203 protein-coding genes, 3 tRNA genes and 1 riboswitch (1 of these 207 running past the window's edge) are annotated in these 230,686 nt (G+C 54.8%); of the genes, 104 read left to right on the top strand and 102 right to left on the bottom strand.

What is annotated here, in order from left to right; genetic code table 11:
• The 4 genes in view from OLTU_RS25735 to OLTU_RS25720 are tightly spaced (at most 24 nt apart) and all read right to left on the bottom strand, a layout consistent with a single transcriptional unit that may run on beyond the window.
• On the bottom strand, positions 1-198 hold the 5' end (the start) of the coding sequence (locus OLTU_RS25735; protein WP_141735599.1) for a hypothetical protein. 423 nt of this gene lie to the left of the window's left edge; only the first 198 of its 621 coding nucleotides appear in the window; it begins with the start codon at positions 196-198; its stop codon lies off the left edge, out of view.
• On the bottom strand, positions 195-1,367 hold the full coding sequence (locus tag OLTU_RS25730; protein ID WP_141735598.1) for a BamA/TamA family outer membrane protein: 1,173 nt from the start codon (positions 1,365-1,367) through the stop codon (positions 195-197). The genes OLTU_RS25735 and OLTU_RS25730 overlap by 4 nt, the downstream gene beginning before the upstream one ends.
• A gap of 10 nt (positions 1,368-1,377) precedes the next feature.
• The gene (locus tag OLTU_RS25725; RefSeq protein ID WP_141735597.1) at positions 1,378-2,106 is read right to left on the bottom strand and encodes a YebC/PmpR family DNA-binding transcriptional regulator; all 729 of its coding nucleotides are present in this window, start codon (positions 2,104-2,106) and stop codon (positions 1,378-1,380) included.
• 24 nt (positions 2,107-2,130) lie between these two features.
• Entirely contained in the window at positions 2,131-2,910 is a 780-nt protein-coding gene (locus OLTU_RS25720) for an AMP nucleosidase (protein WP_141735596.1), read from the bottom strand.
• A 174-nt stretch (positions 2,911-3,084) separates the two neighbouring features.
• Here OLTU_RS25720 and OLTU_RS25715 point away from each other — a divergent pair, with 174 nt between their 5' ends.
• On the top strand, positions 3,085-4,536 hold the full coding sequence (locus tag OLTU_RS25715; RefSeq protein WP_141735595.1) for an ABC1 kinase family protein: 1,452 nt from the start codon (positions 3,085-3,087) through the stop codon (positions 4,534-4,536).
• Between the two features lie 19 nt (positions 4,537-4,555).
• A complete protein-coding gene (locus OLTU_RS25710) occupies positions 4,556-5,488 on the top strand; it encodes a DUF3187 family protein (RefSeq protein ID WP_176736965.1) in 933 nt (310 codons plus the stop codon).
• An 8-nt stretch (positions 5,489-5,496) separates the two neighbouring features.
• Here the strand turns inward: OLTU_RS25710 and OLTU_RS25705 are convergent, their stop codons facing one another.
• Entirely contained in the window at positions 5,497-6,324 is an 828-nt protein-coding gene (locus OLTU_RS25705) for a hypothetical protein (protein ID WP_141735593.1), read from the bottom strand.
• Between the two features lie 243 nt (positions 6,325-6,567).
• On the opposite strand from OLTU_RS25705, the gene OLTU_RS25700 reads away from it, so the two are divergent.
• Positions 6,568-7,068, top strand: a complete 501-nt coding sequence (locus OLTU_RS25700; RefSeq protein ID WP_141735592.1) for a hypothetical protein — start codon at positions 6,568-6,570, stop codon at positions 7,066-7,068.
• Between the two features lie 176 nt (positions 7,069-7,244).
• Positions 7,245-8,978, top strand: coding sequence for an outer membrane protein assembly factor BamB family protein (locus OLTU_RS25695; protein ID WP_141735591.1), 1,734 nt, complete (start codon positions 7,245-7,247; stop codon positions 8,976-8,978).
• 12 nt (positions 8,979-8,990) lie between these two features.
• Here the strand turns inward: OLTU_RS25695 and OLTU_RS25690 are convergent, their stop codons facing one another.
• From OLTU_RS25690 to OLTU_RS25680, 3 genes are all read right to left on the bottom strand, one after another.
• Positions 8,991-9,725 (bottom strand): SIMPL domain-containing protein, encoded by a 735-nt coding sequence (locus OLTU_RS25690; protein ID WP_141735590.1) that lies wholly within the window; start codon positions 9,723-9,725, stop codon positions 8,991-8,993.
• 96 nt (positions 9,726-9,821) lie between these two features.
• Positions 9,822-10,091, bottom strand: a complete 270-nt coding sequence (locus tag OLTU_RS25685; RefSeq protein ID WP_141735589.1) for a hypothetical protein — start codon at positions 10,089-10,091, stop codon at positions 9,822-9,824.
• A 130-nt stretch (positions 10,092-10,221) separates the two neighbouring features.
• The gene (locus tag OLTU_RS25680) at positions 10,222-10,911 is read right to left on the bottom strand and encodes a lysophospholipid acyltransferase family protein (RefSeq protein WP_141735588.1); all 690 of its coding nucleotides are present in this window, start codon (positions 10,909-10,911) and stop codon (positions 10,222-10,224) included.
• 184 nt (positions 10,912-11,095) lie between these two features.
• Between OLTU_RS25680 and OLTU_RS25675 the strand changes: the two genes are divergently transcribed.
• Together OLTU_RS25675 and OLTU_RS25670 are read left to right on the top strand one after the other, a co-directional pair.
• A complete protein-coding gene (locus OLTU_RS25675; RefSeq protein ID WP_141735587.1) occupies positions 11,096-11,587 on the top strand; it encodes a hypothetical protein in 492 nt (163 codons plus the stop codon).
• A gap of 102 nt (positions 11,588-11,689) precedes the next feature.
• Positions 11,690-13,060 (top strand): OmpA family protein, encoded by a 1,371-nt coding sequence (locus OLTU_RS25670; protein WP_141735586.1) that lies wholly within the window; start codon positions 11,690-11,692, stop codon positions 13,058-13,060.
• 45 nt (positions 13,061-13,105) lie between these two features.
• On the opposite strand, the gene OLTU_RS25665 is transcribed toward OLTU_RS25670, so the two are convergent.
• A complete protein-coding gene (locus OLTU_RS25665) occupies positions 13,106-13,825 on the bottom strand; it encodes an OmpA family protein (protein WP_176736964.1) in 720 nt (239 codons plus the stop codon).
• Positions 13,826-14,141: 316 nt separating this feature from the next.
• Here OLTU_RS25665 and OLTU_RS32980 point away from each other — a divergent pair, with 316 nt between their 5' ends.
• Positions 14,142-15,359, top strand: a complete 1,218-nt coding sequence (locus OLTU_RS32980; RefSeq protein WP_141735584.1) for a PA14 domain-containing protein — start codon at positions 14,142-14,144, stop codon at positions 15,357-15,359.
• Positions 15,360-15,420: 61 nt separating this feature from the next.
• Here the strand turns inward: OLTU_RS32980 and OLTU_RS25655 are convergent, their stop codons facing one another.
• The gene (locus OLTU_RS25655) at positions 15,421-16,236 is read right to left on the bottom strand and encodes a crotonase/enoyl-CoA hydratase family protein (protein WP_141735583.1); all 816 of its coding nucleotides are present in this window, start codon (positions 16,234-16,236) and stop codon (positions 15,421-15,423) included.
• 65 nt (positions 16,237-16,301) lie between these two features.
• On the opposite strand from OLTU_RS25655, the gene OLTU_RS25650 reads away from it, so the two are divergent.
• Positions 16,302-16,490 carry a hypothetical protein gene (locus OLTU_RS25650; protein ID WP_141735582.1) on the top strand — a complete coding sequence of 63 codons (189 nt, stop codon included), beginning with the start codon at positions 16,302-16,304 and terminating at the stop codon, positions 16,488-16,490.
• On the opposite strand, the gene trhA is transcribed toward OLTU_RS25650, so the two are convergent.
• Positions 16,487-17,131 carry a PAQR family membrane homeostasis protein TrhA gene (gene trhA, locus OLTU_RS25645; protein ID WP_141735581.1) on the bottom strand — a complete coding sequence of 215 codons (645 nt, stop codon included), beginning with the start codon at positions 17,129-17,131 and terminating at the stop codon, positions 16,487-16,489. The genes OLTU_RS25650 and trhA overlap by 4 nt on opposite strands.
• Before the next feature lie 249 nt (positions 17,132-17,380).
• On the opposite strand from trhA, the gene OLTU_RS25640 reads away from it, so the two are divergent.
• From OLTU_RS25640 to OLTU_RS25620, 5 genes are all read left to right on the top strand, one after another.
• Complete coding sequence (locus OLTU_RS25640; protein ID WP_141735580.1) at positions 17,381-18,118, top strand: hypothetical protein; 738 nt, start codon at positions 17,381-17,383, stop codon at positions 18,116-18,118.
• Between the two features lie 195 nt (positions 18,119-18,313).
• Entirely contained in the window at positions 18,314-19,777 is a 1,464-nt protein-coding gene (locus tag OLTU_RS25635) for a sigma-54-dependent transcriptional regulator (protein ID WP_141735579.1), read from the top strand.
• Between the two features lie 229 nt (positions 19,778-20,006).
• Complete coding sequence (locus tag OLTU_RS25630; protein WP_141735578.1) at positions 20,007-20,366, top strand: hypothetical protein; 360 nt, start codon at positions 20,007-20,009, stop codon at positions 20,364-20,366.
• Positions 20,367-20,951: 585 nt separating this feature from the next.
• The gene (locus tag OLTU_RS25625) at positions 20,952-21,947 is read left to right on the top strand and encodes a hypothetical protein (RefSeq protein ID WP_141735577.1); all 996 of its coding nucleotides are present in this window, start codon (positions 20,952-20,954) and stop codon (positions 21,945-21,947) included.
• Between the two features lie 11 nt (positions 21,948-21,958).
• Entirely contained in the window at positions 21,959-23,110 is a 1,152-nt protein-coding gene (locus tag OLTU_RS25620) for a C1 family peptidase (RefSeq protein ID WP_141735576.1), read from the top strand.
• 12 nt (positions 23,111-23,122) lie between these two features.
• Here OLTU_RS25620 and OLTU_RS25615 read toward each other — a convergent pair whose 3' ends face one another.
• Positions 23,123-23,773: a hypothetical protein gene (locus OLTU_RS25615; protein ID WP_141735575.1), complete on the bottom strand. Its 651-nt coding sequence runs from the start codon at positions 23,771-23,773 to the stop codon at positions 23,123-23,125.
• 164 nt (positions 23,774-23,937) lie between these two features.
• On the opposite strand from OLTU_RS25615, the gene OLTU_RS25610 reads away from it, so the two are divergent.
• Together OLTU_RS25610 and OLTU_RS25605 are read left to right on the top strand one after the other, a co-directional pair.
• Positions 23,938-25,218 (top strand): family 1 glycosylhydrolase, encoded by a 1,281-nt coding sequence (locus tag OLTU_RS25610; protein WP_141736867.1) that lies wholly within the window; start codon positions 23,938-23,940, stop codon positions 25,216-25,218.
• A 96-nt stretch (positions 25,219-25,314) separates the two neighbouring features.
• Entirely contained in the window at positions 25,315-25,518 is a 204-nt protein-coding gene (locus tag OLTU_RS25605; RefSeq protein ID WP_141735574.1) for a hypothetical protein, read from the top strand.
• An 11-nt stretch (positions 25,519-25,529) separates the two neighbouring features.
• Here the strand turns inward: OLTU_RS25605 and OLTU_RS25600 are convergent, their stop codons facing one another.
• Positions 25,530-26,405 carry a M28 family peptidase gene (locus OLTU_RS25600; protein ID WP_141735573.1) on the bottom strand — a complete coding sequence of 292 codons (876 nt, stop codon included), beginning with the start codon at positions 26,403-26,405 and terminating at the stop codon, positions 25,530-25,532.
• Between the two features lie 178 nt (positions 26,406-26,583).
• Between OLTU_RS25600 and OLTU_RS25595 the strand changes: the two genes are divergently transcribed.
• Positions 26,584-27,474 (top strand): YihY/virulence factor BrkB family protein, encoded by an 891-nt coding sequence (locus OLTU_RS25595; RefSeq protein ID WP_176736963.1) that lies wholly within the window; start codon positions 26,584-26,586, stop codon positions 27,472-27,474.
• 90 nt (positions 27,475-27,564) lie between these two features.
• Here OLTU_RS25595 and OLTU_RS25590 read toward each other — a convergent pair whose 3' ends face one another.
• From OLTU_RS25590 to OLTU_RS25580, 3 genes are all read right to left on the bottom strand, one after another.
• Positions 27,565-29,187: a flavin monoamine oxidase family protein gene (locus tag OLTU_RS25590; RefSeq protein ID WP_141735571.1), complete on the bottom strand. Its 1,623-nt coding sequence runs from the start codon at positions 29,185-29,187 to the stop codon at positions 27,565-27,567.
• Between the two features lie 170 nt (positions 29,188-29,357).
• Positions 29,358-29,789: a CBS domain-containing protein gene (locus OLTU_RS25585; RefSeq protein WP_141735570.1), complete on the bottom strand. Its 432-nt coding sequence runs from the start codon at positions 29,787-29,789 to the stop codon at positions 29,358-29,360.
• A 131-nt stretch (positions 29,790-29,920) separates the two neighbouring features.
• Positions 29,921-30,805 (bottom strand): EcsC family protein, encoded by an 885-nt coding sequence (locus OLTU_RS25580; RefSeq protein ID WP_176736962.1) that lies wholly within the window; start codon positions 30,803-30,805, stop codon positions 29,921-29,923.
• A 222-nt stretch (positions 30,806-31,027) separates the two neighbouring features.
• Here OLTU_RS25580 and OLTU_RS25575 point away from each other — a divergent pair, with 222 nt between their 5' ends.
• The 5 genes from OLTU_RS25575 (at position 31,028) to OLTU_RS25555 (ending at position 35,130) form a co-directional block, all read left to right on the top strand.
• A complete protein-coding gene (locus OLTU_RS25575) occupies positions 31,028-31,753 on the top strand; it encodes a hypothetical protein (RefSeq protein WP_141735568.1) in 726 nt (241 codons plus the stop codon).
• A 9-nt stretch (positions 31,754-31,762) separates the two neighbouring features.
• Complete coding sequence (locus OLTU_RS25570; protein ID WP_141735567.1) at positions 31,763-32,473, top strand: hypothetical protein; 711 nt, start codon at positions 31,763-31,765, stop codon at positions 32,471-32,473.
• Entirely contained in the window at positions 32,464-33,159 is a 696-nt protein-coding gene (locus OLTU_RS25565) for a type II secretion system protein (protein ID WP_141735566.1), read from the top strand. Before OLTU_RS25570 ends, OLTU_RS25565 begins: the two co-directional genes overlap by 10 nt.
• A gap of 114 nt (positions 33,160-33,273) precedes the next feature.
• Positions 33,274-34,431, top strand: a complete 1,158-nt coding sequence (locus tag OLTU_RS25560) for a phytase (RefSeq protein ID WP_176736961.1) — start codon at positions 33,274-33,276, stop codon at positions 34,429-34,431.
• 105 nt (positions 34,432-34,536) lie between these two features.
• Positions 34,537-35,130 (top strand): phytanoyl-CoA dioxygenase family protein, encoded by a 594-nt coding sequence (locus tag OLTU_RS25555; RefSeq protein WP_218110262.1) that lies wholly within the window; start codon positions 34,537-34,539, stop codon positions 35,128-35,130.
• A 26-nt stretch (positions 35,131-35,156) separates the two neighbouring features.
• Here OLTU_RS25555 and OLTU_RS25550 read toward each other — a convergent pair whose 3' ends face one another.
• The 4 genes from OLTU_RS25550 to OLTU_RS25535 form a co-directional block, all read right to left on the bottom strand.
• Positions 35,157-36,359 (bottom strand): alkaline phosphatase PhoX, encoded by a 1,203-nt coding sequence (locus OLTU_RS25550; protein ID WP_141735563.1) that lies wholly within the window; start codon positions 36,357-36,359, stop codon positions 35,157-35,159.
• A 148-nt stretch (positions 36,360-36,507) separates the two neighbouring features.
• Positions 36,508-37,035 (bottom strand): hypothetical protein, encoded by a 528-nt coding sequence (locus tag OLTU_RS25545; RefSeq protein WP_141735562.1) that lies wholly within the window; start codon positions 37,033-37,035, stop codon positions 36,508-36,510.
• Between the two features lie 14 nt (positions 37,036-37,049).
• On the bottom strand, positions 37,050-37,808 hold the full coding sequence (locus OLTU_RS25540; protein WP_176736959.1) for a TIGR02147 family protein: 759 nt from the start codon (positions 37,806-37,808) through the stop codon (positions 37,050-37,052).
• Between the two features lie 199 nt (positions 37,809-38,007).
• Positions 38,008-38,583, bottom strand: coding sequence for a hypothetical protein (locus OLTU_RS25535; RefSeq protein WP_141735560.1), 576 nt, complete (start codon positions 38,581-38,583; stop codon positions 38,008-38,010).
• A gap of 179 nt (positions 38,584-38,762) precedes the next feature.
• Here OLTU_RS25535 and OLTU_RS25530 point away from each other — a divergent pair, with 179 nt between their 5' ends.
• From OLTU_RS25530 to OLTU_RS25515, 4 genes are all read left to right on the top strand, one after another.
• Positions 38,763-39,479, top strand: coding sequence for a CPBP family intramembrane glutamic endopeptidase (locus OLTU_RS25530; RefSeq protein ID WP_141735559.1), 717 nt, complete (start codon positions 38,763-38,765; stop codon positions 39,477-39,479).
• A 97-nt stretch (positions 39,480-39,576) separates the two neighbouring features.
• On the top strand, positions 39,577-40,578 hold the full coding sequence (locus OLTU_RS25525) for a glycosyltransferase family 9 protein (RefSeq protein ID WP_141735558.1): 1,002 nt from the start codon (positions 39,577-39,579) through the stop codon (positions 40,576-40,578).
• Positions 40,579-40,655: 77 nt separating this feature from the next.
• Positions 40,656-41,552 carry an aldose epimerase family protein gene (locus OLTU_RS25520; protein ID WP_218110261.1) on the top strand — a complete coding sequence of 299 codons (897 nt, stop codon included), beginning with the start codon at positions 40,656-40,658 and terminating at the stop codon, positions 41,550-41,552.
• Positions 41,552-42,550, top strand: a complete 999-nt coding sequence (locus OLTU_RS25515; RefSeq protein WP_141735556.1) for a radical SAM protein — start codon at positions 41,552-41,554, stop codon at positions 42,548-42,550. Before OLTU_RS25520 ends, OLTU_RS25515 begins: the two co-directional genes overlap by 1 nt.
• A 9-nt stretch (positions 42,551-42,559) precedes the next feature.
• Here the strand turns inward: OLTU_RS25515 and OLTU_RS25510 are convergent, their stop codons facing one another.
• A complete protein-coding gene (locus OLTU_RS25510) occupies positions 42,560-46,318 on the bottom strand; it encodes an ATP-binding cassette domain-containing protein (protein WP_141735555.1) in 3,759 nt (1,252 codons plus the stop codon).
• A gap of 312 nt (positions 46,319-46,630) precedes the next feature.
• Here OLTU_RS25510 and OLTU_RS25505 point away from each other — a divergent pair, with 312 nt between their 5' ends.
• From OLTU_RS25505 to OLTU_RS25475, 7 genes are read left to right on the top strand one after another with little or no spacing between them, the layout of a single operon-like run.
• Positions 46,631-47,641 (top strand): glycosyltransferase, encoded by a 1,011-nt coding sequence (locus OLTU_RS25505; protein ID WP_141735554.1) that lies wholly within the window; start codon positions 46,631-46,633, stop codon positions 47,639-47,641.
• Positions 47,626-48,918 (top strand): glycosyltransferase family 4 protein, encoded by a 1,293-nt coding sequence (locus OLTU_RS25500; protein ID WP_141735553.1) that lies wholly within the window; start codon positions 47,626-47,628, stop codon positions 48,916-48,918. Before OLTU_RS25505 ends, OLTU_RS25500 begins: the two co-directional genes overlap by 16 nt.
• A gap of 11 nt (positions 48,919-48,929) precedes the next feature.
• Positions 48,930-49,652 carry an SDR family oxidoreductase gene (locus OLTU_RS25495; RefSeq protein WP_141735552.1) on the top strand — a complete coding sequence of 241 codons (723 nt, stop codon included), beginning with the start codon at positions 48,930-48,932 and terminating at the stop codon, positions 49,650-49,652.
• Positions 49,653-49,666: 14 nt separating this feature from the next.
• The gene (locus OLTU_RS25490; RefSeq protein ID WP_141735551.1) at positions 49,667-50,251 is read left to right on the top strand and encodes a D-glycero-alpha-D-manno-heptose-1,7-bisphosphate 7-phosphatase; all 585 of its coding nucleotides are present in this window, start codon (positions 49,667-49,669) and stop codon (positions 50,249-50,251) included.
• A 13-nt stretch (positions 50,252-50,264) separates the two neighbouring features.
• A complete protein-coding gene (gene waaF / locus OLTU_RS25485) occupies positions 50,265-51,368 on the top strand; it encodes a lipopolysaccharide heptosyltransferase II (protein ID WP_141736866.1) in 1,104 nt (367 codons plus the stop codon).
• Positions 51,334-53,088: a carbamoyltransferase family protein gene (locus tag OLTU_RS25480; RefSeq protein WP_141735550.1), complete on the top strand. Its 1,755-nt coding sequence runs from the start codon at positions 51,334-51,336 to the stop codon at positions 53,086-53,088. Before waaF ends, OLTU_RS25480 begins: the two co-directional genes overlap by 35 nt.
• Entirely contained in the window at positions 53,081-54,076 is a 996-nt protein-coding gene (locus OLTU_RS25475) for a glycosyltransferase family 2 protein (protein WP_218110260.1), read from the top strand. The genes OLTU_RS25480 and OLTU_RS25475 overlap by 8 nt, the downstream gene beginning before the upstream one ends.
• A 70-nt stretch (positions 54,077-54,146) precedes the next feature.
• Here OLTU_RS25475 and OLTU_RS25470 read toward each other — a convergent pair whose 3' ends face one another.
• The gene (locus OLTU_RS25470; RefSeq protein WP_141735548.1) at positions 54,147-54,479 is read right to left on the bottom strand and encodes a BON domain-containing protein; all 333 of its coding nucleotides are present in this window, start codon (positions 54,477-54,479) and stop codon (positions 54,147-54,149) included.
• Positions 54,480-54,681: 202 nt separating this feature from the next.
• Here OLTU_RS25470 and OLTU_RS25465 point away from each other — a divergent pair, with 202 nt between their 5' ends.
• The 3 genes from OLTU_RS25465 to OLTU_RS25455 all read left to right on the top strand — a co-directional run bounded on the left by OLTU_RS25465 (position 54,682) and on the right by OLTU_RS25455 (position 59,150).
• Positions 54,682-54,963: a DUF2795 domain-containing protein gene (locus OLTU_RS25465; RefSeq protein ID WP_141735547.1), complete on the top strand. Its 282-nt coding sequence runs from the start codon at positions 54,682-54,684 to the stop codon at positions 54,961-54,963.
• 22 nt (positions 54,964-54,985) lie between these two features.
• Positions 54,986-55,843 carry a glycosyltransferase family 2 protein gene (locus OLTU_RS25460; RefSeq protein WP_176736958.1) on the top strand — a complete coding sequence of 286 codons (858 nt, stop codon included), beginning with the start codon at positions 54,986-54,988 and terminating at the stop codon, positions 55,841-55,843.
• Positions 55,844-55,961: 118 nt separating this feature from the next.
• On the top strand, positions 55,962-59,150 hold the full coding sequence (locus OLTU_RS25455; RefSeq protein ID WP_176736957.1) for a DUF2341 domain-containing protein: 3,189 nt from the start codon (positions 55,962-55,964) through the stop codon (positions 59,148-59,150).
• A gap of 11 nt (positions 59,151-59,161) precedes the next feature.
• Here the strand turns inward: OLTU_RS25455 and OLTU_RS25450 are convergent, their stop codons facing one another.
• Positions 59,162-59,980, bottom strand: coding sequence for a helix-turn-helix domain-containing protein (locus OLTU_RS25450; protein ID WP_141735545.1), 819 nt, complete (start codon positions 59,978-59,980; stop codon positions 59,162-59,164).
• Positions 59,981-60,119: 139 nt separating this feature from the next.
• Here OLTU_RS25450 and OLTU_RS25445 point away from each other — a divergent pair, with 139 nt between their 5' ends.
• The 3 genes from OLTU_RS25445 (at position 60,120) to OLTU_RS25435 (ending at position 62,546) form a co-directional block, all read left to right on the top strand.
• A complete protein-coding gene (locus tag OLTU_RS25445; protein ID WP_141735544.1) occupies positions 60,120-61,298 on the top strand; it encodes a matrixin family metalloprotease in 1,179 nt (392 codons plus the stop codon).
• A gap of 49 nt (positions 61,299-61,347) precedes the next feature.
• Complete coding sequence (locus OLTU_RS25440) at positions 61,348-62,034, top strand: hypothetical protein (protein ID WP_141735543.1); 687 nt, start codon at positions 61,348-61,350, stop codon at positions 62,032-62,034.
• A 95-nt stretch (positions 62,035-62,129) separates the two neighbouring features.
• The gene (locus tag OLTU_RS25435) at positions 62,130-62,546 is read left to right on the top strand and encodes a response regulator (RefSeq protein WP_141735542.1); all 417 of its coding nucleotides are present in this window, start codon (positions 62,130-62,132) and stop codon (positions 62,544-62,546) included.
• A gap of 8 nt (positions 62,547-62,554) precedes the next feature.
• On the opposite strand, the gene OLTU_RS25430 is transcribed toward OLTU_RS25435, so the two are convergent.
• Entirely contained in the window at positions 62,555-64,675 is a 2,121-nt protein-coding gene (locus tag OLTU_RS25430) for an ATP-binding protein (protein ID WP_176736955.1), read from the bottom strand.
• Positions 64,676-64,832: 157 nt separating this feature from the next.
• Between OLTU_RS25430 and OLTU_RS25425 the strand changes: the two genes are divergently transcribed.
• Entirely contained in the window at positions 64,833-65,051 is a 219-nt protein-coding gene (locus tag OLTU_RS25425; protein WP_141735540.1) for a hypothetical protein, read from the top strand.
• 195 nt (positions 65,052-65,246) lie between these two features.
• On the opposite strand, the gene OLTU_RS25420 is transcribed toward OLTU_RS25425, so the two are convergent.
• Entirely contained in the window at positions 65,247-66,434 is a 1,188-nt protein-coding gene (locus tag OLTU_RS25420; protein ID WP_141735539.1) for an SRPBCC family protein, read from the bottom strand.
• Between the two features lie 60 nt (positions 66,435-66,494).
• Complete coding sequence (locus OLTU_RS25415) at positions 66,495-67,277, bottom strand: metallophosphoesterase family protein (protein WP_141735538.1); 783 nt, start codon at positions 67,275-67,277, stop codon at positions 66,495-66,497.
• A 122-nt stretch (positions 67,278-67,399) separates the two neighbouring features.
• Here OLTU_RS25415 and OLTU_RS25410 point away from each other — a divergent pair, with 122 nt between their 5' ends.
• The 4 genes from OLTU_RS25410 (at position 67,400) to OLTU_RS25395 (ending at position 69,314) form a co-directional block, all read left to right on the top strand.
• Positions 67,400-68,218 (top strand): nucleotidyltransferase family protein, encoded by an 819-nt coding sequence (locus OLTU_RS25410; RefSeq protein WP_141735537.1) that lies wholly within the window; start codon positions 67,400-67,402, stop codon positions 68,216-68,218.
• 175 nt (positions 68,219-68,393) lie between these two features.
• Positions 68,394-68,792, top strand: coding sequence for a helix-turn-helix domain-containing protein (locus OLTU_RS25405; RefSeq protein ID WP_141735536.1), 399 nt, complete (start codon positions 68,394-68,396; stop codon positions 68,790-68,792).
• Positions 68,785-69,048 carry a DUF5985 family protein gene (locus tag OLTU_RS25400; protein WP_141735535.1) on the top strand — a complete coding sequence of 88 codons (264 nt, stop codon included), beginning with the start codon at positions 68,785-68,787 and terminating at the stop codon, positions 69,046-69,048. The genes OLTU_RS25405 and OLTU_RS25400 overlap by 8 nt, the downstream gene beginning before the upstream one ends.
• The gene (locus tag OLTU_RS25395) at positions 69,045-69,314 is read left to right on the top strand and encodes a DUF5985 family protein (protein ID WP_141735534.1); all 270 of its coding nucleotides are present in this window, start codon (positions 69,045-69,047) and stop codon (positions 69,312-69,314) included. Before OLTU_RS25400 ends, OLTU_RS25395 begins: the two co-directional genes overlap by 4 nt.
• 113 nt (positions 69,315-69,427) lie before the next feature.
• Here the strand turns inward: OLTU_RS25395 and OLTU_RS25390 are convergent, their stop codons facing one another.
• Entirely contained in the window at positions 69,428-70,969 is a 1,542-nt protein-coding gene (locus tag OLTU_RS25390; RefSeq protein WP_141735533.1) for a bifunctional GNAT family N-acetyltransferase/carbon-nitrogen hydrolase family protein, read from the bottom strand.
• Between the two features lie 178 nt (positions 70,970-71,147).
• Between OLTU_RS25390 and OLTU_RS25385 the strand changes: the two genes are divergently transcribed.
• The 3 genes from OLTU_RS25385 to OLTU_RS25375 all read left to right on the top strand — a co-directional run bounded on the left by OLTU_RS25385 (position 71,148) and on the right by OLTU_RS25375 (position 73,401).
• Complete coding sequence (locus OLTU_RS25385; RefSeq protein WP_141735532.1) at positions 71,148-72,233, top strand: hypothetical protein; 1,086 nt, start codon at positions 71,148-71,150, stop codon at positions 72,231-72,233.
• Positions 72,217-72,927, top strand: a complete 711-nt coding sequence (locus OLTU_RS25380; RefSeq protein WP_176736954.1) for an ABC transporter ATP-binding protein — start codon at positions 72,217-72,219, stop codon at positions 72,925-72,927. Before OLTU_RS25385 ends, OLTU_RS25380 begins: the two co-directional genes overlap by 17 nt.
• 93 nt (positions 72,928-73,020) lie before the next feature.
• The gene (locus tag OLTU_RS25375; RefSeq protein WP_218110259.1) at positions 73,021-73,401 is read left to right on the top strand and encodes a DUF2784 domain-containing protein; all 381 of its coding nucleotides are present in this window, start codon (positions 73,021-73,023) and stop codon (positions 73,399-73,401) included.
• Here the strand turns inward: OLTU_RS25375 and OLTU_RS25370 are convergent.
• The gene (locus tag OLTU_RS25370; RefSeq protein ID WP_141735529.1) at positions 73,398-74,615 is read right to left on the bottom strand and encodes a cytochrome P450; all 1,218 of its coding nucleotides are present in this window, start codon (positions 74,613-74,615) and stop codon (positions 73,398-73,400) included. The two genes, OLTU_RS25375 and OLTU_RS25370, sit on opposite strands and share 4 nt — an antisense overlap.
• Positions 74,616-74,756: 141 nt before the next feature.
• On the opposite strand from OLTU_RS25370, the gene msrA reads away from it, so the two are divergent.
• Positions 74,757-75,380, top strand: coding sequence for a peptide-methionine (S)-S-oxide reductase MsrA (gene msrA, locus OLTU_RS25365; protein ID WP_141735528.1), 624 nt, complete (start codon positions 74,757-74,759; stop codon positions 75,378-75,380).
• Between the two features lie 226 nt (positions 75,381-75,606).
• A complete protein-coding gene (locus OLTU_RS25360) occupies positions 75,607-76,281 on the top strand; it encodes a hypothetical protein (RefSeq protein WP_141735527.1) in 675 nt (224 codons plus the stop codon).
• A 38-nt stretch (positions 76,282-76,319) separates the two neighbouring features.
• On the opposite strand, the gene OLTU_RS25355 is transcribed toward OLTU_RS25360, so the two are convergent.
• From OLTU_RS25355 to OLTU_RS25310, 10 genes are all read right to left on the bottom strand, one after another.
• Positions 76,320-77,162 carry a hypothetical protein gene (locus OLTU_RS25355; RefSeq protein ID WP_141735526.1) on the bottom strand — a complete coding sequence of 281 codons (843 nt, stop codon included), beginning with the start codon at positions 77,160-77,162 and terminating at the stop codon, positions 76,320-76,322.
• A gap of 161 nt (positions 77,163-77,323) precedes the next feature.
• Positions 77,324-79,558, bottom strand: coding sequence for a monovalent cation:proton antiporter family protein (locus tag OLTU_RS25350; protein WP_141735525.1), 2,235 nt, complete (start codon positions 79,556-79,558; stop codon positions 77,324-77,326).
• 91 nt (positions 79,559-79,649) lie between these two features.
• On the bottom strand, positions 79,650-80,162 hold the full coding sequence (locus tag OLTU_RS25345) for a flagellar basal body-associated FliL family protein (protein ID WP_176736952.1): 513 nt from the start codon (positions 80,160-80,162) through the stop codon (positions 79,650-79,652).
• A 174-nt stretch (positions 80,163-80,336) separates the two neighbouring features.
• Positions 80,337-82,793: a response regulator gene (locus OLTU_RS25340; RefSeq protein WP_218110258.1), complete on the bottom strand. Its 2,457-nt coding sequence runs from the start codon at positions 82,791-82,793 to the stop codon at positions 80,337-80,339.
• A 31-nt stretch (positions 82,794-82,824) separates the two neighbouring features.
• Positions 82,825-83,274, bottom strand: coding sequence for a response regulator (locus OLTU_RS25335; RefSeq protein WP_141735522.1), 450 nt, complete (start codon positions 83,272-83,274; stop codon positions 82,825-82,827).
• Positions 83,271-87,305 carry a PAS domain S-box protein gene (locus tag OLTU_RS25330; protein ID WP_176736950.1) on the bottom strand — a complete coding sequence of 1,345 codons (4,035 nt, stop codon included), beginning with the start codon at positions 87,303-87,305 and terminating at the stop codon, positions 83,271-83,273. The genes OLTU_RS25335 and OLTU_RS25330 overlap by 4 nt, the downstream gene beginning before the upstream one ends.
• A 281-nt stretch (positions 87,306-87,586) precedes the next feature.
• Positions 87,587-88,762 (bottom strand): tetratricopeptide repeat protein, encoded by a 1,176-nt coding sequence (locus tag OLTU_RS25325; protein ID WP_141735520.1) that lies wholly within the window; start codon positions 88,760-88,762, stop codon positions 87,587-87,589.
• A 106-nt stretch (positions 88,763-88,868) separates the two neighbouring features.
• Complete coding sequence (locus tag OLTU_RS25320) at positions 88,869-91,691, bottom strand: 7TM diverse intracellular signaling domain-containing protein (RefSeq protein ID WP_176736949.1); 2,823 nt, start codon at positions 91,689-91,691, stop codon at positions 88,869-88,871.
• Positions 91,692-91,806: 115 nt separating this feature from the next.
• On the bottom strand, positions 91,807-93,243 hold the full coding sequence (locus tag OLTU_RS25315) for a sensor histidine kinase (RefSeq protein ID WP_141735518.1): 1,437 nt from the start codon (positions 93,241-93,243) through the stop codon (positions 91,807-91,809).
• A 124-nt stretch (positions 93,244-93,367) separates the two neighbouring features.
• Positions 93,368-94,336, bottom strand: a complete 969-nt coding sequence (locus OLTU_RS25310; RefSeq protein ID WP_176736948.1) for a DNA-3-methyladenine glycosylase family protein — start codon at positions 94,334-94,336, stop codon at positions 93,368-93,370.
• A 351-nt stretch (positions 94,337-94,687) separates the two neighbouring features.
• On the opposite strand from OLTU_RS25310, the gene rpiB reads away from it, so the two are divergent.
• Entirely contained in the window at positions 94,688-95,155 is a 468-nt protein-coding gene (gene rpiB / locus OLTU_RS33295; RefSeq protein WP_141735516.1) for a ribose 5-phosphate isomerase B, read from the top strand.
• A 19-nt stretch (positions 95,156-95,174) separates the two neighbouring features.
• Positions 95,175-95,960, top strand: coding sequence for a 6-phosphogluconolactonase (gene pgl / locus OLTU_RS25300; RefSeq protein ID WP_218110256.1), 786 nt, complete (start codon positions 95,175-95,177; stop codon positions 95,958-95,960).
• Here pgl and zwf read toward each other — a convergent pair.
• The 8 genes from zwf to trxC form a co-directional block, all read right to left on the bottom strand.
• Positions 95,953-97,353 (bottom strand): glucose-6-phosphate dehydrogenase, encoded by a 1,401-nt coding sequence (zwf, locus tag OLTU_RS25295; RefSeq protein WP_141735515.1) that lies wholly within the window; start codon positions 97,351-97,353, stop codon positions 95,953-95,955. The two genes, pgl and zwf, sit on opposite strands and share 8 nt — an antisense overlap.
• Positions 97,350-98,384, bottom strand: a complete 1,035-nt coding sequence (gnd, locus tag OLTU_RS25290; protein ID WP_141735514.1) for a phosphogluconate dehydrogenase (NAD(+)-dependent, decarboxylating) — start codon at positions 98,382-98,384, stop codon at positions 97,350-97,352. Before gnd ends, zwf begins: the two co-directional genes overlap by 4 nt.
• Before the next feature lie 33 nt (positions 98,385-98,417).
• Positions 98,418-100,250, bottom strand: a complete 1,833-nt coding sequence (locus OLTU_RS25285) for a transketolase (protein ID WP_141735513.1) — start codon at positions 100,248-100,250, stop codon at positions 98,418-98,420.
• Positions 100,251-101,369: 1,119 nt separating this feature from the next.
• Entirely contained in the window at positions 101,370-102,392 is a 1,023-nt protein-coding gene (locus tag OLTU_RS25280; protein WP_141735512.1) for a hypothetical protein, read from the bottom strand.
• 780 nt (positions 102,393-103,172) lie between these two features.
• The gene (locus tag OLTU_RS25275) at positions 103,173-104,009 is read right to left on the bottom strand and encodes a nucleotidyl transferase AbiEii/AbiGii toxin family protein (RefSeq protein ID WP_141735511.1); all 837 of its coding nucleotides are present in this window, start codon (positions 104,007-104,009) and stop codon (positions 103,173-103,175) included.
• The gene (locus OLTU_RS25270; protein ID WP_141735510.1) at positions 104,006-104,608 is read right to left on the bottom strand and encodes a type IV toxin-antitoxin system AbiEi family antitoxin domain-containing protein; all 603 of its coding nucleotides are present in this window, start codon (positions 104,606-104,608) and stop codon (positions 104,006-104,008) included. The genes OLTU_RS25275 and OLTU_RS25270 overlap by 4 nt, the downstream gene beginning before the upstream one ends.
• Positions 104,609-104,761: 153 nt before the next feature.
• Positions 104,762-104,844: transfer RNA gene (locus tag OLTU_RS25265), tRNA-Leu, on the bottom strand.
• A 132-nt stretch (positions 104,845-104,976) separates the two neighbouring features.
• Positions 104,977-105,414, bottom strand: coding sequence for a thioredoxin TrxC (trxC, locus tag OLTU_RS25260; protein WP_141735509.1), 438 nt, complete (start codon positions 105,412-105,414; stop codon positions 104,977-104,979).
• A gap of 237 nt (positions 105,415-105,651) precedes the next feature.
• Between trxC and OLTU_RS25255 the strand changes: the two genes are divergently transcribed.
• Positions 105,652-105,978 (top strand): PilZ domain-containing protein, encoded by a 327-nt coding sequence (locus OLTU_RS25255; RefSeq protein ID WP_218110254.1) that lies wholly within the window; start codon positions 105,652-105,654, stop codon positions 105,976-105,978.
• 45 nt (positions 105,979-106,023) lie between these two features.
• On the opposite strand, the gene OLTU_RS25250 is transcribed toward OLTU_RS25255, so the two are convergent.
• Positions 106,024-106,350 (bottom strand): hypothetical protein, encoded by a 327-nt coding sequence (locus OLTU_RS25250; RefSeq protein ID WP_141735507.1) that lies wholly within the window; start codon positions 106,348-106,350, stop codon positions 106,024-106,026.
• 278 nt (positions 106,351-106,628) lie between these two features.
• Here OLTU_RS25250 and metH point away from each other — a divergent pair, with 278 nt between their 5' ends.
• Complete coding sequence (gene metH, locus OLTU_RS25245) at positions 106,629-110,348, top strand: methionine synthase (protein ID WP_141735506.1); 3,720 nt, start codon at positions 106,629-106,631, stop codon at positions 110,346-110,348.
• On the opposite strand, the gene OLTU_RS25240 is transcribed toward metH, so the two are convergent.
• Positions 110,349-111,431, bottom strand: coding sequence for a sensor histidine kinase (locus OLTU_RS25240; RefSeq protein ID WP_176736947.1), 1,083 nt, complete (start codon positions 111,429-111,431; stop codon positions 110,349-110,351).
• Positions 111,432-111,534: 103 nt separating this feature from the next.
• Between OLTU_RS25240 and OLTU_RS25235 the strand changes: the two genes are divergently transcribed.
• From OLTU_RS25235 to OLTU_RS25225, 3 genes are all read left to right on the top strand, one after another.
• Positions 111,535-112,005 carry an STAS domain-containing protein gene (locus tag OLTU_RS25235; RefSeq protein WP_141735504.1) on the top strand — a complete coding sequence of 157 codons (471 nt, stop codon included), beginning with the start codon at positions 111,535-111,537 and terminating at the stop codon, positions 112,003-112,005.
• A gap of 97 nt (positions 112,006-112,102) precedes the next feature.
• The gene (locus OLTU_RS25230; protein ID WP_141735503.1) at positions 112,103-112,594 is read left to right on the top strand and encodes an STAS domain-containing protein; all 492 of its coding nucleotides are present in this window, start codon (positions 112,103-112,105) and stop codon (positions 112,592-112,594) included.
• Between the two features lie 311 nt (positions 112,595-112,905).
• Entirely contained in the window at positions 112,906-113,559 is a 654-nt protein-coding gene (locus OLTU_RS25225; protein ID WP_141735502.1) for a DUF4360 domain-containing protein, read from the top strand.
• Positions 113,560-113,663: 104 nt separating this feature from the next.
• Here the strand turns inward: OLTU_RS25225 and OLTU_RS25220 are convergent, their stop codons facing one another.
• Entirely contained in the window at positions 113,664-113,975 is a 312-nt protein-coding gene (locus OLTU_RS25220; RefSeq protein WP_141735501.1) for a DUF4389 domain-containing protein, read from the bottom strand.
• Positions 113,972-114,958, bottom strand: coding sequence for an AgmX/PglI C-terminal domain-containing protein (locus OLTU_RS25215; protein ID WP_141735500.1), 987 nt, complete (start codon positions 114,956-114,958; stop codon positions 113,972-113,974). The genes OLTU_RS25220 and OLTU_RS25215 overlap by 4 nt, the downstream gene beginning before the upstream one ends.
• 184 nt (positions 114,959-115,142) lie before the next feature.
• On the opposite strand from OLTU_RS25215, the gene OLTU_RS25210 reads away from it, so the two are divergent.
• On the top strand, positions 115,143-115,958 hold the full coding sequence (locus tag OLTU_RS25210) for an MOSC domain-containing protein (RefSeq protein ID WP_176736946.1): 816 nt from the start codon (positions 115,143-115,145) through the stop codon (positions 115,956-115,958).
• Between the two features lie 57 nt (positions 115,959-116,015).
• Here OLTU_RS25210 and OLTU_RS25205 read toward each other — a convergent pair whose 3' ends face one another.
• The 11 genes from OLTU_RS25205 to OLTU_RS25155 all read right to left on the bottom strand — a co-directional run bounded on the left by OLTU_RS25205 (position 116,016) and on the right by OLTU_RS25155 (position 132,745).
• Complete coding sequence (locus OLTU_RS25205; protein WP_141735498.1) at positions 116,016-116,306, bottom strand: hypothetical protein; 291 nt, start codon at positions 116,304-116,306, stop codon at positions 116,016-116,018.
• 13 nt (positions 116,307-116,319) lie between these two features.
• Entirely contained in the window at positions 116,320-117,045 is a 726-nt protein-coding gene (locus OLTU_RS25200) for a hypothetical protein (protein ID WP_141735497.1), read from the bottom strand.
• A 174-nt stretch (positions 117,046-117,219) separates the two neighbouring features.
• On the bottom strand, positions 117,220-118,890 hold the full coding sequence (locus OLTU_RS25195; protein WP_176736945.1) for a tetratricopeptide repeat protein: 1,671 nt from the start codon (positions 118,888-118,890) through the stop codon (positions 117,220-117,222).
• A gap of 84 nt (positions 118,891-118,974) precedes the next feature.
• Entirely contained in the window at positions 118,975-121,644 is a 2,670-nt protein-coding gene (locus OLTU_RS25190) for an ATP-binding protein (protein ID WP_141735496.1), read from the bottom strand.
• A gap of 86 nt (positions 121,645-121,730) precedes the next feature.
• Positions 121,731-124,238 (bottom strand): ABC1 kinase family protein, encoded by a 2,508-nt coding sequence (locus OLTU_RS25185; protein ID WP_141735495.1) that lies wholly within the window; start codon positions 124,236-124,238, stop codon positions 121,731-121,733.
• Positions 124,239-124,717: 479 nt separating this feature from the next.
• The gene (locus tag OLTU_RS25180; protein ID WP_176736944.1) at positions 124,718-127,288 is read right to left on the bottom strand and encodes a U32 family peptidase; all 2,571 of its coding nucleotides are present in this window, start codon (positions 127,286-127,288) and stop codon (positions 124,718-124,720) included.
• 265 nt (positions 127,289-127,553) lie between these two features.
• Positions 127,554-128,174, bottom strand: coding sequence for a DUF4360 domain-containing protein (locus OLTU_RS25175; protein WP_141735493.1), 621 nt, complete (start codon positions 128,172-128,174; stop codon positions 127,554-127,556).
• Between the two features lie 115 nt (positions 128,175-128,289).
• A complete protein-coding gene (gene ggt / locus OLTU_RS25170; protein WP_141735492.1) occupies positions 128,290-130,032 on the bottom strand; it encodes a gamma-glutamyltransferase in 1,743 nt (580 codons plus the stop codon).
• A 240-nt stretch (positions 130,033-130,272) separates the two neighbouring features.
• A complete protein-coding gene (gene tatB / locus OLTU_RS25165; RefSeq protein ID WP_141735491.1) occupies positions 130,273-130,920 on the bottom strand; it encodes a Sec-independent protein translocase protein TatB in 648 nt (215 codons plus the stop codon).
• A 78-nt stretch (positions 130,921-130,998) separates the two neighbouring features.
• A complete protein-coding gene (locus tag OLTU_RS25160; protein WP_141735490.1) occupies positions 130,999-131,658 on the bottom strand; it encodes an O-methyltransferase in 660 nt (219 codons plus the stop codon).
• 55 nt (positions 131,659-131,713) lie between these two features.
• The gene (locus OLTU_RS25155; protein WP_141735489.1) at positions 131,714-132,745 is read right to left on the bottom strand and encodes a transaldolase family protein; all 1,032 of its coding nucleotides are present in this window, start codon (positions 132,743-132,745) and stop codon (positions 131,714-131,716) included.
• Between the two features lie 240 nt (positions 132,746-132,985).
• Between OLTU_RS25155 and OLTU_RS25150 the strand changes: the two genes are divergently transcribed.
• Both OLTU_RS25150 and OLTU_RS25145 read left to right on the top strand, forming a co-directional pair.
• On the top strand, positions 132,986-133,666 hold the full coding sequence (locus tag OLTU_RS25150) for an START domain-containing protein (protein ID WP_176736943.1): 681 nt from the start codon (positions 132,986-132,988) through the stop codon (positions 133,664-133,666).
• An 89-nt stretch (positions 133,667-133,755) separates the two neighbouring features.
• Positions 133,756-134,715 (top strand): hypothetical protein, encoded by a 960-nt coding sequence (locus tag OLTU_RS25145; protein WP_141735487.1) that lies wholly within the window; start codon positions 133,756-133,758, stop codon positions 134,713-134,715.
• A gap of 35 nt (positions 134,716-134,750) precedes the next feature.
• Here OLTU_RS25145 and murJ read toward each other — a convergent pair whose 3' ends face one another.
• The 6 genes from murJ to thiC are packed head-to-tail and all read right to left on the bottom strand — an operon-like array spanning position 134,751 to position 141,601.
• Positions 134,751-136,325 carry a murein biosynthesis integral membrane protein MurJ gene (gene murJ / locus OLTU_RS25140; RefSeq protein ID WP_141735486.1) on the bottom strand — a complete coding sequence of 525 codons (1,575 nt, stop codon included), beginning with the start codon at positions 136,323-136,325 and terminating at the stop codon, positions 134,751-134,753.
• Complete coding sequence (thiE, locus tag OLTU_RS25135) at positions 136,322-137,782, bottom strand: thiamine phosphate synthase (protein ID WP_141735485.1); 1,461 nt, start codon at positions 137,780-137,782, stop codon at positions 136,322-136,324. Before thiE ends, murJ begins: the two co-directional genes overlap by 4 nt.
• 1 nt (position 137,783) lies before the next feature.
• Positions 137,784-138,572, bottom strand: a complete 789-nt coding sequence (locus tag OLTU_RS25130) for a thiazole synthase (RefSeq protein WP_141735484.1) — start codon at positions 138,570-138,572, stop codon at positions 137,784-137,786.
• A 5-nt stretch (positions 138,573-138,577) separates the two neighbouring features.
• Positions 138,578-138,778, bottom strand: coding sequence for a sulfur carrier protein ThiS (thiS, locus tag OLTU_RS32095; RefSeq protein ID WP_176736942.1), 201 nt, complete (start codon positions 138,776-138,778; stop codon positions 138,578-138,580).
• Between the two features lie 10 nt (positions 138,779-138,788).
• Positions 138,789-139,847 (bottom strand): FAD-dependent oxidoreductase, encoded by a 1,059-nt coding sequence (locus tag OLTU_RS25120; RefSeq protein WP_141735482.1) that lies wholly within the window; start codon positions 139,845-139,847, stop codon positions 138,789-138,791.
• Positions 139,844-141,601 carry a phosphomethylpyrimidine synthase ThiC gene (gene thiC, locus OLTU_RS25115; RefSeq protein WP_141735481.1) on the bottom strand — a complete coding sequence of 586 codons (1,758 nt, stop codon included), beginning with the start codon at positions 141,599-141,601 and terminating at the stop codon, positions 139,844-139,846. Before thiC ends, OLTU_RS25120 begins: the two co-directional genes overlap by 4 nt.
• 69 nt (positions 141,602-141,670) lie before the next feature.
• A riboswitch (TPP riboswitch) is annotated at positions 141,671-141,778 on the bottom strand.
• Between the two features lie 122 nt (positions 141,779-141,900).
• On the opposite strand from thiC, the gene OLTU_RS25110 reads away from it, so the two are divergent.
• Complete coding sequence (locus OLTU_RS25110; protein WP_176736941.1) at positions 141,901-143,073, top strand: DUF2252 domain-containing protein; 1,173 nt, start codon at positions 141,901-141,903, stop codon at positions 143,071-143,073.
• Between the two features lie 18 nt (positions 143,074-143,091).
• Here OLTU_RS25110 and OLTU_RS25105 read toward each other — a convergent pair whose 3' ends face one another.
• The 5 genes from OLTU_RS25105 to acs form a co-directional block, all read right to left on the bottom strand.
• The gene (locus OLTU_RS25105; RefSeq protein ID WP_218110253.1) at positions 143,092-143,295 is read right to left on the bottom strand and encodes a hypothetical protein; all 204 of its coding nucleotides are present in this window, start codon (positions 143,293-143,295) and stop codon (positions 143,092-143,094) included.
• 15 nt (positions 143,296-143,310) lie between these two features.
• Positions 143,311-144,477, bottom strand: a complete 1,167-nt coding sequence (locus tag OLTU_RS25100) for a type IV pilus twitching motility protein PilT (RefSeq protein ID WP_176736940.1) — start codon at positions 144,475-144,477, stop codon at positions 143,311-143,313.
• Positions 144,478-144,548: 71 nt separating this feature from the next.
• Positions 144,549-148,358, bottom strand: a complete 3,810-nt coding sequence (locus OLTU_RS25095) for an Ig-like domain-containing domain (RefSeq protein ID WP_218110252.1) — start codon at positions 148,356-148,358, stop codon at positions 144,549-144,551.
• A 26-nt stretch (positions 148,359-148,384) separates the two neighbouring features.
• Positions 148,385-152,761 carry a hypothetical protein gene (locus OLTU_RS25090; protein WP_141735477.1) on the bottom strand — a complete coding sequence of 1,459 codons (4,377 nt, stop codon included), beginning with the start codon at positions 152,759-152,761 and terminating at the stop codon, positions 148,385-148,387.
• Positions 152,762-153,011: 250 nt separating this feature from the next.
• Positions 153,012-154,991, bottom strand: coding sequence for an acetate--CoA ligase (gene acs, locus OLTU_RS25085; protein WP_141735476.1), 1,980 nt, complete (start codon positions 154,989-154,991; stop codon positions 153,012-153,014).
• 157 nt (positions 154,992-155,148) lie between these two features.
• Between acs and OLTU_RS25080 the strand changes: the two genes are divergently transcribed.
• Positions 155,149-156,672 carry a S1 family peptidase gene (locus OLTU_RS25080; protein WP_141735475.1) on the top strand — a complete coding sequence of 508 codons (1,524 nt, stop codon included), beginning with the start codon at positions 155,149-155,151 and terminating at the stop codon, positions 156,670-156,672.
• On the opposite strand, the gene OLTU_RS25075 is transcribed toward OLTU_RS25080, so the two are convergent.
• Positions 156,592-156,921 carry an Mpo1-like protein gene (locus OLTU_RS25075; protein WP_141735474.1) on the bottom strand — a complete coding sequence of 110 codons (330 nt, stop codon included), beginning with the start codon at positions 156,919-156,921 and terminating at the stop codon, positions 156,592-156,594. The genes OLTU_RS25080 and OLTU_RS25075 overlap by 81 nt on opposite strands.
• A 55-nt stretch (positions 156,922-156,976) precedes the next feature.
• Between OLTU_RS25075 and OLTU_RS25070 the strand changes: the two genes are divergently transcribed.
• Positions 156,977-157,864 (top strand): S1 family peptidase, encoded by an 888-nt coding sequence (locus tag OLTU_RS25070; protein WP_176736939.1) that lies wholly within the window; start codon positions 156,977-156,979, stop codon positions 157,862-157,864.
• On the opposite strand, the gene OLTU_RS25065 is transcribed toward OLTU_RS25070, so the two are convergent.
• From OLTU_RS25065 to htpX, 6 genes are all read right to left on the bottom strand, one after another.
• Entirely contained in the window at positions 157,851-158,474 is a 624-nt protein-coding gene (locus OLTU_RS25065) for a Pr6Pr family membrane protein (RefSeq protein WP_245676881.1), read from the bottom strand. The two genes, OLTU_RS25070 and OLTU_RS25065, sit on opposite strands and share 14 nt — an antisense overlap.
• Before the next feature lie 2 nt (positions 158,475-158,476).
• Entirely contained in the window at positions 158,477-159,532 is a 1,056-nt protein-coding gene (locus OLTU_RS25060) for a sterol desaturase family protein (RefSeq protein WP_141735471.1), read from the bottom strand.
• 142 nt (positions 159,533-159,674) lie between these two features.
• Positions 159,675-160,043 (bottom strand): phage holin family protein, encoded by a 369-nt coding sequence (locus OLTU_RS25055; RefSeq protein ID WP_218110251.1) that lies wholly within the window; start codon positions 160,041-160,043, stop codon positions 159,675-159,677.
• Between the two features lie 99 nt (positions 160,044-160,142).
• Positions 160,143-160,739 (bottom strand): hypothetical protein, encoded by a 597-nt coding sequence (locus OLTU_RS25050; RefSeq protein WP_141735470.1) that lies wholly within the window; start codon positions 160,737-160,739, stop codon positions 160,143-160,145.
• Positions 160,740-160,989: 250 nt separating this feature from the next.
• A complete protein-coding gene (locus tag OLTU_RS25045) occupies positions 160,990-162,018 on the bottom strand; it encodes a TerC family protein (protein ID WP_141735469.1) in 1,029 nt (342 codons plus the stop codon).
• A 20-nt stretch (positions 162,019-162,038) separates the two neighbouring features.
• Positions 162,039-162,953 carry a protease HtpX gene (gene htpX / locus OLTU_RS25040; RefSeq protein WP_141735468.1) on the bottom strand — a complete coding sequence of 305 codons (915 nt, stop codon included), beginning with the start codon at positions 162,951-162,953 and terminating at the stop codon, positions 162,039-162,041.
• Positions 162,954-163,198: 245 nt separating this feature from the next.
• Here htpX and OLTU_RS25035 point away from each other — a divergent pair, with 245 nt between their 5' ends.
• From OLTU_RS25035 to OLTU_RS25025, 3 genes are read left to right on the top strand one after another with little or no spacing between them, the layout of a single operon-like run.
• Complete coding sequence (locus OLTU_RS25035; protein ID WP_141735467.1) at positions 163,199-163,819, top strand: exopolysaccharide biosynthesis protein; 621 nt, start codon at positions 163,199-163,201, stop codon at positions 163,817-163,819.
• A 56-nt stretch (positions 163,820-163,875) separates the two neighbouring features.
• Positions 163,876-164,358, top strand: a complete 483-nt coding sequence (locus OLTU_RS25030; RefSeq protein ID WP_141735466.1) for a DUF3015 family protein — start codon at positions 163,876-163,878, stop codon at positions 164,356-164,358.
• Position 164,359: 1 nt separating this feature from the next.
• Positions 164,360-166,150 (top strand): Lnb N-terminal periplasmic domain-containing protein, encoded by a 1,791-nt coding sequence (locus OLTU_RS25025; RefSeq protein WP_141735465.1) that lies wholly within the window; start codon positions 164,360-164,362, stop codon positions 166,148-166,150.
• Positions 166,151-166,181: 31 nt separating this feature from the next.
• On the opposite strand, the gene OLTU_RS25020 is transcribed toward OLTU_RS25025, so the two are convergent.
• The 6 genes from OLTU_RS25020 to OLTU_RS24995 all read right to left on the bottom strand — a co-directional run bounded on the left by OLTU_RS25020 (position 166,182) and on the right by OLTU_RS24995 (position 175,321).
• Positions 166,182-169,265, bottom strand: a complete 3,084-nt coding sequence (locus tag OLTU_RS25020) for an FG-GAP-like repeat-containing protein (protein ID WP_141735464.1) — start codon at positions 169,263-169,265, stop codon at positions 166,182-166,184.
• Positions 169,266-169,374: 109 nt separating this feature from the next.
• Positions 169,375-170,079 carry a hypothetical protein gene (locus tag OLTU_RS25015; protein ID WP_141735463.1) on the bottom strand — a complete coding sequence of 235 codons (705 nt, stop codon included), beginning with the start codon at positions 170,077-170,079 and terminating at the stop codon, positions 169,375-169,377.
• A gap of 156 nt (positions 170,080-170,235) precedes the next feature.
• On the bottom strand, positions 170,236-173,664 hold the full coding sequence (locus OLTU_RS25010) for an ATP-binding protein (RefSeq protein WP_141735462.1): 3,429 nt from the start codon (positions 173,662-173,664) through the stop codon (positions 170,236-170,238).
• A 117-nt stretch (positions 173,665-173,781) separates the two neighbouring features.
• Positions 173,782-174,099, bottom strand: a complete 318-nt coding sequence (locus OLTU_RS25005; protein ID WP_141735461.1) for an SUI1 family translation initiation factor — start codon at positions 174,097-174,099, stop codon at positions 173,782-173,784.
• Positions 174,100-174,109: 10 nt separating this feature from the next.
• Positions 174,110-174,406: a ribosome assembly RNA-binding protein YhbY gene (yhbY, locus tag OLTU_RS25000; RefSeq protein WP_141735460.1), complete on the bottom strand. Its 297-nt coding sequence runs from the start codon at positions 174,404-174,406 to the stop codon at positions 174,110-174,112.
• A gap of 57 nt (positions 174,407-174,463) precedes the next feature.
• Positions 174,464-175,321: a hypothetical protein gene (locus OLTU_RS24995; protein ID WP_218110250.1), complete on the bottom strand. Its 858-nt coding sequence runs from the start codon at positions 175,319-175,321 to the stop codon at positions 174,464-174,466.
• A 158-nt stretch (positions 175,322-175,479) separates the two neighbouring features.
• Here OLTU_RS24995 and hisS point away from each other — a divergent pair, with 158 nt between their 5' ends.
• Together hisS and lspA are read left to right on the top strand one after the other, a co-directional pair.
• Entirely contained in the window at positions 175,480-176,817 is a 1,338-nt protein-coding gene (gene hisS / locus OLTU_RS24990; RefSeq protein ID WP_176736937.1) for a histidine--tRNA ligase, read from the top strand.
• A 68-nt stretch (positions 176,818-176,885) separates the two neighbouring features.
• Positions 176,886-177,536, top strand: a complete 651-nt coding sequence (gene lspA, locus OLTU_RS24985) for a signal peptidase II (RefSeq protein WP_176736936.1) — start codon at positions 176,886-176,888, stop codon at positions 177,534-177,536.
• On the opposite strand, the gene OLTU_RS24980 is transcribed toward lspA, so the two are convergent.
• Entirely contained in the window at positions 177,533-178,723 is a 1,191-nt protein-coding gene (locus OLTU_RS24980) for an aminotransferase class I/II-fold pyridoxal phosphate-dependent enzyme (protein ID WP_141735456.1), read from the bottom strand. The two genes, lspA and OLTU_RS24980, sit on opposite strands and share 4 nt — an antisense overlap.
• A gap of 84 nt (positions 178,724-178,807) precedes the next feature.
• Positions 178,808-179,269 (bottom strand): hypothetical protein, encoded by a 462-nt coding sequence (locus tag OLTU_RS24975; protein WP_141735455.1) that lies wholly within the window; start codon positions 179,267-179,269, stop codon positions 178,808-178,810.
• Between the two features lie 183 nt (positions 179,270-179,452).
• Between OLTU_RS24975 and OLTU_RS24970 the strand changes: the two genes are divergently transcribed.
• Together OLTU_RS24970 and OLTU_RS24965 are read left to right on the top strand one after the other, a co-directional pair.
• Positions 179,453-180,139: a DedA family protein gene (locus OLTU_RS24970; RefSeq protein ID WP_218110249.1), complete on the top strand. Its 687-nt coding sequence runs from the start codon at positions 179,453-179,455 to the stop codon at positions 180,137-180,139.
• A 231-nt stretch (positions 180,140-180,370) separates the two neighbouring features.
• Complete coding sequence (locus tag OLTU_RS24965; protein ID WP_141735454.1) at positions 180,371-181,762, top strand: ammonium transporter; 1,392 nt, start codon at positions 180,371-180,373, stop codon at positions 181,760-181,762.
• 41 nt (positions 181,763-181,803) lie between these two features.
• Here the strand turns inward: OLTU_RS24965 and OLTU_RS24960 are convergent, their stop codons facing one another.
• Together OLTU_RS24960 and azu are read right to left on the bottom strand one after the other, a co-directional pair.
• On the bottom strand, positions 181,804-182,346 hold the full coding sequence (locus OLTU_RS24960) for a DJ-1 family glyoxalase III (protein ID WP_141735453.1): 543 nt from the start codon (positions 182,344-182,346) through the stop codon (positions 181,804-181,806).
• Positions 182,347-182,369: 23 nt separating this feature from the next.
• Positions 182,370-182,897: an azurin gene (gene azu / locus OLTU_RS24955; protein WP_141735452.1), complete on the bottom strand. Its 528-nt coding sequence runs from the start codon at positions 182,895-182,897 to the stop codon at positions 182,370-182,372.
• A 590-nt stretch (positions 182,898-183,487) separates the two neighbouring features.
• On the opposite strand from azu, the gene OLTU_RS24950 reads away from it, so the two are divergent.
• Positions 183,488-185,203 carry a hypothetical protein gene (locus tag OLTU_RS24950; RefSeq protein WP_141735451.1) on the top strand — a complete coding sequence of 572 codons (1,716 nt, stop codon included), beginning with the start codon at positions 183,488-183,490 and terminating at the stop codon, positions 185,201-185,203.
• A gap of 52 nt (positions 185,204-185,255) precedes the next feature.
• On the opposite strand, the gene OLTU_RS24945 is transcribed toward OLTU_RS24950, so the two are convergent.
• Together OLTU_RS24945 and OLTU_RS24940 are read right to left on the bottom strand one after the other, a co-directional pair.
• Positions 185,256-187,097, bottom strand: a complete 1,842-nt coding sequence (locus tag OLTU_RS24945; protein WP_141735450.1) for an RCC1 domain-containing protein — start codon at positions 187,095-187,097, stop codon at positions 185,256-185,258.
• Entirely contained in the window at positions 187,094-189,214 is a 2,121-nt protein-coding gene (locus OLTU_RS24940; protein ID WP_141735449.1) for an RCC1 domain-containing protein, read from the bottom strand. Before OLTU_RS24940 ends, OLTU_RS24945 begins: the two co-directional genes overlap by 4 nt.
• Positions 189,215-189,327: 113 nt before the next feature.
• On the opposite strand from OLTU_RS24940, the gene OLTU_RS24935 reads away from it, so the two are divergent.
• Positions 189,328-189,747 (top strand): acyl-CoA thioesterase, encoded by a 420-nt coding sequence (locus OLTU_RS24935; RefSeq protein ID WP_141735448.1) that lies wholly within the window; start codon positions 189,328-189,330, stop codon positions 189,745-189,747.
• Between the two features lie 36 nt (positions 189,748-189,783).
• Here the strand turns inward: OLTU_RS24935 and OLTU_RS32090 are convergent, their stop codons facing one another.
• Complete coding sequence (locus tag OLTU_RS32090; RefSeq protein ID WP_176736934.1) at positions 189,784-190,326, bottom strand: hypothetical protein; 543 nt, start codon at positions 190,324-190,326, stop codon at positions 189,784-189,786.
• A 328-nt stretch (positions 190,327-190,654) separates the two neighbouring features.
• On the opposite strand from OLTU_RS32090, the gene OLTU_RS24925 reads away from it, so the two are divergent.
• The 5 genes from OLTU_RS24925 to OLTU_RS24905 all read left to right on the top strand — a co-directional run bounded on the left by OLTU_RS24925 (position 190,655) and on the right by OLTU_RS24905 (position 193,966).
• Positions 190,655-191,143 carry a hypothetical protein gene (locus OLTU_RS24925; protein ID WP_141735447.1) on the top strand — a complete coding sequence of 163 codons (489 nt, stop codon included), beginning with the start codon at positions 190,655-190,657 and terminating at the stop codon, positions 191,141-191,143.
• Between the two features lie 23 nt (positions 191,144-191,166).
• On the top strand, positions 191,167-191,877 hold the full coding sequence (locus OLTU_RS24920; protein ID WP_141735446.1) for a leucine-rich repeat domain-containing protein: 711 nt from the start codon (positions 191,167-191,169) through the stop codon (positions 191,875-191,877).
• On the top strand, positions 191,874-192,650 hold the full coding sequence (locus OLTU_RS24915) for a hypothetical protein (RefSeq protein ID WP_141735445.1): 777 nt from the start codon (positions 191,874-191,876) through the stop codon (positions 192,648-192,650). The genes OLTU_RS24920 and OLTU_RS24915 overlap by 4 nt, the downstream gene beginning before the upstream one ends.
• Positions 192,651-192,727: 77 nt before the next feature.
• A complete protein-coding gene (locus tag OLTU_RS24910) occupies positions 192,728-193,177 on the top strand; it encodes a hypothetical protein (RefSeq protein ID WP_141735444.1) in 450 nt (149 codons plus the stop codon).
• Positions 193,178-193,243: 66 nt separating this feature from the next.
• Positions 193,244-193,966: a leucine-rich repeat domain-containing protein gene (locus OLTU_RS24905; protein WP_141735443.1), complete on the top strand. Its 723-nt coding sequence runs from the start codon at positions 193,244-193,246 to the stop codon at positions 193,964-193,966.
• A 52-nt stretch (positions 193,967-194,018) separates the two neighbouring features.
• Here OLTU_RS24905 and OLTU_RS24900 read toward each other — a convergent pair whose 3' ends face one another.
• Positions 194,019-194,654: a TetR/AcrR family transcriptional regulator gene (locus tag OLTU_RS24900; protein ID WP_176736933.1), complete on the bottom strand. Its 636-nt coding sequence runs from the start codon at positions 194,652-194,654 to the stop codon at positions 194,019-194,021.
• 187 nt (positions 194,655-194,841) lie between these two features.
• On the opposite strand from OLTU_RS24900, the gene OLTU_RS24895 reads away from it, so the two are divergent.
• The 3 genes from OLTU_RS24895 to OLTU_RS24885 are packed head-to-tail and all read left to right on the top strand — an operon-like array spanning position 194,842 to position 198,361.
• Positions 194,842-196,194 carry a TolC family protein gene (locus tag OLTU_RS24895; protein ID WP_176736932.1) on the top strand — a complete coding sequence of 451 codons (1,353 nt, stop codon included), beginning with the start codon at positions 194,842-194,844 and terminating at the stop codon, positions 196,192-196,194.
• Between the two features lie 8 nt (positions 196,195-196,202).
• Positions 196,203-197,165: an HlyD family secretion protein gene (locus tag OLTU_RS24890; protein ID WP_141735440.1), complete on the top strand. Its 963-nt coding sequence runs from the start codon at positions 196,203-196,205 to the stop codon at positions 197,163-197,165.
• Positions 197,162-198,361: an ABC transporter permease gene (locus OLTU_RS24885; RefSeq protein ID WP_141735439.1), complete on the top strand. Its 1,200-nt coding sequence runs from the start codon at positions 197,162-197,164 to the stop codon at positions 198,359-198,361. The genes OLTU_RS24890 and OLTU_RS24885 overlap by 4 nt, the downstream gene beginning before the upstream one ends.
• Here the strand turns inward: OLTU_RS24885 and OLTU_RS24880 are convergent.
• The 3 genes from OLTU_RS24880 to OLTU_RS24870 form a co-directional block, all read right to left on the bottom strand.
• Positions 198,328-199,020 (bottom strand): patatin-like phospholipase family protein, encoded by a 693-nt coding sequence (locus tag OLTU_RS24880; RefSeq protein WP_141735438.1) that lies wholly within the window; start codon positions 199,018-199,020, stop codon positions 198,328-198,330. The genes OLTU_RS24885 and OLTU_RS24880 overlap by 34 nt on opposite strands.
• Before the next feature lie 92 nt (positions 199,021-199,112).
• Positions 199,113-199,625, bottom strand: a complete 513-nt coding sequence (locus OLTU_RS24875) for an adenine phosphoribosyltransferase (RefSeq protein WP_141735437.1) — start codon at positions 199,623-199,625, stop codon at positions 199,113-199,115.
• A 23-nt stretch (positions 199,626-199,648) separates the two neighbouring features.
• On the bottom strand, positions 199,649-201,193 hold the full coding sequence (locus tag OLTU_RS24870) for a S1 RNA-binding domain-containing protein (RefSeq protein WP_141735436.1): 1,545 nt from the start codon (positions 201,191-201,193) through the stop codon (positions 199,649-199,651).
• 188 nt (positions 201,194-201,381) lie between these two features.
• On the opposite strand from OLTU_RS24870, the gene OLTU_RS24865 reads away from it, so the two are divergent.
• The gene (locus OLTU_RS24865) at positions 201,382-202,287 is read left to right on the top strand and encodes an alpha/beta fold hydrolase (RefSeq protein ID WP_141735435.1); all 906 of its coding nucleotides are present in this window, start codon (positions 201,382-201,384) and stop codon (positions 202,285-202,287) included.
• Here the strand turns inward: OLTU_RS24865 and OLTU_RS24860 are convergent, their stop codons facing one another.
• Complete coding sequence (locus OLTU_RS24860; RefSeq protein ID WP_141735434.1) at positions 202,288-202,941, bottom strand: sel1 repeat family protein; 654 nt, start codon at positions 202,939-202,941, stop codon at positions 202,288-202,290.
• 156 nt (positions 202,942-203,097) lie between these two features.
• Here OLTU_RS24860 and hmgA point away from each other — a divergent pair, with 156 nt between their 5' ends.
• From hmgA to OLTU_RS24805, 11 genes are all read left to right on the top strand, one after another.
• Positions 203,098-204,405, top strand: a complete 1,308-nt coding sequence (gene hmgA / locus OLTU_RS24855; protein WP_141735433.1) for a homogentisate 1,2-dioxygenase — start codon at positions 203,098-203,100, stop codon at positions 204,403-204,405.
• A 56-nt stretch (positions 204,406-204,461) separates the two neighbouring features.
• Positions 204,462-204,839, top strand: a complete 378-nt coding sequence (locus tag OLTU_RS24850) for a hypothetical protein (protein WP_141735432.1) — start codon at positions 204,462-204,464, stop codon at positions 204,837-204,839.
• A gap of 60 nt (positions 204,840-204,899) precedes the next feature.
• On the top strand, positions 204,900-206,420 hold the full coding sequence (locus OLTU_RS24845) for a UDP-N-acetylmuramoyl-L-alanyl-D-glutamate--2,6-diaminopimelate ligase (protein ID WP_176736931.1): 1,521 nt from the start codon (positions 204,900-204,902) through the stop codon (positions 206,418-206,420).
• A 91-nt stretch (positions 206,421-206,511) separates the two neighbouring features.
• Positions 206,512-206,931, top strand: a complete 420-nt coding sequence (locus OLTU_RS24840) for a deoxycytidylate deaminase (protein ID WP_218110248.1) — start codon at positions 206,512-206,514, stop codon at positions 206,929-206,931.
• Positions 206,932-207,306: 375 nt separating this feature from the next.
• Positions 207,307-209,070: a S8 family peptidase gene (locus tag OLTU_RS32975; protein WP_141735429.1), complete on the top strand. Its 1,764-nt coding sequence runs from the start codon at positions 207,307-207,309 to the stop codon at positions 209,068-209,070.
• Positions 209,071-209,105: 35 nt separating this feature from the next.
• Entirely contained in the window at positions 209,106-210,089 is a 984-nt protein-coding gene (locus OLTU_RS24830) for an AAA family ATPase (RefSeq protein ID WP_141735428.1), read from the top strand.
• A gap of 9 nt (positions 210,090-210,098) precedes the next feature.
• Positions 210,099-210,638, top strand: coding sequence for a hypothetical protein (locus OLTU_RS24825; protein WP_141735427.1), 540 nt, complete (start codon positions 210,099-210,101; stop codon positions 210,636-210,638).
• The gene (locus OLTU_RS24820; protein ID WP_176736930.1) at positions 210,635-211,588 is read left to right on the top strand and encodes a tetratricopeptide repeat protein; all 954 of its coding nucleotides are present in this window, start codon (positions 210,635-210,637) and stop codon (positions 211,586-211,588) included. The genes OLTU_RS24825 and OLTU_RS24820 overlap by 4 nt, the downstream gene beginning before the upstream one ends.
• The gene (locus OLTU_RS24815; RefSeq protein WP_176736929.1) at positions 211,572-213,374 is read left to right on the top strand and encodes a BatD family protein; all 1,803 of its coding nucleotides are present in this window, start codon (positions 211,572-211,574) and stop codon (positions 213,372-213,374) included. Before OLTU_RS24820 ends, OLTU_RS24815 begins: the two co-directional genes overlap by 17 nt.
• On the top strand, positions 213,362-214,165 hold the full coding sequence (locus OLTU_RS24810; protein WP_141735424.1) for a tetratricopeptide repeat protein: 804 nt from the start codon (positions 213,362-213,364) through the stop codon (positions 214,163-214,165). Before OLTU_RS24815 ends, OLTU_RS24810 begins: the two co-directional genes overlap by 13 nt.
• 102 nt (positions 214,166-214,267) lie before the next feature.
• Entirely contained in the window at positions 214,268-216,637 is a 2,370-nt protein-coding gene (locus OLTU_RS24805) for a lytic transglycosylase domain-containing protein (protein WP_176736928.1), read from the top strand.
• Positions 216,638-216,703: 66 nt separating this feature from the next.
• On the opposite strand, the gene maiA is transcribed toward OLTU_RS24805, so the two are convergent.
• From maiA to OLTU_RS24790, 3 genes are read right to left on the bottom strand one after another with little or no spacing between them, the layout of a single operon-like run.
• Positions 216,704-217,339 carry a maleylacetoacetate isomerase gene (gene maiA / locus OLTU_RS24800; protein ID WP_218110247.1) on the bottom strand — a complete coding sequence of 212 codons (636 nt, stop codon included), beginning with the start codon at positions 217,337-217,339 and terminating at the stop codon, positions 216,704-216,706.
• Positions 217,340-217,355: 16 nt separating this feature from the next.
• Positions 217,356-218,912, bottom strand: a complete 1,557-nt coding sequence (locus OLTU_RS24795; protein ID WP_141735422.1) for a patatin-like phospholipase family protein — start codon at positions 218,910-218,912, stop codon at positions 217,356-217,358.
• A 2-nt stretch (positions 218,913-218,914) separates the two neighbouring features.
• A complete protein-coding gene (locus tag OLTU_RS24790; RefSeq protein ID WP_176736927.1) occupies positions 218,915-220,714 on the bottom strand; it encodes a protein-disulfide reductase DsbD family protein in 1,800 nt (599 codons plus the stop codon).
• A 235-nt stretch (positions 220,715-220,949) separates the two neighbouring features.
• Between OLTU_RS24790 and rplX the strand changes: the two genes are divergently transcribed.
• The 14 genes from rplX to OLTU_RS24725 all read left to right on the top strand — a co-directional run bounded on the left by rplX (position 220,950) and on the right by OLTU_RS24725 (position 229,844).
• Positions 220,950-221,294: a 50S ribosomal protein L24 gene (rplX, locus tag OLTU_RS24785; protein ID WP_141735420.1), complete on the top strand. Its 345-nt coding sequence runs from the start codon at positions 220,950-220,952 to the stop codon at positions 221,292-221,294.
• 298 nt (positions 221,295-221,592) lie between these two features.
• Entirely contained in the window at positions 221,593-222,249 is a 657-nt protein-coding gene (locus tag OLTU_RS24780) for a c-type cytochrome (RefSeq protein ID WP_141735419.1), read from the top strand.
• A gap of 142 nt (positions 222,250-222,391) precedes the next feature.
• Positions 222,392-223,081 (top strand): cytochrome c oxidase subunit II, encoded by a 690-nt coding sequence (locus tag OLTU_RS24775; protein ID WP_218110246.1) that lies wholly within the window; start codon positions 222,392-222,394, stop codon positions 223,079-223,081.
• 31 nt (positions 223,082-223,112) lie between these two features.
• Entirely contained in the window at positions 223,113-224,804 is a 1,692-nt protein-coding gene (locus OLTU_RS24770) for a cytochrome c oxidase subunit I (protein WP_141735418.1), read from the top strand.
• Positions 224,805-224,828: 24 nt separating this feature from the next.
• Positions 224,829-225,401 carry a cytochrome c oxidase subunit 3 gene (locus tag OLTU_RS24765; protein ID WP_218110245.1) on the top strand — a complete coding sequence of 191 codons (573 nt, stop codon included), beginning with the start codon at positions 224,829-224,831 and terminating at the stop codon, positions 225,399-225,401.
• Positions 225,402-225,418: 17 nt separating this feature from the next.
• Positions 225,419-225,790 (top strand): cytochrome C oxidase subunit IV family protein, encoded by a 372-nt coding sequence (locus OLTU_RS24760; protein WP_141735416.1) that lies wholly within the window; start codon positions 225,419-225,421, stop codon positions 225,788-225,790.
• Positions 225,791-225,853: 63 nt separating this feature from the next.
• Positions 225,854-226,432: a cytochrome c oxidase subunit 3 gene (locus OLTU_RS24755; RefSeq protein ID WP_141735415.1), complete on the top strand. Its 579-nt coding sequence runs from the start codon at positions 225,854-225,856 to the stop codon at positions 226,430-226,432.
• Positions 226,413-226,637 (top strand): hypothetical protein, encoded by a 225-nt coding sequence (locus OLTU_RS32485; protein WP_218110244.1) that lies wholly within the window; start codon positions 226,413-226,415, stop codon positions 226,635-226,637. The genes OLTU_RS24755 and OLTU_RS32485 overlap by 20 nt, the downstream gene beginning before the upstream one ends.
• Positions 226,615-227,229, top strand: a complete 615-nt coding sequence (locus OLTU_RS24750; protein ID WP_141735414.1) for a TlpA family protein disulfide reductase — start codon at positions 226,615-226,617, stop codon at positions 227,227-227,229. Before OLTU_RS32485 ends, OLTU_RS24750 begins: the two co-directional genes overlap by 23 nt.
• A gap of 12 nt (positions 227,230-227,241) precedes the next feature.
• A complete protein-coding gene (locus OLTU_RS24745) occupies positions 227,242-228,129 on the top strand; it encodes a M48 family metalloprotease (RefSeq protein ID WP_141735413.1) in 888 nt (295 codons plus the stop codon).
• A gap of 12 nt (positions 228,130-228,141) precedes the next feature.
• Positions 228,142-228,795, top strand: a complete 654-nt coding sequence (locus OLTU_RS24740) for a hypothetical protein (protein ID WP_141735412.1) — start codon at positions 228,142-228,144, stop codon at positions 228,793-228,795.
• Between the two features lie 65 nt (positions 228,796-228,860).
• Positions 228,861-228,937 (top strand) — tRNA-Asp (locus OLTU_RS24735).
• 165 nt (positions 228,938-229,102) lie between these two features.
• Positions 229,103-229,179 (top strand) — tRNA-Asp (locus OLTU_RS24730).
• Positions 229,180-229,340: 161 nt separating this feature from the next.
• Positions 229,341-229,844, top strand: a complete 504-nt coding sequence (locus OLTU_RS24725) for a DUF2721 domain-containing protein (RefSeq protein ID WP_141735410.1) — start codon at positions 229,341-229,343, stop codon at positions 229,842-229,844.
• Here the strand turns inward: OLTU_RS24725 and OLTU_RS24720 are convergent, their stop codons facing one another.
• Both OLTU_RS24720 and OLTU_RS24715 read right to left on the bottom strand, forming a co-directional pair.
• On the bottom strand, positions 229,845-230,270 hold the full coding sequence (locus OLTU_RS24720) for a DUF8685 domain-containing protein (RefSeq protein ID WP_141735409.1): 426 nt from the start codon (positions 230,268-230,270) through the stop codon (positions 229,845-229,847).
• A gap of 43 nt (positions 230,271-230,313) precedes the next feature.
• Positions 230,314-230,686 (bottom strand): ATP-binding protein (locus tag OLTU_RS24715; RefSeq protein ID WP_245676838.1); only part of this gene is annotated, 373 nt, incomplete at its 5' end.

Here is a 230,686-nt window from a genome sequence, read left to right as displayed (position 1 = left end):
ATTATTCAGCCAGCGAACTTCCAGATGACTGAAGGTGGAAAAGCCCGAGTAAAGCAGCTTCTTCTGCTGATTGGTCAGCGAGCCGGCAAGATTGATGCGCAGGCTCGGACGATCCTTGCTTTGATCCCATTGGGCTTTGATCTCCGCCCAGCCTGTGGCTGAACAGAAGAGGAGGCCAAGAACCAGATGTCGCATCATGGTTCCCACTCCTGTTCCAGCACATCCTTCATACTTTCCGGAAGCGTTCGAAAGGCGACGGCAATATCGGCGATCAGGCCCGCACTATGAAAGCGGAGACCAAGACGAGCCTCGCGACCTTCATAGCGAAACTCCTTGTAATGATCCGCACCGTACATGAATTGCAAATAAATGCCGGGATCCGATGCGGCTTCGAGTATGGGCAGCGGCTGTTCCCAGCGCACCGAGCTGCGATAGCTGAGGCTTTCAAAACCGACGCTCAACCCCTGAACCTGAGCCGTGATGTGCGAGTCATCCCAAAGGTTTTTCGTCACCGCTCCTTCCAGCTCATAGCCCATTTTTTTGAGGCCCTGGCTATTCAGAATTACCGAGGCTCCGTAGGCATAACCTTCGCTGGGGCGGAAACTCAGCAGCCGATTTTCCTGATAAAGTCCCAGCTTCGGACCGATCAAAGTGCGCGGAAAACCGGGCAGGGAAAAACGCTGGCCGCGATTGTTCATGTAGATCGCCAGACCGTACTGAACGCTCGTGCCCTGATCCTGATCAAAGGTCCAATAAGCCTGCCCACGACTGCCAAAGCCGAGGATATCGAGATAACGAGCCTGCGCATCGGCCGCTTCCATGCGCGCATCGAACTGCACACTTTCCTTGGAAAAACGGGGAAAGCCATAGGCCACATGAAAGCCGCGCATGATCCCCTGGCTGTCGTAATCGACCGCGCCTGAAGCCCGATGCAGGGAATTGAAAAGATTGCGACTGATAAGCTGCGCCCGGGCACTCAAGGGATTGAGCTCACCGCCCAGACTTTCCGAGGCGCTTTGATCCTGGGTCAAGCCCAGGGATCCGCCCCAGGCCCAGGTTCCAAACACGCCGGGATCATCGACGAGTTCAATCCTGAGGCGCGCGTGGCCTGGTGTTTCACCTTTGGAGAGGAAGAATTGAACCGATTGAAAGAGGCCGGTGCCCAGCAGCCGATTGCGATCGGCGGTCAGTTCGTCTTCGGTCACTTCCACGCCGGGCGTCAAATGAAGTTCACGTTCGAGAAAAGCCGAAGGAAGTCTCTGGCTGCCTGTGACATCCACTTTTTCGAGTAATAGACGGCGTTCCGCCGCCTGGCCGGATCCAGCCAGAAGTCCTGGCAGGATCAGGATGCACAAGGCTTTGAACATGGAGGCTACCTTATTCGGGCATCTCGGCGTTGTGATAGACGTTCTGCACGTCGTCGTTATCTTCGAGCCAGTCGATGAGTTTTTGCATGGACGCGGCCTTGTCACTGTCGATCGCGGAATAGTTTTCCGGCACCCGCATGATTTCCGCCACATCCGCTTCGAGACCCATCCGATCGAGGGTCTCTTTCAATTCGTTGAAGGCATCCGGCGCACAGATGATTTCCACCACATCATCTTCGTCTTTCACATCATCAGCACCGGCTTCCAACGCAGCTTCGAAGACCTTGTCGAAATCCTGGATCTTGCTCCTCTGATAAACGATCGTGCCTTTTTTGTGGAACATATAACCGACGGAACCCTCGGTCCCGAGGTTGCCGCCGAATTTTGTAAAAGCGTGACGCACGTCAGCGACAGTGCGGTTGATGTTATCGGTCAGACATTCGACCATCACGGCTACGCCACCTGGACCGTATCCCTCGTAAACCTTTTCCACATACTGTTCAGCTTCGAGTTCACCGGTCCCTTTTTTAATGGCGCGCTCGATATTATCACGGGGCATGCTGTTGGCGCGAGCCTTGAGGACGGCCGTCCGCAGACGGGCGTTGCTTTCCAGGTCTCCACCGCCCAGGCGAGCGGCCACCGTAATTTCCTTGGCCAGTTTGGTGAAGATTTTTCCGCGTTTGGCGTCCTGAGCCCCCTTGCGGTGCTGGATGTTTTTCCATTTACTGTGGCCTGCCATCTTTGTCTCGTCCTCCTGCCAAACTCAGTAGCGGAAGTGTTTGATCTTCTCGCCCTTTCCTTCAATATCGGTCATTGCTTTTATGCCAATCTCAATATGAAGGTCAACAAATTGTCCACTGACCTTCCTGTCACTTTCCTCGGTCTTGATCCCTTCCGGTGTCATCGGTACATCGGACACCAAAAGCAGGGCGCCCCGCGAGATTTCATTGGCAATGCCGCAGGCAAAGACGGTGGCTGTTTCCATATCGATGGCGATGGCGCGAAGATCACGCAAACGCTGTTTGAAGTCGTCATCGTGTTCCCAAACGCGACGGTTGGTCGTGTAGACCACGCCCGTACGATAATCCATACCCGCTTCCACAATTTTTTCCGAAACAAACTTGTGCAGTTTGAAGGATGGCATGGCCGGAACTTCCTCGGGCAGATAGTCGTCCGATGTGCCCTCACCACGGATGGCGGCAATGGGCAGAATGAAGTGGCCGATCTCCGTGGTATCCTTCAATCCTCCGCATTTGCCGAGGAAGAGCACACCTTTCGGTTTGATCGCGCTCAGAAGATCCATGACCGTGGCAGCGTTGGCTGAGCCGATGCCGAAATTAATCATGGTCAGGTTTTTTCCATCAGAACAGGTCTGCATCGGACGATCAAGCCCGCGGATGGGCTGATTGAACCTGGCGGAAAATCTCCGAAGATAATCCGAAAAATTCGTGAGCAGGATATACTTGCCAAATTCATTCAAGGCCGTTCCCGTGTAACGGGGAAGCCAATTGTCGACGATGTCCTGTTTGGTATGAAGAGCCATCAGGTGGATTCCCTTTCCTGGTTGGGTGAGACGTCTGGGAAATTTTGATCCCATGACGTGAGCCGGGGCATATGTGCTATTATATTCTTGAAATCGATGCTGAGAAAACAGCAACTTTGCGAGCCAGATTGAGTCTGGTCTGCGCTGTGTGCCGACTCGATATGAGGTGTCTTTGTGAAAGCAAATACTGCCAAGACTTCCAAGGGTTCGCGATCTTTTCTCGGCGGAGCCGCCGCTCAACACCTGGCCCTGGCTCGCGAAATCACATGTATTTACAAGCAGTTGCTTTTCTCAGGCGGGATCGCCTTGCCTCTCAGGGTGTCGCGGGCTTTCCTGATGGAACCCGGCATCGACCCCTTTTGGTCGGAGAAGCGAATCCTCGAACTCGTCGGCGATGTGGCGCTCGCCTGCTTCAATTCCCTCGGTCCCGTTTATGGCAAACTCGGCCAGATTGCCTTGAGTCGCCTCGATGACGAAGGTCAGCAGCTGGCGCAAAAGATGCAGTTGACGCGCCTTTATGGTGCATGGCCGGCCATCCCTTTTGAGGAAATTGAAGCCATTCTGGATGAAGAGATTCCCGATTGGCAGCAGGAATTTGTGGTCGAACCGCATCCTCTGGGTGTGGCGTCGATGGCTCAGGTGCATGCCGCAGTGGATGAAGAAGGCCGTGAATGGGTAATTAAAGTCATCAAGCCTGAATCGTGCCGCCGACTGGAAGAGACCTTGCGAGCCTTGGAGCAAATCGTCACGCTCACCTCGCCTTTGAAGCTGACCTCCGTCGGTTCCAAAACCATACGCGAACTTCAGGATTTGATTCGCAGTCTCAGGCGTGAGGTGCAGCTCGATCTTGAAAAGAAAAATCTCGATCGAATGCAGGAGCGTCTCGATTCGAAAAAACAACAGGTTTTGCGTTTGCCGAAAACCTTTGATCGTTTCTGCACACCCAACGTTCTCGTGATGGAGCGTTTTCGCGGCGCCTCGCTGGTGGATGTGGTGGAAGGTCGCATGACGTTGAATGCCGAGCAAAGGAAAAAACTCGCCCGGCGCATTTTACAGGAACTTCTGGTGCAGGTTTTTGAAATCGGACTGTTTCACGCCGATCCCCATGCGGGCAACCTGATGCTGCTCGAGGACGGCTGCGTCGGACTCTTCGATTGGGGATTGACCGGCGAGCTGCGTGAAGTGGATCGCCGGCATATTTCGGGCATCCTGAAAGCTCTGCTGATGGCTGATATGCAAAGACTGATCGATGTGCTCGTGAACATCGGTGAGGAGCATGATGTTCACTGCGAGCGTGCGGATGTCGAAGCGGAGCTGCGTAAAGTCTCCAGTCTGATTCAGGAGCACAGGGAAGCCGGCACGCAGGCCTCGATGGAAGAACTTCTGGAAGCCGCCTTGCGCGGTTCGGAAAATCTCGGCATTCCCGTTCCGGATGGCCTTCTCATGATGGCCAAGAGTTTGCTCACCATTGAAGGTCTGGCCCGCGGTATTGATCCGGAAGTATCCTTTGCGCGCGCGGCAGGTCCTGTCCTTTTAAAAGCGGCGCGACCCAATCTCAAGGAAGTCATCGGCATGGGACGGCGTTTGCCCCATCTGGTGAAAAAAATGTTCGACAATGCATCGTGAAATTTATGCAGCACTGATCATGGCGTTTCTCCTCCCGGGCCTCACCCAGGCCGGCGAGGGGCCGCTGCTCACCCGCTCCGAAGCTGTCGGTCAACTCTTTCGTCTGAATCCTCCCCTGCAAAATCCAAGCGTTCTGGAACGCGGCCGTCTGCGCTTTGCCCTATCACGCACCTATGCCAACCTTTGGGCACGCGACAAGCGTTATGTTGTGGATGGGGAAATCGTCGACGACCAGGCGCACATGGCGGCCGGGCTCGGAGCTGGATTTCAGATAGGGCTCGGCTTTTCCAGCCGCCGCTTTGTGCAGGCGGATACGGATCAGACCGCCATCAGCTTTCATGACCTCTTTCGCATGGGCCAGGACGGGCGTTTGCAAACGGGCAAGCATCACACGCGCTTTGTGATTCCGGACTACAATCTGCAGTATAATCGCGACAACCTCGATCGCACCTTCAGCGAGCAGGCGACCGTGGACCTCAGCTATGCGATCCTTTCACGAGAGCGGCACGGCTGGGATCTGACCGCCACGCTACTGGCCGCCTATGAAATGGCCAGCTTTTCGCCCTATGCCTCGGGATCCGTCGATCGCGGTCTTATCCTCGGAGCCTTATACCAGGGGTCGATGCTCACGTATTTTGCCAATATCCGGCAGCTCTTCTTTGATCAAAGTCAGGAAGTGCGGGTGGGAACACGGGCGGAGAATCGTGGTTTTGCCGTCGGTGCGAATTATCCCTTGCCGGATGATCAGCAATTGATTTTTCAATTTATGAATAATCAGCCGGTCTTTCGCGATCTGGGTCAGCTGAGTCGCAACTCGTATGAGTGGCAGCTTGGCTATCGCTATCACTGGGAAGCGGTGACGCTGGAATTGGCGGTGATTGAAAATATCTTCTGGCTCTACAACAGCCCGGACTGGGGTTTCAGTCTCGGGCTGCATGCTCCTGTCAACTGACCCGCGGCTCAGGGTTTGACCCAGAGTATTCCACCGGAAAGTTTACCCAGGTTATTATTCCATTCATAAGCATCCATGATGGCGAGATAGAGACGGGTCGTTCCAACTGGCACGGTAAAACCTTGCAGTTTGCCCGTGGCATCCTTGCCATCACCGATGAAAAAGATCTGACCGATCTCGGGCGCCAGTGTTTTGAAATCGCGCTGATTGCCGGTGTTGAAATCAAGTGTGGCGGGCGGCTCTGGCCGTTCCTCGGGGGTCCGGTCATCCAGGAAAATTCCAATGAGACTATTGATGGGTGCTTTAACATTGGAAATCTTATGTACGCTTTCGAGCGTGTGGGTCGCTGGTGCGGTGGGCAGACCATCAGCGTCCGACTTCTGATCATCCATGTTTCCGTGAGCGATCATGCCTTCCACCCGGAAGTAGAGATAGCGGCCTGCTTCAAAGCACTGCCGATCCGTTGGTGTCACGAGCACAGGTGAATTCAAAGGCGCGCGATCCACGGACGCCGGGTAGACGATTTCCGTGCCTTCAGGCATCCCGGCGAGGAAGGGGTTGGCTGTGCCTGGTATGTTATAGAGCGTACTGCAAGCCACGGGTTCAGGATCCTTGACCACCGGCAAAGCAGGTGAAGGCACTGTGCTGACGGTTCCGGTTTCATCCGTTACAGGCGATCCCGTATCGATCACCGCATCCTCACCCTCGGGCTGGGCGATCGGTGCGGTTTCCACCGGTACGTTGGGTTCCTTGAATTTATGGCCGGAGCCGCATCCCAGGCTCATGGTGAAGGACAAAGCGGAAAACAATGTGAATAGACCTTGTGTTGATTGCATAAGCTCCCCTCTTCTCTTTTTCTCGAACAAGCTGTGTCATGGGTCGTTACTTTCCCGTTCGGCAGGATTTGCCGGCAATTAAGAACGCTGATCTGGGTGAAACTGATGAGAAAGGCTTTTTTCGCGTCCTTTTACAAAATGTAAAAGAACTTTGGCTCTTAACTGGGCGGCCAGGCCTTGGGGTGGATGATGATTCTGCGCTATAACCAGCGCAATTAACAAGGGACTCACTGGAGATTATCCATGCATGCAATAAAAATGACTCTCATCATGACCCTCAGCCTCCTGACCACCCAGGCCGTCGCAACCATTGTTCCGATTACGGATGAAGTGCTGGAAGCCACGTTTCGAAGCGAAGGCGGCTCGCGCTATACGGAGGGTTATGTGAAGCTGAATCGAACGGCGGGGAATATTGCCCTCCTCCTGCAACCTGCAACGCCCCCCTGCCCTGTGGATCAACTCTGCACGGAAGTGCAGCCGGCCCCCTTTGAGTATTTCCTGGAAGAGGTCAAGTCCACAGTCGATGTATGTGAGTCCGTCATTTACCAGGCTGAACAGCATCAGGATCACGCGATCAAGGTGACCCTGATCGACAATACCCACTATAATTATGAAATTTGTCCGACCTTCCTGCCGGTTCCGCTAACCGTGGTGCAGGTCGAACAAACGTTCCACGGCCCCGCAAGTACCGAGCATATCGCTTCGGATTTTGCGGGTGAAGCCCTCTCCCACATTCGTTATTAAAACAAAGGGGCTTTTGCCCCTTTGCACTTTTTTCTGAGCCTTTTGCGCCTTACCTTTTTCCTTCCTTATGCCCCGATGAATTTTCCTTGATTGCGACAGTTAACAAAGGCGATAAACGCACTGGTCCGCACGATAGCTTAAGACAGCATCGTGTGGTATGAACCAGGAGGATCGTCATGCGAACACAATCAAAATTCATGTGGTGGTTGAGCAGTCTGTTTTTTAGCCTGGCGCCGATCCTGGCGCAATCCGCCGAGCCTGTGGCGCGTATCGGGGAAGGCACCCATCTCTATTTGCGCTGTAACACCACGAGCTGGGATGTGAGCGAAGTCAATCGTCTAAAAACCGGGGCGCAGAATTTTCTGCGGGAACTCACGTTCGAGGTCAAGGAAACGTGGATGACCCAGGGCGGTGATGACTGCGTGCTCACGGAAACGCCGGAGCGCAATGCCTGGGGCGCCTGGCAGAATTACTATGGAGCGCATCTTCCCACTCTGCGCGTGCCCGACAGCGCCTGGCTGCGCGTTCAAGCCGACTCCGCCGAGAACATGGTTTTCCGCGTCCGCTTTCCCGCGCTGGGGCGTTATCGTTTTGTGCTGAATACCCGGGATGGATATTTCTCCTTTCACAGGACGACCCCTCCCAAGGCTGGGGAGGTGACCTGGACCTTGCCTGGCAACCTCATGAGCGATGCCCAGGGCCAGCTCTTCCTCAGCAGTCCATATCCTCAAAATTCCCTGTCGCTGGTGGATGGCAACAGCGGACTTCTGCTTTGGACGTATCAGGCGGCAACAGCCTTTTCTGTTCATGGCAACTGCTCCACACAGAATACGGCGTTCATCACACAGCAGGGTCGGGTCGTTGCTGTTTCGAAACAGACAGGACGGGAAATCTGGAGCACGGATTTAAATGGAGACCTTCAGGGCGAACACGGTTATCTCACCTGCTATCCGAGCCAGGGACAGATGTATCTCAGCTACGGGGCTGAGCGTACAACGATAGTCAGTCTCGCGCCGACGACGGGCAAGGTTCTTTGGGCCTGGGTGGCACCCGCTTCTGCTGGCGTCCTGGGTATCGATGGTCGGCAGGTTTTTATCAGCGGCCAGCAGGATGCCAAGGCGATGTTTGTGGTCCTGAGTCTGGTCGAGGGCCGCGAACTTTGGAAGGCAAATCCGGGGACGGGTTACTTTAGTCTGGCACCTGATGGTTCCCTCTTTTTAGTCGATGGCGCATGGCTGACCGCGATGGAACCAGCCACCGGCCGCGCGCTCTGGACTTACGCAGCGCAGCAGAATGAACCGATCTCGCTGTCGTTTGAACAGAACGGACTCTATGTGCATGAGCGAACCCGGATCAGTTCGATCGACAAAAGAAATGGCCGCATCGTCTGGGCCCATGACTACCAGGCATTGGCCGCGCAGAATCCCCATGCGCAGATCCTGAAAACGGGTGTGGTTCTGGTGCAGGCCCTGGATCATGCGGCCAGGGTCAGCCGACAGATCGCCCTCAATTGCTGGACGGGACATGTCCTGTGGGAGCGTGAAGAGACCGGCACAGGCAGTTTTGTGAGCGAAGTGAACCAACAGGAGACCTGGCTGATCAACGGAAAAACCATTCAGGCCATCGCCCCCTGGACAGGTGTCGTTCGCTGGCGTTTCGTGTTGAATTCCGCAGCGCCTTCGGAAGGCATCATGAATGTGCTGGAGCAGGATAAAAACACGGTGTATGTGGCCTATGGCCTCGCCGGCAGCCAATATCCCCCCATGGGTGTGCTGGCGCTCGATAGGAAGACGGGGGCCTTGAATTGGCAAAGCTGGTTGGACGCGAGCCTCTCGCGGGTGGCAGGGGATGCCCACACTCTGATTTTGAATGCGGGCCATCATGGTTCCACCAAGGCTCTGAAGAAATAAGCGTGCGGCTCTTTATTCGGCGTCGAAGAGCACCGTCACCTGCTGCTTGACGCGCACTTCTCCAGGAGCCAGTGTCGGCTCACTGGAGGCCGCGCGGGCGAATCCTTCCATCATCATCGTCTTGCCCATGATGGGTCCCGGTCCGGGACCATGAATACCTTCTGCGATATTGCGTGGTCGACCGAGTTTAAGGCCCATCTGCTGGGCCATGGACTCGGCCTTGGCCTTGGCATCCTTCAAGGCTGCGTTTCGCGCTTCATTTTCGAGTCGGGTCTGGGCGGAACTTTTGAATTGAAGACTATGGAGATTGTTGGCGCCGCTATTGAACATCGCGGTCATCAGGCCTTCATATTTCTTGATATCGCGGAGGAGGATGCGCACGTCGCGGCGGGCGTTGTAAGTCGTGACCGGACGCGTTGGCTTGCCGTCAGGATGGAAGGGGGCTTCCTGGATGGGCTGCACCCGCAGATAATCCGACTGCACATCCTTGGGATCAATCTTGAACTCTTTGGTGATCGCCAGAATGCGGCGCATCGCCTCATCGCTCTTGGACTTTGTGACTTCAACCTTGGCGTCCGTCACATCGATGCCGACGATGAATTCCACCTGATCGGGCGCTGCCGCCGCTTCGCCTTCCCCGGTGACGAGGATCGAGCGCCCGTCGTCATCGGCATGCAACGAAAAGGGCGAAGCGAGGCCAATCACGAGAGCGGTGCAGCGGGCAAATCCAGGAAATGAAAACGACATGAGAAACTCCTGCGTAGGATGATTCGCAGCTTATCCTGCAGCCTCCCGCCCGTTCCGTCAAGACCTGGGTTATTCTGTGCTTCCCGAGCCTGATCCTCAGGGTTTCGGTTTGATGTGCGCCGTAGCGATGGGAATCGGCAGGTCAGCCTCGTGGCGCTGGCGGAAATGGTTTTCAAGTTTAATGAGAGCGGCCTTGCGGTCCGTGGTGTTGGCAAATTTTTTCACTTCATCCAGCGCGCAGGCGATGGCGTCGTCCGGAATCCGCATGCTCGTCGTATTAAAGCCAAAGGATTCGAGCTGCTCTTCGACAAGGCGAGCCAGTCGATAGTGTTCCTTGTCGCGGAAGTCGATGTGAATGACGCTCATGCAGTTTCGTCCGTTTCGTCAAAAAAAAGTCCACACGCCATGAAGCTCGATAGGTCATCGGCTTCTTCTACACAAAGTAAAATGTTCGGGATTGAAGGAATCCCAAATGCCAGAGGCTTGGGTCGGGAAATTAGGCTTCTGCACGCGCCGCCTGGGTGCGGCCAGGGACCAGAAGGGTATCGAGCTGATGCTCAAGGTCCATCAGGACATCCGCCAGCTTTTGCTGATATTCGTGCACTTCCTCATCGGTGAGGCGATGCGGGATCTGCATCGGCTGGCCGTATAGAACGAGGATTTCCGTAAAAGGTTTAGGAACCCGGAACTGATCCCAACTCTTGACCAGAGTCCAGGTGCGACGACCGCGCGTGGCCGTGGGCACGATGGGAACGCCCGTGCGTGACGCCAGAGCAATGACGCCGCCTTTGACTTCGTGCCGGGGGCCGCGGGGACCATCGACGGTGATGCCAACTTCATAGCCTTCCTTGGTCAGCTTAATGAGCTGACGCAGAGCTTCGAGTCCACCACGCGACGAGGAGCCACGGGCGGAATGAACGCCGAATTTTTTTGCCACGAAGGCGATCACTTCACCATCAAAGGAGCGGCTCACCAGGACCGCGAGCCGGCGCCAGGTATGAGCCATAACCGTGGAGAGCGCATTCTGATGCCAGCAGGCGTAGGCCACCACCCGTTTCTCATGGAGCAGGCCGGCCTGGTCCCGCACGTCAGGGTTCAGGCGTCGATAGCGGTAGCTGAGCTGGAAGAGCCCGACCAGGGCATAGGCCAGCCAGCAGATAAATTTCTGTTTGCGAGTGAAAGCCATTGAGGCATCCCCCAGAGAGTCAAAGCGGGCAAAACCCCATTTCTACCCTGCTCCGGCCCGCGGAGCAAGCAAGGTTTTGCCAATTCCAACCTTTTGAAATTATTGACCGATGAAAATTATCTTAAGATCTTATCCCAAACTGCCGATCTAGGAAACCAAGGTTGTTCCTTTTTAGAGGTTGAACATGCTTCGGATCTCTCAAGTCATGATTTGTGTCGGTCTGGTTTTTGGTTTTGTCGGCTGCCGGGCGTCCTTCCAGGACATCCAAAAGCAAGGGTTCCTGTCGAGCGGTGATGATCTTGGTGCGAAAGGAGATGATGGAACGAAGGCTGATAATGGCAAGAAGGGTGATCCCGATTACCCCACACTTGAAAACATCAAAGAGTTGCCGCCCGAGGACAGCGCGTCCTATGGCTGCGATGGCATTGTGGTGATTACAGAGTCAGGCAAGGATAAAAACCTTGATGGCGTCTTGCAACCCACGGAAGTCACAGATATTAAGACGGAATGCAAACCCAAAACACCGGATGATGGTGGCAAGGATCCTGATGATCCGAAGGATCCACCCGAGTGTCCCAACCAAAACGGTGGCAAGGATGACAAGGGCAAGTGCCCTGACCAGCCGGGACAAAACGATCCGGGACAGAACGATCCTGGCCAGTCCGGAAAAAAGTAAGCGATTTCGCGCAAATCTAAAAGATTCTGTATAATCAGAGGTGGTCCATGACCACCTCTGTTTTATTTTCAGAGTGAAGCCTCAGTCACAAGGAGGTGAGAGGTGAAGGCTTTCCGCCTTATTTTAGGTTTTTCCCTGAGCGCGTCGGCGTCCGTGGGTTTAGCCAACATTACCGGCAGCGATCTGCAGAACTTCAATGCCACCACCAATGGCCTTGATTTCGTGACTGTGCAGTCTTCGGAAACCCTGGGCAAGGGCATCTTCAATCTTGGGCTCTTCTCCAATTATGCGGTGAATACCCTGCCCCGTTACGAGGATGCCAGCGGTCGTGATGCCAACGTCAACGATTCCATCGTTGCGGCGGATATCAACTTCGGGATGGGCCTCACCAGCTTCTGGGACATTGGGATCAGTATTCCCTCGGTCATCTACCAGGATGTGAACTTCGATGGGGATCGTGGGCAGTTTGATAAAAACGGGGTGACCGAAATCCGGGCCAACAGCAAGTGGCGTCTCTATGGAGATCGGGATGGGGGTATTGCCTTTATTTTGGGCACCAATGTCAACGTCACCGAAAACAATCCCTATACCGGATCCGGTAGCGGACCCACATTCAACTTCGAATTTGCCTTTGATACCACCTTCAATAAGATCGCCCTGGGCGCCAACATCGGCTACCGCAAACGCTCACCGGGTGAGCGCGTGGCCGGTTTTCCGATCCAGCCCTTGGAAGATCAGTATATCGCCTCACTCGCCGCAAGTTATCTCTTCACCTCCATCGATACCAAACTGATTTTCGAATACTATGCCGGCATGCCGACGAAAAGTACCGAGACGGTCAAATCCCGTTCCGCGTCCGCAGCGGAGATGCTGCTCGGTATGAAGCATGACCTGACCGATGCCCTGGCCTTTCATGCCGGTGCCGGAACCGAAGCGGGCAATGGCACCGCATCCGCCGACTGGCGGGTTTATACGGGTATCAACTATGTGTTCGGGGGTGAGGGCGAGAAGAAAGCGCCGCAAATGGTGGCGCCGCAGAAGCCGAAGGCATCCGCGCCGATGATTCCCAAGTTTGTGCAAACACCGGAGCCAGGACCGGCCGAACCAGCCGGAGAGGGCGACGAGGTCTTCGTTCTGCGTGGGATCAACTTCGTCTTCGATTCCGCCAGCCGCGTGCTGCCAGGAACCCGGGAGATTCTCACCAATCTGGGTCAGCATTTGAAGAAGAATGCGATCGAGAAGGTGATCATTGAAGGTCACACCGATTCGGTGGGTCAGGAGAAGTACAACTACGATCTCGGTCTGCAGAGGGCCCGGGTGATTCGTGAGTACCTGGTCCGTTCCGAGAAACTGGATCCGAATACGATCGAAGCGCGGTCGTATGGGGAAGCCAGACCGGTGGCGGATAACGGCAACTTCCAGGGCCGTCAGCTGAACCGCCGGGTGGTCTTCCGGATCATCTACAAGAAGTGAAAATAAAAAAAGCCTGCCGTATCCCGGCAGGCTTTTTTTTTCTCGTTATGGAAACTCAATTTCCACACGACGATTCTGAGCATGTTCCTCTTCCGTTTCACCCGTCTGAGCCAGCTGCGGGGCACCAAGGCTCAGCTGCCCGCGTTTCACACCCATTTTCATCAGAGCGGAACGGACGGCCTTGGCGCGTTTGATTGCGAGACGGCGGTTATAGGCCGTGCTGCCACGATTATCGCAATGACCGGTGAGGGTCACTTTCAAGGAGCGGTCGGCTTTCAATTTGGCCGCGATGTCCTTCAGCTGCGCGCGATCGTCCCGGCTGATCCGGGAGCTGGCTTTGGCAAAGTATACGGAAGCGTTGGACGCTGTATCCAGACCGGCATCCAGACCCATGTCGGCCATGGGAGCTTCCGGTGCCAGGGGGGCATCGCTCATCGCGGGAGTTTCAGGTGCCTCGGTATTGTCTACAGGATCGACAAGTGTCGACGTGCTTGCGTCACCATTCAATTGCACCTGGCTCGGATCGGTAAAGTCGGAACCACTGGCTTCGGCCAGGGCTTTTTCCTGTTCCAGGTCAGCTTCCGACTTTTCGGTGCTGGCCTCGGCCTCGGTTTTTTCCGCATCCGTAGGAGCTTCAGCCGGGAATTCCTCACCAGCGGGTTGAATGCTTTCCTCGGTTGTTTCTTCCTGAGAGGAACAGGCGACTTGCCAAGAGAAAAGAGCGGTTAGAACCAGAGCGGCGAGCGGTCGGGTACGCATGAGCATGGATGTTCTCCTGTTTCGGATCAATTGCCGTATTGTGCAGTTCAACGGGATCATCAGCGCAAGGACGTGCTTTATTGGCACGGCCGTAAGGTTTGCAAAACCTAGTCCAAATCGGCGTTGATGTCAATATGGCATTTTTCGAAAATTGGCAGGTTTCCGTTTCTTGAGGATCCAGGGATTGAGGCATGAATATCGCGGCTTTAAAGGAAAATATTCAAGTCCTTTGGAAAAGTCTTAGGATTCCAAATTGCGGCAGCCGAAAAGAGGGGAAAGATACTTCAACCTTATTTGGTCCTTTTACTCGGGAGTCCGCTCGATGAGAAAGCCTTTGATATCTCTGAGCCTTTTAATCATGGCGCTTCAGGCCTGCTCCGGCAAGCCTGCAGGATTTCAAGGTGATTCAGCAACCATGTCCAGCACCGAGGTTGCCGGCGACGCGACGGGCCGTAGCTTCGGAAACCGGGACGGTGAAGGCGATGCCACCGCCGCCCTGCCTGCTCAGGCCGATGCTGAGACTTCCATAGAGACTGACAGCATCGAAATGAATGAATCCATTGTCTATGAAGGCGTGGATGCGACAATCGAGGTTCCGGCGGAAACGGACGATACAGGCGCTGCGCCCGCGGACAATGCACCGGCAGCTCCCGCGGACAATGCTCCGACAGCTCCCGAGGACAATGCTCCAGCCGCTCCCGAGGATACCAGCCCTCCACCAACAAGCAATCCCGTAACACCACCTGAAACGCCCGCACCACCTGCGGCTCCCGAACCTTTGACTTTGATCGTCACGGTGCCTTCCACGTCTCTGCGTGCCGGCAGCGCTCCCATGCAGGCCACAGCCAAAATCTCGGGAGAAACCACGGCCGCCAACGTCAGCTGGACGGTGAAAGCCAGTGATGGCATGTATCCAGGTACCATTGATGAAACCGGTCTCTATACTGCGCCCACCACAGGCGGCGGCTTTGATATCACCATCACAGCGGCCTTGATCGACGATCCGTCTGTCACAGCCAGCGTCACGGTGAAAATCGTGGCTGCCGAGCAGATTTTTGTCGGCTGTCAGCAGGGTTCGGAGTTCTTCCCGATCACAGCGGATGTTTATCAGCTGCCGGTGAATACCAGCAAACTGCCTGATTTCAGCCAAATTGGAGCCAAGCTCACCACGGTTTGCATGGATCAGTACAACGTCGCTCCACGTGATTGGTCAGCCGGCTTTCCAGGCGTCACAGGCTTGAATGAATGGTTTGCTCTGCACACCACCACACGTTTGATCGTTCCCAGTGATGGTACCTATACGTTCAAATTGAATTCCGATGACGGCGCGAAAATTTATTTGGATGGCACCCTGCTGATCGACAACGACGGGCAGCATGCTCCGACCGCCAAGGAAGCGACCGTTGCCCTGGCTGCCGGTGAACATGCCCTGACGATCGATTACTTCCAGGGACCGCGTTACCAGATTGCTCTTGAGCTGTACTGGAAGACGCCCGGAGCGTCCACTTATGTTTATGTACCCAAGGCCTCGTTTAAATAGCTTGCGTGTGTATGGGAATAACCCTTTCGGGCCGACGACAAGATCCGTCGGCCCTTTCTCATTAATCCGGAAACTCCGCCTGTCGGCGCTGCATCGCGGCTTCGATCGCCAGTTTCAAATCGAGCGACATCAGCATGCCAGCATTCCAAACGGCAACATAATCCAGTCCTTCGGCCACCGTATGATCACGACTGTAATTCAAAATCTGTTTGGTGCCACGCACCGCCAGCGGGGATTTTTCCGCAAGGCGCGCGGCCTGCTCGCGGGCCAGTTCCAAAAGGCTTTGGGCATCGGGTGTCACCGTATTGATGAGCCCCGCCCGCTCCGCTTCCGTCGCGTTGAAAACCTTGCCGGTCAGCGCCCATTCGCGCGCCCGTCCTTCACCGACAAGTTTGGGCAGCCGCTGCAGGGTGCCAACATCCGCCACGATTCCAAGGTCCACTTCCTTCACCGAAAAGGTGGCATCGGCTGCGGCATGGCGGATATCACAGGCGCTGATCAGGTCGATGCCCCCGCCGTAGCACACACCCTGAACCGCTGCAATCACAGGCTTGCGGCAGGTTTCGATGCGCGTAAAGCTGTTTTGCAGAGAACGAATGATCGCCAAAAGCTGTTCCTGCCGCCGGCCATCCGGAGTTTTTTCGATCCGGCGGGCGATGCTGAGGACAAATTCAAAGTCGATGCCGCTGCAGAAGCGGCTGCCTTCGCTGCGCAGGACCACCGCGCGAACATCCGGCGTTTCATCCGCCCAACGAAAGGCCGCGTCCACTTCGAACCACATTTTTTCATGGAGAGCATTGGCCTTGTCAGGCCGATTCAGACTGATTTCGGCGACCTTGTGGGCCTGGGTGACCTTCAGAAATTCAAAATCAGGCATGGAAAAACCTCGCGACTCGTGGTGATATGCCAGGGGAGCCCCCAATTTTTGGATCAGGAGATCTTATGTGCATTATTTGTCTGGAATTCAACAGAAAGAAGGATCTCGAGGATGCCCGCATCATGGTTGAGGCGGCACGCCGCGAGGTCAGTAATATTCCGGAGGAACACTTGAAAAAAGTGGAAGAGGAGCTGAAAAAGCGCCAGCCCGGTGATTCCAAGCCCCTGGACGTCAAGGATGGCAAAGCGGTCTAGATTGCCAAATACAAGAGGACACCCAGATAGTGGCACACGGAGCCGCCCAGCACAAACAGGTGCCAGATCGCATGACTGAACGGGAGGCTGCGCCACAGATAAAAAATGGTGCCGACGCTATAACTCACGCCACCTGCCACCAGCCAGGTCAGTTCCCCCTCGGGCAGCGTTTTTAGAAAATCAATATAGAAGATCACCACCCAGCCCATAAAAAGATACATCAGTGTGGAGACAAAGCGAAAGCGCCCCACCAGGAAAAATTTAGCGACGATCCCTGTCACAGCCATGATCCATACGGTCAGGGCCAGCCATTGGCCCTGTCCATCACGCCCGATTAAACAAAAGGGTGTATAGGTCCCGGCTATCAGAAGAAAGATTGCCGCATGATCGCAGTACTTCAGCCAGCGTTTGCGCTCAGGCTGCTTCGCTGCGTGATACAAGGTGGAAGCCAGGTAAAGCGCGATGAGTGAAAGACCAAAGACGCCCAGGATGAATCCCTTGTCCCAGGTGATCGGTTGCGGATGCCAGGTAAAGAGCAGAATGAAGCCGAAGATGCTGAACACAAGGCCGAACCCATGGCTGATTGTATTCCAGTATTCTTCCGTGGGCGTGAGCTCATGAGTCGATTTAAGAAATGACATGTTGCAAACTCCTCATTGGGTTGAATTTGCGGGTCATGCCGCAGTCCAAACCATTGTAGCCGTTCCCCGGCCGGGCTGCTGTCATATTTTGGTCAACAGGTGGCGCAAAGTCTGCGTCATATGCATCAGGATGGGATGCGACAGGTCCCTCTTCCGCGACTGGAGAATGTTTCGGGAATTCGGTACGTTCCTTGCTCAGGAGAAAGCAGGTGCAGCTGATTCACACGTTCAAACACATCGGAGAGGATTATGAAACACTTCATTCTTGGACTCGGCCTGGCTTTGAGTGCCAGCGCCGTTGCCTTTGCTCAGGACAAGGACCCCGTTGAAGTTCCCGCTGAGATCGAGAAAATCTTCATCCCCTATGGGTTCGATGACAACGACAATGTCGAAGTTGTCCTGCATGGGAATTTTCCGAATACCTGCTATCAGATCGGAAGGGCTGAAGCCAAGGTCGATGTTCAGGCCCGCACGGTTACGGTGTCCGCCACCAGCTATCAGTATCCTGGGACCTTCTGCATTCAAAGTATCACGCCCTTTATCCAGACCGTGAAACTCGGTGTGGTGCCTGAGGGCAACTACCAGGTGATCTATGCGAAGAACGAGCAGGTTCGGGCCAGCCTGGATGTCACCCGCCGCAAGACGGAATCGGCGGATGATTTTCTTTATGCGACCGTGGAAAACGCCGCTATTGATGTGAATCCTGCAAGCGGCAAACAGGCGCTCAAATTGCAAGGGCATTTCCCCTACTTCTTCATCGGCTGTATGGTGCTGAAGGAGGTGCGCATCGTAAAAAACCCGACCGATGTGCTGGTCGTGCAGCCCGTTGCCGAAATCGTTACGGATGAAGCTGTCTGTGCCACCCAGCCCGATGACCGCGCCTTTGAATATACCAGTGGTCTGCCGGAGCCTTTCCAGGGTGAAGGTCTGCTCCATGTCCGGACGCTGCACGGGAATTCGCTCAATCGCTATATCAATATTCAGTAAGGATCGTCTGGACCTTCGGGGAGGATCGGACGTTCCTCCCCTTTCCGTGTGATATCCCGCCGCCTTGAGTTCCATTTCCCACAGCTCAACCGGGTCTTCTGAATAAGAGTTCAATATCCTTGAACAAATGACCATGGGTATTGGCTGGTATGTTTCTTGTTAAGGGTAACTTCGTGAAAAGGAGCACACAGCACAATGTCCACCAAAGCCAAGCTACCACGCAATGCCCTGAACGGTACCCGGGTCCTGATCATCGACGACGAAGAGATGCTCGCCTGGAGCATCGAAACTGAATTGAAAGCCAATGGTGCGGAAGTCCTATCCTGTAATTCCCTGCGGACGGCCCTGGAGAATTTTCAAGGTTTCAGCCCGGATCTTGCCATCTGTGATCTGCGTCTGCCGGATGGCAGTGGCATGGAACTCCTCAAGAAGTGGCGTGTTGAAAAACCCGATATGCCGATTATTTTGATCACGGCTCACGGAGCGGTGGAATCGGCGGTCGATGCGCTGCGCTTCGGTGCCTTTGATTATCTGCAAAAACCTTTCGATATGAAGGCGCTGGTTGCCGCCGCCAACCGTGGCGCTGAACTTTCCTCGTTGCGACAGAAAGTCAGTCAGCTCACGGGACATGAGGTGACGGCTGAACCGGTGCGGATGATCGGTGAATCCGCGGCCATGAAGCGCATTCGTCAACAGCTCGAGCGGGTCGCCAAATCCCGTTCCAGCACGGTTTTGATCCTGGGTGAAAGCGGGACAGGCAAGGAACTGGCAGCCCGGGCCATTCACGATTGGTCCGAGCGCGCCCACCAGCCTTTCGTGGAAATCAACTGTGCGAGCATTCCGGAAACTCTGCTCGAAAGTGAACTCTTCGGTTATGAAAAAGGCGCGTTTACCGACGCCCGGGATCGTAAACTCGGGCTGTTTGAACTGGCTCAAAACGGAACGATCTTCCTCGATGAAATCGGGGAAATGCCCATGAAGCTGCAAACCAAACTGCTGCGGGCTTTGGAATATCGTCGTTTCAAACGGCTGGGTGGCACCAAGGACATCAGCTTTTCGGCCCGCATCGTGGCCGCCACCAATCGGAATCTTTTGGAGGAGATTCAAAGTAAAAATTTCCGCAGTGACCTTTATTACCGCCTCTCGGCGCTGCCAGTTTACCTGCCGCCTCTGCGTGAACGCATGGAGGACCTGGATGCTCTCACCGATTTTTTTGTCAGTCGGGTGGCGACTGAACTCGGATGTGAAACACCAAAAGTGACGCTGGCTGCCCGTGAAAAATTGCGCTCACATGTCTGGCCTGGGAACATGCGCGAGCTGAAGAATGTCCTGGAACGCGCCATCGTTTTTCATGGAACCCCGGAACTCGAATCGTCTCAGGTGGACCTGGATCCTTACATTGCACCCGCCTTCACTCCCGCTGCGATCAGCCAGACACCTGTGGTTATCAACGGCGCGCAGAGTCGTCAGGCCGCATCTTCGCAGCATCCCATGATCCTGCCGGAAAAAGGAATCAACCTGGAGGATTTGGAGCGTGACCTGCTCCTGCAGGCGATGGAACAAACCCATAACAACCAAACGAAGGCTGCGGATCTTTTGGGAATATCCCGTCACACATTCCGTTATCGCTTGGAAAAACACGGTATCATTAAGCCCTGAAAGACTGGCTCACGGCTCTGGCTCGGGGCTGGCTTGTGATCCAGTGGCAAGACTCGGACAGGCTCTGGCTCATGACTCCAGCTCTGGACTGGCCCGTGATCCAGTCGTGAAACGCAATGCGGTCTTCCGCTCCGCCCTATCGTTGCCTCCTGGCGACTAGTTGCTTTCTCCTATTGTCGGAATCCCAGGGGGCTGCTAGTTAAGTTGGGTGCAACCTGGGAGATGGCGTATGCGATTTGTTGGAAAGATTTTCGGTCTTGCATTTGCGGTGGCAACCATTTTTCTGGCCTTGCATTATATCAACTGGCGCCGCTCTGTTCAGAGTGAAAGGGCCCTGGGCCAGGAACTGAATGCGAAGGTCTGTGAAAGCGAACTCCAGACCTATGCTGACCGCATCGAAAAAGACTATAAGGTTCATGGCCTGGATCGGGCCATCTTCCTGAACAAGGAATTTTCACGCGATTGCGTCGATAACCCCGTTCATATTGAATTCAACGGCGAAAATTTTGCGGTGACCAGTGCCGGTTTCGACCGGATCGAAGGCACCAGCGACGATTTCAGCGCCAGCCCCACCCCAGCCAGGAAATGAAATCCTGCAACGCCTTCTCCTACAGCCTCCATGACCGGAGACTCTGCCGCAGGCTTTCGTCCTGAAACCCCAAACCCATAACGGCGCTCAGGAAAAATTTGCAGGCGCCGCCGCTAAGCAAAACAAATAAGGTTAAATTGCTGCGGTCCATGGACGACACGACCCTGAGTTCATGATCCTTGGAAAGACAAGGAGCGCAATTCGAACAGGAGCTGCTGTTTCCTCCCAGGTTTTTTTCTGGAAAAACTTTTTGGAAACGTCAAACGCAGGCTTTCCATGATTGTGGATTGAAAGGTCCAAAGGATGAGGACAGCTGTTCCGCTGCGTGAGCTGTTATTTATGCTGTTTACGCCTGAGCTCGATCGCCAGCAGCAAACAGGCCAACGATCAAAATTTTTTTGCGAAATTCCGTAAAAAATGTTCGGAAGGAATCCATTCCTGCTGGTGTGTGACTACACCCTTGTATCGTCTTTGATGCTTCGTGATTCGACGTTTTATGGAATTTTAAGACAAATCCCCAAAGGCAATGATCTTGCATGAGGTATCGCGTGGCGATGTCCCAACAAACTTTTGGGGAGGATTGATATGCGGCAGCTGCTGATCGTTCCGATATTCAGTTGGGCTCTATTCTCTCTCGCATGCCAGAAAAAAGAGAGCGATTCCTCCACGGAGCCGGAGGTGGCATCCAACACTGTCAACGTCAGCGTACAGGACCCGGCGCCAGTGTCCGGACAAAATTCGGAACCCGTGCCCTTGCCTTCCTCTCCGGAACAGCCTGGAACACCGTCCCTGCCGCCTGGTGACCCGGAAAGGCCATCCCAAGCCCAGCCTGCCCCAACCGAAGGAGTCAGCAGTTTAAAAATTATCAGTGAAGGCGCTTTCATCGTCGGTCATAAAAAGCTCCTCAAGGCCATGGCCCGCTATACGACGGGAACGCAAAGGGAGGTTCCCGCGCAATGGGACCTTGTCAGCAACGAGGCCGACGCCAGCCTCGAAGCCGACGGCAGTATCAAAGCCAGCAAAACAGGCAAGGTTGTGGTCCGCGCCCAGTTCAGCGACAAGGCGGCTGAGGCGACCTTTATCTTTCAGGAGCCCATGCTGCGCCATCGGGAGAATCAATTCTGGGTTTATCGCCTGAACAGGGAATTTCTGTCCTTCAACAGTCCCTGGGACAAGGAGGCGGGCCACGGCATCACGCGCCTGCCAAACAATGTCCCCGATTATGGTCGCAGTTGTCTGGAGGAAGCCCGGCAGAGATTCTCCGAGGTACAGGAGCAGGAAGAGGTGAAGGGGCGTATCGGCGAATTGATTGCCAACGGGGCCACCGCGCAGCTGATCTTCCTGGTGAATGTGGTGCCGGTGGATGGACGCCGCAACGATTTGCGCCGTCTGGATCGCGATGCCTACTTTTGGCATTGGAACCGCGAATCCGAGCGACCTTCGCTGGCCATGAGCCGTTTCAAGGAAGGCTCCTGGGTCTGGGAGGTGATCGCCAGCCCGGGCGAGTGTCTGCAACCTGATGAGACGGAAATCCAGCGTTATCTCAATTATGTCGCCGCACGGCTGGCTTTGGTGCAATAAGGAGTGCGCTTATGAATTCCCTGTTGAAACTTTCCATCCTGTTCGCGGCCCTGCTGGCTGCGGCCTGTCGGCCTGATGAAGATTCCGATCTCAAGGTCACATCCGTCACCCACACGCCGGTGAAGCGTCAGGCCATCGGCAATTGCTGGCTGTATGCCCATGCCACCTGGCTCGAATCGCTTTTGAAACACACCACCGGTCAGGATATCAATGTTTCCGAAACGTACTGGACCTACTGGGATTTCTACGAAAAGCTGCTGGCCGGTGAGCCCATTCCGGAAAAGGAACTGAATGCCGGTGGCAGCTGGCTTCGTTCGAAGTCCATTATTCAGAAGTACGGCTGGGTTGAGGAAGGTCAGTTCATTGCAGCCGAAAGCAATCTGGTCATGTCGCAGGCGCAGGACTGTGCGGAAGCCTATCTCCTGCAGCAGGGGAAACCCGGTGGAACCCTGCATAACGTGAGCGGTCGCACGCCGGAGCTGGTGCGTTCCGAGTTGAACAAGGCCTTCAGCTGCTATGGACTCTTCCAATTCAATGTGGACGAAGCCTTTGCCAACCGCCACCGGGCCGAGGACACCATCCTCCGTGATGTGAAAACGGGTGCGCAGGCCACGCTCGCGTATTGGCTGAATCGCTGGCAGGAGATCAGCAGCCCGTCGTACACCGTGTGGGGACCTTATGAAGGGAAAAAGCTGGGCACGGCGGCGGAATTTGCTTCTTTTAAACTCATTGAACAAAAGATCAAACGCGCTTTGAATGATCATCAACCGGTGGTGATTTCCTTCTTTGTCAGCTTCAATGCACCGAATCCGGATGGTTATTTCAACCTGAATACCCTGGCCAAAGCTGGAACTTTGGGTGATAACGGCGGACACATGCTCGTGCTGCATGACTATACCGTCAAGGATATTCCTGAGGAGGAAGGTTTTACGTCACTTGGTGAAGGTGATATGGCCCCGGAGGTGAAGGCGGTGGCCATGAAGGGCAATCTCGATTACCTCGTGGGCAAAAATTCCTGGGGCTATGATCGTACGGATCGGCCCTGGTTGAAGAATGGCTACAGCCGCATAACCTGGGATTATCTGCGCAGCCGTTACTATGATGAGGAAGCCGGCCGTTTCCAACCCTTTCTCAGGAGTGTGGTGCTGCCGCCGGGCTATTGATCGGGTCGCGACTTAGAACATGTAACCGAAGCGCAAAGTCAAAAGAGTTCCCATTGTACTGCGGCTGATTTTATCGGCCATGTGCTTATAATCGGAATTATTTTCCTCGGAGTAGTAGGAAAGGGACTGGGACCGCAGGATATTGCTTTCGGTGGCACCGAGTTTGGATTGCGTGACGCTCATGGGAAACCCGAAGCCAATCCAGTCAACGCCCAGGTAAAGACCATTGGAGAATTTCCAGAGGTTGCCGATCAGAGCTTTGGTTTGCAGGGCCTGGCCGTTGTAGGAACCTTCCACTCGGGTGCCGTCGCTGGCATCGAATCCCCCGAGGTCCAGCACCATCCGGCGATAGCCAAAGCCTCCGCCGACATAGAAGGTACGGCCGATAAACCAGCGCAGTGTCACGGACGTTTCGGCGAGGGTAAAGTCAGCCTTGTAAATGAAATCCGCGTTGCTCAATTCGATATCATCCGTAAGGCTGGTCTGACCCTGGACATAGGCATAGCTCATCTCCACGCTTTCGCTGAGGGGCATGACCAGCTCCGCACCGGTGACCCCCGTTCCACCATGAACACCCAGCTGGGTGCCAAGACCAAAGCGCTGCTCGCGGGCGAACCCGGTTGCGGATAAAAACATCATAAGAGCAAGAGAAGCACGAAGCATGGGAATTTCCTTTATGAAAATGGTCAGGCTTTCCCATGACTCGGTGGCCATTGTTTTATTGCAGTTGGGAAGGGTGCAATGTCAGTTCACGCGAGGGGCAGGGCTCGGTCTTTGCAACATAAATCCCAATCAGGAGGTTTAACGTGGGCCGTTTCCATTCCTTCATGTTTGCGACAGGTATTGAAAATAGCTATCCGACGATAGGTAACCAGCGGGTTCGAATCGATCAGATGGACAAGTGTGGTCATTACAAACATTGGCGCCTCGACTTTGATCTGGTCGAGGAGATCGGCGTCTCGTGCCTCCGCTATGGCCCCCCCATTCACCGGGCCTGGCTTGGTGAAGGTCACTATGACTGGGATTTTGCCGATCTCACCTTTGCGGACCTCAAACGCCGCAATATTATCGTCATTGCGGATCTTTGCCATTTTGGAGTTCCGGACTGGATCGGTGACTTTCAAAACCCGGAATTTCCTGCGCTCTTCGCCCGCTACGCGAAGGACTTTGCCAGCCGCTTTCCCTGGGTGCAGCTTTATACCCCCATCAATGAAATGTATATTTGCGCGACCTTTTCGGCGTCGTATGGCTGGTGGAACGAACGGGGCACGACCGATCGCACCTTTGTCACCGCTTTAAAACATATCGTGAAGGCCAATGTTCTGGCCATGCATGCGATCCTGGACGTGAGACCGGATGCGATCTTCATCCAGAGCGAATCCACCGAGTACTACCATGCGGATAGCCCGGCGGCGATGAACCATGCGGAGTGCATGAATGCCAAACGCTTTCTGAGCCTCGATCTGAATTACGGCCGGCGCGTGGATTCCGAGATGTACGAGTACCTGCTGGATAACGGTATGACCTATGAGGAATACCATTTCTTTCTGGAACATCATCTGAAGCAACACTGCATCATGGGCAACGATTACTATCTCACCAATGAGCATCGGGTCAGTGCCGATGGCCTCAGCCGTCATGCCGGTGAAGTGTTTGGCTATGATGAGATCACCGAACAATACTACGAACGCTTTCTTCTGCCCGTCATGCACACCGAGACGAACCTTGCTGAAGGGCCAGATGGCAACGAAGCGGTGGACTGGCTTTGGAAACAGTGGGCCAACGTCCTGCAAATTCGCAACAAGGGGACACCGATCGTGGGCTTTACCTGGTACTCGCTCACCGATCAGATGGATTGGGATAGCTCCCTGCGCGAGGAAAACGGCCACGTGAATCCCTTGGGTCTTTATGATCTGGAGCGTCGCGTCCGTCCGGTGGGCAGGGCCTACAAAAAGCTCATCGAGGACTGGCGCAAGGTTCTGCCGACACAAAGCGTCTGTCTCACGGTTCCCGTGATTCCGCCGCAGTTCTATAACGGCTCATGCATCGGGCAGGATCGGCGGCATCAGACTCAAATTCCTGATAGCCCGGCGAATACCAATTTTTAAGGGCCTGTTTAACTGCAGTCAAAATGACTATTGGCACGTTTATTGTAATACTGGCTTCCGAAGTGCTCCGTCACTCTTTGAAGACAGGACAAAAACATGAACAAGCCAAACAAGATCGTTAAAAAAATATCGCCTCCCCTCTTTATCGCCCCGCTTTTCGATAGTCGTATGCTGAGTGAATTTGAGCGCAATCATCGTTCGTATGAAGAGGAAACCCGGGCGTTGGACAAAGTCATTACCAAGTATCTGGCCAGCCGCGTGGTTGACTTTCAGCGTAATGATGAAGCGATAACGGTTTGATCCGCTCGGGCTCAGGGCTCGAAAGCCAGTCGCTCGATGGCTTTGAACAGAGCCCTGGTCACCTGGCCCAGGCGTGGATAGTCAACCTTCTCGGGGGTATCCTCCTGAGTATGATAATAAGGATAACGGAAGGGCGCCGTATCCGTGATCATAAGAGCAGGATATCCTGCCTGCCAGAACGCCCAATGATCGGACCAGCCCACACCGGGCAACGACTCCATAAAAGCCCCTTTTTCAAATGGTATCGTCCGGGCCTCCTCAAAAGCCTTGGCCACCTGATTCAGAAGCTTGGACGATGAGCGGTTGGCGACGAGGCCAATAAAATTTCCCTTGTCCGGATAAACGAGATTCAAGGGGAAAGGATATTTCTGACTATCCTTTCGGTCCGAAAAATAGCCCATGGTTTCCAGGCTGAGCATGGCTTCAATTCGTTCGCCCTGTGCTTTGGCGCGCCTTGCATAGACGAGGCTGCCCATGGCCTCGCCTTGGAAGTAGGGCGGTTCTTCATTGACAAAGGCGACAAGCCGCAGCGTCTTGCGCGGTGTCCGGGTGGCAAAAGCCTCGGCCGCAGCCAGCAGAGCGGCAACGCCTGAACCGTTATCGTTGGCGCCGGGACAACCACGCACGCTATCGTAATGGGCTCCAATCACGATAATGGCATCCGGCTCCGTCTGACCTTTCCATTCCACTTCAAGGTTGGCGACTTCCTTGCCGTTGACCAAAAGAACCTGGCGCGCGACGCGTTGCCCGGCCGCCTCAAAACGCTGCACGATATAATTTTCGGCGGCTTTCAGGGCTTCATAACGATCCAGATTGCGCTCGCCGATCGTACCTGCGATGTGCGTTATGTCGTGGCGCAGACTGTTTTCCAAAGCCAACGGTGTCATGATTTTGCTCCTTCCTGTGAAGCTTCGAAACTACGCAGCCTCCCAATCCTTCAATGTGCCGCAAGCCAGGCATCCACCCAAGTCGTGGAATCATGCAGCTCCGATCGGCCGGTCTGACCTTGGCTGGTTTGCTTTTTGCAACCGGCAGGGCGTTGCGAAGAACATAAAGGAAGTTGAGATGAAAGATTGGAAAGCCTTCCTGAAGCGAATCAAGGATGAGGTTGATAATGATCGTATTGGATTGATCGCAGCCGCTGTTGCCTATTATGCTCTCTTTTCCATATTTCCCCTGCTGATCGCCACGGTTTCGATCTATGGTGTGTTTGCGGATCCGGTGGATGTTGCGCGTCAAATGGCGACGCTGGAGCAGTTCATGCCGCGCGATGCGTTGGGAGTCATCAATAATGAATTGAACGGCATCGTCCAGAATTCCTCGGGCTCGTTGGGTTTTGGTGCCGCCCTGAGTATTCTGATCACGCTGTGGACCGCTTCGAAAGGAACCAAGGTTCTCATGGAGGCGATGAACATCGCCTATAATGAAAAGGAAAAGCGCGGTTTCTTTCGTTTCAACTCGACGGCGGTGGGCTTGACCCTGGGGGCTGTGATCACCGTGGTGGTGGCTGTGGCTTCGATTGCGGTGCTGCCGCCGATTATGGATCTGGTGGGCCTCGGTGGATTGGCCAATACCTTGATTCGGGTTCTGCGCTGGCCGGTGCTGCTGCTTTTGTTTCTGACCGGGCTGTCCATTCTTTATCGTTTTGGTCCATCGCGTGACCACGTGAAATGGCGTTGGGTGTCAGCCGGCGGTCTCTTCACGACGCTGCTTATTCTCCTGGCGTCGGTCGGCTTTGCCTTTTATGTGGAACAGTTCGGGTCCTACAATAAAACCTACGGTAGCCTGGCTGGTGTCGTGGTGCTCCTCCTCTGGTTTTACATCGTATCCTATGCCGTGCTGCTGGGTGTGGAACTGAATGCTGAACTGGAAAAATCCAGCGACCGCGGCCGGCCGAATGCGCCGCCGTCCCGGAAACCAGGGCTTGTGGTCAAGACGGATCATGTCCCCGGTTGAGCTGAAAGAGAGACATTGCATGCAGTGTTTCCACGCCTCCCGGGTTATCCGGGAGGCCTCTGCCAAACAGACTAAATGCGGATGACGGTTTTAACCTTCGGCAGCCGTCCGACCCAAAAGAAGATCGGCGGCCTGCTTCCCACTCTGAACCGCTCCATTCATATAGCCTGACCAGTCGCTGCTGCAGTGCTCGCCGGCAAAGACGAGGCGTCGGTTCAATTCCGCTTCGCCGAAGGCTCCATATATCGTCGTATATTGCCCGGGTTTGCTGCAGGTGTAGGAGCCTTGTGTCAGCTTCTGGCTGGGCCAATGCATCAGCATGCGCTTGCCATCGAAGGCAGCCTTGGTGCCCGGAAAGATGCGATCGAGAAAATCGAGTGCCTGGACCTGCTGCGTCGGAGCAATCACCCGGCCGGATTCACCGCCCAGAAAACAGGTGACGATGCCGCGCGTTCCTTTCTGCCCGATGCTCGTGTCCCAGTACTCCTGTGCGGTCTGATCAGGAAGAAGGGAGAAGCCGCGGTGGACATTCGGATTTTTTTCCCAGGGCCGCTTTTGAAAGCCAAGCATCAGTTTGCTGTTGGTTCCAAAACCCCATTCGGCGATGGCCTGGCGTTTGACAGGACTGAGATCCACACCTTTCAGATCGATTTCCTTGAGGAGAGGGGCTGGCACAGCCAGAACCAGTCGCTTGCCTGTGACATCCACGGTTTTTCCGGAATGATCAAACGTCAGGGTGAAGTGCGTGCCCTGATCGCGCACGGCCATCAGCTTATGTTCGAAGGTAATCGGCACAGCCTCCGACACGGTTTTCGCCAGAGCTTTGGGCAGCGTCTCACTGCCCCCTTGAATACGTTTGGCCTCATCACTTTCACCGAAAATTTTGAAGCCGTCCGCAGTCCCGGGTTCGATCAGTACGATCATGTTTAATGCGGACTGCTGCGCCGCGTCCAGTCCATATTCACCGACATAGGCATTGCTGATCAGATCGGCCAGCCAGGCTTCGATACGGGAGGCTTTGATATATTCGGCGAGGTTCATGCGATCCAGCTCCTTGACACGAGCCGATTTCGCGAGTTCAGAATTGTAGGTTGGAACGGTCAATTCACCGTCCACCTGGAGGGCTTTGGCGTCTTCAATCAGGCGGGCCGCCAAAGGTTTGAAAGCGGCGATCACTTCCTTTTCCGAGCGCACTCTGTTCCGGCTGAAATACACTTCCTGCACCGGGAATTTTTCATCGACCGTGAGGTTTTCCACCCCAACGCCCAGGTCCGCACAAAGCTTGATCAGATCCTCATGCCCTGTGTCGACGAACTCACCACCGAGTTCACAGAACATGCCCTCGTCGTTGAATTTCTGCTCGGTAAACATCCGGCCGCCGACGCGCGCGGAACCTTCATAGATCGCGCTGCCGATGCCTGCCTTCGCCAGATAATAGGCCGCGGTCAGTCCCGCTGTTCCCGCACCGACGATGATCACATCACGGGTCGGTGCCCTCGCCTGAAGCTGCGAGCCCGGGGTCTGGCAGGCGGCAAGGGCCGGAATCCCGATACCGGCAAGACCCGCCTGGGTGAGGAAGCGCCGTCGTGTGATGGGATCGCGACTCCAATCCAGGATTTCATGAACCTGATGATCCTTGAGCTGATGTCTTTCCTGAAAAATGGCAACGTTCAGCATACGCGACAAACGCTTCAAGAGTCGGGTGCGCGGCATATTCTATCCTCATCCCGGGTTGATGAATTGTGGGCGACGACTCGCCCTTAACGAATTTTTTTCATCATAACATGCTTGATAGGATGGCGTAGAGCAAAAGCGGGCTGGGAAAAATAAGCAGGTTCCGCCCCGGCAGGAGAGGCGGAACGTTGGGCAGAAGTCGTTTCCGGTTAAAGAACGACGCGCGAGCCAGGTTCAGAAACCTGCTCCAGTACGTGACCGGCGATTTTGTGATCGGTATACTGGGAAAGGTCACCCAGCGAAACAATGCCAACCAGTTCCTTGTCGCGGTTGAGAACGAGAAGACGCCGAATCTGACGATCCTCCATAAGGCGAGCCGCCTCGGATACATCCTGATCTTCAAACAGATAGACGACCTCCTCGGTCATCACATCGCTGACCATGGTTTGATCGGGATGAAGACCTTTGGCGACAGCCCGAATCACGATGTCACGATCGGTCAGCATGCCTAAAACCTTTTTTCCATCACAGATGGGCAGCGAGCCGGTATCGAACACCCGCATTTTATCTGCAGCCTCCTGCAGGGGCGTATAAGGGGAAATCACTTCGACATTGGCAGTCATGATGTCTCTGAGAAGCATGGGTAACTCCTATAATGTCTTAAATACCCGGTTCCCCGGTTGTTGCAAACATGCGGATCTGTATCCACGACCCGTGGAGGCGTGCAAGTCCCATACCGATGTTGCAGGGATAGGGTGAGGCGGGGGCAGGCTCAGGAAATCAGACGAACATCTGGCCAGGTAATCTCTACGCGGCAGGCTGCCGCATAATGCTCGTGGACCACCTCGGAGCCGTAGAGTGCTTCGAGATGCATCAGCCCAAAATGATAGCGCGCGGCGCGGGTGAAATACTGACAAAAACCGGCATTCAACGCCGCCGAGCCTACGGCGCTCAAAATGGGAATTGATTTGGACAGAGCGCCGCGGAGCAGCGTGCGTTCCAGTGCGGGAACGAAAAGACCGACGAACTTCACCAGGGCTGGCAGAGTGCCGAGTTCCAAGGCCAGGAAAAGGTCCTTCAAGGAATGAGTGCTGATAAAAGCAGCCAGCTCGCGAATCAATCCGTGCCACGCGATACGCGCACTGAGATAGGCTGTGTCCATCGCATCATCGTTGCGGTTATGCGGGGATCCGAGAGTGAAAACATAGAGGCACTGCATTTGAATTTCAGATTGCCGCAAATCATGACCCCATTGCTGAGCCATGGACGAAATGCTGCGCAGAATCAGGCTGGTCGTCAGCGGCAGTTCCACCATGAGAGCCGCTGTACCGAGGGCCCCACCGATGGCTCCGGTTGTGGTCACCGCCGCGGTGTGTTTCCAGGCGAGACGCTGGGTCGCTTCAAGAATTCCCGGCCAGGATTGCGGTTTAATGTTTTGGTTCGGCAGAGTTTTGATGGCGGCCTGAAGCGCGGATCTTAAGGCCTGTTGAACAGCCTGCTTGACCAGCTGCTGAACCGGCTCGGGGAGATAACTTTGCAATTTGTCGAGCGGCCGACCGAGCCGATCGGTGGTCTGAATCAGGGCGGAAGGCTTTTCGAGAAATACCGCGGCTTCCTCGATAAAACGCTGGTGCTGTGGATTCAAGGTAGTATGCATGAGTCTCTCCCTTCCTCCCATCATACTCGGAGCAGGAGGCTTTTGCCAAGCGTGCGTACAAAGGGGGCAAATGCGGTGAAGAGCAGGGATATTTCAGGTCAATTGGGGTTTTTCACAAAGTCTTCACAGAAAATTGATCCAGACTCCGCATCTTAAGCTCCCCTTCTTTCGCGCCGAAAAGAAATATCAGTATCCCACGTATCATGTATTGAAGGATGAGTCATGGCATCAGCAGGGCTGGATGTGAGAAGGAGCCAATCCGGATTTTCGGGTTTGCTGCTGGTCTTTGCCATTCTGGGGGCCTGCCTTCTTGGTTTGAAATATGTGGGCCATCGTGCCGAGCAGGAAATGCGCGCCGAAGCCCATCGCGAATGGACCGTCGATAAGCTGAAAATCAAGGCAGCCCTGAAGGGGCAGAGCGACTGCAAGGCCATCAACTTCGAGACTCCCTGCACCGTGGGGACCAATATTCCTCTGCAAAAAAAATCAGGTGGTGTTCTGGTGGCGGCGGATGGCAGTACAAAAATAGGCCGCTGGAATGTGCAAATCGAGTGTGCCGCGAAAAGCCCGGCGGCTTATTGGGTCATGGTCGCAGTTCGTGACGGCGCCAATGCCTTTCACAAGGATCCTCTCACCCGAAAACCTTTGGGCTGGAGCGAGCTGGTGAGTTTGAAGGATGTTTGCGGGACCGGTTCGGCGGATATTGTGCTGCAGAAAAGCCAGCCCTGTTATGGGGGCATCCAGGGGACAGCGCCCCTGCCGCCGGAAATCGTCTCCCTCTCCGGCTGCAGCGATGCGAGTTGCAAGTATCACAATCTCTATTGTGGGGATAACCAGCGGGTGTTTCCCGACTGCCCCGTGGATTATCAAAGCACCTTTCGTTATGTGGATCGTTATGGTTGGGGCGGCATTGACTTCACCAAATATACGATATGCACCAAACTTTAGGATGACGTTGTGAAACTCAATCAACCGCCCTTCAAGGATAAGCACGAATCCGGCGCCGGCCTGGTGGAAGCCCTGCTGGCCTTGGGCCTGCTGGCGGCTGGGTCGGTGATACTGCTGAATATGATGAACAACGTTTCCAAAACCAGGCGCGCGGTGGAGCTGAAGGCTGATGCTACACTCCTGAAGAAAAACCTCCTCAGCGCCACCAACTGCAAGGTGATTCCCGGCTGTCAGGGTGATGAGCTGCGAGCCTTGACTGATTATGATGGTCAAGTCCTCGTGGCCGCCAACGGCACGACACAAGTCGGAGCCTGGACGGTTCAGGCGCGCTGCCAGCCGGATAAGAGCCTGGAGGTGCGCGTGGCTCTTCTGGATGCCAAAGGTCAGCCGATCAAGGACCCTCTGCGTGGCAAACTTATGGATTGGAACGCACCGGAAGGGGTTTTGATTGAAGCGGGCATTCTGTGTGGAATCGTGAGCCACGATGCGAATCCGGCCTTTACTGTCCAGCTTGGCCCGCTCTGCGAAAACTCGCAAGGCACCTGTCCCCCGCCACCGGAAAGTGCGCCCGATCCCAATGCTCCGGCCCGGATGTGTTGTGATGATGGGCGGGATGCTGCGAAACCGGTTTGTCCCTCTCCTGCGCAGGAACTGGCTTCCTACTGGGATCGTCAGGATGATTGGGGTTCCGGCGGCCAGTGGGTGGTCTTATGCCAATAAAAAAAATCGATCGCGCCAGTGGTATGAGTTTGCTTGAAGTCATGATCGGTCTCGGTGTGCTGGGAATTTTACTGCCCCTGGCCTATAAGCTGCTGATGAATTCCGGGCAGGTCGGTGCTCTTTCCGAGGACCGCTTGAATCTTCGCAGCGTGGCACGGACCGTTGAAAGTTTCGTGGACTGCCCCAATGTTCCGCCGACCTGTGTGCCGCAGCAGCTCATGGATCTTCCCAAGAGGAACGGAGGGATTCTGATCGCTGCCAGTGGACAAACCATGATGGGCGACTGGCGCGTGCGGGCTCTCTGTACGGGCGATAACCAATTTATCGTTCAAGTGGCCAAGGAAAATCCCAAGGGAACCTTTGCCAAGGATCCCGTCACAAAACAGGTTTTGGATTGGGATCATCCCAAAAGCACGCTCTTTGCAGAAAAAACGCTGTGTCCGAGTCAGCCGTCAGCACCTGCGGCTCCAGGGCTGGACCTGATTGAGGTCAAAGCCGGGACGAGCTGTCTTGTGACGAACAAAAGTCTGCTGCCCTGCAATCCCCCCACGCCACCCCTCTGCGATCCAGGTTATGAGTCTCTCGGCATGTCGATCGACACGTTCGGGGGTGATGATGACCCTGTCGAACTTGATGTTCTGGGGCAGCGCTGGATGCGTTACTGCGGAAAGATAAGCTCGCCTTAATATGTGAAGAACATAACAAATTTCCATGAAGGCCTGGCTTTCACACTGGATCTTTCAGGTCGCTTTTGATTTGATGCCTCCTCACTTCAATGTTCCTGAATGAGGAGGATTTTCATGCGCACCTTGTTCTGTATGTCCTGTTTGCTTTCCATGCCTTTGATGGGTCAGGTTCCCCTGATCGAGGCCCAGGTGGAGACCGATCCGATTCCAGCGGGTTTTTCGGATAGTGATGATGCTGCGATCTGGCGACAGCCCAGGAACCCTGAGAAAAGTTTGATACTTGGCACCAGCAAATATGAGGAGGACGGCCTGGGTGGTCTGGGTGTTTATGATTTGGAAGGTCGGCAGCTGCAGTTTTTTGCGGGCAGCAAATTGAATAGCGTCGATATCATCGGGAATCTGGCGGTAGCGACCAATCGCAGTGATATGGCTTTGGATATCTATCGTATCAGTCGCGGCAAGGTTCGATTTGCCGGGCGTGCGCCTCTTGTGGATGAGAAGGGGGACGCTTTTGAGCCTTATGGATTATGCCTGGCGGAGGGATCGGATGATGCTGAGGTGACTGTTTATTTGCCGACCAAATCGGGGATACTCTATCAATATACCCTGGATGAAAAGAATAAGGTGCGGTTGGAATCCACTCGGGACCTTGCGGCTTTGATCAAGCCGGAGCAGGATGAATTGATCAAAAGCATCGTGACCAAGGAAACGATCGCGGAAGGTGAGGAGGAGGAGCTGGAGGAAAATTTGGGCGAGCGTTTCATCCTGGAAGGCTGTGTCTTTGATTCGGAGACGGAGAAGCTTTATGTGGGGATGGAAAACTTTGGGATTTGGGAGATCGATACCGAGGAATCCGAGGCCAGGCCGGAGCTGATCATTCAGGTGCAGGGTTCATGGACGGATATCAAGGACTGGGAGAGTGCGGACAAGCCGCGGGTGACGGATGATATTGAAGGACTTGATATACTGCATGCGGATGGACGTTCCTATCTGCTGTTTTCCAGTCAGGGTATTTCGGAGTTTACGCTCTATGCCCTGGATGACGTCAAGTGGCTGGGCAATTTTAGAATAGCTTTCGGTTCGGATGCCATTACGCTGACGGATGGTCTGACCGTGAAGAGTGGGGATTTTGGTTCGGCTTATCCGGAAGGACTTCTGGTGGTGCATGATGATGAGAATACCGCCGCGGACGGATCGGTGGTTCATGGCAACTACAAGGTTGTCTCGTTGGCTGATATGTGGGATATTTTTGAGATTGATACTGATGAATAGATGAGTGAAGCCAACCGGTGTGGGCCGGTTGGCCTTTTGGAGAGTCAAGGCGTGACGTTCGATGAAACCCAAAAAGCTCTGTTCCATGAGACAGGAATTCTCTGCTTGAGAGGTCTCATTCCCAGGAACAGGACCCTCCCGGTCAAGGAACGCATTCTTGAGGAGCTTACGCGATTACGCTTGCGCGAAAACGGCAAATGGCAGACGAAAAAGCTCGAAAGCGTGTCTCTTTTTCAGGTCGCGACAAAGATCGGCCAGTTGCTTCGTCATCATCCCGCATTCGATGAGGTCATTCCCGGCGATCTGATCCGCGCCTTGAACGTTCTGGGAGGCTGCGAACTGTCTGCAGGCCAGGCCCACCCCCAAATCCTTGTCACGCCGCCGCAGAAAGCCGCGTGGTCGATTCCGGAAGTGGGCTGGCATGTGGATGTCGCGACCCGGGATGTGATCCCGGGCATTCAAGTCTTCGTGCTTTTGGACGATGTCGCGCCGCATGGCGGGGGCACGGTGGCGATCCAAGGCTCGCATCGCGCGCGTGATCTGGCACCGACGGCCGAGCGGGTCCTGGAGATGAGTGGCAAGGCTGGGGATGTCTATCTTATGGATATGCGTGTTGTGCATGCACCGTCCATCAATGCCACGAAAAATGCGAGGATGATGCTCACCGCGCGCTACCTCAATGGGAAGGCCCGGTCGTAAAGCTCGGAAGACGCAGAGTCTGGCGTTCAATGGAACAGCCCAAGCACCTCATAGGTCAGACCCTTGCCCATGGACCCGCCCCTTTGCGAGCTGAAGTACAGCCGATCGCCACTTGGACTAATGGCCGGGCCAGTGATTTCCGAGTCATCCTGATTCACGATTTGCAGGAGAGGAAAGACATCACCCGCGGGCCCGATCACACAGATCTGCATGTCGCCGCCATCCTCTGCCACCAGCACATGACCATCGCCCGTGATGGTAACATTATCAACGCCGCTGAGTATGGGGTTCTTCGCTGTCCGACGATCATAGATGACTGTGATCTGCTGCGTTTCAATCTCATACTGCCACACGCGATTGTCACCCTTGGTGGTGAACGTCACCCGTCCCTCGTGATACCAGATGCCTTCTCCCCCATCAAAAGCCGTGGCGTCGCGCACCTGGTAGCGCGTCGCCGTCTGACTCGATGAAGGGTTGGGCTGACTCACCCGCTGCCAGGATACAGTGCCCCCGTCCACGATAGCCACTTCAAGCCGCCCACGATCGAGGTCCATGCGACCCTGATTCACGGATTGCGGTGTATAACGATAGAAGCAGCCATCCCCGGTATCCTCCGTGAGATAAGCCTGCATGCGAATGGGATCGATCGCGACCGCTTCATGTTCAAAGAAACCCAGACCCTGTCGCAGCTCGGCACCGTTACCATAAATATCACATTCAAAAACGCGACCCCTTTCCACCTCCTCACAGGACAGCCAGGTTCCCCAGGGCGTGGCCCCTCCCGCACAGTTGTTATCGGTCCCACTGAGAATGGGATAGGCATCCACAAGCCGACCCACTCGATCAAACCGCAGAGCCCCCGCGCCACCCTTCCCATGATCGACTTCGGAGTTGGAAACATAAATCCAACCCCCATCCTCTGTCGGATAACAGGCCCCACCATCCGGAGCCTCATGCCAGAGGTGGCTGCTCAGGCGACCCTCCGCAAGACGGACCGCGCTGCCCGAGCTTGCAAGGGGGCGTGAGGAAAAGCCTCTGGGCAGCCTCAGGCCATGGATATCCGGCGCCTGAAGAGGCCCGATATGGCGAAGGCTCCGATAATCCAGCAGGGGACTTGCGGTGACAAGCGAACTGAGGCCGCCGCCGCCTATTCCGAGAAGACCGAGGCCGCTGATGGAATGACCCAGCCATTGACGTCGATTCACCCTAAGGTTTTTGAGTTCACGCATTGCACTCTCCGCGGTTCGTTTGAAGTCGGCCTATCGTAGAGCGCATTCTTGAATGGAAGAACAAGGCGGGAAAAAGAATCGAGGAAACTTCGGTTAAGATTGCGGGAAATTCACGCGCCACCCTGCATCCATAGGGCGGCGCACCGGATCAGTGGCCCGCGACAGGCAAGGATGGATCGAAGTGATGCAACAGATGCCCATCAACCTTCACCGGCAACTTGGAAGGCAGGTTGTCGAGTGTCAGGCTACGGTCGGGACGAACCTTAAGATTGCCCACACCGATGGCAGGATTCGCACAAACTTCACCGCCACACCAGGGAATCTTGACTTCAAAAAGGCCATCATAAGGCTGAATCGCGGTACGATCACCACAGATATAGCCTGGTTTCAACGTATAATGACCAGGTTCCGTGCCGATGGCCGGATCAATGACCGCTGCATAGGCACAGATCAGAGGATGGATTTCACTCTTCACCACAGCAAACGCAGCATAGTACTCGGCCCCATGGGTCAGGATCACAGCCTCGTCTGCATGCAGTGTGACTTCAAATTCCGGATGCTTAGCGAGTCGCTCAAAGATCCATTTTTCCCAATCCGGTGCTTTGCTGGCAGCCAGGGATTTTGCCGATACGATCAGGGACAGGGCAAGCCAAAGGATACGAGGCCATGCATTCATTGCAGACTCCTTCTTCATATGGGATAAAGTTGGACATTGAAACGAACAAGAGTATCCGGGTGCTGATGGTCCAGCTCCGCATGATAGGTCCGGAAATCCTGTTTAATTTTCTTGATGAATTCCCGATATTCACTGCGCTTCACCGTCAGGACCGAGCTATGGAAGATAACATCATCCCGCTGCTGCTGCAGAAGCGGCAGGCGGTCAATCCCTTCAGCAAAACTCTTCTTCAGATAAGCGATCTCCTGGGACGCGCTGTACTGTGCACTGAGAAAGGAAAAATCCTTGTCCGGGTTCACCATGAGGCGGTGGTCGGATTCAATAATCAGGCCTTTTTGCAAGAGAAACATGATGGAACGTTCCATCGTCGCGGCCGGCAGGATCGCGAGAATTTTCAGGAGATCACGCTGACTGGCTTTCTTATCGGGAAACAGGAAGAGACTCAGATAAACCAGGGACAGCGCATAGACATCGAAGTGATCCTCGACCGTCAGCGTCATGGAGCGGAAATTCCTCTCGAGAATATGGAGTTCTGCCAGAAGGTCCTCGCGCGTCTCCTGTGACTTCGCGTATTCCGTTTCCAGCAGAAGTTTTTTCTCAAGATAGCTTGCTTCAAAAGGTTCCAGATCCAGCGTCGCCACCAGAGGTTTGACAAAGCGCGCGCTGAGCTTTTTACGGCCTTTGAAAACATCAGTCAGATATCCGCGTGAGCTGAGTCCCACGCGGCGGGTCACGTAGTTTTTGGTGAAGGTGCTATTCTCCATTTTTTTCATAACGATCAATCTTTCCAAAGCTGGAACGCCAGGATGAGAAAGAAGTATGGACTGAACGATGGATGGCATAGGCACCGAAAGGGAAGGGGACCAGTTAAAGATTCCGCCCCTTTACTAGGCCAAGATCCGGCTTAAGTCAATGCCATGCTACACCAATGGATCAGCCTGAAGAGTAGGCCTGCCAACTGCGTCTGGGTAATTACCGCAGGATGACGAACTTCCTGGCAAGATAAGCCCTTAAAGTCTGGGTGCGACCGGTGGCTGGGTCAAACAGCGGAGTGCCGCCGGCATAAACGGTTCCCAGGGCATCGCAATAAATATTGAAGTTGCGCGCGGCCAGGTATTCCTCTTTGGTCACCCGACGGCCGGTGGTCTCGTCAAAGAGCGGTGTGCCGCCGATGTAAACTGTTCCCAGGGGATCGCAATATTGGTTGACGCCGCGGGCCCAGCGTTTGTTGGCCAGGTAGTCCTCGAGGCTGATGGATTCCCCTGTGGCTTCATTAAACAGCGGACTGCCGCCGGCATACATGGTGTCGATCGGCTCGCAGAACGTATTCAGCTGTTTTTGAGCCAGATAGTCTTCACGGCTGGTGAATTCCCCGGTGGCTTCATTGAACAGAGGGCTGCCGCCGGCATAGGCTGTGTCGATCGGATCGCAGTAAATGTTGAGGCCGACGCCCGTGGTGCCGGGACGGTGGCTTTGAGCGGACGCAACCGTTGCAAAGAGAGCCTGGGCAGCCAGGGCAAGACCGAAGGTAACGCGAGACATTTTCATAGGATTCCCTTTCCTTCATGGGAGTTCATCATGTGACGCCTTCTTCTCGCATAAACGCTCGACAGGTGACAGAACAGGTCCAGGCCGACCTTGAGTTTCTGTACACAAGAGGGGTACAGAAAATGTCATAATGGTCTTCATGACGCGGATGGGAAGGCTTGAAAAATGCAGAGGCTGCAATGTCAAAAAGGTTAAGGTATGGGCTTGCGCTCGCTCGTGTGGTGGCCTGGGGGCTGGCCCTCCCGGCCCTGCAGTATGGTTTGTTTCGGCTCTTTCTGGAGTTCAGGGGGGTTAGGATTCCGGCCGATCGTGTCGGCTATGCATCCCTGGGGCTCCTCGTGGCTCCCCTGCTGCTGGGGCTTTTTTTGGTGGGCCCCAGGTTACGCGGCGTCATGCAGTATCAGAACTTGACGCGGATCTGGGTATGGATTGCGGTTGGTGCAGGATGTTTGTCGGGAATACTTCTCGGCAATCTTTGCTCCCGGATCGTGAATTCCCTCTTCCTCAATGATTCTTCTTTGCAGGTCCTCGGGGAAACACGACTGCACCCCATGGAGTTCAGTTTCCCATCCATGAGCGACAGCCTCTTTCCCTGGTTTGTCATTGTCTTCGTTCCCATTCTGGAAGAAATCTGGTATCGGGAGTTGACCCTGACCCGGGCCTTAAAGGTTCTGAGTCCCTTCTCTGCCGTTACTCTCACGGCTCTCCTCTTCGCCATGGCTCACATGTTTTCCTCGCCCGATGTCCACCATTATCTTGCCCTGGCTTCCGGCATTTTTCCCACGGGGCTGGTGCTTGGACTTCTTCGCGCCCGCTATGGTCTGGCTGCGGCCATGCTGGGGCATAGTCTGCAGAACGCGCTGGGTCTTTATGTGGGGACGTTTCCGTTTCCTTGAAGAGGCCCTGGGTATTTAACCCAGCCCAAGGCGACGATCTAGTCGTTCTCTCCGCTTTCAGGCTAAGCATGAAGGCAGGCTCACGAGCGAGGGATGCATGAAGATCGTTATCCTCCGAGCGCTTTACCTTGGCGACATGCTCTGTTCCATCCCGGCCATGCGCGCGTTGCGCGAGGGCTATCCTCACGCATCGATCACTCTGATCGGCCTGCCGTGGGCCAGGGAATGGATTCGGCGCTATCCCAGGTATTTCGATGAATTCGTGGAATTCCCAGGCTATCCGGGTTTGCCGGAACGGCCTTTCGATGCCAGCGGATTTTTGTCGTTCCTCCATCAGGTTCAGGAGATGAAGGCTGACCTTGCCCTGCAGATGCATGGGACAGGATTGATCACCAACCCTCTTATTGGTCTGCTCGGTGCAAAAGAGGTCGCCGGCATGGTCAAGCCCGGACACTATCAGCCGCATCCCGAAACTTTTGTTCCCGTCGAGGACGATGAACACGAAATCCTGCGCCTTCTGCGGGTCGTGAAAAATCTCGGGATCGCAAACGTCAGCCCCGAACTGGAATTTCCTCTCTTTGAAATTGACAGAAAAGGTTTCCAGCAAAGAAGCTGGTTCCCTCAAATTCAAACAAACCCATACGTATGCATCCATCCGGGCGCCAGGTCCCGACACAAATGCTGGCCCCCGAAACAGTTTGCTGCCGTGGCGGATGCCCTGGCCGCCGAAGGTTTTCGCATCGTGCTGACCGGTGCCAGGGATGAGCGCGATATTATTCAAGCCGTGCAAGCGTCCATGTCGCACGAGGCCCTCGATACCGCCTCGGATCATATCCCGCTCGGTGAGCTGGCTCTTCTTCTGCAGCACAGCCGTCTGCTCATTTGCAATGATACCGGCGTCTCGCATCTCGCGGCCGCGCTGCGGGTGCCCAGTGTTGTCCTCTTTTCTGCAACGAGCCCTCAACGCTGGGCCCCCCTTGATTCCAAACGCCACGTGGCGGTGGACCGAACTGAGGACATGTCACCGGCCCGAATCACGACACAGGCCTTGGGACTTCTCGATGGGTGCGGTCATCTCCCTAATCTCACGGATTGGTAAAAGAGCGAGCCTGAGTGATATAAGGAACTTTTCTGTTACGAGGGGGAAGCCTGATGATTGGCAAGGATTACTTATTGATGAACGAAGGGCTCAGCATAAAAGTTCGACCCGATCTGGGAGGGCGTATCGACTCCTTTGTCGACAGAAAAACGGGAAAGGAATGGGTCTGGCATCCGCCTGGTTATGATGCCACAAAGGGCCGCACGTTACCGCGCGGCGCATCATTTGATGAAAACTGGACGGGCGGCTGGGATGAGGTCTTCCCGAGTGATGCGGCCGATCCTTTTCGTGGCCGCACGATGTACGATCACGGCGAATTATGGAGCCAGCCCTGGGAAGTTCAGGAATCCTCGCCCCTCGGGATTTCCATGTCCATGGAATGCGAAAGCATGCCCCTGACGGTGGAGAAAACCATAGTCCTGGAGCCCCAGGGAACGGAAGTCCTTATCAGGCATGCCCTGCGCAATCGAAGTGCCGAGCCGCAGGCCTACCTCTTCAAGCAGCATCCGGCCCTTGCCATCGAAGAGGGGGATGAGCTGCTCATGCCCGACTGCGAGCTTGAGCCCGTGGCGCTTGGATTCAGCATGATCGCGGGTTCGCCTGAACGCACGGCCTTCCCCTTTGTGAAGGATGCCGAAGGACGACCCGTGCGCATGGATAAAATGCGAGCCAAAGCCTCCTACAGTCGCGAATTCCTTTATGCCAGATACCTGAAGGACGGCTGGTGTGGAGTCCGCAATCCAGCCAGCCGCACGGAACTGATGTTTTCGTTCGCGACTCAGGACTTTCCCTATGTGTGGATTTTTTCCAGCTTCTCGGGCTTTCGGGATCACTATGTTTTGATCCTTGAACCCTGCACCAACATTCCCTTTGATCTTGAAACGGCTTTTCAGCAGGGAACCTCCGGCATTCTGCAGCCGCATGAAACCCGTGCGTTCGAAATGAAAGCTCGAGTCCAGACCTGGGAGTTGTGATGGAACTTCCGCGATTCGTCCAGATGGAACCTGTCGGGCAATGCAATCTACGCTGCCAGATGTGTCCCATTCAGTTTCGGCAGGACGGTCCACCCCATGGCCCGCCGGCGTTCATGGAGTATGCGCTCTTCACCCATCTCATGGAACAATTTCCCAGCATGGAGGAACTCCATCTGCAGGGTCTCGGTGAACCTCTGATGCATCCACGGTTCTTTGATATGGTGCGTTTCGCAGCCGGAAGGAACGTCAAGGTCTCGGTGAACACCAACCTCACGTTGTTCAACAGCTCCCGGGCCGAGGCCTGTATGACGAGCGGCCTCAGCCTCATGCATGTCTCGCTGGACGGTTCGACGGCCGCCACCTATGAACGCATCCGGGTGCGTTCCCGCTGGTCCACGGTTCTGAAGAATCTGGAACTCTTCACCAGCACCCAGGAGCGGTTTCAGGGGCAAGGTCCCGACCTGCATATTGTGATGGTGCTGATGAGGCAGAACCTTCACGAGCTTCCGGACCTGGTGCGTCTCTGCCAGCGGTGGCCTGTGAAACAGCTTTGGGTGCAGCACCTCTGCCATGATTATGGGGAAGGCTCCCTGCCCGCGCATTATCACAGCATGCGTGACTATGTGAACGAACAGACTCTGGAACGTGTGGAACCTGCTGTCATCGAGGAGGTCTTTGGCCGGGCGCGCGAGCGGGCGACCGAGGCGGGCATGTCCTTGCGCCTCCCGCGGATACAAAAGGAACGATACGCGGATGATGTCCCGGGAGACAAGCGTTGCGATTGGCCCTGGAAACGGGCCTATTTCAGCTATCGCGGTGACGCAATGCCCTGCTGCATGATCGCCACCCCGGATCGTTTTAACTTTGGACGCATTCGATCCGAACCTTTCGCCGCTCTCTGGCAGGGGAAGGCGTATGAAGCCTTCCGTCAACAGCTGGCCTCGCCTCAGCCTCCTGATATTTGCCGGTCCTGCGCTTCCTATACGGGAACGTTTTGAAACCTTCCATCAGGAAGCATGGACGCCCGTGTCCAATGCCGCAGCAGCCTCGAAGCGGTCGTCTGCATGAATTCGGGCTTTGCCATCCACCATTTCAATAATGGTGTCACAGAGCTCCAGCGTCTCCAGTCGATGGGCAATCATCAGAACCGTCCGGTCCTGACATTCCTCTTCAATGGTCTGCTGAATCAGGCTGTCCGTCAGCACATCCACACTCGCGGTCGCTTCATCCATCACAATGATGCGCGTATCAAGCAGGAGAGCCCGGGCCAGACAGAGCAGCTGGCGCTGCCCCAGGCTAAGGTTGCCTCCATTTTCCCTGATCTCCTCGTAGAGTCCTGAAGGCAGACGCTGCGCCCATTCCAAAAGATGAGCCCGCCTCAGAGCAGCCCAGATGTCCTGATCCGAAAAGCGTTCAAAGCGATCCAGGTTGCTGCGCAGCGTGCCCTGAAAGAGCAGGGGATCCTGCGGAATGATCGCAATGGAACGGCGCAGGCGATGCAGGGGAATCGTGGCCGTATCCACGCCATCGATCAGCACGCGCCCACTGCAGGGATTGATGAAGCGGAAGAGAGCCTGGAGCAGCGTGCTTTTACCCGCCCCGGTCCGGCCGATAATTCCAACCTTTTGTCCCGGCTGGATTTGGAAATTGCAGTTCTTCAGAATCAGTGGCTGATTCGCCGCGTAGCGAACGCTTACATTCTCAAATTCCACAGCACCCTTTTGAGGCCACTGTGCATCCCCTGTGACGGGAGAATCCACGGCGGGACTATCCTGTTCGGCTTCCAGCGACTGAAAATGCTGAAGGCGCTCCACGCTTATCATATTGGATTCGACTGTGGTGAAACTGCGAATCGCACTATTCAGATGATCCCAGAGCCTTGTGCCATAGACCAGAACGAGACCGGCAATACCGGGGGCCAGGCGTCCCGCCGAAGCCAGGAGCAGTATCGTTGAGACAAGGCCAAAGGACAGAAGCCCGCCCAGCAGGGGGACGCGAACGGAGAACCAGCGATTCAGCAGGACGGTGCCGTAAAACCCTTCCTGAAACTGTCTGAAGAGCGTTTGATAACGAGCTGTGAACGTGGGCGCCTGATCATGGGCACGAATGATCGCGGTGCATTGCAGCGTTTCCTTGAAAAAAGCCAGACGGGGCGAGCGGGCCATCGAAAAAATACGCTGGGCGTCGCGGCTGGCTTTCCGGTAATCCCTTTGAAAGCGATGGTAAATGAAGAGGGCCGGGGCGATCACCAGGGCCAGAATTGGCAGGTTGATCAGAAGAAGCAGAAGAGCGGCACAGGCATGAAACACTGGGACCAGCGTTCGCTCCAGATTCCAAGCCACCTCGCGCTCCACCGCATCCACGTCACGCGAAAAGCGGTTCAGAATGCGTCCACCGGGAGTGCTATCAAAAAACGCCAGAGGCGCCCGCAGAACCGCCGAGTACGCCGCATCATGCAGGCGAATGCCGGCAATCAGGGATCGTCTCAGCCAAAGCATTTGCTGACCCACGGCGGCGATAATCGTCAGAAGGCCCAGGGCCCCCCAGGCGAGCAGAGCGCCGGGCGTTTGCTGAATGAACGACGGCAGAAGTGACCATAAATCATGCGGCACAGGTCGCGTCGCGTGATAGTGATCCGACCAGAACGCCAGCCAGGTGTTTTGCAGCAGAGGCAGACCAATGCTCAGGAGACTGACCATCAGCATCAGACAGGCCATCCCCACGAAATGTCCCCGGCGGGATTGCAGCAGGGCCTTGAAATAACTTTTATAGACCGTTCCTTGAACGGCACCAAAAGCCCGATCTTCATCCTGCGTGATGCGCGTCTCCGTGGAATCGGCAGAGGGGGCCGCTGCGTCCCGGGTTGCTGCAGGCTCCTCGGTATCCTCATCGCTGGTGTGGCCCTGCTGCGCGTCGTTATAAAAGTCGCGAAAGGCCTGGTTATGGATGAGCAGTTCCGCGACCGGTCCATTGCCGATGATTCGTCCATCCATGATAAAGAGAACGCGATCAAAACGGGCGAGGTGCCGCAGACGATGGGTGACGACCAGGCGCGTTTTCTTCTGCCAGAGGCCAAAGATGAGCCGACGCATCAGCTGGTCTTCCGTGGCAAAGTCGACAGCAGAAATGGCGTCATCGAGCAAAACCACCTGGGGATCCAGCAGGGCCGCACGGGCCAGGTTCACACGCTGCTTTTGTCCTCCGGAGAGATTCAAACCCTGTTCGCCTATTTCAGCCTGCAGGCCACCGCGCAGGCGTTTGATGTCCGGTCCCAGACAGGCGGCGTGGATGGCCTTATCCAAGGCATGGGTATCGACCAGTTTATGTCCAAGGCAGAGATTATCCTGCAGCGTGGCATTCAAAAGGCAGGGCGTTTGCGGTACATAAGCGACATGAGGCTTGTGACCGGCAGGCAGGCCATCCCAGTTCATCTGACCTTCAACAAGGGCAATCTCCTTCAAAGCTCCGAGCAGGAGACTCGACTTTCCACTGCCGACCGGTCCGATGATGGCGACCGCTTCGCCGGGTTGAATGCCCAGGTTGATATCCGTGAGAACGGGCTGATCAGCGTCCCGGTATTGCCAGGAGGCCTTGCGAAAGGTCAGGCCCAGGGGACCTTTGTAGCGTTGGCCCTGCGGAGCCGTTTCCGCAGCCCTGCCATCACTCAGGAATCGGGAAATGCGCCCGGCACTGACCCGTGCGGCGCTTAAAATGGAAACCGAGTCGGTAAGGTTGCCAACCAGTCCATCAAGCATTCCAAACAGGGCAAGGCTCGAGAAAATGACGGCCGCATCCAAAGCGCGACCCGATTGCCAGGCGGCTCCAAAGGACACGAGACCGACCAGAAGACTGCTGCTCATGCAGATAAAGAGCGCGAGGCTATTGCTGCGAAAAAGGCGCCAGCGGGCGTCGGTCTCTTTTTTGCGAATGGCCTGCGTCTCGGCCAATATCCGGGGTTCCCAGGCAAAGTATTTGACGATCCGGATACCGGAAAGAACCTGGGACACCAGGGAAACGCGTCGATCCCGATTTCCCATGATTTGTCCATCAAGGCGAATGAAGTTCCGAATCAGAAAGCGCGACAGGGGAGCTGTGATGCCCAGAACAGACAGACCGAGAACCGCAGCCCATCCCAGAAGATCGATCAGCATCCATGAGGTCGCCAAAACCATGAAGGCCTTGAGCGAGACTTCCACCAAATCAATGAAACCGCGGCCCAGGGTTTCGGCATCCATATTCATGAGATTGACCAGGTCCCCGGTCGTCTGCTTGTGCTGGTTGCAGCGCGTCAGCGTCAGGCCATGCTGGTAAATTCTGAGATTCAGGCCACTCATGATGTGCATTAAAAACTTCTGGCAGGCATGCAGATAGTACTGCTGCAGAAGGCCTGTCAGCGCTGAGACCAGGCAAAGGAAAAAGCCGGCCGCCAGTCCCAGGGAGAGTTGAAGATCGCCCCGCGCCGCCTGGTTGACGAAATCAACCAGACGGAAGATGAGCAGCGGGATGGACAGACTACAGAGGGCCGAAAACAGCCCCAAAAGAGCGGCCGTGCCGATGTCTTTTTTCATGATGTCAAGGATATGAAGAATAAGCTGCGAGCCGCTGCCAGCCTTCACATCGGAAAAGGCCTGGGGGAAACGATCGCTCTTTGCGGGCAGTTCAGGCAAATCGGACGGATCGAGTGGCGTCTGGCGTGCTTTTTTGATGAGGTCTTCAGCTTGAGTAAAAAACAAAGAACCGAACAGCGAATAAACGCGTTGAAGCATGGCTTTCCTTGCAGGAACGGTGGACACAGGAAGAATAAAGAACGTGGAAATGAGGAGGAGAAGACCGAACAACAGAAGTTGCCCAGCAGGAGCCAAATTCAGCAGGTCCGGCTTGCTGTTTAAAAATTAAGCAAGGTCCTCATTGCCGTTGCGTTGCGAGTGTAAATCCAATAGTGCACAAAAACTATCAGAATCTTTTTCGAGCCACCTCATTTTTTCCAACGGCATATTTCGCTGCGATATCTTGAGGATTCATTTTCTGCAGACAATCAACGTAAAGTGCCTACTGAAGCAATTCAGCGAGAGGTCTATGTGCGGTCACTCAAGATTTTCACCTGGCATGTTCATGGCAGTTACCTCTACTACCTCGCGCACATCCCTCATGAAATTTTCATTCCGGTGAACAGGGATCGATCCGGCTTCTGTATCGGCCGAACACCAAGCTATCCATGGCCTGACAACCTGAAAGAGGTGCCTCTCGAAAGCGTGAGGGATCTCGACATCGATTGCATCCTTTACCAGCAGGCTGGAAATTTTCGTGACGAGGGACCGCGTATTTTCTCCGATCGGCAATTGCGCCTGCCTCAAATATTTTTGGAGCATGATCCACCCCGGGAACATCCGACGGATACCAAACATCCGGTGGATGACCCGGAAATCCTGATCGTTCATGTCACGCCCTTCAATCGTCTGATGTGGGACTGCGGGCGTTCGCCGACCCGGGTGATTGAACATGGAGTGAAAGCCCCGCCTGATATTTCCTATCGTGGCAATCTCGAACGCGGGATTGTGGTCGTCAATAACATGCAAAAGCGGGGACGACGTCTTGGACTCGATATTTTTCAGCACGCGAAAAGCAGGGTGGACCTCGACCTCGTGGGGATGGGGTGGAAGGAAGCGGGAGGCATCGGTGAGATCAGGCATGCCGATCTTTTTGCCTATCAATCCCACTATCGCTTTTTCTTCAACCCGATTCGCTACACAAGCCTGGGTCTGGCTGTTTGCGAAGCGATGATGATCGGCATGCCCATCGTCGGTCTCGCCACCACGGAAATGGTCACGGTGGTTGAGAATGGGCGGTCCGGATACATCGACACCGACGTGGATCGGCTCGTTGATGCCATGAGACATCTGATTCAAACCCCAAAAGAAGCCGAACGAATGAGCAGGGAAGCCCGGCAGGTGGCTTTGGAGCGTTTTGCCCTGGGACGCTTCATTCGCGATTGGTGTGAAACGCTGGCTGACGTAACCGGTCACAGCTGGGCCCGGCAGCCGACAGGTCAAGCTCTTTACGAGGAGAAGTTGGAGTGGCAAGGCGCATAGCTATCATCAGTGAGCACGCATCACCGGAAGGAATCCTGGGAGGAGTGGATCAGGGAGGGCAGAACCTTTACGTGGCTCAGGTCGCCCGCCATCTGCGGGCTCTCGGTCATCATGTGGATATCTTCACCCGGCGCGACGACGAGCGCAAATTGGAAGTGGAAGTCCTCGACCGCGGGATTGGGCTCATCAATGTTCCGGCAGGCCCGGCCCGCTGGATTCCCAAAGAGGACCTCTACCAGTACATGCCTCAGTTCACCCTCTATATGCTGAAGTTCTGCAAGGCTCAACGCAAGCGCTATGATTTGATCCACGCCAATTTCTGGATGTCAGGTCTCGTCGCGGCGGATCTGAAACAAATCCTCAATATACCCTTTGTGATCACATTTCATGCCCTGGGTCGCGTCCGACGCCTTTACCAGGGTGATCAGGATCTTTTCCCGGATGTTCGCTTCGAGGTCGAGGATCGCATCGTGGCCGAAGCGAATCAAATCGTCGCAGAGTGCCCACAGGATCGTTCCGATCTGATCAGTTTCTATGAGGCGGATTCCCATCGCATCACCATGGTTCCGTGTGGGTTCGATCCCGAGGAATTTCAGGTTCAGGATCGGGAGATCGCCCGGCAGGTGATTGGAGTTAAACCTGACATCCCCACGGTCCTGCAGCTGGGCCGTCTGGTCCCGCGAAAAGGAGTCGATCAGGCCATCCGTGGCTTTGCGCATTTCGTCCGGCGCTGGAAAAAGGATGCGCAGATGCTGATCGTGGGCGGTGAATCCGAGGCACCTGATCCGGTACTGACGCCCGAAATCGGCCGGCTGCAAACCATCGCGGCGGAGGAGGGCATCGAGGACAAGGTGATTTTTTGCGGGCGGAAATCCCGGAAGGAAATTGTCACCTATTTCAGTGCGGCCGACGTGTTCGTCAGCACACCCTGGTATGAACCCTTCGGCATCACGCCGGTGGAGGCCATGGCCTGCGGCAAACCTGTGGTCGGCTCGCGCGTGGGTGGCATCAAATATTCCGTGCAGGACGGCAGGACAGGATTTCTGGTTCCCCATGATGATCCCGAGGCCATAGGCGACCGCCTGAGTCTGCTCTTTGAGCACCCGGAGGATCTCCTGATCATGAGCCAGAGGGCTCGAACGCGCGCCTACCATTATTTTACCTGGCAGAAGGTGGTGGAGCAGTTGAGTCGCATGTACGAAAACGTCATTTTCGAAGGCATGCAGTCCAAGTCCTTTCATAAGCAAAGAGCGAAGTCTGACTTCATACGCTTTTAGGAGAAGAGAACATGCAAGGAACGCAAAAGGTCGCGATGGTCACCGGCGGTGGACAGGGACTCGGGCAGGCCACCTGCAAAAAACTGGCGGAAGAAGGCATGCGGGTGGTGGTCTGCGATTTCAAGGTCGAGCAGGCCCGGCAAACGGCGGCGTCCATCACGGAACGCGGACTGCATGCGCATCCGTTGGAACTTGATGTGAGAAACCATGAGCAAATTCAGAGTGGCGTTCACCGCATTCTATCCGAGTATGGAAAAATCGATGTCCTTGTGAACAATGCCGGCGTCGATCGCACGGTTTCCATCCAGGAACTCACGCCCGAGGATTGGGACAATATTATGGAGACCAATCTTCGCGGGCCCTTTCTGCTGTCCCGGGCCGTCCTGCCGGCCATGAGTGAGCAGGGAGCGGGTCACATCATAAATATCATTTCGACCGCGGCTAAACGCTGCTGGCCCAATGCCTCAGCCTATCATGCGAGCAAGTGGGGTCTTTTGGGATTCAGTCATGCTCTGCACACGGAAGCGCGACCGCAGGGCGTGAAGGTGACCGCCGTGATCTGTGGCGGCATGCGGACGCCTTTCCTCCTGGATCGCTTCCCCGATATCAATGTCGATACTCTGCAGGATCCCGCGAATGTCGCCGAGGCGATTGCTCAGGTCCTGAAAATGCCGCGCGAAACCACGATTCCCGAACTGATGGTACTGCCGATGGGGGAAACCTCATGGCCCTGAAGAGTCGGTGAATCATGCGCAAGCGAGCCATTTTCCTGGATAAGGATGGGACCTTGATCGAGGATGTTCCCTATAATGTGGAGCCGCGCCGCATCATGCTGGTGCCAGGAGCTGTCGAGGCTCTCACGTGTCTGCTTCAGGCGGATTACGAACTCTGTCTTATCTCCAACCAGTCCGGGGTGGCTCTCGGCTATTTTCAGGAAGATGCTCTCGCGGCTGTATATCAGGAAATCGAGCGCCAGCTCAGGCCGGCGGCCATTCCGCTGGCAGGATTTTACTATTGCCCCCATCATCCGGCGGGGCGCATCCCAGCCTATGCCGTGTCCTGCGCCTGCCGCAAGCCGATGCCCGGCATGATTCTGAAAGCGGCGCGGGAACTCGATATCGATCTGTCCGCTTCATGGTTTATCGGCGACATCCTTCACGATGTGGAGGCCGGGCATCGCGCAGGATGCCGGGCGATCCTGATCAACAATGGTCATGAAACGGAATGGGATTTCAGCTCAGCCCTGCGGGTTCCGGATTACACGGCCCACAGTCTTGTGGAAGCCGCCCGATATATTGCAGGTCGGAAGGGGGAGACGCGTGTGGCCCAATGAAAACGCCTGGAAAATGGCAAAAAACATACTCTGCATTCGATTGGACGCGCTGGGCGATTTGCTGATGACAGCTCCGGCCTTGCGATGCCTCAGCGAGGATCAACCGGATCGTACGCTCACCCTCCTGACATCACCTGCAGGGCAGAAGGCCGCCGCTTGCCTGCAAGGGGTGGATGACACCATCGTCTATGAAGCGCCCTGGATGAAGGCGACTCCCTCACGGGTGAGCAGCCAGGTGGATCACGAGATGATCGAGGTATTGCGCCTTCACCAATTTGATGCCGCCCTTATTTTCACGGTCTTCAGTCAAAACCCGTTACCAGCTGCACTGCTCTGCCATCTGGCTGATATTCCGCTGCGAGCGGCCTATTGCCGGGAAAACCCTTACCAATTGCTCACGCACTGGGTGAAGGAGATTGAACCGGAACAAGGCATTCGTCATGAGGTCAGACGCCACCTCGATCTGGTCGCCAGTCTTGGCTGTACGATCACCGATGAGCGTATGCAGCTGAACCTTCCGGATGCAGCTTGGCAGCGTGCGCAGCAGGTTTGTCAACGGCTGGGAGTGGACCCCACAAAACCCTGGATCGTGATGCACCCGGGCGCCACAGCTCCGTCCCGACGCTATCCTCCGCAAAAATTCTCCCAGGTCGCCAGGCGGCTTGTCGAAGAGGAAGGCTATCAAATCATCCTGACTGGCAGCGCCAGTGAACGCAGCCTTTGGGAAACGATGCAGGAATCGCTCCCGGACGATGGAGTTTTTGAACTCTTTGGATCGCTCGATTTTGCCGAATTCTGCAGCCTGATCGCTGCGGCCGACCTTTTGATTTCCAATAACACCGCCCCTGTTCACATCGCTTCCTCCGTTGGAACACCCGTGGTCGATCTTTATGCCCTCACCAACCCGCAGCATACGCCCTGGATGGTCCCGCATCGGGTCCTGAACAAGGATGTTCCTTGTCGCAACTGTTTCAAGAGCGTTTGTCCCCATGGTCACAATCATTGTTTGAGAGGCGTCAGCGTTGACGAGGTGGTGGACGCCGCACTCTCACTCAGACAGGAACTTCAGGAGAGTCAACGCCATGTATACACTGGGAATCAATGCCGCCTTTCATGACTCATCGGCTTGCCTCGTGAAGGATGGCCAGGTGCTTGCGGCCGCGGAAGAGGAACGTTTCACTCGGATCAAGCACGGCAAACGTCCCATTCCGTTCTCGACCTATGAATTGCCTTTCCATGCGATGCATTATTGTCTTGAAGAGGCCGGCATCCGGCTCCAGGATGTGGAGCACGTGGCCTATTCCTATGACCCCGCGCTTCAGCGGAACAAAACCGGCCTGCAGGATCAGAGTCTGGTGCTGCCCATGGAACCGAGTGCCCATCCCAAGCCGGAGCAGTGGGACTCCGTGTGGGAGGGTCTATTCCTGTCTTCGATCCTGAATGCACCGCGGCATCTGGCTGGAGGCTTTCCCCATCACCTGGCGAAGCGGTTTCAGGGCATTCGCTTTGATGGTCCCTTTCAGTGGCACTTCGTCCCGCATCATCTGGCTCATGCGGCCAGTGCTTTTCATCCTTCTCCCTTTGTCGAAGCGGCAGTCATGACCCTCGATGGACGCGGCGAGCAGGCGACCACCAATTATGGATTCGGCAAGGACGTATCCATGGAGATCCTGGGCCAGGTGCACATGCCGCACTCTCTGGGTATGCTCTACGAGGAGGTCACCACGTATCTCGGCTTTCTGCATTCCTCAGACGAATACAAGGTGATGGCGCTGGCTTCATTCGGCAAGCCACGCTACCTGCAGGAATTCCGGGATATCGTGCAAATCACGGGAAAGGGGCAGTATCGCCTGCAGCCGCTCCGGCTCGTGGAACGATTGGGGCCCGAGCGCAGGCGCGGCGAGGAGTTTTCGGAACGCCACTTCGATATTGCCCACTCGCTGCAGAAGGTCCTGGAAGAGACCGTGCTGGAGCTGGCCCATTGGCTGCATCAGGAAACGCGTCTGCCCCATCTCTGCATGGCCGGTGGCGTCGCTCTCAACTGCGTGATGAATGCCAGAATTCGTGATCATGGTCCCTTTGAAGATGTTTGGGTGCAGCCCGCGGCCGGTGACGCCGGCACAAGTTTGGGCGCTGCCCTTTGGATTGATGGGAAAGAGCGTCGGGCCCAGAAACGATCCTATCGGATGGATCATGTTTACCTGGGGCCTGCCTTCGATGATGAGGCGATTGAAGAGCAGCTCAAGCGGTCCAAGTTGAGCTACCGAAAATCGGAGCACCTGGCTCAGGACGTGGCCGATCTTTTGATTGCCGATAACATCGTGGGCTGGTTTCAGGGGCGCATGGAGTTTGGACCACGCGCGCTCGGAAGCCGATCCATTCTCGCGTCTCCCCTGCGTGCTGAAATGCAGGCCCGGCTCAATGATATCAAGGATCGTGAGGATTTTCGGCCGGTCGCGCCCGTGGTCCTTGAAGAGGAGGCCTCGGCCTGGTTTCTCAACGTTCACGTGTCGCCCTTCATGCTCTTTGTGCATGATGTGCGTCCTGAGAAAGCGCCTTTGATCCCTGCTGTTTGCCATATTGATGGGACGGCTCGGGTTCAAACCGTCAACACTCAGCAAAATGCTCTCTATTATGAGCTTATCCAGGCCTTCGGTCAGAAAACAGGCGTGCCTGTTCTGATCAACACCTCCTTCAATACCAAAGGGCAGCCTATCGTCTGCACGCCAGCTGATGCGGTGGCCTGTTTTTATACCTCGCCACTCGATGTGCTGGTGATGGGCTCCTTCATTGTGACGAAACTCAGGATGGCATCGGGGGAAACACGTGGTGTCTGAATCCTTGAAACTATCGGTCGTCATACCAACCTACAAGAGGCCGGACATGCTGCGGCGCTGTCTGGATGCCCTCGCACGTCAGTCCCTGGCGCCTGAATATTTCGAGGTGATCGTTGCCGATGATGGGCCTGATGCCGCGACGCATGACGAAGTCTTCGACTTTCAAAAGCAGAGTGCCTTCGCTGTGCATTACGTCCCGGTGGTGCAGACTCAGGGACCCGCCGGGGCCCGCAACGCCGGCTGGAAAAGAGCCCGGGCGGACATCATCGCTTTCACGGATGATGATACGATCCCGGACGGCGCCTGGCTGGAAGAGGGTTGGAAGGCCTTTGCTGATCCCTCGGTTGCGGCCCTGTGGGGTTACATCGACGTTCCGCTGCCTGCTGAGCCCACCGATTATGAGTGGGATGCGGCCGGGCTCAGTCGGGCTGAATTCGCCACCGCCAATTGCTTTTGCCGCAGGAACATTTTGGAGCGGACCGGTGGTTTTGATGAACGTTTCACAGCGGCCTGGCGGGAGGATTCCGACCTCTATTTTTCCATTCTGGAATGTTCGAAAGCGTCGCATCCGCCCCAGAAGGTGCAGCACGTTCCATCGGCAGTGGTGGTGCATCCGGTCAGGCCAGCCAGCTGGGGCGTGAGTCTTCGGCAGCAGAAAAAAAGCCTATTCAATGCTCTGCTCTATAAGAAACATCCTCGTCTTTACGGAGAGAAGATCCAGGCTCATCCGCCTTGGTTGTATTACGGAATTCTGCTGGCGCTTTTGGTCCTCGGCGGCAGTCTTGTGTTCTCCATCAAACCGCTGGCCTGGCTGGCGTTTTTTGTCTGGCTGGCTCTGACCCTTCGCTTTCTGCAGAAACGCCTGGCTCATACGTCGCGGCAGCTGAAGCATATCTGCGAAATGATTGTGACCTCCCTGGTGATTCCTTTGCTGTCCATTTACTGGCGCTTGCGCGGGGCTCTGCACTTTCGCGTGCTGTTCCTTTGAAACAGCAATGCCATCGAGGGCAGGACCTGGTGACAGGAATCTGCCCTACGACCCGAGGCCTGGACTGTTGTTACATCGGTGCAGACGGCTGCCCTTGGTCCTCCTGCGAGATGCGGGACGCCTCCTCACGGATATCCGTGGCCAGATCAAGAGCGTCCTGGACATCGGTCACACCCTGGACGGATGCCACCAGATCCTCCAGCATGGTCCGCTGTTCTTCACTTTGAACAATGCCGACAAGAATGGCCTCACCGTTCTCCACTCGAACTTCGAGTTTCGAAGTATCAATCTGCGGTTGGGCTTCAAGAAGTTTATAGACCTCCTTACGGATGCGTTCGTCAGCCTCGCTGGTCCCGGCGTTCTGATTCATGTCCGAATCTGTTTGCGTGTCTCGGTTTACCATAGTTGACCTCCCTAAAAACAAGATAAGTCAAAGACGAAACGGATATAAGCTTAAGCTATCGAACGCAAGGGACATATCCATGGATTTGCTCAGACAAAAGAGACTTCATCGCCTCTCTCGGCCTGCGCATTCCCTCCAGTATTTTTCCCGCCGGTTTTTTGTAATAGTTTGAGAGTAATTGAAACAAAAAGGGGGATTCCCAATGACACGAGGTCTGTCTGGAACATCGCCGGCCAATGTCCAAAGTTTTCTGGGAGGGATTGATTATCCCGCAGATAAAGAAACTCTGATCGAAACAGCGCGGAAGAATAAGGCTCCCGATGACATCATCGATCTCCTCGAGCAGTTTCCGGATGAGGAATTCGATTCGCCCGTGAGCGTCATGAAAGCCTATGGTGAGGTTCACGGCGATCAGGACGAGGAAGACCGTGGTGGTCGTCGTCGCTCGAGCCGGGAGGATGAACAGGAGAGCGCCAGGACATAAGCGTCCCATAAGGAAACAAACCATGGTGCCGGTGGACATCCTTCTGCCGACAGTGAATCGGCTTCATTCTCTGATTTATACGCTCTCAGGAATTGCCAATCAGACCTTGACCTATATCCGTCTGGTGGTTTCGGATCAAAGCCAGGCACCGGTCGCCGACGTGCCCGTGATCAGGACTCTCCGACGCCTTATTGAAGCGCACGGCGGCGCAATTGAATGGTACCATCGGGTGCCCTCCCAGGGGATTGCTGAGCAAAGAGCCTTTCTTCTGGGAAAAGCGCGAGCCGATGCCGTTCTTTTTCTCGATGATGATGTGATGATGGAGCCCTGGGTGCTGGAGAGAATGCTGCAGACTCTCCGCGAAGAGCGCTGTGGTTTTGTGGGCGCCTTTCCCAGTGGCCTCTCCTTTCGCGATGATGTGCGTCCCAGCCAGCAGCGCATTGATTACTGGGACGGGCCGGTCAAACCTGAAGTCGTGGAACCGGACTCGCTGGAATGGGAGCGGGCTGAATTGCATCGCGCGGCCAACCTCTGGCATGTGGCGCAATCTCTTCCCAAGGGTGTGACGCGGCGCTATAAGGTGGCATGGGTCGCCTCCTGCGTCCTCTACGATAGAAGGAAATTACGGGAGGTGGGCGGCTTCGACTTCTGGTCCCGCCTGCCCCGCTATCATTCCGGAGAAGATGTTCTGGTGCAAAACCTCCTGATGCGGCGCTACGGAGCCTGCGGTATCATCCCCTCCGGCACCTGGCATGCTGAGCTGCCCTCGACCGTCCTGAATGATCAGGGCACGGTGGATGGTCATGCCTTGACACTTCTCGATGAAATGGTCGAACAATTCGCGGACCCTGATTCTTCCCTTTGGAAAGCTTTTTATTGAAACGGGCTATATTCCCGAAGCGAAAATAATCGTATAACATGCCATAATTACTGACAAAATGGCGTCCTTTAATGTAATTCCCCTGGCCGCCGATAACTGTCCAATCGGGGGGAAGATCATGAGTTTTGGGCACTTGTCGGTGAACCCGCGGGAATGCATCCGTAGACTTGGAGCGAGCTTCGCGCTGCTTTTGGTCGTCGCTTGCAATCCTGGACCCATGCCCAACACGACTTCATCCGCAACAGCAGGTGAAGAAGAGAACGCCGGTCGCAAAGCCCTCGCTGACGATGCTTCCGAAAAGGCGCCCGACTTTGAAGTTAAACTTCGTTTGAGCACACAGTCAGGGGCTGCGTTGACAGGAAATGATCCGACCGGTTTTGGTCTGCAGACCGCCTCCTTTGTCGAATTCTCTGTAAAAAATTGCGCCAGCGGTTATGCCTTATCCGGCCTGGGAGCCGCACAGGATTCCTTTCAACTCTATCGTTTTGATCAGTCCTGCAAGGTCTTCATCGACAGCTTTGCGCTCGACGGGGAGTTCTTTGAACCCATGCCGGGTCAGCCTTTCAATCCCAACCTACATTCTGAAAATCAATTCATAGGCGACGCAGGTCGCATGGTGACGGTGAAGGTCCTGGAGCAATTGCCCCAGATTCTGGATACACTCGATGCCAATGCCAGCTTTTTCATTCAGGAAAAAAGCGCGGGACGCAATTTCCAGATTGAAATCTATAGTGTGGGCCTTGCCACCACCGTCTCGCAATTTGTGGAAAGCGCAACCACCACTGTACCTGTGACAGTACGCCGTGGCCTTCCCGCGCGCGGTACCCTGAAGGTCGCTCTGGAAGTCTCCGGTACGGCCACGCCGGTCCTGGATCTCACGACCATCCCGAGCGAAGTGGAATTTCAGGACGGCGTTTCGGCGATTACCTTTTATGTGCGCGCTCTGCCTGATGATCCTTATGATGACCTTGAGACGCTCACGATCAGTATCAAGCCAGGGCTTTATTTCATTGCTGATCCCAAAGTTGACTTTACCGTGCGCGATCAATCCTATAGTCCTCCCGTCTGGACGCAGACTGTTGGAACCCAGAGCGTGCAGGATGACAGTACCCTGTCCTTTACGGTCAACGCCAATGATCCGAATGGCGATCCCGTGTACTATTCCATCGATTCGACCCGGACCACCTGCGGGCCGGGCTGGTCGCCGACCCTCAGCATCAATCAATCGGGACTTGTGTACGGCGTCCCCCGTGATGCTGCGGTCGGTACCTGTCTTCTGGCCCTGGCGGCCACCAGCCTTGGCGGTATGATCACACACGATGTGATCATCCATGTCCTGGATCGCCCGGAAAGTCCGGAATGGACCATTCTGCCCCCGACTCTGCGGATTTATGAAGGGGAAAGTCTGGACGTAAACTTTGTGGCGACCGACCCTGATCCGAACGCCAGTGTCAGCTACAGCCTGGACCCTGCTTCAACCTGTCTCGGCTTTAGCTGGAACCCCATCCCAACCATTGGCACCAGTACAGGCCGGCTTCAGGGTACTCCATCCATGTCCAGGGGCGGACGCTGCTCCTTTGTGGTCCGGGCCCAAAGTCAGGGTGTGACGATCACGACGGAATTCCAACTTGAAATCGCCCGGCGCACTCTTGTTTGGGTGGCGCCATCGGGTATACCCTATAACACCTGTGTGCCGGTCTCTCTGAAGCTGACCGATGGATTGGACCAGTTTATCGAGGCTCCAGTCACAGCTACGATCAGTCTTGACGTGAATAATGGAACGGGATCATTTCATGATTCCAACAGCTGCAGCAGCAGCTCAACCATCAACGCCATCAGCTTCCCGGCGTCAGCCAATGAAATATTCATGTACTTCAAGACCACAACGTCCAACCAAAGTCTGACCCTTGTGGCGACAGGCGGAACCTATGAATCGGGCTATTTTAATCTGGCGGTCGGTTCCACGCCCTCGCGACTTTTGGTGGCCGGACCAACCCGTATTGGGGTCAACCAATGCATGAAATATCGGGTGGATGTTGCCAGCAGTGGTAACGTCAAAGTTATCACGACGAGCAATCGTTCTGTCTCGCTCAGTCTTGGCTCCGGTATGAGAGCTTATGCCGACAATGTCTGCTCGGATCGCATCAATTCAACAGTGATACCGGCCTATGAAACGGGTACGGAGTTTTATGTCGAGGGAACCCGAACGGGTAATCGCAACATCCGGGCCTCATCCAGTGGTCTGTCGTCAGGAAACCTGTCGGTTCAGGTGGTCAGCTCCCGCTCATGGTGGAACTCAGGCTGGCCCTATCGCTTGTGGATTCAGCTGGATAACAGTGATCAGTCGACGACCTTCACCAATCAGCCGGTCCTGATCAAACTCACACCGGAGCGCTTTCCTTATGCCCAGGCCAAGGCCGACGGGTCGGACCTTCGCTTCATCAACAGCTCGGATTCCACGGTCCTTCCGCATCAAATTGAAGAGTGGATCCCGGGCGGAACTTCATTGATTTGGGTGCGGGTGGATGAGATTCCTGCCAGCTCGTCCAGCGGCACGATCCAGCTTTATTTCGGTAACGCGGCGGCCAGTTCAGTGGAACAGGCCTCCACTCTCTGGTCGGCTTACGCAGGCATCTGGCATCTGAATGAGTCGCCCATACAGGTGGCGCCTCAATTCAAGGATAGCACCTCCAATGGGCGTCATGGTCGGGCCATGGCCAACCCAAAAAGTTTGCAGGGACCGATCGGGAACAGCATCGGCTTCATGGGAACGTTGGACCATATTGAAATCAATGGCTATGACCTGGCTCCCATCCTGGGACGAACGGCGACATTCTCAGCGTGGATTAAAACCGCGCAAACAGGTTCCAATATCGGCTGGAGTTCACCAGCTTTGACCGGGGTGGAGCATAACGGAACCCCGAACGATATTCAGTATGGCTGGCTTGACGATACCGGTCGTATCGGGGTGACTGCAGGGGATAACGGTTCAGTAAAGAGCGACTTTGTCGTGAATGACAGCACCTGGCGGCATGTGACGATCACCCGCAATGAGTCGAACGGCGCGATAGCGTTCTACATCAATGGCGTTCTGAACGGATCCGGGTCGTCGGAGTCGGGCTTTAAGTCCACTCCTTTCAATCGCTTCGGCGTCCTTTGGGATACCTCCGGGACCCATAAGGATTTCAATGGGTATATGGACGAGATTCGCATTTATTCGGGAGTCATGAGCGCCGCCAGAATCGAGGCTGATTACAAGTACATGGTCGACACTCATGTCTATTACCTTATGGTCGAGGAATACTGATCACTTTCCTTTTACGGCTGGGTCCAGGAAAAAAGTTCAAACGACATCTGATAGACGTTTTCCTGCGCAGCGCTTTTTACCTTCTGCTCGGTCCCCTTCAAGAAATCCAAAAACCTGCCAAGAATCTGTTTCCGCGATTCGTCGTCGGCGGAAAACGTCACCGAAAAAGCATAGGCGTCCTTGCCTTCATTATGTTGCAGACGCTGCAGGCTCATCAGTTTCACTTGGCTGATCCAGGGACGGTAGAATACGGATTCCCTCGGCAAATGCAGATCCTCGATGAGAAGCTTGACCCGGTTCTGATCCGCTTGAATCAGTCGCATCTCTTCCAGCTGCCTGATGATGCGTTCCAATTGCGTCCAGGGCACGCCCAGATCATCAGCCAGGAGGCGTGGGTTGTCCTGGTAACGGGGAATGGCAAAGGCGACATGCACAATCTGGTGAAGGGGATCCAGGTAATAGGACATCATATTCGCTTCGGGTATGGGCCCTGCGGAAATGTGCCTTTTGGTCTGCATCTTTTCACGCTGTGTTTCCTTGATAAGGTTCTGCAGAATTTTGCGTCTCTCCGCCAGAGCCGTCCGTTCCAGCTCCACGAGGAGCCTGAGGTACTCACACTCATCCGCTTTCAAATTGAAATACTTGCAGAGCAGGTACAGCTGATCATAGTTGAGTTCCGCGCGGCCATGAATCACGCGGGATAGATGGGATTTTGTCACCCGCATCGATTGCGACAAATCCTGATAGGTGATGGAAGGATCCGTCTTCCTCTGTTGCGCCACCAGATTCTTTATGATGGTGCGGTAGCAAGAAAATACAAAAATATCCATATGTTAACCTTAAGTTTTGCTTTTTATGCAACATTCGTCCCCATGTTGCCTACAAGGCAATTTACATTTCACAGTTTGATATCTAAAACTGACTCGAAGTTCAAATCATTGCTGATGCGCGCTGGATGGGGAGTTCGATATGTCTCGCCTTTTTCAATTGAGTTGGATCATGGGACTGGCCTTTTGGTCCTGGGACGCTTCAGCCGCCTGGAGCAGCGGCGGGGGCGGGTTGTTCCGGGATGCAAACAACGCCTGGTTCGTGCATAACACGGATTCCGTCCACTACTGCATCAGCATCGATGAAAGTCAGACTTCGCTCAGCGAAGAGCAGGTCGATCGCGCCTTTCGTAAAGCTGTCGCCTACTGGCAGCATGAATTTTCCTTCACCAACTTCGCCACGGCCGATGTCATCATATCAACCCAGACCTTTGTGAAAATACCCTGCCCGAAGGATCCCGCGGCCCCTGTGGATCTCGTCCTGCAGGTGGGCTATCTCACGGCGGCTCAAAAGCAGGAAATCAAATCGTATGCGACCTATGCGTCCCTCGCTGTGCGCACCCAATACGATGAGAAGAATTTGCGGGCCCGAGGTTTCCTTTATCTGGCTCCCGAGAAAAGCCTGAGTACCATCCAGGGCTATGAGCTGACGGAAGACCCTTGGAGTGGACATGATCAGGTTCTGCTGTACTGGACCCTGGTGCATGAGCTGGGACACGTCTTTGGGCTCCAGCACACAGGCCAGACGCCCTCGCCCCGCAATATCATGTCCTATGGCTTTGTGGAATTCATTCTGCAGAAGCGGCATCTGAATTTGCTCCGTTCGAACCTTGGATCGAAGGCCTTCTTTCAGATTCATGCGCAGCCTCAGAATGCTCCGGAACTCAACTGCTATCAAACGATGACGTCGACGCTTCAGACCCTGCAGATGTTTTTTGGCCTTCCTCAGAACTGGCTATGCTTTGGCACCTGGCTTCGTGATCAATCTCTGGAAATTTGGACAGCCCCCAATGTTCAGCAGTCCATGCAGCCTGTCCGCATCGGTACGATTTATTTCATGCAGGAACGCAAGGAAGGTCGGCCGGCCATGACGTTTTGGATTCCCGAGGCGCAGACCGTCATTCGCAAGAACGACTATCCTCTTTTGCCCTCGTATGTTGTGCGCAATATCAAAGGGCGCTACGTGCATGCCCAGACAGGAGGCGAACGCTGGCTCGGATTGGTGCTGGATCCACGGCAGGACAGTCCCTTGCTGAATGACCTCAGGATCATGACGGAATTCAACGGCGTTTACTACATGGATCTCATCAAAGGGTTCTAGGTGGAGATTGTCTCCAAATCAATAGTACAGGATCAAGGAGGATGGATCGATGAAAGTTCAATTGTTAGCCAGTCTCATGTTGCTCGTCAGTCAGGTGAGTTGGGCGGAAGCGGCACATGATAAGCTGCACACAAAGTTTATGATGCAGGTTCCCTATGGCACCAGTTATTTCGACTATAAACTGGCCCAGCCCAAGTCCATGAATCCCATTCGCGTACTCTTCACGGTAAGCCCTTCCTGTCCTGAAATCCCAGCCACGGCTGTTTCCGTGAAGTACGAGGGTTCATCCGCCTGGCAGAAGACCACACATGAAAACGGTGGTTATTTTGCCCACAGCAATCAGAAGGTTGATATGATTCGTTTTAACCTGACTCAGTATTCGTATCAGTTCGAACGCTGCGAGTTGAATATCCTGACCAAGGTCAAGGAACAAAGGGAGGTCTATGCCGGTTATCTGCCTTATGACGGCGGCTTTGCCAAGGACCTGGAAATTCAGCTGGTCCAGAACTTCAAGAGCAACCGCATCAAGTTTGATGTTCCTGATTTCTGTCGCGGCATTGAAATCCAGAGCGTGCGCCTCAGGAACGATGCCGAGCAGGTTGTCCCTCTCAAGAAAACCGGCAGCGATACATTTGAGTTGAACGAAACTCAGGATTTCGATGCTCTTCTTCTGACCTTGAATGGACCGAAGAGAAGCTGCGATATTCCTGTTTATGTGTATGAGGATGTTGAGTAAGAGTCCTGCAGGCGGCCCGCATTCGGGTCGCCGAAGTCCCGTAAAACCCGCCTGGAAGCCCATGTCTTTGAAACTTGCGTCCTACCTGCTAAAATATGCTGATCGGAGCAAGGGTGCGAGAGAGGAGATGGGTAGTGAATATACTGATCATAGACGACCAGCCGGACTTCCTTGACTATTTGGAAGCCAATCTTCTGAAAGGTTTTCCAGACGCTCACATCGTTCGGTCTAAGGATGGCCGCGACGCTCTGCAGAAATGTTCGCAAGAAAAATTTGACCTGATCTGCGCCGATATTCAGATGCCGGCCTTGAATGGGCTGGAATTCACCAGACATCTGCGCGGAAGCAAGGGGCTGAACAACGCCGCCCCCATCATTTTTATTTCCGGTTATTCAGAAGCATTTCGCGAAGATGCCGCTCAACTGTCGAACACGTTCTTTGTGGACAAGCCGCTGCGTATTCCGAGCTTTTTGAACATCGCCTCGCTCGCTTCAGGAAAGCCGGTGCTCTAGGCATTCCTTCAGGCGACCTGGGATTTTCCGGCCTGCTGCGGGCTTCGTTTGATCTTGCGCGGCAGCTTTATCCGGAAGGCGAACTTTTGATAACCGGGTTCCGACGCCCCCAGCAGCTCGATCGCGATGTTGCCACCGATCTCGCTGAAATAGCGATGGACGGCATCCATGCCCACGCCGCGCCCCGAGATTTCCGTGACCTTCGCACTGGTCGAGATGCCACTTCTGAAGATCAATTCCGCAACATCCTGAGTGGGTAAATTCGGGCCCAACCCGAGATCCATCGCCCTTTGCTGCAAACGATCGATGGCAAGGCCACGGCCGTCGTCGGCTATCCAAAGTTCAATGGAATCCTCCTGCTCCCTGGCTTTGACCTGGATCTGGCCGACTTCGGGTTTGCCCTTGCTCCTGCGCTCTTCCGGTGTTTCAATCCCATGGTCGATCGCATTGCGAATGATGTGGGTCATGCAGTTGTCCAGCACCGAGCGGATATCCGGATGAATGGCGACATCCGGCAGGTCGGCCACGATTTTCGGTTTCGGCTTGCCGAGGCTTTCCGCGACACGCTGCAGTGCGGGCTCATAACTTTGAAAGATGCTGGGCAGCAGGTCGAAGATGCGGCCGGCCAGCTGGCGATTCTGATCCTTGAGGAAATTGGCAAAATCATCCAGGGACAGACTGTTGCTATTAATGGAATGCAGGGCATCCACAACCACCTGATGATACTGTTCCAGGAAGGAACGCTCGATGGTCAGGTGCTGTTGGCCACTGGACTCACTGCGCTTGAGGCGGCCGTAGTTGATGTCCTTGTATTGCTGCAGCATGGCAAGAGCCAGGCCATGCTGCGTTTTGAGCAGGGTTTTATTGATGGGTGCGCCCTGCTTCAGAATCTTCTGATACTGCTCTTCCGCTTCATGAATCAACGGGCTGAGCTGGTTGAAACCCAGGGTGCGCGCGGCTCCCTTGACGGTATGGGAATTGACGAAGAGGATGCGAATATCCTCATGGTTGAGCGAGTCCTTTTCCAGGCACCTCGTATTTTCGTGAAGCAGGCGCTCGGCGGTCATGAGAAAGGCCCGGGCCCTATCTTCGTTGACATCCAGAAGCTGAGCGATCATGGCGAGTTCCGAGCGCCTTTGATCCAGCTCCTTGTCGCGGAGTTTCTGCTGGGTAATATCCTCGACGGCCAGGGTCAATTTTATGACCGAGCCCTGTTCGATGATCGGACTCCACTTCAGCCGCAGGTCCCGCTGGATCGTTCCCGAAGAGTAGGTCGCTGATGCAATCAGGAGACTGGCGTTCGCCCAGAAGTTCAACTCGTCCTCGCCGACCACAGTGAGGATGGTTTGCCAGCATTGATCCTTGACATCGGCGCTAATCTGCAGGCGGTCCAGAAGAACCTCCTTGATCGTCCGTTCCACGTAAGGTTCCTGGCCGATCAGTCGGGCGAAGTAGGGTGATTCCACGTTATCAATCACGCCGCTGGGAAGGATGGAGAGTATGCCTTCATTGACGGATTCCAGGATGCTCTTGGTGTTGAGACGGGCCGTTTCCGCCTGCTCGCGGGCCGATTCGGCTTTTTTCTTCTGGGTTTCCGCATAGCTGATGAAGTGTTTGGAAAGGCGATCAAACAGCAGAGACAGGAAATAAATGAAGGAAAGAGAGGAAAGGAGTTGAAGGAAATAGAAATGATCAAAGTCCTTGAGATAATGATAAGTTGCCAGGCCGGTAATGGCCAGCATGGTGGGCACGGCCGAAGCGTTGCCAAAGGAAAACATGGAGCCGAGGACAAAGACGGCCCCCCAATAAAAGCAGGCCGACTGAAGGCCCCCGGTATGGGCCGTCATGAACCCAAAAAATATCAGAGCGACGACCATGCGGATGATGCGCGCAGGTTTGGTTCGACCTTGATCATTGAGCTTGATCGCCAGAAGCATCACGGCCACGCAACCCAGCGAGAAGATCCCCAGGAAATTGTTTTTCAGGAAGGCGAATGACGCCAGGGTTTGAATGAGAAAGCCGGACACGGCGCACCATGTAAAAACACGCGTCATGCCCACGTTCCAGCGGCGTGCGGGTGGAAATTTTTCCGCGAGGAAATAGGACTTCAAATAGGGATGAAGTTGCATGCTGTTATCCTGTCTGTTGGGGTCCTGTGCGCTATTATAGCCGGAAATGGGTTGTTTTACACATAATGGCCTTCGCGACTCGCAATTTTGAAATATCCCAAATCCGGTACTGGTATTGCAGGGCTTCATCACAAGTTTGTTTTGGGAGGAAAAAGCCATGGATATCATTGATCGTGCCTATGCCGATGGCAAACCCCATCATTGGGATGAACTCAGCAACTGGCTAAAGATTCATGCCAAGAATGTGAACAATGTGGACGACATCATGGAAGCCAGTGCCGAGGCGCTGCGGGACGGCAGAATATTTCCGGACAACCCGGACGAGGCCAGACTGATTTTGAAGAAGTACCATCGTTTGATTGAACCCAATCATTAATACGAGCTTTCCCCTGGAATTTTCAGGCTTTGTCCTGTTGGATTTTGATAAGACGGTGTAGCGAGGCGGTTGCTCCGTATTTCTGCTTAAGGAAGCGGGCTCAGGCATGGATCAGGGTTCAGGTTGGATGAGGCCAGCAGAGGCTCCTGGGCCATGCGGCATGAGTCCAGGAGCTCGCGTGCTTGTCCGGCGTTTCTAGCGCGTCGCGGTTAGATTGGCATTGATCTCTGGGTTTTGTTTGATTCTTTGCTTTGTTGCCACATCGTGGGCCGGTTTTCCCGTTTCAAGAAAAGTCTTGAGCCGCAAAAGATCGGATTCGAACTCGCTCCTGGGATTGGCACCCAAGGCCGATGCTGCCACCTGTCCGACGATGCCGCCAGGCGCATGAAGGACCAGTTGGACCATGACACGGGTCGCTGCATCCGACACAGGCTCAAACCGAATGAAACCGGAGTGGATCAACTGGGAATCCTGCCCGGTTTCCCACGCAATCAACCGGTTGGGTTCAAGGCGTGTGATCCGCGCATTCCAGGTGATATCACGTCCGGCAGGCCCCCGCACCGACCAGTGCGAGCGTCCCTCTCCGAGGTCGCGGACTTCATGAACATTGCGCATGACCTGCGGAAAATTCATGGGTTCACGCAGAAAGTCAAAGACCTCCTGAACGGGAGCATAGACGTTGAGGTGCTTTTGCAGCACGATGCCACGACCGCTTTTTCTGACTCCGAGAAGCTGGAGCAGAGGACGGTTGCTTATGCTGCGGCTCAAAAGGAGCAGGCCCGTGCCGAGCAAGGCTCCTTCCGCGAAACGCGAGCGATTCAAACCTTTCATGACCGTCATCGCCCCCACGGCCCCACAGATCAAGCGGGTTGCCGGCGACCAGTTTTCCTGGAAGATCTCGGGCCGGTTTCCGGTCCGTTCAATCCCGCCTTGGAGAGCGGGAAAGTTTTCCGCCCGCGAGTGAGCCGTGAGCTCATTGCGCACGCCCTTGACCCCAGGAATCGATTCCAGCGCACTGAGCAGGGGTGCCACCTCATGCTCCAGGATGTGGCCGCGCATGGTCACAAGACCGGATGCGACGCTCACCTCCAACGCTCGCGGGTGCGATACGAAACGTCCCATCTTGGATTCAACACGCGCACACAGCTTTTTGTCATCGACATGACGGCCACGCGTCCGGTAGCGAATGTCACCCGCGACTCCGATGATCCGATGTTTCAAGTCGCGCATGGCAATATCAAAGAAATTTCTGACGTCATTAGTACTGCCTCGAGCCTGGTCGCGCAGCAGCGCACGGCGCCGCTTGCCCAGGACGGGATCGAAAAGATAAACAGCAGAAGCGCCCAGGCTCGCGCCTGCTATCATTGCACTCAGTTTTTTCATGGTGGAACTTCTCCTTTTCTGTCCGTTTTTTGACAGATACCATGATGCAATGATTGATCCCTAAATCTGGCCCTCGGACGGCTGCTCGTAGCTCGTGCGGGCATGTCGTGTCAGGGAAAGCTCCAGGATACGAAACGGCGCCTGTCCCTCGAAAAGTCGTTTGAGAAGGGGCATGGCGACGTTATACACAGGAACTTCATTGCGCGTATAGCCCTGCGGACTGCCCTTGTGGGCATGCCCATGAAAGATGGCGGTAACAGGATAACGAGCCAGGGGTTCCTCCAGCCGGCTCGAACCCAGATAAGGATAGAGCGTGGGAGTTTCCCCTTCGATGGTGGCCTCAATCGGTGAATAGTGGAGCAGAACCACGGTATGAGCGGTATTCAGCCTCGCAAGGGCGGATTCGAGCTTGAGGGCTTCGTTGATCGACTCCTGGACGAAGCGTTTGATGGCCTTCTCTCCCCAGGGTTCAAGAGCGGCGCGACCGAAACCTCCTCCAAAGCCTTTGACTCCCACAAAACCTATGCCGTCGATTTCACAAACATCGCCATCCAGAACATTCACGCCGGCCGTTCTCAGTATTTCAGTCACCTCCGCTTCATGACCCGATTCGTAGTCATGATTGCCCAGCACGGCAAGAATGGGCTTGTCCACGGCCGTCAGCTCTCCGGCCAGGACATGAGCCTCTTCAGGTCGACCATAATCGGTCAGATCACCGCATAAAAGCAGGATATCGACCTCTTCCGACATCTTTTCAAAAAGGGGACGCAGCATGTTCTGGGAATTTTTGGTGCAGTGGATATCAGCAACGGCTCCGAGTCGAACTTTATCGCGGGCATTCATAGATTCCTCCGCAACAGCAGTGGACGTTTATAGTTGCAAAAGGATGTCATGAAAACAACTGTACTGAATCACATACAGGAAAAGCGGCAAGGGATTTGCAGAAGATAATGCAGGAGTGAGGGATGATTATGGGCCAGCTTGGAACTTCAGTGCCTGATGTCATGACGCCTGAGGCGCGGAATTTTTACTGTCGTGTTCTTGAAAAACTGAACGAGGAGAAGATGCCTTATCTCCTGGGTGGAGCTTATGCACTGGGAAAGTATACGGGCATCAGTCGCCACACCAAGGACCTGGATATCTTCGCTCACGAACGGGATCGCGAAGGTCTTTTCAGAATACTCGCTGACATGAATTTTCATGTTGATCCTTACTTCTCCCACTGGCTTGGGAAAGCGGTGCATGGAGAGGACTTCGTGGATGTGGTGTTTGGAGCGGCGAATGGCATTGCGACGGTGGATGATCTCTGGTTTCAGCATGCAGTGAAGGCCAGGTGGGAGGGCATTCCTGTCCAACTCTGCCCACCCGAGGAAACGATCTGGTCCAAGGGCTTTGTCATGGATCGCTATCGGTATGATGGAGCGGATATCGCTCATTTGATCCGGGCGTGGGATCGACTGGATTGGAAGCGATTGCTTTGGCGTTTTGAAAGTCACTGGCACGTTCTTCTGAATCACCTTGTTCTTTTCATGTATATTTATCCCGGGGAACGCTCCCGAATTCCCAAATGGGTGATGGATGATCTTGTGCGCCGCCTCGTGCAGCAGGCAGGCAAATCGGAACAGTGCGGGAAAGTGTGCCGGGGTGTACTGCTTGATGGGCGCCAGTATCAGATCGATCTTGATCTATGGGGTTACCACGACCCACGTCTGCGGCCGCAGGGGAATTTAAGTCGTCAGGAGGTGAAGAACTGGACGATGCATCTTGAGAGTGAGCAGCACTGATGGTAACGAATGTCAACCCTTAATTGCCTGCGAATCCCTTCCTCAATCGACAAAGCCATAAAAAAGAAATACCGGTTTATTTCCCAGGCTGAAGGAGGTAAAAACTCGTCAAGAACGTTCCATTGGAATAATTTCAAGGCTCTGCCTGCCAAGGAAATAAGGCGGGAAACACAGAATGGTAGATGACGGCATTCCGCAAAAGGTCAAGCGGTTCATTTTAGAACGGGTCGATTCCGTCGAACTTCTGGAAGTTCTGTTTCTGCTGCGTTCGAACGAAGAGAAACGGTGGAGTGCCCAGACAGGCAGCGACGAGCTTCGTGCCAATCCCACTTCAATCGCCAAACGCTTGGCCTATCTGGAGAAGCTTGGCCTTGTCGAGGCCGATGAAAAAGAATCAGAAATGTATCATTATGCCCCCAAATCTGAGGCAGTCCGGGAACTGATCGATCAGCTGGCCGAAGTATACCGAATCCGACGAACGACAGTTCTCGGTCTGATATTTTCACCCATGAGAAAGGCGATCGACCTGGCATCTGCTTTTGACTTGACAAAAGGTGGTGACGACAATGGCTGAGATAGTTTACATCTTATGCGCGTTGACCAGCGCCTTGTGCGCTGTGCTTCTTGTTCGCCGATACAGGACCACAGGCACGAAGCTCCTGCTTTGGACGAGTCTAAGCTTTATTGGGCTGGCCCTGAACAACGGAATCCTTCTGGTGGATACGATCCTTCTTCCGAATGTGGATTTTTTGGGGTCTTTCTGGCGTAATCTTGTGGGTGCCTGTGCCGGAAGTCTCCTCCTGCTCGGCTTGATTTGGGAGGTCACATGAGCCTCGATGCAGGAATGTTTTTATCAGGTATTTATATGGCGACGTTCGCTGCTTCGGGATTCTTTTTTCTAAAATTCTGGAGACGAACCCGCGATCAGTTTTTTCTCCTCTTTGCCTGGGCCTGCTGGTTGATTGCGGCCGAGAGGGTGGCCCTTCTCCTGGCTGTTCCGGAGGACGAGCCACGGAGCGTCGTCTATTTCATCCGCCTGGCCGCATTCATTCTGATCATTGCAGCGATTGTGAATAAGAATTTGCAGAGAAAGTGACATGTTTCAACCTGAAGCCTGCCTGGGCGGCAGCAATCCAGAGAATGATTTTCAGGACTTTGGTGTAGCCTCTCCCCAGGGTAGATTGTCTTCAACGAGTCCCGGATATTGACTCAGATGTGCTTTTTCTCATCCGCCTCTTTCCAGGTGACCGAATAGATGTCTGTCCGGCGATCCAGCCAGGGTCGTACCGATCCCATGCGACGGTTTTTGCGTAATGTTTCGATATTCAACTCACTGACGACCATGGTTTCCACATTAGGGGTTGCCTCCTCGGCGATGCCGTCACGGGCGAACGCGACATCAGACGGTGTGAGAATACAGGCCTGGCCGTAGTGAATATCAGCCCCGTCGACAAACGGAAGGTTGCCGATGGATCCTGCAAGCACCGCGTAGACACCGTTCTCGATGCAACGGGCGGCTGCACAGGTGCGAACCCTCATATATCCTGAACGCAGGTCGGTATTAAAGGGTATGAAGATGATGTTGGCACCCTTTGCCGCAGCGATGCGCGCCAATTCTGGAAATTCCACATCGTAGCAGATGAGTATCGCGATCTTGCCGCGATCGGTCTCAAAAACCTCGACGGATTTCCCCGGCCCAACACCCCACCACCGCGATTCGCTCGGCGTGATATGCAGTTTATATTGTTTAGCCACGGAACCATCACGGCGAAAGAGGTAGGAAATGTTATAGAGCTTTTCATTTTCGACCGTGAGATGGCTGCCTCCAATGATATTGATATTGTGCTTCATGGCCATATGGCGAAAGAAGTCGATATACTGGTCCGTGAACTCATGGAGGCGGCGCGCGGCAAGACCAGGACGTGTTCCTGGTACAAGGGGCTGCAGCTGATTGGTCAGGAGTTCAGGAAACAGGAGAAAATCCATGCGATATTCCGAAGCGGTATCAATGAAGAATTCACATTGCTGAGCGAAGTCTTCGAAGGTTTTGATATTCCGCATTTGGTATTGCACGGCGGCGACGCGAATTTCACGAACAGCCACGGTATCCTTGTCAGGATGATGCTCGGGATTGAGCCATTCCATGCAAACCGCATGGCCGCAGGATTCCTTGTCGCTCGGGAGATAGTTCCGCAGGACCATGCGAATGGCAAAGCCGTTGGCGAGTTGGGCGGTGAGCACCGGATCCTTGATATCCTTGGTGATCACTTTCTTCACATATTCTTCGGGGCTCATATTTTTGGCATGCTCGTGATAGCCGGGAATTCGCCCTGCAATCATGATGGCTCGCAAATTGTGTTTGACGGCAAATTCCTTGCGCGCCTCATAGAGCCTTCTGGCAAAGCGCATCCCGCGCGAGGAGGGATCAACGGCTATGTCGATGCCATAGAGTGTGTCTCCAGCGGGATCGTGATTGCGGATGTAACCATTGTCACTCACATCCTTGTAACTATGCCAGGATCCGTAGTCCTCTTCGTCGACGATCAGTGAGCTTGAAGTGCCGACCAATTCGCCGTCAAGCTCCACCGCAATTTGCCCTTCAGGAAAAATGTCGATCTGACTTTCAATTTGCTCCCTGTCCCAGGGTGCCATACCACCATAGCAGCGCTTTTGCAGGTCTTGTATGGCTTCCACATCGGCCTTGGTTAGAAGGCGTACCATCAGGCGGGCACTGAAGACATCCTGTTCCATATTCTGACCTCACAGGGTTTTTTGCGGGAAGCTGAGACGCTCATGCTGCTCCAGGGTAAAATGCACCGTCTTCCTGCGCAAGCGATAAGGGAAGAGTGGGTGGCCAGCATGGCTGATACGTAAAAACCTTTGCATGAAACAGCAGCAGGGTTCGTCTGGTTTCCAGGAGGCCTTGGACATGGACGCGAGAAACATTCGAAAGCTGACACCAGGCGGCAGCCCCTTGGGGGCCCTGCTTCAGGTCTACCTGCTGTCGGCCTGGCGAATATTCCGATTTTACCTGAAAAAACCTTGGACTCTCGTCCTGGGCATTACCCTGGTGCTGCTCCTGCTGAACCCGGGTTGGCTTCTCAATCGCAAGGATTCGACCTGGAGTGGTGCGGTCATCATGGGTGTCATCACGTCCGCCGCTCTGCGAAGCGCCAAACCCTTATTATTCAAGGATCATGCTTTTCTAAGCTTGCTCCTCGCACCGGGTCCACGACGTCTGATCTGGCTCCTGAAGAGTGGCGTTCTCCATGGAGGCCTTCATGCCCTTCCCTTTTACGTTTTTTATAGGGAGCCGCGTAAACTCATCTCCTATGGTGTGACCTTTGCCGTCTATGTGGGGCTGGACAATTTTATGAAATATCTGCAGACACGGCGTGATCGCAGGCATAGGCGGAGCGAAACCACAAGTCTGGCTGATGCCATGAATCATCTGCCGGTCCATCCTCAGGCCCTGGCTCTTTTGCGGCGGGATTGGCTGCAATTGACTGCGGATATGCTGATGATCTTTGGGGCCGTCACCCTTTTTATCATGATCATGATGGGGCCCCTGTCTGCCGTTTATCTCCAGAGAGATTCAACGTCGAGCATCTGGAGCCTGCTCTTTATAGTTCCCACCTATCTCTTTCTATGGACTGCCACGGAGATCATGGACCGCTCTTTTCTTTCACAAATACAAGAAAGCTGGCAGATACGGCAAAGGCAGGGCGATCTCCTCGGCCTGCTCCAATCGCTGGTTCCCAATATTCTGTTAGCCCTTGCCCTGGCCGGTTTGTTTCTAAAAAATTGGCCCTCCCCGTGGCAGTGTCTCAGTTTTATCCTGATCGCCCTGATGCTGTCCGTCGTGGGAGGTTATCTGGTGGGAACACTGCGCTTGCGGTTTCCAGGGCAGGTCTTGAAAAGGCTTTTGCTGCTGGGCCTTTTCATGGCCATGCCCGTCCTTATTCCTATCGTCATTTATGTGTGGAGACCACGTAGCCATGCTCGTCATTCATAATCTGTCCAAGTCATACACTCCCGTTCCCGTGCTGGACAAGGTTTCTCTGGAACTTGGCTGGGGTCAGACCCTGGGGGTCCTGGGCCAGAATGGAGCAGGAAAGACAACATTGCTGCGATGCCTGACGCAACAGATCGATTGCACGGGGTCCCTCACTTTGGATGGGATGCCCATTCAGGAGTATTTGGAAACGTTCCGCAAGGATATCGCCATCCTGGAAGACACGCCTTTTCTCTACCCTCTGCTCTCTGGCCTCGAATTCATCCGCTTCGTGCTCACCTTCAAAGGCTTCAGCTGGGACGAGTGGTCCCCAGCGGTTCAGGAGATCCTCAAGGCCTTTGATCTCTGGGATAACCGCTACGATCTGTGTCGCACGTATTCACTCGGGCAAAAGAAAAAGATCTACTTTCTGGCCCAGCTCGTCACCAAACCCAGGCTTATCATCATCGACGAGCCGACCAATGGACTCGATCTCCAGAGTGTGGTTCACCTGCGGCGCCTGTTAAGAGAACGGGTGCAGGGCGGCGCCATGCTGATTGTGTCCAGCCATCACCTTGACTTTATCGAACGGATGGCGGATGTGATCATCCTCCTCAAGAAGGAAGGGCGCTTCGCCCTCTTTTCAAGCGACGATGTCACCGACCTTGAGGAGACGTTTCTGCAGGAGACCGGGGCGTCCATGGCTGTGCCCTAGGATTTTGTGCCTGCCAGAGCTTCTGTATTCGCTCGAATGCCTTTATTATGGTTACCTGGTGCCCAGGACAGTCAAGCAATGGACGGCAGCAGGATGTGGAAAAGCTTTGCGCATATCATACTCGCGTTACACGTCGTTTGTTCTGTATTCGTGCTTATGATGCCCTTGATCGTGCCTTTGGGGGTATGGCTCGCGTGGCCCTGGGTGCAGAATCCTTGGCTGCGGCACGTGCATCTGGGCGTCGTCCTGTTTATCGCGGCCGAGGTTATCCTGGGCAAGCCCTGTCCGCTCATGGTTTGGGAAAACCGCTGCCGCACACGAGCCGGAATGCCTTTGTATACGACAGGGTTCTTTGATTACTGGGTGGAAAAGCTGCTGAAAATACCCTTCAAGGACTGGATGTTTGAAAGCATATTTTTTACCGTCGGCGCCGCGTCGGTGGCGGAATATTTCCTGCTTGGCCCTGTTCACTAAACAGCCTGGATTCGCTTTTTTGCCTGACGGCCAATCTTATAACTTCGCCAGAGGGCCCCGAGGAATTTTCGCAATTGATAGGATGACTCGCCAAAGCTTTGATTCCCGTCATTATTGCGCCCGCTAAAGCGATGACCTTTGTCGGGCTGAATTTGCGAATCCGGTATATGAATCAACAAGGATCTGAGCATTTCGACCATGAGGTGACTCGCCAGCATTTTACCGAGACACATGCGTTTGCCGGCACCAAAGACCAGGGCCTGATAGGGATGAGGGCTCGCCCCATTGAGCCAGGCATCGGGATGGAAGGACTGGTCCTGCTTGAATTGATCGAGTGGAATGAATATCTGAGTTCCCGCCTTGATCAGCCGATCCTTCAGCTGCAGGTCGCGGGTCAGCTCGCGTTCCAGAATCGGAAATGGATGCTGCAGACGGATCGCTTCCATGATGACCGCATGGAGATACTTACCATCATTGTTAAGAGCCTTTTCGCGAGCCAGTTGATAGTGCTCGGGCTGCTTGCGGAGAAAGAAGAAGGTGGCGACCATGATGTCACTCACATTGATTTGTGGTGAGATGATAAACGGCTGTCCAAAAACGGAAAGCCACATCATGGGATCCGGACAGGTCTGAAGGCCGTCCCGGTATTTGGAGCTGCTGACGATTTCCATCAGACGTCGTGCGGTCTCTTTTTTGATGGCCTCATCGCCTTTGCCTTTAACCGCAATCTCCTTTCTCCATTCGATCGAGCCTTGGAAAAAAAGCGTTTCGTCTGCGGCACTGATCGTCGTATCGAACAACACCTGGTACAGAGTGCGAAGAACGAGCCTGGAGATGGTTTCAGAGTCAACGCTGCGATGCGGATGATGGGCGATCTCGACCGCCAGATTCTTGATGGAATCGTCCAGGATCCCGACCATGGATTCCTTCCACCTTAAGCCTCGCAGAACCTTGCTGCAACTGTCGGCCAGCGCCTTCCATCGGGTGCCGTCTTCGGACTCGATGGAGTATAAGGGACGCCAGGCAGGGATCGCAAAAATGGTTTCAATAAAGCTGCCCTTGGTTTCTGAGCTGGCCAATGCTCGTGCGCACTCGATGGGATCGCTATCAAGAATGACAGCCTCCTTGCCCTGTAGCCAGGCGCAAAGCTTAATAAAGGCCGTTCGGAGTTCAAACGGCCCCTCGCCATAGCGAATTAACGACGCAGCTTTCATGCTCGCCCCTTTTTTATGGTGAGACCATGTTTTCCCATTCGGGATACCAAATATCGTACCTTCATCATCTCAAGGGATTCCACCCTGAACTGGATCATGAGAAAATCCAGGAGGTCCTGATGGCAAGGAAAGGTGAATTTCATGCTGAAACAATTGATCAATGGCATTTTGCTATGTATTTGGGGTTTCGCTGTCCCGGCTGGAGCACAGGAGACCAAACCTTCTGCGGCAGCAACGGAGCGAGCGATATTTGCTGGAGGCTGTTTTTGGTGCATGGAAGCGCCCTTTGATAAAATCCCGGGTGTGCTGGAAGTAACGGTTGGGTATACAGGAGGGACGAAAGAAAATCCTACCTATAAGGAAGTCTCGGCAGGCCGGACAGGTCACGCGGAAGCCGTTGAACTGGTGTTTGATCCTAAGCGGGTCAGTTATGAAAAGCTGGTCCATATCTTCTGGCGGCAAATCGATCCCACAACGCCCAATGCTCAGTTCTGTGATCACGGCAGTCAGTATCGGTCAGGAATTTTCTACGTGAACGAGGACCAAAGAAAAGTTGCGGAGGCTTCCAAGGAAGAGCTGCAGAAATCGGGGCGTTTCAAGGGCAGGATCGTGACGGAAATAACCAAGGCGGGGCGCTTTTATGCTGCCGAGGACTATCATCAGCAGTATTACAAAAAAAATCCGCTCCGCTACAAGTATTACCGTTACAGGTGTGGTCGCGATAAAGTTCTGGATTCCCTCTGGGGCTCCAGCCGGGAAAAGTGAGCGCGAACGGCCGGGTGTCGCAATATCCTGGCCGTGCCATCAAACGCGAAACATTTGATACAGTAATCCTCTCCAAAACCTGGATATTTTCCCCAGCTCAAGCATCTTCAGAAGTTCGTCGGCAAGGTTTTGTCGGCAGCTGGAATGTGCTTTGCAGGGCTTAAAGCCGTGTTACCTCAGGATGAGGCAAGGGTTTTTGGGATCAGCCTGGTAAAGGAGTTTGATTATGGTTTACCGTGCGAATGGATTCGTTGGACATAGGGTGTTGACCAAGGATGGAGCGGCCTGTTCCATTCAGGATTTTTGCTTTGACGATCAGACATGGACCTTGCGCTATTTCGTTCTGGAGTCCGACAGTTGGTCCTCCAAGGACCGCGCTCTGGTGAGTCTCGATGCAATATCAAATTTCGATGACAACCTTGGGGATTTTACCGTCAACCTCACAGAAGAGCAGATCAAGGCGAGTCCTGGATTCGGCGCGGAACGGACGGAAACGCAAGGGCAAGGCATGCATCTGCGCCGTCTCAGCGAAGTCAAAGGCAGTGCTCTGCATGCAACGGATGGTGATCTCGGGACGCTCCAGGATTTCCTGTTTCAACTGAATGGTTTGAATCAGGCTCACATCATTTATCTCATCGTTGACAGTCACAGATGGTTGCCAGGAGGCATGGTTCTGATTGATAGGGCCATGGTCGAGGACGTCCGCTGGGACGAAAGGAAAATCCTTGTGAACATGACCAAGGATGAGGTCAAGAGTGCGCCGGCTTATGACAGGAACATGATGCTGACGGAGGAATACATCACGCAGGTTTCGAGCTATTATCGACAGCTCGCTCGTCACAAGATGCTGCAGGGAATGCCACCTCAAGGGAGCCATGTGGGACAACAGCCATTGGCTTGAGTCGAGGCGCCACCAAGGTGACATTGCCGGCTGCGAAGTCAGGAACAGGGGAGGTCGTCGGGCATCCAGATATTGCCTTTGAAGCAGAGGGCTTTGGCCATCAAATCCGCAATATGGTGCATGAAGAATACGTCCTGCATCTTGATTTCCCCAAGGCCTGCGCGGCGGAGGTCCGCCAGCATATCGGCCTGCTTATAAGGACTGTAAGTTTCGATAAACTTGCGGTCGACTTCCATCAGATTCAGCACCATATTGCTGAATGGAATCTTGATGGCTTTGTATTCGGCATCATAATCGCCATCAAAGGGGGCGATCTCCTGATTGAGTTCGTCTTCGTTCAGTTGGAGTTTGGCGAAAAGGGCATTGGTCAGATCCAGAGTCGTGAGTGAAGGGCGATGATAGAGGATGACCTTGCCGGGAAGAATGTCGTGCATGGCGCGCAGTGCAGCCTGCTCGATATTATTCGGCGCTTCATCCCACGCTGCCGTCGGCAGATCCAGCCCGCTCAGGCGAACATAGCTTTCCTTCACCCAGGTTTGAAACAGCACCACGGTGCTGCGGCGGGCCTCATCAGCGGCCAGGGTTTTCAGCTGTTCCTGATAGAAGTTGACCAACCTCATGGTTATCGTGCAGACCGGAGCGTTTTCGCAGTTCTTAGGATTGCCGCCTGTTTTCCAGCTTTTGCCCTCGTCATAATCGAAAATTGTACTCAAATCCAGGCGGCCATTCTCGGTATTCTCAGCTTTTTTGGAATCCCAGGAAAAAATATCGTGAGACATCAAACCGATGACGCCGATGTCGCGCAACTGGGCCGCTTCTGCCTTCCAGCCAATCAGGCATCCAACCAGCAAAACACCCAATTTCCAATTATGAACAGCCATTTTAAACTCCCATCTGCAAGTGAAAGTGAAATTGGTTTTCAATATAGGAATGGTGATTTTGTTTGGCTACCATTTTCAGCTTCTTTTGCAGACAAAGACCTACGTCTGGAATATGAGGTTTCATACCCATCACCTGCCAGTTTTTGCCAGCGGTTTCGAAGCTACCCGTCCTGATGCTTGATCGCCTTCATCCTGTTGCGGTCGCCGACGATCCAAAGCCGGTCATCCGCCTGCAGTTCGAGCAAGGAGTCCGGATTGAGAATGCGCTGGCCTCCCCGCTCGATACCGACTATCAGCCCATGGACCATTTCACGCAGTCCGCACTCCCGTATGGCTTTGCCGATAAAGGGCGAGGTCCTGCTGAGGACCAGGGAATCCAAACCGAACGTACTTTCGGCTGCTGTGTCCAGCAGAGGCGCATCCACCTCAATCAGGGCTCGCGCCAGGGCCAGCTGTTCATCGTTACCAATGAGTGAAATGCGATCAAAAGGCATAAGCGTCGCGGAACGATCGGGAGCCAGAATTTTTCGGCCCCCACGGTCGATCATCGCAATGGTGGCTCCCGTTTTTCCCCTGATGTCGGATTCATCCAATCGATGGCCCACCAGAGGTGAATGCGGGGAAACGATCAATTCAGCCAGCACAGCGTCCCATGGGGCCAGGACGGGTTTGATTGCCGCGGCGCCAGGGCTCGTATCATTGGCGTTCAGGTTGGCCAGAAACCTTTTCTCCACGGATTGATAGAGAGGCTCCGAATAACGACCATAAAGAACTATGGCGGCACCCAGAACGGCCAGCGCAATGCCAAACAGCGTCCGCACGCCTACGAACTGGCCGATCACAATATCGATCAGAACAAGCCCATAGATCACGCGAATGACCACGATCCCGAAATTAAGGCGACGCAATTGCTCCAGCTCCTCCGGAGGGCGATTGTTCAGGTCAAGGGGCATGCCGAGAAAAATCGCTCGAAGAAACGGAGCACACAAACCAAGGGCCAGAATACAGGCCGCGGTGCGAAGCCAGAGCGGATTGCCCAGGATCTCGATAGCCTTGGGCAGCGCGACCTTGCTCATAACAAGCGAGATGGCCGCGACCACCACGGTGTTCAGTAGAATTCGGGGTCCATATTCTTTCAAGAGCCTGGCCAGGCCCACGCTTTCCGATTCCGTCGACATCACCACTTCATAGCGGGCCAGGCGATCATGTAAACGGGCGGGAATCCGCTTTTCTATCCAGGCACTGATGTTTCCCGAATATTTGATCATGTAAGGCGTCGTGAAGGTCGTGACAGCCGATACGGCGATCACGATCGGATAAAGAAAATCACTGGTCACTTTAAGAGAAACCCCGAGGGCGGCGATCAGAAACGAGAACTCACCGATCTGAGCCAGACTGAGGCCGGCCTGCATCGATTGCCGCAGGCTTCGTCCTGATAAAAGCGCGCCAAGACCGGAGCCAAAAAGCTTGCCGACGATCGTTACCACGATGATCAAGAGCACCACCCAGAAATTTTCGATCAGGATTTTGGGATCGATCATCATGCCGACGGACACAAAGAAGACAGCCGCAAAAAGATCGCGCACTGGCAGCATGAGGTGTTCGATGCGCCCTCCTTCCCTGGTTTCCGCCAGGATGGAGCCCATGACAAAGGCGCCCAGAGCCGGCGAAAAACCGACCTGAGTTGCAATGATGACCATGGTCAAACAAAGGCCAATCGAAACAACCAGAAGGGTCTCGTCCGAAAGGTAGGGTTTCACTTTCTTGAGAAGCCCGGGCACGAAATAAATACCGACGACAAACCAAAGCAGCAGAAAGAAACCCAAACGCAGAGTCGAAAAGAGAACTTCGCTGCCCGACACCGGCGCTGGCGAGGCGATAATGGTTAGCAGGACGAGGATAAGAATGGCAGCCAGATCCTCCACAATCAGCACGCCAAAGACCAGGGACACGAAGCCCTTGGCTTTAAGCCCGAGTTCGTCAAAGGCTCGAATGATAATGGTGGTCGATGACATGGAAAGAATACAGCCCAGAAAAAGGCTGTCCATGGTTTTCCAGCCCAGCGCTCGGCCCAGGAGATAACCCACAGAGGTCATCGTGAGAATCTCAAAAAAGGCCGCTATACCCGCACTTTTTCCTACTTTTGCCAGCTTTTTGAAACTGAATTCCAGTCCCAGTCCAAACAGGAGAAAGATGACTCCGATCTCGGCCCAGACGTGAACGCTTTGCGTATCCGCGACATTGGGCATGAAGCTGACATGCGGGCCCACCAGAAACCCGGCAATGAGATAGCCAAGAACAACGGGCTGTTTCAGCCACTTGAAAATGAGCGTGGTGGCGGCTGCTGTGATCAGCACGATCCCGAGATCTTGAATGAGCGCAGGCAAATGAACCATGTTTCAATCCGCGTGGAGGATGAGTGTTAAACCTATGCAACAGTATGGGTTGGGTCAATGTCTGACAGTTGGCTGGCAGGTCCTTCTTCCATTATCGTACAATAAGCTCTGTAATGTGAATGTCGTTGATCGGGCGGCGCATCACGCGATTGATGGAGCTCAGCAGTTCACTTCGCAGCTCATCCCTTCCTTCTGACGTAACCAGAAACGCCTTGGATTTCCTCTGCACCGCAAAGAGAATGATTTCGCGAATCTGAGCCTCTCTTTTTGCAAGTTCCTTTTTCAAGGCTGGGTCGGCCCGATGTTCAATCGCAACACTGAGCTCCATCCTGGTACGATCAGGCCCCAGGAGTGTAATCTGAAAAGGCTTCGGCCGCCAGTACTCAGGATTCGGCGCCGCGGAAGTGGCGCTCGCGTTCTCAGGCAAAGGCGTTGGGGCTGGAGCCGTCTGGACCGCAGATCGCTGCCCATAGCGGACGAGGGACCAGACCCCCGCGGTCAGGATGAAGACCAGCGCAAGTGTAAACGCAAGGAGGACCTTCCTTGAGTTCGACTGAAGTTCTTTATCATTATTTTGCCAATGCGCTGCCGGTTTCTCTTCCATGGTGCCCTCACATGGTTTATTGACGGATGGTTGAGAATACGAGGGGCGAGCAGGAACCGTGCCATCCAAAGTGTCGCTCCATAAGAGTCCTGGGGGCATTCCACCCTGTCGGGAGCTGTCAAAGTTTGACATGAGTATCAATTTTTGACGACAGGGTGGGACAGGCTTTGCCTTTCACGGAAGGGTCTGTCTGCCATGCTGTACCAGGGTGGCAACTTCAGCCAGCAGCGCGGCAGGCATCAAGGGTTTGGAAAGGTAGGATTGAAAACCACTGGCCAGCGCGTTTGATTTATCGTTTTCACTGGCCAGCGCCGTGACGGCTATAGCCAGCAGAGGCGTCCGTCGTTCCTTCCTTTCCTCAGATCGAATGCGTGACATCAGGGAGTAACCATCTTCTTCAGGCATGCTGACATCGCATAAAAATGCATCGAAGGAATCATTTTTGATGAGGTCAAAAGCCTCCCGCGGTGAGGATACGGCGACCACCTCCGCTCCGCCGCGCCTTAGAGCTGTTCCAATCAGCGTTCGGGCATCCCAGTCATCGTCCAGCACCAGCATCCGCATCATGTCCAGCGGCCTGGCCTTGTCCTCCCTGATCTTCGACGGGCCATGGTCCGCATGGCTTTGGGTCGGTTCCGAAATTCGGACCGGCAAGGTCAGGATGAAAGCAGCCCCTTTCCCAGGGCCATCGCTTCTGGCTTCGATCGTTCCTCCATGAAGTTCAGTGAGCTGCCGTGCTATGGAAAGGCCCAGTCCAAGACCACCGCTCAGCCTCGTAAGCGAACCATCCTCCTGGCGAAAGCGATCGAAGATAAAAGGCAGAAACGAGGGATGCATGCCGCGCCCGTTATCCTGCACTTCAATTTCCACTTTTGACCCCAACCGACGGGCGCGGATTTCAACCCGGCCGCCTTCAGGAGTAAATTTCACGGCATTGGAAAGGAGGTTCCAAATGATTTGCTGGATACGATCCGGGTCCAGGCTTACGTGACCAGGCCCCATTTCAAGGTCCTGGTGAATGGTGATGGATTTGGCCCTGGCGGAAACCTCAATGGACGCAACTGCCCCGTGAATGGCATCGACCAGATCAAAGGTCTTGACCTCAAGGCACATCTTTCCAGAAATGATCCTTGAAATATCAAGCAGGTCCTCAACCAGGCGTTGCTGAGCCACGGCATTGCGATGAATGGCTTCGAGGGGCTCTCGTATATCATCGGTGAGATAGGAGACATAGTCTTCCACGAGGAGGGCCGAATATCCGAGTATCGAATTGAGTGGGGTTCTCAGCTCATGCGAAACCGCTGCCAGGAACTCATCCTTCAGTCGATTGGCTTCCTTGGCTTCAAAGTAAAGGCGGGCATTGTCGAGGGCAAGGCCACCCCGTCGCGCCACCTCCTCCATAAGTCGGACGTCAACTTCGTCGTAAAGACGGCCTCTTCCGCTGGCCGAAAGAGTAATGGTACCAAACGTTGCGCCGTGGGCCATCAATGGGACAACGATGACGGATTCCGACGGGCATTCCCGGAGCATCGCCAGGTGCTGCTCGTCCCTGGCCATGGCTCTTAGGGTGTCATCGCCGACCGATCGAATGAGAAGGGATTTCCCGCCTTTCAATACACTTTCGACTGGATGCCCCGCATTGCCCGCAGGCCGGTAAATGGAGCGGATGCGCTGCATCAGATCCTCCTGCCGCGGATCCCTGTGCTTGACCACCTCATGCCGGCTTCCCGCTTTCCGATCGACGACATCGAGAACACACCAATCACCGAGCTCGGGCACCAGGGCATCGGCTAGGTGTTTCATGGTTTTTTGATAGTCGATGGATGCCGCGATTTTCTTGGTGAAGCGATCGAGGAATTTCTGAGTATCCTCGCGACGCTTATGTTCCGTTTCATCTCTCAGGATCTTTGAAAATCCCCGCAGTGTACCATCTTCATGGCGGAGGACGTTGGTAAATCCCTTGGCCCAGAATCGGCTGCCGTCGCTGCGAAGATGCCACCTTAGGTCTTCGGTGCTGCCGGATTTTTTCGCTTTATTGAGTTCCTGCTCGGGAACTCCGGCCTCCCGATCCTCCGGAGTAAAAATCCTGGAAAGGCTCTGACCAATCATGTCCGCCGCCGAAAACCCGGTGATGCGCTCAATGCTGGGATTCCAGTCCGTCACATAGCCTTTATCGTCCGTTGTCACGATCCCATAATCTTTCACCTGCTCCACCATCACGCGGAAACGCTCTTCGCTGGCCTTGAGTTCCTTTTCGATTTTCTCCTTTTCACGGCGCCTTGCGGCCTCTGCCACCTCCCTCTCCACGGCGGGATTCAGTCGGGAAAGGTTGTCCTTCATCAGGTAATCACTGGCGCCTGCCTTCATGCATTTTATGGCGATGTCTTCGCCAATCGTGCCTGAGATCATGATGAAAGGAATGTCCTTTTGGAACGACTTCAAAAGGTCGAGCGCGGCGCGGCCGTTGAACCTTGGCATGGCATAATCGGAGAGCACAATATCCCATGATTCATCGGCAAGCGCCCTTGTCATGGCTTCAGCGGTCCATACCCGTTTGACGTGAGGTTCAAAGCCTCCTCGTTCCAACTGGGCAATAATCAGCTCCGCGTCATCATTTGAATCCTCAACCATCAATATGCGGATTGGTCTTCCCATTTTGGCCTCAGAAGTTTGGGTAGGCATATTCGTTAATTGAGAGCCAATAAAAAAACAGATGCTTCACGGTTTTCGTGAATTCAACAAAATCAACGGGCTTTCGCACATAGCTGTTGGCGCCCAGACTATAGCCCTGCAGAAGGTCGGCATGTTCGGTCGAAGAGGTGAGGATGATGGTCGGGATGAATCGCGTGAATTCACTGGCCCGTACTTGCCTCAGGACTTCAAAACCGTCAACCTTGGGCAGCTTCAGATCAAGGAGAATAAGATCAGGCTGCTCCCTCGTATTTCGGTTCTGATACTGTCCTCTGCAAAAAAGATAATCAAGAGCCTCCGATCCATTCCTGGCAACGATAATCTCGTTATGGAAGACACTGTCACTCAGCGCCTCGATCGCCAGTTCCCGGTCGTCCGGGTTATCCTCGATCAGCAGGATAACCTTTCTATTCTCATTCATGGCTGCCCCTCGCAGGTTGGTGCAGGTAGAGTGAAATGAAAGGTTGCCCCCTGTTCGACTGCCGCGTCTGCCCATAGTCTACCGCCATGGCGATGCACGATTCTTTGGACTGTTGCAAGGCCAATGCCTGTGCCGGGAAATTCATCATTGTCATGCAGCCTTTGAAAAGCTCCAAAAAGCTTTTCGGAAAACGCCATATCAAATCCAGCTCCATCATCCCGGATATAATACTCAGTGTCTCCATGATTGCCATGATGCGTTCCGAGCTCGATGGTGGCGCGTTCATGTTTGGACGTAAACTTCCAGGCATTGCCGATAAGGTTTTCCAAAGCTATGCTAAGAAGTCCGGCATCGCCATAGGCCCAGAGCTTCTCGGGCAGGATCAGGTTCACCGTCCTTGAGGGATCGCCTGATGAAAGCTCCGCAACAATCCTTTTGGCAAGCTCAGCGAGATTCACATTCTCCCGCTTCATTTCCCGTCTTGTGACCCGCGAAAGGTTTAGAATATCATCGATGAGCTGTCCCATTCTCTGACTGGCGGCCCTGACTTTCAAGAGGTAACCCCTGCCGCGCTCATCCATTTGATCGGCATATCGTTCCAGGAGGAGCTGGCTGAAGCCATCGATGCCCCGTAACGGGGATCGCAAATCATGAGAAACGGAGTAGCTGAAGGACTCAAGTTCCTTGTTGGCTGATTTCAGTTCAGCGGTTCTTTCATGAACAAGCCTTTCAAGGTTTTCATTGAGAAGCCGGACCTCCTCTTCCGCCTTGTGTTTGGCAGCCAGCTCATCCTGAGCCCTCTTGAACAGGTTGGCATTGTCAATGGCGATGGCCGCCTGGGCTGCGATGCCAATCACGGCATCTTCCGATCTTTCTGAAAACATGCCAGCCTTGGAATGCCCAAAGAAAAGGGCGCCCATAACATCGCCATGGCGTGAGATGACCGGTACGGCGAGGTAGCTGCGCACCGGAAGATGGCCCTCGGGCATCCCATGATAGGGAGTATTTTTACCGTACCTGGGGTCTTTTGTGACATCATCGAGGCGGATAATGCGGGTGCCCTCAAACGTCGGCGAAAAGATAGCGGTCTTTCGCGGCATGGGAAACTTTGAGAATTTATCTCGCGTCACACCGGAAATTGTATAAAGCATATAACTGTCGTGTTGACCGTCATGGACGTTATAGAAGAAGGCTCCAAATTCAGCACCGGAAAGTTCCGTGGCGACATCGGTGGCGGCCTGCACCAGCTTTTCCAGATCGAGTTCGACGACCAGAGTCCTGCCTATCTGATTCAACCGCTCAACGATTCGCTTTTCGTCGCGCAGGCTCTCCTCGGCTCTTACGATTTCCGTGATGTCCGATGAAATGACGCCAACTCCAATGGGTTCCCGCGGCACAGGGCTGGTGGCTCCGCCTTCGATATAAACCGGGTAATAGGTGACGTTCCAATGACGAATTTCGCCTGGGGATAGGGGCGACTCACCTTTGACATTGAGGTTTCGGATGACCTCGCCGCTTTCCAGAACCTTTTTATAATGGATCGAGAGACCCGGGGCGACTCCAGGATTCACCTCCCAAATGGTCTTTCCCAAGGCTCTTTCCGGGACGGTTCCATGGAGTGAGGCCAGGTAGTCATTGATTTTCCCGTAGCGGAGCTGCCGATCCAAAAAGGCAAATCCCACGGGGGCTGTGCTTATGAGAGAATCAAGCAGAGCCAGGGCTTCCTTTTGCTTCTTGATGGCATCCTTGGCTTTTCCATAGAGGCGCGAATTTTCAACGGCAATGGCAGCCCTTTGGGCCAGCTGCTCCGCCAGCAGGAGATCACGCGAATCATAACGCCGGCCTGATTCAGCGGAAACAAAGGAAATAGCCCCAAGTATCCTGCCGGCCACCTTGAGCGGAAGGCACATATAGGATTTCATGCCGAGGTTTTTTATGATGGCCAGGTGCTCTGGATCTTTGGCGCCGGATTCCAGCAGGGAATCCGGAATATCGGACATGATCTCAGCCTCGCCTGTTCGAATGACATGAAGGGTGCCGTGTTTCAAAGCTGGATCGGGTGGATAGCGCTTTTGGATTTCCCGGGCGAGCTCCACCTTTCGGGGATCGATGTGAGCAGTGGCCAGCTGCCTGACCGTTCCATCCTCATCGGCTATGGACACCGCGCACCAGTCCGCCATGCCCGGAACCACAAGACTGGCGACATGTCGTAGCGTATGTTCATAGTCAAGCGATGATGAAAGGACCGCAGCCGCTTCAACGAGGAATTTCTGAGTATTGCCATAACGCCTGGCACGCGCTTCACTTTCCCGCAAGGCCTCTTCGGCTCTTTTTCGTTCGGTAATATCCTCCTGCACACAGACAAACCAGGTTCGACCTGACATCTCAATGGAATTGATGCGCGCATACGTTACAAACCGTGTTCCATCCTTTTTCTTGTTTAAAAATTCCCCGGCCCAGGCCCCCCTGGTTTTAAGGTGCGAGATCATCCGGTCCACGATTTCCTTATTCTCACTGTCCGAGTAGGAATTTTGCACGGTCACATGTTTGCCGAGAAGCTCGCCGCGTTCGTAACCAAAAATCCTGTCCTCGGCTGGATTTGTGTAAACGATATAGCCTTGATCATCGGCAAGGCTCACGCCTTCAATCATGCTATCGAGGACCTGCGCCTGCATCCTGAGTTCGTCCTCGGCCCGTCGCCTTTCCGTCGTGTCATGAACCAGGGCAACGATGCCTCGGACGGCTCCATTCTGGTCAAAATCAGGCACATAGGTGGCGTTGATCCAGCGCTGGGTGGAGTCGTTATAGGTCATAGGGGCTTCGAAATTGACGGTTTCCCCTTGAAAACTTTTCTCCAGATGGGGCTTAATGTTTTCGTATGCGGAGGACCCAAGTATTTCAGCGATGGATTTTCCTCGGAATTCCTCCTGATGGATGCCAAGCAGTTTTCCAAAAGGAGCGTTGGCGAACTGATATCGATGGTTTTCGTCAATATAGGCGACCAGTGCCGGCAGGGAATTGGTAATCAGGCTGAGCTGAGCTTCGCTGGCTATGAGCGCCTGCTCCGCACGTTTTCTTTCGATGATCTCCGTCTGCAACTGGTCGTTCAGCGTCCTTAATGCATTCTCGGATTCCTTCTGCCGGCTGACATCGATCACGACGCCGATTATCCGGACGGGCAGCCCATCGCTATTTCTGTGGATGTAGCCCCGGCTAATCACCCATCTTATGGTCCCGTCCGGGCGGACAACCCGGTAGTCATTCTCGAGCCTTCCTTCATGAGCCACCGAAGCATCGAATCTGGCCTGCATTCTGTCGCGATCCTCAGGATGAATCATGGCGAGCAAATCTTCACGGCGGCCGCTGAAACTTCCAGGCAAAAGCCCAAGAATTTCTTCCATTTCAGGTGACCATGTGGAGACGTCCTGCGCGATATCGTAGCTCCAGCTCCCCATCCCTCCTGCCTGAAACGCCAGCCTGAGCCTTTCCTCATTTTGCCTTATGGTTCGGGCCGCCTTCTCTTCGGCCTCATGATGAAGGCGCAACTCCTTTTCGCAAAGCTCGCGTTCCCGGGCTTCCTGCTGGGCTGCCTGCAGCTCTCTTTCCGCTTCATAAAGCTGTCTTGTCTGTTCAGCAATGTAATGTCGTTGCTCAAAAAGGCGAACAAAGACGTCAACCTTGGCTCGAACAATCACCGGCTCAAAGGGCTTTTGCAGATAGTCCACGGCTCCGGCGGAGTAGGCCTTAAGCAGTTGATCCTGATCATCATCCGCGCCTGTCAGAAAAATGATCGGCGTTTCCTTTGATGAAGGAATTTGCCTCGCGCGCCTCGCAAACTGAAAACCATCCATAGCAGGCATTTTGATATCACTTAGAATGACGGCAAATTCCTGCTCGGAAAGTCGCTCAAGCGCTTCCTGGCCGGATGTGGCGAGGACCAGATTGTAAGCGGGATTATCGAGGACTGCCGCCAGAGTTATCAGATTTTTATCATGGTCATCCACGAGAAGGATGGGGGGCCTGTCTGCCAACGAAGTTCCTTGCACCAGGCCATGGGACATGGTGCTCTCATGTGAAGAAACCTGTTCCATTGTTCTGCCCTCATCCGACGATATGACCCGGTGACACCTCTATTTCCAGCTTTTATCCAGGTCCTATTTTCTACAGCTATATACTCGGCCCCGGCAAAAAGCATTTATAAGATGGAATTATTGGATTAGGGCGCTGATATTATGGACAATTAAAGTCTGTCGCGATCAGGGCAGGCGGGACGTAACGTTTCAAATGTTCAGGGTGATATTATGCATGTCCCCTAGGCGTGACTCCGGTTGTTCGCCTTGGCTTCCGTGAGAGCGATGCCCGCCGGTTCATAGGAAGGCTCCAGGTCAACGGCCTTCTGCAGGTATCGCAGGGCATTCCCCGAGTCATAGATATCCTGATAAGCCAGGCCCAGCCTGTAGTACAGATCAAAGGCCATGGGATGGTCACCGAGCATTTCGATATGTTTCAGATAGAAATCCACAACCCGCAGATAGGCCTTCTGCGTTCGCAGGACCTCGGCTTCACGATGCAGGACGTCACAGAGCTCGGCGGCGCCATGGGATTCCATGAGAGCTTTGAAGCTGGTGTTGTAGTCCCCTTCGCGGATGGCGATGCGAGCCAGGACTTCATTGGCATCTTTCCTCTTTCTATCGAGCGTTCGCAAGCGGGTCATGGCGGCTTTGGCGGCCTCGTAGCGGCCTAACTCGAAGTTTGCCAGACCGGTGTTGGCGAGGATTTCAAGATTCAACGGACTCAGTCGGGCCAGGTCATCGAGAAGTTCGACAGCCTCGGTGAATCGTTTCTGTTTCATGAGAAGCTTGGCGATTTTGTGAGCGGGAACATAGGATTGGGGGAATGACGTGCGCGCCTTCTGATAGACTTTATGCGCTTCCTCCTGCCTGCCCATCCTGAGGAAAATATCCCCAAGGAGAAGCAGGATTTTCTCATTGGCCTTTTGCTCTTTCACCAATTTCAGAGTAAGGTCCAAAGCCATCTCATTCATTCCGCTTTGAAACGCGGCGTGAGCTTCCCGATAGCTTTTTTCGGTAGGGTTGAGATTACGCTCCTCACGCCAAAGACTTTCAAGTTTCTGACTGATATGATCGCTGCTAAATGGCTTCTGCACCACGAACTTGATATTGCATTCCGCCAGGGACACCATCAATTCCCGATTCAAAACATCCACCAGAACCAGATGCGACTCCAGACCATAGTTTCCAGTCTCGCGCAGGGACTGAATCATCGTAAGCCCGGTCATATCCTGAAAACTTTGATAGGTGATAAAGATGTCGTATTGGCTGCGAGAGGCCACCTGATAGGTATCACGGGTGTTGTTGAAGGCGTCAGTCGAAGAAAATCCCAGAGAATGAGCGACAAACCTGATGCGATTGACCTCTTCCGACTCGCGGGCCGTGATGGCCAGGCGAGCTTTTCTTTCTCCAGCCACGGTATAGCCTTTCCAAACTCAAGTTGTTCAGCTGTTTCATGTGACCAGATATAAGAGTAATCGATTGCACGGCCGTGTTAAATTAATTTCCGCTGGGCTGCCCTCATCAGGCTGCCGGGCTTTGTGCATTCTCCAGGATGGATTTCGGAAAGGCCCGGTAATACCGGGCGGGCAGGTGAATGCGAATGGAAAACGGAGCGTGCCCGTTGTCTGACTTCCGTGGCTGAGGCACGAGCTTTAACTCCAGGCAACCGCCTGCCTTTTCCAAATAACTTTTAATCGCGGACATGCCCACGCCCCGCCCTGAGATCTCAGTCACCTTCTGGCTGGTCGAGAAGCCTGGCTCAAAGATGAGAGCTGCAAGTTCTTCCTGACTCAGGCCATCCACCGACGGAACCAGACCACGAGCCAAAGCGATCTCCTGAATCACCGGCAGGGCCAGGCCTCGGCCGTCATCGCTGTAAACGATTTCGACCGCATCGTCTTTTTCACAGAACCCGACCTGAAGAAGACCGGAAGCCGGTTTCCCTCCAGCCAGCCGTTCCTCCTTGGTTTCGATGCCATGATCCATGGAATTGCGGATCAAATGGCCAAAGACATTGCGAAGCAAATCCGCCCCTTCATCGGTCAGGAAGATACTGTTCTCTTCGATGGCGATGACCGGCTGCTCTTTATTCAGGTCTTTCGCCAGGCGTCTGGTGGCTGTGAATATTTCGCCGAGAACGGTCTGAGCGGGCTGGTAAAAGGCATGGCACAGCATAAAATCGATTTTCTGGAAGAAGTTCCTGGCCGCTCCGGTTAATGGCTCATTTCGGTAAGAAGCCATCGCCTGAAGTATGGCCTCAACGCGTGTCGTGGCGACTTCAACGTTGGCGCGACTGCTGCCGCGTTCCAGGATCCTGTCATGGACATAGCGATAGTAGGCGAAGGTTTCCTTGATCATGGCCGCATCCTGAGCCAGCCGCGTATGGTCCCAATCCATAGGACCATTCTGGAGAAGACTCCCGTAATGTTCGGCCTCATGCACGACCTCGGTTAACTTCTTCAGTCCCAGCGTACGGGACGTTCCTTTGATCGTATGCATATTGATCAGGACGATCTTCAGAGCCTCCAGGTTCTTCAAGGTGCTGGCTGCGAGCAGACGCTCGTTCTCCTCGATGAGTTTCTCCACGGAATTCAGAAAACGCGTGAACTGCTCGCGGGATACTGGAACAATCTCAGCGATGAATTCCAGTTCCTTTTTCTTGGAGTTGGCGACCTGCTGCAGTTCTCTGAGTTGCGTTACGTCGCGGATGGTCACCAGGATCTTCTCGATGACATGCCGGCGATTGATGATGGGGTTCCAATCGAGTTCCAGGATGGTCATGCGGCCGTCTGCATCCTTTTTCTTCAGCTCTCTTATCAGAGACCCCTCGTTGAGCTCAAAGCTCAGTTTGGGTTCACCGAGCGTGCTTTCGAGGATGCTGCTGATCTGGCTAATGGCATCATGGTCGGCATCGCTTTGCGCCAGCAGGAGATCGACCGCCTTCATTCCGGTCAGACCACTTCTGTGGAAGATGTGCTCCAGGAACGAGGAATAGTCCTTGTGAATCAACCCATCATCGACGATGGTGAAGATTCCAAGACGAATATTGGCAAGCATGGACCGTATGTCGCGTGTCTGCTCCTCCACCTTCGCTTCAAGGTGCTCATTTAAGGAAACGATCTTGCGATGCTCGTCCTGAAGTTGCTCGTTGAGCTGCTTGATTCTCTGATGCGCCTCTTTCTGTTGATATTTGATCTTATCGCCCAAGCTGATCGAAAGAAGCAGCATCTCAACAGCTGAACCGATATGAACACTGTAGTAGGCGAAAAAACTGGGTTCGAGAACGCCAAAGGTTATAAGCTGATTGGCCGTGACCCCGATCAAAAACGCGGCAAACGCGAGGACAAAGAAGAGTGCAGGGCGATAGCCTTTCCGCAAGCAGACGATCCCTGCCAGAAGCAGGATGGGCGCACTCAGCATGGCCAGGCTCGAGGCCAGTTTGATGCCGAGACGGTAGTTGAACAGGGCGGCGATAACTGCGCAGACCGCCCATACAACACCCAACCGAAACACTCGCCATAACGCGACGGAGTAGCGCCGGAGCTGTAGGAATTCCTGCGCAAATAGGATCGCAAACAAAACGGCCAGGGCTATGGATATCGGCACCATGCGATTGGAAAAGACCGGGGCGTGCGTTGTGAGATATTGATAAATAAGACCAAAGAGCGAAGTGATCGTATAACCATAGGAAAAAACGTAGGCCACATAAAAGAGGTAGCTGCGATCCCTGATACTCAGGAAAAGAAAAAGATTGTATACGAACATGGAGAGCATCAGACCCACATAGATCGAGAAGCTGACCAGTTCGTTGCTCGCCTTTTCGACAAAACGCTTGGGCGACCACAGGTTGATAGGACCCTGAAGCGAACTTTCAGAATTGATTTTCAGATAAAGAGTCAGGGTTTGGTTGGCAGCGGTATCGATCATGAAATTGGTGGTTCGGTAATTGATCTCGCGTGCTTCAAAGGGAAGCCGGTCGCCGGCGGCTTTATGGATAACGCCCTTGTCCGAAACGATATAGAGGTCCACATAGTCCAGTGGCGCGTATTCCATTTCGAGGACCCACTTCAAGGGCACATCCTCTTGATTGCTCAAGCGGAAACGAATCCAATAGACCTCCTCGGCCAATCCAAAGTTAAAATTGGGCCTTTCGTTTGTTTGCCAGTCCTCCCGATCCTTAACCGATTCGAATTCGAGCTTGCGGCTGGCATCCTTCAGATACGAGAAATTACCTATAGCCACCTGCTCCGTCGTGGACTGGAGAACGATCCCACCATGCCCGGAAAGACCCCTTGCTCCCGAAGACCAGGCCATAGCCAGCAGAAACATGAGAAGCATTCGCATACGGTGCGCGACTCCCGGGATTGATAGGGGGATGGGAACATTGCAGGTTAAATATGCAGAAGACCCGCCTTCTCTTATCGGCGTGCGGAGCACTTTTTCAAACCGGGTTGGTCGTTTATAGGTGTGGATTTGAACCTTGCCGGCTGGAAACCAGCGGAAGGTCGAACCAGAAGGTGGAGCCTGAACCGCGAGTCGATCGTGCACCGACCTCGCCGCCATTAGCCTCGGCCAGCCGTTTTACGGTCGCGAGCCCGAGCCCCAGACCTTCACTTTCCCCTGGGCGGCCGCGAACGAAAGGCTCGAAGAGATGATCTTTGATCTCGTCCGGTATACCGGGGCCAGTGTCTTCTATTTCGACGTGAACTTTTCTGCCCTCCACGCGGGCTCTGGCGATAATCTGTCGCTTGTCCGAGTTGCCCATATGTTTGATCGCATTGCGGATCAGATTTTCCATCATGCTGACCATGATTCCAGGACTGCAGCCGACTTCAGCGGATACGGATGACTCCACGGAGAAATCAATGCGGTCTTGACGTGCAATCCGGCTATATTCGGCACCCAACTGTGTTATCACCTCCTGGACGTTAGTATGATCTCCCCCTTCAGAATTGCTCTCGGCCCGTGCGAAGGAAAGGAGGCCATCGACGAGCTGCGTTGCACGCCGCAAAGCTCTCTGGGTCAGCTCGATGGTTTCCCGCTCCTCTTTCGGTGATTCGGAAAATTGTAGAAGCTCGATTCCCATCGAAATGGTACCTAACGGATTTTTTATATCGTGAGCCACACGTCCCGCGAAGTTATTCAGTTCCTCAACACGACTTTGTTGCAGCTGGCTGTGCTCATCCTCCAGGCGAGCATGCCGCCGAAACATGCGGTAGATGATGACGGCTGCGAAAATGGAAAGCATCAGACTCAGAACATCGAGCAGCACGACCACCGCAAGAGACTCTTTGTGCAGGACAGTGATTTGCTGGGCCAACTTTTGCGCGACGCTTGCATCATGGGCGATCGCCGACGGAATGGTTTCGTTCAAGCCCAGGATGGCAGGTTGCACCACCTGGAGGTAATATTGTGTAACGATGTCCGCGTCACCTGCCTGAGCAATTTCCGCCAGACTCTTCACGGCACGGATTACGCTTTTGACCCCCTCCTCGATCGCCCTCCACTCCTCTTCTTCGAGCGGGAGCAGTGTGAGGTCCAGATAGGCCTTGCTGTGCTGTGTGAGGTTGTCAATGGACTCAAGCAGCAGTTCCGGTTTTCCAGGAGGGCTTCGGCGAACCTGGTCGACAAACGCGGCTGACGCTTTTCCGACGTCATTCAGGGATTCTCTTATCTTGAGGAGGTATTCAATGCAGGGAGAGGCTATTTTTTCAATGGTCTGGGCGGCCTTATCGATGCCGCTCAGCCGGAATTGCGTATATGCACTCGCAAACAGAAAGCTCAGAGTGCTGAGTGCAAAGGCAACTCGAAACGCAATCCCATAAGTTCTTCTCGCGCTTTTGTATGATATCCCCAGCACTGGCCCCATCCTCCACGCAACTCGGCTGTTGGTCATTCAAGTCTCCATGGACGCGTCGGCACGGATCCAGATCAAATTAATTTCGCTGAGAATAAAGAACTGACTCTAAAATATTCATGAAAGGCAGCTAAAAAAGATTTTTACTGATGGGCCGCATTCTTTACCCATGGTGCCCTGGCTGAGCTGTAAAATTGCGGCTCACGAGACCAGCGACCGAAGCTCGACCGATATCGCCGCGCGCCTTGAGCCGTGCCAGCAGCAGGTGATAGTAGAGCATGCCGCGCTGTGGACCCAGTGCGGCAAGAACCTGATCGATGTCGAATGGAGTATCGCCCGCGACCGTGATGAGGTTGCGCGCGACACTGGAATCATTCATAGGAAAGACATCAAGACGCCCGAGTCCACGCAATAGAATAACCGTGGCGGTCCAGGAACCTATTCCCTTGATCTGACGGAGCCGAGCCGCAGCTTCGGGACTGGGAAGTGCTTCCAATGATGTTTCGTCCAGTACCCTCGCCTGAATCGCATCGGCCACTCGGCGAAGTGTGGCCAGCTTGCTCGTACTCAGACCGACGTTTCTCAGAAGGTCGTCGCGCGTGCTCGTGAATTTTTCGACACTGGGAAAGGGATGGAACGTAATATGGTTTCGTTCGATAGGTGGGCTCATGGCTTCGATCATGCGGCGCAAGATGGAGCTTGCCGCAGCGAGACTGACCTGTTGAAAGAGAATGGCATTCACGCAGGCTTCCCAGAGGGTCGGATAGCGCGGGGGTTTCACCCCGGACATGGCGATCACCAGCGGGCGAAGCCATGAGATGCGTTTCGCGGCGCGCGTAAAAGATGCAAGGTCCCGATCGACTCCGAGCATCCGTCGCACGAGGGCCAAAGCTGGAACGTGATCCGCTGTCCTTCCCTCAATCGTGACGGCCAGAGTCTCAGGCTTTTCCTGTGTGACAAGCACGACCACCGGCTGCTGAAAGTCCCCGAAGGCGCGAATATATTGACCCTCTGCCGTGAAGATGTCCACCGTATTTGTCGACAGGCGTCGCAGGACGCTCACGGTGAGATCCAGGCGATAAGGGGCTGTTACACTGACCCAATGCCTGGCTGTGGAAAATATCGATGTCATAGGTCCCATTCCTCAAGCTCAGAGCGACAAAGGTGAATGCAAGTGTGAGGCCGCTGGGTGTGCAAGGATCTGCTTTAAGCTTAACCATTGGTAAAGGTGACATAAATAGCTTCAGCAGGTTTTTACTATTTCGGAAATCCTATATGACTTTTATTGCGTTGCTTTCAGGCACACGCTTGCAATGCTGCGTTGACAAACAAGACCACCTTTCAACTTTGCCTTAGGATTTTTGCCAGGTGGTATCCTTGAATGAATCAAATCGCATTCAGAATGATCTGAAAGCGCTCCATTGGTAATCCCGGTGCGTTTCATGAGACGAAAGCCGTTATCCTGAGTTAGCGAGCAATATAAATGAGCGAAATACGAGTCACACTGGGAAATGACCATGCAGGTTTTGACTTGAAACTTGCCTTGCTCGAATATCTTCAAGCAAAGGGTTTCGCTGTTGAAGATGTCGGTTCCTATGACAAAAGCCCCGTGGACTATCCAGACTATGCCGTGAAAGTTGCTAAAAGTGTTCAAGCGGGCGCCCGTGGAATTTTGCTTTGTGGGAGTGGGATAGGGGCTTCCGTTGCCGCCAACAAGATCCCAGGCATACGGGCCGGCTTGGCCCATGACAGCTATTCGGCCCACCAGGGCGTTGAGCACGACGATATGAATATACTCGTCCTTGGGGCTCGGGTTGTCGGGGTTGAGCTGGCGAAGGACCTGTCCATGGCCTATCTCGAAGCGCGCTTTACGGGTGCGGATAGGCATCGACGGCGTTTGAAAAAAATCGTTCAGCTCGAGGAAAACGTGAGAGACCATTCCACCAGCTGATCCATCCAGGAAGACTGCCTTGAACAAACGAAGTTACCGGGAAGTAACCCAAATGGAGTTGCATATCGTCGCCGACCTCAAAGCGCTCGGAAGGCTGGCGGCTGACCAATTCGTGATGCGTGCTGTCACCTCAATACAAAATACCGGACGCTTTACCGTAGCTCTGTCCGGCGGTGAAACACCCAAGGAACTCTTCATCCAACTCACAGCCGACCGGGCCAGCGAATTGGATTGGTCGAAGGTCCATTTTTTTTGGGGAGACGAGCGTCATGTCGGGCCGATGGACAAGGACAGTAACTACCGATTGGCGAAGCAGTATCTCCTGGATCCCCTTCAGGTACCGGATGCCAACATTCATCGGATCCGAGGCGAAGATCCGGTTCAATCGGCAGCACGCACCTATGAGGATGATCTGCGGCAATTCTTTGATCCGGCTCCTGGGACATGGCCACGTTTCGATCTGATTTTGCTGGGTCTCGGCGAAGACGGACACACCGCTTCGCTCTTTCCCGGCTCAGCAGCGTTGCGGGACAGGGTCCATCTCGTGGCGGGCAACGTCGTCCCACAGATCGCGACTGAGCGAGTTACTTTCACATATCCTGTGATCAATGCGGCCGCGTACGTGCTTGTGCTCGTGAGTGGTGTTCGAAAAAGCTCCATGGTTCAGACCGTCCTGGAGAACCCACCGGATCCAGAAAAATTGCCTATGCAAGGCGTTCAACCGAAAGACGGTCAACTGATTTGGCTCCTGGACGCCTCGGCCGCCTCCATTCTGCAGGCCGGAGCATCCAAGCCTTTCACATAGCCCCGGGCAGGTGCGTGAAATCAGGTCGCGGGTCGTGCCATCCACCCTCAGGCCCGCATTGTGTCATGGCTTCGCGCGGACCCCAGGTTCCAGGTTCATATTCATAGAGATGCGCGGCATTTCCCAGGACCTGATCCACGATGCGCCATGAGGTTTCGACAGCGTCCTGTCTGGCAAACAGAGCCGTGTCGCCGATCACGGCGTCTCCGATGAGTCGTTCATAGGCACTCATGACATCTTGAGATTGGTGATGGGCGAGCAGCTCGATCGCTTCTCCCACAAGAAGCTCTCCAGGTTTCTTGACCTTCGCGCCGATTGCCAGAACGACTTCGGGGTTGATTCGGAAACGATAGTGGTTGGCGGGCGGTGCCAGGTAAAAGTTGAGCGTGGCCGGAGTCGGACACTTGAATTTCACCAGCACTTCAGTAATCGTAACCGGCAGACGCTTGCCGGCGCGAATAAAAAAGGGAACACCGGCCCAACGGGCATTGTCGATGTGGAATTGTGCAGCGACAAAGGTTTCCACCTGAGAATCCAAAGCCACGCCGGGTTCCCGTCGGTATCCACGAAACTGACCACGGACCACGTCGGCCGCTTCGAGGGTTCGAACGTCCTTGAGTAAGCGTGCTCGCTCATCGCGAATGGCTTCATCGTCTTTTCTGCAGGGGCACTCCATGCCGAGGCAGGCTAAAACCTGCAGCAAGTGATTCTGCAGGACATCGCGGATGGCACCCGCTTCTTCGAAAAACCTGCCGCGCCCTTCGATACCGAAGCTTTCCGCCATTGTGATTTGAACGCTTTCAATCCATTCATGGTTCCATCCGGCTTCGACCAGGGGATTGGCAAAACGGAAGTAGACAAGATTCTGCACCGGCTCTTTGCCGAGAAAATGATCAATACGGAAAATCGAGGACTCCGGGAAATGTTCGAGCAGAGTTCGGTTGAGCGCCTGAGCCGAGGCGAGGTCGCGTCCAAAAGGCTTTTCGACCACGATTCTGGCGTTCTTCGCACAGCCGGACGCCGCCAGGTGATTGGCCACGGCGACGAACATACTGGGTGGAATCGCGAGATAAAAGAGCGGACGCATGGCATCACCAAGAGCCTCCCGCAAGGCCACAAATGTGGAGGCATCGGTATAGTCCCCCTCCACATAGCGGAGGAGCGCGGAAAGTTTCTCAAACACGACCGGGTCGAAGTCTCCGTGCGCCTCAATGCTGGCCTTGGCCCGCGCCTTGAACTGAGCCAGGTCCCAGCGTGATCGCGCCACGCCGATCACCGGCATGGCGAGGTGCCCACGGCGTACCATCGCCTGCAAGGCTGGAAAGATCTTTTTGAATGCCAAATCACCTGTAATGCCGAAGAAAACGAAGGCATCGGATCGCTCCGCTTTCATAGCGTTCCTCCTGGCGGTGGTTCGGTCTTTTCGTGGTGACCGCCAAATCCATAGCGCATGGCGGATAGCAATTTGTCAGCAAAGGCGGACTCACCGCGCGAGCTGAACCTTGCGAAGACGGCTGCACTCAAGACCGGAGCGGGAACGGACCCATCGATCGCCGCCATCAAAGTCCAACGGCCTTCGCCTGAATCAGACACGCGACCGGCAAATCCTTCGAGGTCTGGCTTTTCATGGAGAGCCTGCGCGGTCAAGTCGAGGAGCCAGGACGAGACCACACTGCCGCGTCTCCAAAGTTCGGTGATGGCCGTAAGGTCAAGTTCGTAGCGGTATCGTTCCGGGTTGCGAAGGGGCGTGGTCTCGGCATTGGGAGCTTGTTGCTGCATACCGATATTTGCGTGGTGAAGGATATTCAGTCCCTCGGCATAGGCCTGCATGAGTCCATATTCGATTCCATTATGAACCATTTTTACGAAATGGCCGGCGCCGGCTGAGCCGCAGTGGAGGTAGCCTCGCTCTGCTGAAGAACTCGGGCCACTACGTCCAGGCGTCCGTGGCGCCGCGCTCATGCCTGGAGCCAACGCTTCGAACATGGGTTCCAGCCGTTTCACCGCGGATTCCTCACCGCCTATCATGAGGCAGTAACCGCGCTCCAGACCCCAAACGCCTCCGCTGGTCCCGACATCAAGGTAATAAATTCCCTTCGCCTGGAGCGACGCCGCTCGTTTGATGTCATCGTGATAGTGGGAGTTGCCGCCATCGACCACCACATCGTCGGCCGCGAGGTGAGACGCAAGCTCTGCGAGCGTGTCATCGACGGCAGCGGCCGGTACCATCATCCACACCGTGCGCGGTTCGGAGAGTGAGTGAGCCAGCTCCTGGAGAGAACTCACTCCGGTTGCGCCATTCCTTGCGAGGGCTTTCACCGCTTCAGGATCAAGGTCATAGACCACACAGTGATGCCCAGCCCCCAGGAGTCGGCGAACCATATTGGTTCCCATGCGACCAAGGCCTATCATTCCGATTTCCACGTCACTTCCCTCCAATGGGCATGCCCGACTCCTTCAGGCAAGGTTCTTCACGGCTTTCACGATGTGGTCCGCATTGATACCGGCCGCATCCAGCAGCTGCTCGGGTTTCCCTGAACCAGGCATGGAGCGGACGGCAAGCTTTGTCACGTGAAGATTCATGGGGACATCAGCGAGAGCGTCCAGCACGGCGTCGCCAAGACCACCTTCGGGCCAATGATCTTCGACGACAACGATCCTTCCTTGGGTGTCTTGCGCGGCCGTCCGTAACGTGCGTCCATCCATCGGTTTCACTGAGTAGGCGTCGATGACTCGAATCGCGATGTTTTCCAACATCAGAGTCTCGTATGCTTGCAGAGCCTCATGCACCGTGATGCCGGCGGCGACCACGGTCACCTGATCACGGGCGGATTGTCTGAGAATCCTGCTGCCGCCGACGGCAAAGGACTCGCCCGATGGATAGATGACCGGTGTTTTGGCTCTTGTCGTGCGCAGGTAAGAAATCCCAGCCAGGTCTGACATCGCGAGGACGAGCTGGGCCGTTTGATTGGGATCACAAGGATAAAGCACGGTGCTGCCATGGACGGCGCGCATCATGGCCAGGTCTTCAAGTCCCATTTGCGATGGACCGTCCTCACCAATGCTGACCCCGGCATGGGAACCAACAAGACGAAGGTTTGCATTCGAGATGGCGGCCATGCGGATCTGATCGTAGGCTCGCGTGAAGAAGGCGGCGAACGTTGATGCGTAAACTTGTTTTCCCAATACGCTCAAGCCGACCGCCGCCGCGACCAGCTGCTGCTCGGCGATGAACATTTCAAAGAAGCGCTCGGGAAAGGCATGTTTGAACTCTTCGGAGAAAGTCGAGTTGGATACTTCGGCATCGAGGGCGACGACGGCCGCACGGCTGGCGCCAACGGCAACAAGAGCATCTCCGTAGGCCTTGCGCGTCGCCTCCTTGCTACCTGGCTCGTAGCGCGGCAGTTCGAGAGCCTTCTCGCGAAAAGAGTTGGGCGGCTGAAGGGCTTCCGGTTGGGCGGTTTGAATGGTGAGAGAGCGCAGCCCTCCCAGTGCATTAATAGCCTTCTTCGCCTGTTCCGGATCGAAGGGCTTGCCGTGCCAGTTCTCTTTGTCAGCCACCGCCGCAAAACCATGCCCTTTCTCAGTCCTTGCGATCAAGCAGATAGGCTGGCCATCCGCATTCAGCGCCTCGCGGTAGGCTTGATCGATAGCCACCAGATCATGTCCGTCCACCTCGATCGCGCGCCAACCGAAAGCGCGGGCGCGAGTGGCGTAAGCTTTACTGTCCCAACCGAGTTCGGTTTCACCACGCTGGCCGAGCCGGTTCATATCCAGGATGGCGATGAGATGATCGAGCTTATAGTATGATGCCTTCTCGAAGGCTTCCCAGATCGAGCCTTCCGACATTTCGCTATCACCAAGGAGCACCCAAACGCGGAAGGGAAGTTTGTCCAGGTACTTGCCGCTGAGGGCCATACCAACACCAATGGGTAAACCCTGGCCCAGAGAGCCCGTGGCGACATCAACATAGGGCAGAACTCCAGGATTGGGATGGCCCTGGAGGCGACTGCCGAATTTCCGCAAGCTGAGCAATTCCTCGTCGGTGATGACGCCGGCTGCTTTAAACATGGCATAGAGCAGAGGACAGGCGTGGCCCTTGCTGAAGATCAGACGGTCGTTATTGGGCAGGTGAGGATGACTCCAATCATATTTCAGGTAGTTGGCCAGGAGCACCGCCATGAGATCGGCAGCTGACAAACAGGATGTGGGATGCCCGGACCCCGCCTCTGTCGTGCAGCGAATGCTATCGACACGCAACTGAGCGGCCAGGTGTCGCAGATCATTCATCGGGAACCTCCTTGGGCGATTCATGCGTTGCAAGAATCATGAATGAGAAACTCGCGGATGGCATCATGAAAGCAAGCGTTGTACCATTCCTGTGGAAACATCAAGGAAAGTTGACATGAATGTCTTCAGCAGCTTTTATCAATTCCGTAAATCCTATAATGTTTTTGCCAGTGTCCCTTACGGGCAAGCCCACGAAAACTGACCGAATGCAGGATAATCAGCATGGTTGTTTCTCATAAATCCAGATCAATGCCTCTCTTAATCGCAGCAGCAGGACTAACGGTCGTAACGGGAGCGGTCGCGATGATACTGACCCGACAGAATCGACGGTCAGCAGGCTCTATCGTTATGGAGGAAGGAAAGCAGACTCGGGAACAGTTTCGGAATCGATATGGCCAGATGTTGGACCGCGTCGACCAGCAGTCCGATGCTTCATTTCCAGCGAGCGATCCTCCATCCTGGAGTGGGATTATCGCGGGTGGATGTCGGAGATAAGTTGGAGTGGATCACGAGCGGAACATGATGGATGGCAGCCTCAGCAGGTCGATCCCTTGACTCAAGTTTCCATAAGCCATGCGGTTTTTTTATTCTTGGATCTGTTCCAACCAAGCTCGCTCAGCATGCCGATGTAAACTGTAATAAGCCTGCGTATTTTCGAGGCAGGATTGTCACCACAATATGAATCATCGCGGGACATGCTTGGATTCGTCATCAACTCCAATGCTGAGGCAACTTTTCAGCATGTTCAAGCACTATATGCCATCTGACATCAAAAATTGCTGTTCGGGGGCATTTCCAACGAGATCTCCTTTTCTTAAAGTTTTCGTATGCTGCTATTATTATTAAATATATTAATTGATTTTCTAATAAGATAAGATGGTTTTATCTTGATAAGGTCATCTTATCTTATGTCCAGTTCCCTGATTCTGAACCGGCAGGACCCATGTCTGCTGTATCTGATGCATTAGAAACATTTCAAATACCTATCGATCACTCTAGGCTCACCATAGTTGACCTCCCCCGGGCTTAGTTTGGCAATTGCTAACACAGTTCACCTCAATATTGCTCCAGGCATATTAGCAAGCAAAATTGGGCTGAAGGGTTCCCTGGAGGAAGCAACTACGGCTTTAAAATTGTCGCTTTTGCTCGTTGGTTAGCTTTACCCAGCTTGTATGAAGCTCGCAGCCTAAAAGTCGGCATTCTTAACTCATGCTCGGCTTGCTTACGCTGATTAGGCCAGTTCTTGCCTATTTCAATTAAGGTAGAAAGAGAAGTGAATTGGTTGGAGGTGAAGAGACACTGAGGGAATTTTGAATCATTGATAAATGATTTCATAAGTGAAGGTGCTTTTGGATGAAGATATTTAGTGGGAAACTTCTCGAATTCAAATAGTAGCAAGAATGACTTTCTATTTGTGCCCACGTCGCGAATTGGAATTTCGTATCCACAGACAAACTTTATCCGCTCGACGCTTCTGCTCTCACGTCGAAATTTATGCCAAGCCGGATCGAGTTCAAACACTTCATCTGTGTGGTTTCCTCTGACATTGAATATTTTTGAAACATAGCTCTTTTCGGGATCGAATGGAATAGAACGGTTAGTTGGAATCTCGTGTTTCGCTTCGCTGCAGAAACGACTCAAGTTAAGAATAGATCTATTCTCTGAATCGAAGAGAAACAGATTGAGTCGGCGATAGCCCCAATCAAAGTCTGGTGGCGTGGCTCCATTCCCGTATTCGTAAAAGAAATCATAGATTCCTTGAAGATGTGGGTGAAAATAGTTATGTAGAGATTCATGAAGCTCGTTGTTGTCCTGTCTTAGGTTATCGATCATTGCGCTTAAGCTGTTAGATTGAACTCGCTTATTCTGGATATTTTTCCGAATTGTGAGGATGTAGACCACAATAACGAGTGTAAAAAAGAAATAGCAAAGGCAGTTTGCTGCTTTCAATTCGCTTGTTTCTGTCATCCAATCAGATGGTGTGCTACCCAAAAAAGTTGGTAAAGACACAATGCAGGAGATTATGAGCATTGCAAAGTCACGGACAGAAAGATCTTCACGTATTATCCGGAACTGCCAGATATATGCTGCGATGCAGAAAACAATTATTGTAGCGCTTAGTACGAGGCAAACAGTACTCATCGAACATACCTATATGGTAATGTTCTTTCCGTATCGGCAAGAAGCGCTCAAATATGAGTTAAGAAACTGGCTGTTTACCCTGAATTCGAGCAGTTAATAGCTCTTTAAAGAGCATTTAATTAACCACTTTAAAGGCAATAAGGTATGAAACTGGTGCCGCATCCCATTCTTCAAAAACCGAGTTATAGTCACGCCTGAACTGAAGGAAAGCCATATGCGGCTGGGATAGAAGGTTTCTAATCCACTGTGGAACATTCCCAGAGCTTGCGGAACAGGCGCAGTATTTTGCTACAAAACTTGATCGAAGAAAAGACCGAAAGTAGTCATGAAGATTTGAGCGCGGAAAGGTCCCCCATTTGGACGTCATCATTCTTAGGTTTCGCACGCGCAAACCCTGCGTTATGAGCTCTCTGTCCTGAATTGCAAGGATGGTTGGAGTTCGATGGCCAGTTGAAGGACGGAATAGCCTATCATCAAGTCTGTGCCTGTATGTCATAGGGTTCCGTTTGGGGAAAGGCTTGGCTGAAGGTGATGAGGTTTCAAGTCTCACAGCTGATACGTCTGCCTATAAATACTTCAAAGGGATTGCATCGATGTCCTCTCCTACGTCCCATTCTCCTGGTTCCGCAGGAGATCTATGAAAATCTGGAGATCATGCATCACACGTCAGTAAATCATCAGACTCATGACAGGTGATTGGGTTTGAAATACCCTCCTCCAGAAGAATTCAGTTCCCTTGATTTGATTGGATTCTGTCTTAACAAAACCTGATCGAGTCATTCAGATCTTCATGGCTTTTTGTATCAATGAAGCCAAGATTTCGTCAAAATCTACTGTTTCAGAAACCGAGGCTATGGCTGATGCCCATCCCCTCTTGAGAATTGTCATGTCAATCTTTGATATAGCCTCTGATATGGACTGAGGCACGGGAAATTCCCGATAAGCAAAGGTCCGCTCGATGGCTTGCCTTAACGCAAGTGGATCAGCCTTGTTCCAGAATAAGTTCATATCATAAATATCCTTGGAACGTGAATTTCTGCTGCCAAGAAATAGGAGAGCATGAAGTTTTTCTGCGATCATAGTTTCCACGGGGTAGACTGACCAGGAGATCGTTCCTTCACCGATGCTCTGCGGAATCTGCTTTTGAATTGGTGATGGTGTCACGGGATCACCGATGCCAATGTCAATTCCGATTCGAAGAGCCTTTTCAATTTTTGAAGGTGGTTCACCGAGCCCTCCACGAAATTTTAGGCTGAGTCCACCGTAATCTCCCTGAGCATCAGTTTCTTCTTGTCTTTCAAAGTGAAACCAAGCCCCATCAGCCAAGTCTCCGAGCATAGCCCTTTTGATCTTCTCGATGGCTCTTTCCGAAGATATTCCGGACAAGGCCGCATCAATATCAGTCGTAAATCTTTCAGAGCCATAAACCCGCATGCCGACAAAGCCTCCTTTGAATATCAGTCCCTTATGGAGGTCAGGGTCCAGGACGAGACGGGCGAGGGTTCGCTCCAGAAGAAAAAGAATCCTTTGATCCATCGGGCTTCGGCCATGACCTTTGGCGATATTCAAGAGCCTGGCCTCGATGGATTTGATTTGGGCGGGGAGAAGATTTGTCATTTTGTTGTGATTGCCTCCCAGTTTTTTGCGATCTGAGGCCAGCACTGAAGGCGCTCGGCTGCGGTTGCAAGGCTTTTTTCTGTGATTTTCTTCTCTGAAAGAGCCGTCCTGGCAGCGATCAGGGCCGTCTGATAGCCGATCTTTGTATGATAAACAAAAGCCTCGATGATGGCTCTTTCCAGGGAAACGATGCGCCAGCCTTCGTGTTCCTCGATTTCCACCTTGAGGTCATGTTTGGTTCGAAGAACTCGATAGCTTTTGGGATAGAGATTTCGGATTGAGTTTGAAACCATGACCCAGGTCTGGGTTGGAACCTGTTCGGTGACGGCATAATAGGAGAAAGCCGTGAGACCACCGATGGCCGCATCGGGGCCGAATCGCAGGCAGGCCTGGATGAATTCGACTTCGTCCATGCGCTCAAAGTCCGGGTGAAGAAAAATCCCATGCTCAAGCCTTGAGAGGGTTCCCGCTTCGACCATGCGGGAGAGAGTTCTTTGCGAGACGCCTTCTTTTATGGCGTCCGAGGTGCGAAAGAGCCCGAGCCTTTGGATGATTTCAGTACTCGGGGTGTGGTTTTTCTTGTCTTTTTCTTTAGTCATTATCAAGGGTTCTCGATGATGTCTGATTTCAAGATAAATTTTAACATTTCTCTTAAATTCAGACAATGCCTCGAGGCACTCTGGAATTCAAAATTATTCAGACACTTGGCTGGAAAATTCCTGCGAAAACGAAGAGAGAAGAAGAAGAGAAAATACCTCAGGTCAGACTCGAACTGACACGTCCTTGCGGACACAGGATTTTGAATCCAGCGTGTCTACCATTCCACCACTGAGGCATTCTTCGGTAGATCCCAAAGGGGCAACCCCTGAGAGGACCCGATTATGCGGAGAAGCCTTGCAGCTGTAAAGAGAAAAAATCAAAAAAAGCCGAGAGCGGCAACCTGACCGGAGTGCCGCTGTGAGACGTTTCATACGCTCGCCTGGCCCAGCCATTGAACGAAGTGGGGCATGGGCAGTGCGCCGGAGATTCTTTGCTTCTCGTGTCCCTTGTCGAAGAGCACAAGAGTGGGAATGCCGCGCACCTGATAGGTTTGCGAGGCCAGCGGATATTTCTCCGTATCGACTTTGGCAAAGATGAAGTGCTCTTTCTGTTGATTCGCCACCCGTTCATAGGTGGGTGCGAAGGATAGACAAGGGCCACACCAGGGAGCCCAGAAGTCCACCACTACGGGCCGATCCGCCGCGCGAATCAGGGCCTGAAGGCCAGCTGGATCCTGCTCAACAAGAGCGCCATGAATGGGAAGAGGACTTTTGCATTGCCCACAGTTGGGATGCTGATTGGTTTTCTCCAAAGGAACGCGATTCACTGCATGACACTTTAAACAAGCCACATAGGTTTTATCCATCACCGAAACTCCTGCTATCAGTCCGCGCCAGTTCCGCTCCTTCCTCTAAGGTAAGTCCGCTTTTTCCTTGCACAAGGGGGATCCCCAACTCTGCCTGATCGTTTCTTTTTCCCCAAAGCCCGCGGCTTTTTAAAGAAAACTCAGCCGCGGACGATACATAAAACGTCGAGTCGCAGCGGAGGAACCATGCTGTTAGCCAAGAAACCCTTTAAAAAACAAAGGGAACCTAGGGTCCAGGTGTTACCTATTGAAATCAAAGGACTTTTATCCGGCCGTGAGTTGGGTGATGAGTCTCAGATTCCCTTTTTGGTTTGGGATGTTTCGCCCAGTGGCCTCGGAATCCTGCTGTCCGATCGCCTGGAAGCCGGCGAGGTTTTGCGACTCACTTTTGGCGCTCCGATGGCCCTGACTGTGATGTGCAGCGTGGTGTGGTGTGAACTGCAGGAAGCGGATTATGATTTTCAGGAGGCCAGCTTTCGCGTAGGGCTGATAACGGTCAGCAACAACAGGCCCCTGCAGCCTTTGGTGGATCGCGTCGACGAGGCCCGCCTGCGCAAACCGTAAACGGCCACCCAGGACCCCGCTCCAAGCAAGGTCCCAGGCCGAAATTCATGCGGACTCTTTGAGAGTGCTCAGATGGTCCTGCAGGTCGTTGATGACAGCCTTGAGCCGGCCGTGGTGAGCCAGGCTTTCCAGGGTTCTGAGCGAAAGATGCACCGATTCGCAGTGGTGGCAACAGAGCAAACTGATCTCACCCCGCACCCTTTCTTCCATGCCATGCCCACATTTACTGCATTTATGATAGTGTTGGGTGCGTTCCAGGATTTCCTTCTTCTGCTGTTCCGCGGCCTTCATCTTATCGATCAACTCACGGTCCTTTTTGTAGAAGTACTCGTCTTCGAGTCGACTGGGTTCACCTGGGCCTTCTTTGTACATAGCGTCTCCTGGATAAATGAGCGGCTTTCATCTCCAAACTTATAAAGTCAAATCGGTTGTACTAATCTGACGCTGAGGGTTGGCCTTTCCCGGACTGATTTCACGGATTTGCGACAAGATTTACCGGGGCGCATAAACGACCTTTTCCCGAAAAAGGCCAGCCAGCCGCGGGTCTCCGACCAGGTTGTAATAAACTCAATGTCCTCGGCGGGAAACTTTGGTAATTTTGCCGAAAGCTGTTAAGATTATGTGCTTTCGGACAGTAATAAGGAACTCCCATGAAACCCTTATCCATTCGGGGTCAGGAGCTGGAAGCAGCTCTACGCGAACGTATTCTCATACTCGATGGCGCCATGGGCACCATGATTCAGCGCTATAAGTTGGACGAGTCCGCCTTTCGCGGCGATCGTTTTCCCAATCCCCGCGTGGACCTCAAGGGCAATAACGACCTGCTCTGCCTGACCCGGCCTGATGTCATCAGGGAAATTCATCTGGCCTACCTCGAAGGTGGCGCCGACATCATTGAGACCAACACCTTCAGCGCCACCAGCATTGCGCAGGCTGATTATCATCTCGAAGACATCGTCTACGAGCTGAATAAAAAAGCCGCGGAACTGGCCAAGGAAGCTGTCGCGGAATTCAAAAAGAAGCATCCCGAGCGTGACTGTTATGTCGCAGGAGCCCTGGGACCGACGAACCGGACGGCTTCGCTGTCACCGGATGTCAATAATCCGGCCTTCCGTGCCGTGACCTATCAGCAGCTGGTCGATGCCTATTACGAGCAGATCCGCGGTCTGGTCGACGGCGGCGTGGACATCCTGCTCCCCGAAACAACCTTTGATACGCTGAATTTGAAGGCCGCGATCTTCGCCATCGAAAAATTCTTCGATGAACATCCTTATCGTCTGCCGGTCATGCTTTCGGTGACCATCACCGATGCTTCGGGCCGCACGCTTTCCGGACAAACGGTCGAGGCCTTCTGGTATTCCGTGCGCCATGCCAAACCTTTGAGCGTCGGGATCAACTGCGCGCTCGGGGCCAAGGAAATGCGCCCTTATATTGAAACCCTCTCGCGCATCGCCGACTGCTTTATCAGCTGTTACCCCAACGCCGGTCTGCCCAATCCTTTGAGTGATACCGGTTATGATGAAACACCCGACATGACCTCGGCGCTTCTGGATGAATTTGCCGGCAGCGGTCTGATCAACATCGTCGGCGGCTGCTGCGGAACCACGCCCGATCACATCGGGGCGATCGCCCGGAAAATGCGCCAGCACCAGCCGCGCCTCGTGCCACGCCTGGAGCCGGCCACGTGCCTTAGTGGACTGGAACCCTTCATTATCAAACCGCAAAGCGGTCTTTTCTATATGGTCGGCGAACGGACCAACGTCACCGGTTCGCCACGCTTTGCGAAATTGATCAAGGAAGGCAACTTCGATGCGGCCCTGACAGTGGCCCGTCAGCAGGTGGAAAGCGGCGCCAACGTCATCGACATCAACTTCGATGAAGGCCTCCTGGATTCCGAAGCCTGTATGGAACGCTTCCTGAATCTGATCGCGGCGGAGCCGGATATTTCCCGGGTTCCCGTCATGCTCGACAGCTCCAAGTGGTCGGTGCTCGAACGCGGTCTGCGCTGCGTGCAGGGCAAGTGCATCGTCAACTCCATCAGTCTGAAAGAGGGCGAGGAGAAATTCATCGCCCAGGCCCGCCTTCTGCAGCGCTACGGTGCGGCCGTGGTGGTCATGGCGTTCGACGAACAGGGCCAGGCGGCGACCAAGGATGAAAAGGTTCGCATCTGTCAGCGCGCGTATCGCATCCTAACCGAAGAGGTGGGCTTCGATCCGCATGATATTATCTTCGATCCGAATGTTCTGACTGTCGCCACCGGGATGGAGGAACACAACGACTACGCGATCAACTTCATCGAAGCGGTTCGCGAAATCAAACAGGTGTGTCCCGGGGCTCTGACGAGCGGCGGGATTTCCAACGTCTCCTTCAGTTTCCGCGGCAACAATCCGGTCCGTGAAGCCATTCACGCCTGCTTCCTTTATCATGCGATCCGCGCCGGACTCGATATGGGAATCGTGAACGCGGGCATGCTCGAGGTTTACGAGGAAATCGAACCAACGCTCAGGGAAATGGTCGAGGACGTGCTCCTCAACCGGCGCCCTGATGCCACCGAGCGCCTGATCGATTACGCCGAGAAATTCAAGGACCAGACGCGGACGGCCAAGGAATCCGATAAGAATGCCTGGCGCCAGCTCCCCGTTGAGAAACGTCTGGCTCATGCTCTGGTCAAAGGCATCGATGATTTCATTGATGCGGATACCGAGGAAGCGCGTCAGCGTCTGCCCCGGCCTCTGGATGTGATCGAAGGTCCTTTGATGGACGGCATGAAAATCGTCGGCGGCCTCTTTGGTGAAGGCAAGATGTTCCTGCCCCAGGTCGTGAAAAGCGCCCGCGTGATGAAAAAGGCCGTGGCCTATCTTCAGCCTTTCATGGAGAAGGAAAAGGAAAAAGCCCAGGCCCAGTCGCAGGTTTCCTCGCGCAAGAGTCAGGGCCGCTTCCTGATTGCGACGGTCAAAGGCGATGTGCATGATATCGGCAAAAACATCGTCGGCGTGGTCCTGGCCTGTAACAACTACGAGGTCGTGGATATGGGCGTGATGGTGTCCTGTGAGGACATTCTGCGCAAGGCCAGGGAATGGAACGCCGATATGATTGGACTCTCGGGTCTGATCACGCCGTCCCTCGATGAGATGATTCATAACGCGGCTGAAATGCAAAGGCAGGGCTTCACCATTCCGCTTCTGATCGGTGGCGCCACGACCAGCCGCGCGCATACAGCCATCAAGATCGCACCGGCTTACAACAGTGCCGTCTGTCATGTGGCGGATGCCTCGCTCGTGGTCGAGGTCTGCAATGATCTCATGAGCTCCGAGCGGCGCGACGCCTATATCGAAAAAAACAAGGCGGATCAGCAGGTGCTTCGGGAACGCCATGCCGCCTCGCTGCGCGAAAGTCAGTTCCTCTCCATCGAAGAAGCCCGGAAACAGGCCTTCCAAAGCGACTGGAAAAACCTTCCGATCGATCGCCCGACACGCCTCGGTGTGTGGGAGCATGAGGACCTCAAGCTTGACGAGATCGCCGCGTATATCGACTGGTCGCCGTTCTTCTGGACCTGGGATATCAAGGCCCTTTATCCCAAAGTGCTGACGCATAAGACCTGGGGCCCGCAGGCTCAGGAGCTATTCAACGATGCCCGGAAACTGCTCGAGGACATCATCAAAAATCACAGATTCAACGCCCGCGCCGTCACCGGCCTCTGGGCCGCGAATCGGGTGGGCGATGATGTCGAAGTCTATGCCGATGAAAATCGCAGCGCGGTGCTGACGACGCTGCACTTCCTGCGCCAGCAGAAGGAACGCTCAGAAGGCAAGCCGGCTCACTGCCTCGCGGATTTCATCGCGCCCAAGGACTCGGGACGCCTCGATTACATCGGTGGCTTTGCGGTGACGGCGGGTTCGGAAGTGGAGGAGTGGGCGCATTCCTTTGAAAAGAAACACGACGACTATACGGCGATCATGATCAAGGCCCTCGGGGATCGCATGGCGGAAGCCATGGCCGAGATGATCCATAAGAAAATGCGGAAAGTCTGGGGCTTTGGTGCCCAGGAAAACACCAGCCTTGAGGATCTGATCAAGGAAAAATATCGCGGCATCCGTCCGGCTCCCGGTTACCCGGCCTGTCCGGATCACACGGAGAAGGGCACCCTCTGGCAGCTCCTGGATGTGGAAAAAAATGCCGGCATCAAACTCACCGAGAGTTACGCCATGCATCCGGGGTCGTCGGTGTCGGGCTATTATTTCTCCCATCCCGAAGCGGAATATTTCCGCGTCGGTTCGATCGATCGGGATCAGATGGAAGATTATGCCAGACGCAAAGGCCTCGATCTTGCCATCGTGGAACGCTGGCTGCAGCCGAACAAAGGCTATTGATCAGGACGCCTGCTCGGTGGTGCGGGCTGGAATTTTAGGCAGGGAAATGGAAAAGCAGGTGGCGCCGGGGGTGCTGATGAAACTGATGCGGCCCTCGTGCTCCTCGACCATGCCCTTGGCGGTGCTCAGGCCGACGCCCACGCTGCGCATCTGATCCTTGGTGGTGAAAAAAGGTTCAAAGATCTTGACCCGCAGGGACTCGGGAATGCCGGGCCCATTGTCCATCACTTCAATGCTGGCCCGATCGCCATGATCGAGCACCTGAATGCTGACCTTGGGCTCCTTCACCTGCAGCGAGGCTTCACAGGCATTGCTGAGCACGTTGAAAAGCGCCTGGATGAGCTGGAGCCGCCGGCCTTTCAGCTCGATATCATGCGGCAGGCGCCGCCATTCCAATTTCACGCCCATGGCATGAAAGGTCTGTTCGCTCAGCTGCAGCGCGACCGTTACGATGTCGTTCACCGAACAGCTCTCAAAGGGATCATGCGAGCCGTCGCGGGCAAAGTGCTTCAGGCTTTCAATTATCATGTGGCAGCGCGTGCACGCCTCGACGATCTTGCTGGTGGAAAAGATCAGACGATCCCCGGAAAGCTGGCCTTTTTGCGCCTGCGCATGCAGCTGCTCCGCATAGCCGCTGATGATGGCCAGGGGATTGTTAATTTCATGAGCCAGGCCGCTGGCAATGCCTGCCAATGAATTCAGGCGCTGCGAGGCGAGCAGCCGATGCCGCTCATCGTCCAGAAACTGCTCCATCTGCAGATGCTTCGTCATGTCAGCTGTCATGCCCATGACGGCATGGATTTCCCCGTCCGTTTCCAGGGGCTTCAACGATGTTTCATAACTCGCGCCTTGCACCGATAGCGTTATGCTGAACGTATGACCGCTCAGGGCCTTACGGAAATGACTTCGTTTGATCGGCAGGGCCGGGATTTTGAAAGCCGGTTTGCCCAGCTCCTCCTCCGGCTTCAAACCCAATTGATCCGCGAGCCCTCCGCTCAGAAGGATCAGCTGCTCATCCCTATCGATGACAAAGCATAGGATAGGGGCATGAAAAATAATGTCTTCAAGTTTCCAGGAATGCATGCGTCCCCTGACGGCTGCTGCCTTTTTGATCTGGTGATCTCTTCTATATTTTTGCATACTGAAGCCTTGGGAAAAGAGGGAACCTTTTGCCGAGGGAGGCGCCGTGCTGCAAGTGACTGTGGAGCAGCAGGATCAACAAACCAGGCTCATCCTGGCTGGTCCCATAGATGATCAAGCCGGACCCGCGCTGCGAGCCACGCTCCCGCAGATGAGAAAGCAGGTCCTGGTTAATTTTTCTGAAGTCGAATATTTCAATTCCCTGGGCATCCGTACCTGGGTGAACTTCCTGCGGGTTTTGCGTGACGGTCGGGAGGTGGCTTATGAACACTGTCCCATGGACTTTCTGCAGCAGATCAACATGATGCCCGCTCTGTCCCAGGGGGTTGAGATTCAGTCCTTTCAAGCGGATTTCGCCTGCAAAAGCTGCGGCTTTGAGAAGTCGATCGGTTTTACCTGCCGGATCGGCAAGGCCGCGCTGCGGGAGGAGATGGGACGCCAGGTATGCGAACGCTGTGGTTCCAGTCTTTCGCTTCAAGAGGATGCTGAATCCTTGCTCTTGTTTCTGAAAGAATAGGCCCTTGCATTTTGGGACTTTTGTCAAAAAATTTGCGGCCGGCCGGGTGGGCTCAAGTCCCCTGATGGGACGCCGATGCTTCATCAGAGGTTGGAGCATGAAGCACTGCACGATCAAGTGGTTGGGCCCGAACGAAGTCGCAATTGCCGGCATCGTGGACGAGTACGCGGATTTCTCCGAGTTCGTCCGTTGCGCCGAGAATACCATGATCGTCGATTTCTCAGACGTCACACGCATGAACAGCTCCGGCATCCGCAGCTGGATTCAGACCATCATGAAGCACAAGATCAAGCTGGTGCTGCGTAATTGTTCATCGGTGGTGGTGGAACAATTTTCCATGATTCCTGAGTTTGTCGGGAAAAATGGATATGTGGAATCCTTCTTTGTGCATTTTCATTGTGCTTCGTGCGAATATGAAACCAGGAAACTCTTCGTACCAGGACGCGATATCCAAATCTGTGAGTCACCTCATGTCTCCTCGCGGCTGACCGAAGCCTGTCCGAAGTGCAGTGACGCGCTCGAACTCGATCATAATCCGGATATTTATTTCGCTTTTCTTCGCTTTATGAAACCGCGCCAGGTGTCTTGATCGATTCTTTTTAATTCCTATGAACAGCTTTTTATCTTTGTTCATCTCAGCGTCTGAGATCATCGCAGAGATCTTTTTTGATCTTAGTGATCTTCGTGAATCTCAGTCTCTTCGTCTTGCGATGCGACCTAAATAAACGTGTGTATGCCATTAAATACGCATGTAACTCATTGAATTTTAAGATTTAAAATCAATTAAGAAAATAGAGTGCCCACGATGGTCTGCGCTCATGCCTGGCACGAGCTCTGCAATATAACGCTCGTGTTGGAAATTGCTCCTCGACTCAATAAACTCTAGGAAAGGTATTTCGTATGAGCATGGTAGGACATCTTGTTAAAGCCCTTGCCCCCGCTGCGCTGCTGGTATCATCTGTTTCTTTCGCTGACATCCTTGTTCCCGCTGAACCTGTCACGATCAAAAGCATCAAGGTCAACGGCTCCGGCTGCCCCCTGGGAACCGTGGCTCAGAATATCTCAGATGACAAGCAGGCTTTCACGCTGACTTTCTCGGAATTCGTGGCTGAAACCGGCCCGGGCATGTCCCCCACCGCTTCCCGTAAGAACTGCGTTGTGACCGCAACTCTGAAAGTTCCTGTGGGCTGGCAATATTCGATCGGCAGCTTCTACTACCGCGGCTTCATGGGTCTGGATGAAGGCATCCGCGCGACTCACACCACCTCTTACTTCTTTGAAGGTCAAGGCAAAACCGGTACCTTCTCGGCTGACAAGTATGGTCCTCTGTCGGAAGACTTCGTCTATACCGATAAGATCGGTCTGAACTCGGCTATCATGCCCGACACCTGGTCTGATTGTGCCAAGGAACGCGCCTTGAACATCAACACCTCGATCCGAGTTTCCAACATCAATTCCAGAAAATATCCCAATGCACAGGGCTTGATTACCAACGACTCGATCGATGGCGAAATCACACAAGTCTTTGGTCTGACCTGGAGACGCTGCCAGTAATGGTTGAAGTGAGGGAAGGCTGAAGAGTCACTCACTGGCGCCCTTGCCTTTCCGGGCAAGGGCTTTATAGCCTGTGGCCAAAACGAAGAATCTGGCCACGGGGTCTAAATCTCCTGCCGTTCCTGTCCTATGTGACAGCTGCTCGACCAGTCAGCGAAGGGAAACATCTTTTGATCGCTGTTGTAAGTCAGGAAAAGCCAGATATTGCGCGAGTAGTTGGCGAGATCGACGCTGAATGCGTACAGGTTTTCGAGCCGCTTTTGAAAGAGCAGCTGCGCGAAGAACTGAACCAGCATCAGGGCAATCAGAATCGGCTGGACCAGCGAATAGAACGCGACGAATAGCACCAGCATGGGAACCGCGCGTCTCCAGGTTTCCACATTCTTCATGTTGTCGATAATGGCCTCCGGATTCATGGGCTAGCCCTCCCCATTTCGTCTTTAAAAGTGAAATAAAACGTCACGCGACCGTCCAAATTTTTGGCGATCGGAAATTGCATCTTGCCGAGTGCAAAATAAAGACACTCCACGACCTTCTTGCTGTTCAGAGTGCCCCCGCTGTATTTGAGATTCTGCATGGCGCCGTCCCCCTTGTTGACGCGAAAGCGAAAGGAAATCTGGCCCTGCAGGGAACCGTCGCGATCCAGTTGATCCATGTAACAGGTTCGCAGATCGAGGTCCTGGGAAACCAGGGTACTGACGATGCTCTTCGAATAGCGCTGCTCCTTCCCGAGATCGACCTTGTAGTGCATGGAGATCTGGCGTTGCGTTGAAAACGCCGCGCGCGCTTCATCGCTGGTGCTGAAGCTATCCTCGGATTTGGCGAAGAGTTCCGACCCGCCGAGTTTTTTCTGAATCTTTTGCGTGTAGCCATCCATCACACCGGCAAAGGCATCGTGCTGAAAGGTATTCACAAACTTGTCGGGAGCCGGTTGAAAGAGCGCCATCAGCGCCTTGCCCTGTCCGGGTGCCAGCACCAGGTCGCCCAGATTGGAGAGGAAGAGATGCCGGATAAAGATCTGCGGCTTGCCCTTGCTGATCCAGGTTCGCGTCAGACCCGAGTTATCGTTCAGGCTCAGTTTCTGGACCTGGTAGTTGCCGGCTGGAATCTTCCAGACCCTTTGCTGACCTGTCGTATCGGTGCCGAGCGGCTGACTGACTACGTATTTTTTACCCTGACTCACTTCGTGCAAGTGAATAAAGACGTTGCTCGTGATAGCGAGCCCGCGGGAGTTCTTCTTGAAGCCCTGCAGGCGAATCTTCACATAAAATCCGCCATAATCCTTGGGCAGGAGTTCGCCTCCCCAGGGTTCCAAAGGCGTATAGGGATCATCGGCAAGAGGTGATCCCGCCGAAAGGATCAGCCCAATAAGGATGGGAATAAGAAATTGGAGTTTCAATGCGGATCCCCTGGCGCGCGCCTTTTAAAGGTGCTGGCTCAATCATAACAGCCGTGATATGGGCAAATGTTGCTTAAGGAGATGAGCTGCCCATCCATTGCGATATGGGCAAACGTTGCTTTAGGAGATGAGCTGCCCATCCATGGCGATATGGGCAAACGTTGCTTTAGGAGATGAGCTGCCCATGAAGATTGCGGAACTGTATCGTTATCCCTTGAAGGGCGGCCGGGGCGAGGCCCTGTCCCAGGCGCAGGCCCTGGAAACCGGCTTCCCGGATGATCGCCGCTGGCTGCTGGTCGATGCCCAGGGTCGATTTTTGACCCAGCGCGAACATGCAAGGATGGCTCTTATTGAGACTCAGGTGAACTCGCAGCTTCATTTCCGTTATGAGGATCGCGCCCTGACCCTGGATCGGGGAAGTCGCTCGCAGTGCACGACGAGACCGGTCACGGTCTGGAAGGATACCGTCGAAGCCTGGGACCTTGGGGATACAGCGGCTGCCTTTTTTTCGAGCATCCTGCAGCAGGACGTTCGCCTCTGTGAGGCAATGCCCCAGCATCCACGGCTGGTGGAAGCCCAATACACCGAAGACCGGCAGGCGCCCTATCTTTTTGCCGATGCCTTTCCCTATCTCATCATCAGTCAGGAATCCCTGGATCTTCTCAATGAAAAATTGCAGGCGACGGGAGAAAAGCCGATCGGCATGGACCGTTTCCGTCCCAGCCTCGTGATCAAGGGCTGGGAGCCGCATGCGGAGGACACCGTGCAAACGCTGAATATCGGCGGCCGGGTGCGGCTGCGTCTCAGCAAGCTCAGCAGTCGCTGCAATGTCACCACCATCGATCAAACGACCGGCGCATCGGGTCCGGAACCTCTGCGAACGCTGGCCCGCTATCGCAAGCTGGGCAGCAGCAAAGTTTATTTTGGTATGAATGCCTGGCTACTGTCGGGCGCCGGCGCCGTGATTCAGCCCGGCGATACCGTGACCGTCGAAGTATAAGGCTGGCGGCCCCTTCCAAAAAGGGGTTCGTCATGCCAGGCAAGTTTTTTCTGCTCTTCAATCGCGCGGTACAACCAGGAAGGTCTTGTTGTACTCGACGATATAGTCCTCTGACTTTTTCACCGTATACGATCCGCTTGGCAAAGTGAGAGGAGCCACTTCCTCGACCGAGAGTCGCGCCTTGGTGCGACGGTAGGTGCCGCTGTCCACTTCCATGCGCGGCAGATTCTCATCCTGAGACTGCCGGGGACCGGTGCTGCCACCAAAGGTTGAAGCCGGAAGTTCGCTGACCAATGGGGTCACGACCAGAAAGGCGGGAGCCAGGAATTTCAAGAGAAGTCTTTGCATGAGTCACTCGCTGTTAAGGAGATGGAGCCTTGGGATTCAACACAGTACTGACCACTACGGTTGCGACACTTTGCGAACCCCGGCAGCTTTTGTCATCCAGGATCGATTGGATGGATTTTTCAGCCAAGGTCATCACTTCCTGAAGTCTCTCAATCCCCTTGTCATTGAGTCCTTCAATGCGCAGGGATGTGAAACTGCCCATTTGATCGGAACGTTCGCGATCAAAAAGGTCCAAAACAAAACCCATCCACCGTAAAACACGTTCAGGTGTGGGATCAAAGAAATAATCCGCGGTTAACTTCACGCGCTCATCCTGGCGACAAAGTATTTCCGCATCGATCAGCGATTGAATACAGCGCGCGGCCCTTGTTCCCATGATGGTTTCGAGTTCCCGGGCATCAATGCCTCCGTCCGGACAACTCAGGGCAACAGCAAGCATGGCCTCTTTGCTGGAAATGGGATCCAGTTTTTCATTCGGAAAAAAACGGAACGGTCGCTCCAGGCCCAGGCGTGCTTCCGGAAAAAAATCCTGCACGGCCTGCCGCGTCTCCTCGGGACTCATGATCACGGACGCCAGCTGCAGAAGGCTTTGCAGATTGGCTTCACCATCACCAGACGCAAGACGACGTACCGTACTGTAACCCAGACGGCTTCTTTCTGCCAAATGGAGCAGGGTATGGCGCCGACTCGCCTCCGTCCATGCGGTGATCTTTTCCCGCAAAAATGACCTAAGATCCACCGTGTCGTCCCCCCGCGTGGCCTGGCTATGATGCGCGATGTTCTGTGACCGACGCTAATCGAGCCTGGGGCGCTTGTCAAGCCATGGTGAGTCGATGGGCCGTTTCAGTATACGCGTGGGAGGCCAGGAGGGACACGGCTTCCAGGCTCTTGCAAAAAGTTGAACTGCTTTCACTTAAAACCGCGAAGCCCGAAGTTCGACGTCTGCCATCGCCCAGGCTCTCTTGAATTGTTCGCGAACGTTGGCGGCTTCCTTGCTTTTCCCCTGTTTTTCCAGGGCTTGCGCCAATCCATAAAGCGACCAACCGTTTTCCGGATAGAGCTCGAGATCCTCCTGATAGGTTTTCACGCTTTGATCGAAGCGACCCGCCTGAAGGTAGGCATGGCCCAAAATCTGCCGAACCGGATGGTGCCACGTGGCTGGTTCATCGTAACGAAGTTCATCCTCGGCTTTTACCGCGGCGTCCAGCTCCATGATCGCCTTTTGCAACTGACCCTGTTCCAAAGCCAGTTCACCGGCCGCCACATGCTGAGCCACCTTCATGAGGCCCTTGGTGGAGTTGATATTCCAGATGCTGATATTCTCCAGGGCAGGATTCTGAGCGATCGCCCGCGTTTGATCGAGTTCCTTTTGGGCCTGCGCAAAGTTTTTCTTGCGGGCGAAGGCAATGGTTCGGGCGTAATGCCAGACGCCGCGAGGATAGATCAATTCCTTGGCTGGTTCAGGCGCTTTGAGAATCTCATCCCATTTGCCAAAGCGAACCATGGCGTAGAGCGGTGTATACGCATAGTGTTGCAGCGTTTCCAGTCCTGGCGTTTTCATAAGGTCCTTATCCGTATGGTGATCCAGGTGCTCTGCGGCCTGAAACGCCTTTTTGGATTGACCGGAGAGTGTCGCCGCGGCCCAGAGGAAGTGATAATTGTGCGGCTTGTAAGCCAAAGGATAAATACCCTGCTCCTGGCACTGCGTGATGTAACCCTGATCCGCAAGCGCCGCCTTTTCATTGGCCACAACCGCGTCCTGATAACGTCCGGTGCGGATATAAATGTGAGCCGGCATATGCACCAGGTGACCGGCGCCAGGAACCAGACCACCCAGACGGTCAGCGCTCTTGAGGCCCATCTCCGGGGTTTTCGAGGCTTCCACCGCATGGATATAGAAATGATGCGCTCCCGGATGATCCGGATGAGCTTTGATCACCCCTTCCAGAACAGAAAGGAGTTCAGGCGTCCAGGGCCGCGGCTGACCCGAGCGATCCCAGAAATCCCAAGGGTGCTGATCCATGATGGATTCGGCGTAAATGGTGGCCGCATCCGGATCGGAAGGAAACTGCTGCACCACTTTTTTCATGGCCTCGGTAAAGGCGCGATCGAGGGGCGCACGATCCTTGACGGGCTGGGCGACATAGCGCTCACTGATCGCCTGAATATAGGCCTTCTCCTTTGGTGAGGCATGCGTCAGCCTTTTTTTGGCTTCCTGAACGTGACTGTAAGCACGTGGGACCACTTCATCATCCATCCCGGCATTGATGTTAGGTCCGAGCACCCACGCGGCGCCCCAGTAGCAGATCGCGCAGTTGGGATCATAAAAAGCAGCCGCGAGGAAGGAACGTTCCGCTTCCGCATGATTGAAACCAAAAGCGAGAATCAAAGCTTGATTGAAAAACTTTTGCGCTTCCTTGGATGAGGTGCTGATCGGATGCTGCCAGGTGCCGAGGTTGGAGAAGATGGGCGCCTGAGGTTTCTCCTGGGCAGGGCCCTGGGCCTGGAGTGGCGCGAAACTGGAGCCGAGAGACATACATAGGAGCACGGGGATCATTTGGAATTTATGCGTAAACAACGTCATGTGTTTATCCTCCATTTGCCTCTCGTATAGGAGAGCCGAGTGGCAAATGGCAAGACAAAATCCGAGGTTATTTTTACCAGTGCTTCACGCCACCTGTTGGAAACTGGACCGCGGCCAATGAAGGATCAGCGTCGTGCCATGACCGACTTCACTTTCCAGGACGAGGTCGCCGCCCAGAGCCCGCACGGACTGCCTTAAAGCTTCCATGCCAAGGCCACGTCCGGAGATTTCCGTGGCCTGATCCCTGGTGGTAAAACCGGCGGCAAAAATGAATTCGTAAATTTCTTCCTTGCTGAGTTTCTGACATTCCGCGGCTGTCACGAGGCCTTTTTCCACCGCGCGCTGCCCGATGATTTTGGGGTCGAGGCCGCGCCCATCATCCGTCACGCGGATGCTCCAGCCTTCTCTTGTTTCATAGAAACCAATCTCCAGTTGAGCCGGGTCGGGTTTGCCTTCCCGCTCCTCGGGGGTTTCAATGCCATGATCGACTGCATTGCGCAGAGCATGGCTCAGCTGGGCGATAAGCGGACTCACAGTCTCAGGATCGAGCAGCAGATCTCCACCGACGACCGTGATGTTGACGCGTTTGTCCAGTTTTTGCGCGAGAGCCTGCACCTGTTCCGGCAGAATGCCAAGCAGTTCCCTGGCGCTGCGTTGTTTCGATTCCTGCATCAAACGGCGGAAGATCTCGCGTGCGGTGCCGAGGTCGCGGGCGGCCTGAAGTTCGGCCGCATAGCGATCGAAGGCTTCCTGGCTGATGGTCATGCGTTTTTGATCCGCGCTCTTGAGATTCAGAACGGCATCATTCTGGTCCACGAATTCCTGCAGCAGAATCGTGAGCTGATCAAGATCCTTCTGCTGCACTATCGTTTGCGTTTCCAGACCGTGGATCACATGCGCAAATTCTTCAAGACCGAACATCAGAGCATTGCCTTTGATGGTGTGCAGCTGCATGCGGGTCTGAGCCAGATCGCCGATCTGCACGGCCTGACGAGCCCTCTCCAGACATTGCGCGGTTTCTTCCATGAAGCGCAGAAAGGCATCGCGGTGCGCAATGATGCGGAGGAGACTGCGGTGTCTTTTGTTTTCCTTGAGCAGGTGCTCGAGTTCGGTGATATCACTGATGGAAAAGAGCAGGCGCGTGATTTCCTTTTTATCATTTTCGATCGCTTTCACACTGACGTCGTAAACGCGATCTTCAATGGCAAAGCGGGCCGGGATCAGACTGGTGGTGACCTCAAGCGGCATGATATTTTCAAAGATCTGTTCGCAGGCCAGGATAAACATGGCCCTTGTTTCCGGCTCAAAACGGAAAAGATCCGCCACGTCCCGATCCGCCAGCTGATCGGTTCGAAAGATGCCGACGCACGAGGCACTGAAGGTACGACCCACCCGCCGATCCTCGCCCACGACCAGGAAACCATGCTTCACGTGATCCAGGATCTCACGGATATCCCGGGTGCGTTCCTGAACCTTGAGTTCCAGTTCCTCGTTGACCACCTTGAGTTTGGCCACCAGACGACGGTTTTGCACCAGCGTATCAGCCAGGGCATTCGAGGACACCAGCACCTGGGCGAAAATGGCAACCAGACAGCCCGAAAAGAGCAGCTGGACGGAGTTGATTTTGCCGAGCGCGATGAGCACATCATGAATGCCGACCGCGAGGAAGAAGGTCACCGCCGCCCAGGGCAGATAAAGACTGGATCCCGCTCCAGGCTTGCGCAGAAAGCAACGGATATAGTTGACCTTGGCATGAATCACCGAGAGCAGGGCACTGAAGATGGTCAGCTTGCGGGCCAGCACCATCTGATCAAGGTCGAAGCGCTGACTCAGGAGGACAAACCAAAGACTGAGCCCCACGCCGACACTCCCTAGAATCCAGGACCAGGTGCGACTGGGACGGTACTGATACTGAGCCAGAAGATTCAGAGAGAAGGGCCCGAGCACGATACCGATAAAGTGAAGGCAGAAGTTGCGATCCGGTTCGACCAGATTCTGCATGAAATCCGAGGTATGCAGGAAGAAGGGGAAAAAGCCAAAACAGGCGACGGTGGTCAGAAGATAAAGGGTATAACCCGTCTTCACAAAGTAGAGCAGGAAGATGGCGCCGGCAAAGAAGGCAAAGAATGCGGAGAAGGTCCGCATCTCACCCGAGAAGAAGTGCCAGACACTCAGCATCCGATCCACGCGCGCATGGGCCCGCAGCTCAAAGGGCAGCTGATAGACGCCCACCATATTCAGGGTATCCACGCGCACGGCCAGGGTGTGCTGGGCCTGGGTCACGGTGAAGGTGATGGGAACAGCCTGAACGCCATAATATTTCTGATCCGTCCGCAGCCCATCCCGTTCATAAATCAGCTGGCCGTCGCGATACACCTGCATGCCGGCCAGGAAGCTGTCCATCAGGAGCACCACTTTTTTTCCGATTAGATCCGGTGCGAAATGAAAGACACCCCGATACCAGCCGACCTGGAAATTTTTTCCATCGCCGTAAACCTTGTTCCAGGAGCCGGGAGCCTTGACCACCGTCCAGCTGCTGGTATCCAGATCAGGATCCTTGTTCGACGGCTGATCATCCCGTGTAAAAAGCCAATATCCCGAGAGGTGGAGCGGTTCGTCGAGGCTTTCAACCTGGAAGGCGCAGGAGTCACAGGCGGGTGTGGTCGCGGCCATGTTTTCTGCGCTCCAACCCTCCAGCGTCATGGCACCGAGGACCCAGACGGCTAGCAGCAGACGAATGAACTTGTTCAGCATATGTCCACCTTCATGAGTTAAGCTTTTCCCCTAGTTTAACGGACAAGATCATGGGCTCCAATACCAGAAGAGCAAACCGCAGAGCGTCAGGCGCTGTCGTTCACCTCAGGCGCTGCTGCATCCAGCAGCCCAATTTCCACCAATATATCCCGGACAAGCTGGTGCCAGTTGATGCACGCACCGATACGGGCGATCACGCCTTCCGTGAGAATCGAGCCGGAATTGGGGAAGAAAAAGTGAGGATCGAGCCGGATTTTCCTGGTCAGGCCCTGCTTCAGCAGATAACTGGTAATGTCCTCATAATCGTCATCATAGAAAGGACGTTCCGTATCGAAGGCAAACGGAGCCATGAAAGCCGGACCGAGCTTCTGGACGAACAAATCGAAAGGCATGTCCTGGCGTTCAAAAAATTGCAATTGCATGAGCTGCTCATGAAGGGAGGCATAATCCCCCTGCAAGCGACTGATCATGATCTGGACGTAGAGGCGGCGCAGATCGTCCGGGATTTCAAAGCAGGCTCCAAAATCCAGCACCGCCACCTGATCAGGCGTCACGATGAAATTGGCAAGATTGGGATCGATGTGCTGCATGCCATGCTTCAGAAAAGAGATGGCGGTGAAGCGGATGACCTTTTTCGCGACTTCATTCAGCTCCGCCTGGCTCGCTGTCTGGATGAACTGATCGAGGCGGGTGCCTTCCACGAATTCGGTCACCAGAATGGAGGCGGTGCTGAGTCCGGTGTCCACCCTGGGAATCCGGATGTTGGGGTCGTTCGCAAAGAGCTGATGGAACGCCATCTGCGTGTCCGACTCCAGCCGATAATCACACTCGCGTTGAAAGCGCTGGGAGAACTGCTGCATCACCACGCGCAGATGTTCGACGGGAATGAGCTGACGGGAAAGCGGCATGATCAGCCGCAGAAGGCGCATATCGGAACGGACAGCCTCCTCGATGCCGGGATATTTGACTTTCACTGCCAGGTCCTCCCCGTTCCGTCCGGTGGCCCGATAGACCTGACCGATGGAGGCCACCGCGATAGGATCCGGATCAAAGACCGGGAAGCAGGCCGCCAAAGGCTCTCCCAGCTCGCGCTCCATCCCATCCTTGAGCGCAGCGAAAGGCAGTGGGGCGGCATCCTCGTGAATCCCCTGCATGATGGCCTGCGCATCCTTGTGAGTGAAATAATTGGCTGCCATGATCTGCGCGATTTTCATGGCGGGACCCTTGAGTTCACCGAGGACCAGTTCGAAATCCTTGAGAAAGTCGAGAAAGATCTGTTTTTGCTGCTGCTCCATCACCACAGGATCCCGATGCTTCAGGTAGAGCTTCGTCAGATGCAAGGTGCAACGCGCCATGGTTTGCGCCACTTTCAAAAAGCGCGGCGTCGTTCCCGTATAGAATTTCTGCTGGCTGCGTCCGGCCTCCTTGTGTACGACGACAGGCAACGATTCCGTCATATCCCGCAGGACCCCGAGCGCATCCGGAGAACGGCCATCGGAGAGACGAAACGATTGAGCCCGGTATTCATCGTTTAAAAGCGAGGCAAAGGCCGTTTGCTTGATGCGGGTCAGCCAGCGGATGGCACAGGCCAGAAATAAGAGGGCGGCTTCCGGGTCATGCGGCGCCTGCAGAGCCACGAGGCGTTTGCCGAGCGTTTCGAAGCGTTGCTGGAGGGGGCTGCTTTGATCATGCAGGGCATCAAGCGTGCTGATGAGTTGCCGGCCGAGCTCATGCAGACCTGCGGCGGATTCCTTCCCCTGCCTCGTTTTCCAGAGGGCAGCCTCCTTGCGGAATTCATGTCCAGGAGATGCGCCCAGCCAGAGGAGGCTCAGGCAAAGGTCGAAGCTTTCCCACTCCCAAGGCGTATGGCCCAGGAACTCATGCAGAGCCTTGGCCTCAGCGCCTTTTTGCAAGGCTGCGATCTGATGTATCCATTCCACTTCCAGCGCGCACTGCGGATCATCCGCAAACTCTTCAAGATAGCTCCGTGCCTGCAACAGCGCCTGATCCGGTTCCCCACTCAGACGATAGGCACGAATCAAAAGACGCCAGGCCTGACGGCGGTCGCTGGCATCCTCGCGCTCCCCAATCAGAACCGTGTGCAGGGCAATCTTGGTCGTGCGCAGATGCCCGAGCATCCAGGCCTGCTGTGCGCGGAGCCAGGCCGTGGGTTCCTCGCTGGTGCGGGCATCCCGTCCCAGATATCCACCCAGCATGGACTGCACGGCGCTTTCCCAGGCATCGCCACGGACAATGCTGTTGCCTGCCATGGCCTGATACAGGCGCTCATAAAGATGACTGTGATGGGACGTGACGGGTCGGATCTGGCAGAATCCGAGGCAGGTTTCCCCGAGTTCAAGGAGTTTGACCTTGTCGCGTTCCTTGATGGAAAGAAGATTTCTGTTCAGATCGAGAACGAGCAGTATGCAGAAATAAATTTCCAGAGCGTCCACTTCCGAGTGGATGCGTGCCGCCTCCAGGTCCGCAAAGAGTTGAATCAGGGTCTCCTGGCCATCATCCGCCACAGGATATTTCTGCCTGACCTTTTTTTCGCAGGATTGCAGGAGTTCGCTTGAAATTTTTTGTTTCGCCATAAGGGCCAGCTCCCCCGTCTTTATTCGGATTATGCTGGCTGGACCTGAGGCAAAAAGGTGAACTTTTCTCCTCTTACCTGACGTAAGAATGAAGCGTTCATGGGGTGGGGCGCGGAGCAGGAGGAGGGTCCACAGGCCGCCCGATTGAAGTTACGGACATCAACCCCAGGGACTTGTTTAGGCGACACATGGACCCTCCCATTGTGTGCTGCATAATGAATTGCAAACGCGCGGCCATACCCTAGTGGGCTGGAATTCCAGGGAAAAGCGCAGGGCACCAGCGTTCAAGCGGGCGGCAATTCGGAGTTATTCTGGCGGAATGAAGAAGTTATTTCAGTGAGTTGCAGATTATTGGACGTACGGTGAGGAGGGAGAAGCGGCGCCGGGAAAAAGCAGCGCCCTGTTTTTATGGGTAAAATCTCGGGAAGTCACCTGGCAGAGCGGGGCTGAAAACCCTGCGCCCTTGCCGAGCGCAGCTTTCAAAGCAGTTCTCTTTCAAAATTCGCGCCATGGGTTTCCGGGAGTTTGAAACCCTCACGAATGCCATCCAGAATCGCCGTCATGGCTTCCGCCGTGTATTCCCGGGTCAGGAAATCCAGGCGAAAATCTCGAACGCCCAGTTCCATCAGGCGCCGCCGATGATCCGACACGGCGAAGGCTTCCTTGCCATAAACGATGGATTTGCAGCTTTCATGGGCCACGAAGAAGCGTTCCCCTTCGTCATTTTCAATTTCGAGCGTGCGGTAACCGCAGACGGCCGCTGTGGGACAGCCGTGATGCAAAGCAGTCAAGGAACAGGCTTCCGCGATGAAAAGCGGCGTGTCCTTATAAAGGATAATCTGCGGCTCGACTGACGCCGGCCAGTTGCGCAGCTTGGAACGAAGACTCGGCAGATCATCCTCCACCGAAAGGCAAACACGTTGGACGTTTTGTTCCAGCAGACTCAGTGCGGCTTCGGTATTCAAAGCATATAGCGTGAAGTCCGAGGCGAGGTCGCAGTCCTGACGTCGATAGCCGGCCTCATCCAAAAGCTCCAGCGCCCCGAGGTTGCCGACTTCAAAGGCGGGCGTGTGCCCGGCATTTTGAAAGGTTCTGAGCCAGGGACGCAGCAAGGGTTCATCCCAGGCCCGAATCACCGTCGGCAGCGCGAGGCGCAGGGAGGCCTGCATGGCCTCGGCCACGGAACGCAGCTGGGCATAGGCTGCATCCGCTGATATTTTGCCGAGGAACGCCCGCTTGGGTTCAAAAACGATCTCATCGACCACGAAGTCCGCATGCGCTGCAGCATAAGTCTGGAGGATGGGCAGATACTCCAGACGATCGATCTTGATTTGATAACGGGCCGCTGTCACCGCTTCCCGTTTGCTGCGCTGGAGTGCAAGGGACGCATTGGCCTCAGCCAGGGAGCTTTGCGTGTATGCGTCGATAGCCGACGTGAGCTGTTCCGAAACCTGCTTTTTCAACTGTTTCAGAAGGCTTTTGGGCACAAACCAGCCCCAGTCTCCCTCGAAGGTCAACGACGCGGCCAGAACTTCCGCTTCGCCGAAAATCGTGAACAGATCCTCCAGATCCTTTTGCAGCCGCGCCTCGGTTTTGGGTTTTTGCGCGGGAGCGGTCAGGTTTGTTTCCAGGAGGGTCCGGGTTCCCAGACAGGCTCGAATCGTCAGGATCAGTTCGCCATCATGAGCCCTGGATGCGATATGAAAATCAAGCGAACGCAAGGGCCGCAGACGCGTATCATCAGGAGCCTGGCTCAGGGCCTCGGTGTGACGCTTCAATTCATTGGAACGAATCTTGTAGATGAGGTCGCCAGGTCTTGGCAGTTTCTCATCATCCGGCACCTGGATCCGCACTTTTTCACCAGCCTTGGCTTCTGTGCGACGCTGCTGGGAAACGGTAAAATCCCGCAGAGAGAATTGACAATCCTCGCCGGCATACTTGCGTTTGGCCGTCTTCAGATTGGCTTTGATGGCATCCCCATGCTGAGGTTTGGCATGATACACGTCCAGGGCCGGATCGATGCGCAGACCATCGAAGCGTTCGAGGGCTTCGCTGGTGATAAACTCCAGCGTGCGGCCTTCCACGCGGCCCACCGTTCCAATCAGGAGACCCTTGTGGGTGGGATTGGCCAGATCGATGACGTTTTCATGGTAGCGCCCCTTCACGAAGAAGGTGGTGGTTTCCCGATGAAAACTGAAAGCCATGTCGCGCTGCCAGTCGCGGGCCTCATGAGCCAAAGGCCGGGGCGCGGTGTCCCGACCGAAGAGTTGATTCAATTTATCGCGATAAAGACCGACGCTCGTGGCCACATACTGGGCATCCTTCTTGCGGCCTTCGATCTTCAGCGTGTCGACCCCGGCCGTGACCAGCTTATCGAGGTCCTGACTGGTATTCAGATCCTTCATGCTGAACAGAAAGCCGTGGCCGGGCTCGTTGAGAATCTTATAGGGCTTGCGGCAGGTGTAGGCACATTCCCCACGGTTGCCGCTTCGGGCATCCTCGGCACCGGAAAAGAAACAGAGGCCACTGTAGCTATAGCAGAGACTGCCATGACAGAAGGCTTCGATTTCCACGAGGTCCCGCGGCACTTCGCGACGAATTTTTCTGAGTTCCTGAGCGGTCAGTTCGCGCGCCATCACCACCCGGCGAAAGCCGAGGCGGGCAGCAGCCAGCACGCCGCTCGCATTGTGAACAGCCATCTGGGTTGAGGCATGCAGGCGCAGATTGGGAAATTCCCGGCGAATCAAACGCGCCACACCGATATCCTGAACGATGACCGCTTCCACCCCAATCCACTGCAGTTCAGCCAGATCCGCGATTAAACGCGGCAGCTCCGCTTCCTTCAAAAGGATGTTGATGGTGACCAGAACCTTCATGCCGCGACTGCGGGCCAACGGCACCAGACTGCGCAGATCCTCCAGCGTGAAATTCTCGGCGCGACCCCGGGCATTGAATTCCTTCATGCCGAGATAGACTGCATCGGCTCCTGCATGGAGAGCCGCAAAAAACTGCGCCCTTCCGCCCGCCGGAGCGAGGATTTCTGGCACCACAAAATCACTGTAATTTCCAGTGTTTGGAGATGCTTTCTGTGGCTCGTGAGAATGACTGATCTCTCGTGACATGGGAATCCCTCGGCTACGACCTAAGATGGCTATCGGATAGCAGGATTTGAAGAGCAAAGCCAGCGAATTAGGGGAAGAATGGCGGTATCGCAAGCCGGTTCAAGGGCGTGGCGGCTTCGATAAACGGCAAGGACCCCGCGGTCCTCCTGAGAGGACACGTGGGTCGTAAGGAAAGCTCCTCAATGAGCAGTTGTCACGTACAGGACCTGTAGCGCAACCTAAGCAGTGTTTCGACACGATTCGTTTCGTCTTCCACGCTTAACGTGTTGTAACCGTGGGGTCTTCCGTCGAGACGAACCCTGGTATTGATCGACATCAGTTGAGTGCCGCCGCAGCGGGTCCAGCCCGCACCGATATTGTCATTCACCACCGTATAGCCACCAGCTTGTCCGGGGTTGAAGGTATAGGTTTTAAAGGTGTCAAAGCCACCTTCACCGGGCAGATAGTAGCGGGCGCGGAATTGTCCCCGGGCGCCGCCTGTCGTGTCGGAGAAACCACGATGTTCCGTGCGGTACCATGAAACGGAAATGCCGGGAGGCAGATTCAGTTCCACCGAAATCGTACAGCCGCGGGTGGGAGGAAAACTCACAAGCTCTCCGGCCGGCGCCAGCTCCGCAATGAATTGGCTGAAGAGGATCTGGAGGGTGGTCTTGTCCGAGCTTAAAAGGTAGTCGTACGAACCAGGAGGGCACCCATCGCCACTTGCTGCGAACTGCTTGATGGTAACATTGGATACCTGGGCCAGCGCTGCCTGTGTTCCTATCAGACCTGCGCATGACACAAGCAATCCGAGGAAAAAGTTTCTAAACTTCATAAGCAATCTCCCTTGGAATGAATTGTTCGTCTGGATACTAGCGATTCCAGGGAGAATAAAAAGTTGGAACAGCAATCATTTGGAAAAAATCATCAATACAAAAAATATTTCACGCCTATTCCACGGCGACAGAACCCCCATGTCGCGAATCCGATCCGCCTGACCATTGCTTTCTTTCCTTGTCGTAGAGCACCGCCTGCACATCGCCGAAGTGAAAACTCCGATCCCCAAAATTATGTCCCATGGACTGCATGATTTTCTTGGTATCAGGATTTACACCCCAGGGTTCGCTCAGAATCCGATCGGGCATCCATTGATGATGCAGCTTGGGAGCGTCGATGGCTGTCTGGATATCCATGCCCAAGGCCAGGGTGTTGAGCGTCACCTGAAACACCGAGTTGATGATGGTCGGGCCGCCTGGAGAGCCCAAGGCCAGGATGGGTTTGCCGCCTTCGAGGACTATGGTCGGCGTCATCGAGGACAGCGGCCGCTTTTTGGGAGCGATCGCATTGCGATCACTTTGCAGGAGGCCATACATATTCGGGGAGCCTGGCTTGCTGGAGAAATCATCCATCTCATTGTTCATGAGGATGCCGGTGCCCTCGGCGGTGACGCCGGAGCCAAAGCTGCCGTTCAAGGTATAGGTGTTGCTGATGATCATGCCTTGAGCATCGACGATGGTGTAATGCGTGGTATCCTGGCTTTCCTTATCCGAAAAATCCCCAGGTTTAATCTCCTGGCTCGGCGTGGCTTTGCTCATGTTGATGTTGGCCCGACGTTTGGCCAGATAATCAGGGGCCAGAAATTTTTTCAGCGGATTTTGTACAAAATCCGGATCACCAAACCATTCGGAGCGATCGGCAAAGGCCCGCTTCATGGTTTCCACCAGCAGGTGATTATACGCAGCCGAACCAAAGCCCAGCGCCTGCACATCATCCTTTTCCAGCATGCCGAGCATGGCGAGCAGGAGGGCGCCACCCGAGGAGGGAGGCGGTGCGGTGAGGATCTGGTAATTTTTATAACGGCCTTCCAACGGAGCACGTTCGACGGCCTTATAATTCTTCAGGTCATCCAGGGTGATGACGCCGCCACCTTTTTTGATGGCCGCCACCATACGCTTGGCAATGGTACCACTGTAAAAGGCGCTTTCCCCTGATTTTTGAATCTGCGTGAGACTCCAGCCCAGATCCGTCTGCACAAAGCGATCGCCGACCTTCAGGTCCTTGCCGTTCTTGAGAAAGATGCGGCGGCTGACGGGAAATTTTTCCAGTCGCTCCTTATGTGACTCCAGCATGGAGACAAACGATTGATCGACAATAAAGCCTTCCACCGCGAGGCGCCGGGCGGGTTCGATAACTTTTTTCCAAGGGAGCTTCCCATATTTTTTGTGCAGAAGAGCCATGCCGGCCACCGTACCCGGTGTGGCAATCGCGCGAAAGCCTCGGGTCGAAGCCCCGGGTATGATTTCGCCCTTGGCATCCAGATAGAAGTTTTTGTCGGCCGCTGCAGGGGCCGTCTCCCGGTAATCAATAAAATTACTTTTGCCATCCTGGCTGCGCACCAGCGCGAAGCCTCCACCGCCCAGGTTGCCGGCGGCTGGCCAGGTTACAGCGAGGGCAAAACCCACAGCGACAGCTGCGTCTGCGGCATTGCCACCTTGACGAAGGATGCTGGCTCCGACCTCTGAAGCTGCGGGACTGACTGTGGCGACCAGGCCGCGCGGGCCCCACACCGGAGCGCGGCTGGCTCCATAGCCTTGGGAAGGTTGTAAAAGAAAAAGGGGAAATGTGATCCAAAGAACGAGTGTGGTCAGGATTCTGCTCCGGAAAAACCCTGTACGTGGTAATGCATCATTCATGGCAGCAGACAACTCCAGATGTATGGCTATTAAAGAGGACTTTCGACTGCAAGGTAACTCAAAAGTGCGGCACGCTGCAAGCCTTCGACGTGCCAGGGTCCCGGGCGCGGCCTGCTGGTGCTGTCTGCGATGTCATGAAAAGGATCAGGGGAAGTGGGCTGGAGGATTGCGGTGAAATCCCCGCGTGGCTCTTACGAAAACGCAACACGGGGCCGTCCACGGAGTCGGAATCGAACAGGTTCAGGTCGGCTTGGTTTCGGTCTTCGGTTCCACCGCTTCCGCCGTTTTCTCAGGAGCAGGCGCCGCGGATGATGCAGCCGCAGGTGCCGGGGCAGCTTCGGGAGCGGCAGCCGGAGCTTCCGTGCCTTCCGCTGGAGTTTCCTGTTTCAAGGGGAAGAGTTCATGCATTGGCTTGTCCCAGGACGGATCATACGCAACAAAAGTGTCGGCATTTTTCACAAATTTTCCATCCACATAATGCCCTTCATGATACTCATGTTCGGGCTCCTGAGGCGTGGCGCCGTCCGGTGCCAGCGGATAACCGTTTTCATCGTAACCCGGCAGCGGATGACCGTGTTCGTCGAGACCGGGACCCAGCAGGGGTTTGGTGTCTGTGGTTTGCGAATCGGCCAGGGCAGCGTCCAGCACCTGCTGAGGCGAGGTGCTTTGCAGTTTCTTTTGCAGTTCGCGGATGCGCTCCAGTTCAAATTCACGCTCGGCTTCATGGATGACATCGTTGAAGCCGCTGCGCACTTCATTGGCCTGCCGACGGACCTGCACAAAAACCTTTCCAAACTTTCGCATGAGGTCCGGCAGTTTATCGGGCCCAATAAAGAGCATGGCGACGATGGCGATGACGATCAATTCCATGGGACCAATGCCGAACATAGAGAAATTCCTTTCACGGGGAAACGGGACGAGTCGCTGACGCCTGCGCCCTTATTCTAACCTGCGCCGCCCCAGGTGTCAGCCCTTCTTGCGAATCATATAGAGTCCATCGGCCAGAGAGAGCATGGAGGCTTCCACACGGCTATCTTTGCGCACAACAGCATTGAACCGACGCAGAGCTTCCGTGGATGGCGTGTTATCGGCGGGATCGATGATGCGGCCGCTCCACAGCACGTTATCGGCCAGGATCACACCGTTGGGCCGCAGGAGTTCCAGACCAATTTCATAGTAACTGCCATAATTTTCCTTGTCGGCATCGATGAAAATCAGATCAAAGCTGTTTTTGCCGCGATTGGTGAGCAGCTTTTGCATTGTATCGACCGCAGGACCCAGGAGTATTTGCGACTTTTTTTCCAGACCCGCCGCCTTCAAATACTGGCGGGCGATGCCGGTGGTTTCCGGATCGATATCGCAGGAGATGATCTCGCCGCCCTCGGGCAGACCCAGGCCCATGCAGATGGTGCTATAGCCGGTAAAGCAGCCGATCTCCAGAATGCGGCGGGCTCCGATCAGGCGCACCAGCTGATTCATGAACACACCCTGATCCTCGGCAATCTGCATGCCGGCATCCGGGCGCTGGCGCGTGATGGCGATCAACTCAGGCAGGACGGGGTGCAGCGGAGTCTGGTGCTGGACGAGGTACTCATAAACGGTTTCCGTCATGGGAACAGTTTTCATGGCTGCGTTCCTTCCAAAAAAAAAGAGGAGCGGGGCTCCTCTTTCTTATAACGAATTATTTGGTGGATATCAGTTCCAGAAGTGCCTTTTGCGGGTCCGCGAATTTTTTCAGGCCGTCGGCCATCAGGAAATCCTCGAGTTTCTGGAAGTCGACATACCTGTCGATGGCATCCAGCACTTCCCTGGGAGGCAATTGCTGAATCTGCGATGTGAAGGTGCGACCGCTGGCGGCCACCGCTTCATTGGTTTCGGGTGGATTGGTTTCGATATCGCTGCCGGCAAAGGCCTCGACATACTTCCATTTGGGGTCGCTCGGCTTCTTGGTGCCGGTGCTGGCGAAGATCATCTCCTGCTCCAGCTTCATGCCCTTGTCAGCCCAGAAGGCCTTGTTCTTCGCCCAGATGCGCTTGGCATTGACGATGCCGACCCAGCCTTGGCCGACGCCGAGTTCCTTGACGTGCTCTTCGGTGTAAACATCAAGACGGGACACGAAGATACTATAAACGCTCTTGAAGCGGTCGCGATTGGCCAGACGCTGCGCGCCTCTCCAGACGGCTTCACGCGCCTTGTTGTATTGGGCTTCCGAGAAAATCAGCGTGACGTTCAGATTCACGCCGGCGGCGGCCAGTTCCTCAAGCGCATCGATGCCGGCAGGTGTGGCCGGAACCTTGATCATGCGGTTGGCGTGGCCCTTCGACCAGAATTTGCCGAGCTCGATGTAACGCGCCACGCGCTCCTGGTGAGGAGGACCGAGTTTGAGATCCTCGAGCAGAGGATCCACTTCGAAACTCACATAACCGTCGTTACCGTGAGTTGCTTCATAAACAGGCATAAACACGCGTTCGGCTTCACTGACCAGATGATTGGTCACGGTCCAGGCCACGTCTTCAGGCGATTTGCCTTCCGAACGCAGCTGGCGAATCATTCCATCCATGAGGCCAGTCTTGACGATATTGGCGACAATAATGGGATTGGACGTGGCGCCGGTAGCGCCCTGGCTTTTGCTGAGTTCAACAAGTTTGGGATCGATCGAGTCCAGCCACAGTTTGGTGCCGGAAGCGACCAAGGATTGGAGTGGTGCCGTCATTGAGGAATCCTTTCGCGGGGTCACAGTTCGGGGCGGATGCTAACACAGGGACCGAATGCGGACAATGCCCTTAACCAGCCCATTTGGGCTCCAAAAAGCATTAGCTGCTTTAATAAGTAAAGGGAAAGATATTCCTAAATATATAGCAATATCAGCTAGATATAGAGCGACCTCAGTTCCTTCAGAAGAGTGCCGAATCGGATCCCATCAGTTAAGTTAATGCAACGCGGGAGTCGTTTCATGCAGAGTATTTTGAAGGCGGGTTTGATCCTGGGCCTGAGTTTTATAAGTCATTTTGCTTTTGCTGCCCCGGCCTGGGAACTGGTAGGCGAAAAGGACGGGATTAAGGTCTATCGTAAGGAAGTTCCTGGCAGTCCTTTGGTGGCCTTCAAAGGCGTCAAGGTCATGCCTGTGCCCATCACCAAAGTCGCGCAGGTCATCCTCGATGAGGATACGGAAAAGAAAAAACAATGGATCGACATGATCAAGGACTTCCAAATAATCGAAAAAGGGACCTATGAGTCGATCACCTACTCGGCCTATGATTTGCCCTGGCCTCTGACGGATCGCGACTATGTGGTGCATAGTCACTTGAAAATCGACAACGAGGCCAACCAGATTTTGATCGATTTGAAATCGGTGGAGCATCCCAAAGCGCCAAAAACCATCGGTGTACGGGCCGAGCTCGTCCGCAGTCTCTATAAACTGGTGCCCCGGCCCGACGGCTCGACCGAGGTGACGGTTGAAATTCAAACCGACCCCAAAGGGGCCTTGCCCAAGTGGCTCGTGAACCTTGTGCAAAAGGGTTGGCCAGCCAACACACTGAGGAACATGGAAGTGCAGGCCCTGCGTCCTGATACGAAGGAACATGCCATCATCAAAGCGAAGTTCAAAGGTGCACATGAGTTGGCACAACGTTGAGTCTCATGCATATACGGTCGCGAGAGGCCCCTTTTCAGGGGGCCTCTTTTTTTCTGTTATAATGGGTTCATCATATAGAGGAGAATCCCATGCAACGCCTTGGTATCGGTTTGATCGTAGTGAGTGGACTCATCGCCTGTGGAAAGAGCGAAGACAACAACAGTTCCGGTACCACCATCACGCCGGGTAACGGCAAACTCTCAGCGAGCGATCTGGCCAAACCCATAGCACTGGGCGAGATGAGCAAATTCGATGTGGAGATGTATTTGCTCGTCCATAGCTCCGATTTCCTGGCCACGGAAGCCGAAGTGGCTGAAGAACCTGAAACCGAAGAGTCCGATCCAGACTGTATAGGGGACATCATGGACCAGCTCACGGTCAAGGCCGAGGGTGATACCGTGATCCTGGATTATGGTGTGGATTTGACCAGCTGCTTTCAATCAGCCTGGCAGACTGAAACGTCAGGTGCAACGGTGGAGTTGAGCCATGCTCTGGCTTCCATGTACATTCGACAAACATGCGTGGGCATGGACCTGAGCAGCCTCAATGGCAAGAAGCTCTCGGAAATGGAAGATCCCGGCTGCGACAACAGTCTTATCATGGCGAATTCCAAATCGGATGTGGCCGGCGTTCTCAGTGCTGAAGGCCAGACGCTGGACCTGACCTCCATCAGTATTAGCAGCACCAGCACAGAAAATAACGAACCCTGTACGATAACAAAGACCGGAAATACCTTAAGCCAGGCGGATGGCTGTGTGACGATTCAAATCAGCACCAGCGCTGACAGCAGTGAGAATGAATACGTGAAATACGCAGGGAAGAGCCTGACCTGGGTCGAGTCCACGGCCAATACCTGGTACAGTTCCGGCAGCTATGACCTTGAACTGAATGATTGGACGGGCAGCCTCACGTTCGGCCCGGACGCGACTCCGGCTTACACCATGAGTCGTGGGACGGAAACAGCGACGGGAACTCTGACTTTGCCTGTTGGTCTTCATGCAAAGAAAGCCTGGAAACGCGCTCTGCTTCGGAACATGCAGCTGAAGTGAAACGTGAAGGCTGCTCCGGCCTGGGACAGCCTTTTCTATTTTCTGCTGGGCAGACGCCGGCGCACCTTCTGATAGAAGGCCTGCGATTCGGTCACCTTGAAAACCAGGGTCAGACCGAGATAAATCGTTCCAAAGACCCCCACCGCGAAGATGCCCCGAATCCAAACCGGTATCAGTGTCAGCGACTCTGCAAAATGAAAGACCGCATAGCCTGTAGCGGCCCCAATCAGAGCACTCAGAATCAAACTCCCCAGATACCGCGCCGGCAGATTTTCAAAAGCAACGTCCCGACTCAGAGCCTTGCGCAAAAGAAAAAATTCCACCAGACCCGCAAGGCTCGAAGCCATGGCGATACCGGCCGTGGCCCAATCGGGCGGAATTGGCCAGATGCGCGGCAAAAACAGGCTGAAAAAGGCGGCCAGCAGGATGCTGATGGTCACGCGCACCACCGAAAACTTGAAGGGCGTGGCCGTATTCTTCAAAGCATAGAACGCCGTCGTGATAAGCCGGCCCTGCGTGGATGCCATGAGACCCAGCGATGAGGCCGCGAGGATGAGCCAGACGCTGTGGGCATCATCCGCTGTGAATTTCCCGGTTTGAAAAAGGATGGCCGCCAGCACATGCCCGAGCATCAAAAACGAAATAGCCGAGGGCACAATAAAGAAAGCCAGCTGCCGCATGCCCTGCGTCAGGTTCCTGGCGATCTCCGTCCTTTGCTCCGCCACGGACATGTCCACGAGTTTCGCGGCCGCGATCGAACTGCCGAACAAACTGGTGGGCAGCGTATAAAGAAGCTGCGCATAACCAAGATTCGCGATGGCTCCTGTGCGCAAAAAGCTGGCAATAATCGATTCAAAAAAAGCGCTGATCTGGACGACACCGCGCGAAAAAAGGGAGGGCACAAAGCGGGTCAGTACCGTCTGCACCGGTTCGGAACGCCAGTTGAGGCTCAACTTCATGCCATGGAGATAAGGCCAGAGCGGAAACACTTGAATGCCAAGCTGGAGAAAGCTTCCAATTACAGCCCCCCAGGCCAGGTGTTCGGCGAAAACATAGGCATGGGGGCTTTGCCAGAAAAACGCGGTGGCGATGATGGCCCCGCTCCAAAGCACAGGCGCGGCATACGGCACAAAAAATTTGCGATGGCTATTGAGAACGCCGAGACAAAACGCAGATAAAACCAAAAGACCAATTCCGGGGAAGAGGATACGCACCAGAGTGATGGCCGCCTCGCGTTTTTCCCCAGCAAAACCCGGTGTGATCAGGTCCACGAGCTGCGGCGTAAAAAGAAGGCCGAGCAGCACCAGAATGGATGTCATCAGGGTCAGAAGTGACCCGATGACCCCGGCGACCCGTGCCGCGTCCTGCGGATTTTTTTCATGGAGGCTGGCATAAACGGGGATAAAGGAGGCGGACATCGCCCCCTCACCAAAAAGATTCTGCAGAAGATTCGGAATACGGAGAGCCGCGCGAAAGACATCGGCGGCATCGGTGGTGCCCAGGTAGTGCGCGATCACACGTTCCCGCAGAAAACCGATCAACCGTGAGAGCAGGATCCCCGCACCTACAATCAGCGCCCCACTGCGTGAAGTCTTCGCCTTTTTCGTCATGTTGAGCACGGCCCCACATGGGTGGCGAAGGCATTCAGCCAATCCCGAACCCGTGCTTCGGGATTCACATGAGACAGAACATCACTAATGACGGAAAGACCTGAGGCCCCATAATCCAAAAGCGTCGGGGCATGTTCGAGCTTGAGGCCGCCGATGGCCACCAGCGGAATATCCCCACAGAGCGCCTTCCATTCCTTCACCCGCTCCATGCCCTGCGGACCAAAGGTCATCGACTTGCAGGTGGTGGGGAAGATGGGACCCAGTGCAATATAGGAAGGCCGTAAAGCGATGGCGCGTGCCACCTCTTCATAGGAATGCGTGCTGATGCCCAGGCGCAGACCATTCTTCTGCATCGTTCGGATATCACGCGGCGCCAGCTGATCCAGATCCTCCTGCCCGAGATGCACACCGAAGGCGTGGCATTCGACGGCCAGCTCCCAGTAGTCATTGATGAAGAGCTGAACGCCCCGCTCCCGGCAATAGTCGACCGCCTCTCGAATCGATTTCAGGATCAGTTCCGCCGGGACATCCTTCATGCGCAGTTGAAGGCTGGGCACGCCGGCATCCACAAGGCGCTTCAGCCAGGTGACATCGGGAACGATCGGATAAAAACCAGGCCTGGCCATCGAAGGAAAAGGCTGCGCCTGCGCTTCGCCGGAATGATAGCTCAGACCCGACAAGGGGAAGGGCCCGCTTTCATACTGAAGATAAGGAGCCTGCGCCGCGGCACTGCGGGCCAATGTGCTTTGCAGAAAACCATGGGCTGTGATCACCGCCTCACGCAGGGATAAACCCTTGCTCAGCTGGGCACTGATCGCGGCTGCCAGGGTGCAGCCGGTGCCCCGATAATCCCGATTCACCCGCTTGCCGATCAACCAGAAGGGCCGCTGGCCATCATCAAAATAATCCGCAGGTGTTGCCGCCCGCGCATGACCGCCTTTGATCAGGACCGCGCCGAGGCCCCACGAACGTAGATCGGCCGCCGCCCGCACCACCGTTTCGGGATCATCCACGCGATAACCGAGCAGCTGCTCCGTTTCGGGAATGTTCGGGGTGAGCAGGGTCAAACGTGAAAAGAGCAGTTCACGCCAGGCGGTCACCAGTGTGTCGCGTGAAAAATTATGCCCGGAGCTGGAGGCGAACACCGGATCCGCGATCACCGGCACATCCGGCATTTCCACCAGAGCTTCCCGCAGAAAAACCAGAAGCTCCCGATGATTCAAAAGTCCGAGCTTAATCGCCGCCGGTTTTTCCTGATCCCGCAGCGTCTGCCACTGCGCTTTCAGCCAGGGCTTGGGTACGGGCTCACTTAAACTGACCCGACGGTCCGATTGCGCGGTGAAACTGCCGATCAGGGTCCGGGTCATCACCCCAAGGGCCCTGGCTGTCAAAAGATCCGCCTGCACACCGGCGACCGCATTCGGATCGTGTCCACCCAAAGTCCAAAGCGTTTTCATATCAGTGCGCCCCTTCCTGATGCCAGAAAGGAAGGCCCACGGTGGGTGAGGAGGCCTGCGCGCGCGAGGAGGGATGCATCATACCCGCTTCATAACCCAGGCGTCCGGCCTGGACCGCGGCGCCAAAGGCTTGGGCCATCTGCACAGGATCATGAGCCAGAGCCACGGCGGTATTCACCAGCACAGCATCATAGCCCATTTCCAGGGCCTGCGCGGCATGCGAGGGACGTCCAATGCCCGCGTCGACGACCAGCGTGGCTTCCGGCAGCCTTTCCCGCAGCGTGCGCAGAGCTTCAATATTTCTTAAACCCTGACCGGATCCAATCGGTGAACCCCAGGGCATGATAATGCGGCAGCCAACGGCGAGAAGTTTTTCCGCCACCACCAGATCATCGGTCGTATAGGGAAAGACTTCGTAACCTTCCGAGCAAAGAATGCGCGCGGCTTCCACGGTTCCAAAGGGATCCGGCTGGAGCGTATCATCATTGCCGATGACTTCGAGCTTGATCCAGTTGGTCTGAAAGAGTTCCCGCGACATGTGTGCGGTAAGGATGGCTTCGCGCACGGACAGGCAGCCGGCTGTGTTCGGTAGAATATGACAGCCGGTTTGCCGAAGATAATCCCAGAAGCGATTGCCGGTATTTTCCTGGGCTGATTCGCGACGCAAGGAAACGGTGACGACATTGGTGCCGGAGGCCTTGATGGATTGCTGCAGAATCTCCGGACTGGGGTAACGGGCGGTGCCCAGGAACAGGCGACTTTGAATGCTTCGATCAGCCAGGGTCCACATTAATCTTATCCTCCCGCCATTGGTGCCAGGATTTCCACTTCATCCTGGTCCCGCACGAGTTTTTCCTGAAATTGTTGTTTGGGTATGCACTGCTGATTGAGAGCCACAGCTACAAAATGATTGCGGTAGCCCAGTTCCTCCAGAAGATCCTGGATGCTGGTGGGACCGCTGAGTTGGCGAAACTGTCCATTGATGCGAATTTGCATGGGAGCACCCTCATTGAAATTGCATGAGTCCGGCATACGGCACGGGCTTGTCTTCCAGGTAAAGGCGCAGGCAACGCGCGAGGCTCGGCGCCACCAGAAAGCCATGGCGGAAGAGACCGTTGATGGCAATGCGTCCCGACTGACAGAACATGCGCGGCTCATTATGTGGCAGCGCGGGACGCAGACCGCTATAGGTGTTCAGAATGATGGCTTCGCCAAAACCCTTATGAACGGAATAGGCGGCAGACAGAAGTTCAAGAGCGGAACGCACCGTGATGGGCGCATCGCTGGTCGATTCAATCATGGTCGCGCCGATGTAATAGCGATGATCCGCGCGCGGCACGATATAAATGCCATAACGTGGGTGCATCAGCTTCACGGGTCTTTGGAAATTCACTGCCGGAGCTTCCACCAGGAAGGCTTCCCCGCGCACTCCACGCAGGTCGGGCAGGGCATTCTGGGCTCCTATGCCCCGGCAATCGAGGACGAGGTCATAGATGGTGCTGCCTTTGCTGGTTTCAATGATATGCGGCATCAGCTGCTCGACCCGCTCACCAAAGAGAATGCGGCAGTCGCCGCGGGACAGATGCCGGGTCAGAGCCGGCATGAGTTCGGTGTTGTCGAGATGCCCTTCGAGCGGCAAATAAAGACCGCGTTCGAAGACCTCGCCCAGCTCCGGTTCGATATCAGCGACCCGGACCCATTGATACTGTTCCTTGGGCATCTGCCTCGTGATGCGCTGCGTGACCTGATCAAAGAGTGGCCTGTCCCGCGCATGCGTGAGGATCAGGCTGCCGTTTCTTTGAAAATGCACACGCTCGCCCAGGGCATTCATAATCTGCGGCCAGAGTTCCAAGGCTTCCAGGCCCATCGCATGCGTCATGGGATCAGAGCTTTCCAATTCCGTAAAAGGAACCAGCATGCCGGCGGCGGCAAAGCTGGTGGAGCGGTGGTAGTCCGCTTCCGTCCTTTTTTCAAAGATGTGGACTTTCCAACCGAGATCCAGCAGCTCGCGAGCTGCCAAAAGTCCCATGATTCCTGCGCCGGCTATGGCTGCCTGTTTAGTCATGCCTCACCTGTGCCTCCAGCTGATTTTTTCTCAATGTCCTGACTGATCCGCATCGAGCAGAAGGAGGGACCACACATGGAACAGAAATGTGCGGATTTATAACGCTCCTTCGGCAGCGTTTCATCATGATACTTGCGTGCCGTTTCCGGATCCAGTGAGAGATTGAACTGATCCTCCCAACGGAAGGCAAATCGGGCCCGCGACAGGGCATCATCGCGCAGACGCGCCGCCGGATGGCCTTTGGCGAGATCGGCGGCATGGGCGGCGATCTTATAGGCGATCAAACCCTGCTTGACGTCCTCACGGTTGGGCAGACCGAGATGTTCCTTCGGTGTCACATAGCAGAGCATGGCCGTTCCAAACCAGCCGATCATGGCCGCTCCGATGCCGCTCGTGATGTGATCATAGCCGGGTGCGATATCCGTGGTCAGCGGCCCAAGCGTATAAAACGGCGCTTCATGACAAAGCTCCAGCTGCCGGTCCATGTTTTCTTTAATGAGATGCATGGGGACATGGCCAGGACCTTCAATCATCACCTGCACATCATGTTCCCAGGCCCTTAGCGTGAGTTCGCCCAGGGTTTTGAGTTCGCCGAACTGCGCGGCGTCGTTGGCGTCCGCAACGGAACCCGGGCGCAGACCATCGCCAAGCGAGAAGGCGATGTCATAGGCCTTCATGATTTCGCAGATTTCATCGAAGTGCGTGTAAAGGAAGTTTTCCTTGTTATGATACGTGCACCACTGAGCCATGATCGAGCCGCCGCGCGAAACGATGCCGGTCACCCGGTTTTTCGTGTAGGGAATGTACTCGCGCAGGACACCGGCGTGAATCGTGAAATAATCCACACCCTGTTCCGCCTGCTCAATCAGGGTTTGCTTATAGACGTCCCAGGTGAAATCCTCGATGCGGCCATTCACTTTTTCAAAGGCCTGGTAGAGGGGTACGGTTCCGATCGGTACCGGGGAATTCCGCAGTATCCATTCGCGCGTTTCATGAATGCTTTTTCCGGTCGACAGATCCATGACGGTATCCGCGCCCCAGCGGGTGGACCAGACGAGTTTTTCCACTTCCTCATCGATGCCTGAACTCAAGGCGGAATTGCCGATGTTGGCGTTCACTTTCACCAGGAAATTGCGACCGATGATCATCGGTTCCAGTTCCGGGTGATTGACATTGCAGGGAATGATCGCGCGACCGGCGGCCACTTCACTGCGTACAAATTCAGGCGTGATGGAATCGGGAATGCGGGCGCCGAAGCTGTTGCCGCGCAGGCGCTCCTCGCGTTCACGGGCCACCGGGTCGAGGCTTTCCACACGCTGTCGTTCGAGTGCGCGCTGTTGATTTTCCCGGATGGCCACATATTCCATCTCGGGTGTGATGATGCCGCGCCGCGCATAGTACATCTGCGTGACGTTTTTCCCGGCGCGGGCCCGTTTGGGTTTATGCTGGGAAAGTGGCAGATGATTCTGCGCCTGGAGTTTGATCAGGGTGCTGTGCGCATGGCCGGGGCTCAGCTCCGTATCCTGACGCGCTTCAATCCAGGATTCCCGCAGACGCGGCAGACCATGTTTGACATCGATCTGGGCGGCGGTGTCCGTATACGGTCCCGAGCTGTCGTAAAGATGCAGGGCAACCATTTCACCCGCGGCGTTTTTTTCCTGCAGCTGGACACGTTTCATGGGAACCCGCAGAAACGGATGAATTTCGCCATGAATATAGACTTTTTCGAAGACAGTAGGTTGGGTGCCAGCCATGTAAAGGATCTCCTTGAAGGCATACGTTGGGGTCGAAGTTCAAAAACTTCCAGGTGTGCAAAGGAGAGGCCGGCGGCCGGATCGCTCTTCCTACGCTGGTGTTATCCAGTTCAGGTTCTAGAGTTGGAAGAATCCTGTGATCTTCCTCTCAGCCTTGCGGCACCCCTGGCGAATCCCCCCATGGTTATCACAGTCTTTTAAAAAAAAACAGAAAAAGACCTACTCAATGCCCAAACGGCATGTATGATGGTCGGAAGGCTGAAACCCTGGCTCTTCCTGTTCATCAAGGCGGCTTGACCATGAACCAGTTCCAAATGACGCTATTCGCCTGGATCTTTCTTCTGCTGATCGGCTGTGTCGGTGGGCCTGAGGTGGATGATTCCCTGACGTCGGAATCCCGCCCGTTGAAATTACCGGAACTCAGTCAGGAGCCTTTGGCTCCGGCCGTGTCGATGACAGCGGATTACTTTCACCAATCCTACCCGCATCTCACCGCCGAGGAATTTCAACAGAAATGGCGGAATTCCCATAAGAGTGGGCTGCTATTCATGCGATCCTTCGTCAACACCTGGTATGATGAGCTGGGTCGCATCAGCAACCACGGGCCTCTCGGGCCCTGCTTTGGCGATCCACATCCGGAAAATTTTGGTTATCTCGTCTTTGCAGGGGTATTTAAGTATACCTACAATGATGTGGATGACAGCGGAGCGTGTCCCGTGCTTTTTGATGCGCTGCGGTACTTCACAACGTTGAAAATCATGGTGAAGGACATTGCGCTTGAAGCTAATCTGCGGCGGGCCTATGTGCACTTTCTGAATGATGGAGAACTAAAGGAACAGCCTTCGCAGGCGTTGCGTCCGGATCCTGATGCAACACGGGAAAAGATTCTGAAAAAAAGCACAAACAAAGGGAAAATAAAATTGGTCGGGGGGAACGTTGCCCTTGCGCCTGACAAGGCCGAGGCGCTCTTCACTCTGCTAACTGCGGCCAGCCCATGTGCATCCTGCAGGAGGCTTGATGCCTCGCAGCTTCAGGTACAATCCGGAGGCAGCGCCGGCCTGGATCGCTACTGGCTCCTCGTGGAAACCGCGCCGCAAACCCAGGAATTGATCGAATTCAAGGAGCTGACCTCTCCCGCGAGTCAGCGCGGACCCTGGACGCAAAAGCAGACGTTATCCCGCAAGGATATTCTGGATAACATCTGGGGGAAGAACTGGCCCAGGTTTTTTGCTTTTGTGTATTTTGAGGGCAAACCCTTTCTCATGCGCAGCCGGCTAAGTGCTGAGGTTTCCCTGGATGAGTTGAAACCGGAACAGAGAAAAGCGATGCTCACCGAGCAGGTTTATCTGCTGGCTCAGCTGCATAAGAAAACTCTGACTGGGAATACCCTGCTTGCGGAATGGCTTGCGCGGCAGAGTGAGTTTCAAGCGAGACGATATGGGGAAGCGCTGCTGGCAGCTCGGGGTGGGTGAACGAAGCCAGCCAGTCCATTAAAGCAATCGGGGAAGAAAGCTGAGGACGAGCCCCCACACGACCAGCCAGATTTTCGAATCGAGAAAATAGGGGTACACCATCAGGACCAGACCAATCACAATCAACATGATCTTCGCCTGTTTCCGACCATAGTGAAAATAAACAAAGCCAAGTCCACTGAAGATGGCAGCAAGCATGATAAAACCAGGATCAAAATTCAAAGAACGACCCCCCGCCTACTTTTTTTCCAGATCCCGAATAGCCTTCCAAAGATCATCATCCGGATCCTCGATAGTATAAACCGTATCGGTTGATCCACTGCTCGATTTCTTCTGCACAGGCGCCGCGGGCTCATAACGCTCCTGCACCACCGGCTCAGCGGTCGCGGGTGCAGGAGCCGCATTACGCGCCGGCTTGAGAAGTTTCGGCTTGGCTTCCAGCCACTGCCGATACTTGTCGCGATGCAGGCAGCCGATGTCGGCAGCCCCATAATAAGTGTCACCCAGCGTAGCCAGATCCCCGCCGCGAATCTTGCTTCGCGCCGCCGTGGACGTGAAAAAGAGCTCACAGACCGGCGCCAGTTCCTCAAACTTGGGAATGTGCACCAGACTCTGGCAAACCACGACTTGCAAAACCTGAGCCAGCTGATCAGCGGTATGGTCACGAATCTCCGCAGGAAACGCGCTCAAAATTCTCTGAATCGCCTCGCTGACATTGGAGGCATGCAGGGTGGCGAACACAAGATGACCGGTTTCCGCCGCATTCAGGGTCAGCTGAATCGTCTCCCGATCCCGCAGCTCACCCACCAAGATCACATCAGGATCCTCGCGCAAAGCATCCTTAAGACCCTTGTCAAAGCTCGGCGTATCCCGACCCACCTCACGCTGCCGAATCAAACAGTTCTGATTGCTGTGGAAATATTCAATAGGCTGCTCAAGCGTTATAATATTCAGCGATTTTTTAAGATTGAGTTCATGAATCAGCGCCGCCAGCGTCGTCGATTTCCCCGATCCCGTCGGCCCGGAAATCAAAACGAGCCCATGCTCCAGCTGCAGAATCTTCTCAAAGTTCGGATGCAGATTCAAACCGGCCAGGGTCGGCTGCCCCTGGGCCAGGAGTCGAATGGAATAGGAAAGACCACGCGCGCTATAAAAGATATGAATCCGACAGCGCGCACCGCCAAGCTGCTCGGAAAGATCAAAGGATCGCTCGGCCTTGAGGGTATCGTAGCGCGGACCCAGAAGGTCCATGGTCCATTGCCGCAGTTTGTCCAGACTGAGCGGCCCCCCTTGATTCTTGATCCGGCCATCACAGCGAAAATAGATAGGGCCACCCGATTCCAGGTGGATATCGCTGGCTTGCATACGGCGTGCGGCTTGAATTAATTCACTCAGGCTGTTCATGTTCCTCCCTCTCTCTTTGGACCCATCCATTCTAGCGTCCAACGTCTGAGAGGACCATGAGGATTCATGGTTCAGGGAAACATGCCTGCCACAATGGAATTCAAAGCCGCCTTCAAATAAGGCACCACATCCTCAGGAATACTCTTATCCTCGGGCCGCAGTTTGGAATCATAAATCATCAGCCACTGACTCGAATCATTGCACCAGGACAATTTCCCACAATCCACCACATGCATATTGCCGACATGATAATCCAACCCTTCGGCCCCGGTCAAAGGCCGTCGTCCCTCAGGCACCGGCACCGCCGCGCTGAGATCCACAAAAAATTCCGTGGAGATTTCCGCTCCGGTAAATGGCCGTTCCAAAAGCCGATGCATGGTCACATTGCGAATCGGAATAAAGCCCGAAGCCTTGGGTGAATTGGTTTCATAATCCACATAGTGCCGCAGAAAGGTTCCATACTGCGTCTCGACCGAACGCATACGAATCGACTCGTGAAAGATCAAATTCTCTTCATAGCCCTGCGCATATTCCGGCCAGCGATTGAAATCAAAGAACTGCCCTTCCACCGACGGTTGATCGCTTTTCCGCAGCTGATATTGATCCTTGCTCACCAGGGTAAAGAGTCGAATCAAGGTATAGTCATAGATCGGCCGCCCGCGCTCATCCTTTTCCACCACACCGTTGACCATGCGATACACAACCCGCGCCGAGGCACAGGACACATCATAAAACACCTGCGTCCGGCATTCGTCCTCAACCTCGGGCAGGATGCCGCTGGCTCCGAGCTGCCAGGGAATGGGATCAAAGTCCATACTCAATGTATACGGTAACGGTTCACCATCGGCATCACCGGGCTGCCCACCCGGACCGGGAGTCGGCGTAGGTGTGGGCTCAGGTTCCGGATCCGGCAGAGGCTCGGGGTTCGCCGGCATATCCGGTTTCAAATCACAGTGACCGCTATAGGCATAGGGTTGGATCAGAGCCTTTAAAACCAGAGTGCTGGCCGCATGCGGACGGGGAACGGGCATAAAAGCCAGCTGCCCCGCATCCAATTCGAGGCCACAGGTTTTCAAACCTGTGAGAGGAAGCTCCCGCAGCGTATCATTGACTAACGGCAGAAAAAGTTCATCCACCATGCTATTGACGGCGGAACGGAGCTTTTCGGTATCAAATCCAAACGGATTGGCGTCCGGCCCTTCCAGCACTTCCACCATGAAATCGAGCGACTCCGCGCTGCGATCCATCACGAGGCTCAGCGCACCGACCTTCTCAAAGGCCTTGAGTTTTTTCGGATTGCTGTAGTTCTTAAAACTCAACGTACTCTTTGAACGAAGGGCCATGCGAATCGTGGCCAGCGTATAAGCGCGACCCTCATGCTGACCCTTCACCTCCATCAGCATATCACCAAAAGCCAGTTCAAACCGCGGCAGCGCCCGTGCCTCACTCGCATCCGGTCGCAGCTGAATCACCGGAGGCAGCAAAGGTTTTATGGTGAGGTTGATAATATCCTCACGCCCAATCGTGATCGGCTTTCCATCCGGCCCCATCGCCTGCACACGCGTCAGGTCACTGCTCATGAGCTTGGGAATAAACTCCGCAAGCAGGATTTCCTTGCCGTTCTTGAGCTGATTGGGATCAAAGACGGCAAATCGTTCAATCGTGCGAATCACCTGCTGATTCAGGCTCAGATTGAACATGCCCTTGCGCCAAAGATCATGCATCGTCTGATTCATGGCATCCAACGGCAGCGACAAGAGCGAACCGTTCGCCACTGACAGCCCCAGCTCCCGCGGTGTTGGCAAAGGCCCCTGACTCAACTGCAGCACACCCGGGTCACCTTTCAGAGGCGGCGCCGGCTCCTGACCCTCGAGTGGAATCCCTTCGATATTCACAGCGATTTTTGCGGTAATAAAACGATTGTCCGCCGTGGATTCCAGTCCGAGCCCATCCAGAATCTGACCTTTGATTTTGGCCTGATAGGAGGCGATCGGCTCCGGCAAATAATAGGGCATGGGCAGAGTTAGCCCTTCCCCCAACTGATGGGCTATGGTGCTGAGACTGTTCGGCGCCACGATCTGAATGATATCACGGGCGATGCCATTCACAATCTGCGGTTTAAAGGACTCCACCTTCTCGCGAACCGCCTGATTCACGATGTGATTCACAATACTCGCCCACAGACCCGAATCGGGATCCATCTGTTCCGGATCGGTCACCACCACATGATCATTCCAATCCTTGGTATCAAAGTAGGTGGACCCCTGAGCCTCCCCGTTTCTGGGCTGCCGCAAATCAAAGTGCTCGATCCCACGAATCCTTAGAGAAATGCGCCCACTTTTGGCATTCATATCCGTCTTCGCGTGCGCCTCACGGAGTGGGCCTTCCATTCTGAACGCGGTATCAAAGATGAAATAACCCGTGGCACCGGGAACAGATATTCCCAAATACTTCGCCTCATCAATGCGAATAATAATCTTCAAACGCCCGTGGAAATGCTTCACACCCATATGAACCGCAAGATTATCCTGCTCCGGCACAAGGCGGGCACTGACATTGCCGGCAGACTTATCAATTTTCATTTCGGTGACATAAATATCACTCACGGCTTTATAGTTCACCTTGCCGACCCAGCCACCCAGAATCGGCGTTTGACCCGACACGGGCAGATTGCAGAAGGGCCCCAGATTCTGCAGATAAATAAACTGCGTTCCGGCACGCCCATCACAATTTCCAGGCAGCACGCTCGGATACGCTCCCTTTTTCACAGCCATGATCCCGTTAAAATCCAGCCGCGGAAAAACCTGACCGCCCTCATCCACATAGTTCATGGTAAAACGCCCGGCTGCAAAATCGCTGATCAAACGGGCAAAAGCCGGCAGTCCGTTGTTGGCATCCAGCGCCGCATGAATGGGAGTCGAGGAGCGCGCGGCCGTCAGGTCCCCCCAAAGGAAGGCCAGCTGCCGATAGTAGGTCTCCCCACGTTGACTGGTGATGGCCCATTCATAAGCATTCACACCAGGCTCGGGCGCAAGAGTTCCCTTTAATGAAGCAGTCAGACGGGTGGAACCACAGGTCCCATCACAGGCCTGCCAGGCATCCCGTGAACCCAGACGCCGCAGACTGATACGTTTGGCGTTGTCCGCATCCTCCAGCTGACTTTCCAGCACAGGACTGGGATGAAGATCACGACTCAGCTGCAGACCCTGCTGCAGGGAAAGATCGATTCCATCGAGACGATGAGTCATGCGAAAGGCTGAGCCGGTCATCAGCTCCAGATGAAAGGGCGTGAGTGGTCGACCGTGATTGGAAATAGGGCGATCCGGTGAACCCGGTTCCGACAGGATTTGAACCTGATACGTCGTGTCCGGCAAGAGCTCCTGATAAGGATCAAACAGCAGGGTGCGATTATCCTTCCACACCAGCGTGCCCTGAATTTTTTGACCTTTGCTGTCCAACATCTGAAAGTTGCGGTTCACGAGGTCCTGAGCCAGTTGCTCCACCAGTCCACCGCTGCCGCGCTGCAGGGAAAAATTCAGCGTGATGCTATCAAAACGCGAAATGGCCCTGGCCACACCGGACTTCCAGCAAACCTCAAGACCCGTTTTTCCAAAATCGGTATCACTGCAAAGGCGCCCTGTGGCAGCGAGCACCCGATCACGAGCCGGCACGCTGTCATCAATCGGAGGCAGAACGTCTGGCGCGGAAGGCTCCGGTTTGGGGACCGGCAGCTGATCCGGAGCCTGCGAAGGCGGCGGAGGGATCGGACGGTCCGGGAGGGTCGGGGGCTGCGGCCCGGTTAATTCCGTCGGCACACCGTCCGTATCCGTGTGAGCAGTGACCTTGGGCAATTTTTTGCCGGAGCCACTGCAGGCTGTCATCAGGATCAACAATAAGCCGTGGCGCATCATTCCTGGCATTCTGTATTCCCCCTCGTGCATGTTTCAGGCTGCAACCAGTTGCGGAAGAGATTGAGCTGCTCCCGCAGAAGTCTTTGACCATCCTGCATCTGAAGATCCAGTGTTTTAATGAAATACTGATAACTGACAGCCCCGGGACCCCGCCACTGCACGTTGCGTTCGAAATAATGCAAAACCTTCTGCGTGGACCGAGCGAGGTCTTCCCATTCATCCAGGGCTGCCAGCACCCATTCGGCTTCAAGGGACCAAAGCGATTTAAGAATCAAGCGGAGATCAGCCCGCAGCGCAGGATCCCGCAACTGAGTTGCAAGAATGCCCTGGTCTCCCACGCCAAGCCTTCTGTCCTGCAGAAGATGCCAGAGTTCGGTTCCATTCTGTGCATAAAGTCCTGCTGACATGCCGCGCCAGGCGTTGAGCATCAGGTCAAAACTTTGGTCCGCTGGAAGTTTCTCCAGCCAGGGGATTATGCGCAGGAGACCTGTGATCGTGCCATGCAGCACGTCATCGAGTTTTTCCAACAGGGGAGGCTGCCAGGTATTATTCAGATCCACCAGAGGCTCCCGGAGCTGATGGGTCAGCCGAATCACGGACGCCAGCGCCTCATCACTCAAACGCTTCTGGAAAAGATCCTGCCACAGGCGGGACAATTCACCGGCGCCATCCGCGCTCAGAATCGCATCGGCTGCAAAACGTAAAAGTTTTTCCAGATCGCGGGCCATCGTCGCACGATCCGGTTGAACGGACGCGGCATCCTGATAAATTTTCCAAAGTCTGGGAGACAGGCGATCAAACGCCGCCACCAGCCCGAGCATCAGTCTTCTGTTCTCTGGTTGAAACGCAAGGCGCATGAGTTTATAGCTCGGATGATCCCAGGCGAAATCTTCAAACACACCCACTTTCATCGCCTGAGGGAACGTATAGGCCAGGAGGATTCCCGCGAAGGGATCCTCGGGCTTTTCCAGCAGACGACTGGTCGTTTGAATGAGCTGGGGATCCCGGCTGATGCGGTCCGCCAGCCGCAAAATAAAGGTCGGCGTCGTTTCCTCAGCCTTGACACTCTCCGCATAGGCTTCCGTCACGGTACTGATGAGATCAAACACCGGATTCCCGCCATCATGGGAAAGGCGGCCCAGTTTTTTCAGGGCGTCCGTAAAAACCTTATCCCCGACTTCATGGTTGTAAGCCGCCAGCACATGATCAATCAATCCCGGGGCGTTCCAGCGGAATGCCGTGTAAACACCTTCCCGATGCTGCAGCCGTGCATTGGCGGTGGGAATCCAAAGTGGGGCGAGCGCATGGAAACGCACGAATTTTTGATAGGCACCAGAAACCGATTGAATTTTCACACGGCGGATGGCCTCGGGCAGCTGCTGCAGTGAAGGCTTGAGGCGCGGATTACGGCCCATATGCAAAAGGCTCAGGACATTCCGTTCCCAGACAGAGGCGGGAAAGCTCGCGGTCTTCAAGGACGCATGCCCGGCACAGAGTTGGGCGAGCTGAGCGGGGCTGTCTTGAAAACCGAGAGCCTCACGCCACTGCTTTTGAAAGGCGGCACTGAACACAGAGCCGCTGACAAATGGACAGTAATGATCCAGGATTCGTTCTTCCAGAAAATGGCGCCAGCTGGCGAAGGAATTCACCGTAAACGGACATTCCCCCACACCTTGACCCTGAGCGCAGAAAGCATCAAAGCCCACCGCCGGCACAAGGCGCTGCTGTCCTCGGGACTGATAAAGGGAACTCACGGACTGGAGCTGCAGGAGGAGTTTCTGCGTCCCGCTGAGTTTGTCGCGGTCAATGATATTCAAACGACCCTGAGTCAAAACCTGGGAATTTTGAGCCGCCTGCAAAAATTCCTGTTTCACAGCGGCGGCATCACGGGGCAGTCGTTCCAGAAGTTCTTTCAAGCCAGCAGGTCCGGTAAAGAATCCGCTATCAAAGGCCCAGAATCCCGCCCAGGTTTGCTGCGATCCAGCCAGCACGGGCACACCGAGGAAAGCCTGCGGCGCACGATCCTTGCTGAATACAGGCGCCGCCGGCAGACTCGCAATTTTTGTATCAGCCGGCAGACGGGGCTGCACGCCCAACCAGTTCTGTGCCCCAAAGAGAGTCAGAATACGCAGGTCTGCATGCGACAGGGGATTGGTTTCAAAGAATTCCCAGGGTGCGGGATCCACGGATACTGACGGATCCGATGATGCTGCCCCATCCTCCGATACCCCCAACTCCTTTTGCAAGGCCTCAGCCCAAAGCGGCAAATAACTCTCGTTGATCCAGGCCTCCAGAGCCGTGGCCCGACCCGGATCCGCCGCGGCGGTCAGCAGCGGCAACTGATCGCGATAACGCGCCATCATCATCCAGCCATCCGCTCCTTCGCGTGTCAGGCGGGCGAGTGGATAGGGCTGCACCTCATCAGCCAGCTGACCGTTCGGCAGAAAGGCCTGATGCAACGTGATACTGCCGGGCCATTCCACTGTTATTTTTTCCAATTCCGGTTTGATGGACACCGGCGCGTTTTTGATCTGCCCCGCCAGTTCCCGAATCGGACTCAGCATCTGACTGAAGTCGGCTGCCGTGATCACCCGGGGCAGATCCGCTTCCAGTTTGCGCCAGACCTCCTCCAACGGCAGAGCGCGCGCCGCTGCACCGTCCACGGTTCCGAAGGCATAAAGCCCGAGCCCCGCACGCAGAAGTTTAATGTCACTGCTTTTCTGATACCAGCCTTCAGGATTTCTGACATCCGGCCAGATATCACGGAATTCATCGGAGAGCGTATTCAATTTTTGCAGGACCAGACCATACCAGGACTCCAGAAAATCCTTTTTCAAAAGCGCCGCAAAACGCGGGTCCTGACTGAGGCGTTCATCAAACTGAACAAGCTCTTCCACACTCGCAGGCTGATGCTCCTGCCAGAATCCCTTGAGCTGCTCCAGGGTTTCCCCGGTGATGGGACCATAGGCCAGCTGCCGATTTTTCAAGCGATAGGGATCCGCCCGCAGCTCCATTTCCAGCCAATGCCAGGCGAAGGCCCCGAGTTTTTTCAGATCAGCGGCTGCGACAGGACTGGGCTCATGCATCCAGTTCTGTCCGCACACACCCGTTCGACAATTCAAACCGAGTGTTTCATCGAGATAAAGGAGCAGCGGGATCCGCCCCGAGCAGGCGGCCTGCGGAGTCAAAAGCGGCTGGAGGATCGCCCGGGGATCGTCGAGTTCAGGCTGCGCCTTCATCCCGACAAAATCCATGGAGCAGCTTTGCAGACGTCCGCCCTCCCACAGAAAATCCTCGACCAGTTCGTGCAGATAGGTGGACCCCGCTTTTTCTTCAAAAGCATCCCGGTAGCTGGGATTGTCCTTGATCTGATTCAGACCTTTCATGGCCGGTTCCAGATCCTGAAGGCGGGTGTCGAGAGCCTGCTGTAGAAGGGCCCGCAGATCGCTGAGGAACTGCGGCTGCCTTAAAGCATAGGAGCGAAAGAGATCATAAAGATCCTGCGTGCGCCGCAGAAGTTCATCCTTTTGCGTTTCCAGGCCCATGCGCAAAACAGCACCGACGCCATGAGCCCAGCGCTTCTGTTCGTCCAGGGAAGCGCGCGACCAAAAATCCAGAGCATGCCCAAACAGGGATCGTGGCTCCTGATCTTCGGCGGATGCCCCTTTCCATGGATAAAAACGCGGTTTCCATAGCTTCTGCAGATGGGCTGCAAAAAAGGGATCGTCGATGGTCGCCCGCTGCAGACTCTGCAGATCATGGCGAACGGTGGCATCCGTCAGGACCTTATGTGTAAGACCGGCCAGAGATCCCTGCGGCAGCGCATCACTCCAGGTCATGAGCTCATGAATAAAATCATCGAGCGCATCCGCGCCCTCGAGCGCCATCAAAAACTCAAGAAAAGGCCGGGGACGGAGGGCACTCAGGGACGTTTGCAGGGAATCCCAACGCGCCTCTGTTCCCGTCAGGGGCAGGCCGCGTTCATCATGACGTCCGCGATCCATCAGTGTGATAAGTGCACTCAGGTTGGGATACACAGCATTCGGTGCCGCGCCCTGCGGCTGCATGAGAAGCCAATCCATGGTCCGCTGCAAACGCTCCAGACCCATGGCTTCGATCAGATGCAGCGTATGAACAAAACTTTCCTGCTGATCATTATTTTGAATCGCCGCACAGCGCACAAACTGCTGCAAAAAGGTCGCTGTCCAGGCGGCATCCCGCGCAAGGTTGAGATCCTCGCAGGCCGCCAGCGCCTCCTGGCTCTTATTCTGAGGCTCCGGGGCCCGGGATAATGTGGCCTTTTGACAGGCGCAGAACAGACCCAACACCAGGCTTAACATCAGCGTAATGCAGTATGTCCGGGAGATACTCATGATCACCGCTTATTCCTTGATATTAATCTGGCTAATCCTATTAGCAGGAATGATGGAGCGCGTCCATTTTTATGTAAAGGCTGCAAAGCCATAAGATGCGCTGAGTTCGTGGAATGAGGCGCAATGTCAGTGAATGATTTGTGTCTTCAAGACCTTGCTGGTGCACTCTCGTATGCCGGGGATGATGAGACTGCAAAAATGCGAAAGGCGGGAACGAGGGAGAGGCACGGCTCTCCGCTCCATGGTGGGTTCAGACGGATTCCTGTTCTTCCGAGTGTCGCAGGCGTTCCAAAACGCTGAAGTCCTCGAGTGTGGTCATATCCCCGTTTGATTGACGTCCAGCTGCAATGTCGCGCAAAAGACGCCGCATGATCTTGCCGGAACGGGTCTTCGGCAAGGACTCCGTAAAGCGAATGTCATCCGGTCGGGCCAGAGCCCCGATATGCCGGACGACATGCTGAATCAATTCCGTTTTAAGCTCAGGCGTGGGTTGCGTTTTGCCTTCCAGGGTCACAAAGCACGCAATGGATTCCCCTTTGATGGCATCCGGTCGCCCGACGACGGCCGCTTCCGCAACCGAGCTGTGACTCACCAGGGCGCTTTCAATTTCCATGGTCGACAGACGATGACCGGAAACATTAAGCACATCATCGATGCGACCCATGATCCAAAAATTTCCATGCTCATCACGCCGCGCGCCGTCACCGGTAAAATACATGCCCGGGATATGCGACCAGTACTGCTTGCGATAGCGTTCATCATCCCCATAAATGGTCCGCAGCATGCTCGGCCAGGGTTTTTTAATGACGAGGAAACCACCGGTATTATCCGGAACAGGATTGCCATCATGATCGACCACATCCGCTTCGATGCCGAAGAAGGGCCGCGTGGCCGTCCCGGGGCGGGTGGGTGTGGCTCCTGGGAAGGGAGCGATCATGATGCAGCCGGTTTCTGTTTGCCACCAGGTATCGACGATCGGACAGCGGTCCTGACCAATTTTTTGGCGATACCACATCCAGGCTTCCGGGTTGATCGGTTCGCCCACGGTTCCCAGCAGGCGCAGCGAGGAGAGATCTTGTTTCTCGACGAATTCATCGCCCCACTTGATAAAGGACCGGATCGCCGTCGGCGCCGTATAGAAAATGGTGACCTTGTATTTCTCGATAATCTGCCAGAAGCGTGAGGGATCCGGATAATTCGGGGCACCTTCATAAATCACGACGGTCGCGGCGTTGGCCAGGGGACCATAAACAACATAGGAGTGACCCGTCACCCAGCCGACATCCGCGGTGCACCAGTAGACATCATCGTCGCGATAATCAAAGGTTTCCGCAAAGGTATAGGCACAGCCCAGAAGGTAACCGGCGGTGGTATGCAGAATGCCTTTGGGCTGTCCTGTGCTGCCCGAGGTGTAGAGCAGAAAAAGAGGATGCTCGCTGTCGAGTTCTTCCGGTGGGCAGATATCACTTTGCTTTTGCATCAGCTCGTGCCAGTCATGCTCACGTTCCTTGTTCCAGGTTCCCTGCTGGTCCTTCCCGGTCCTCTGCAAGACGATGACGTTTTCAATCGTCGGCGCGTGCCGCAGAGCTTCATCCACATTGTTTTTTAAAGGCACGACCGAGCCACGACGATAATTGCCATCGGCCGTGATCATGAGTTTGGCCTTCGCATCATTGCTGCGGCTGGCCAGAGCTTCGGCGCTGAAACCGCCGAAGACCAGACTGTGAGGCGCTCCAATGCGGGCACAGGCCAGCATCGCGACCACCGTTTCCGGCACCATGGGCATATAGATCATCACGCGATCGCCCTTGCGAATGCCGAGCTCCTTGAGAGCGTTGGCAAAGCGACAGACATCCTGCAAAAGTTCAGCGTAGGTGATGCGTCTTGTGTCGCCGGGTTCGCCTTCCCAGAGGATCGCTGTTTTTTGACCCCGGCCGGCCTCTACATGCCGGTCCAGACAGTTGACCGAGGCATTCAGTTGGCCATCACCAAACCATTTCGCATGCGGCTCCTGCCAGTCCAGAACCTGGGTAAAATCCTTCTGCCATTGTAGATACTCGCGGGCTTTTTTTGCCCAGAATGCCTCGGGATCCCGACTGGCCTCCTGCCTTAATTCTTCATACTGAGCGAGTGATGATATTCTTGCCCGGGCCTGAAACTCCTTGCTGGGCAAAAAGCTGCGTTCTTCCTGCAAAACACTGGTAATCGTTTTTGCGCGACTGTCAGTCATAAGACCCCCGTGCTGAATCATGGGATTGTTTCGCCGAGACTTTAGCGAATAACTGTAGCTTTGTCGAACAACACTCGTCTGGTCAACTTGCCATGCGACGGGCCTGTGGCCTTGTGCTAGAACATCCGCGGACCTTCTCGCTGGCTGGGGATCTCTCATGCATCGTTGTACACTCCTGATTGTCATCGCCCTGTTTGCCTGTCAAACATCCTATAGTTCCAAATTTCAGAATGAGGAAGGTGGCTTTCCTGAGCCATCTGTTCTGCTGAAAAATGCTCAGGGCACCCATCAGGCTCTCGCGTCTGTCGGTCGACTCGAGGCCGCCATGAGCTGTACCGCTTTTCTTTGGAAACCCGCTGATGCCAAAGCCGAGGCATCCGCCCTGGTCGTGACCAATGGTCATTGCGTCATGCCCTATAGCGATCGGGCGACCACCTATGAGGTCTGGACCGGGCGGCCGGCCCCTGCGGATTGGAAACTCATTCTGAATTATTTTGTGGATACGCCGGATGCCCGTCGCACCATCGGCATTCAATCGATCGTTTATGCCAGCATGAAATCGGTGGACCTGGCTCTGCTGGAGTTGAAAATCAGCTGGGCCGAACTGGAGAAGCTGGGACTCAAACCTTTGCCCATCGCGACACGGGCTCCCCGTTCCGGCAGTCCCATCCGCACCGTCGGTGTGCCTCTCGGCGATTTTCCGCAGGAGGAGCAGTTTCTTCGTGAGGCGCATTGTGTCGAGGAAACCCGGGTGTCGCTCGTGGAATGGTACTGGACCTGGTTTGATACGCATCGCAACAGCTGCGCTGATATCCGCGAAGGCAGCAGTGGATCACCCGTTCTCGATGCGCAAGGTGCTGTCTATGCTGTGATCAATACAACCAGTGCGACGGGTATCAGCGACAGCTGTTATCTTGGCAATCCCTGTGAATTGCAACGACCTGGTGCCTTCATGGTGGCCAATAAAAACTATGCGATTCCGGTCCTGGATCTGCAGGACTGTTTCCATCAGGGAACAGTTACGTTTGGTTCCGCTTGCCCTCTGCCATCCCCGGACGCGATCGCCTATGAGGCCGCACCATTTATTCCGACGCGACCTGTGGATCAGAATGGGAAGCCCATCTCCTGGCAGGTGAAGGCACCGGGTGCGATTTGGAAGTTCGGAGCGGTGGGTGAGGTCGACTGTCGCGATGATAATGATTACCGCGCGGAGCCCCTGCCTGCGAGCGAGCTGCCGCAGGATAACGGTGTGTACCTGCTTTGTCTGCAAAAGCCGGATGCCGATGAACGCTTCCCGACTGTGGTTGTGCTCAGCATTGACACCCGGCCACCGACGTTGAAACCGCAGCTGTCCATCTTCGGCCTTGAGACCGGGCTTCGTTATGAACCCATCTTTCAGGTGCCGGAGCTTTCCTTCTATCGTGTCGGACACGGACCCCTGGCGAGCACGCAGTGCGAAAGCCTGCCGCTGAGCCCCTATCGCCGAATTCCCATCCCTATCGCGAGCAAGGATCTGCCGGCCCGCATCTGTGTGCAGGGTGAGGATCATGCGGGGAATCCAGGACCGATCTTCGCCTATGAGGTCACGGCCCAGGATGCTTCAGCGGTTCCCGACCGGAATATGCGGACCCAGCCGTCCCGTGATAAAGCGAAAGGCCATGACGTAATCCGCAGCCAGTGAATAAAAAGGATACTGAAACGTCGCTGGTCTATTTTTCTCGATCAGAAAGTGGCCAATCCACGCCGGGCCATAACCTGCGGGGATCGCGGCCAAACAGAGTAGACCATTTCCACTGACGATCCCGCCGATCAAAAGGCCTGCCGAGATCACAGTACCCGCATAATGCAGCGCACGACAGCGCGGGTCCGCATGCTGGCTCATGTAAAAAGGCCAAAATTCAGCGAAGCTGGTAATTCGTTTCTCTTTCATGGACCCTCCATGATAAAACATTAGAACAAATATGATCCATTGCGGAGGAAGACGCATGCAGAGGCATCAGGCTCAGCAGGGAGGACTCATTCTGTCCATCCTCATGCTGGTGTTGACCCAGGCCTGCAAACATCTCGGCGAAGATTCGTCCGGGAAAATTGTCAATGGCCAGAGGGTGGACCCCGACGATCCGATTGCCTCGCATACGGTGTCGATTATGGATCCGGATCCTGATGTTGGTCAATACTGTACTGCCGTGGTGCTGGCCCGCGACATACTCTTGACCGCCGCTCACTGTTTCAATGACAAGGAGCGCCGCGCCTATGCCCTCTTCAACACGGCCTACAACCCCAGGCTGAGTAATAAGCAGCAGCCGCTCCTGAAGATTCGCCGTATTGCCGTGCACTCGGAATACAGCCAGGAAAAAGGCGACGCCTATGATCGTAAAATCGTGGATGCCGCAAACCCCGAGGACCTCGTCAGCCCTGGCCGACCGCTTTATGATATTGCCCTGGCCTATGTGGATGATCGCATTCCGGATACCTATCAGCCGGCGCCTCTGGCTGGTGTCAATGCCGATCTGGTGAACGGTGAAATCACCACGGCGGGTTATGGCTGCACCACCACCATCTGTCGCGGGAAAAACAACATCCTGCGGAAAATTCCCATGACTTATGTGAAGTCCTTCCCGGAAGCCGGGATGGTGGTTCTGACCGCTGATGAGCGGCATGGTTCCTGTTCGGGTGACAGTGGGGGGCCGGATTTTATCGACGAAGGGGGCATTATGCGCGTTTTCGCGTTGGTTTCAACTGGACCGGATGCCTGTGAGGCCGGTTTGTCGGTGGATACCCTGATAGCACCCTACAAGGGCTGGATCGAACAGGCCATGAGCGCCGTTCGTTCCGGACGCCGCGGTGCGAGTTACAAGCTCACCGAGTTCTAAGCTCATCCCGCTGCAGTTTGTTGTTCAGAAGAATGATGAACACAGCCCAGCATCCAATCCCCACGGCCATGATTCCGTTCCACATGGCCCATTTTCCTGCACCCAGCTTCACGATATTGAGAAAAGGATAAGGGTACCAGGAGCGTGCCGTGCCGAGCGCCATGATCATGACTCCGTAGAGCACGGGATAGATCAGCCAGACCAGAAAAAAGCGTTTGTTCAGGCGCGTCTGCGGTCGATCCCAGAACCAGTCGATCAGCAGGAAGGCGAGTGCGCCCGAGTGAAGGAAACTGTTGGCCAGGGCGGCGACCGGGGATGTGAATTGGATCAGATGGTGCAGAAAGAGCCAGTAGATGCTGGTCGTCATGGACATATAAAGAATCAGAGCCCCGCGGGTCCGATCATAAACGCTGCGTGTCAGCGGCCGGCCGCGCCAGCGCAGGAAACCGTCCACCAGAAAGAACAGAGCAACCAGCAGATTGCTCTGATTGGTGAAGAAGCAGAAGAAATTGAATACGGAATAATTATGAGCTTCCACGAGGTGGTCCAGCAGGATCATCACCGCGACGAGGATGAGCAGGCTTAACGTGGGGCGGAAAACCCTTAGCATATTCAAGATGATTTATCCTGAGTCGAAGGTTCCAGGCACCAGCCGCTATAAAGCAGAAGGCCGATGATGCTGGCAACGAGAACCACGTGAACGGCTGTCACTTGTTCCTGGCCCATCAGCATAAGCGCGAGGAGCAGAATCAGCGACACGGAGAAGGCTCCGAAGGACAGGCGCTTCCGACTCGTGCTGACCTGGGGATCGTATTTTTCCCTTGGGATAAAGGCCGGCACCTGATCGCCATCCACTTCATTCCAACCGGGGGGCATGATATTGTATTTGACGTTCAGCCAGAAACCCTTGCCACGACCTTTTTTGATGAGCTGAGCCCAGGGTCCGAATTGTGCCACCAGAGGATTCCAGGACTGGGTCGGCTGGGTGATGCCGTAAACGACCTCCTCCTTTTCCGGTTCGAACGTTCCAAAGAGTCGATCCCAGATCATCAAGGAGCCGGCATAATTCTTATCGATGTATTGTGGATTGCGGCCGTGATGGACCCGATGATGCGAAGGCGTATTGAAGATGGCCTCGAACCAGCGCGGGCATTTATCAATGGCTTTGGTGTGAATCCAGAACTGATAGACGGTATTGATCGCGCTGCAGGTGAGCGCCACGACCGCATCAAAGCCGAGAAAGGCCGGCACGATTAAGAAGGGAATCCCGTGAAAGCCCTGAAGCCAGCTCTGCCGCAGGGCAACCGAGAGGTTATACTCCTCGCTCTGATGATGCACAATGTGCCCTGTCCAGCCGAGACCTGTGCGGTGATACATGCGATGGGCCCAGTAATACAGAAAGTCGACCAGAACGAGGCAGATCGCATACGTGAGAAGATCATTCTTTCCCTTAAAGAAGGACAGGGACCAATTGTCATAAACAACGGGATAAGCAGCCAGGACCAGGGCCGCGGGTATAAAAGCCAGGGCCTGCTGAAAAAGGCCGGCGCCGAGGTTGGAGAGGGAATCGTTCAAACGATAGTAGGGCAGATTTTTCGCTCGGGAATAATAAAACTCAATCACCATCGCCAGGATAAAGAACGGGATGGAATAAAGAATGACATTCATCGCAGCGCCTCAAGCTTGAGTTAGCAGAGCAGACAACACCGCCCCTCCTTATTGTAGCGCAATTCCCTCCCTAAAATCATGCAGGGTGGATTTTGCCCGCCGGAAGGCCGCCACCCGCCCCGGCTTGGGAAACCCGCAGGACCTAGGCAAACGTTTCAAAGGTCGCGCGGAACAGCCATTGAATAATCGTCAGCACGATCGATCCGATGATCGCCGGCAGCCAGCCATTGATGGTAAAGCCAGGGATCAGCGCCGCCGAAATTTTCAGCATGGCTCCGTAAAGCACAAACCAGAAGATACCCAGGGTTACCACGGTTAGCGGCAGCGTCAGGAACGTGAGGATGGGCAACAGGAAGTGATTGGCAACCGCCAGAACCAGCGCCGCCAGCAGGGCGGACGTAAAGCCGTTGACATGCATCCCCTTGATGACATTGGCGGTGACCATCAGGGCCGCGGCGTTCAACAGCCAGATAATCAGGCTGTGGATCAGAGTTGTTTCAGACAGGCGCATGGTGGAAGCTCCTCAAAAGCGGGACCAGCCCTGACATTCCTGCGTTACGGAGAATTTGTAAAGATGCCTTTTGGACCGGGGATGCCCGGCCCGTCCGGATTATATGCGTTCCACCGTTACATTGCTGCCAACGTTGACTCCAATGGCGCTGACGGCTTCCCCTTCGGTCTTGGATCCAACATTCACAGCGACCTTGCTGTCGGCAAGATGACCCGTCTGAGCCAGTCGCACGGTGAGATCTGTTTTCACGTTCACCGTCACCACGATGCAGTACCAGCCGTTGGGGTTGGTCAGCTCCCAGATCGGGCTGCCGCCGACATTCACACCCGCATAGAGCAGGGTGAGGGAAGCCCCGGTCGTCTGGGCTTTATCCTGAAGCGTGACGCCGCTGCTGCCGACGCTGACGTTTGCATAAATCTTGCGAACCTTTTCAAAACTTACGGGAGGTTCCTTCCCCCAGGCTTTCGAGCAGTTGGCAATCGATTCCTTTTCCTTTTCCGTGGGCGGTTCCAAAACCACGCTTCCGCCTTCAACGGAATCGGGACCCACGACATTGGGATCCAAGGCGTCCCCTGGATTCCCGATCAAGGCCGACTGATCGGCGCCTCCGGAGCTGTTTTTTCCAAGAAAACCGGCGCTGCCACAGGCTGACAAGAGCCCCGCGGACAGCATGATGGAGAGCGCGGTGATGCGCATGTGTGTGCCTCCCTAAACTGTGTGTTTGATTAATATGCAATTTTCGGGCCTTTGTTCGCTGAAAACAGGGGCTTGCGGAGGCTGGAAAAACCTTTTCAGGATCCGATCTTAGCAATTCTTTTCAAATTCTTTCGGCAGGTTGGGGCGGGAACGTCTGAACTCTAGCCGCCGGCTGTCAAGAAAAATGCCCCCCAGGTCCGCGAACCACGGGGGGCAAAAGTTTGGAAGATGCCTGACTTTGTTGTAGGGTTCAGGCGGATGGTACTTTTGTGCTGCTCTCTTTGCTGTGAGGCTTCAAAAGCAGCGAAGCGATAACGGAAACCATCAGGATGCCGCAGATGATACCGAGCGACCAGGAAATCGGAAATTTCCCATCGAACGCCTCATTCAGCCAGACCATTTTCAGGCCCACGAACATCAGAACAAAAGCCAAACCATGTTTCAGGTAATGGAACTTGTGCATCACGTTGGCCAAAAGGAAATACATCGACCTGAGGCCCAGGATGGCAAAGATATTGGAGGTGAACACGATGAACGGCTCTTTGGTGATGGCAAAGATAGCCGGGATGGAATCCACCGCGAAGATCACATCCGAGAATTCCAGGAACACCAGGCAAAGGAAGAGCGGCGTAGCCATCAGAACCCCGTTCTCCCGCACAAAGAATTTGGGCCCCTGGATGGTTGAGGTCACCGGCATCACGCGCCGCACCAGCCGCAGGAGGGGATTTTTCTCCGGGTCCACTTCCTTGTCCGGTGTGAAGAGCATTTTCAAACCGGTGAAGAGCAGCAGCACACCAAAGATGACCACCACCGCATGCCAGGTCATGAGCACCGAACCGACCGCGATGAAAATACCGCGGAAGAAAAGAGCCCCCAGAATCCCGTAAAAGAGGATGCGGTGCTGGTACTGCGTTGGAATGCCGAAGTAACTGAAGATCACAATAAAGACGAAGATGTTATCGACGGCCAGGGCTTTTTCAACCACATAGCCGGTTAAAAATTCCAGACTGACCTGTTGGGAGGCCAGCACGGGATTAAAACCCGGGATGGCCATCAAACGCTCGTTATTGGCAAAAATGTGGGCTGAGTAATGCAGCAGCCCCCAGTTGAAAAGGAGAGCCAGGGAAATCCACACGACCGTCCAAATACCGGCTTCTCTCATGGAAATGCGATGAGCCTTGCGGTGAAAGACACCGAGGTCCAGCACAATCATGAGGCCGACAAAGCCCAGAAAGAGCAGGTACAGCCACCAGTATTCAGCGATCGGAAAGAGAGCCATGACGCGAATCCTTTCTTGTCTTAGGCAGCCCGCTGATTCCGCAGACGGGCGATACGATCATCGAGCGACGGGTGGCTTGCAAAAAAGCGCATCAGGCCCGAGTTGCGGCCGCCTTCGATTTTCATGGTCTGCACCGCGGCTGTTGCCTGCTGCGGCTCGGGCAACATCATGTTACGTTTCAGAGCTTCCAAGGCCGCGATCATGTTCTCGCGACCACCCAGGCGCGCCGCCCCTGCATCAGCCCGGTATTCCCGCCAGCGGGAAAACGCAGCGATCAGCATCGAACCGAGAATCATGAACATGATCTCAAGGACGATCTGGGTCACAAAGAAAATGCCCATCGAGGGCGCTTCCTCTTCATCGCCACGGAAAAATTGAGCGGCAGCGTAAGCGATGATACGGGCCAGGAACATCACAAAGGCGTTCACCACACCCTGGAGGAGGGTCATCGTCACCATATCACCGTTGGCGATGTGCGAGACCTCATGGGCCAGCACACCACGCACTTCGCGCTGGTTCATGCTGTGCAGAAGACCGGTCGACACAGCGACCAGCGCCCGCGATTTGGTTGGGCCTGTTGCGAAAGCATTCATATCAGGGGATTCATAGATACCAACTTCCGGCATGGTGGTCAGTCCAGCTTGCCGCGCCAGTGTATGAACCAGCTGCTTCAGCTCGATGAGACGCTGGTCATAGGTATTATCCGGAATGACTTTGACGCCCATCATCCACTTGGCCATGACGCGTGAAAGCGCCAGGGAAATAAAGGCACCACCCATACCCCAGACGAGGCAGAATACCGCCAGCGCGCTCATATCCAGTCCCTGGGCCGTCAGATAACGGTTCAGGCCAAACACGTTGGCAATCACAGAAAGACTGATCACAATGAGCATGTTTAATAGAAAGAACAGACCAATTCGTTTAAACCATTGCATAGACATCTCCCGTTGTGTGCGACTGCGCATACAGCAGTGCAATCTCCATCTTTACGGCAGCCGATGGTTATTCTAAAAATGGATAAAATCGAGATTATTATTCGTTTTTAACAATAGAATATGAAATATTTTCTTAAATAAAATCAAGGCATTACCCCTCTTAATCGCCCATCATGCGCCCTGATTTAATGATAGGTCCCCGCAGGCTCTCCCGCCTGCGATCACCTTGAAGCGGAGCTTTTTCCTTGAATGGACATGACGCCCACAGCCTTTCCCGCGAGTTTCAGGAAATCGAGGATCTCTGCGATCACGGCAGCATTACGCTGCAGCGGATCCTCGACCACATTCACGGGCGTGGCGAGGCCATGCTGACTTTACTCCTGGCCGGGCCTTTCCTTTTGCCCATCCCGATGCCAGGGCTGTCGATTCCATTTGGTATTTTGATCGTGATCTTTGGCTTCAGTCTCAGCACGGGTTGGAAACCCTGGCTCCCACAAAAATGGGTGCATCGGCGGATTCCTGAGGATATGCTGCGCCGCTTCTGTCGGGCAGCCCGTCGGTTCCTGCAAAAGATCGAAAGGTTCATCCGGCCGCGCTATCACTGGATTCATAAAAATTCGGTTTTCAAGGCCGCCGCTGGAGTCATGATCACAGGCTGTGGTGCCCTGCTGGCCTTGCCGCTGCCTCCAGGCACCAATGCGCCTCCGGCCGCCGCCATCGTTTGTCTCTCCGTCGCTTTGCTGGAAGGCGATGGTCTTCTTCTGGTGTTGGGCTATCTGCTGTTTGCGTTCAACGCGGCATTATTTGCCCTGATTCCGTTTCTCGGTTATGAGGCCATCCTGCAGATTCTGCGCGTTGGCTTCTAAGCCTGCATGGCATTTGCTACAATCAATGCAAAGCTTTTTGTGTTGAAGGAGATGCCATGCGCTTATCAGCAGCTTTCTTTGCCCTTTCTATCCTCGTGGCCAGCGGTTCCGTCCAGGCGGCCGATGGCAGCAGCGGCTGCGGCCCAGGCTGGTACATTCTGAAGCAGAATTCCATGGTTTCATCGATCGGACGGGCCATCACCAATGGAGTGCTGTTTCCGGTCTCAACCCTGGGCATGACCTTGGGAACCTCGAATTGCGCCAAACACTCGCTGGTCGAAGCGCATCAGCGCAGCCTGCATTTTGCCACCCGCAGCTATGATATCCTGCGTCAGGACATGGCGCGCGGCCACGGTCGTCACCTTGATGCCTATCTCGCCACCTTTGGTTGCGATGCTCTGGGGCGCAATAACCTTGCAGGACAGATGCAGGCCGCCTTTGAAAAGGAACTCTATCTGACCATTCAACCGGATGCCTTGGTGGAATCGACCGCGCGGATGATCCAGACCTCGCCGGCGCTGCAATCCTCCTGCTCCTGATATGGGACTGCGTTCCGCATGTGTGCTGCTGTTCCTCATGGCTTCGATCGCCAGGGCGCAGACCTCTGCGCCGGGCCTTCACCCGTCCTGGTTGCGTCTTCTGCACTATCAAAGCACCTGGTCGGGTTCCTTATTGAGCAGCATCACCTCCCCTGAATTTTTTCTGAGCTCCGCAGGGGCCAGGGACCCCGAGGCTGAATGGAAGACCCTGGCCGGAACCTGGGATCCCGCGGCGCAGAAGACCATCGCCTGTCGCTTTCCAGCCCGCGTTCTGCTTTATCAAAAACTTTCCGGACAGACCTGGCCCGCTGCTCCCTGCCCTGATTATGTGGAATGGAAGAAGGGTCTTTCGTTTCATTCGCTCAGCCTTGTTTATTCCACGGCCTATGCCGGCAATCCTGCCTCGGTGCTGGGGCATAATATTTTAAAGCTGAATCTGCATGAGCCCATGCCGGAGGATCAGGCTGAGTCCGGTCTGCCTCTGCTCGACTATGGAATCGGTTTTCTGGCCCGCCACGATCCCGAGGATGATCCGGTGTCGTATATGGTCCACGGGCTCTTCGGCGGTTATCCCGGGTTCTTTGTTCTGCAGCCTTATTACGAGCTTGTGAATACCTATGCCTATGCCGAGAATCGCGATCTTTGGGAACTGGAAATTCACTTGAGTCCGATGGAACGGGAGTTGTTTTTGGCTCATGTCTGGGAGCTGATCCATCGGGCCTCGTCCCCTTACTATTTCACGCATGTGAACTGCTCGACGATGCTGCTCGAAATTCTGGAGGCTGTGCGTCCGAACTGGAATCTGCGGGATCGCATTCCTGGGCTTGTTTTGCCCCAGGCGGTCATGCAAACGGTGGCGGAGGTGGTGGGGCCGTCCCGGGATGCGTTCTGGCCGTCCCAGAAGCGGATCTTTGATGACCATTGGCGGCATTTGAATGCGGAGCAGCAGGAAAAATTTTTGGACTGGCGACAGACTGGCGATTCTGTGGCCGTGGCGGATGATCCGCGGCTGCTCGATACCATCATGCATCAGCTCAACCTGAAAAAGGCCGGCCTGGAACCCGCGGAGCAGATTGAATTGCGGGCCCAGGAGGATCAGATTCTGCTCGCACGATCCCGCCTTCCGGCTTCCACGTTACAGACCACGGATCGCACCCGGGCAGGCAACAATCCGCTCCTGGCGCATGGGCTGCATAAGTTCAGTTTGCTGGCCGGACGGGATCAGACCGCGTCGCTGCTCGCGCTGCGTTTGCGCTGGGGACTGCATGACCTTCTGGATGAGCCGCAGGGTTTCAATCCTTATTACCACATCAATTTTTTTGATTTGCGTCTTTGGCAGGCGGAAGGCGAGCCGAACCCTGATTATAACCTGGAGATCTTCGACCTGATGTCTCTGACGCCGTTTGAACGCGTGGCCCCGGCCGGAAGCTGGGCGGTGTCGTGCGGTCTGCACAAGGAGGCGGAAGGTCCACGCCCGCATTGCCGCGGCGGCTATGGTCTGGCCTGGGAATGGGCTGCGGATCGCTCGCTCTTTTATGTTTTGCCGGGGATGAATCTTACCATAACCGGAATCGAGGCTGAGATGCGCCTGGGCTGGTACCAGGCCTGGACCGCGCGGTGGCGTCAGCTTTTGGAAATTCGGCCCCGCAAGGCGCAGGCAACATCGCAGGGATTGCGTTGGGATTGGACCTGGGAACAAAGGTGGAGTCTCAATCGTCGCTGGCAGCTGGAATGGCGATTGGTGCGGGAGGAAAGCTGGCAAACCCTGGCGGGTGTGGGGCAGTTTTTTTAAAGGCCGCAGCCGAAGCCGCGGCCCTTTGTGATCAAGGACCTTCGATGCGATACAGGGCATTCGCCTGAAGCGGACCCTGAATCTCCTGCTTGCTGCCATTCGGCCACTGCACTTCGACTTTGGTCACTTCGGATTCCTGACCCAGGCCAAAGTAAAGCCAGGGCGCGTCCACGCTCTGATAGCCACCGCCAGCCTTGATTTCCCGAATCTGAGCCGGCCCTGACTTGGGATGCACGATCACGCGGGCATTCAGGTTTGCGGTGTTGCCGCTTTTGCTGTTCAAGGCAAAGGCGATGCTATGATGCGCGCCTGCACTTTGGTTTTCATAGACCTGAACCGGACCTTCCGAGCCGTTGCCGATGATATCCAGATCACCATCGTGATCATAGTCGATCATAACGAAGGAGAAGAGGTTGAAGTCATTGGTCAGCCCTGCGCTGAACTGCTTCTGCACAAAGCGCCCGTTCTCGTTATGCATGTAAACATTCCAGCCGAACTCACCCATGCGGACAGCACCTTCCGCATTGAAGATATCCACCCAGCCGTCGTTATCCAGATCCACAAAACGTGAAGACCAGGTCCAGCCGCCCGGATGATTGAAACGATCCTTGCCGACCTGGCCCAGACCGCCATCCGGCTGACCCATATAAAGGATGGCCCGGTCCGTCTGGGGGGCTTCCTGCGCATACTGTTCGCGCTTGTAAAAGGCGCCGGCTTTCCGCATCAGCTGACACACTTCGAGCACGCGAGGATCGAAGCCATAGCGCTCCTCGCAATCGCATTGTTCATCGTTGTTGGTGACGATCATCCACATCATGCTCAGAAGACAGGAATCACGTTGATCCGCGTCCTCGATCTTCAGACAGTCGCGGACATTGAGATTCTTGATGCGATGGAAGGGAATCAAATGATCCGCGCGACGGTTGCGCTGACAGTTGAGCCGGTAATCAGGATCCTGGATGCGATCACAGTATTCCACCTTGTCCTTGGCCTTTTTGTAGTCGACCGCCTGAACGCCGTCGATCGCCTGATCACCGAGATCCTGGCTCGCGGCGATGGTTCCTGTGATCAGAAGATCCATGCGGAGATCGTTGTTGATATCCGCCGTATCCACGGACATCGAAAAATAGGGTGTGGGGAAGCCGGTAATGCCGGGAGCCTTCAGGCGGCGCAGACCATTCCTGCTGCCAAAATACAGATAATCTGGAACCACAAAGTCATTGTTCTCATAGAGATCGAGGAAACCATCCCCATTGATGTCACTGACGAGGGAGGCCATGGTTTCGCCATCATCCACACCCTGCAGAGCTTCGAAGACAAAACCATCCGGCTGGTTCCAGGTGATCCCGTTTTTACGGCCGTTGCCGTAGGCCCGGAAACCGGTGGCGATTCCAAGAACCATGTTGCCGTTGAAAATATCAATGCGACCATCCCCGTTGAGATCAGCAAAGGCCGGCGCCACCGTCAGCACACCATCCCCGTTGGGAACGGGCGAGGCGGTCGTTTCAAATTGCCCCTGGTTGTTACGGATCCAATGATTGCCGCGATGGAATGTGGTGAGGAAAAGATCCGGCCAGGTGTCACTGTCAAGGTCGACGAACGCCACTCCGAAAACGCGGGCACCCTGAAGGGCTGGAATCGTCAAAGGCACTTCGACAAAGCGGCCACCGACGTTGCGATAGAGCAAGGGGCCCTGGTCGCTGCCAAGAGCCACATCCACCCAACCGTCCTTATCAAAGTCACCCGCAGCGGTTCCACGACCCACCCAGAAGGGATCCGGATAATCGCGCATCGTATACATGAAACCGCGCTTCAGACCCAGCTCGGGGCCTTCATGCTGAACAAATTTTCCAGAGTCACCCTGTTTGGGAAAGAAGGGCATGCGCTGCAGAGTGGTGTCACCCACCCTGATCTCTTCCATAGGCGGCAGAGGACGACCCGGTTCAGCCTTGGCTGCCAGCGACGCGGTTGCCTGACTGCTCGTTGTACCGGATGATGCGGCGGTCAGGGCGCGGAAGTCTTCGATATTGGGGTCCATATAGAATTTTTCATGCAGAACGGGAGAAAGCAGGCCGATCGGAATGATCAACATCCAAAGACCGCCCGCAATATAAAGCGCCCAGCGCCGGGAGGCACTCTGCCAGGTGATCATGAAGGAATAAAAGCTGTAAACGCCGAGGCTGAGCAGGAGAACCATGGCGACATTCTGGGGCAGGCCGGCCGAGAAAAGGGCATTGGTCAAGACCACATCAAAGGCCATCGGCACGGGAAGAATCAAACCTACTGTGGCCGCGATGACCATGGGAATGAACCCACCCTGTCCTTGCAGGGCATCCAGAGGCACGAGGTGGCTCAGAGAAGCCCCGAGAAATCCAGCCACCAGCATGAGCGGTGCGGTGCGAATAAAGATGGTGCTGAGCTGTTTCCAAAAATCCTTGAGCAGGCCGATTACGGACCCAAAAAAGGACTCCTTCACCGGCACGGCGCAGGATTCTGTGGCGAGGCGGGTTTCGAGTTCCTGTAAATCCTTGACCGGAGCATCCTTGAGCCAGCGGGCCAGCAGCGGCACGCCGAGCATGATGATCGCCAGGTTGAAAACGATCTTGGTCACAGCCATGTAAAACGGCAGCAGGGAAAACGCCATCGTCAAAACCACCACATTCAAGGTGGGCGAGGCGAACATCAACGCCAAAGCCATCTCGATGCGACGGGATCGCAGCGCGCCCTTAAACACCGGAGCCGCACAGTTCACGCAAACACCGAGCGGAGAACCGAGTATCATCCCATAAAAGGCGCTGCGGAAGCGACCACCTGGATTGAATTGAAGATAGCTCAACCAGCAGGAGAGCAAGGCCGCCAGGGTAATACCAAAGGCCATGCCCTTCTTGTTGTCATTCGTCCAGTTCACCGTGGTGTAAGCAATTTTTTTCCACATGGGATCGGTGGCTGTGACTTTGAGAATGGGCCACATGGAAATGGTGTCGGCCACACTGTGATTTTCCGCGACCACGGCCTTGTTGTTCAGGTCCGGATAGCGGGAAAAATACCCAAAAGTCACGACGAGAGTGACCACAGCGAGCGTGGCCAGGATAAAGCGTATCCTGTGTGTTAGCACGGTTGAGTCTCCTAAGCTTTGAGTGCCCTAATTTTATCAATTCATGGAGGATCCGCCTAGCCCGGTCAGGGACTCGGAGATCCTCACAGCATGCTTGAGTTGTCAAGAATTAGATCTTGTGAAAGGGAACGGAGTTGGTCATGTCGCGGGCGCGGTTCTTCACACTGTCGCCGACTATCTGCTTGCAGTTATTGGCGTCCAAATCCTCTTTGCGACAGACTGCAGCGAAGTAGAGTTTGTCGTCGACGACGTATATGGTCACATAGGTGTTAATGGTCTGATCACCGATCGTTTCCGAATAATTCATTTCCACCGTGTCGTCCTTTAACTTTTTACCCAGTTTAAAAGTAAAGGGTTTGATGGTTGGAAACCAAAGCGATTCTCGCACGGCAAGGTCAGCAGCACTCAAGGGCGGGGCTGGAGGAACCTCAGCGGCACGGGCGGCGTTTTCCTGGGCATTGAGGTTATCAACATCAGCCTTGGTATAGCGCTTGGTACAATTTGCAGCGGCATAGGAAATGACTTTAGAATTGGCATTGCCATCGGCGGCAAATTCATATTGCACGACATAACTGGCCTGCAGAACACCAGGTTGTTGATTCACGCAGTCGCTGGCCCACCTGCCCACCAAAAAATCGGGTGGTGTTCCTGGTTCCTCGGAAGCTTCCGCGGTCGGATCGCCTTCCGCGGCACCGTCCACAGCTTGATCGGCGGTGGCTTCCTCGGCTGGCGTTTCCTCGGATGAGCTGCTTTTCTTCTCGCAAGCGAATCCAAGGACAAGGACAAGGCCCAAGACAACGTTACGACGAATCATAAATGTTCTCCCAAGTGTGCAGCTCATGGAATCTTTTAGTGGTGTAATATTTTGCAAGAAATGGGCCATGTTACGGTCCTTCGCAAGACAAGGAGTTGAATGCAAACGGAAAGCCCTCTGTCAAAACTCTGATCAAACAGTCTGTTGGAAACCTGGTCAGCCGGCGCATGAAACCTGATGCCCTGGCGGCAGAATCAACGTAAAAGTCGTATGACCCTTCGTGTCCTGATAGATCAAATCACCATGAAGCTGCTGGGCCAGGCGCCGGGAAATGAAAAGACCGATGCCTTTGGCGTCCGGGCCTTTCGTGCTAAACCCACGTTCAAAAAGATGGTCCCGCACCGCGGCAGGGAGCGATCGACCACCATTGGTGACCTGAACCAGGATGCGCCGCGTGTCGGAGTCGATCGCCACGGCGATCTCGATCCAACGTTCATCAATCGGCATGTCCGCCACCGCATCCATCGCATTGTTGATGAGGCTCAGGAGGATATGCTGAATGTGAGAGCTGACCGAAAAAATGGTGAGCGGATCGAGATTCATGCGCATTTCGATGCCGAGTCGTGTGGCCCGCATGCGGAGCAAATGCCAGGTGCGTTCGATCGTCAGTTTGAGATCGATGATATGTTCGTCCATTTCCTGACGGCTGAAGGCCAGGATGCTTTCCATCAACTGACGGGCGTGTCGGGCGGCATCGGCCAGATGCAGGTAGCTCTCACAGAGATGAATGGTTTCGCTCATCTGCTGAATCTCATCAATTCCGAGCTGACCGACACTGCGCCAGAGACCGCGGGCCTGCTCGGAGGAAAGCGCCATGCGGCTGATTGCGGTGCGGAGGTACTGCAGCTCACGCGCCGCAGGATGCTCATCACTCGGCGGCAAAAGTACCTCGAGCAGCGTGTGCATCGGGCGGCCACCACCCTTTTGCGTCAAATTCTTAACAAGAAGTTCCCGCTGCATCGCCGGCAAGGGAAGAAGACGCCCCACCTTTTGGACTCTTTCCTCGGGCTCCCGCAGATCCTCGGCGACGGCCTGATGCACGCCGTGCCACTCACGGGCCAGATCGCCCACCACTTCACCCAGCTGCGACATGCGATCCTGATACTCCTGCATGGCGAGGCGATGATTATCATCATAACGCATAAGCGTGTTGCGTACCCGCAGCCGCAATTCATCCGGCACGATAGGTTTGGCCAGGTAATCATCCGCCCCAAGGCCAAGACCCAGGAGCTTGTCCTCCTCATTCGCACGGGCGGTAATCAGGAGGATTGGTATGTTACGGAGACGATCCTGGCTCTTGACATACTTCATCACATCTTCACCGGAAACATCCGGCATCATCAGGTCCAGCAGCACCACATGGGGTTGCAGGGTTTCGATCAGTCGAATCCCTTCCTTGCCCCCGGTGGCGATCATCACCCGATAGCCTTCGGTCTTTAACAGATCCTGCACCACTTCACAGTTCAGTTCATTGTCATCCACCACCAGAATATTAAAGCGGGAGGGATTGGGCAGCGCGGCGATCGGTGCGGGAGCCTCCTGCTCCGTTTCCCGCCATTCCGGAGTTGTGGGAACAGCCGCGAGCGGCGCGACAGCCAGGGGTTCCTGCGGGCGCAGATCGGTGAAACGCTGCTCCGGTATCCAGATCCTGAAGGTGGAGCCTTCCTCGGGTCTGGAGGCCACCTCGATGCGACCCTTCATCAGTTCCACCAGATCCCGCACAATGCTGAGACCCAGGCCGGTCCCTTCATAGGACCGCCTTGCATCGCCTTCAATCTGAGAGAATTCCTCGAAAATGCGGTCGATTTTTTCCGTGGGTATGCCGATGCCGGTATCGCTGACCTCAAGGTAGAGACCTTCTTCATCTGTTTTCAAGAGCAGCTTCACCTGATTTGCGGCATCCATGCGTGAGAATTTATAGGCGTTGGCGAGAAGATTCCTCAGGACCGCGACGATTTTTTCGATATCATGCAGAAAGGTCTGGTTCTGATCGAGCTCATTCTGCAGAGTGAATTGCACCTGGGGGTACTTGAGCTGCAGGCTATCGCTGATATCCTGGATCCGGTGCACCACATCGCCCAGGGCAAATCGTTGAATGTGCAGATGCAGTTCACCACGTTTGGATTTGGCGAGATCCAGGATGGTATTGACCTGATCGCGAAGACCTTCAGTGAGTCGCGTGATCTTGAGGATCTGCAGTCGCAGGCGCTCGCCGATGGGACCGTATTGACCCTGGCTGATCAGATTCAGAAAACCCAGGATGCCATGAAGAGGCGTTCGCAGTTCATGCGAAGTGTTGTGAAAGAAGAGCGTTCGGGTCTGATCCCGTTCCACCAATTCCCGCGACAGACGCTCGGCCCGGTGGAAGGCGCTGGCGGAACGTTGCGCCACGATCTGGGTCTGGCAGATCATGAAGATGGCCGTTCCGATTTCAATGCCCATGGCTGAAAAACGCGTGTCGCCCAGGTACCAGAGCAGACTCATCAAGCCACTCGTCAGAAGCGCCAGCACCCCGACCAGCGCGATGAGCGAGCCTTCTTTCTTATGCCGCGTGGCCTGCACAAGAATCCAAAGACTGGCTGTGATGCAGAGGATCGCATGCCCATAGAGCAGCATCACCGGATATTCCGATTGATTCGTGGTTGTCAGCAGGAAGACAACCGTCAGCAGCAAGGCGCCAGGCCAGGTCACCCGACTGATGCGCGGTGAAGCGTAATCGGGAAAGCAGGCGCTCATGAAGCGATAGAACCAGGCGGAAGCCATCGCCAGCGTAATGTAAATGGAATCCCAAACCAGCTGCCAGGCCCAGGAGGGACTGACGAGGATCAGCCAGCCTCCGATCACGAAGATTGTACTGCGCAGCAGCATGATGCCCGAAAAAATAGCGAGCTCGCGCGTTCCTTCATCCTCACGGCGGCGCAGATAAAGACTGATCGCATGCACCGCGCAAAAGAGCATGATGCCCAGAAGAAACGCAGCCTTCATCTTCTCGGCGCTGGGATACGCTTCTTCATTCAAATAAAGAGCCGGCGGCTGCCAGAGCCCGCCCCAGTAGTAGTGAAAGTTGCTGACCTGGACCAGGATATGAAACACCTGCTGATCCTGAACTTCAAAATCAGGCGTCAGGGTGGTGCCGATCTGCGGTTTTTCCTGGGCTGCATCCGTCGCCACCCGACCGAGCTCAAAGAGGGGCAGCGCGCGGGACTCGGCCGTCGCATCAAAGACAAAGATTTTGCCGGCCACGTAAACCTGGGGCAATGCGAAGTGAATGCGGCAATGCCGACAGGGGCTTTGCACGCGCATCAAATAGGAGCCGTATCCAATGTTATCGAGCCTGGCGCCGGTGACGCTACGGAACGGTTTTCCCGGCTGGAGGTAAAGGGCATCGGGGTCCGTCTCACGGCGGAGAGCTTCCTCTGGAGACAGAAGTTCATTCGGGAAAAAGCGCCAGTCGCCAAGGATGCGAAGGGCGTCCTTCCCATCCCAATCACGCAAGTCAAGGGTACCCTGCACCGCTTCCCGTATGACCGCGGCGGTCAGGGAGGAGGGCAAACATAGGAGCAGTATGAGGACAAGGCTGCGCATATTCCATCCGGTCGACAATTGACCTTATGGGATCGGCAACCCGCTGAAACAATAAAGGGAATTCGCCCTGCGTAACGAGGCTATGGGAATTTTTTTAAGGATTTCAGAAACTTGGTGTTAGCCGCCGGCCTGCTGAAGCTTCCAACCCTGCTCCTGGAAATAGGCGAGGGCCTTGTCCTTGACGTCACCCTGGAATTCCGCCCGGCCGTCCTTCAGGGTGGCGCCGCAGGCGGAACGCTGTTGAATGGCTTTGACGAGGGCTTTGACTTCCTCTTCGCTGAAGGGGAAATTCCATAGAACGGTCACCGTTTTACCGCCACGGCCCTTCATTTCCAGCCGCATTTTGGTCGGGCCCGCGGCCGCCTGCCAGCTCTTGGTTTTGTCGTCCTTGCGGGTGGAACCCTTGCCTGTGACGTAAACCAGCTTGTCCGCCATCGCTTATCCTTTAGACTGGAATCCTGATTTTCTTTTCTGCACTGGGACGATACAGCACAGCCTTATGGCCAATGACCTGAACCAGCGTGGCTTTCACGCCATCGGTGAGACGGTCCATCATATCGCGCATTTCCATCTGATCGTCGCAGCGGATCTGCACTTTGATCAATTCGTGGAAATTCAATGTGGTTTCCACTTCCCGCAGAACCGCTTCGGTGACGCCGTATTGGCCGACAATGACCACGGGGTTCAAATGGTGGGCCTGGCCGCGAAGATATTTAATTTGCCTGCTTGTCAGTTTTTTCATGGTTTTCTTCCTCGATAAGGACCCTTGGTTTAGCTCGAACCCGTCAAGAATGCAAGATTAAAGCAGAACGAAAAAATCCAAATCCGCGGTCGGCAAAAAACGGCCGTCATCGATTTTTTCATCATCCAGGTCGCGGCCGCTGACCACCTGATAAAGCAGGCCTATGCCCACCCGGAAGCCAACCTTGGGTCCCCGCCACTGCTGGGACAGACTGCAGCCAAAGCGATCGGCGCGCAGCTCTGCCAAATCAAAGCGAGCCACATGAGCTGCAAGAACCAGTGTTTCTGTCGGCGACCTTTGAATTTCACCGGTCAGCTCAAAGCGCTCCTGCGCCAGGCCCAGAAGCGATTGCAAAAGGAGCGAGCGATGCGTGATGCTATAGTTTCGGTGCATGCGACTGCCGTCCTCCCGCACCGGATGTCCATTTTCATCACGCGCTTCGTAGTCGGCGTCGGGATACTTTTTCTTCCAAAGGCGACGCTTGCCTTCCTCGGTGAGTTCGATTTCGCCCTTGCCGGAACCGGCTTCCCACGAACTGTGCACGATCAAGCGTTCTGAAATCGCATGGCTGAAGACCAGGCGGGGGTGCACGCCGGTGACATTGAGTTCCTTGAAATTATCCTTCTGCGAGCCCCAAAAGAGCGAGTCACGGTTCATTCGCACAAAATCAACACCGAGCGAAAGGCTCTGCCGCCCGTTCTGCCAGATCTGACCACGCGCGTAGATGTTGGTGGCGCCGGCCATGAACGCCGGCAGATCCACACCCAGGCCAGTCATCGATCGGACCGCATATTCCGTCTCGGGTCCAATCTTCCACACGCCTTCCGGGACATAACCGTTGGTTGTGCGGCTCATCAGACTTGAAAGCGGCGCCACAGGTTCATTTTGAGCCAGGGAAGCGGTTGCAAATCCCAAGCAATAGCTTATGATAAGCGCCGTCATGAGCCCCATCCCGTAAGACTGGGGAAAGACAGCTGAAGGCCAGGTTGCGATTCTCTTCATTGCGGTCCGCCTGATCGGTTGTTCGCGCACATTTGCCTTATTACTTGAGAGAGCCAGAGGGAGCAAGCAGTTTGAGCACGCAAGAACGAATCACGCCGCGTAAATTGAAAGGCTTCCGTGACTATCTGCCGCAGCAGGCGAGTCTGCGCAAGCACATCCAGGATCGCATCTACCAAAAGGCCCAGCAGGCCGGCTTTCTGCCGATCGATACCCCTGTCGTTGAATATGCGGAAACGCTTTTGGGCACCGGTGGCACGGATACGGATAAGGAAGTCTATCGTTTCGAGGACCACGGGGAACGCATGGTGGCCCTGCGCTTTGATCTGACCGTTCCCTTCGCGCGCTTTGTCGCTGAAAATTATTCGGAACTTGTTTTTCCCTTTAAAAAGGTGCAGATCGGCAACTCATGGCGCGGCGAGAAACCTCAGAAAGGCCGTTACCGTGAATTCTGCCAGGCGGACCTCGATATCATCGGAGTGGATTCGCTCGCGGCGGATGTGGAAGTGTTGTCCTGCATCATGAGCAATCTCGTCGACCTGGTGCCCGGTTCCTTTACGATGGCCCTCGGACATCGCATTATTCTGTCCGGTCTGATCAAAGCCTGCCTGCCCCAGCTGGTGGCGGGTGGGGAAAATCGCACGCTGATCGCTCTTGATAAATTGGCGAAAATCGGTGAGCCGGCCGTCAAGGATCTTATTCTGCAGATCGAAGGCGCGGAAGCGCAGGGCGCGGAACGCCTGCTTCGGGTTTTGCAAGGGCGGAATGCGGCCGGTCATACCGATTTGAATCCCATCAAGGAACTTCTGGCCGGAACGCCCGCGCTTCAGGAAATCAAGCGACTCGAGGAAACGGTTGGCCTTTTGCAGCAGCTTTATCAAAAGACCAAGGCCAACGTTCGCATCGATCTCAGTATCGCGCGCGGCCTGGGTTATTATACTGGGATCGTGTTTGAAACCACGATCGATGGCCTCGATGGCTTTGGTTCCATATCCTCGGGCGGGCGTTACAACGGGCTCGTCTCGCGCTTCTCCAGTCAGGAACTGGCAGGGGTTGGCGGTTCGATCGGTGTCGATCGTCTGCTGGCCGCTTTGGAACAGCTGGGTCTTGCCGAGGACAAAACCCGGCGCGGGATCTTCATCGCCCTGGCCGGTGAAGAGGGCCGAAGCTATGGCTTCCAGTTGCTCGGTGAACTCCGCGCGGCAGGCGTCATGGCTGACATCGCTTTGAAGGAAGGCAAACTTGGCAATCAGTTTAAATTCGCTGATAAACGCCAGTATCAGTACGTTCTCACCGTGGGTGGTGATGAGGTGGCGAGCAAAACCGTCAGCATCAAGGATCTGGCCAGTGGCCAGGAAAGAAAGTCCGTGCCCTGGACCGAAGCCCTGACCGAGCTTGCGAAGCTCAGCTGAGCTTGCGTGGCTGGGGGATGATAGGATATTTTGAACTATCGGATTCTAAACAAAAGGACTTCCCGCTGATGAGTATGACTCTGCCCTTCTTGAAAACGGTTCGTGGCAAACAGATCGCGCTGGCTTTGGTGTTTATCTTCCTCTCCGCCATCGGCATCGATCAGGTTACCAAACGTCATGCTCAAGCCAGCCTGATGACCTGGGAACATCCGACCAACCTGGATATGTTTAAATCCACGGTTTATCCCGTGGCATCGGTGGGGAAACCCGATGCCCCCTATGCGGCGAATGAGTTTTTCATCCGCATGAATTTTCAGTATGAGCGCAATCGCGGTGCGGCTTTCAGCATGCTTTCGAACCTGCCCGATAACGTGCGCGTCCCGTTCTTTTATCTCGTGACGCTGATCTGCGTGGTCTATATATCGTTCTACCTGCGCACGCTGCCGATCAATTTTCATCTCACACGTTTTGGGTTGGTCATGATCCTGGCGGGGGCGATTGGCAATTTCATCGACCGGCTGATTCAGGGCTATGTGATCGACTTTATTTCGGTCGGCTGGAATATCTTTGGCTGGCGTCATGACTTCGCTGTCTTCAACGTGGCGGATATCGCCATCAACGTCGGTATCATCGCCTTCATCCTGGAAATGATCCTGAGGCGCAAGCCTTTGATCGCGGATTTTGGGAGCGCCGCAGCGCCCGCCAAGGTCGAAGGTTAAGCTTTCCCGGGTTCGGCCAAAGCCTGCGGCAATCGTTCCGCGAGGCGGCGGCCGGCCTCCTCCAGTGTCCCAATCTCCTTGCAGAACGCAAAACGCACCAGCCGCAGGCTTTCCTGTGCTGCGGCGGCATCCGCATAAAATGTGGAAACGGGCAGACAAGCCACCCCGACTTTTTCCGTCATCCAGGCTGCGAATTCCATATCCGGAACATCCCGAATCTGACGGTAATCCGCGGTGATGAAGTAGGTGCCCTCAGGGGCCTTGCAGGTGAACCCGTGCTGACGCAGGATGGCCAGGAGCTTGTCGCGCCGCCGCGTATACTGCTCACGGAAATCCACATAATACTCCTGCCCCAGCTTCAAGGCGGCGACCATGCCCGCCTGGAGCGGCGTGGCGGAACAGAAGACGGTATATTGATGGGGAATGCGAATCAGCTCGCTCAGCTTCCTGTCGGCAAAGGCGAAGCCCACCTTCCAGCCGGTCATGCTGAAGGTTTTGGCGGTTGAGGAGATGGTAATCGTGCGGTCGCGCATCCCCTCGAGGCGGGCGATCGGCAGATGGCGGGCCGGTGTGAAGATCAGCTCCTCATAGACCTCGTCGGTGATCACGACCAAATTTTTTTCCTGGGCGAGTTGCGCGAGGCTCAGAAGGTCACTGCGCGAGAAAACCTTGCCCGTGGGATTATGCGGACTATTCAGGATCAGAATCCGGGTTCGGTCCGTGACCGCGGCCTTCAGATCATCCAGTTCAAACGACCAGTCCGGCCCGCGCAGGGGAACCGTTTTTAACACAGCTCCTGCCATGGCTGTGGCAGCGGGATAGCAATCGAAGAAGGGTTCAAAGGTCAGCACTTCATCGCCCGGGCCACAGAGGCCCATGATGCTGCAGAAGATGGCTTCGGTGGCACCGGAAAAAACAGTGACCTCGCTGGCGGCATCGTACTGCAGTCCATACTGCTCCGCCTGTCGCGCCGCCAGCTGACGCCGGAGCTCTCCCAATCCTGTGCTGGGCGCATATTGATTGAAGGAGCCACGGATCGCTGCGATCGCGGCCTCCTTGATCACAGCGGGACCGTCGAAATCCGGAAAGCCCTGAGCCAGGTTCACAGCCTGATGCGCGGCCGCGAGCTGGGACATTTTGGAAAAGATGGAACTGGAAAAAGCCTGCCATCGCGATACGAGCATCATGATTTCCCTGCAATGAAGTGGACAAGCGAGCCTCCAAGGCCCGTTCCCAGTGTCCCGGAAAATCATCCCGCGCGCAAGTCTCTCTCAGGGCGCTGCGTAATAGTGCATGTCCAGAAAGCTTTGCAGCATGGAGACGATTTGCGTGCCGTGAAAGTTCGCCATGCGAAACTTGTGGCAGTCGCGGTCGATGCCAATATCAATTTTCTGATTGCCCTGAACCACAGTGTAGAGGAGCTCAGGAATATCGGCGCAGAAGGGCTGACCTTCATCCATATCCACCAGTTTTGCGATCTGAATGGAGTTGATATCCCGCCTCATGGCGCTCACGAGCTCCCTTCCCATGCGGAGCAGGACGCGGCGCTCGACGCTGGGCGTGGGGACATACTTTTGAATCTCCACGAAGACCGTCCCGTTGTCCTCGACCGTGATGGACGCCGAGGGACAGGTCCCAGGGCAGAAGCCACCCGATTGCTTCAGATATGCGATGGGCCGGGCGGCCGCCACGGATGCCATAAAGAACGCGGACAGCAGTATGAGATATTTCATGGGTTCATCCTCAAGGTGAAAAGCTGAGAAAGTGTTGGCAGTCCAGGTATACCGAAATCCGCAGGGAACTGCCTAAACCGAAAAGTATTCATGCCAGGGTGCTCAAGCCAGACTGAACCATCGATTGGTTGGAAGCTCCCATGATAAGCTGCTGTTTTACCCGACGGTCGGAAAGCGAGGCTTATGGATATCTTATTGGAATGGATCAAACAGTTTATCGACATCATCCTGCACATGGATCTTTATTTGAATGCCTGGATCAGCTCCATGGGACCATGGATCTATGTGCTGCTCTTCATGATCATCTTCTGCGAAACAGGGCTGGTCGTGACTCCATTCCTGCCTGGTGATTCGTTCCTCTTCGCCCTCGGGGCTCTGGCGGCTTTGGAGAATGCCTACCTGAGCCTGCCGATGCTGCTCTTCCTTCTGTCGATCGCGGCCATCCTGGGCGATGCCTTGAACTATGCGATCGGAAAGTATATCGGGCCACGCGTGTTTTCCAAGGACACGGGCATCTTCCTGAACAGGAAGCATCTCCTGGCCGCGCAGGCCTTCTATGAAAAGCATGGAGGCAAGGCCATCATCATTGCCCGCTTCGCCCCTATTCTGCGGACCTTTGCCCCATTCGTGGCCGGCATTGGGCATATGCGCTACAGCCGCTTTCTGGCCTACAATATTGTCGGTGGATTGCTGTGGGTCTGGAGCTTTCTCATCGCTGGCTTCATGTTCGGGAACATGCCGCAGGTGAAAGACAACTTTCACATCGTGATCTTTGCCATCATTTTCCTCTCGCTGGTGCCGGTCGCCATTGAAACCTGGCGAGGATGGAAGGACAAGCAAACCCGAGGCGCCGCGTTGAACGAACGCTGAATCCTGGGTTCTGACAAGGTTTCCGCGCATGATCCTACCAAAGCGCGGGAGCCTCGCCCCCATTCCTACCAATCGGTGCGTTTCACGGGAACGTGATGGTGCCGCAGTTTTCCTTAACGTGATGGACTTGCAGCTGAATTCTGAAATTCAGGGGCCTGGTACGTCCGTTGCTTTTGATTGGCAGCTTGAATAACACCTGCCACTCATATGAGCCAAAGAAGGAGAACCTCCATGAAGCTAGCGTCGGTCCCTCTGATCCTCCTGATCCTGATCAGTTTATTTGCGGCCTTCGTGCCGGCAACGGAACCATTGAGGACGGGTGGCGCCATCAATCCAGGGGATGTGGCCTGGATGCTTTGTGCCGCCGGGCTCGTTTTGTTCATGACGCCGGGTCTCTCCTTCTTTTATGGAGGCATGGTCCGGGCCCGCAATGTGATCTCAACCATGCTGCAGAGCTTTATCTCCATGGGACTCATCAGTATCATCTGGGTGATCGTGGGCTTCAGCCTGGCCTTTGGGGATTCCATCGGCGGTGTCATCGGTGACCCGCGCACTTTCTTTATGTTTAAGGGCGTAACCGGTGCCACCCATCCGGATCTGTCTCCCACCATTCCGCTTCTGCTCTTCGCCATGTTCCAGCTGAAATTCGCCGTGATCACACCGGCCCTCATCACCGGTTCGTTTGCGGAACGGGTGCGATTTACCAGCTATATGCTGTTTATCACGCTCTTCATCTTCTTTATCTACACACCGCTCGCTCACTGGACCTGGCATCCGAACGGCTTTTTGCGCACCATGGGTGTGCTCGATTTTGCAGGCGGAACCGTGGTGCATATGTCAGCTGGATTTGCGGCTCTGGCTGGCGCTTTGATGCTCGGCCGGCGCAAGGATCATAACGGGGAGGCCCACACTCCGGCCAATATCCCCTTTATTATTCTGGGAACGGGCATGCTCTGGTTCGGCTGGTTTGGTTTCAATGCCGGCTCCGCTCTCGGTGCGAATGAGCTGGCGGCTCAGGCCTTTGCCACGACCAACACGGCCTCGGCTTCCGCAGCGTTGTCCTGGATTTTCTTCGATATGCTCAAGGGTCGTAAACCGTCTGCGGTGGGCGCCTGTATCGGTGCGGTGGTCGGTCTTGTGGCCATCACGCCAGCCGCTGGTTTTGTCAGCATTGGGGCTTCGATCTTTATCGGCGCTTTCTCAGCGATCGTTTCCTCTTTCATGGTCTCTCTGAAATCAAAAACCGCGATTGATGATACGCTGGATGTGTTTCCCTGTCACGGTGTAGGCGGTGCGATGGGCATGCTGCTGACCGGTGTGTTTGCGAAGGATGTGGGGCTGGCGTTTGGGTCCACCCAAACGTTTTTGATGCATTGTCTGGCTCTGGTTCTCGTCAGTGGCTTCTCCTTCTTTGGCTCCTATCTCCTCTATAAGCTCACCGATTGGATCATTCCCATGCGTGTTTCGGTGGATGAGGAGGAACAAGGTCTCGACCTCAGTCAGCACGGAGAAAGCATGCTCGACGGGGACCCATTGCTCGGGGTCCACATGGAAGGTGAGACTCGTGGAACCAGCCAAGGGTTTCCCGTTGTGGGCCTGACCAGACCTGGTGCTCCAGCTTAGTCAGGCCTGAGGGGGCCTTTTCAACACCCTCTAGCGGGAAACTAAACTAGCATGCCTTTGCGCACGGAATCCGCTTGAGCTTTGCCTTTCAGCTGCTCGACCAGATTCAGCGCAAAGGTCATGGCGGTTCCAGGACCGCGGCTGGTGGTGATTTCACTGTCGACCACCACGGGTTCCAAGGTCAGTTTTGCATCGCGCAGCTGATCCTCAAAGCCCGGATAACAGGTGGCACGACGGCCTTTCAGCATGCCATGAGCACCAAGGGCAATGGGTGCCGCACAGATAGCGGCCACCTTGCGGCTCTGTCCCAGCTGGTGTTCGATCATCGAGGCCACCCGGGGATCATCGCGTAGGGCGTTGGCGCCGGGCTGGCCACCCGGCAGGACCACAAGATCCCAGTCCTTGCTTTGCTCCTGGTCCAGAAGACCATCGGCTTGCATGGTGATGCCGTGTGCCCCACGTACGGACTTGTCCTTCAAGGCGAGGGTTCGAACCTGCACATCCGCCCGCCGCAAAACATCGACGATCGTGACCGCTTCAATTTCTTCAAATCCATCTGCCAAAAGAACTGCGACTTGGGACATCACGTACCTCCTGGAAAATTACCTTATTTCTTCTTGTCAGCCTTTTTGTCTTTTTCGGCTGCTGCCGTGCTGGTGCCGGCTTTTTCGATCTCGAGAGTACCGGTCATCAGCGCGAAATGTCCAGGGAAGGAGCAGAAGTATTGGTATTTCTCGCCAGCTTTCAGCTTGTCTTTCGGCACAGTGGTCGAGTCAGACGCGCCGCCACCGACGATTTTCGTGTAAGCGATGACTTCGCCGCTGGTTTTCAGCTGTTCGCTGTTGGCGTCAATTTTCGCAGGATCTGCGCCAGCTGCCGCATAACGCGGTTGCAGAGCGGAAAGTTTGCCATTCGGCACGAGGACCACATTGTGGCCCATGGCGGCCGCGGGCAGCTTACCGATGTGTTTGAATTCAATCTTGATCTCTTGCTTGGCGCATTCAGCAGGCAGTTTGATTTCTTTCTTATCGTACTGCATCTGATCATTGCCGGTGAGGGTAATGGTACAGTCCACGGCAAGGGCAGCCTGAGCCGTGAAACCAGCGAAAGCGAGAGCCATGAGGGACATCTTCATAACGATCTTCCTTTCCAGAGAAATCCATAACGTCGTAAGCAGCAAATCTTATCGACCTTGAATGGCTTATCGCGCTCAGGCCGGTTAGGCAAGCGAGTTTTTGATGGCCGCTTGTGTTCATGAAGAAGGCGATCTGGCGGCCACTCTTACTGGCAGAAAGAATCGTTGCGGAAAGCGCGGTTTGGGGCTGTTGGCATTTATTACATGATAGTTCGGGCGGATCGGATCGAGTGTTTTCATGCGTTTAGTCAGAATGCTGGTGTTATCATTTTAGCCAATTGGAAAAATCCGCCCCGTAGACATCCGCCTGAGACGGAAAATTTCGGTGTGAATATCTCTTCTTAGGGCTCTCCTGATCATGGTGTGGACGCTGCTGCCCAATGATCCTTCAAATGCAGAGCGGCAGAGCCGATAAGCTATGGAATTTACGCATTAGCACAAATGGCTCAGGCCTTGCTTTAACAATCTATCGGCATTTGTGCGTCTGGAGTCGCTGCTACGCAGTGGTGCGTGCGTGAGCATCTGCCGGAATTCGATTGATTGTGGGTCAACGAATTCAGGGAAATAGGGCACTAGTCGGAGGTTTTGGGATGTTAAGATTGCAACGCTGGAGTTTGGCGGCAGCGTCGATCGTTTTGATCAGCTGTAGCCCCTACAAGAAAAACGGATACAGCGGTGGGGAACAGTCGGGTGCGACTGAGAACGTTGTTCCTGCTCCTGACAGCGGAAATGCGACACCTGAGCCTGGAAAGGCTGATAACCCAACAGAAGCCCAGAAGGATAATAACACTTTCCTCGTCATCTCGGATGAAGAAGCCTTGAAAGGGCTGAAGGAAGGTGAAACTCAAATCAAGATCGTCTGTGATCGCAACGCTGGCAAGGTCAACAAAGTGATCACCGCGTTTTGCGTGAATAACGTTCGTCCCAAAAGCCTTGTCGAATTACAGACCGCTTTGGGCCTGGCCTTCCCGGCCAACCCACAGCCTGGTCGTGGCAATAACGGCAGCGCCGGCAACGGTCCGGCCTTTGCGGTTCAGGGTCACTCCTCGTCGCTCGTCGGCAAGTTCGTGTCCGCCATCAACCCGCGCGTGATCCTGATGGATCGCAACGCCAACGATATCGCTCTCGGTTTCGTTCGCGGTGAGCAGTTCTCAGAAATTATCGTCAAGAACGCCGATAACACTTTTGATTTCTTCCTGGTTGGCTTTAAGCAGGCGTGTAACTCTTCGCCTGAGCACTGCAAGCCAGCTGACCTTCTGACCGCAGCGGTGGAGTCCAACTGGACTGAATTCACGCTGTATGAAGATGTTGATTTGAAGAATACGATCGTCGACTGTATGCACTGTCACCAGCCGGATGGTCCGCAGAGTCCGAAGATCCTGCGCATGCAAGAGCTTCGTAACCCCTGGACGCACTGGTTCCGTGATAATACTGACGGACGAGAGCTGATTGCGGACTATACCGCAGCCTGGGGTACCGACGGTGTCGGTGGTATTCCTGGAACCATGATTTCCAGTTCAGATCCTCAGCAGCTGGAAGATTTCCTGCGGGATAACAACCAGTTGTTCTCGGAACCTCAGGCGGCGAATGCGACTCCCCGAGATCAGCAGCCAAATGAATTCTTGACACGAAATATTCGTGATGAGTTGAACGATCCAAACAACAATGGGCGCAGCCCAACTGCTGAGATGCTGAGACTACGTTTCATGGCTCGTAAAGCGCTGTCCTTTACGAACGTGAACGGTGTGCTGACGCCGGCCAACGCTGACACAGCAGCGCCCAAGAACTATATTCCGATTCCGTTCTTTGGCTTGAAGGTTGCTGATCCAACTTTGCAGGCAACATTCACCAAGCAGATCCAGGATTTCAAAGCTGGTACGATTACAGCAGCTCAGTTCAAGGATACGCGTGAAATTTTCCCCGCGGATCAACAGGCCCTGGCTGACGTTGGTTTCGCTGTCGCTCCGAATGAGACGCCACAGAATATTCTGATCGCGGCTTGTTCACAGTGTCACCACTCGGCTCTGGATCAGACTCTGAGTCGTGCGAAGTTCAACGCTGTTGACTTCTCGAAGATGACTAACCTGAACGCCGAACTGGACGTTGCCATCGCTCGCTTGAAACTCGGTTATTCTCCTGAGCGCCTGAAAGCTTCAGGGATTAAGATCCTGGGTGCTGATGGTTCCCAGGTGGAGATGCACAAAGGTGAGCACCTCCTGACGATGCCGCCACGCCGCTTCAAGCAGCTGACGGATGCGCAGATCGATTCTGTGATCCAGTATCTCGAAAGCCAAAAGAAGAAGTAAGGCTTAAAAATCTCGATTAAACCCACGACCCCTCCCTTTGGGAGGGGTTTTTTTATGACCCGGGGGGCGTCAGGGGTTCTGTCAGTTCGACAAGAATGGGAGCAGCAAAGCGGTTAAAGAGAGGATTTCCTTCATCGTCTTCGCCTGGTGTGCCGTGGGCAAGCATTCCGTCCAGGTTGCTGCCCCAGGCCAATACCCGACCATCCTGAGTCAAAGCATAGGTAGTTCGCCAACTGCTTCCATCCAAGGTTGAAGCCAACTGTTTTATACCCCGCAATGCTTGACCGTTCGATTCGATAACATAGCTGGGTTTACTGACCATGATGTCTGAGCGATTAATACCTGCGCTGCCAACGGCGTTATCACCCCAGCACATGACTCTGCCATCAACAAGCAGAGCGCAATATGTCATACCATTGGAGCGTGTTTGTCGGGCAGGGCCAGACAAACCGTCGATTCTCCAGAAGGGACCAGCGCCTACCGTGGATGTTGGTGGTTGAGATGTTGGAAGAGCATTGCGGTAGCACCATACTTGACCCTTATCATCTACAAGACAATTCGCCATGTGTTCGAGTACCGGTGTAGGAAGAATCTCTTTCTGCCCGTTGGATTCGACCAACCGATAGCTGCAGTTCAATTCTGTCGTGGCAGGTTCAGAACAAACAAGACGTCGATCAACAAATGCATAGGCTATAGCTTCTTCCCAATTTTTTGGTGTGCCAGGACCTGCCATGAAATCGTAGTGGGCGTTGTCACCATACACGAGCTGCCAGCAATGAACTTTTCCTGATTCAAGTTCGACACACTGGTGACCAAATTTTTTGACTTTCTCAGGAAACTTTAGAGTGGTCTGATAGTTCACTTCTTTTCTTGAAGGGTAATTATCTTTGCCCAACAATGTACCCCAGCACACGACATCCTCTGTCTCCAGCAGAGCACAATTTCCAGCGATTTCCTTGGCGGCATGGCAGGAATCGAAACCCTTAAAGTATCCAGCCTGGCAGACATGGCTCAAAAGAGTCTTCTCCGCCTTGTCATTCACGAGCCTGCATTCATAGCGCCCCTCACCCCGCTTCTGAGCCAGACTCTCTGTCCACTTCGCACCCACACGATAAGCATTATCACAAAGCCTCGGCACACAGGTCACGGTCGCCGGATCGAAATCCTCATCCTTCGCACAACTGCGGCGGACGGTCAGAGGACATTGACTTTCCGCAGCAGCATTCGTTCCTTCGTGATAGAAGTCAAGGACACTCAACCGGAGATTATAAGAGCCTTCTGAAAGCTGTTGGATATCAAACTTTTGGGGGAGCTGCAGACTTGATTCTTCTATGGTTTTCAGGAAAAGATCCTGGACCTGTTCCCCTGCACTGGAATAAACACCGATCGTAACCTGATAGCCGGACAGCTTTCCAAGTGACTTTCTCACTTCAACCACATCACCCAGCGTGGAAGCGGCAAGCAAACCCTTGGCTGGACACTTCAGCCCCAGTTCCAGGACACCAGGACTTTCCAATGCCAAGGTATGGATGGTATCCGTCGCAGCCTTGGCATCCAGTTTGATTTCCGCTGTCAGAGTCGATTGCCCCGAGATCCGTGCCTTGACAAGGCCTTCACCGATGGGAAGAGCAACGCAAGCGCGGGGCGTAGGTGCCACGGACTCTTCTTTCTGATCCGCTCCCTGATATTGCACCTTCAACTGAGCCACCTGCTCGGGCGTGAGTTCCACCCCACCCGGATTGGTGAACTTCAAAAGAATTCTATTCCGCGTCTGTGCATTGAGATCGCACTGCACGGCAAGGGTATCATGCCGGTTGTTGAGGGAATGACAGCCGAGGAGGACGAGCATGCTGACGATTGAGCTGGATAACTTAAGCATGATGAACTCCCTCAAGGCGCCTGGATGAGTGTTGCATGAATGGTCCTGGGAATCCGACCGCCGGATGAAGCGACCGTCCCATTCCCGAGGCGACCATATTGATTATTACCCCAGCAATAAACCTGACCCGATTGGTGCACCCCACAGGCATGCCAGAAGCCAACAGCCAAAGTTTTTATGTCGCGCAGGATACTGTCATCGCTTTTCAAAATATCCTTGATGTCAAGTTGCGTCGGACGCGTACTGATAAATACACCATTGACTGTTTCACTGCCGCGGGCGTTGGAGCCCAAATGGCAAACAGGCTGACCATCGCTTTTCAGCACGCAGGATATCTCACCATTCAAGCCCACCTCCTGCGCCAGCTGAAGGAATCGTTTATCTTCTTCTGGATCGGTCATCACGCGCGGGATATCGGGGACCCCATGCGCGAAATTAAACTCCAAATTCTGCATGCGATCCGTCTTAAGACCCCAACAGAAAAGTCTCTCATCCACCAGCTGCGCACATTTGCCAATGGACTGCGAACTGATCCAGCGCGCGGGAGCGGGCAGGGTCACAGGAATCACGGGCGCCACCAACTCGGCATCAATCGCGGTCAGGTCCGTGCCCAAGGCCGATCCCTGACAGAACACAGCCCCATCCGAATCCAAGCCACAGATCTCGCGGTCAGAAACTGCCACCTGATTTATTTTCTTGTCTGCAAAGATGGGACGTGGATAAAGCCACGAACCAAACTGCAAAGTCTGATGCCGGCTCAATAGATCCTTGCCCCAGCACAGCGCCTCATTCGACCTGGTCACGACACAGTAGGTATCATGATCCGGGCCACCACCGACCACCAGCCTCGCCACATCCTGGAGTTCGCTCCCATCGGCAAGGCGGACAAATTGAGGTTGGCCATGAACTTCATACTGAACAAAGCCCTGGGCATCGACACCCTGAGGCAGAAATCCCCAGCACTGCACACGACCCGATGCGAGAAGCGCACAGGATGAAACACTGCTGACCGCCACCTGATGTGCAGGTTCCGACAACGGCAGCGGAGGCTGAGGACCCAAGGCCTGGCCTGAGCTGCCGACGGTATGGCTGGGACCGAGTGTATCAAAAACGTTATAACCCCAGCAGCTGACATCACCGTTTTCCAGGACGGCACAGCTATGATTCAGGCCGGCCGCCACCTGGGTGGCGCCCATGCAGGACGCGCGCGATTCGAAATAGCCAGCGTCACAGGTGGCATCTGTCGCCACCTTCACCGCCTGTCCGGACTGGAGCTGGCAGGTGAAGAGACCGCTACCCCTCTGGTTGGAAAGTGATTCCAACCAGAATTCACCGACGCGATATTTTTGATCACAGAGTTTGGGAATACAGCGGACCGTTTCCGGATCAAAGGTCTCGCTCTCTTTCGTGCAGCTGCGTTTCACCTGGAGCGGGCATTGGGAAGCGACCAGCAAGGCCTTGGGGTTATCACCGAAGAAACTGTCCCTGAGGCTGATGCTGACGGTAAATTCACCCTCGCTTAGGGCACTCAATTGAAGCCGAGTCGGCAGCTGGAGATCCTTATCACCAAATTCCTTACGGAACAGGGTGCCCAGGTTTGTGCCGTTTTTATCGCTGACAGTCATGTGGAGTTGGAGGTTTTGCAGATTGTCCGAGCTGTCCTTGACCGTCAGGAGGGGGGCGAGGCTTTCACTGGCCAGGAAACCCTGGTCCGGGCACGGCCACTCGAGATTCAGGAGCCCACGTTCGGCGAGCGGAAGATCGCGAACAGGTGTATCACGATCCGCCGGCAGATGACTTTCAAACGCCACCCACTCATGATCGGAACTGACCCGTACCGAAAGCTGGCCAGCCGCTTTGGGCAAGGCGAGGCAACCGGTATGGGTGGGGACCAAAGCTTCGGTTCGTCCGCTGTCATGGATGAAATCAGCCGACGTGCTGGCCAGCTCCAGAGCGGAAAGTGGGGCCCGCCCTGGGGTCAGGAGGCGAATATAGTTGATCTCTGGATTCACAACTTTGAGGCCGCAGACGACTTTGATATCCTCGACCCGATTGGAAAGGGTGCAGCTGGACTCAAAAATCTGGCTGAATATCAAGAGGCTGAGGCTAAAGACGATGGGTCGCACGCGCATGAGGCTCTCCTCCAAGGAGACGCGAATGTAGACCAATCGATAGAGGTTATCAAGTTAAATATGCTTAAATGGCTTATTAACAATCTTTAATAATTTCAAACGTTTGGAAGGTGATGATGGACTATAAACGCTACCGCTGCGACCTGCAGGTCCGTTTTGCGGATACCGATGCGCTCGGACACATCAATAATGCGGTTTATCATTCCTATATCGAATTGTGCCGGACGCAGTGGCTTGCGGAGGTCCTGCACTGCGGGCTCTTCACCTCATCCGAACGGTTTCCGATTATCCTGGCCCGAACGGAAATGGACTATCTCAAGCAGGGCCACCTTCAGGACCGGCTGCATGTCGAGGCCTTTATCTCGCATATTGGCGAAAAGAGCTTTCATCAGCGCTATGAAATTAAAACGCCGCAACACACCGTGGCGGTCGCCAAAGCGGTGCTGGTCTGGTTCGATTTTCATGCGAACCAGAGTGTGGCGATTCCAGAAGATAAGAAAGCCTTGATGCGGTACTACATGCCGGTCGACTAGGGAACCGGCTTTGTGCCCGCATCATAGGACTTTGCCTTAAGGCAGGTTCGGACCCATAACTGGCCCTTGGATCGACATCAGATAGGCCAGGATATGAGTGAAATTATTCGCTGGGGCGCCCGCAGCTGGCGGAGTAAAGTGCGTCGCCCGGTTCGCTGTATGGGCAGCGATACCGTTATTGCCGGCAGCCTGCAGGGCTGCTGCAGTCTTGGCATCCATCGTGTTGGCCGCTGCTGAGTGGCAGGTAGCATTCACGCAGGTTTGCATGAGAAGAGTTTTACCCGTCGCGGCCACTCCCACCGGAGCGGTTGGTGCCGGCGAGGCACTGGGTGACGGAGTTGGAGTGGGGGTCGGCGCCGGGGTTGGTGTCGGTGTCGTCTCACTCGGGTTGTTCGTGGATGTATCCGGGGTGGCATCCGCCGAGTTATTGGTCGTATCCGTCTGGTTTTTCCCCTGCTGACTGGCCTGATCAGGCGATGTGTTGGTCACCGTCGTCGGTTTTGGCTCATATACAGGAGCCTCGGCACAGGAAATCAAGAAAAGAAAAGTCAATCCGGTCCCAAGCAATTGCGTTTTCATAGTCCTGCCTACAATACGTGAAGTAGCGTGAAAGAGGTTTTGCCCTTATCGGCTCGAGCCCTCCAAACCTTGAGTCTCTATTTAAGTGTTCACCCTTCCCCAGTAATTCCAAGGGATTGACCCCAGCGGATTCATATTATTACCTAGCCTTTAATTCGTTGTGTCCAATTTATTTACACTTAACGACTAACGCCGATAAAGCTTATTCGTTTAAGATTATTGAACTTTTTTTAGCCAACCTTGCAATAAAATCCCGCCTTCCGTCGTCTACCCCAAGCATTCGGTGAATCGTTAAAAATAAATTGAGAAAAGAGAAATGGAGTCCCTTATGTTCAAACGAGTTCTAGCTTTGTCCTTCACGGCCGTTCTGGTTTCCGGCAGCGCCTTTGCGGCAGGTCCAGACAGTACCGATGCGAGCCAGCTGCAGGATGCGGTCACGGTTGCCCAGGATGCCCTGGCTGCTTTGAAGGGCCGCTTCGAAGGCCGTCCAGGCTACCACGCTCGTGGTGAATCCGTGGTGGTTGAGCTGGGTGACCACGCCAATGCTTACGACAAAGAGATCCTCGAAAAGCAACTGCCCCGCATTGAAGACTACCTTGTGAACGCCAGTCTGAAGTTTGGCGACGCCGCTCAGCTCCTGCCATCGAATGAAGGCACCACCATTTTCTACCAGGGCTGCGCGGACACCCTGCGGGCCCAGCGTCAGGTCGATGTTGTCCTCTCAAAAGTAAAACGCAGCAAGAATTTCAAAACCGCAGACTTCGACTTCATTCAGTCTGACATCCAACAGGCTTTGGCTGATAGCAAGTGTCGCTAAGCAACTGAAACGAGAGGTTCACCATGAGTCTTGTTACGTCACTCGTCTTTCTGGCCGCAGCTGCGCAAGGGCCATCGGCCTGGGTTGCAAGCTGTCAAAAAACTGAACCCGCGGCGGCAAGCTGGAACACATACAGGGCGCTGGCGGCTGCGGTGGACCTCGAATGGAAGAATGACCTGGAGCGTTGCCGCCAACTGGAAAGCGCTTTGAAAAAGGCTCAGATCATCGACCTTCGCAATGAATCGGTGCAGGATCTGACACCGGTCTACGCCCTGGAAGGGGTGACCCAGCTCCTGGCCAGTGGCAACCAAATCAAAACGATCGCCGGTATCGAAGAGATGAAAAATCTCGAGATCCTCGATCTTGGTAACAATGCCATCGCGGACATCAGTGCAATCCCGGCACTGAAAAAGTTGAATCAATTGCGTCTTGCCAAAAATGAGATCAGGGATATCAAACCGCTCCTGACCATGACGCAGCTCGAAAAACTTTCGCTGGCTTACAACAAACTGCGGGATATCGAGGGCATGGCGTCCCTGCAAAAACTGAACTATCTGTCCATCGCCAGCAACGAAATCAAGTCTGCGGATGCACTCAAACCGCTGAAAAATCTGCAGGTCCTGAACCTCTCGTTCAACCTGGTCTGTTCACCCAAGGCCCTGGATGGCTTTGTGAACAAGGGCATCAAAATTATCGGTCGTGATAACCAAAACTGTAAGGATCGTCCATCATGAAACGCCTCTTTCGTACTCTTTTCGTTCTGATGAGCCTTGTCGCGCTTTCGTCAGCTGCGGCAGCCCAAAATGTGACGCCGGATATGGCACTTAAACTGAAGGAAAAGGTCGCCAGCATTCAGGACAAGATTCAGGAGACCAAGGGCAATATGCCCGCAAGTCTCATGCAGCCTGCAGAAAATAAACTCCTCGATCAAATTCTGCCGGGCATCGAGCAGCTGCTGGTGGATGCCGGGGATCTGTTCGGCAAGGCTGCCGAGAATCTGCCGGGAGCTTTTGGTGAGGACTGTCTGCGTCAAGGCTGCAGCAAGTTGAAGGACGCGCTGCAACTGGTCAGGAAGGGAAAACGCCTGATTCGTCGCGATGGAAGTCTGAAGCCCTATGCGGAACTGCTCGACACCATCGAAGTGGATATCCACGACGCGACCGAGGACGCTGGCTGTCGCAAACAGAATGGCCATCATAATCCTTGGAAAGGCAAGAAATTCCGTTCCGAATACACCAGCCCCAACGGTTCCTGGGTGAAAGGAACAACCGAGATCCATGGAGATTCAGGTTCCTATCAAACGCACGGAGGCGATCGCGGTTCGCTTTATTCGATCACCTATCGGGGCCAGGGCTCCATCGCGGAAGGTTACTGGCGCTTCAATAACGGTGGCAGCGGCTGGTTCTCCTTCACCCTGAGTGCGGATGGTCGTTCCTTCTTTGGCAGCTGGGGTGATGGCGCGCGTATCGGTCAGCATCAAAAAGGCTCGTGGAAGGGCCAGCTCTAAGCAGAAGGTCAATCGTAGTCTCCAACATCCTGAGGGATGGTTTTTTTAAAGTTCACTTTTGAAAGAAGGTACACACAATGTTCAAGAACGCAACTCTCGCTCTCGGTCTGATCGCACTCTCCGCTCCTGCTCTGGCGCAAAACTCCCAGGCTGCCCGTCTGATGAACCAGGCGGCTCAAACCGCTCAGGCCACCATCGGCGGCATCAAAGCCAAGTGCGCACCTCACGTGAAAGAAAACCGCAACGACATTTTCATCCTTGACGTTCTGATCCCTGAAATCGAAGAGCGCCTCCTCCAGAGCGAGCAGGACTTCAGCGAAGCCGCTGATCTGCTCGACGTGAACGAAAGCGACTTCAACGGCCGTCGCGCTTTCCGCTCCGGCTGTCTGGCCACCGCTCGCGCCGCTCTGAAACTCGGCACCGCCAAGATCAAGTCGGTTGATGCCAACATCTTCAAACCCTACTCGATCGAATTCGAAGATGTGAAATTTGATATCGACACCGCTCGTGCGGACGCCCGCTGCTAATTTGTCAAGTGATCCGATCAGTCGTGTGGAACGGCTGATCGGCTTTTCCATTGTGGAGGGTAGCTTATGAAACGAATGCTTGTCCCTGTCCTGGCCAGTCTCAGTCTCTGTTCGGTGGCACAGGCCGCAGAGGGTGAAAAAACCTTTACGACCTACTGCCAGAAGGCGGTGACACAGGATGAGGAACGCGCCACGGTCGAAGCTTTGGCTCGTCTGGTGTCGGTGCGAACTCCAGTGGAAGCGGAATACTGCGAATATCTGGAAACAGCTTTGGCCGAACGCACACGTTTTTCCCTGCGTGGCAAGAACCTGATCTCGCTCAAAGCCTTTGCCTACCTGCCCTATGCCACGGAGCTGGTGGCCAGCAACAATCAAATCAAAAGCCTAGAAGGGCTGGAAGGTTTGAACAAGCTCGAAACCCTGGATGTGGGTGGCAATGCGATCACACAGATAGGGGCTTTGAAGGATCTGAACTCTCTGCGGGTGCTCCGCCTTCAGGGAAATGATATTGAGGATCTTGTTCCTTTGAGCGGACTCGGTGCCCTGAGCGATCTCTCGATTGGATCGAATCGGATCACGGATGTCAAGGCTTTGAGCAAGGTGAAAACGCTGGAGTACCTGAACCTTTCGAACAACGCTCTGGAATCCCTGAATGGTCTCGAAAGTCTGGAGAAACTGCGGGTCCTGAATATCGGCTTCAACCGGATCTGCGAGAGCGATTGGGTTGAACAAGCTGAGAAAAAAGGTGTGACGGTCATTGGGAAGGATACCCAGGACTGTTCGCGCTGAAACGTTCCCGGATGTGCACGGGGTGGGGGCCAGGCTCCCATCCTTTTGTTTCTCAATGCCGCATAAAGCTCTTGATCAGCATATCCTCGGCCTCCCGGGTCAATGACTCATGACGCTCCTGCCTCTCCGTATCCGACATTTCAAAAAAACAGGTCAGCACTCCATCCAGCATGCGAACTCCCACCTCAGAGAGCCAGCGCGGATCAATCGGTCGAAACACCTGCTCCTCGATGCCGAGTTTGATGATGGCATCGGCCACCTCAATGCGCTGGCGTTGAAAATTCTGCCAGCGTACCACCAAAGGAGCCGGAAGTTTGCGCACATCCACGAAGTGCTTGCTGATCATGATTACGGAGCTGAGCGCAGGGTTCTGAAGATGCCAGCTCAGATAGAGGCGGACCACGCGCCTGAGACGCGGCACCACGGCCAGGTCCTGAGGAAGACTCAGGACCTCCTGGGTGAACGGTTCATAAAAACGGAGATAAACCAGAGCGAGGATCTCATCCTTGCTGCTGAAATGTTTATAAACGGTGGCCTTGGCCACCCCACAATGCCGCGCGATCTGTTCCAGGCTGACACTGAAGATGCCGTGCTCGGCGGCCAGCGTGAGAAAGGCATCGAGAAGATTCTCCTGCCTGAGGACGCCCCGCCGCTGCTTCCGCGGTTCTGAAACGTGACTCTGGGTCATGTCCATCCTTCCGGCTGTCAGGTTTCTGGCCAGTGGTTACGGGATAAACGGCAGCCGCCTCGGGTTCATCCAGTCGCTTCCATCACTTACGCGTCACGCAATCCGGGTCCTGTTCTTGCTCCAACGTGGAAAGGTGACCACGGGTTACCTTTTCGGAAAAACATTCCAGGTCTTGAGCGAGCATTGTATGGACAGACACTTCATAAGCTTTTTTCTGCTCCTTTTCATGGGCTCGGCTGCCGCTGAAACGCTGTCGCTGGATGACCTGCCGCGCCTCATTGAACAACGGAATAGCAGCGTCCAGCGCGCGGCCGCGGATGCAAGCGTAGCGGAGTCGGATCAGGCCGTGGCCCGCGCGGATTTCCTGCCGAGTCTGACCTTGAAAGCCACCCAGACCCGCACGGATGAGGCCATCACTCTGGATGTCCCTCCGCAGTCCATTCAACGAACCTTGCCGAATGGAGCGCCCTTCCGTCTCGATATTGATCCGCCGCCGCTTATTCTTCAGGATCGCGACGTAAGTAAGGCGCAACTGCAGCTGATTCAACCGCTCTACATGGGCGGCCGGCTCGGTGCGCAGCAGGAGGCCCGGGATGCTGAACTCAGTATTAAAACTGCGGAATACACCCAGGAAAAATCCCAGCAGCTGAGCGTGGTTTTACAGAGATATTTTCAAGCCCAATACACCCGCGAAGTGCTGAACGTTCTGGCCAGATTTAAAAAGCATTTAACCCGGATCGATCAGCTGACCAAGGGATTGATTGCCAGTGGCGCCATCCCCCGCGTGATGCGCCGCCGCACCGAAACTGCTTTGGCGGAACTTCAGGCCATGCAGGTGCGGGCCGCGGCGCAGGAGAAGGTGCTGTGCCAGGCAGTTCAGAGTTTGATCCAGGCCCAGGGCACCTGTCAGTTCAAGAGCGCCTTGAAGCGTCTTCCCATGCCTTCTCATCCCCGGGCCTTGCAGACCATCGCCCACACGCAGAGACCGGAATGGAAAATCCTGGAGCATCAGGCTGCAAAAGCCGACGCCCTGCATGATGCAGCGACCGGGACTCTCCTGCCGAATGTCTATGCCTTTGGTCGTTATGAATTGCTCCAGGAACAACTTACTCTGCTCGAACCAAAATGGGTGATCGGGCTCGGACTCGAATGGACCCTGACGGCCGGACTTAAGTCCATTCCTGAACGGGAAAAGGCGGAGGCACTTCGTCGCAAGGTTGCCATCGGACGCGCGCAGGCGCAGCGGGATATACCCCTTCAAATTGAACAGTACTGGGCTCAGGCCGCGGGTGAACTCGCGGCTCTTCAGGCGACGGACAAGGCCTTGGAGGCGGCACAGGAAACGCTTGAAATCAGCGAGCTGCGCTATGGGACGGGAGATGGGTCCCAGCTGGATGTTCTCAACGCTTACAGTGATGTCGAAAAACTTTCGATCAAACGGCTCGAACTGCTCGAGAGCTACAACCGCTATCTGATCAGCCTTTTTGCGGCGACCGGAGATACGGCCCTTTATATTCAGCATTATCATAAGTCGATGTGAGGGTTCGCATGTTGCGCCTTATTACCTTATCCCTGCTTTTCAGTCTGGTTTTAACAGGCTGCCCGAAACAAAAGACGAATGCGTTGCACGGGCAGGTGGAGTTTGATGAAATCGATCTCGCCTCACGGCTTTCGAGTCGCGTGAAAGAGATCAAGGTGGAACTGGGTGACAAGGTCAAGGCTGGCCAGGTCCTCGTCGTGCTGGATGATGATCTGATCGCCATCCGCAACGAGCGCGCGCAGGCCACGCTGGAGCAGGCCCACCTGCAAAAGAAGATCACCGATGAAGCCACGCGCCAGGAGGAAATCTCCCAGCTGTCCGCCGCTGAGCGGCTGGCCCGGAGCCAATGGGATTTTGCTCTGAAGAGTCTGAAACGCGCCCGTATTCTTTATGACAAGGGCGCGATCGCCAGCCAGCAGTGGGAGGAAATCGTGGCCAAGGAAAAGGCGGCCCGATCCCAGCATGAAATTGCCCGGGCACGTCTGGAGGCCGGACGCAATGGAGCCCGTGACGAACAAAAGGCCATTGCTGCGGCCAACCTGGTGCAGGCTGAAACCGGTCTGGCTGAGGTTTCCGCCTATTCCAAGGATTTGCAACTGGCGGCTGCGGGAGACGCGACGGTTCATGCGATTCATGCCCGGGCCGGTGAGCTGGTGCCACAGGGATTTCCCATCATCACCCTCCTGGATCATCAGCATCCGCACCTCAGTTTCTATGTGACCGAGGATCGCCTTGGCGAATTTGAACAGGGCAAATTCTATCGCGCGCAGATTCCTGCACTGAACAACAAAAGCCTGAAGGTTCAGCTTGTGCGCGTGCAGGTGCTGCCGGCAGTTCTGACTCAGGTCGTCACCGAGAATCGGGCGGCGCGTGATCTCCGCAGTTTTGAGCTCACATTGAAACCGGTCGACGCGCCCGCCGCACTGCAACCTGGGATGTCCGCAATCCTTATGCCCGGAGCTCAGCCATGAAACGTCTGCCGGAATTCCTGGCCGAAATCATGGCTATTGCCGGTCGCGAATGTCGCTTGATAAGGCAGGACTCCAAACTGCGCAGCCTCCTTTTGATTGCGCCTCTCCTTAACGCGATAATTGTCTGTGGTGTCTATGCACCCGCGTATGTGACCGAGGTTCCCATCGTGGTCGTCCAGCAGGATTTTTCCGCTCTTTCGCATCGGATGATCCGCTGGCTGAATCAGCATCAAAAACTGGAAGTGATCCAGACGCTGCCGGATCTGAACGGCGCGGAAAAACTTTTTGATCAGGGAAAGATTGCCGGTTATGTCGTGCTGGAGAAGAATTTTTCCCTGCGACTGAAGCGCAATGAGGAAGCCCGTGTGCTGCTCTTCTGCGATGCAGGCAATATGGTACTGGCCAATACCTTAAGTGTTGCCGTCCAGGGTGTCGTGCAGACCATGAGCGCCGGGCTCTCGATGCACAAGGCCCGCCGACTGGGAGCGTTCAAGGATCAGGCGCAGGCGCTCGCAGCTCCGATACGGGCGGAAATTCGTCCGATCGGGAATCCAAGCTTGAGTTACGCGGATTTCATGCTGCCTGGCATGCTGCTCACCGTTCTGCAGCAGGTGATTCTTTTGGGTCTTGCTTTGAGCTGGGCTGGAGAAAGGGAATCCCAAACCTCGGGTGAACTGTTGTCCTTGTCGAAGCGTCCCTGGATCCTGCTGCTTGGCAAGAATCTGCCGCACTTTGTGCTGCATTTTCTGTGGCTGCTGCTCTTCTGTGGTCTGGTTCTGCCTCTCAGTTCCGTGTCGAGTGAAGCGCAGATCGGCAGCCTCTTCATTTTTTCGCTGCTGTTCGTTACGGTGATGATTGCCTGGGGAACCTGGGTCAGTCTTGTGATCGGTGATCGGCTGGGGGCGACGCAGGCTCTGATGTTTTTGTCCGTGCCGAGTTTTATTCTCTCGGGCTACACCTGGCCCACGGCCTCCCTGCCCGAAGCTTTGCAGTGGTTCAGTCAGATCCTGCCGCTGACGCATGCGGCGACCATGTTCCGTAAGCTCTATGGAGCAGGTTTTGAAATCAGCGCCTTTCCCCGGGAACTGGGGCTGCTCCTTCTGCTCCTCGCCCTGCATCTGCTGGCGGCTTACGTTGCGGTGCGACGCCTTCAGCGTGGATCTCAAATTCCTGCGAGTGTGGCGCCGAATTCATAGCCGCGATGAAAGTTTTCAACCAGATGCCGCTCATTCAACAGCAAGGGACTGCCCACAGGTTTGGGCAGCACCACCCGCCGCGACCAGACCTTGCGATCGAGCGGACTCCTTTGGGATAAACCATAGGTGATCATCCAGCGTTCCTGGGAATCGGCGGGTGACGCGAAGTTGTTTTTGGCAAAACCACCGTCAATGCCTCCGCCGAAGTGCGGAACGAAGTTGGTCACAAATGGAATGGAGGAGGACTTCAGGATGGTGCGGAAGACTTCGTAGGTATCGTAAACCAGGACATCCTCGGCGACAAAGCGCATGTTTTTGGTTTGAATGTAGCCGACATAGAAGTGTTTGAGCCCGTTGCGCTTCAGAACCGAATTTTCCACCATGAAGGGCAGGGTAAAACTACTGATGTGATCCCCATTCATATCGTAAGGTGGCAGAAAACGCCGAATGGGTTTGCTCTTCAGAAACTCACCACTGGTTCGAAACCAGGCCATGGCCTTGTTGTAATCACCATCGCTGAAGGCCAGATACCCTGCATGATTTCCCGAGGAAACGCCGCTGATCACCTCAGGCAGTAATTTCCGATCACGCAAAGCATACAGAAATCCCGTCAGCGAAATGCCCCATAGACCACCGCCAGGCAAGGAAAATTCCAGCATAGGATGCGTCCCTCTTATCATGGATTGATAAGATTATTTTAACATACTATGTGGAAAGAGGGAGTCCGGGCCCGAATCAGCCCGGACGGGAATCAGTAGCGAATCAGGCTATACACTGGATACGGCGAGAGTTTCTGCCGGCCTGTGAGAAAGGTCAGCTCAATCACAAACGCGCAGCCGACGATGATCCCGCCACATTTTTTGACGAGTTCAATGGCCGCCTGGGCTGTGCCGCCCGTGGCCAGGAGATCATCCACCAAAAGAACGCGCTGTCCGGGACGAATCGAGTCCTGATGAATTTCCAGGGAGTCCGTCCCGTATTCCAAATCGTAGCTCTGTTTGAAGACAGGCGCCGGAAGCTTGCCGGGCTTGCGGATGGGAATGAAGCCCTTGTTCATCAAAAGGGCCACACCCACTCCAAAGAGAAACCCACGACTTTCCGCCCCGACCACCAGATCGACCTCGTCCTCCCGGTATTGGTTGGCGATCGCCCGATAGGTGTGCTGCAGGGCATTGGGATCCTTGAGCAAGGGTGTAATGTCCTTGAACGCGATCCCTGGCTTTGGAAAGTCAGGAATGTTGCGGATGTAATCATCCAAACGCATGTTGGTTCCTCGAGTGATCGATGTCAGGATTTTTTCTTGCCTTCAAGACTCTTCGCCAGGATATCACCAAAACTGCCACGCGGGGCCTTGGCGGTTTCCTTTTTCGCCTTGTCCTGCTGCGTTTGCATGTATTCGTGATAAGCCTGGATATCTTCCGAATCATCCTTGATTTCAGGCAAGGACAAGAGAATCTTGCGTTCGGCAGGATTCAACTCCCGCACCACCACTTCGAGTTCCTGCGGCGGCGAAGCCTTTTTCTTATAGGACTCGCCATGGGCTTTTTTCAGAATCTCGGTGGGCACCAGTCCGGTGACGCCCGGTGCCAGCTGCACGAAAGCGCCAAAGCCCTTGAGGCTTTCGACCGTGCCTTTGACCTTGGCGCCCACAGGGAATTTCTGGTCGATCGCCGCCCAAGGGTCGGCTTCGATATTCTTCAAACTGAGGGAAAGCTTCTGGGTGCCTGGCTGGATATCGATCACCCGGACATCGACCCTGTCGCCGACTTTCAAAACTTCGTTCGGATGATGGATGCGTTTTTCCCAGGACATTTCGGAGATGTGCACCAGGCCTTCCACACCGGGTTCCAGACTCACGAACGCACCGAAGGTTTCGAGGCGGGTGACCGTTCCGGAATAGGATTTGCCTGGTTCATAGCGATTGCCGATGGTGGCCCAGGGATCTTCCTGAATCGCCTTCATGCTGAGGCTGATGCGACGCTTGCCATCATTGGTGGTTTCAATCTTCTGAACTTTGACGCGAACCTGATCGCCTTTTTGCAGAAAATCGGAGGCCCGGTTCACCCGCGCGTAGCTCATTTCCGAGACGTGCAGGAAACCATCGAAGCCGCCGAGGTCGACAAAGGCTCCGTAATCGCGCAACTCGGTCACGATACCATCGAGAATGATATCCTGATCCTGGTTCTTGCGTTCCTCGAGTTCCGCGATCTTGAGTTCAGCTTCCTTGCGCAGAAGCTTGGCGCGTGAAAGGACGATGTTGCGGCCGCCTTCCTCGATCTTTTCGATCAGGAAGCTGAGTTCACGGCCCATGAATTCCGTCTTGTTCGTGACAAAGCGGGTGTCGATCTGCGAAACGGGGCAGAAGGCCTTCTTGCCCATGATGGTCACTTCAAAGCCACCCTTGTTTTCACCGGTGACCTTGCCGCGCACGGGCAGCTGCATTTGCAGAGCATTGCGCAGATCTTCAAAGGACTGTTTGGAAGCGCTGAGGCGCAGACTTAATTGAATCTCGTCTGCTGTATAGGAGACGACGTAAGCGGTGATGCGATCACCGACATGATACTGCTGTTCGCCTTTTTCATTATAGATCTGATTTTTATCCATAACGGCGGTATGCAAGGCATCCAGCTCGACAAGGACGTTATCCGAGGTGGTACTGATGGCCGAAATCACTCCGCTCACCTGAGCACCGCGGCGAATTTCGACTTCGGGAACTGATTCCTGCTCCAAAAGTTCTGCAAACGAAAGCTCATCGACCTGCTTTTTGCCGGCCTTTTCCCCTTCGCCTTCGAATTCGGATTCATCTTCCCATTTAATGTCTTGGTAACGCATGAGTTCAACCTTTGTAAACACTCGATAAATAAGCGCGAGTACGGCGCTGGAGTCTACCCCTTTTCCCGGGGCAGGAACACAGGTTTTTCGGCTGTTTGACGTCTTATACCGTCGTTCGAGCTGGCCAAAATGGGAAAAATATGCCAAATATATGAGGTAACCCTGACATCGTGAAGCGAGGAGAAGCTATGGCCTGCCAGACGCGGGTTGAATCCCTGGAAGCCGTTGACGGATTGGATATCTATTGCGAAGTGCACGCCTGCTCAGCGCCAAAAGGTGTCATCATTGCTGTGCATGATTATGGCGAGCACTGCGGCGTGTACCAAGGAATTTATCAACGACTCTGCCAGGAAGGCTATACGGTTTATGCGGCTGACCTGCGCGGGCATGGCAAATCACCCGGCGAACGCGGGCTCATCACACGTTTTGATGATTATCTGGAAGACCTCGACCTGCTGATGGCACGCATCAAGGATCGGGAGCCGGCGCAGCCCGTGTTTCTCCTGGGTCAGGGGCTCGGTGCTTTGATCGCCGCAAGCTTTGTCATGTCGCGCAAGCCGCGTATGAAGGGCCTCATCCTTTGCGGGCTGGTGATGGATCTGCCGGTCGGCGCCATGGAGCGTCTTGTGATGAAACATGCGGCGTTTCTTCTGCAGAATTCCAAAGCGATCAAGGATCTCAGCCCCATCCTTCTCGGGCCGGCCTTGGAGGGCGCGTTGAAGGACGATGAGCTGGCCTTCCGCGGTCCTCTAAAACCTGCGACAGTTCGGGAAATCCTGGGAGCCTGCGCCGCCATTCAAAACACCAACGACCAGCTGCCCTTTGCCATTCTTTCGATTCACACATTGAATGCCGTGGCCAACCGCGCCTCAGCGCTGGAACGCTGGCTGAATGCTCTCGCTTCCGTGAATACATCGGTCTTGCGTTACGAAGGGCAGGATCATCATCTGCTTTTGCACAAGGAACGTGATCAGGTGGTGGGCGAAATCATTGAATGGTGTGATCAGCATCGACTCGATCGTCTGGTTGACGAGGACGATGATGGCGATGATGAGGACGAGGAATCGGACGCGATGGCTCACGATGCGCTTTGATCAGCGAATTTTGAGCCTTTGATCGCGCAGTCTCATGAGGTTGTCACAGCCGGTCCCATGCTTTTCGAGGCAGGCCCGGGCATAAAAGTCCAGCGCCTCGTCCCAGCGTTGCAGCTTCTCCAGTCGGAAACCAAGGTTATTGCAGCTCTTGCTTATGCCGCCTTCACAGGCGGTTTTATAAAACTGGCGGGCGTTGTTGATATTGCCTAACCGTTCCTCGTGCCAGCCGAATTTGTGACAGCCTTCGAGGTAACCGAACTGACAGGCGACCAGGTAATACTCCCGACCTTCCGCGTAATGGCCCTGAGCCACCAGCTGACGGCCCCGCTGATACAAGGCTGCGGCCTTGCCTGGGGACGGGTGGGACAGCTTCTCGCTGGGATTTTGCTTGATGCGGTCCAGTGCTTCCTGCTTCACCGTTTGCAGATCTTTGGTATCCAAATCATTGAGGGGCGCAGGGGTCTGCCCGCCTGTTTCTTCATCCATCATGCCTTCCGGCATGGCCCTGGCGCGCATTTTCGTGCGATCCGGGTCCTGGGCGGCAGCCTGGGCTTTGAGGGCTGCATCTCGCGGCGGCAGGAGTGTGCCTTTGCGCTTTTCACAGGCGCTCGTATTCAGCATGACGGCGATAACGCCAAACCAGAAAGCCTTCACAGCGTGACTCCTTTTTTTTCCGGACAAGAGTGAGCTACGAGGCCTATCGGTGCCTAACCTAAAAAGTTAAGCAGGCCTTTCGGCTTCTTGTACGCTGCGCCCGCATTTGATACCTTCCCGTAGACTTCGATAACTGTGCTCAAAGAGGGGGCCATTATGCGTTCTGATCGAAAATACCAAAGCGGTTTCGGCAATCATTTTGCCACCGAGGCCCTGCCCGGGGCTCTGCCGGAGGGGCAGAATTCGCCCCAGCGACCGCCATACGGACTGATTGCGGAACTCCTGTCGGGCACCGCATTCACCGTGAAACGATCAGAAAATCTGCGGTCCTGGCTCTATCGCATTCGACCCTCCGTCCTGCACGGTGAATTCCGCCCGGTCGGCCGCGGCGCGGTTGTGACGAGTGCACCGCGCGATATTATTACGCCGGCCGCCCAACTGCGTTGGAACCCGCTGCCCTTCCCCCAGGACAAGGGGGTCGATTTTATCCAGGGCCTCGTGACCTTCGCGGCCAACGGCGATGCGGATGCGCAGAGCGGCAATGCCGTGCATCTTTATGCCTGCAATCAGTCGATGGATAATAATTTTTTCCAGAACGCGGATGGTGATTTTTTGATCGTGCCGCAAAGCGGAGGCCTCGAGCTGCGCACTGAGTTTGGCATCATGGATGTGGAGCCAGGGGAAATCGCGGTGATTCCGCGCGGCATGAAATTCCAGGTGCGGCTCCACGAATCCACCGCGCGCGGTTATATCTGTGAAAACTACGGCGCCCATTTCGTGCTGCCGAACCTCGGGCCGATCGGTTCGAATGGTCTGGCCAATCCCCGTGATTTTGAAACGCCGGTGGCGGCCTATGAAGAGCGTCAGGGTTCCTTCCGTCTGCAGTTGAAATTCGGCGGTGAAATGTTTGAGGCAGGCCTGGAACATTCCCCTCTCGATGTTGTGGCCTGGCATGGAAACTATGCGCCGTACAAATACGATCTGCGAAAATTCAATACGATCAACACGGTGAGTTTTGATCATCCGGACCCTTCGATTTTCACCGTTTTGACTTCACCGACCGATCATGAGGGACGGGCCAACGTCGATTTCGTGATCTTTCCTCCGCGCTGGATGGTCGCGCAGCATACCTTCCGTCCGCCTTATTTCCATCGCAATGTGATGAGCGAATACATGGGACTGATTTATGGCGTTTATGATGCGAAACCCTCCGGAGGATTTGATCCCGGCGGTGGCAGTCTGCACAACTGCATGCTGCCTCACGGTCCCGAAGCCAAGGCCTTTGAGGAAGCGACGCAGGCGGAACTGAAACCGCAGTATCTCGACAAGACCCTGGCCTTCATGTTCGAATCCTGCATGCTCTATCGCCCCACGCGTTTTGCTCTGGAGGGTGGGCTTCTGCAGAAGGATTACGCAGCCTGCTGGCAGGGACTGAAGCCGACTTTTAATCCCAAAGTTCGCTGAAACTGGGGTAAGATAGGGAGACGTCACATGACATCCAACAACACGGGAGGCTTCCTATGGCCTATGCTTCCTTTCGCTGTTTGGTCGATGCTCCCTATCGCAAAGTCTGGCAATCGATGACCGCGCTCGCAGTACAAGGTGGTCGTGGGCAGCCGCCGCGGCAGCAGCTGAAGATCGATTCCTTTGATTTGCAGGAAATCATCAGCCTGGATCCGGACAAGGGCGAAGTGATCCTGAGGCTCGAAGCCGGTCAGGTCCTCAAGGGGGAACGACGCTTTGCCGTTCGCGAGGACCAGAGCACCTCACGCCTCATGATTGAATCCATCTTGAACTGGCAGGCCCATGATCAGGCTGTCGATCGGCGTCTGCATTCCGTGCTGGACCGGCTGGTGCGCGATCTGGTCCTGGACATGAAAAGAGCCTCCGAAGGCTGATTTCGTGGACAGACCCCGAAACGAGCGATTATGCTGAGGGCAATCCGCGATGGAGTTGCCATGCTGACCCAAACACTTGTAGCTCAGGATATCGTCCGCGTTTTGGAAAAGGCCGGACTGCTCGTTCAATATCGTATGCCTCGTGCCGATCAGACCTTTCACGCGCACACCACGAATTCCCGCCTGGTCGATCCAGGTTCCCTCTTCATCGCCTATAGGGGCGTCAGTTTTGATGCTCACAGCGCGCTCGATGAACTGCGCGAACGCTGGACGGACCTCGGCTTTATCGTGGAGCAGGCGGACGCCTTTCACGCGCTGGCGGACAAGGCCTTTGTCTGTCACGTCAAGGACAGCCGGGAAGCCTGGGCCTGGCTGGCCGCGCATGTTCATCGCAATCCTCAGGATCGTTTGCGCCTGATTGGAATCACCGGCACCAATGGCAAGACCTCGACGGTCTGGTTTTTGCGCCAGCTCCTGCGCACCCTGGGGGAACCCTGTCTGATCCTCGGCACGCTCGGGGTTTACTGCGGTGAGGAAAAATTTCCCGCCACACATACGACACCGGATCCGGATGAACTGTTTCGGCAGCTGGCTCTGGGCGTGGAGAAAGGCGTCGGGTGGGCGGCCATGGAAGTCTCCTCGCATGCCGTGGTGCAAAGACGTCTCGGTCCCCTGCGGTTTGATGCGGCGGGCTTCACCAGTTTTTCCCGCGATCACCTCGATTTTCACAAGTCCATGGACGAGTATTTCGCGGCCAAGTGGGAACTCTTTACGCATCTTTTGAAGCCTGGGGCGGTGGGCTGGCTCTCGCATGGTTTGGAGGACTGGCTGCCTGCGGACGCTTACACGCGCGGTTTTCATTTTTACGGTCCACCGAGGAGCGGACGCACTCTTGGGGCCGGAGACGCCGTCTTTGAAGTGAGGTCGATGACCCTGCAGGCCACCGATCTCACCATTCGCCGGGATGCCCAGGCATGGCAGGGACGTCTGCCCTTTGGTGCGGACTTCGCCATGGCCAACTTCACTCTGGCGCTCCTGATGGTCGAAGGTCTTCTGCCGGGCCGCGTGCGGGCGGACGATTGGTCCCGCATTGAACCCGTGCCGGGCCGCTTTGAGCCGGTGCCGGATGCCTTCGCCCATGGTCTGGCGGTGATCGTGGATTATGCGCATACGCCCGATGCTCTGGAAAAAACGCTGCAAAAATTGCGGCAGCTGACGCGGGGCAAACTCTGGGCGGTCTTTGGCTGCGGTGGGGATCGCGATCGCGGCAAGCGGCCCCTCATGGGTGCCGTCGCGGAAAAAGAGGCGGATCGGGTGCTCGTGACTTCGGATAATCCGCGTTCGGAGGATCCGCACGCGATCGTGAATGAGATCCTCAGCGGCATGACCCAGTCAAAATACCAAGCCATTGTCGATCGTGAAGCGGCCATTCTGCATGCCATTCAGCAGGCGCAGCCCGGGGACAGCATTCTGATTGCGGGCAAAGGGCACGAGGATTATCAGATCATCGGAAAGGAAAAACTTCCCTTCGATGATCGCCAGGTGGCGCGGCGCTGCCTCATCAAACGTGGCGCGAAATAATCTGGACAGATAACCGGTCGCCCTGTAAGTCAAGGACTCATAAGTTTGACCGGGAGTTTCAGTCGTGCGTCCAAGTTTTGAAGAAATTTATATGGATCTTGCCTTCAGCCTGGCGCGGCGTTCCACCTGCAAACGTCTGCATGTCGGCACCGTGGTGACCAGCACGGATTTTCGCAAGGTTTTGGCGGTGGGTTACAATGGGAACGCCACGGGTCTTCCCAATGGCTGCGATCGTGACGAGCCAGGCAACTGCGGCTGCCTCCATTCCGAAGAAAATGCGGTGATCAACTGCGACAGCCCCCGCTTGATTGAAAAGCTCGTGTTCGTCACGCATATGCCATGCGCGGCCTGCGCCAAGCGTTTGATCAATCTGGGCAACGTCTGCAAAATTTACTATGCCCGTGAATACCGGAGCCGGACCTCACTGGAACTTTTTTCCACGGTTGGTATTGCCGTGGAACACCTGCCCCATCAGTCGATTCAGGCAGGTGAAAGTTGTGACCGTTGCTAAGGCGCGGTCGCCTTTTTTCAGCCAAACTGAGCTACCAGATGTAGCGTGAATCCTAAATCCTCCACGCTATGATTAAAATTTAAGCAAAATGATTAACATATTAAAATTTTTAAAAAATTTTTCCTAATTGTAAGGCTTATCCACTGAGCCTGTGGATAACATCGAACGGTCCACAATGCTGCGGATAGAGTGTCATTTGTGGTGTATGCATAAAGTTACCAGGGTCAACGCAGACGGGCCTGCAGACTTTTGCTTGTGATATGCGGAAAGGCAGTCGTATCATACAGGATCGACCAGGCCTGAGGCCGTAAGTGGGGTCTGAAGGCTTGTCTGGCGGCTGTTCTGCCGCGATCATCCTGGTGAAGGGAGCATACAGTGCAGAAGCTGTTTTTGTGGATAGGTCTGGCCAGCTTCATATGGGGCTGTGGCCGTGACGGCGATTCCCAATTGGATCAGGTGGCGACGCAGGGGCCCCTCCTCAGTTTTCACGCGGTGCAGGGTGAAGCAGCCGACGCCCCACAGAGTTATCTCGTGGCGTTCCGCCAGCTGCTCGATGATACCCGCGAGCATTTCGCACCGTTCCCAACGCGCCTCCGCTCCAACATGCAGGCCCTGATGCGAAATTTTTCCCGCGATCTGGGCCCGGTGCAGCCGCGTTATCTGGGATCGCTGAACCTTGCGGACCTTTCCCAGTCGTTTGTGCCCAAGACTCCCAGCTTTGGTCCGGCCATGCTCAGGCAAAGCCCACAGGAATCGACCAGCAGCATGACGAGTCTGATGGAAGTGACCTTTGCCAACGATCAGGAGGCGCGCGCCACACTTCGCAAATGGCTGGATGAGGGTCGCATCTACTACGCCGAACCCAATGGCCGCAGCGAACTGAAAGGGGAGCTGGAGGATGAGATCGTCGCGCGTTTCCAGAACAATCAACAACTGACACCCTGGCTGGAGCAGATTGCCTTTATTCCAGCGATTCAGCAGATGGGACAGCTGGCCAGCATCGAGGATCCACCGGTCGTTGCCGTGATGGATAGCGGAGTGGATGTCATGCATCCCAATCTGCGTCCTGCGATTTATGTGAACGAGTCGGGACAGAATAAACTCTGCAAGAATGATATCTACGGTTGCAATACCACGGTGGCGAAAAAGGAAAACCTCGGGGATGGGAACGTGTTTCCCGCCGGGACCTCCGGTTTCAATGAAAGCTGTGGCGTGGAAGGTGGTCAATGTCAGCATGGAACGCATGTCGCCGGTATCATCGCCGCGCGCGACGCGGACAATTATGTGGGCATGTGCCCCTACTGTCAGATCCTGGTCGTGAAGGTGGTGGATCTTGAGGAAGGCAGTGACAACAAAACCTCGTTTGTGATCAAGGATTCCTCGATCATTGCGGGTCTTGCCTATGTCTCCGGTTTTAAAAAGAAGGGCGAGCCGCTGGTGCGGGTAATCAATGCCTCCTTTGGAAAATTTGAACGCTCCCGTTCCGTGGAACTCTTTATCAAGTCTTTGAAAAGCTTTGGGCGGGGCACGCTGATGGTGGCGGCGGCGGGGAACGAGGATACCATGCGGCGGCAGTATCCGGCCGGTTTTGATGCGGTAATGGCGGTCTCGAATGTCTTCAGCGATGCCGAGACGCCCACGAAAAGTCCGTCCTCCAATTTTGGAACCTGGGTTGATATCGCTGCGCCCGGGGACGGTGACTGCAGCTTCGGACCAGGCATCCTCTCCAGTGTTCCCGGAGGCGATTCCGCCTGCAAAGTGGGAACATCCATGTCCTCACCGATAGTCGCCGGGATTGCGGGTCTGCTTTTGTCCAAGGATCCCACCTTGACCGCCGAGCAGGTGGAAAGACGTTTGCTAGATACCGCCGAGCCCGATAAACTTTATTCCGACTCTGTGAATAATGGATATCGACCCAACATAAACGGCATGGGACTGGTTCCCCTGCTGGGCAGCGGTGTGGTGAATGCGAATCTTGCTTTGAACCCCAGCCTGGATCAATCACCGCCGGTCACCACGCAGCGCAATGATCTGGTGCGTGCCGGTTGCGGTGTGGTGGGAGGCGAGACGTCGGCGCTCGGGTCCTGGCTCTGGTTTCTGCTGCCCCTGGCGGCCGTCGGTTGGCGGCGCTGGCGCTGAACCGCTGAGATGATGCAACGAGGAGAGATGAGCCCATGATGGGACATGATTTGGATCGGGATGTGGAACATGCGGCCGAGCATATCAATCGGGTGCTGACGACCGTCGGCCAACGCATGGTGGGACAAAAGCAGGTGATGGAACGCCTGCTGATGGGTTTGATCGGCCAGGGGCATGTTCTGCTCGAAGGCCTGCCAGGTCTGGCCAAAACCACAGCCGTCAAGGCCTTGTCGGATTGTTCGGATCTGACCGTGACGCGCATTCAGTTTACGCCCGATCTTTTGCCGGCGGACGTGATCGGCACCCAGATCTACGATCCGCGTCAGGCGGAATTCAAAGTCAAAAAAGGCCCGATCTTTACCAATCTTTTGATCGCCGATGAAATCAACCGGGCGCCAGCCAAGGTGCAGTCGGCCCTGCTCGAAGCGATGCAGGAACGTCAGGTGACGCTCGGCGATACAACCTACGTCCTGCCGAAACCCTTTCTGGTGATGGCGACGCAAAACCCGATTGAACAGGAAGGAACCTATACGCTGCCTGAGGCGCAGATGGATCGCTTCCTTTTCAAACTCAAGGTCGATTACAATACCCTGGACGAGGAAATTGAAGTCGTGCAGCGCATGGCCAGCGGTGATGAGATCCAGCTGGAAAAAGTCATGCAGGCTTCGGATATCATGCGCTGCCAGGATCTCATGAAACAGATTCATGTCTCGGATAAAATTCGCCGCTATATTGTGCAGCTGGTTTTCGCCACTCGCAAGCCAGGCGATTATGGACTCAAGAGACTGGAGTCGTTCATCAAGGTCGGAGCCAGCCCGCGTGCCTCGATCAATCTGGAACGCGCCTCGCGGCTGAATGCGCTCTTTCAAGGACGGGCCTATGTCACGCCTCAGGATGTGAAGGATGTGGGGCTCGACATTTTGCGGCATCGCGTTCTGCCCACCTATGAGGCGGAAGCGGAAAATGTCGCGGTTGAACAGATGGTTGAAGTGATTTTTGCTCAAGTCGATGCGCCGTGAGGACACGTCATGCCTGATGTCGCGGATGCTCCGCAGTTGCCTCATGGAATTATGGGTCTTCAGCCGCAAGCCTTCCCGTGGATAACAGTCATTCTGCTGGGTCTGGGTCTCCTCGGACTGGCTTTTTTGGGCTGGTTTCTGTGGAAACGATGGAAAACCAAAACCGCAAGGAAACCGGTGCCCACCGCGCCGGCCCCTCAGGATCCCTGGCTCCGGCTCGATGAAGCCCTGCAAAGCCTGGAAATCAAGGAACCCTGGAGCCGGGAAGCCTGCGAGGAATATTTCTTTCGGCTGAGCTTTATCTTGCGCGAGGCCCTGGAATTGCGCACCGGCCTGCCGATCACCGGTCAAACCCTGGCCGAAACCAAACAGAGCCTCGAGAAAAGTCCGGCTCTCTCAGCAAATTTTCAGCAAGACCTGATAAAATTCCTGAGTCTGGCGGAGCAACTGAAATTTGCCGGTCAGTGGCTCAGTGCCGCTGAATCGATGGCATGGCGGGAAAAGGTCAAGGCATGGATGGACGAGTTCAGGCGCGGAGCGCTCTCATGACGTGGGGAAGGGGTTGGGGCCTGGCTCTGATCCTGGCGCTGCCAGCGGGTGAACTGTGGGCCGACAGCCTCCGGGATGCCTACAGCGCTTTTGAAAAGGGCCAGTTCGAGGAAGCGGCTCAAGGCTTCGAGGCTCACACCAAAAAGGATCCGCAGGATTACAGCCAGCTTTATAACACCGGGGTCGCGCTCTTTCAAAAAGGCGATTTCGACAAGGCCATTCCTTATTTCGATCGCGCGGCGCAGTCGCCGGATCCCGGGCTCAAGAGTCGCGCGCATTACAATAAGGGTGTTGTGTATGGGCAGCAGCAGAACTGGGAGCAGGCCGAGGCGGCCTTTCAGGAAGCCCTGAGTTATGACAATGACAATCGCGTGATCCAGGAAAATCTGCAGTTTGCGCGGGAGCAGAAAAAGAAGCAAAAGCCCGAGCAGCAGGATCAGAATCAAAAACAGGCGCAAAACGATCCGCAGAAGAAGAACGAAACGGATCAAAATCAGACGCAAAATGATCCGCAGAAGAACAACGAGTCGGATCAACAGCAGGCGCAAAACGATTCACAGCAGAAGAATGAATCGCAAAAACCTGAAGCGGGCCAAAATCAGGACGCTGAAAAGAAGGCCGGCGAGGAAAAATTAGCGGACGCCAGGAAGGATTCCGCGGCCGAACAAAAAGGTCAGTCGCAGAAGCAGGAGCCACAACAGAACGCTCAGCAGGGCGGTTCCGATCAGCGGGACAAACAGGAAAGCCTGGCCCAAGGTGCCAAAGGAGCCGGTGATCCCACCGCGAATGGCAAAAGCCCTGACGAACAAAGGGTTTTGACCGTCAAGGATCTGAAAAAGCAGGAAGCCGAAAAACTTCTGCGCTCGGTGGATGACCGCATTGGCAGTTATATCCTCACCCCGGAGCAGGCGAATACGGAGGGCAAGTCACGCAATGGCAAGGATTGGTAAGCTCGCAGGCCTCAGCATCCTTCTCCTGTTTTACGCAGGATCGATCCTGGCGGGAACACTGACGGGGGAATTGGATAAACCCGAGGGCAGCCTCGAGGACCAGTTCATCTATACACTTTCGGTTCAGGGATCGGCGGCGGGCGAACCGGCGTTTCCGGAGGTGCCAGGCCTGAGTGTCAGGCAGGCGGGAACCAGCCAGAGTGTTTCCATTATCAATGGCCGCATGTCGCGCGAAGTCCAGTATCAGTATGAGTTGATTCCTGAGAAGGAGGGCACTTATACCATCCCTTCGATTGTGATGACCATCGATGGAAAAAAAGAGCAGACCCTGCCGATTGAATTTACCGTGAAGCCGGCCGGCACCGGCTCGCAGGCGCGTGCGGATCGCCCCATATTTATTGAACGCACGCTGGCCAAGGACAAGGTCTATGTTGGGGAAGCCGTCCTATCGAGCATTCGCGTTCATTCGCGGGTCCGCATCCTCGGAGCGCAGCCGGATTTTCGTTATCCGGATGGGTTTCAGGTGAAAAAGATCGATGGTGAAAAAAATTACAGCCGGGTCGTGGACGGACAGGAATTTAGTGTCACGGAAATCAATGCGATTCTGATCCCCAGCAAGGAAGGCAAATTCGAAGTGCCAGCCGCCGGTCTCGATGTGCGGTTTGTGGACACGAGCAAGCCGCGCCGTTCCCCGCGTTCCCTGCTCGAGGATCTCTGGGGACCGGGCAACACCACGGAAAAACATGTTCGCAGTGCCCCGACCGTAATTGAAGTGATGCCCTTGCCCGTGGCCGGCCGTCGCGCGGATTTCAGTGGGCTCGTCGGGGAATTCAAGGGCCGCGCTGAACTCTCTCAGACCGCCGTTCAGGTGGGCGAAACAGCAACGCTGACGCTCACCATCGAAGGCCAGGGTGTCACCAGCGGGATGGCAGAACCGGCTCTCGATCTCGGCGATCGGGCGAAGATCTACAAGGACAAGCCGCAGTCGAGCGACACCCTGGATGCTTCACACGGTGTTCTCGGCCAGCGCAGTTTCAAGATCGCGATCGTGCCGACCGTTCCGGGTGAACTGCAGCTCGGAAGCTTGAAAATCCAGTATTTCAATACCACCATCGGTCAGTATCAGGATATGGTGATCGACCTGGGATCCCTTCAGGTCAGTGGTTCCGCCGCTGCGGGGACGCCTCCCGCCGCCGACGCGACTCCGGAAACGCATCCAAAGACTGGGCCTGCCCCCACGCCTCCCGCGGAGGTTCGTTCCCTGGCCAGTGATCTTTTGGAACCGCATCCGGTGGAACGGCTCACGTCCCGGCAAACCATCCAGACCCGTGATCAGGTGGCCGCGGGCGCTCTGCTGCTCGGCAGTCTTGGCTTTTTGGGCTGGGGTGGCTGGGCCTGGTGGCTGCGCCGTCAGGGAGGGCAGCGCGATCAACGGAAGAAAGCGGATCGCGCTCTGAAAATGGCCAGCAAACAGCTGCATGAAGCGCGCATGCTCCTGGACCAGCAGGATGTGCAGGCCGCGGTTGGACTCGCGCAAAGCTCCATTCGTCAGTATATGGGCGATAAATTCAGTATCAAAGGCAGTTCCCTGACTCTGCGTGATTTGGAGCAACAGCTGCAGCAACATGGACTTTCCGCGCCCACGATCGAGGAAATGCGTCGCGTCTGGCAGCATCTCGATCAGCTGCGTTTTGCAGCATCGGCCGCGGATCAGAGTCGCGGTCGTGAGGCTTTGCAAAAAGTCGATCAACTGCTGGCGGAGGTGGAACAAAGATGCGCGCCCTGATGTTCATGCTTGTCCTGGTTTTTGTGCAGCCGCTTCTGGCGAAGGATCGCAGCGGGGATTATGCCGCCGCAGCGGACGCCTATCGTCAGGGTGATTTTGCGGAAGCCATTGAAATTTATCTCACCGCCATTCAGGATGGGGAAGAGAGTGCCAGTCTTCTTTATAATCTGGGCACCAATCTCTATAAGAATGGTGAGACAGGTGCCGCCCTCGCCGCCCATCTGCGGGCGCGCAGTCTGGATCCCGCGGATCCAGACATTCGTTACAATGTGCGTTTTCTGCAGGAAAAAAGCCGCGATAAGTTGGAAAGTCACCTGACCTCCGATCGCTGGCGTGATATCCGCGCCACCCGCTGGTTCACAGAGCGCACGCTTTTCTGGTGCACGGTGATTCCTTTGGCTCTCGCTCTTTGCCTTGTGGGCTGGCAGCTGCGTTCCGGCCGCGCGCCGTGGTTAAGCTGGGTCCTTGGCATCGCGCTTCTGCTCAGTGCTCTCTATCCCGGTCTTGGCCTGGCGCATCGGCTCTGGCACGAGCCGGATTGGGGTGCGATCGCCGCTCCTCAGGTGGATGTCCTGGCCAGTCCCACCGTTCGGAACGCAGTGGTGATTTTCCAGCTACATGAAGGAGCACCCTGCGCCGTGATCAACAAATCAGGCGATTGGTTCAAGATCCAAATTTCCGATGGAAAAACCGGTTGGGTGCCTCGGGAACAGCTCGCGATCTTTGGTAAAAGATTTTTTTCTTATCAAAGTTCGAAAAACGAGGGTCCCGCGGAAAATTCTGCACTCTGATCATGCGTACCTGGCGAAAAAACGCCGCTTAACCTCTCTTCCCTTGCTATGGTAGACTGGACTCAGAGTTCATCCCAGAAGCCATTCAAGCGGTTAGAAGTTATGTTGCGAGCCTTACGGTGCCTTGTGTCCCTCGGCCTCTTCCAGTTTGTTTCCTACTCGGACAGCGCGGAAGCCCCGACCCCGCCTGAGACACACGTCCTGCGTGAGCATAAGAAGGGTATCGCGCAGGCGGATCCATCCTTGGAGATCTGGCTTCATAAAATTTATGAAGGCCGATCACCGCTTGGAATCACGGGTGACAAGGAATTTGAAGCCGCGCTGCAATCGTGGGATCCCGCGAGCGCCTGGCTGTTCCGCCTTCGCCGCACGGAGGGATCGAACGATAAAACGGTAGCCAAAGGCGCGCTCGCGCAGGCTCTCGATAGCGACAGCCAGCTTGCCAATGAACCCATGTATCCCTATGTTCTGCAGGCTTTAGCGGAACATCCGGGGTTGGATGCCAAGGAACGTGCTCAGGCCCGCGATCTTCTGCTCGAACGCGGCGGCATCAGCTGCCCGCGAAAGAAAACCATTCTGCAGGACCTGAGGGCCCAGGACAAAGGCAGCCTGACTGCCGATTCCGCCCGCCGCTATCTCACCACCGTTCAGGAATTCAATGCGCTGGGTTTTGTGGAGGAAGGTCTCCGGGCTTTGGTTTATGGCATAAGCCCGGCCACGCAAAAGGAAATGCGTGCGGAACTCGCATCCGCCCTGCAACCTTTTCCGCGCCTTGTGAGTGATAATCCGGATCTGTTTGAAGAAAATCCTGAAGTCCCCGACACGCGAACCGCCGTGGGTCCCATTTTGCAGGCTGAAAAGCAGGCTGGGAACGGAGACTGCACCGCGGCACGCAACAGTTTGATCCGGGGCATGAAGGAGGACACCGAAAAACAGAATCTTCTCATTGTCGAAACTGTGGCCGGCAAAATTGATAGCTGCTTGAAACCCAAAGGGGACCGGGCTCGTATCGCCAGCTGGCAGGAACTCGAAGCGCCTCTGAAGGACGCCTATGGTTTTCCTGGGGCGGCTCTCGCCCAGAGACGGCTTGGTTTGATTCACTGGGGTCGTGATGAATTTGACGATGCCCGCCGCATTTTTAGCCAGATGCTGCTGCTCTCGGAAAAGGAATATCCTGAGATTCATGCGGATACGCTTTTCACCTACGCGCGCGTGGTGGAAAACGAAGGCCGCTTTGATGAGGCGATTGAAAAGTATCGCTTCTTCATCGAGCTTTACCCCACCGCGGAGCAATCCAACCAGGCCCTCTCCTCGATGATCGTTCTGGCCACCCTCCTGAAGCGCGGCGACGATGCCTTGCGTTTTGCGCTGCAGATGATTGATCTGGAAGCCGTCAAGCCGGTCGATGATCGCGATGGTGCGTCCTTGCCCATGGCCCTCTACTGGGCTGGAAAGCTCTATCTGGAAAAAGGTGATCATGCGCGTGCGGAATTTTTCTGGGCCCGTCTGGCTCAGGAATTCTATTCAACTTTCTATGGAGCCTTGGGGCATTACTCCCTGGAACGTCTCACCCGGAAGCGTTTCATGCTGCCCCCTGTGCATTCGCCGCAGTTCAACAAAGGCGAAATGTACAAGGAATTTCCCCTGGCCGAACGCAAGGTGCTGCAGCGGGCCGAACGCCTGCTGCTGGCCGGCATGAAGGATGATGCCGCCTGTGAGATCAAGGAAATCCGCGTGGAATCCAACGATACCCATCGGCAGCTGGCCAAGGCTCTCTTTCAATTTGCCGCCGGTGACTGGCTCGCCGCCATACGCATCTATCAGAACCTGCCGAAATCCTATCGTTTGACTCTGCCGCGCGGCATGGAACGGGTGCTCTTTCCTCGGGCTTTCAGCAATTACGTGACCCATTACGCGAAGAAGATGAAGGTTGATCCCGCCTACGTGAATGCCATCATTCGCCAGGAGAGTGTCTTCAATCCCCGGGCACGGTCCGCGGTGGGTGCGCGCGGCCTGATGCAGCTGATGCCTGGTACGGCCAAGATGGAAGCGCGTGCGGTTCGCGGTGACTATGTGGGCGAGGCCGAGAAACTTGCGCGCGTCAACCGCGTGCTGAATGATGAAAGTCTTCTGAGTGAGCCTGAAGTGAATATCACGCTGGGCGTGCAGCACGTGCATCGGCTTTTTCAAAAGTACCGGAGCCCTGTGTTTGTGCTGACCAGCTACAACGCCAACCCCAGAGCCACCGAACGCTGGCTCGAATCGATCGATAGCAGCGATATGATCGTCTTCATCGAACGCATTCCTTATCGGGAAACACGCTCGTATGTGAAGCTGGTGATGCGCAATTACTTCTATTACAAGCGCTGGTATGAAGGTGTGGACGTCGCCATGCCGCTCATGGATGTGCTTTTGCCGCAGGCCCTCGCGGCCGATGCAAAGGTTCCGTATCAGGCCACCAGCAATCCTTAGAGGGTGTTGAAAAGGCCCCTCATTCTGCGTGGCTCGGTCAGCTCCGCTCTGGCGGCGGCCAGGCCCTTAAGGTTGCGCTCCCGGCTGCCGGTGGGGAGCAGCCTTTTCACATTCATCCGTCTTCAGGCAATGGGTATAAATCGCTTCAATCCGGGGGAAACGGCGCATTTCCACGCTGAATCGCAGAGCGTTATAAACCTGAGGCACCAGAGCGATGTCAGCGAAGGTCAAACTTTGACCAAAGGCATAAGGTCCTTTGGTGCCGGCCAGCTTTTTTTCAATCGCGTCAAAGCCCTCTTCAATGAAATGCTGATTCCAGGCCTCGCGCTGCCTTTGATCCTCGGAATAAAAGCGTCCCACTTTGAGATTCTGCACCGGCTGAATGCCCGCCACCACCATCAGAGTGAGTTCGCGCACCCGGGCCCGTTCCCAGGGATCCTTGGGCAGAAGCGGCTCATGCGGATACGTCTCCTCCAGCCATTCGAGGATCGCCAGGGATTCCGTAAGGAGGCGATCGCCAACCTTCAAGGTCGGCACCTGGCCGGTGGGATTCATGGCAAGATAGGCCTCACTTTTTTGCTCGCCCTGCAGAAGATTCACGGGAACCGATTCATAGCTCACGCCCTTCATGGCCAAAGCCCAGCGCACGCGCCAGGAGCAGGAGGATCGCCAATAATGATAGAGGGTCAATGCCGGTTGCATAGAAGTACCTTGTTATTTAGTGGCCCATATTCTCGATAATGTCTTTGTACGAATTTTCGAGTTTCCGCAAGGCATCGATGCTTTTCAGTTCAAATCCGTATCGGCTCGTTTTGGCTGCATACACCCGATGCCGCTCCCGCAGCCGCCGCAACGTGCTTTGGAACGCCACCTCGATGACTTCAATACGGAGGCGGGCACGCAGAGGTGATCCGGCCATCAGACGTGCACATTCTTCGTCCGGTTGAAAGACCAGAAAGTCGACATCGGGATACTGTTCGGAGACGGCGCGCAGCGAGGCTTCAAAACGCGTGGAAACCAGGGCCTTGACCATCTGCACGACCCCATAGTAACCGCCCTTGATATCCGATGTGCCGGCGATCGTGGCCCGATAGGGTTTCATGGGATCGATCACAAACACAAGGCGCGTGCCATCCTCCACCACGGATTCGAGGTTGCAGCTCTTCGTGACCTGACCATCGATATACCAGCGGTCGCCGATGGCCTTGGGCGTAAAGAGCGGCGGCAGGGAGCAGGAGGCCCGCACCGCGGCGCTGATCTGCATGCGATCGTGAGGGAAGCGGCCGAGCGTGACATGATCAAAAGTATCCTGATCGGTGGCGCCGATATAAAGCCTGGGTTTGACGCCATCAAAATTATCGCTGACTCCATGATCGACGAAAAGTTCATGGAAATAGGCTTCGAGCTTATCACCCTTGAAAAAGCCGGTGGGAATGGACTCCATCGTGGCTTCGAGCCACTGGCTGAGTTTGACCCGGCGCATTTTCAGGGAGCTGCTGACCACCCGCTTGAGAATATGAAGGCCGGCGAGGTCGAAGATGGTCGAGAGTTTCAGCGGCGGATAGCGGGAGGTGAGATCCATGACCCCCCGCACCAGCTCTTCCACTTCGATCTGATTGGCCACCATCGAACCGACGATGCTGCCGCTGCTGATACCGGAAATAACATCGCAGGTGTAAATGCTGCGTCCATCGAAGGCGTGTTTCAAAGCGAGGATGGCGCCGGTCTGATACAAAAGACCCTCGATGGCCCCGCCACTCAAAGCCAAACCCACCTTGTTTTCCCGGATGATCCCCGCATAGAGCACTTCACGCAGCCAGCGGAGCATGAGGGCGGTTTTTGCGGGATCGATGATCACGTCGCGCACATTCAAACGACCCAGGATGAAGACGCGGTGATCGACATCGGCCGTCTGCTTCAGCACGGTGACGATGCGGGAATTGGGAAAATGAAAGTCCGGCCCCCAAAGCTGGGTGAGCGAGCTGACGTCGCGCCCGATATGCTGAACGGCGGCCACAGCTTCCACCGCATCATCACCCCGTTCATCATAGATGAGAAGATCGACCGGATTTTGACGCAGAAAGGGCGCGACCCCGTCGATATCCGCGAGCAGATGAATGCGCATCGTCATGCCCTTCAGCAGGCGATGGTTCAATTCAAAGTTTTGTGTCAGGGCTCCATCGTCTGGAAGCCTCTTGGCTTCCAGACGTTCCAGGGCTGCTGTGATAGCAGCCAGGCGCGACGGAGCTGTAACGTAGAGCAGGTACTGCCGCATGATCACTTCCCTTTGAAAGACCGCAACTCATCGAGGAGGCGTTTGGCACCGACATAGCCGGTGAGCGTACGGCTTCGGCTGAGGTCACCATCGGCGGGAACCAGGACCAGCGTTGGAAGGCCGGGCATTCCATACTTCTCCGCAAGAGCCATATCAGCGTCTGTGTTTTGAGTCATGTCAAGTTTAACGATTACCCACTCGTCTTGCAGCAAGGAAATCACCTCGGGATCCTGGAACGTGGTTTTGTCCATGTCCTTGCAGGCAATGCACCAGTCGGCCCAGCCATCGATCAAAATGGGGCGTCCGGTCTTTTGCGCCTCCGTGTAAGCTGTGGATTCGTCCTTGAGCCAGTCGAGTTTCGTGGAAATATCGCCGCCCGAAAGCCACTGAATGCCGGCGAAGAGCGCACAACCGAGCAGAATTGTGGGAGCCAGCTGCACACCTTTGCGCAGGATCAGCGAGGAGTTTCGGACGATCAGGATCAGGATCGGCAGACTGATGACGAGCAGGCCGATGAAGAGTTTGAACCAATAGCCCTGGACGGGTTTGATCCATTCCTGCAGAGGATTCTTTAAATAGTAAAGAGCCAGGGCATACATGGCCGCGGAGAAGAGGATCTTCACGCTCACCTGAATGCGCGGGCTGACCTTGAAGGCCGTCACACGTTTGGCCGCCATCCCAAGGAACACATAGGGCAGGGCAAAGCCCGTGCTGTAAAGGAAAAAGAGTCCCAGGGATTGTCCGACGCTATTCAGGGTCGTGGCATAAGCCAGCAGCGCGCCCATGATCGGACCCGTGCACGGAGCGGCCACAAGACCGGCGCCGGCGCCCATGCCGAACGCATTCAAAAAGGACGATTTTCCAGCGCCCATCTGGGAACCGAAAGCCTGCAGTTTGCTGAGGTCACCAAAACCCAGCATGGTCATGCCGAGCACCACGAAAATAATGGCAAAGCCCACATTCACCCAGGGATTCGCCAGGATCGAACCAAACACACCGCCGCCCAGGGTTGCGACCAGTCCGAGTCCGGTATAGGTCACGATGATTCCGAGTGCATAAACCAGAGTCGAAGCGAGGCGCGCGTGGCCTTGCTGAGCCAGAAGGCGCAGGGTGATGGGGATCATCGGGAAAACGCAAGGAGTCAGGTTGGTGGCCACGCCGCCGAGAAATACGACCAGCAGGACGATGCCCCAGGGCAGCTGTCCGCTTTTCAGGCGCTCGGCATATTTTTCTTCCGTCGTGAGATGGCTCGTGCTGGGAGCTTCACTGATCGTCGCGGCGGTATCGGTCGGACTCGAAAAATCCTTAAGTCCAGTCGATTCCTCGCTGGTGGACGCAGCCGCGCTGATTCCACTCGTGTCGTTGTAGACGGGAATTTCCAATTCCTCGGTATAAGGAAAGAGGCAGATTTTGTGGGTGCAGCCGAGAAACGTCACGCCGACAGACAGCATGCTGTCGGTATACTTTTCGGTGCCGATCAGTTCGATTTCAAAATCGCCGCCATCGTAGACTTCGACCTGGCCTTCCCCCAAAGGATCTTCCTGCAGACGTGGGGTGGGGGCGGACTTGATGGAGGCGATGAATCCGCCGCGCGCCTGCACCTTCAGGCGACTTTTGTAGATGGAAAAATTGTCCTTGGTCCGAAGACGCAAGCCCACCAGCAGGTGCCCGTCCCGATCCTGCACGGCCTGCACGCCTTCCCAGATGATGACGTCATTTGGCCGTATGTCGAGCCGGGTCTTGCCATCAGGGTCAAATTCTTGAGCCACAAGGCCGGGGAGGGAAAAGGTTAAAAAAGTCATAATACAAATCAACAGGGAAAGGCATTTCAAAATCGCACTCCTCATCCACGTGGTTCCTTTCTCTTATAACCGACGGACTTGCCCGGGGGAAGCCAGGCAGGCATCAAGGCCGGTCCTGGTCAAAGTTCTCTTGACTTGACGGGGACTTTCCCGTACTAGAGAAGTTCGCTTAGGGCAAGATTCGCCAAAAAAGCTGTAAAAACCAGAATCATCAACGTTTAAATGGATACCCGACATGGCTCAGACTACAAAGACGAAATATCAGGAAAAGTTTCGTTTGAAGAAAGGCGACGAAGTCGTCATCCTCACCGGCAAGTCCAAAGGCGGTGTGGGCAAGATCGATCGCGTTGACTTCAAGAAAAACGCAGTCTTTGTCGCCGGTCAAAACATTTTCAAAAAACATAGCCGTCCCGGCGCCAATGGCGACGAGGGTGGAATCATCGACAAAGCGATGCCCGTGCATATCAGCAATGTGGCTCTGGTCGATCCCAAGACGAAGAAGAGAACAGGCATTGGCTACCAGGGCCAGAAGCGCGAAAAAGTTCGCGTCGCGAAAGCGTCCAAGTCCGTCCTGAGCTGATTCTGTTTCGACGTTTTTAAAAATTAGCTTTCTCAAAAGCCGAAGCATGCTGTGCTTCGGCTTTTTGTTTTTTTTTATCTGCGTGGGTGAATCCAGGACTCATCCAATTTACCCGGTTCTCCATCATGTTTTATTTCACTTCCGTTTCGCGTGAAGTGCCACCCTCTTTTGGATTTCACGCGGTGTGCGAGGGGAAAAAAAAAGTAGCTTTCGGTTGCTTCCGTTTGCGGAGTTATGATGTAATAAGCCGGATTTTAAAATGCTGTCTCGTCGCAATATGGACCTCAGTAGGTGCTAGATGAAGTTTTTCCGGGTGGGTTTTCATTCTATTTCCCTTGCAGCCCTTCTTGCATCAGGCAACGCGTTGTCTCAGGACAACGGCCGGGGCGAACGAACCTATAAACTCTGTACCTATTGTCATGGTGAACAGGGTGAGGGGCGCCAGGACCTGGCAGCCCCTGCGATCGCGGGTTTGCCTGAGTGGTATCTAAAGGCTCAGCTCACGAAGTTCTATGAAGGTGTGCGGGGAACGCACCCGCGGGATCTAGGTGGCATGCGCATGCGTCCCATGGCCAAGTCACTCTTCACGAATCAAAATGATATCGAAGCGGTCTCGAAGTTCGTCGCGGCCTTGCCGCGACCCAAGCTGGAGCCTACCGTCAAGGGGCGTCCCATCAAAGGCCAGACCGCCTACCAGGTCTGTATCTCATGTCATGGTGAGAACGGCCAGGGTAACCAGGCGCTGAATGCTCCCCCTCTGGCTGGGTCCAGCGACTGGTATCTGCTCTCTCAGCTGCATAATTTCAAAGCCGGAATCCGGGCAGGTGATCCTGCCAAAGATCCCACCGGCGCCACCATGCGACCTATGGCTGCTCTACTCAGTCCCGAAAGCATGTTGGATGTCGTGTCTTACATCAATGTGCTTAATCAAAAACAGCAACAACCAAAACAATAAGACTTGAGGATGCCCGGTGAAATCGGATGACGCTGATCAGCTGAGTAAGAAGTTGTTTTACATCATCGTTGCGGGAGTCGTAGCTTACGGCGCCGCGGTGTTGTACTTTGTTTTGCGCTAAGACGTTGAGGGATAATATTTTATGCTGAATTTTATGTCTCTGCTGCGTGAAAGCGCGTCGACCTTTGCAAGTGATATCGATCACCTGATCGCGTGGGTTGCGATTCTGGGTGGCTTCTGGTGGTTGATCGCCGAAGGTGTTTTGATTTGGCTGATCGTCAAGTTCCGCCACAAAGAGGGCGTCAGAGCCCAATACATTACGGGCGAAAAGAAAGAGGAAATGAAGTGGATTCATTGGCCTCACAACCTGATTCTGATCTGCGATGTCGTCATCATCGTCATGGCGATCAATGTCTGGTACACCGTGAAGCAGAAGCTCCCGCCTGCCGATGACACCATTCGCGTGATCGGTCAGCAGTGGTCCTGGCGCTTCGTTCACTCCGGTAAGGATGGGATCCTCGGCACCGCCGACGACGTGGAAACAGTGGAAGAACTGCACGTGAAGGTTGGCCAGACCTACCACTACAAACTGGAAGCGACCGACGTTCTCCACAACTTCTCGGTGCCTGTGTTCCGTCTGAAACAGGATGCCATCCCAGGCCGTGTGATTACCGGCTGGTTCACGCCCACGATGACCGGCACCTTTGATATCCAATGCGCAGAGATGTGCGGGATCGGTCACGGCATCATGATGGGCCGCATCCACGTGGATACGCCCGAGCAGTATGAGCAATGGCTGGCGACCCAACAGAAAGTGGCTCAATCACACTGATTTGAATCTCCGATTAACGATTAGGTGAAATATGTCAAGCAGTACGAACGCAGCGCATCACGACCATCACCATATGAGCTTCTGGCAGAAGTACATTTTTTCTGTCGATCATAAAGTCATTGGGATGCAGTACTTCCTCACCGGTATCCTTATGGGTTGTATCGGTGCTTATATGTCCTATGTCTTCCGTATGCAGCTCGCTTTCCCCGGCAAGGAAGTTCCCTTCTTTGGTCTGGTGACGACGGCAGAGTATAACTCCCTTATTACGAACCACGGATCGATCATGATCTTCTGGTTCGCGATGCCTGTTTTGATCGCGGCCTTCGGTAATTTCCTGATTCCGCTCATGATTGGTGCGGATGATATGGTCTTTCCCCGGATCAACCGCCTCTCGTATCAAATCTTCCTTCTGTCGGTCGTCATTCTGATCGCCAGCTTCTTCGTTCCCGGCGGTGGTTTCGGTGGCGCGTGGACGGCTTATCCACCGCTCTCGGCCAAAGCCGAGTATAGCTTGACTCCGTGGGGTTCCACGCTCTGGCTCGTGGCTGTGGCCCTTGAATTCGTGGCTTTCCTCCTCGGTGGTATCAACTTCATCACGACTTTGATGAACGCGCGTGCCAAAGGCATGAAGTATCTCGATATTCCCATCGTCCTCTGGATGATCGTGATCGCCAGTATCCTCTTCATGGCTTCGGTTGGTCCGCTGGTCGCCGGCGCCATCATGCTCATCTTTGATCAGACGATTGGGACGGGCTTTTTCGATCCGGCCCGCGGTGGTGACCCGGTTCTCTGGCAGCACTTGTTCTGGTTCTTCGGTCACCCCGAGGTCTACGTTGTGCTCCTCCCAGCCATGGGTATCGTGGCGGAAGTGATGACAACCTTCTCCCGTAAAAAACTCTTTGCGTATAAAACCGTCCTGTTCACCACGATTGCCACGGGTGTCTTGAGCTTCTTCGTGTGGGCTCACCACCAGTTCATCGCCGGTATCGACCCGCGCATGGCCAACATCTTCACGGTCACGACCGTTTTGATCTCGATTCCCATCGCCGAGATGCTCTTCGTCTATATCGCGACCCTGTACGGCGGCTCCATCCGCTTTACCACCGCCATGCTCTTCGCCCTGGCGTTCCTGGCCACCTTCCTGATCGGTGGTGTGACCGGTATCTTCCTTGGCGCCAGCGGTGCGGATATCTACTTCCATGATACCTACTTTGTAATCGCGCACTTCCATTATACCTTCGTGCCGATCGCTGTGATCGCTGTGTTTGCTGGTGTCTATTACTGGTTCCCCAAAATGTTCGGCCGCTTCATGAACGAAACGCTGGGCAAGATCCACTTCTGGGGTACCTTCATTCCGTTCAATACGATCTTCCTGCCTCTGTTCTTTACCGGAGCAGCGGGTGATCACCGTCGTATCTTTACTTATGCGAACTTCCCTCAGTTGGCGACGCCTGGACTCCAGGATCTGCGTATTATCGCGACCCTTTCGGTTGTGACTGTGATCCTGTTCCAGTTCGTCTTCTTCTTTAACTTCTTCTACAGCATGTTCCGGGGAGCCAAAGCCGGCAGAAACCCATGGAATGCCAACACTCTGGAATGGGTCGCTCCGTCGCCTCCTCCCCATGGCAACTTCGAGGTGTTTCCTGAAGTCTATCGGGGTCCTTATGAATTCAGTGTGCCAGGTCGCGCTCAAGATTTCTGGCCGCAAAACGAGAAAGCCTAATCTGCAGAGGAAGAGAACGTGGGAATGCAAACTCCAGTAGCGACGGGTCGCAGTGTTACAGGTATCCCAACCGGCCGCTTGGCGGTCTGGTGGGTCATCGGATCAGAGATCGTGATTTTCGGCGGTCTTCTGATGTATTACATCATGCTGCGGATCAAATTTGATTTCTGGTCGGAAAGTTCGGCTCACACCAATACGACAGCGGGTGCGATCAACACTTTCATCCTTCTGACTTCGTCCTTGTTCATTGTTCTGGCTCACTACTATGCCGAACAGAAGGATCACCTGAAATCCTTCAAGTACATCTGGATGACCATCGCTGGCGGTCTCAGCTTTCTCGTGGTGAAATCGATTGAGTGGACCGGAGAAATCCTGGCGGGTTACACCATAACTTCGGAACTCTTTTGGTCGTTCTACTATACAGCTGCTGGCATCCATGCCGTTCACGTCATTGCTGGTATGGTGATCATGGGAATTATCTCCTTCGATGTGCTGCAGAAGAAGAACATGCATCGCGTCGAACTCATCGGTATCTACTGGCACTTTGTGGATATCGTCTGGATCTTTCTGTTCCCCTTGCTCTATATCGCGAAATGATCGGTTGGGAGGCTTAAATGGCAGATCATGCACATAGTAAAGACGAAGAACATCACGGCCCGGCATTCTACTTAAAGATTTACTGGATCCTTCTGGCCCTTCTCGTGGTCAGTATCGTCGGCCCTGAGATCGGTATTCGCACCTTGACCTTGATTACCGCCTTTGGTATCGCCATAGTCAAGGCGCTGATGGTGGCGGCGTATTTCATGCACCTGAAAGTGGAAAAGAAGTATATCTGGTATCTGCTCTATTCCATGTTGCTGATGGTTTTCCTGTTTTTCCTTGGAACCGCAGCGGATAGCATGAAGCCCGATGGAAACAATTGGACCAATGAAGCGGCCCATAAGCTCATCGAGCAGCACAAGGGCAACGCCCCAGTCGAGCATTGATTCATTTTCGAAGAGCCCGGTCGTGCCATACGGCCGGGTTGTTTGCATTCTCAAGGAGTCCCTATGGCTCAGACCATGAGTCTACCGACAGGGTCACGATCCTCTCGCAAAGCAGCCTTCCCTAATAGCGTTCTTGGCATGCTGATTTTCGTGACCACGGAAGTCATGTTTTTCCTGGCCCTCGTCAGTTCGCACACCGTTATCAAGTCAACGGCCGGCATCTGGTCGCCGCCGGAGAGCGTGCGTCTGCCGCTCCTGGCCACCGGCTTTAATACCTTGGTGCTGCTGAGCAGTGGCCTCCTGCTGTACCTGGCGGGTCGTAACTTTGGGAAAGACAAGGCGCGCACCTTTTTTGCCCTCTCTATCGTTACGGGCCTCTTTTTCGTGACGTCGCAGGGTTATGAGTGGCTGCAGCTGATCCGCTATGGTTTGACCATGACCTCCGGCGTTTTCGGCGCCACTTTTTTCCTTTTGGTCGGCAGTCATGGTTTGCATGCAGCATCGGGCGTCGTGGCCTTGATGATTGTTTACCGGCTGATGAGCCGTGGAAGGATCAACCGTGACCAATTCAAAGCACTCCAAATCTTTTGGTTTTTCATCGTTGCGATCTGGCCTCTCTTCTATGCGGTTGTCTACTTTTAACTGGTTTTTCCTGCTGCTGAGTTTTGGTTGGCAGGCCTCGGAAGCGCTGGCCTGCGCGGTCTGCACAGGTGAGACGCCGGAGCCGGTGAGGCAGGCCTACAATTATTCGACGGCATGGCTTTCCTTTGTTCCACTGATCTTTATGGGGTCCGTGGGCTACACCATTTATCGAGTCATTAAACGTGGACAATCCGAAGAACAATAATAAATCCTGGCTGATCGCCCTCTGTGTCGCTGGCATTTTGATCGCAACCTATTTCGGGATGCAGCGCTGGTTCGGGCAGTTGGATGAAAAGCTGGTGCATTACGAACGCTTCGAAGTCGCTCCAGCCTTTGCCTTGCCCTTGCAAAAGCATGTGGCTCCGGCGGCGCTGACCGGCAAGACCCAGGTGACCCTGCAGGACCTCAAAGGTCACACGGTCCTTCTGCACTTCTGGGCCAGCTGGTGTGTGCCCTGTCGCGAGGAAAAGCCCATGCTGGAGGAACTGGTGAACCAGTATCAGGATGGATCTCTCACGGTTATTGGTATTTCGAGCTATGAAACCGCGATCGCTCTGCGCGATTCCGGAATGCTGGCCGAAGCGCCCTTCACCGTGCTTTTGGACGAGGAGGGGGAAACCGCTCTGGCCTATAAGGTGCGGGCCATTCCGCAAAGCGTCCTGGTTGATGGAGCCGGTCGCGTGCGCTATCGCGTGAAAGGCAAGCTTTCGCCGCAGGAAATCGACGCCATTCAGAATGTCCTAGTCAGCCTGCGTGAGGAAGAGAAAAAACCTTCCACGGCGGCGGTCAATCTTTAGGGCGAGGGCTTCATGCTGCGTCACATCCTGGGCTCTGTCCTGACCTTCCTTGGTATCATGGCCATGTTCGTGTTCTGGTATTTCATCATTCCGCTTGGTCCCAAATTTGTAGAGTGGCAACGCGATCCGCAGAACGTGCTCCTGGGTTTTGCCATTTGGGCCCTTTTGGGTGGCTTGAGCTGTCTCCTTCTCTCCCGACATATTGCCAATTGGGCCATGCGCGTCGATCTTTTTCCTTTGGATCAGGCCGATCCGGATGGGGAGCGTGCGGAAATGGTTTTGCAGAAAGCTGTGGACCGCCTCGCTTTGAAGGCCAAACCGCAGCTCGGCATTTACGAACAGCCTGAGCTCAATGCCTATATCACCGGCGTGACCTTGAAGAACAGCACTCTGGTGCTGTCGCGCGGCGCTTTGCAGACGCTCTCCGCGGAGGAGCTGGAAATTCTGATGGGGCGCGAGCTTCTGCATTTCAAGAGTGGCGACGTCAAGGGACTGGCCTTTATGGAAGGTATGATCTTCGCGTTCACTCTTTATGTGGCCCGGATGCTGGCGTTTCTCTTGGGAACCAGTCTCAGGCAGACGGAAGAGGAAGCGACCTCATCGGATACGGTGGAAGTCGTTGTCACGAGTACGCTCACGGTGCTGCTGACCCTGCCCGGGGCATTGGTTTTCTGGTGGTTCAGTCGCTCCAGTGCCATGCGTGCTGATGCGGCCGTGGCTCGCGTGTTTGGCAAATCGGCCTATGCCGCGCTGCTGGCCCGACTCTCGGGCAGCCAGCCGCTGCGCCGTGAAATATTTTCCGATGCTTTCAAGCTGCACAGCCGACCGTTCCCGGTGGCTCTGTCGTGGCTTGCCCTGCAACCTGACGTTTCCATGCGTTCCAAACATTTATCTGCCTAAGGATAGACTCGAATGACGACAGCAACGAAAAAAACCTACAACAGCCGTGTCGTGTTCTGGATTCTGGCCGCCCTGGTGGCCTTGACAGGTGTCTACATGACCCTTGTGGTCAAAACCGTTCCGCGTTCCGTGGATAGCTCGAAAGTGGGGCCCTTTCCGGAACTGGTGGAACAGCTGGTGGCCTTTTATAAAAATCCGCCCGCGCCGGGACATGACGGCAGGACCTGGGACAAGGACGCGGTGAGTGAGGTGATGCAGAAACTCACGCCCTACGAAGGTTTTGCGATGAAGCGGGCCGGGGTGGACTACGAGCTCGTGACGGTCAGCTCCACCACCCTGGACGAACGTACGCTGCTGATGATGCGCCTGAAGAATCCCGCGGGCCAGCCCTTTACTCTCAGCATGTACCCGATTGCCAAGCGTCACTTTCCTAAAACGCGAAGCTTTGTGTATAAGAGCGCCTGGTTCTTTCAGTATGGCAAGGACCTGGAAGGCGCGCCCAAGCCGCTGCAAAACGAAATTCCGGCGTTGAAAGGTCAAGGCATCAACCTGATCGCCACCAACTATGGAAGCGATTACTACCTGCTTTTGGCTGGCGAAGCACCGGCGCTAGACCTTGCCAAATGGCTGTTTGCAGCCACGACCATTTTCTCGCCGAAGAAATGAAATTTTTCCGGGGCTTTGGTATTGACAAAAGTTTCTGAAACCAATAATTATGGAGTCCTCCTAGCGGGGGTGTAGTTAAGTTGGTTATAACGCCGGCCTGTCACGCCGGAGGCCGCGGGTTCAAGTCCCGTCGCTCCCGCCATCTTTGTAAGTTAATCGCTATAAGCGAGAATTATAGAAGCCTCTATCAGGAAACCTGGTAGAGGCTTTTTGATGTGTCATCCTAGAGCATTGAAATTCCTCATTTTTTTCCAAAAAAATGTTGGACAATCCTCTTCGGTTTCAGTATCTTCACAACTCGTCGGATGGGGGTGTAGTTAAGTTGGTTATAACGCCGGCCTGTCACGCCGGAGGCCGCGGGTTCAAGTCCCGTCGCTCCCGCCACTTCCGACTCCTTCTTTCTCTTCCTGCTCAGCCCGTCTTTCTTTATTCCCTAATTTTTTCTTAATGAACTGCGTGGCTCATAATGTCTAAATGACATATGCAGAAGAGTCCGCCATTTTGATAAGATATGAGGAAAGAGGCTTGTTCAAGGAGATTCCCGCATGATGGCAACGGATAGTTCCGAACTGGCCAGACTCATGTCAGCATCCATCGCTCCCGTCTTTCTGATCACCGGCATTGGCGGAATCCTGTCCACCATGACTTTGCGTTACGGTCGGGTGATCGATCGCATTCGCGCCCTTCTGCGCGACGGGCCGAAACTGTATCGCAAGGAAATCGGCACCGATCATTTGAACCGCGAGCTGCGTTCCCTTTACAAGAGGGCCAGGATGCTGCGTCTGGCCATCATCCTCGGTGTGGTGTCGATCTTCAGCATTTCCATAACGGTTTTCGTTCTGTTTTTCTCGCTGAGCTATGGCGTGGAAGCGCTGTATATCCCACAGTTCTTCTTCATCTTTGCGCTTATCCTTCTGATGATCGGGCTCGCGCTGTTCATCCAGGATTTTGCCATGTCGCTGGCCTGTATCGAACACGATATGGATGTGCGATCGTCCATCGACATGAATGAGACAAAGCAGGAAGCTCTGTTCAAGCCCATCGACTGATCATTTGCCGTATTCATTCAAACCGAGTTTGGCCTTGGCTTCGGCCATGGTCAGCTTCTGTTTGCCGGTCCCGCCGTCTTCACCGTCGCCGCCGCTGCCGACGAATTTATCCTTGCCCTCCTTGAAGAGGATATTGAAGGTGGTGAGTGAACCGTAGGATTTGGTGATGTAGGCCTGCAGATTGATCTTGTCTTCGGCCGAAAGCTGGGGATGACCGTTGATCTTTTGTTCGAGCACCCGCAGACTTTCCCGAATGCCGATGATTTTCTTGAAGAGGACGTCGATGGGAATGTCCTTCGGCTGGGAATCATTCCCAGGCTTCAGGGTGAGCGTTCCACCGTGCCAGCGCGGGGCGATTTCGATCGGCTTGGGCGCGCATTCCTCTTCAATTAAAGCCTTGAGCCACTGCTTCAAATCTTCATTCATCGACGCGATCCTCCCGTCCTGTTGCCATCCATGGTAGCATGATTCAGGCTGTTTTCCTGACCTTAAGCGTCATGCCCGGAAAAAAGCTCGCGGCCAGGTCCACGACAACTGTCAGGGTCGCATGGTGGTCCACGGGTTCCCCGATCTCCAGATAAACCTGGCCCCCGGCTTCGGACACAAATTCCCGGATGGCATGCATTCCCACACCACGTCCGGACAACTCGCTGATTTGGCTGGCGGAGCTGAATCCGGCGGCAAAGAGAAAGTCCTGAATTCTGGGTCGGGTTAACGCCTCGCCCGGCTGCATCATCCCGCTGACAATCGCGCGCTCCTCGATGGCCTTGAGGTTCAGGCCCCGCCCATCGTCCCGTACCTGGACCAGAACCCGGTCGTGACGCGGTACCAGATGAATGGTG

The sequence above is a fragment of the Oligoflexus tunisiensis genome (assembly GCF_001748245.1).
Taxonomy (GTDB): Bacteria; Bdellovibrionota_B; Oligoflexia; order Oligoflexales; family Oligoflexaceae; genus Oligoflexus; species Oligoflexus tunisiensis.
Note: the sequence above shows the minus strand (reverse complement) of the source record. Positions and strands in the feature narration are given on the sequence as shown.

What these genes read in the sequence shown, in the direction of transcription:
- OLTU_RS25375 (WP_218110259.1), top strand. Translation starts at nt 73,021, where the DNA reads ATGTGGAAAAGCTTTGCGCATATCATACTCGCGTTACACGTCGTTTGT.
- OLTU_RS25450 (WP_141735545.1), bottom strand. Translation starts at nt 59,980, where the DNA reads ATGGATATTTTTGTATTTTCTTGCTACCGCACCATCATAAAGAATCTG.
- OLTU_RS25560 (WP_176736961.1), top strand. Translation starts at nt 33,274, where the DNA reads ATGCGCACCTTGTTCTGTATGTCCTGTTTGCTTTCCATGCCTTTGATG.
- OLTU_RS24795 (WP_141735422.1), bottom strand. Translation starts at nt 218,912, where the DNA reads ATGCGGCAGTACCTGCTCTACGTTACAGCTCCGTCGCGCCTGGCTGCT.
- OLTU_RS25145 (WP_141735487.1), top strand. Translation starts at nt 133,756, where the DNA reads ATGCAACGCCTTGGTATCGGTTTGATCGTAGTGAGTGGACTCATCGCC.
- OLTU_RS25630 (WP_141735578.1), top strand. Translation starts at nt 20,007, where the DNA reads ATGCGATTTGTTGGAAAGATTTTCGGTCTTGCATTTGCGGTGGCAACC.
- OLTU_RS24810 (WP_141735424.1), top strand. Translation starts at nt 213,362, where the DNA reads ATGCGCGCCCTGATGTTCATGCTTGTCCTGGTTTTTGTGCAGCCGCTT.
- OLTU_RS24900 (WP_176736933.1), bottom strand. Translation starts at nt 194,654, where the DNA reads ATGACCCAGAGTCACGTTTCAGAACCGCGGAAGCAGCGGCGGGGCGTC.
- OLTU_RS25015 (WP_141735463.1), bottom strand. Translation starts at nt 170,079, where the DNA reads ATGATTCGTCGTAACGTTGTCTTGGGCCTTGTCCTTGTCCTTGGATTC.
- OLTU_RS25710 (WP_176736965.1), top strand. Translation starts at nt 4,556, where the DNA reads ATGGCGTTTCTCCTCCCGGGCCTCACCCAGGCCGGCGAGGGGCCGCTG.
- OLTU_RS25010 (WP_141735462.1), bottom strand. Translation starts at nt 173,664, where the DNA reads ATGCGCAGCCTTGTCCTCATACTGCTCCTATGTTTGCCCTCCTCCCTG.
- OLTU_RS25360 (WP_141735527.1), top strand. Translation starts at nt 75,607, where the DNA reads ATGGTTTACCGTGCGAATGGATTCGTTGGACATAGGGTGTTGACCAAG.
- maiA (WP_218110247.1), bottom strand. Translation starts at nt 217,339, where the DNA reads ATGCAACCGGCATTGACCCTCTATCATTATTGGCGATCCTCCTGCTCC.
- OLTU_RS25005 (WP_141735461.1), bottom strand. Translation starts at nt 174,099, where the DNA reads ATGGCGGACAAGCTGGTTTACGTCACAGGCAAGGGTTCCACCCGCAAG.
- OLTU_RS25595 (WP_176736963.1), top strand. Translation starts at nt 26,584, where the DNA reads ATGAAAGATTGGAAAGCCTTCCTGAAGCGAATCAAGGATGAGGTTGAT.
- OLTU_RS32090 (WP_176736934.1), bottom strand. Translation starts at nt 190,326, where the DNA reads ATGAAAACGCAATTGCTTGGGACCGGATTGACTTTTCTTTTCTTGATT.
- OLTU_RS24725 (WP_141735410.1), top strand. Translation starts at nt 229,341, where the DNA reads ATGATGGCAACGGATAGTTCCGAACTGGCCAGACTCATGTCAGCATCC.
- OLTU_RS25075 (WP_141735474.1), bottom strand. Translation starts at nt 156,921, where the DNA reads ATGAAAGAGAAACGAATTACCAGCTTCGCTGAATTTTGGCCTTTTTAC.
- OLTU_RS25320 (WP_176736949.1), bottom strand. Translation starts at nt 91,691, where the DNA reads ATGCGAATGCTTCTCATGTTTCTGCTGGCTATGGCCTGGTCTTCGGGA.
- OLTU_RS25390 (WP_141735533.1), bottom strand. Translation starts at nt 70,969, where the DNA reads ATGGAACAGGATGTCTTCAGTGCCCGCCTGATGGTACGCCTTCTAACC.
- metH (WP_141735506.1), top strand. Translation starts at nt 106,629, where the DNA reads ATGAAACCCTTATCCATTCGGGGTCAGGAGCTGGAAGCAGCTCTACGC.
- OLTU_RS24765 (WP_218110245.1), top strand. Translation starts at nt 224,829, where the DNA reads ATGCAAACTCCAGTAGCGACGGGTCGCAGTGTTACAGGTATCCCAACC.
- OLTU_RS25610 (WP_141736867.1), top strand. Translation starts at nt 23,938, where the DNA reads ATGTTTGCGACAGGTATTGAAAATAGCTATCCGACGATAGGTAACCAG.
- OLTU_RS24895 (WP_176736932.1), top strand. Translation starts at nt 194,842, where the DNA reads ATGGACAGACACTTCATAAGCTTTTTTCTGCTCCTTTTCATGGGCTCG.
- OLTU_RS25685 (WP_141735589.1), bottom strand. Translation starts at nt 10,091, where the DNA reads ATGAGCGTCATTCACATCGACTTCCGCGACAAGGAACACTATCGACTG.
- OLTU_RS25520 (WP_218110261.1), top strand. Translation starts at nt 40,656, where the DNA reads ATGAACGAAGGGCTCAGCATAAAAGTTCGACCCGATCTGGGAGGGCGT.
- OLTU_RS25675 (WP_141735587.1), top strand. Translation starts at nt 11,096, where the DNA reads ATGCTTCGGATCTCTCAAGTCATGATTTGTGTCGGTCTGGTTTTTGGT.
- OLTU_RS25205 (WP_141735498.1), bottom strand. Translation starts at nt 116,306, where the DNA reads ATGCAAAGACTTCTCTTGAAATTCCTGGCTCCCGCCTTTCTGGTCGTG.
- acs (WP_141735476.1), bottom strand. Translation starts at nt 154,991, where the DNA reads ATGACTGACAGTCGCGCAAAAACGATTACCAGTGTTTTGCAGGAAGAA.
- OLTU_RS25615 (WP_141735575.1), bottom strand. Translation starts at nt 23,773, where the DNA reads ATGCTTCGTGCTTCTCTTGCTCTTATGATGTTTTTATCCGCAACCGGG.
- OLTU_RS24745 (WP_141735413.1), top strand. Translation starts at nt 227,242, where the DNA reads ATGCTGCGTCACATCCTGGGCTCTGTCCTGACCTTCCTTGGTATCATG.
- OLTU_RS25600 (WP_141735573.1), bottom strand. Translation starts at nt 26,405, where the DNA reads ATGACACCGTTGGCTTTGGAAAACAGTCTGCGCCACGACATAACGCAC.
- OLTU_RS25455 (WP_176736957.1), top strand. Translation starts at nt 55,962, where the DNA reads ATGAGTTTTGGGCACTTGTCGGTGAACCCGCGGGAATGCATCCGTAGA.
- OLTU_RS25525 (WP_141735558.1), top strand. Translation starts at nt 39,577, where the DNA reads ATGAAGATCGTTATCCTCCGAGCGCTTTACCTTGGCGACATGCTCTGT.
- OLTU_RS25370 (WP_141735529.1), bottom strand. Translation starts at nt 74,615, where the DNA reads ATGAAAGCTGCGTCGTTAATTCGCTATGGCGAGGGGCCGTTTGAACTC.
- OLTU_RS25680 (WP_141735588.1), bottom strand. Translation starts at nt 10,911, where the DNA reads ATGGCTTTCACTCGCAAACAGAAATTTATCTGCTGGCTGGCCTATGCC.
- OLTU_RS25310 (WP_176736948.1), bottom strand. Translation starts at nt 94,336, where the DNA reads ATGACATCGATATTTTCCACAGCCAGGCATTGGGTCAGTGTAACAGCC.
- OLTU_RS24740 (WP_141735412.1), top strand. Translation starts at nt 228,142, where the DNA reads ATGACGACAGCAACGAAAAAAACCTACAACAGCCGTGTCGTGTTCTGG.
- OLTU_RS25070 (WP_176736939.1), top strand. Translation starts at nt 156,977, where the DNA reads ATGCAGAGGCATCAGGCTCAGCAGGGAGGACTCATTCTGTCCATCCTC.
- OLTU_RS25050 (WP_141735470.1), bottom strand. Translation starts at nt 160,739, where the DNA reads ATGCGCATCACCGCGCTCTCCATCATGCTGTCCGCGGGGCTCTTGTCA.
- OLTU_RS24775 (WP_218110246.1), top strand. Translation starts at nt 222,392, where the DNA reads ATGCTGAATTTTATGTCTCTGCTGCGTGAAAGCGCGTCGACCTTTGCA.
- OLTU_RS24865 (WP_141735435.1), top strand. Translation starts at nt 201,382, where the DNA reads ATGGCCTGCCAGACGCGGGTTGAATCCCTGGAAGCCGTTGACGGATTG.
- OLTU_RS24825 (WP_141735427.1), top strand. Translation starts at nt 210,099, where the DNA reads ATGCCTGATGTCGCGGATGCTCCGCAGTTGCCTCATGGAATTATGGGT.
- OLTU_RS25620 (WP_141735576.1), top strand. Translation starts at nt 21,959, where the DNA reads ATGAATTCCCTGTTGAAACTTTCCATCCTGTTCGCGGCCCTGCTGGCT.
- yhbY (WP_141735460.1), bottom strand. Translation starts at nt 174,406, where the DNA reads ATGAAAAAACTGACAAGCAGGCAAATTAAATATCTTCGCGGCCAGGCC.
- OLTU_RS25510 (WP_141735555.1), bottom strand. Translation starts at nt 46,318, where the DNA reads ATGCTTCAACGCGTTTATTCGCTGTTCGGTTCTTTGTTTTTTACTCAA.
- OLTU_RS25435 (WP_141735542.1), top strand. Translation starts at nt 62,130, where the DNA reads ATGCTGATCGGAGCAAGGGTGCGAGAGAGGAGATGGGTAGTGAATATA.
- OLTU_RS24920 (WP_141735446.1), top strand. Translation starts at nt 191,167, where the DNA reads ATGAGTCTTGTTACGTCACTCGTCTTTCTGGCCGCAGCTGCGCAAGGG.
- hmgA (WP_141735433.1), top strand. Translation starts at nt 203,098, where the DNA reads ATGCGTTCTGATCGAAAATACCAAAGCGGTTTCGGCAATCATTTTGCC.
- OLTU_RS24925 (WP_141735447.1), top strand. Translation starts at nt 190,655, where the DNA reads ATGTTCAAACGAGTTCTAGCTTTGTCCTTCACGGCCGTTCTGGTTTCC.
- OLTU_RS24875 (WP_141735437.1), bottom strand. Translation starts at nt 199,625, where the DNA reads ATGCGTTTGGATGATTACATCCGCAACATTCCTGACTTTCCAAAGCCA.
- OLTU_RS25535 (WP_141735560.1), bottom strand. Translation starts at nt 38,583, where the DNA reads ATGAAAATGTCTCGCGTTACCTTCGGTCTTGCCCTGGCTGCCCAGGCT.
- OLTU_RS25550 (WP_141735563.1), bottom strand. Translation starts at nt 36,359, where the DNA reads ATGCGTGAACTCAAAAACCTTAGGGTGAATCGACGTCAATGGCTGGGT.
- rplX (WP_141735420.1), top strand. Translation starts at nt 220,950, where the DNA reads ATGGCTCAGACTACAAAGACGAAATATCAGGAAAAGTTTCGTTTGAAG.
- tatB (WP_141735491.1), bottom strand. Translation starts at nt 130,920, where the DNA reads ATGTTCGGCATTGGTCCCATGGAATTGATCGTCATCGCCATCGTCGCC.
- OLTU_RS24980 (WP_141735456.1), bottom strand. Translation starts at nt 178,723, where the DNA reads ATGATGCTCGTATCGCGATGGCAGGCTTTTTCCAGTTCCATCTTTTCC.
- OLTU_RS25190 (WP_141735496.1), bottom strand. Translation starts at nt 121,644, where the DNA reads ATGCTGAACAAGTTCATTCGTCTGCTGCTAGCCGTCTGGGTCCTCGGT.
- OLTU_RS25175 (WP_141735493.1), bottom strand. Translation starts at nt 128,174, where the DNA reads ATGAAGTTTAGAAACTTTTTCCTCGGATTGCTTGTGTCATGCGCAGGT.
- OLTU_RS25275 (WP_141735511.1), bottom strand. Translation starts at nt 104,009, where the DNA reads ATGACAAATCTTCTCCCCGCCCAAATCAAATCCATCGAGGCCAGGCTC.
- OLTU_RS25635 (WP_141735579.1), top strand. Translation starts at nt 18,314, where the DNA reads ATGTCCACCAAAGCCAAGCTACCACGCAATGCCCTGAACGGTACCCGG.
- OLTU_RS24890 (WP_141735440.1), top strand. Translation starts at nt 196,203, where the DNA reads ATGTTGCGCCTTATTACCTTATCCCTGCTTTTCAGTCTGGTTTTAACA.
- OLTU_RS25690 (WP_141735590.1), bottom strand. Translation starts at nt 9,725, where the DNA reads ATGTCGTTTTCATTTCCTGGATTTGCCCGCTGCACCGCTCTCGTGATT.
- OLTU_RS25420 (WP_141735539.1), bottom strand. Translation starts at nt 66,434, where the DNA reads ATGAAAAAACTGAGTGCAATGATAGCAGGCGCGAGCCTGGGCGCTTCT.
- OLTU_RS25080 (WP_141735475.1), top strand. Translation starts at nt 155,149, where the DNA reads ATGCATCGTTGTACACTCCTGATTGTCATCGCCCTGTTTGCCTGTCAA.
- OLTU_RS25090 (WP_141735477.1), bottom strand. Translation starts at nt 152,761, where the DNA reads ATGAGTATCTCCCGGACATACTGCATTACGCTGATGTTAAGCCTGGTG.
- OLTU_RS24880 (WP_141735438.1), bottom strand. Translation starts at nt 199,020, where the DNA reads ATGCTGGAATTTTCCTTGCCTGGCGGTGGTCTATGGGGCATTTCGCTG.
- OLTU_RS25230 (WP_141735503.1), top strand. Translation starts at nt 112,103, where the DNA reads ATGAAGCACTGCACGATCAAGTGGTTGGGCCCGAACGAAGTCGCAATT.
- OLTU_RS25480 (WP_141735550.1), top strand. Translation starts at nt 51,334, where the DNA reads ATGTATACACTGGGAATCAATGCCGCCTTTCATGACTCATCGGCTTGC.
- OLTU_RS25445 (WP_141735544.1), top strand. Translation starts at nt 60,120, where the DNA reads ATGTCTCGCCTTTTTCAATTGAGTTGGATCATGGGACTGGCCTTTTGG.
- azu (WP_141735452.1), bottom strand. Translation starts at nt 182,897, where the DNA reads ATGAAGATGTCCCTCATGGCTCTCGCTTTCGCTGGTTTCACGGCTCAG.
- OLTU_RS24885 (WP_141735439.1), top strand. Translation starts at nt 197,162, where the DNA reads ATGAAACGTCTGCCGGAATTCCTGGCCGAAATCATGGCTATTGCCGGT.
- OLTU_RS25220 (WP_141735501.1), bottom strand. Translation starts at nt 113,975, where the DNA reads ATGAATCCGGAGGCCATTATCGACAACATGAAGAATGTGGAAACCTGG.
- OLTU_RS25730 (WP_141735598.1), bottom strand. Translation starts at nt 1,367, where the DNA reads ATGTTCAAAGCCTTGTGCATCCTGATCCTGCCAGGACTTCTGGCTGGA.
- OLTU_RS24760 (WP_141735416.1), top strand. Translation starts at nt 225,419, where the DNA reads ATGGCAGATCATGCACATAGTAAAGACGAAGAACATCACGGCCCGGCA.
- OLTU_RS25530 (WP_141735559.1), top strand. Translation starts at nt 38,763, where the DNA reads ATGTCAAAAAGGTTAAGGTATGGGCTTGCGCTCGCTCGTGTGGTGGCC.
- OLTU_RS24850 (WP_141735432.1), top strand. Translation starts at nt 204,462, where the DNA reads ATGGCCTATGCTTCCTTTCGCTGTTTGGTCGATGCTCCCTATCGCAAA.
- OLTU_RS25045 (WP_141735469.1), bottom strand. Translation starts at nt 162,018, where the DNA reads ATGGCTCTCTTTCCGATCGCTGAATACTGGTGGCTGTACCTGCTCTTT.
- OLTU_RS25095 (WP_218110252.1), bottom strand. Translation starts at nt 148,358, where the DNA reads ATGACAGCCTGCAGTGGCTCCGGCAAAAAATTGCCCAAGGTCACTGCT.
- OLTU_RS25605 (WP_141735574.1), top strand. Translation starts at nt 25,315, where the DNA reads ATGAACAAGCCAAACAAGATCGTTAAAAAAATATCGCCTCCCCTCTTT.
- OLTU_RS25410 (WP_141735537.1), top strand. Translation starts at nt 67,400, where the DNA reads ATGATTATGGGCCAGCTTGGAACTTCAGTGCCTGATGTCATGACGCCT.
- OLTU_RS24755 (WP_141735415.1), top strand. Translation starts at nt 225,854, where the DNA reads ATGGCTCAGACCATGAGTCTACCGACAGGGTCACGATCCTCTCGCAAA.
- OLTU_RS25110 (WP_176736941.1), top strand. Translation starts at nt 141,901, where the DNA reads ATGAACCAGTTCCAAATGACGCTATTCGCCTGGATCTTTCTTCTGCTG.
- OLTU_RS25030 (WP_141735466.1), top strand. Translation starts at nt 163,876, where the DNA reads ATGCGCTTATCAGCAGCTTTCTTTGCCCTTTCTATCCTCGTGGCCAGC.
- OLTU_RS25225 (WP_141735502.1), top strand. Translation starts at nt 112,906, where the DNA reads ATGAGCATGGTAGGACATCTTGTTAAAGCCCTTGCCCCCGCTGCGCTG.
- OLTU_RS25705 (WP_141735593.1), bottom strand. Translation starts at nt 6,324, where the DNA reads ATGCAATCAACACAAGGTCTATTCACATTGTTTTCCGCTTTGTCCTTC.
- OLTU_RS25380 (WP_176736954.1), top strand. Translation starts at nt 72,217, where the DNA reads ATGCTCGTCATTCATAATCTGTCCAAGTCATACACTCCCGTTCCCGTG.
- OLTU_RS25285 (WP_141735513.1), bottom strand. Translation starts at nt 100,250, where the DNA reads ATGAATGATCTGCGACACCTGGCCGCTCAGTTGCGTGTCGATAGCATT.
- OLTU_RS24940 (WP_141735449.1), bottom strand. Translation starts at nt 189,214, where the DNA reads ATGCGCGTGCGACCCATCGTCTTTAGCCTCAGCCTCTTGATATTCAGC.
- OLTU_RS25350 (WP_141735525.1), bottom strand. Translation starts at nt 79,558, where the DNA reads ATGGTTCATTTGCCTGCGCTCATTCAAGATCTCGGGATCGTGCTGATC.
- OLTU_RS25250 (WP_141735507.1), bottom strand. Translation starts at nt 106,350, where the DNA reads ATGTACAAAGAAGGCCCAGGTGAACCCAGTCGACTCGAAGACGAGTAC.
- OLTU_RS25695 (WP_141735591.1), top strand. Translation starts at nt 7,245, where the DNA reads ATGCGAACACAATCAAAATTCATGTGGTGGTTGAGCAGTCTGTTTTTT.
- OLTU_RS25400 (WP_141735535.1), top strand. Translation starts at nt 68,785, where the DNA reads ATGGCTGAGATAGTTTACATCTTATGCGCGTTGACCAGCGCCTTGTGC.
- OLTU_RS25120 (WP_141735482.1), bottom strand. Translation starts at nt 139,847, where the DNA reads ATGACTAAACAGGCAGCCATAGCCGGCGCAGGAATCATGGGACTTTTG.
- OLTU_RS25460 (WP_176736958.1), top strand. Translation starts at nt 54,986, where the DNA reads ATGGTGCCGGTGGACATCCTTCTGCCGACAGTGAATCGGCTTCATTCT.
- OLTU_RS25240 (WP_176736947.1), bottom strand. Translation starts at nt 111,431, where the DNA reads ATGCATTCCTGGAAACTTGAAGACATTATTTTTCATGCCCCTATCCTA.
- OLTU_RS24905 (WP_141735443.1), top strand. Translation starts at nt 193,244, where the DNA reads ATGAAACGAATGCTTGTCCCTGTCCTGGCCAGTCTCAGTCTCTGTTCG.
- OLTU_RS25575 (WP_141735568.1), top strand. Translation starts at nt 31,028, where the DNA reads ATGGCATCAGCAGGGCTGGATGTGAGAAGGAGCCAATCCGGATTTTCG.
- OLTU_RS25565 (WP_141735566.1), top strand. Translation starts at nt 32,464, where the DNA reads ATGCCAATAAAAAAAATCGATCGCGCCAGTGGTATGAGTTTGCTTGAA.
- OLTU_RS24840 (WP_218110248.1), top strand. Translation starts at nt 206,512, where the DNA reads ATGGATCTTGCCTTCAGCCTGGCGCGGCGTTCCACCTGCAAACGTCTG.
- OLTU_RS25430 (WP_176736955.1), bottom strand. Translation starts at nt 64,675, where the DNA reads ATGCAACTTCATCCCTATTTGAAGTCCTATTTCCTCGCGGAAAAATTT.
- OLTU_RS25495 (WP_141735552.1), top strand. Translation starts at nt 48,930, where the DNA reads ATGCAAGGAACGCAAAAGGTCGCGATGGTCACCGGCGGTGGACAGGGA.
- OLTU_RS24820 (WP_176736930.1), top strand. Translation starts at nt 210,635, where the DNA reads ATGACGTGGGGAAGGGGTTGGGGCCTGGCTCTGATCCTGGCGCTGCCA.
- OLTU_RS25665 (WP_176736964.1), bottom strand. Translation starts at nt 13,825, where the DNA reads ATGCTCATGCGTACCCGACCGCTCGCCGCTCTGGTTCTAACCGCTCTT.
- OLTU_RS25515 (WP_141735556.1), top strand. Translation starts at nt 41,552, where the DNA reads ATGGAACTTCCGCGATTCGTCCAGATGGAACCTGTCGGGCAATGCAAT.
- OLTU_RS25470 (WP_141735548.1), bottom strand. Translation starts at nt 54,479, where the DNA reads ATGGTAAACCGAGACACGCAAACAGATTCGGACATGAATCAGAACGCC.
- OLTU_RS25725 (WP_141735597.1), bottom strand. Translation starts at nt 2,106, where the DNA reads ATGGCAGGCCACAGTAAATGGAAAAACATCCAGCACCGCAAGGGGGCT.
- OLTU_RS25415 (WP_141735538.1), bottom strand. Translation starts at nt 67,277, where the DNA reads ATGAATGCCCGCGATAAAGTTCGACTCGGAGCCGTTGCTGATATCCAC.
- OLTU_RS24805 (WP_176736928.1), top strand. Translation starts at nt 214,268, where the DNA reads ATGTTGCGAGCCTTACGGTGCCTTGTGTCCCTCGGCCTCTTCCAGTTT.
- OLTU_RS24830 (WP_141735428.1), top strand. Translation starts at nt 209,106, where the DNA reads ATGATGGGACATGATTTGGATCGGGATGTGGAACATGCGGCCGAGCAT.
- thiE (WP_141735485.1), bottom strand. Translation starts at nt 137,782, where the DNA reads ATGAAAACGCTTTGGACTTTGGGTGGACACGATCCGAATGCGGTCGCC.
- OLTU_RS25700 (WP_141735592.1), top strand. Translation starts at nt 6,568, where the DNA reads ATGCATGCAATAAAAATGACTCTCATCATGACCCTCAGCCTCCTGACC.
- trhA (WP_141735581.1), bottom strand. Translation starts at nt 17,131, where the DNA reads ATGTCATTTCTTAAATCGACTCATGAGCTCACGCCCACGGAAGAATAC.
- OLTU_RS24970 (WP_218110249.1), top strand. Translation starts at nt 179,453, where the DNA reads ATGGATATCTTATTGGAATGGATCAAACAGTTTATCGACATCATCCTG.
- OLTU_RS24770 (WP_141735418.1), top strand. Translation starts at nt 223,113, where the DNA reads ATGTCAAGCAGTACGAACGCAGCGCATCACGACCATCACCATATGAGC.
- OLTU_RS25465 (WP_141735547.1), top strand. Translation starts at nt 54,682, where the DNA reads ATGACACGAGGTCTGTCTGGAACATCGCCGGCCAATGTCCAAAGTTTT.
- OLTU_RS24720 (WP_141735409.1), bottom strand. Translation starts at nt 230,270, where the DNA reads ATGAATGAAGATTTGAAGCAGTGGCTCAAGGCTTTAATTGAAGAGGAA.
- OLTU_RS25315 (WP_141735518.1), bottom strand. Translation starts at nt 93,243, where the DNA reads ATGACCAACAGCCGAGTTGCGTGGAGGATGGGGCCAGTGCTGGGGATA.
- OLTU_RS25195 (WP_176736945.1), bottom strand. Translation starts at nt 118,890, where the DNA reads ATGACGTTGTTTACGCATAAATTCCAAATGATCCCCGTGCTCCTATGT.
- OLTU_RS25385 (WP_141735532.1), top strand. Translation starts at nt 71,148, where the DNA reads ATGGACGCGAGAAACATTCGAAAGCTGACACCAGGCGGCAGCCCCTTG.
- OLTU_RS25395 (WP_141735534.1), top strand. Translation starts at nt 69,045, where the DNA reads ATGAGCCTCGATGCAGGAATGTTTTTATCAGGTATTTATATGGCGACG.
- OLTU_RS25580 (WP_176736962.1), bottom strand. Translation starts at nt 30,805, where the DNA reads ATGCATACTACCTTGAATCCACAGCACCAGCGTTTTATCGAGGAAGCC.
- murJ (WP_141735486.1), bottom strand. Translation starts at nt 136,325, where the DNA reads ATGACGAAAAAGGCGAAGACTTCACGCAGTGGGGCGCTGATTGTAGGT.
- OLTU_RS25100 (WP_176736940.1), bottom strand. Translation starts at nt 144,477, where the DNA reads ATGAACAGCCTGAGTGAATTAATTCAAGCCGCACGCCGTATGCAAGCC.
- lspA (WP_176736936.1), top strand. Translation starts at nt 176,886, where the DNA reads ATGAGTATGACTCTGCCCTTCTTGAAAACGGTTCGTGGCAAACAGATC.
- ggt (WP_141735492.1), bottom strand. Translation starts at nt 130,032, where the DNA reads ATGAATGATGCATTACCACGTACAGGGTTTTTCCGGAGCAGAATCCTG.
- OLTU_RS25155 (WP_141735489.1), bottom strand. Translation starts at nt 132,745, where the DNA reads ATGACGGCACCACTCCAATCCTTGGTCGCTTCCGGCACCAAACTGTGG.
- OLTU_RS25650 (WP_141735582.1), top strand. Translation starts at nt 16,302, where the DNA reads ATGTGCATTATTTGTCTGGAATTCAACAGAAAGAAGGATCTCGAGGAT.
- OLTU_RS24870 (WP_141735436.1), bottom strand. Translation starts at nt 201,193, where the DNA reads ATGCGTTACCAAGACATTAAATGGGAAGATGAATCCGAATTCGAAGGC.
- waaF (WP_141736866.1), top strand. Translation starts at nt 50,265, where the DNA reads ATGGCAAAAAACATACTCTGCATTCGATTGGACGCGCTGGGCGATTTG.
- OLTU_RS25025 (WP_141735465.1), top strand. Translation starts at nt 164,360, where the DNA reads ATGGGACTGCGTTCCGCATGTGTGCTGCTGTTCCTCATGGCTTCGATC.
- OLTU_RS25425 (WP_141735540.1), top strand. Translation starts at nt 64,833, where the DNA reads ATGGATATCATTGATCGTGCCTATGCCGATGGCAAACCCCATCATTGG.
- OLTU_RS24960 (WP_141735453.1), bottom strand. Translation starts at nt 182,346, where the DNA reads ATGTCCCAAGTCGCAGTTCTTTTGGCAGATGGATTTGAAGAAATTGAA.
- OLTU_RS25060 (WP_141735471.1), bottom strand. Translation starts at nt 159,532, where the DNA reads ATGAATGTCATTCTTTATTCCATCCCGTTCTTTATCCTGGCGATGGTG.
- OLTU_RS24965 (WP_141735454.1), top strand. Translation starts at nt 180,371, where the DNA reads ATGAAGCTAGCGTCGGTCCCTCTGATCCTCCTGATCCTGATCAGTTTA.
- OLTU_RS25345 (WP_176736952.1), bottom strand. Translation starts at nt 80,162, where the DNA reads ATGGAAGAGAAACCGGCAGCGCATTGGCAAAATAATGATAAAGAACTT.
- OLTU_RS24780 (WP_141735419.1), top strand. Translation starts at nt 221,593, where the DNA reads ATGAAGTTTTTCCGGGTGGGTTTTCATTCTATTTCCCTTGCAGCCCTT.
- OLTU_RS25280 (WP_141735512.1), bottom strand. Translation starts at nt 102,392, where the DNA reads ATGAGTACTGTTTGCCTCGTACTAAGCGCTACAATAATTGTTTTCTGC.
- thiS (WP_176736942.1), bottom strand. Translation starts at nt 138,778, where the DNA reads ATGCAAATTCGCATCAATGGACAGTTTCGCCAACTCAGCGGTCCCACC.
- OLTU_RS24815 (WP_176736929.1), top strand. Translation starts at nt 211,572, where the DNA reads ATGGCAAGGATTGGTAAGCTCGCAGGCCTCAGCATCCTTCTCCTGTTT.
- OLTU_RS25625 (WP_141735577.1), top strand. Translation starts at nt 20,952, where the DNA reads ATGCGGCAGCTGCTGATCGTTCCGATATTCAGTTGGGCTCTATTCTCT.
- OLTU_RS25585 (WP_141735570.1), bottom strand. Translation starts at nt 29,789, where the DNA reads ATGCTTCTCAGAGACATCATGACTGCCAATGTCGAAGTGATTTCCCCT.
- OLTU_RS24915 (WP_141735445.1), top strand. Translation starts at nt 191,874, where the DNA reads ATGAAACGCCTCTTTCGTACTCTTTTCGTTCTGATGAGCCTTGTCGCG.
- OLTU_RS24910 (WP_141735444.1), top strand. Translation starts at nt 192,728, where the DNA reads ATGTTCAAGAACGCAACTCTCGCTCTCGGTCTGATCGCACTCTCCGCT.
- OLTU_RS25160 (WP_141735490.1), bottom strand. Translation starts at nt 131,658, where the DNA reads ATGAAAACTGTTCCCATGACGGAAACCGTTTATGAGTACCTCGTCCAG.
- OLTU_RS25340 (WP_218110258.1), bottom strand. Translation starts at nt 82,793, where the DNA reads ATGGTTGAGGATTCAAATGATGACGCGGAGCTGATTATTGCCCAGTTG.
- OLTU_RS24845 (WP_176736931.1), top strand. Translation starts at nt 204,900, where the DNA reads ATGCTGACCCAAACACTTGTAGCTCAGGATATCGTCCGCGTTTTGGAA.
- trxC (WP_141735509.1), bottom strand. Translation starts at nt 105,414, where the DNA reads ATGGATAAAACCTATGTGGCTTGTTTAAAGTGTCATGCAGTGAATCGC.
- OLTU_RS25405 (WP_141735536.1), top strand. Translation starts at nt 68,394, where the DNA reads ATGGTAGATGACGGCATTCCGCAAAAGGTCAAGCGGTTCATTTTAGAA.
- OLTU_RS25720 (WP_141735596.1), bottom strand. Translation starts at nt 2,910, where the DNA reads ATGGCTCTTCATACCAAACAGGACATCGTCGACAATTGGCTTCCCCGT.
- OLTU_RS25545 (WP_141735562.1), bottom strand. Translation starts at nt 37,035, where the DNA reads ATGAATGCATGGCCTCGTATCCTTTGGCTTGCCCTGTCCCTGATCGTA.
- msrA (WP_141735528.1), top strand. Translation starts at nt 74,757, where the DNA reads ATGCTGAAACAATTGATCAATGGCATTTTGCTATGTATTTGGGGTTTC.
- OLTU_RS25210 (WP_176736946.1), top strand. Translation starts at nt 115,143, where the DNA reads ATGAAGATTGCGGAACTGTATCGTTATCCCTTGAAGGGCGGCCGGGGC.
- OLTU_RS25065 (WP_245676881.1), bottom strand. Translation starts at nt 158,474, where the DNA reads ATGCTAAGGGTTTTCCGCCCCACGTTAAGCCTGCTCATCCTCGTCGCG.
- OLTU_RS25055 (WP_218110251.1), bottom strand. Translation starts at nt 160,043, where the DNA reads ATGCGCCTGTCTGAAACAACTCTGATCCACAGCCTGATTATCTGGCTG.
- OLTU_RS25185 (WP_141735495.1), bottom strand. Translation starts at nt 124,238, where the DNA reads ATGGCGAAACAAAAAATTTCAAGCGAACTCCTGCAATCCTGCGAAAAA.
- OLTU_RS25150 (WP_176736943.1), top strand. Translation starts at nt 132,986, where the DNA reads ATGCAGAGTATTTTGAAGGCGGGTTTGATCCTGGGCCTGAGTTTTATA.
- OLTU_RS25335 (WP_141735522.1), bottom strand. Translation starts at nt 83,274, where the DNA reads ATGAATGAGAATAGAAAGGTTATCCTGCTGATCGAGGATAACCCGGAC.
- OLTU_RS25130 (WP_141735484.1), bottom strand. Translation starts at nt 138,572, where the DNA reads ATGTGGACCCTGGCTGATCGAAGCATTCAAAGTCGCCTGTTCCTGGGC.
- OLTU_RS25490 (WP_141735551.1), top strand. Translation starts at nt 49,667, where the DNA reads ATGCGCAAGCGAGCCATTTTCCTGGATAAGGATGGGACCTTGATCGAG.
- rpiB (WP_141735516.1), top strand. Translation starts at nt 94,688, where the DNA reads ATGAGCGAAATACGAGTCACACTGGGAAATGACCATGCAGGTTTTGAC.
- OLTU_RS25590 (WP_141735571.1), bottom strand. Translation starts at nt 29,187, where the DNA reads ATGCCGCGCACCCGACTCTTGAAGCGTTTGTCGCGTATGCTGAACGTT.
- OLTU_RS24950 (WP_141735451.1), top strand. Translation starts at nt 183,488, where the DNA reads ATGTTAAGATTGCAACGCTGGAGTTTGGCGGCAGCGTCGATCGTTTTG.
- OLTU_RS32485 (WP_218110244.1), top strand. Translation starts at nt 226,413, where the DNA reads ATGCGGTTGTCTACTTTTAACTGGTTTTTCCTGCTGCTGAGTTTTGGT.
- OLTU_RS25440 (WP_141735543.1), top strand. Translation starts at nt 61,348, where the DNA reads ATGAAAGTTCAATTGTTAGCCAGTCTCATGTTGCTCGTCAGTCAGGTG.
- thiC (WP_141735481.1), bottom strand. Translation starts at nt 141,601, where the DNA reads ATGGCTGGCACCCAACCTACTGTCTTCGAAAAAGTCTATATTCATGGC.
- OLTU_RS25540 (WP_176736959.1), bottom strand. Translation starts at nt 37,808, where the DNA reads ATGAAAAAAATGGAGAATAGCACCTTCACCAAAAACTACGTGACCCGC.
- OLTU_RS32980 (WP_141735584.1), top strand. Translation starts at nt 14,142, where the DNA reads ATGAGAAAGCCTTTGATATCTCTGAGCCTTTTAATCATGGCGCTTCAG.
- OLTU_RS25355 (WP_141735526.1), bottom strand. Translation starts at nt 77,162, where the DNA reads ATGGCTGTTCATAATTGGAAATTGGGTGTTTTGCTGGTTGGATGCCTG.
- OLTU_RS24935 (WP_141735448.1), top strand. Translation starts at nt 189,328, where the DNA reads ATGATGGACTATAAACGCTACCGCTGCGACCTGCAGGTCCGTTTTGCG.
- OLTU_RS24975 (WP_141735455.1), bottom strand. Translation starts at nt 179,269, where the DNA reads ATGAAATATCTCATACTGCTGTCCGCGTTCTTTATGGCATCCGTGGCG.
- OLTU_RS25655 (WP_141735583.1), bottom strand. Translation starts at nt 16,236, where the DNA reads ATGCCTGATTTTGAATTTCTGAAGGTCACCCAGGCCCACAAGGTCGCC.
- htpX (WP_141735468.1), bottom strand. Translation starts at nt 162,953, where the DNA reads ATGCAATGGTTTAAACGAATTGGTCTGTTCTTTCTATTAAACATGCTC.
- OLTU_RS25270 (WP_141735510.1), bottom strand. Translation starts at nt 104,608, where the DNA reads ATGACTAAAGAAAAAGACAAGAAAAACCACACCCCGAGTACTGAAATC.
- zwf (WP_141735515.1), bottom strand. Translation starts at nt 97,353, where the DNA reads ATGAAAGCGGAGCGATCCGATGCCTTCGTTTTCTTCGGCATTACAGGT.
- OLTU_RS25640 (WP_141735580.1), top strand. Translation starts at nt 17,381, where the DNA reads ATGAAACACTTCATTCTTGGACTCGGCCTGGCTTTGAGTGCCAGCGCC.
- OLTU_RS24790 (WP_176736927.1), bottom strand. Translation starts at nt 220,714, where the DNA reads ATGACTTTTTTAACCTTTTCCCTCCCCGGCCTTGTGGCTCAAGAATTT.